Here is a 230,686-nt window from a genome sequence, read left to right as displayed (position 1 = left end):
CAAAGTTCGGCTATCTCTTTTAAGTATTCATTCATCTTTTGGTTTGACCGAACAGGTAAGACTGTTCCTCTCTGCAAACAAAGTGGATCTTTATCATACTTTGCAATGATTTCTAAAGCCTTTGGCAGAAGTGGTATATCGGTTACCGATTTAGATTTCTGCCTACTCGACATAATCCACATGCTTCCGTCGTCTGCTTCCTTAATATCCTGCCACTTCAATTGGAATGCATCTATGTATGCTAACCCCGTATAACACTGAAAAACGAAGATATCCCGCACAACTGATAACCGCTCGGACGAAAATACTTTTTCTTCGATTCTCTGCAATTCTGCGCTGGTTAGAGGTTTCTTTTTAATCTTGGTCTTCTTACCTGTAAATAATTTAAAAGGATCTTTTGGAATAATGTCTTTAGCGACCGCTCTCAGTACAATTTTTTTAAAATTACTGATGTACTTTAATGAAGTATTATTCGAGCAATTTCGGACTGTACGCAAATAGTGGTTATAATTTTTTACAAATTCGTAGTTAAGTGCGGCGAATGGTAAATCATCGACCTTGTACTTAAACCGGATAAATTCCTTTACATGTGAACGTGCTGTTGTATACCGTTCAAGTGTTCCTTCAGAATAATCTCCCCTTTTCACCAAGTCCGCGACCTCTTCGTTATGTTCCTGAAATTCCTCAAGAACCTTATTGCGCTTCTTGTACTTTCCGTTGACATAATCGATCAAATCAACAGAACTAACCGGTCTTTCCTGATTCAGCAATTCAGTCCTGAAGCTATTTACTTTGGTAGTCAATGAATCTAAAAAAAAATTAAGCTCCCTAGCGTCTTCCTTGAGGCCAGTAGCCCTTTCATCCTGCTGGCTCCATCTAGCCGGAATCCATTTTCTTTTGGTAGAAGATTCTTTGGCCACTCCATCCACACTGATCCTAATATAAATCAGTCGTTTTGCCTGTTTTTTGTTTTTTGGACTCTTGAGGAAGAAATTCAGTCCATAACTTTGTTCTAACATAATAAAACTTTTTAATTGTTATAAATGTCGAACCTAGACTTAAAGTAATCAAGACGTTAAAGTAATTTACAAGTTGAAAATCAATTACTTAAACCACATACTGTGGCACCTTTTTCAAAATGCAAAAAGTGCCACATATGTGCCACAGACTTTTAGGGTGTTTTTGAAGATTTCACGAATCTCCCCTAACAAAAAAAATCTCGCAAATCGTTGATTTTGCGAGATTTAACTTTTTTTTGATTGTTTTTAAAAACTTTAAAAACACCTTTCTGCGGAGAGTGAGGGATTCGAACCCCCGGACCTGTTACAGTCAACAGTTTTCAAGACTGCCGCAATCGACCACTCTGCCAACTCTCCCTAAACTCCGGCTATACCGTTGTTTTCAGTGGTGCAAATATAGAACGATTTTTAATTTCTGCAAAACTTTTCCCACACAAATTTTAACAAAACTTAATAATAGACTAGAAATCAAGGGAATTATTTTTTGAAAACCTTCCCTATTCCCGATCAACAATGGAAATAAAACTGTTTTTTAAAAAATCAGACGGATATACAAACTGATCTCCATCTTCTCCCTTTACTACAATTGCGCCCTGTTCATCATTAAGGCATTTGTCCAGCTGGGTTTTCATGTCATTAAGGGCTCCATTGGGAACTTCAATGATGTAAGTTCCGGTAACGTGTGTAACTTTTATGATTTTTGTTTCCATTTTGTTTTTGATTATGGGCTAATTTAGGGATTTTACTTTACGCAAAACAAGATGATCATAATAACTTATCTATCACTTTTACTCAATTGTATAGTCGTAACCACCCCGTCAAAAGTTCAAAGAATTTTTGCCACCCCTCCAAAGGAGGGAAATGTATACGTCTTCAGTTGTTATATAGATGGTCACGAGGACTTTGGAAATATTTCTGGAAAATAAAGCTATTTATCTAATTTCTTAGCGAATATTGGGTATGGAGAGATGTTGAATGTTGTAAGTGCAAAGGCGCAAGTAATATTAAAAAAAGACTGTTATAAGGTGCAAAGATTTTATCTCCGATAAAATTGATAACGTATATTCTTTACTGAAAATCTCATATTGAGCGAAGTCGAAATGTTCTTACACCTTAAAATCATACATAAAGTGAAAAAAACCTTTGCGACATTGCGATTACCCAACAAAGCTCAGGTATATAGGAACAAAAAAGCGCACCCTTCGGGTACGCTTTGTATTGTATACACTGAATACTATCCGTGTAATTCAGCTAAATATTTTTCTGCATCCATTGCCGCCATACATCCGCTTCCCGCAGCTGTAATAGCCTGTCTGTAGATATGATCCTGAACATCTCCGGCAGCAAATACACCCGGAAGATTGGTTCTTGAAGACCCTTTTTCAGTCACGATATATCCGTTTTCATCAAGATCTACCTGACCTGCGAAGATATCCGTATTCGGCTTGTGACCGATGGCGATAAAGATCCCTTCAACATCCACTGTAGATTTCTCCTGAGTCTGATTATTGATGATTACCGCTCTTTCTACAAGGCTGTTTTCTCCTTCAATCCCGATTAATTCATGGTGGAATTTCACTTCAATATTCGGCGTATTTTCCACTCTGTGAACCATTGCCTTTGACGCTCTGAAAACATCTTTTCTTACCAACAGCGTTACTTTTTTACAAAGCTTTGCTAGGTAAGTAGCCTCTTCAGCAGCTGTATCTCCCGCTCCTACTACCACCACGTCTTTTCCTCTGTAGAAGAAACCATCACACGTAGCACAAGCTGATACACCGCCTCCTGCATATTTTTTCTCATCTTCAAGACCTAAATACTTTGCAGTAGCTCCTGTAGAGATAATAACTGTTTTAGCAAGGATCTCCTTGTTTCCTGCATATAATTTGTGAACACCGCCTGCTTCTTTGGAGAATTCAGCTTTGGTGATCATTTCGTAATGAACTTTGGTATCAAATCTTTCTGCCTGTTTTTGCAGATCCATCATCATTTCAGGACCTGTAATCCCGGCTGGATACCCTGGGAAGTTATCCACTTCAGTAGTGGTTGTTAATTGTCCGCCCGGCTCCAAACCTGTATACAATTCAGGTTTTAAGTCTGCTCTTGCTGCGTAGATAGCAGCTGTGAAACCAGAAGGCCCAGATCCAACGATCACACAATCTAAAATGTTTTGCTCCATAATTTGCTTTGTTCGAAAAGATTTAATTTGAATTAGACCGCTAATTTCGGAATTTTTAATTTCTTTTTAAAGTTATTTTAATGATACTTGTCAATATCTGATATGTTGAATTTCGATGGTAACTGTTGTGGGGTGAATTCCGGGGTTCGGGATTCGAGATTCGGGGTGCGGGATTCTGGTTATTGTGTTACGGAATTTAGATTGGCAGGAAATTAAAACTTTTTTAATGTCCTTTATCCATCATATCCCGAATCTCACTATCTCGCAACACGCATCACGTTACCTCGCATCTCGCAACACGTATCACACCTTCATTTTAATCTTATCTACATTGATGATCTTATACACAAGTTCCCGAATCAACTCAGCTTCTCCCATATTCACCGCTCCGAGCCCTTTACCTTTCATATCGAATTCACGTAAAATAGAAATGACTCTTGTAGCATGTTTCAAAGGGTAAAGTCTGGCACTTTCCGCGTAGTCTTTGATAAAATAAGGATTCACTCCCATCTGTGAAGCAATGGTCTGTGGAGACTGCCCTGCCATGGTCTGATAAATAATAACATTTGAAAAATAATTGTAAAGGCTTGCCAGCATCATGACAAAAGGATTATTCTTCGGGTTTTTACCCATAAAATGGGCAATTTTAAAAGCTGCATTGGCATTTTTAGTTCCTAAAGCCTTCTGGAGCTCAAAAATATTATATTCTTTGCTGATCCCGATATGATTTTCAACGATGGTTCCGTCAAGGATTTCCCCTTCTTTAAGAATCATCTTCAGTTTGTTCAGCTCGTTGGCAATTCTGGACAGGTCATTTCCCAGATATTCTGCCAGCAGATGAGAGATATTGGGAGCTGTATTGATTTTAAGCTTTACACATTCATCTGAAATCCATTTCGGCAGATTGCTTTCCTTTACAGATTCGCTAAGGAAAAGCGCTTTGGCTTTATCCAATGCTTTGGCCGCTTTTTTTCTGCTATCCAGTTTCTTATGCTTATGAGCAAAAACCAAAACTGTAGAAGGAACAGGATTGTCTACGTAAGATTCCAGAATTCTGTTTTCCTCTTCATTGAATCGTAAATCCTGAGCTTCTTTCACAATAATCACCTGTTTGTCTCCCATCATCGGAAATTGTCTTGCAAGGGAAAGAACTTCCTGATAAGAGGTATCTTTTCCATAGGTAACGGTTTGATTGAAAGCTTTTTCATCTTCTTCCAAAAAGTTATGCTCAAGGGCTTTTACAACAACATCAATGAAGTAAGCTTCTTCTCCATGGAAAAAATAAATAGGTAAAACTTCTTTATTTTTAATATTTTTGAGGATTAAATCTAATTCTTTCATCTTATTAATGGAACTTCCAAAACTGAATTTTCAGGAAACTTTTGATTTTAAATTCAAGAAAGACAAAGATAAGTTTTTTATTTATGATTTGGTTCGCAAAACTTATCTTCTGCTCACTCCTGAGGAATGGGTCAGACAGCATTGGGTACATTATTATCTTACTGTAAAATCCTACTCCACATCGGCTCTGATTACCGAAAAAAAAATTATCTTGAATGGTCTTACCAAAAGGATTGACCTTCTGGTTACTGAAAAGACCGAACCTATAATTCTGATTGAATGTAAAGCTCCGCAGATCAAATTAACGGAAAAAACTTTTGAACAGACTGCCCGATACAATTCTATTATCGGTGCCAGGGAAATTATTTTAACAAACGGTTTGCAGCACATTAATGCCTATTATGAAAATGAGCAATACCAGTTTTACAAACCTGAGTAAGGCTTATAACATTAGATAATTTCTGAAAAGTATTAAATAATATTCTATTAATATTCTTTCTGAGTTATTTTTATTAATTTCGATAAGATTTCTTTTCAACACTAATCACAAATTTTTACACGAATTGCACAATTGTTATTGGTTGTATTTGTGAAAAGGATTAGTGTAATCTGTATTAAAATTAAATTACAAAATATGATACGTTCCATCTTATTAACTGCAATGATTATGGCTTCAGGAAATCTTTTCAGTCAGAAACTTAAATCTGTTTCCTACCAGGACGGTTCCCAGAAACTTAATGGTCTCATCACTTCCAATGCCGGAAAAAAACTTCCCGGAGTACTGATTCTTCCAGCCTGGAAAGGTATTGACGAAGAAGCTAAAACAGCGGCTGTTGAGCTTGAAAAGCAAGGGTATATTGCTTTTATCGCTGATATTTATGGTGAAGGAAAAATTCCTACGGATAACGAATCTGCTGCAAAAAGCTCAGGGTATTACAAACAGAATTATCAGGAATACCAGAAAAGAATTTCGCTGGCATTGGAGCAGTTGAAGAAAAACGGAGCCATTTCTGATAAGGTAGCGGTTATCGGCTATTGTTTCGGAGGCACAGGAGCACTGGAATCAGCAAGAGGTCATCTTCCTGTAGCGGGTGTTGTTTCCATCCACGGAAGTCTGGGCAGAGATCAGAGCAGAAAAAATGAGGCTTTAACAGCTAAAATTCTGGTTGAAAATCCGGCTGATGATAAAAGTGTAACTCCTGAGGATTATAATAACCTCATCAAAGAAATGAATGAAGGAAATGCCGACTGGCAGATCATCACATATGCCCATTCTAAACATACATTTACAGATCCGAAATCACCGGATTACAATGCAACAATGGCCAAAAGAGCATGGAATCATACGTTGCTGTTCCTGAAAGAAATTTTGAAATAAACATAAAAAAGGCAAATTCATAAACTGATGAATTTGCCTTTTTACTTTTATATTGTTAGCTTAATTACGGTTTAGCCTGAAGCTCAACATCATATTTCTTTGGAGAATATTTGGTTAGAGAACCTGTTGCAGCATCAATTCCCACTCCTATTGCTCCTCCAAGAATAATATTCAGTAAAGTCACGGCATTAAAAGTTTTTGTCAGTTTTACTTCTTTCTTCTCGAATCCTTCTTTTTCAAATGTAACCATCTGCTTACCCAAACCTCTTGGAATTTTGGTTGTACAAGGTGTTGTACATTTTTCAATTCCCTTGTGAAATACTTTTGCTCCTTCAGGGCTTGAAGAAAAAGCGATTGAATCCTGAGTTCCTGTAAAAATGGTTGCACATGAAGTGGTAGAAAGCGCGATTGCCAGCATGAATACAATCGATAATTTGTTTATCATAGATTTTAGTTCATTTTTTTAAGTCCGCGAACTTACAAAATAAATTGAAACTATCAGGCATGAAAAAGAAAAAACTATTGCGAAACCTTTTATTGAAGGGCATTCTTAATAAAAACACATTGAAAATCAACTTCAAAGAAATCAGCAATTCATGATTATTTTTTCATGATGGTGTAATTACACAAAAAAGCAAATCCACTATTCTCAGATTTGCTTTTTTATATTTTTTAATTCTTTTCTTAGTCTACGCCTTCCTCTTCCCTATGCACCAATTCCATAGAAAATGCAGGAAGACAGATCGCAAGATATTCACATGGTTCTGAAAACGGATTACTATAACGGATTCTCGCTCCTTTTTCAATAAGAATACTCTGTCCTTTTTCCAACGTAACAATTTCTCCATCTATTTCAAATTGCTTTTTTCCTGAAATAATGTAGGTAAATTCATCAAACTCAGGAGTCTGGTGAGGCTCACTCCAATCCGGAGGTGCTACCATATGAGCAATTGAAACAGTAGAATTTCCTGTAGAGTTTCCCCAGTGTTCTTCAATCAGTTTTCCATCTGTTGTAGGAACTACAAATGGTGACTGCTGGATTTTATATTTTTTCATACCCAATCTTCTTTTTTAATTTCATACACGAAATTGGTTCTTGTAGGTTCTGCAAAATAAGCCACTTCTTCTTCAGCAATCTTTTGACCTCCCAGTCTTTCCAAAGCTGTCTGCGAACGGAAATTCTCTTTTCCAATGTGAAAATGAACTTTGTCTACAAACTGGAAGATATAATCCAGCATCAGCTTTTTAACCTTAGGATTAATGCCTTTTCCCCATGATTTTGTTCCGTAGAAAGTATATCCGATGAAAATATGATTGTTCTCTTCATCAAAATCATAATAACGGCTGCTTCCCAATACATCTCCGGTAGCTTTCTCCATAATTTTGAAAGCACCTTTACTCTCCATAGCTCCTGTGAAAAAGTTTTCAAAAACTTCTCTCTTATAACGGTCTTTGTTAGGATGCTGTTCCCAGACTTTAGGATCGGAAGCCACTTCATATAAAGATTCAAAATCCCCTTGCTGTAAGGGGATTAATTGAAATTCTTCATTCTCTAAAACAGGCTGAACAGAAAAATTCATTGCTTAGCCTTTTTTAGTAGAATCTGATTCTATTTTCTTGATTTCTTTCAACTTGTCGGAAATCTTGATGACAGTGTCTAATTTGGACGGTTTCAAAGGAACTTCTGCCTGAGCCATATCCCATTTGATAACCAGGTTTCCTGAGTTTTCATCTGTAGGATTTAAAGTGATTTCAAACCATTCCTGTTTGTCTGTCAGTTTGTTAACCGGTACCGTAACGTCTACTACATCCTGTTTTGGATCGTAAGTATAAGCTCCCCATTGCTGGAAATCTTTATTAAGGATAACTTTCCATTCTTTTTCTGTAGGAACGATGAACAATCCGTATGTTCCTGCAGGCACTGTTTTCCCACCGAAGTTAACGGCCTGTCCGAAAGTAATTTTTGTAGAAGAGTTCGCTCCCGCTCTCCAAACCTGGCCATAAGGAACCAGTTCTCCGAAAATTTTACGTCCCTTCACTCCCGGTCTTCCATAATCAATGGTAATTTTAGACATTGAAAACTGCTGCTCAACCTTCTGGCGCGGACTTGCTGCCGGCACAGAATAATCCTGAGCAAAACTGAATGCTGAAACTGAAATGCAAACTGCTGCTAGTAACTTTTTCACGTGTAAATTTTTGTTTAAAATTACAAAATTCAGAGCGAAATAGCTTTCATAAACTTCGTTAAAATTTGTTTTACCGATATTTTTCTATGACGGTATTTTTTAGCCAAATCTTTTTTAAAAGTAAATAATCAACTATTAAACAATTTATTTTTCTTAATCGTTTTCCCTTTTCTTAGTTGAATGGAATGAAAAACAGAAGGAACATCATTCGTCCAGGTTTTCAATATAAAAAGAATAGCAATAATCTCTGCCCTTGTAAGCAGGCCAACCCAAAAACAAAGGTTGAACAGAATGACAGACTGACACTGTAAAATAACCTGAACTAATGTTCCAAAAAGTACTAAAGTCCAAATCTTGGCACCAATAGAGTGTGTTGCTACTTCCTTTCTGAATCTTAAAAAGCTTACCAGATAAATAAGAGCTTCAGATCCTGCAAGAATAATTATTTTGGAAGCGTTTGTTTTGAAAAATTCAGGGCATTGTATATATGCTGCAAGTCCTACCGAGATAAAGAAAATCTGATCAACAGTAGAATCCATACGTCTGAGTTTCTGAGTTGAAATCTGAAGATGCCTTGCTATAATTCCATCAAAAATATCAGTTAACAACCCTATAGATAAAAGGACGACAGTAATTGCCTGATAATTTTCTATTGTAATGAGACTTAAAGCAATGATGAGAAAGCCAATAATCAATCTGGAAAAGATTAAAATAACCGGAATTTTTGATTTCATAAAAGGTAGCAGAACTTGTGATAAATGCAGAAATATAGGGATATTTTTAATATATCTAAAATAAGATAGCCTTTTCCAGCTCCAATAGTTTTTGTTTTCTCCAGATACCTCCGGCATACCCTACCAACTCGCCGTTGGAACCTATCACACGATGGCAGGGAATTAAAATGGCAATTTTATTGATACCGTTGGCTGTTCCTACGGCACGTATCGCCTTGGGGTTTCCCAGTATTTCTGACTGTTGTTTATAAGTCCTTATTTCTCCCATCGGGATTTCGCGAAGAAGCTGCCATACTTTTTCCTGAAACGCAGTTCCGGTAGTGAACAATGGAACTTCAAACTGACTTCTTTTTCCTTCAAAATATTCTTTCAGCTCCTCTTCCAGCTGTTTGAAATGAGGATGTTCTTTTTCTAAAATTTCTGCTTTCAAAATCTTTGACAAAGCCTTCAACTGTTTTTCAATATTTTTCCGGTCTGTAAATTCCAGCAGACAGATTCCCTGATCTATGGCACAGGCAATCATTTCTCCCAAAGGGGTTGATATATGTTTTTGGTGTATCATTTCCATTCGTTTAAAATTAAGCTTTTTGGAAATCATAACTTGTTTTTAATCCGTTAAAATTCTTTTTATCTGTTCAACATGCCTTGCATTATGATAAATAACAAAACGAAAGGTATCTCCCAACTTCAGTTTGATCAGCTTTGAAATACTAATACTTGTTTTTGTTTTTTCTAAGTCAATAAATTGAGCCTCTTCCAGTAATTCAAGCATTTTTTTCTGCTGTTTTATGAATGTATCCACTACGCTTTTATCCAGATTACTGTGGATAGGATTCATGGCCTTAAGCGTTTTCATCGTATTCAGTTTCTCTTTGGGAAGCATACTTTTAGCAAAATAATTCCCAAGAATTCCGGGCTTAAAATAGAGTTGAGAAGGTTTTCCGGCAGAAGAAATAGTATGGCTTATTTCGGGAATATAAAAATCTCCGTAGCGGTTAAGATGCTCCAGACATTCCAATGTACTCCAGCTTTCTGTTGAAGTTCTGAAATTCAGATCATGTTCCGTCTTTAAAGACAACATTTCAGCGAATTGTAAATGTTCTTCAGTTCTATTTCTTAATTCATTCAGGAATTCTGAGGTTGAAATTTTCATTACGTTTTTTATGCAAATATGCTGATCAGAATGTTCTTAAATCTTGACTGAGCTCAAGATTTTTTAAGTCTGGACAAAGTTTCCGGTGACATTCTAAGATAATTGGCAATGTATTTATTGGGAACTTCCTGAAATAGTTTTGGACTTCGTTTTAAAACCCTCTCAAAGCGTTCTCCGGGAGCATTGATGAGCAGATCTTTTTCTCTTTCAAGCTGCTGTAATACGAGATCTTCAAGGACATTCATCCAGAATTTCATATGTTCTTCGTCCGATTGTACGAACGCATAGAAATCCTGTTTTGAAGCTACTTTTACCGTTGTTTTCTTAATCGCCTGAATATAAAGATCCGAAGGCTTTCCCGATAAAAAAGAATCCAGGCTGACAATAATATTTCCTGTGTATCCGAAACGAATGATCCTTTCTTCATTTTCATCCATCATATAAATCCGAACACTTCCATTTTCAATACAATAAATAGAGGTATCTGTACTGCCTGAAATCTTCAGGAACTCATTTCGTCTGAAGGCTTTCTTTTCCCAATGGATTCCACTTTGAAGCAATTTTTCAACCATTTTATTTTATTATTTGCTTTTCCAAAGATAATAGGTAATTTTAAAGTTTTAAAACACTAATCACTGATAATGCTCAAAAGAACAGTACTTTTCATACTGCTTTCTGCCGGATTGTATGGTATGAAAGCACAGCAGACCATCCCCTTCCGGATCACAAAACACAATAATATCATTGTAAAGACCCTTGTCAACAAAAAAGATTCGCTCAATCTCATGTTCCAGATTGCCATGAAAGATTATGCTATTTCTCCTGATGGCAAACAGAAAGCAGCACATATTATTTTCAATAAAGAAGAACTCAGCGAAAATAATACTGTTGAGATCGGAAAGATCATCCAGGAAAATGTGCGTTTTTTTGACAATCAGCTGACAGGTCATGAAGCAGACGGAAAAATCGGAACCGGAATTTTTGAAGGGAATGCCTTTAAAATTGATTATGACAACAACCAGTTTGTGATCTACGACAAAATGCCGGATCTGAAAGACTACCAACCCATCAATATCATTCTGGATCATGAAGGATTTTATCTAGCCGCAGACAATATCCTTGAAGGCGATCAGCAGCAGGAAACCTATTTTGTTTTGCAATCCGGGTTTTCAGGAGCTATACTCTATAGCAATGAATTCGCTGAAGAACAACATCTGGAGAAAAAACTAAAGGTAACAGGAGAAAAAACACTAAAGAATTCTCAAGGTAAAACGTTAACGACCAAACAAGCTGTTCTACCCTATTTTAAATTGGGAAACAGTGTTTTTAAAGATGTTTCCGTAGGATTTTTCTCCGGGGAACTGAAGACACAAAATGTAAGTTATCTCGGTGCTGATATGCTTCGCAGATTCATCTGGATCTTTGATGCAGAAAGGAAAATGGCTTACATTAAACCCAGCAAATATTTTTCAGAACCTTATTACAAAATGAATTAGAATATGATAAACACTTTAATGCTAAAAAAGATTATAAAACCCCAAACCGTCGCTGCGCTTTTATTTTTGCCATTGGCTATTGTAAGCTGTAAGAAAGAAGAAAAAAAAACTGTTACCACAGAAACACATCTGACGAATGATTCTGTAAAAACAGCAAAAACTGAGGAGAAAATAGATTATACTGATTTTAATATTTTCAGTCTGTCCGTTATTTCATCCGCAGAAAAAGATTCTGATATGAATATTTTCATTTCTGTTTCGGATGTCTATAAAGGGGAACAACCGATTCCTTCAGCTATTATGAAAAATCAGAAGCAGATGACTTATGAGGAACGTCAGCATTTTGAACTGGATGCACCCAGCAGAAAAAAATTGCTGGATGGGATTCACCTTACTGAAAATGATTCTCTCTACATCTATGAGTATGGCTCTAACCAACTTCAAAAAATGCCTGTCAGCCAATTAAAAGCCGTGGCCTACTTAAGTCCTTATTCAGATGATCAGGATTTAGACCCGGATTCTTATATGATGGGTTTCCAGGTGGCAACTCATCAAAAAACAACAGAATACGACCGTTATACTAATGCCATTGCCTATTTTGGAAATCAAAATCCGTTTGTAGACAATAAAATGAAAGCTGTGAAATGGCAAAAAGCCGGCGCTGATGTTTCAAAAAAATACTTTTCTCACTCAAAACTGGCTTTGGGAAAAACTTATCAGTCCCAATATGAAAATCTGACCTATTATCTGCAGGATTATCTTGAAGAAGGAAATATTGTAGAGCGTAAACTGGCAGTCATCAATGATCGTAAGGAAAAAATTGCAGAGAAGATATTCAGCCTTGCAGGCAGTGATGGCGGAGAGTTTCTTCCTCTTTATGGAATAGATGCTGATGAATCTAATATTTTCCAATATACAGGCCATCTTTTCAAAGGAAAACCTCCGGTTATTTTTGGGTTCATTGCCCAGTCTTTTGGCTGTCCTTCCATTAATTTTTTAGATCAAAAGGAGAAGGATTTCCCGATTAATTGTGATAACAGGCATTAATTCCCGGAAAGAATTTATTCCGATTTCTAACGGAATGTCGAATTCTCTGGATACATAAAAGGTATCGTTAGAATTAAGATATAAAAAACCAAATCTGTTGATAAACGGATTTGGTTTTTATTTTCAGTTCATTATTTCTTAGGATAATAGTTGTCTTTCAGATTCATAAAATAGGTTTCGGATTCTTTAAAACCATTACTTTTCATAAATTTGATTACCACATTCAGATAGGCTTCTGAAGGAATAAAATTTATTCCCATTTTTTCAGAAAACTTTTGATACTCTTCTTCAAGCAGTTTGGGATTTTTGGCCAACTGTTTTATATCAGTTCTATACCCTTTGAATATAAATTTCAAAGCTTCATAATTTCCGGGATAAGAAACGGTCCCATGGGTTTCGCCTTCAAAAAAGTGATGTTTATAGTTCAAAGATCCGTTTTTTTCTATCATTCCTTTAAATTCTTCAATCGCCTGGGTCATATCAGAATTCCAGTTTTTCTGCTGCTCTTCATTATCTGCCTGGGAAACATACAAAGATTTTTTTGCAGGAAAGTTCTTATTATTTTCCAGATACTCTTTCGTTCTTTTGATGGTTACTTTATTGTCCCACCATAAACTAGGATCATTAGCAACATAAGCATTAAAATAATCCGGATGTGAAAGAAAGGTATTAATGGCAAATAATCCGCCGAAAGAATGACCTACCAACACACAATAATCCTGAGTTCTGTAGTTTTTATTAATAAAAGGCTTCAATTCCTCCTGCATGAATTTCAGAAAGTTTTCACTTCCTCCGCTGTCGGCAAAAAGCGTAAGAGCAGGGTTTACCGGACTCTTCTTTTCAGACTTTGTCGGAGTAAGATCTCTTGTTCTTTCTGTATTTTTAATTCCGACAACAATACATTCCGGAATGTCGGCATAGGGTGTTCTGGCAATGAAATCTGTTAATCCTGTATAATAATCAAAATTAATTTCTCCGTCTAAAAGATAGATGACAGGATATTTTGCAGGATTGATGGTATTGTCGTTATACGTTTTGGGCAGATGAACCCAGATTTCTCTGTTTTCATTTAGAACTTTTGAAAATACATTTTGCTTCTCTCCTATCGTTAGTTTTTCCTGGGATTTTCCAAATGTAAACAGTAAAAATACAGGAAGGTATATAATTTTAAACCAATTGTTCATGGTGCGAATCTTTTCTGTGTTGATGAATGTTCTTAATTTCTTTATTCTTTTTGGGCGATTTGTTTCTCCTGCCCCACCAGATCAGGAATCCTGTAACCGGCAGACTTGTACAGATCATTCCGATAATGAATGTGAATATTTTACCGAACATCCCGCCCCAATACCCTACATGAAGGTCAAAGTTCATGTGCTCTATCACTTCGTGCTTCTGTACTTCTTCAGGATAATCAATCTCCTTTCCGGTGTATTTGTTGGTTTCCATACTTTTCCCGTTGATAAGGCTTTTCAGACCGATAAACCTAGCTGCCACCACATGATACACCGGTGCAGAATCATTTCTCGGAATACTCATTCTGAACTGTTTTGCATCAGGAAACTCTTTAAACTTTCTGTCTATAACATCAGTATAAGTCAAAGCTTTCTTTTCCGGATCAAACTTAGGTTCATATTTTTCTGCAATAGTATGGGCATCTACAGCTCCTCCGAAAGCCTGTTGGGTAAGATTGGTTAAAACCTCATAGGCCATAATCAATCCTGTAATGGTAATAAACACAGCCGGAAGCAATGAATAAAACCCAAAGACATTATGGAAATCGTAGTTTTTCCTGCGCCATTTCGTTCCGGATTTAATTTTAAAAGCTGTTGTTCTTGTGGTTTTGTTCCATTTTTTAGGCCACCAGAGAATCAATCCGCCGATAAGCTGGATAAAAAAGATGATGGAAGCAATTCCAACCACCGTTTTCCCAAACTTTCCTGCCAATAGCTGCGCATGAATATGGGCTACAACATAGAAAAACTCATAGCTTTTGGTAGAACCGATTACTTTTCCGGTGTAAGGGTTAAGATAATGATAGGCAAATACACCTCGTGGACCACGGCCTTTTTTCTTTGGTTTGTCTGCCTTGTCCGCACTTTTATCTTTAGGAGGCTTCGTTGCTGAAGCTACTCTGAAACTTCTGTCAGCATCTTTGTAGGTATCAAAATAGAACGCTTTTCTGTCCGGAACCTGCTGGTGAAAGTGGGTAAGCAACTCTTCAGGGGTCATTTTTTCTGCATTAGCCGGAGCCTGGACATATTTTGCGCTTCCGCCGCACAGATCAATGATTTCGTCACAGAAGACAAATACAGTTCCCGAAAGAGTAACAGTAAGCACAATGATTCCGGAAACCAGGCCGAGCCATAGATGCAGCCAGCCGGTGATCCTTTTGGTAAGGGATTTACCCTGCTTTTTTTTAGGATTCGTTTTATTATTTTTCATATCTGTTTTCATCCAATCAACAATGTAAGTGTAGAAAATGCAAAGGCGCAATTGTATTTATAATGGCGTGTTTGTAAAGTGAAAAGAGTTATTTCTGCTGCCGTTTACTTTAGCATATTTGAAGGCTTCAGAAATAGATATATTATAAATCAAAGCTTTGCACCTTTGCGGTTTTCATCCTTATATTTTCGTTGAGATTATTTTTGTTTTTTTAGATTTAAAATTTGAATGCAAAATTGGCAAGAATTTCTCTTGGCTTCTGTGGCTGTCCGTAGAAGTTCCAGTAGTTTTCATTCAGCGCATTATTCATTTTCAGACCGATTCTGTATTTTTTCCTGTCATAAAAAACTGTTGCACCTACCGTAGTATAAGAAGGAGCAAGAAAATGATTGGTGATGTTGATATAGGTCTGGTCTACAAAATTAAATCCGGCTCCGAAACCAAGTCCTTCATATGCACCATCCATGATTTTGTAGCTTGTCCATAGATTGGCAACATGTTTTGGAGTCCAGGCAATTCTTTTTCCGCTGTCTTTGCTACGGTCATCGTATTTGTTATCGTTATAACCATATCCGGCAACGATATTCCATCCTTTGAAAGGGTTGGCAATGATGCCTATTTCCAGTCCCTGACTTTTGATATTCCCATCCTGAATACTTCCTATTCCGCCTGGATCTGCAACCAGTCTGTTTTTAACATTAATATTATAGTAACTCACGGTCGTCAGTAGTTTTTTATGGAACAGATCCACTTTAAAACCTGTTTCAATCTGATTTCCCTGTTCAGGATCCCACTTTGTCAGGATACCCACTTCATTCAGTGATGGAGCATAGTTTTTAAATCCATTCACATAATTGGCAAAGAATGAAATCTGATCTTTTACAATTTCATACACCAATCCGAACTTTGGTGAAAACTGGGTCTGGTTGTAACCGGAAACTTTATTTTCAGGAGATCCGTTTTTGGTAGAGATCTCTACACCATTTACCACCATATCATCATTTTTATAGCTGTCTACTCTCAAACTGGCCATTACCAGCAAATTATCTGTGATATTTAAAACATTGGAAATATAACCGCTGATGGTTCTGAATCTTGTAATATCCGATTCTGTGGATTTTCTTTCCTTATTCATGAATTTGTTTCTTGAGATAGGATCCCATGCGGAAGAGCTGTCGAGATTCACTTTATCATAAGGCATGAAAACATTACTGTATCCGTTGGCCTCATAGTAAGGGAACTGATATTTTGTTGTTTGCTGGAAGTAATCTATTCCTACTACCAGACGGTTTCTTAAGCCTGCTATTTTAAAATCTCCTGTAAAATTCTGCTGGATATTGTCTGTGGTCACTTTAAAGCTGTCAAAAGGACGGATCATTCTTTCTACCTGATTATTATTCAGATATCTGAGTACTAAAAAGATAGATTCGTTTTCATTGGCTTCTCCTCTTTGGTAAGATGTCCTTGACGTCCACTGGTCATTGAATTTATGGGTAACCTCAGCCATCGTTACAAAGTTGGTTCTTTTCGAGCCGATATCATTACTAGTAAACGCTCTTTTGTAGGCTACTTCCAGGTCTTTCATGGAGTGTAAGGTCAGCTTTTCTGAGTTTCTTACATAAGCATTCAATGTTTTATCCGGAGCATGGAACTCCGTATCAAGTGTCACTGTGGTTTTGTCGCTTACTTTGTACAAAACACTTCCAGAGAAAAATAATCCTTTGTTGTAGCCTGCATCCTGGAAAGAATCCTGAGAATAGGCTGCGACATTGAATCTTGCCAATGCAGTTTTTTCTTTATTTAAAGGGGTATTTACATCGGCTGTAATCCTGTTCATTCCCCAGCTTCCGGTGGTATAATTGATAATTCCCCCGAAGTTTTCCTGTGGTTTTTTCGTAACGATATTCACCACACCGCCATAATTGGCTAATGTTCCACCGAATAAGGTTCCGGATGGACCTTTTATTACTTCTACTCTCTCGATATTAGCGATCTCAGACTGTACTCTTGGATTTTGAGTCAGTCCGTTTCTGAAACTGGCATTGGAACTGAAACCTCTCATAAAAATATCATTTCCACTGTCGTTTACACTATTGCTTACGACCACTCCTGGAGCAGAAGCCATCGCTGTGTTGAAATCCATGGCTCCCATTTCACTGATGATTTCTTTGGGAACAAGATTATAAACAGTAGGGTTTTCAAGATTTTCCAGAGGAAGCCTTGCGATAGATTCAGATTTTTTTGTTCTGTAATTGTGAGTTCCCTGGAGCGATACGGATTGAATTTCAGCCACTTTAATGGTATCTGTTTCCTGGGCACTCAGCATCGTTACGGCTAATAGAGCTGCAGAAATAATAGTTTTTTTCATGTTTATAATTAAGTTAGTTCTGCAAAATTATTTTATTTTTATTAATTCTAAATAAAAACATGATACAAATCATAAAACTTCTACCATAGAATAGCCTATAAATAAAGGGTTTTCGAAAATTCCGAAAACCCTTTATTCAATCAATAGATAAGTTTTTTTATTTATTTTTCCAATTTTTAATCATTTTCATATAGCGATCAATATTAATTTTTTCCTCCCGTAAAACATTACCTTCTATTTCTTTTGCGTTTGTATTATCCGCATACACAATTGTTTTGCCCAATACGGGATATATAATGAATAATGAGTCAAAAGTTTTACCACAGCTTTCATTATAATAATTTTTCTCAATAACAATCTTCTTTATTTTTTCATTTTCAGAAAAAAAATATCTTTGGATATAATCTCCACATTCTGGATGATTATTAAACTCAAGACCTTTTAATTTTCCATCTTTAAGATAGGCATAAGCAGGATGTAAAATATCACCATTGGATAAAACCTGATCAGCATCAAAAACAAATTTTTCAAATTCTTTTTTGTAATTTTTGCTAACAGGATTACATTGAAATAGTAATAGCAGTCCAAAAACACTCAGGACACAATTCTTTTTTACCATAAGGCTAATAAAAATAAAGGTAACTATATTGCTAAAGTTTTACTTTACCTGTTTTATATAACAGCAGCGGCCATCATCGACATATAATAATTGGCGCAATGCAGTGCATTAATTAAAACGATTTCTTTTTCCGGAAGGGTTTCATAGGCATCAGAGGTGGTGATCTGGTATTCGTAATTCATAGAAGTCCATTTCAAATGGGGTTTTATAATCATCAGCTCGACGCCGTCCTGATCTGTAAGGACAAATGATTCTTTAAAAATACCTCTGTGTTTAAAAAGATAGCCATTTTTAATCCCATCAAAATAGGTCTGCACCACAATTTCCCCGTTCCAGTTCATTCTGAATTTCAGAAGCACTCTTTCGTGATCTTTCAGTTCAATTGTAGTTCCCCAAAAACCCTTTGGCTCCACCTGATAGGTCTGCCCATGAGCAATTTCAATAACAGCATTAAATTTAAACCAGCTTGTATAGATAAGTTTTCCAATTAATCTTTCTTCTCTTGTAACTTCAAAAGATAAAGAATTGCTTGATTTTGCGTAATATTCTGCCATGGTTATATTTTGATTTGGTGGAATTGTATTAGTTTTTAAATAATAATAACAGCTTGAATTTTAACGCTCTAATTTATAAATAATTCGGTAAACATAAATGCATTTTTAAGCGGGTGTGATAAAAATGATTGAGAAAGAGTTGAGAATTATATTTTTTCAATCAAGTTTTTCATAATAATGGTTTGAATCTGCATTTAGACTAATCTTAGGCTTTTCAAAAATCCCATTTAAAAAATAGGTTTTGTAAGCAGCTGGCTGACCAAAATCTGTATAATGAAGTTCTATTTCAGGATTTAATCCATTATATAATTTATATGTACCCCTTCCATAAAATTTACTTCTAAATGTATTGTCTTCATATAAAACTAAAGTATCAGCAGTGTGAGGAGCTTCCACACAGCAAATTGGCTTATCAAAATTCATGTTAATATATTTTCCATAGATATCCTGCTTTTTTAATGGAAAATTGATATTGAGAATACATATAACTCCTAATACAAAAGTGAGTGTAAGAAGTGTTTTTTTCATAGAATAATTGATAATACCACAATATTCTTTTTAATCGAAATATTGACTAACCTAAATTATAGAATTTATATAGAAAAACCTCATAAATTGCTGAAATGTATGAGGTTTAAACTGTTTTTCAGATCAATTTCATTCAATCTTTGTAAGTGTCATTGTTTCATCATGATCTATACTTTCAGGCCGCTTCCCATTCATGTTGATCAGCATAAGGAATTTTGAATCGTTAATAGGAACAATAATTCCTAGCAGTCTTCCTTTTTCCTGATTATCTTTTAGTGCAATAAAATCAATATGAATTGGTGTCTTTTCCATATCAATTTTATATTTGAGTTCACCCTTTTGCCCATTATTAGGACCTCCGTGAATGATAAAATTCTTACCGTCAATTTCTTCCCCGTTAATTGTAATAGATACATATCCATCTTTAGTAAAGCCTGCTTTGCCTTTACTCTTCCAGTAATCAATGGATTCCCAGTTTCCAACAATATTAAACTGGGATTTTTGAGCTTTGGCCTGAAAACCAATAATAAGTATAAACGCTATTACGCTTTTTAGAAAAGTCCGTTTTATTTTCAAATAAAAATTCATAGTAAACTTTTAATTAATTTTATAAACATAACCTTTACTGATATATCTGCTTTTATTTATTAATTCTGAAGGATAAAAAATGGTTCCATTAATCTCAACACTTTTAATCCTATATCTCCAGCTTCCATTATGGCTTGTGTAAATTTTTGTTGTTGAATTTGGATAAAGTTCAAGGACAATGGAAGAATCTTTTATTTCTATTTTTTCAAGAGACTTTGGATTTTTGATTTTATAAAAAGATCGAGGGGACAATATTCTATTTTCATAATTAAATGCAAAGCTCTCAGCCTCATTATCAATTGCTTTTGAGATGGGATAACTGTAATTGATCTTAATTATTTTTTTAGATCCGGTCAGGTTTTGAATATAGAAATCAGTTATCCAGGAACATCCTGAAAGCACTGTTACGAAAATACAACATAGAAATCCTATCGTAATTGATTTTATACTCATTGTACTGGAATTTAGATGATTTTTGTAAAAATAGTCAGATAAATTTAATTTATTAGTTTTTCCGATAAAAAATCCCGTAAGAAAAACATATGGGAATTAAGATTCATTTTTCCAAACAATAGTATTTTTTAAATCCATGTTCTATCATTTAAAAAAATAGGATAGACTGTACTACAGTAACAATTTTGATCGCTTTTGTTATTAATTTATTCTTATATAATAATTGACAGCCATATTTTTGGGACGGGTTTCTTTTCCCCCGGCAGCAGCAATAACTAAAGGGACCGTTGATTTATCATAACCGCTAACTACCTGTGAACCATCAAGGTCACCATCAGCACCTGATGTATTTGCAGAAACTGCCCTTGGCGTTGAAGTTATTCCTCCAAAACTCTGCTGAACAATCTGATGATCGTGCTCTTTGATTTCATCTCCCTGGATACTTCCCCGTAATCTGTTACCCTCTGGATCTTTTTGATTTTCAGAAACCGTTGGGATACCGTAGCCTAATTCATTGGAGTCGAAAGCATTATTTCCACGAAGGAAAACACCTCTCAAATCGGGAACATTTGTAAGATTTTGTGTGGCACGGGCAAGCCCGCAGGTTGTGTCTACTTTTCTTCCGTCACAAGGTGCCCATTTTGAGTATTTGCTATTCCAGTTCTTATCAGGATTTGCCAGATTATTTTTAGTTACCTCCTGAAATTCTTCCCAACTTAAGTATGAACAAAGTATTGTTCCTACAGGAAAATCTTTATTAAAACCACTGGGAAGTCCATTTAATAAGCAGTTTACAGGACCTTTATCTGTGTCCAGGAAAAAGAAAATATCTTTTGACGGATCGTTTCTTTTAAAAGTAATTGAATTATCATCATCCAGAATACCCCCTTTATTAAAGCTTTTGCTTATTTCTATCCCATTGGTTATTTTATAATCTTCGACAATAGGGCTTGGATCCGTGCTTGATATTTTGTTGTAAAAAATATAGATGGTTATCCCTTCATCTCCTTCCTGTACTACTGTTGATAATCCTTTTTTATTATTTTGAACTTCTAAACATTTCACATATCCTTCAATGATGTCTTTGTTGGGTGTATGCAAACTAAAAGAATCAAAAAATGATTGTGAGACCATAATGGTGTCCAAAGATTTGATTTTCTCCTGAAAATTATAAATTTCATCATCAGAAGCACCTAAATTTAAAACATTTTTAACCAGTGATGTAGGATCAATTGCTTCAAAACCAAATGAAAATTTTTGAGTTTTAAAATCGTCTTTGAATTTTTCGGATTCATAATATTTCTTCAGGTCGTAAAGAAAATCTCCTGTTTTTACGACATTCAAAGTGGTATAAATTCCACCCTCTAGAAGTTTTGTACATTGATTAGGTTCCATTTGTATAGTTTTTTGAGGTTAGTTAATGAGTTTTGCATATAATGAGAGTTGTATTATCAAACTTTCATTTGTTATGACATACCAAAAGTACTCTGTATGAAATCGTATGTCAATTACCCTTTTGTGGTATTATTTTAGTAGGTTTGGGCATAAAAAAACCTCATAGGTTTTTAAAATCTATGAGGTTTAGAATATTTATTTTTCGAAATTACATTGTCTCCATTTTGAAGCTCATGCTTTCGATTACTTTTAGAATTGCTTCTACCGTATCCATTGAAGTTAAACAAGGAACACCGTTTTCCACACTCATTCTTCTGATCTGGAATCCGTCTCTTTCTGCCTGCTTACCTTTTGTAGTGGTATTTACAACATACTGAACTTTTCCTTTCTGGATCAGGTCGATAAGATTTACACTTTCTTCTCCGATTTTGTATCCGATTTTGCAAGGGATTCCTTTTTCTTCGAAGAACTTCGCAGTACCTTCCGTAGCCCAGATTCTGAATCCGACTTCATGGAATCTTGCTGCAAGAGCTGCTGCTTCATCTTTATGCTTATCAGCTACTGTGAACAGGATAGATCCGTGCATAGGAACTTTTCTTCCCGCTGCTACCAATCCTTTGTAAAGTGCTTTTTCAAGGGTTGTATCTTTCCCCATAACTTCTCCTGTAGACTTCATTTCAGGGCCTAAAGAGATATCAACTTTCGTTAGTTTTGAGAAAGAGAATACCGGCACTTTTACAAATACTCCTTCTTTGTTTGGAACTAATCCGTTTTCGTAGCCTAAATCTTTCAGTTTTTGTCCCAGAATTGCCTTTGTAGCAAGATTCGCCATTGGAACTTCTGTGATTTTAGATAAGAAAGGAACTGTTCTTGAAGAACGAGGGTTTACTTCGATTACATATACATTTCCTTCGAAAAGAACGTACTGGATATTCATTAATCCGATAACGTTTAATCCTTTTGCCAGTCTTTGTGTGTAGTCTACCAAAGTATCAATCTCGCTCTGAGATATATTTTGTGGAGGATATACCGCGATTGAATCTCCGGAGTGAACCCCTGCTCTTTCGATGTGCTCCATAATTCCAGGAATCACTACCGTTTCACCGTCGCAGATGGCATCTACTTCAATTTCCTTTCCTACCATGTATTTGTCTACCAATACAGGGTGCTCAGGGCTTGCTTCTACTGCATTTTCCATGTAGTGAGCCAGTTCTGCTTCTGCGTATACAATTTCCATTGCTCTACCTCCAAGAACGTAGCTTGGACGTACCAATACCGGATATCCGATTTCGTTGGCAATTTTTATAGCTTCTTCTTTCGAAGTTGAAGTTCTTCCTTTTGGCTGAGGAATTCCAAGCTCCTGAAGTGCTTTTTCAAACTTATCTCTGTTTTCAGCTCTGTCAAGATCTTCCAGTGAAGTTCCTAAGATCTGTACTCCGTGAGCGGCTAGTTTATCGGCAAGGTTAATCGCTGTCTGCCCTCCGAACTGTACCACTACTCCTTTTGGTTTTTCAAGCTCGATGATGTTCATTACATCTTCTTCTGTAAGCGGCTCGAAGTAAAGTTTATCTGAAATTGAGAAGTCTGTAGAAACTGTCTCAGGGTTGTTGTTGATGATAATCGCTTCGTAACCCATTTCTTTGATTGCCCATACCGAGTGAACCGTTGCATAGTCAAATTCTACTCCCTGTCCGATTCTGATAGGCCCGGAACCTAGTACGATAATTTTTTCTTTATCTGAAACAACGCTTTCATTCTCTTCTTCGTAAGTTCCGTAGAAGTAAGGCGTTTCACTTTCAAATTCAGCGGCGCAGGTATCTACCATTTTGTACACCGGCATGATTCCGTTTTCTTTTCTGAAGTTGAAAACCTCACGCTCTTTTACATCCCAAAGAACTGCGATATTGATGTCTGCAAAGCCTAATCTCTTCGCTTCAATCAGGGTTTCTTTATCGAATTTGTTTTCAGCGATTACTTTTTCGAAGTCAACTAATTTTTTCAGTTTCCAGATGAAGAATTTATCGATTTTACTCCATTCTACAATCTGTTCCCAGTCGTATCCTCTTCTTAAAGCATCCCCGATGATGAATAATCTTTCGTCATCACATACTCTGATTCTTCTTTCGATTTCTTCAGCAGTAAGTGCCTGAGCCTGCTTGGTTTTTAAACCTAAATGCTTGATTCCCGTTTCCAGTGAACGAATCGCTTTCTGTAATGATTCTTCAAGGTTTCTTCCGATTGCCATTACTTCTCCGGTAGCTTTCATTTGAGTGGAAAGTCTTCTGTCTGCCGTTTCGAATTTATCGAATGGGAATCTTGGGAATTTTGTTACCACATAGTCAAGAGCCGGCTCGAAACATGCGTATGTTTTTCCTGTTACCGGGTTCATGATTTCGTCCAGAGTCAATCCTACAGCGATCTTTGCAGCAATCTTTGCAATCGGATAACCTGTTGCTTTACTTGCTAATGCTGATGAACGGGAAACTCTAGGGTTTACTTCGATGATATAGTAATCGAATGAATGCGGATCTAAAGCTAACTGTACATTACATCCTCCTTCAATTCCTAATGCTCTGATGATTTTCAGGGAAGCATTTCTCAGCAGCTGATATTCTCTGTCTGAAAGCGTCTGAGAAGGCGCAACTACGATAGAGTCTCCTGTGTGAACACCTACCGGGTCTATATTTTCCATGTTACAAACTACAATGGCGTTGTCGTTTGCATCACGCATTACTTCGTATTCAATTTCTTTGAAACCTGCGATTGATTTTTCAATAAGACACTGTGTAACCGGGCTGTGTTTTAGTCCCAATTCAGCGATTTCTTTCAATTCAGCTTCTGTGGAAGCGATACCACCTCCGGTTCCTCCCATTGTAAAGGCAGGACGAACAATTACAGGATATCCGATTTCATCTGCAAAAGCAAGAGCTCCTTCAACCGTATTTACGATATCAGATTCCGGTACCGGCTCGTTCAGTTCTCTCATCAGTTCACGGAAAAGATCTCTGTCTTCTGCTCTGTTGATGGCAGAAAGTTTTGTTCCCAATACTTCCACTTTGCACTCCTCAAGAATTCCTGATTTCTCCAGTTCTACCGCCATGTTAAGACCTGTCTGGCCTCCAAGGGTTGGTAATAAAGCATCCGGACGTTCTTTTCTGATGATGTGGCTTACAAACTGTAATGAAATCGGCTCAATATATACTTTATCAGCGATTTCCACATCCGTCATGATCGTTGCAGGGTTTGAGTTGATCAAAATTACTTTGTAGCCTTCTTCTTTCAAAGACAAACAAGCCTGCGTTCCTGCGTAATCAAATTCAGCTGCCTGACCAATGATGATAGGTCCTGAACCGATTACTAAAATTGTTTTTATATCTGTACGTTTTGCCATTTTTCTTTTTTTAGATACAAGATGTTAGATGTCAGATTTCAGACTTCCAACAGGTTGTTTTACTTTTTTAAATTAGATTTGAATGTATAAATCATTCTTTGAATTTCATTTAGATTTGATATTAAACCATTAACTTTTTCTGCTTCAAGTAAATTTAATTCTCTAGTTAAAATTAACTGGGTCTGTAACTCAAAGGAGGATGCATTTGCTATTCCAAGAAAATGATAAAATTCTCTATCATTATTTCTTCCTGCACCTTCAGCTATATTTGAAGGAATAGAGATTACAGATCTTTTAATTTGAGAAATCAAACCAAACTTTTCATCTTTAGGTAACTCCGCACAAATGATATAAACCTGTTTTGCAAGTTCAATAGATTTCTGCCAAAAGACCAATTTTTCAAAATTATGCATGATAAAGTCTGCTATCTGATGTCTAATATCTGAAGTCACTCTTATTTCTTAAAGTCCTCCATCATTTGAATGAACTCATCAAACAGGTAATTTGCATCTTCAGGACCCGGGCTTGCTTCAGGGTGATACTGAACGGAGAAACAAGGGTGGATTTTGTGTTTTAATCCTTCGTTTGTTCTGTCATTTAAGGCAATGTGTGTTTCGATAAGGTCTGTTCCTTTTAAACTTTCCTGATCAACAGCATACCCATGGTTTTGAGAAGTAATGGCTACTGTATTTTTCTCCAGATCCAATACCGGGTGGTTTCCTCCTCTGTGTCCGAATTTCAGCTTGAAAGTTTTCGCTCCACAAGCAAGACCAATTAACTGATGTCCTAAACAGATTCCGAAGATTGGAACTTTTCCTAATAATCCTCTGATCATATCCAAGGCGTGTGGTACATCTTCCGGGTCACCAGGACCGTTTGATAGCATGATACCGTCCGGATTCATCAATAGAATTTCTTCTGCAGTCGTGTCCTGAGAAACCACGATGATGTCACAGTTTCTTTGAGATAATTCTCTGATAATTCCCAGTTTTGCACCGAAATCTACTAAGACCACTTTGAAACCTCTGTTCGGGTTAGCGTAAGGTGTTTTTGTAGAAACCTCCTCTACCTGATTGGTTGGGAAAGTTGTTGATTTCAACTCAGAAGCTACAGCAGCTTCGTCAGCATCATCGTTTACAATTTTTCCTTTTACTACTCCATGGTTACGAAGAACTCTTGTCAGTCTTCTGGTGTCGATACCTGAAATTCCTGAAAGGTTTTTCTTTTTAAATAATTCATCTAAAGTAATCTGAGTACGGAAATTGGAAGGAAGATCGCACAGTTCTTTTACGATAAGCCCTTTAATTGCCGGCTCGATACTTTCATAATCATCACGGTTAATACCATAATTTCCGATAAGCGGATAGGTCATACAAACTATCTGACCACAGTATGATGGGTCAGAGATCAATTCCTGATACCCTGTCATTCCGGTATTGAAAACTACTTCCCCTGCAGTTTCCAATTCTGCTCCGAAACCTTCTCCATGAAACACTTCACCGGACTCCAGTATTAATTTTTTCTTCATTTTAAACTTTTATCTCTTATTATTTTATATGTCATTAACAGGTCGCCCCTACGCGGCTCTTTACCTTTTTACTTTTTACTTTTTACTTTTACCCTGGCTCTTTTACCTTGGTTCTTATTTAAAAGTATACCCCTTACTTTCCAACGCTTCTTTCAAAATGGCCATTCTGGCGAAAACACCATTTTCCATTTGTTTAAAGACTCTTGATCTTTCACATTCTACAAGATCTGAATCTATCTCGACACCTCTGTTGATCGGAGCCGGATGCATGACGATTGCTTCTTTTTTCATGGCCTGTTCTCTTTCTTTGGTCAGACCATATCTTTTATGGTACTCTGAAGCAGTTAAGCTCATTGCTGCATCGTGTCTTTCATGCTGGATTCTTAATAACATCAGAACATCCACTTCAGCGATCAGCTCATCCACTGACATATACGTTCCGTTGATCAAGGCTCCTTCATCAAACCATTGTTCCGGTCCTGAGAAGTATACTTTTGCTCCCAGTCTTCTTAATGCTTCTGCATTTGAATTGGCAACACGGCTGTGTTTTACATCTCCTACAATTCCCACCTTCAGTCCTTCAAACTTTCCGAATTCCTGATAGATGGTCATCAGATCCAGCATACACTGTGAAGGGTGGTTTCCTGTACCATCTCCTCCGTTGATTACCGGAATCTTAATATTTTTCAATTCCTCGAAGTATCTGTCTTTCTTATCACGGATCACTACAAGGTTCACTCCTATACTTTCAATGGTCTTTACAGTGTCATAAAGACTCTCACCTTTGTTTACCGAACTGTGTGATGCATCAAAAGGAACTACCTGAAGTCCCAGTTTTCTTTCCGCAAGATCGAAGCTTGTCTTCGTTCTTGTACTGTCTTCGAAGAAAAGGTTTGAGCAAAAAACTTCTCCTTCAATTTTAGCAGTTTTACCATTTGCAAAAGCCAGTGCTTCTGTCAGTATACTGTTGATTCTCTCGGTGCTTAGTTCTGTAATCGTAAACATAATTCTAATTTTTGGGCATAAAAAAAGCGAAGACAACAATCTTCGCTAATAACAATAAATATCGTAAAGGGCGCTTTCGCCCGGTAAATCTAATGATATAAATGTTTTTTTATTCATTAGGTGCAAAGATACAACAATTTCATGAACCTACAAAAATTATGTTTAAAATAAATTAAAAACTTCAGTCTTTCCTTATTCTCATTTAAAATTAATATTTTTGTTAGCACACAACTTTATTTATGGATTTAAAAGACAAAATGATTCTCAGTATTATTCAAGAAGATTCTACATTATCGGTTAAAGAAATTTCCGAAAAGATAGGTCTTACCTTTACTCCTACGTATGAGCGAATCAAACAACTGGAGAAGCAGGGCATCATTGAAAAATACGTAGGTCTTTTAAACCGTGAAAAACTGGGTCTGAATATCATCGTTTATTGCAATGTCCGTCTTAAGGAGCAATCCAAAAAAGTATTGGAGACCTTTGAGGACAACATTTCCAAATACGACGAAGTTCAGGAAATCACCAGCCTTTCCGGGGAATATGATTATATGCTGAAAATTATCGCAAAAGATATCAATTCCTATAATGAGTTTGCCGTGAGCGTAATTTCAAACCTTCCCAACATCGGACAATATCACAGTTCTATTGTACTTCACGAGGTGAAAAAATCCACCAAGTTTAAAATTGATCTGGAATAATCCCTCTTATTTTAAACTCATTATTCATTCCTATTTCAATTGCTGAAAATCTTTGATTTTCTTGCGCCTTAAAAGTAATATCTATTATACAATTCCTTGCACCTTTGTGTATACCAACAATTTTCATTTCTACTATCTTGTTTAGAAAACGCAAAGACGCAAAAGAAATTTATTAATTTTATGCTTTAAGGCGCAAAGATTTTATCTCCGATAAAATTTTATACAGCAGATTTAATCTCAATTTCCAACCATAGTCAGTTTAAAGATCAATCATCAAATTCAAAGAGCGGAGTAAAATCCAACCATTAAGATCACTTAAGCAGTTAAGATTTATTAAAGATTAAGGTTTCCACAAACGAAAAGACAGCAGGCTAAAATATTTTTAGAATTTCCACTGATTTTTGCCTAAGTTTTTGACGACCTTAATGGCTTAGATTCTAACCCAATAATTTATTTTTCAGTTTATTGAACTGATATTCTATTTTGTCCAGGCAAAGATTTCCGATACTTCCCTGGTGGGTATGTTCAAGGTTTCCAGGTTCAAATTCAAACTCATTATTTTCAATCTCCTGCCCTACTTTCACATAAGCATCACGGAAAGAGCTCCCGCTTTTCACCTCTTCATTGATCTTTTCCACACTGAAAAGGTATTTGTATTTTTCGTCCTCCAGAATCCCGTCTTTTACCTTAATATTTGGTAAAGTATAGCTTAGGATCTCCAGACATTCTTTCAGGGAATCAATAGCCGGGAAAAGAATTTCTTTGGTCAACTGTACATCTCTGTGATATCCTGAAGGCAGATTGCTTGTCAAAAGAATCAACTCGTTGGGAAGTGACTGAATTCTGTTGCATCGTGCGCGAACCAGCTCAAAGATATCCGGATTTTTTTTGTGCGGCATAATACTGCTTCCCGTAGTAAATTCTTTTGGAAAGCTGATAAAATCAAAATTCTGGCTTAGATACAAACATACATCATAAGCAAATTTCCCAAGTGTTCCAGCTAAAGTAGCCATTGCCATTGATAACATTTTTTCTGACTTTCCACGGGTCATCTGAGCATACACCGAATTATAGTTCATCGACTGGAAGCCTAGATTGTAAGTGGTACTTTCACGATTGATCGGGAAAGATGAACCATAACCAGCCGCTGATCCTAATGGGTTTTTATTAATGATATTCTTTACTGAAAATAACATTTCGACGTCATCCAAAAGCGCTTCTGCATAAGCTCCAAACCATAATCCAAACGAGGAAGGCATTGCAATCTGCAAGTGAGTATATCCTGGAAGCAAAACGTTTTTATGCTGATCTGCCAGTTGAATTAAAATCTGGAAAAACTCATCTGTAAGGGCTGTGATCTCACGGATTTCATCCAATAAATACAATTTGATATCCAGTAAAACCTGATCATTTCTTGATCTTGCCGTATGGATTTTCTTTCCTGTATCTCCTAATTTTTCAATTAAGATTGCTTCTACCTGAGAATGGATATCCTCAGCTTCTTTATCAATTTCAAAAGTCCCATCCTCAATTTGATTTAAGATACTATTTAAGACAGATAACATCTGTTCTGACTCTTCCTGAGTGATAATTCCGGTTTCTGCCAGCATCTTGCAATGGGCCATAGAGCCTTTTACGTCATATTTGGCTAAACGTTCATCAAAGTCAAGGTCTTTACCAACTGTAAAGTTATTGACTAGTATATTGGTGGCAAGGTCATCCTTCTGCCATATTTTTTTCATATTCTCTGATTTAAAATACTGATGGGTCTTGACAAGCCCGGCAAGGCAATCCTTATTACTATTAACTATAAAAAAACATTTCCTTATGTGAAGCTTTCATTCCTAATTTTCTTTTTTGCATAAATCTTTTAAAAACTAAACTTCATGCCTGCCGGACGGAGTCAAAACATATATTGAGCAGGAAGTCTGATGCTGGAGGCTGGAAGCTAATAACACACTGCAATAACTTCCATCTTCCTACACCCATCTTCCATTTTTATAACACTTTTTCTAAAATGCTGATGTAGATTTCTATTCCTTCTTCTATTTCATGGATATAGATAAATTCATCTGCAGTATGAGAGCGCCTACTGTCTCCAGGTCCCATTTTCACTGATGTACATGGAATAATCGCCTGATCTGAGGAAGTAGGTGAACCATAGGTGGTCCTTCCGATTTCAATTCCTGCTTTTACAAACGGATGATCCATTTCGATCTTGGAGGAATTCAGTCTGAACGATCTTGCCGTTAATGTAGATTTCATCTGAGACTGAATGATTTCAAATGCTTCCTGATTGGAATATTCATCCGTTACCCTCACATCCAGTGTGAAATTACAAGACTCCGGCACGACATTGTGCTGTACTCCTGCATGGATTCCTGATAAAGTCACTTTAACTTCGCCCAGATATTCTGAAACCTTAGAAAATTTAAAGGAAAGAATATTCTGCAGATCCTGCATACATTTTACAATTGAGTTATCATCATTAGGATGAGCGGCGTGAGAAGGAGTACCTTTCATTTCTCCATCAATCACAAGAAGTCCTTTTTCTGCAATCGCCAGGTTCATCTGCGTGGGTTCTCCTACAATGGCGAGTTCTATGTTGTGTAGCTGCGGAAACAGAGCCTCTATTCCATCAAATCCTGAAATCTCCTCCTCTGCCGTCAAAGCAATAACTAAATTATATTTTAAATCTTCTTTATTATAAAAATGTAAAAAAACCTGTGCCATAGAAACCAAAGAAGCTCCGGCATCATTACTTCCCAATCCAAATAATTTTCCATCTTTTTCAATAGGGACAAACGGATCCAGCGTGTAAGCTTTGTTTGGCTTTACCGTATCATGATGGGTATTCAGTAAAATAGAAGGTTTAAAGACATCAAAATGCTTATTTACCGCCCAGATATTATTTTTAAAACGTTTGGTAGGAATCTGGTGTTTTTTGAAAAAATTTTCAATTTCTACCGAAGTATTAAACTCATCTTTACTGAATGAAGGAATCTCAATCAAATTTTTAAGCAATCCGACCGCATTATTCAATAGCTCTTCTTTATTATAAACAGATTTCAGTTCCTGCATGATGATTTTCTATATGGTTTTTCAATTCTGTTTCTTTGATCAGAAACACTTTGTCTACATTATTTTTTATAGCTCCAAGAGCATTTTCAAGTTTGGGCAAAATCCCTTTGTGAAGTTTTCCTTCTTCTTTTAGTGTGGTAAAATCTTCTTCAGTTACACTTTTAATCACAGATTCAGGATCGTTTATATCTTCCAAAACACCTTCCTTATCAAAACAATACAACAGTTCAACTTCATATTTCTCAGAAAGAGCCTGCGCCATCACAGAAGCAATGGTATCTGCATTGGTATTGAAAAGATTTCCTTTTCTGTCGTGGGTAATCGCAGAAAATACAGGAACAAGATCCAGTTTGATGAGTTTTGAAACCAGCTTTCTGTTCACACTTTTCTTGGTAATATCCCCCACAAATCCAAAATCGATTTCAGGATGTTCTCTTTTCTTAGCTTTAATTAAATTTCCGTCTGCTCCTGAGAATCCTATGGCATTGCATCTTTTCTGCTGCAACTTTTCAACGATATTTTTATTGATTCCTCCCGCATATACCATCGTTACAATATCCAGTGTTTCTTTATCCGTAATCCTCCTTCCATTGATCATCTTTTGTTCGATACCCAGCTTATCAGCAAGCGTTGTTGCCAACTTGCCTCCACCATGAACAAGGATTTTCTTTTCAGTAATTTCGGAAAACTGTTCTAAGAATTGGCTTAATAATTCCTCATCATCTATTAAAGCTCCGCCAATTTTTATGATGTATAACTTTTCTTTCATTGTAAACGTTTTGTGATCTTTTCTTTTTTCTATCCTTGTCAACGTTTTGAACCTTGACAAGGATTATTATTGGGCTTTCAATTCATCTAAAATTTCACTGAACACAGCCTGTGCGGAGAAAATACGGTTTTTTGCCTGCTGATAAATGACAGAATGATCTCCATCCATCACTTCATCACTCAGTTCCACATTACGGCGAACCGGTAGACAGTGCATTACTTTCGCATCATTGGTATGCGCTAGTTTTTCATTCGTAAGCATCCACTCACCCTTTACTTCAGGCATTGCTGCGTAGTCATCAAAAGAAGACCAGTTTTTCACATAGATAAAGTCTGCATCTTTCAATGCTTCATCCTGATCATGGATTACTTTCACATCTTTTGTGAAGTTTTTATCTAAATCATACCCTTCGGGGTTTGTAATCACTAACTCTACATCCATTTCCTGCATCCATTCTGCGAAAGAATTTCCAACGGCATGAGCAATAGGTTTGATATGCGGTGCCCAGGTCAATACCACTTTTGGTTTATGGTCTTTTTTCCAATTTTCTGTAATGGTGATGCAGTCTGCTAAACTTTGCAGTGGATGGCGGGTAGCTGATTCCAGAGAAATAACAGGTACTTTTGCATGCTTTTCAAACTGGCTTAGGATGCTTTCATTCACATCATCTTCTTTGCTCTTCATCCCTGCAAAACAACGTACCGCAATGATATCACAATATTGATTTAACACTTCGATAGCATCTTTGATATGTTCTACAGTGTCGCCGTTCATCACCGCTCCGTCAGCAAATTCAAGATTCCAGGCTTCCTGTGCTGCATTTAACGTCAACACATTTAAACCTAAATTTTGAGCTGCAATCTGACTGCTCAGACGGGTTCTCAAACTTGAGTTTAAAAATACAAGTCCGATTGTTTTTCCCTTTCCTTTTTGTGTTTCAGTAAGGGGGTCTGCTTTTATCTGTAAAGCTTTTTTTATGATTTCCTGTAAGTTATCTACATCACTTACAGAGGTAAATTTTTTCATTTGGTATTTTCTATTTTTTTTCAATGGACAAATGGAATATCCATTTCATTTTAAATTAATTTTAAAGATTTTGTTTTTAAATCGCTTAGATATTTTCCAATACCCCCTTCAGGGCACTGATGAAAAGATCTGTTTCCTCTTTTTTGATATTCAGTGCCGGAAGAATCCTTAAAACACTTTTATCATTAGAGTTTCCAGTGAAAATATGATGATCGAACAGTAATTCTTTCCTTACTTCTGAACAGTCTCTGTCGAGTTCTATTCCGATCATCAATCCTTTCCTTCGGATAGATTTAATATGTGGTAAATCTTTAATTTCATTTTCAATATACTCACCCATCTGTTGCGCATTTTCAAGAAGATTTTCATCTTTCATGACATCCAGCACAGCAATAGAAGCGGCACAGGCAAGGTGGTTTCCTCCAAATGTCGTTCCCAGCAAACCATTGCTTGCCTCGAATTTAGGATGGATTAAAACTCCGCCCACAGGGAAACCATTTCCCATTCCTTTAGCCGTAGTAATAATATCTGCTTCTACACCAAATTCCTGATGCGCAAAGAAATATCCGCTTCTCCCATACCCGGACTGCACTTCATCCAAAATAAGAACAGTATCATATTTTTCACATAATTCTTTGATTTTAGATAAAAATTCCGGTGTTGGAATCATAATTCCTCCTACTCCCTGAATTCCTTCGATGATTACGGATGAAATTTCATTTCCAAATTTTTCAAAGGTTTCTTCAAGCTCTTGTATATCATTCCATTCTGATTTGATAAATCTATCGGAAAAATTAACCGGAGCTACAATTTTCGGATTATCAGTCACTGAAACCGCTGCAGAAGTTCTGCCGTGAAATGAGCCTGAAAAGTAAAGCACTTTGCTTTTTCCGTTATGAAATGAAGCCAGCTTCAATGCATTTTCATTGGCTTCTGCTCCAGAATTGCATAAGAAAAGGTTATAATCTTCATACCCTGAAAGCTTTCCTAATTTTTCTGCCAGTTCAGTCTGTAATTCATTCTGAACAGAATTGGAATAGAAAGAAATTTTTTCAAGCTGATCTTTCAGCTTATTCTGATAGTGTGGATGGTTGTGCCCAATAGAAATCACAGCATGACCTCCGTAAAAATCAAGATATTGTTCTCCCTTATCGTCCCAAAGAAAGGATCCCTGAGCTTTTACCGGATTTATGTTGAATAATGGATATACGTTGAATAAATTCATGTCTTTTTATAAATGATAATTGATAAATAATGAATGATCCGGGATTCGGGTTTCGAGTTCCCATACATCCATCTACTTTCTATATTAGAATGCTATCGGTTTCAGGTTTAATCCTGCATTTTCTTCCCAGTTCATAGCCAGATTCATATTCTGTACGGCCTGCCCCGAAGCACCTTTTAACAAATTGTCAATCGCTGAGTGAATAACGACAACATTTCCACTCTTTTCGATTTGAATCACACAGCGATTGGTATTGACAACCTGCTTTAAATCCACTGCCTTCCTGCTTACTGTAACAAAAGGCTCCTCTGCATAAAAATCCTGATACAAATGTTCTATTTCCTCCAGCTCCAGCTCCGTCTTCATGGTGGAACTTGTAAAAATCCCTCTTGCAAAATCTCCTCTCCAAGGAACAAAGTTCAGGTTTACTTCTTTATTATTGAATGCAATCAGCTGCTGCAAAATCTCATCCACATGTTGATGAGTTAATGTTTTATAGGCTGAAACATTATCATTTCTCCAGGTAAAATGAGTGGTTGCCTGCAGAGACTGCCCGGCTCCCGTAGAACCCGTAATCCCTGTGGTAAAGACCTCATTCAACACTCCTTTTTCCGCCAATGGCAGCAAAGCCAATTGAATGGTCGTAGCAAAACATCCCGGGTTCGCAATACTTTTAGCACCCACTAGTTGTTTTTTATTAATTTCCGGCAATCCGTAGATAAAATTTCTGTTTCCGAAATTTCCTTCTAAGCGGAAATCGTTTCCAAGATCAATCACCAGCGTTTCATCCTTGACAGGGTTCTGCGTTAACCAGTTTTGACTTTCTTTATGAGGAAGACATAGAAAAAGAACATCCACGTCTTCAGGCTTATCCGTCAAAACCATTTCACAAACCGTCGTTAAATCCGGGTACAGATCCGAAATTCTTGTTCCCGAATTCGAACGACTATATAAAAAACTCAATGTCACATGGGGATGAAAAGCCAGTAAGCGTATCAGCTCACTTCCTGTATAACCGTTGGCACCAATAATTCCTACTGTTTTCTTCATTTTAATTCTGACAGCATTTTGTTCTGCCTTTCATTACATCGTCCTTGCGGAACTAGTTGATATTTTGGTTAATCTGGTGGTATATATTTAAAGAATTGCTTACAATCTTCGTATATCCTTTTACATCTTCTCCCGTCCATGCTCTGTTCGCTTCTCCATAGCTTCCGAATTTGTCGGACATCAGATCATGATCAGATTCAATTCCGTTAAGAATAAATCTGTAAGGATGAAGGGTTACAAATACTTTCCCGGTTACTGTTTTCTGAGAATCTACCAAGAACGACTCAATATTTCTCATGACAGGATCTAAGAAAAGTGCTTCATGAAGCCAATTTCCATACCAGTCGGATAACTGCGACTTCATCATTTGCTGATATTTTGAAAGCGTATGTTTTTCCAATAAATGATGCGCTTTGATAATCACCGATGCTGCAGCTGCTTCAAACCCCACACGTCCTTTAATCCCAACAATAGTATCACCTACATGGATATCACGGCCAATTCCATATGCTGAAGCCAGTTCTTCTATTTTTTGAATGACATATACTGAATGTTCAAAACTTTCTCCATTGACTCCTACCACTTCTCCGTTTTTAAACTCGATCTCCAGCTCTGAAGGTTGAGTTTCTTTAATTTGAGACGGAAAAGCTTCTTCCGGCAGGTAATTTCTGGATGTAAGTGTTTCTTTACCACCTACTGAAGTTCCCCAAAGTCCTTTATTGACAGAATATTGAGCTTTTTGAAATTCCATTTCATAACCGTGTTCTTTCAAAAACTCAATTTCTTCTTCACGGGACAAAGCCATATCACGAATTGGAGTAATAATTTCAATATTTGGACACATCACCTGGAAAATCAAGTCAAAACGAACCTGATCGTTCCCTGCTCCCGTACTTCCGTGAGCAATGGCATCTGCCTGTACTTCAATGGCATATTTTGCAATCTCCTGCGCCTGAATAGTACGTTCAGCACTTACCGATAGAGGATAGGTATTATTTTTCAATACATTCCCGAAAATCAAATATTTCACACATGAATTATAGTAATCTTCCTGAGCGTCTACGCACCTGTACTCTTTTACTCCAAGGTTTAAGGCTTTTCTTTCCAACTCTTTTTCTTCTTCTTTTGAAAAACCTCCGGTGTTTACAGTAACGGCATACACATCATACCCTAGTGTTTCACTAAGATATTTAGCACAGTAGGAAGTATCTAAACCTCCGCTAAACGCTAAGATGACTTTCTTTTTCATCTGGACTCTTTTTATTTTTATTAATGGTCACATGGAATTCATCAAAATCTTTCTGAATCATTCCATCATATTTATTTTCAGGCAGATTATTCACTACCTCCTCTTTTTTTTTATCGTTTTCCGGAACAAATAACATGGCTGTACAAAGACAGTTTTTACGTTCCTTCATCATTAAAATTTCATAGTTTACACAGTTTTTGCAGCCGTTCCAGAATTCTTCATCCTGAGTCAGTTCAGAATAGATCACGGGTTTATATCCCAAATCACTATTTATTTTCATTACTGCCAAACCTGTTGTTAATCCAAACACTTTTGCATCCGGATATTTATCTCTAGATAACTGGAAAACTTTCTGCTTGATCTGAGTCGCTACTCCCCCGTTCCTGAATTTCGGTGACACAATCAGCCCCGAATTAGCCACAAACTTCCCATGTGACCAGGTCTCTATATAACAGAAACCTACCCACTCTCCGTTTTCAGTGGCTACCACAGCATTGCCTTCTGAAATCTTTTTACTCAAATATTCTATAGAACGTTTTGCGATACCCGTTCCTCTGCGCTGTGCAGAATCGTACATTTCCTGCTGTATTTCACTCACATACATTAGATGTTCGCATGAGGAAATTTCTATTTCCATTTATTTATCTAATTTTTTTGGCAAATTTAAAATATAATTTCTTTTAAATCCAAATTAAAAAGATATTTTTCTTGTTTTAAAATTTTAAGCAGGTAAAATTATCTTTACACAAAAATGTACATTTGCAAATTTATTATATATTTGCTAAAATAATATAGTTATGGAAAACACCTGTCCTAAATGCAAGAGTATCAAAGTAGTAAAAAGCGGTATCATCAACAATAAACAACGCTTCCACTGCAAAGACTGCAACTATTATTTTACCGTTAAAAAACTGGGAAAGCAAATAGATGATTACTATGTAACCAAAGCTCTTCAGCTTTATCTGGAAGGCTTAAGTTATCGTGAAATTGAAAGAATTATCGGTGTTTCACATGTTACCATAAGCTCATGGATTAAAAAATATAATATCACAAGACCGCCCCATTCTGAATTCCATCCTGTTTATAAGATACTAAAGCAAAGCGAACTGATTGAGTATATCGCTCAGGAAGAGAATATTAAAAACTCCGGAATTATCATCACACAATTTGCCGATAAGTATATGCTGATTAAGTGGGAACGGTTTAAAAAGTAGCGCGGGTTTCGGGACGCGAGTCATGAAGTTTTAAAACCGAGGTGAAAATACTCTTACAAAAAACTGTATATCAAATATTTAAAAAATCATAATTTTAAAATCTTAAACCCCAAACCTCGAACCCCGCATCCCGAAAATCAAATTCTACTAAATATTAACTATACTATTACCAATAATATATATTAAATTTTCATAAATAAATTATTAATTACAATTTGGCATTCACAAAAAACAACGCCAAAAATTGATAATTTATGAAGAAATTACTTACATTCATTGGATTAGCTTTAATCAGCAGTTCCTTATATTCACAAGGCTCTCCTGATTATGGCAGTGGCTTAAAACTTAACCTCAACCAAAACGGGGATAAATTCGTCAGATTTATTTTATGGGACCAGTTTTGGGTAAGAAATACATCTATGAACCCTGGAACCATGGTAGGCGGTGAACCCACTGACAACTCATGGAGTCTGGGAAACAGAAGGTTACGTGCATTAACATACGCACAGATCTCTAAGAGATATATGATCCTGCTCCATTTCGGAATTAATAATCAGACTTTCATCAATGGCGGCGCTTCAGGCACCTCAGGAACAGGAGGTTATGGAAACGGAAAGAAAACCCAGCTGTTCTTTCATGATGCCTGGAACGAATATGCAGTTATTTTACCTGGAGAAGCGGGAAAATTCAGTTTAACTTTAGGGGCCGGACTACACTACTATATGGGACTTTCCCGTATGACCATGGCTTCCACGCTTAACTTCCTTACATTAGATTCTCCTGTTTTCTCATGGCCTTTGATTGATAATTCAGATCAGTTTGCAAGACAGCTCGGAATGTTTGCCAAAGGAAAGTATGGAAAACTGGAATATCGTTTCAGTTTAAATAAACCTTTCGCCACAGATCTTGTTCCTGTGAATGTAACAGATCCTTCAAAAGCAGTCGCTGTTGATAATAACGGAAATCCCAGTTTTTCAAAAGCAGGATATGTTGAATATCAGTTCCTTGATGAAGAATCCAACACACTTCCTTTTAAAGTTGGATCTTACCTGGGAACAAAAAAAGTCTTCAATGTAGGTGCCGGTTTTTATCATCAGGCTGACGGAACAAGAACTTCTGTCAATTCAAATATTGAAAAACATGATATTACCCTTTTTGCTGTAGATGCGTTTGCAGATATTCCTTTGGGTGAGGCAAAAAATAAAATGGCCGTTTCTGCCTATGCCGGATATTATAATTACAATTTCGGACCGAACTATGTAAGAAATCTGGGAACCATGAATATTGGCGCCTCTGATCCTAATTTTATAGGGAATAAAGCCATTGCAGGACCAGGAAATCTACAGCCAACCATTGGAACAGGTAATATTATCTACGCCCAGGCAGGTTTACTATTACCGAGTCAGGCAGAAAAGCCAAAAATCAGAATACAGCCTTTTGCTGCTTATACTCGTAAAAGTTTTGAGGCTTTTGATAAATCTTCATCTCAGTTCGATGTTGGAGCCAATTGGTTTATAGACGGACATCACGCAAAAATAACGACACAGTATTCCACAAGGCCTGTTTATACAAATCCTACGGAAAGTCCTTCTTCTAAAGGAGAATTTATTGTACAGTTTCAGATCTACCTGTAAGGTTTTAATGGTTCAAAAAAAATTATAATTAACATCCTATTCCACTAACATCAAAAACTAATCAATATGAGCGAAAATCATCACGAAAGCTACGAAAATATGACCGACAGGCAGAAAAACCGCACCATCTGGAGTGTGATCACTGCCTCATCTCTCGGAACATTGATAGAATGGTATGACTTCTATATCTTTGGAAGTCTGGCCGTTGTTTTAGCGACCAAATTTTTCCCTGCCGACAATCCAACCGCTGCCTTCTTATCTACCTTGGCTACTTTTGCTGCCGGATTTGTGGTAAGACCTTTCGGGGCATTATTTTTCGGGAGACTGGGAGATCTTATCGGAAGAAAATACACTTTCCTGGTTACGTTACTGATTATGGGATTTTCCACTTTCCTGATCGGGTGTATTCCCAGCTATGAAACTATTGGTTTTATGGCGCCGGTTTTGGTTTTAATTTTAAGATTACTTCAGGGACTTGCTCTGGGAGGTGAATACGGAGGAGCTGCCACTTATGTTGCAGAATATGCCCAACCTCATCGCCGTGGATACTGGACTTCATGGATTCAGACGACCGCAACAGCCGGACTTTTCATTTCATTGATTGTTATTCTCATTACCAAGACAACACTTTCCACAGAAGAATTTGACACCTGGGGTTGGAGAGTTCCTTTCTGGATTTCTATTCTTATGGTGGCGGTTTCTTACATCATCAGAAAGAATATGAAGGAATCCCCTCTTTTTGCCAAAGCTAAAAGTGAGGGTAAAACATCTAAAAATCCTTTAAAAGAAAGCTTTGGAAATAAATACAATTTCAAATTTGTATTATTGGCGTTATTCGGAGCTGCAATGGGTCAAGGAGTTATCTGGTATACAGGACAATTCTATGCCATGAGTTTCCTTCAAAAGGTCATGAATGTAGAATCGGCGCAGGTAGATTCATTGATGGCTACGGCTTTATTTTTAGGAACACCCTTCTTTGTATTCTTTGGATGGCTTTCTGACAAAATCGGCAGAAAAGCAGTGATGATGACCGGAATGCTGATCGCTATTTTAGCGTACAGACCTATTTACGACAGCATGTTTAAAAGTGTAAACCTCGAAAACAAAACAATTGCAGCCAATGGAATTACAGAAAAAAGAACGGCGAAAATCCACAATGATATTGCGACAGACAGCCTGGTGACTTTTCACAAAGAAACACTTTATGCAGACGGAACTTTAATTAAAAAAGACAGCGTAGTTCATTGGTCACCTTCAGGGATTGTTATGAAAGACGGAAAACCGGAAGAAGCCAAAGTTTCTCAAAGTTTAAAATTAAGTGACAACACCAAATGGTACCTGGTATTCCTTGTTTTCATCCAGGTGATCTTTGTAACGATGGTTTACGGACCTATCGCTGCCTTCCTTGTTGAAATGTTCCCTGTGAGAATCCGTTACACCTCAATGTCATTACCTTATCATATTGGAAACGGGGTATTTGGAGGACTTCTTCCAGCGGTAGCTACTTATCTGGTGACTACAGGAAAAGAAGCAGGACATGCAACATGGTATCTGGAAGGACTCTGGTACCCGATTGGAGTCGCTGCCGTATGTTTGATCATCGGATTATTTTATCTTAAAAATAAGAACAATAATCTTCACGATTAGGTACTGAATCACTCAAATTTTTATTAATTTTAAAACTACTAAAATGAACGGACTAAAAAAAATATTAGGCATTCTCTGGATCGCAATAGCAGTAATTGTGGGTTACTTCGGAATTACCGTACTGGGAATCCCGAAAATAACTTCCGGAAAACAGGAAGATCTGGTTTTTGGCATCATCATTCTTTTTGTACTGATGCCGATTATCTCAGGCGGAATGGCAGTTTTCGGTTATTACGCCTTAAAAGGAGAATATTCTGACGATAAAATTTAAAAGCAAAAAACAGATCATTGATGAATGCGGCATTCATCAATGATCTGTTATCAATTATAAAAAAATGGATATCACGATTAAAGCAATTCCCCGTCCTTCTCAGGATAAGAGCGTTATTGACCTCATCCACAGATTAAATACTTCTCTTATTACAATCTCTGGTGAGAGTGGAAGCAAAAGTGCAAACCTTGATGACTTTTCTCAGGAGAAAGCTTTGTTCCTCATTGCTGTAAGTGATGAAAAACCCATAGCCTGTGGAGGTTTTCGCCCCCTTTCACCAGAAGTATGTGAAATTAAACGCATGTTCTCCCTGGAAAAAAACATAGGCCTAGGCGGAAAGATTCTCTCAGCGTTAGAAAAAGCCGCAAAACAATTTGACTATAAATACATCTATCTGGAAACCCGTAAAAAAAATGACAATGCCGTAAAGTTTTATCTGAAAAACGAATATAAGGTCATTGAAAATTATGGAATTTACATCGGACGTGAAGAAGCGATATGCTTCAGTAAGGAAATAAAATAATTATGAAAAAAAGACACGAACAAAAACTTATCATACTGAGCGTAGGGCTTATGATTGCTTTCAGCATTCCTATTTCACTTCTTTTCAATAGTGATAGAGAAGTTTTGGGCTATCCTATGATCCTTATTTATCTGTTCGTGGTCTGGATGATTTCCATTGTGATTTCTTTTGTAATTGTAAAAAGACATGATGAGTAGTTTCGCATTATTTTTTGTCGTTCTGTTTTATCTGGCCCTCCTTTTCTTAGTTGCCTACCTGGCAGAGAAGAAAAGAAGCAAGCTTTGGATCAATAATCCATACATCTATGCTTTATCTCTTGCTGTATATTGTACTGCCTGGACGTATTATGGAAGTATCGGTGTGGCAGCGACAAGCGGATTAAACTATTTGCCAATTTACATTGGACCTATTATGATTATTCCGGCATGGATCTATATCAATACCCGGATTGTAAGAATTTCAAGGGTCAACAAAATAAGCAGCCTGGCCGATTTCATTTCATTGAGATACGGGAACAGCAGAAGCCTGAGTGCCATTATCACGATAGTCTGCCTTCTGGCGATAGTTCCTTATATCGGGCTGCAGATTAAAGCCATTTCTGAAACCTTCCATCTGGTAACTGAAACTCCGATGTCGAAAGACATTCTTACTGATAATGCAACTTTCGTGGTAATTTTAATCGCTTTATTTTCTTCTTACTATGGAACACGATATGTGGATGCTTCAGAAAAAAGGCTTGGAATTATCTCCGCCATTGCTCTGGAAAGTTTTTTAAAGCTATTTTTCATTATCATTCTCGGATTTTTTGTTATTTATTATGTTTTTGATGGTTTCTCAGATATTTATGAGAAGGCCAGTAAATTTGAAGATTTTAAAGAAAAAAACACCTTCAACGGAATTGAAGGTGCCCTGAACTGGATGGTTCTCTGCATGATTTCTGCAACAGCGATCTGCATTCTTCCAAGACAGTTTCACACCGCCATTGTTGAAAACAGGCAGGAAAAGCACATCAGAACAGCCATTTGGTTTTTCCCGCTTTACCTTTTAATCTTTACTGTATTTATTTTCCCGATTGCCTGGGGAGGAAGGCTAATTTTTAACGGACAGAAAGTAAATCCCGAGTTCTACTCTATCCTGATTCCACAGCATTTCGACAATACTTTGATCACAGTATTCGTCTTTCTTGGAGGATTGAGCTCATGTATTTCCATGATCATTATCTCTGCCATTACTTTATCCATCATGCTTTCCAACAATCTCATCATTCCATACGGATTGCTGGGAAAATTAAAATCTGAAAGCGAGGAGCAAAATACAAGAATCATCACCAATATCAGGAAGTTCAGTATTTTCGCATTGATCATTATGGCTTTTGCCTTCTACAAGTATTTCATTTTGAAAACTTCCCTGGATTCGGTAGGATTAATCTCATTTGTCGTGATTGCACAGCTGGCACCTGCATTTTTCGGAGCTTTATTCTGGAGAAGAGGAAGTTATAAAGGTGCTGTTACAGGACTTTTAGCCGGATTGGTAATCTGCTATTTCGGACTGATTATTCCCCAGTATTATTTTTCGTACAATCAGGAATTTAAAGGGGTCTTGAGGGATATGTATAATGCTTTCGGTTTTTTTACCATTCCTTATTTAGGAAGAATTCCACAGATCTTTTTCTGGTCGATGCTGGTCAATACAAGCTTATTTACCATTGTTTCCGTAAGTTCAAAAGGAAATTACCGTGAAAGAAACTTTGCTGAGCTTTACGTAGACATCGATAAGTACATTCAGAATCACGAAAATGCTTTTATCTGGCGAGGAACAGCCTATATTTCTGATATTCAGAATATTCTGGAACGTTTCTTAGGTAAGAATAAAACGGAACAGGCCTTAAGGATTTTTAATTTAAAATATAACATCGACTCCAATACTGAGACAGCCGATTCAAGGTTTATCAAATTCTCAGAAAACCTTTTGGCCGGAAGAATCGGTACAGCTTCCGCAAAAATATTGATTGAAGGAGTAACCAAGGAAGATAAAATATCTTTAAAAGAAGTTTTAAATATTCTCGAAGAATCACAAGAAAATATCAGCTTAAATAAAAAGCTTACCGAACAGTCTGCAGAACTTCAGAAACTGTCTAATGATCTGAGGACTGCCAATGAAAGTCTGATTATTAAAGACCGCCAAAAAGACGATTTTCTGGATTCTGTCGCTCACGAGCTAAGAACTCCGATTACGGCCATCCGTTCAGCAGGAGAAATTTTAGCGGATGACGATGATATCCCTTTTGACATCAAACAGGAGTTTTTAAACAACATCATCACAGAATCCGACAGATTAAGCGAAATCATCAATGATATTCTTTATCTGGATAAATTGCAGCATGGTGAAATCTCTCTGCATATTCAGGAAAACAATATTGTTGACACGTATAAAAAGGCATTGAGCCCGCTTCTTCACCTGATACAGCAGAAAAATATTCATTTAAGTGAAGTTAATCTCCTGAATCAGTCTATATTTGAATATGATGAAGCAAGAATGATTCAGCTGTTTCAGAATATCTGGGGAAACGCTTTAAAATTTACGGAAGAACATGGCACCATTCAGACCAAATTGTTTGAAAAAGATCAGCAGCTGATCATTACCATCTTCAATACCGGAAAGCATATTCCGGAAGAGGATCTGGAAATGATTTTTGATAAATTTTATCAATCGAAAAACCAAAACATATTAAAGCCTACAGGAAGCGGACTGGGATTGGCCATTTCCAAAAAAATTGTAGAGGCACACGGAGGAAGTATAAAAGCAGAAAACAGCGGGCTGGGCGTAACTTTCACCATCAACATTCCCAAAAAAACTAAAAAAGAGATTACAGATGAAGTTGAACACCATTAAAACCTTCTTATGAGAAAGATAATCATTGCGGATGACGAACACAAAATATTGATGTCGTTGGAATACAGTTTTAAGAAAAACGGATATGATGTTTATATTGCCCGTGACGGAATGGAAGTCCTTGACTTTCTGAAAACCATGGTTCCGGATGTGATTCTTCTCGATATCATGATGCCCAATCTGGATGGCTACAGCACCCTGGATCTTATTAAACAGGATGAAAAACTGAAAGACACCAAAGTGATCTTTCTAAGTGCTAAAAATAACCCAAGAGATATTGAAAAAGGATTGGAAATGGGTGCCGATGCCTATGTAACCAAACCTTATTCAATAAAAAAACTGATGCAACAAATTGAGGAGATGTTCTAAGAGATTGCTTCGCCTGCGGCTCGCAATGACACGACTACTTATCCTTGTCAAGATTTAAAACCTTGACAAGGATAAAAAACTAACACACAACTAATGATATGAATACAGATACCTTATTTAAACAAAGCATAGAAAACAAAGAAGGCTTCTGGAAGGAACAGGCCGGGAAAATACAATGGTTTGAATTTCCGCAGCAGATTCTTTCCAATGGTGAAAACGATTACCCACAGTGGTTTTCTGATGGGAAGCTCAATATGTGTTACTTATGTATTGACAGACACATTGAAGACGGTTTTGGTGATCAGGTTGCGATCGTTTATGATTCTCCTGTAACCCATCAGAAGAAAACCTACACATTTCATCAGGCAAAAGAGGAAATAGCAAAACTGGCTGGAGGATTGGTTTCTTTAGGATTAAAAAAAGGAGACACAGCGGTTATTTATATGCCTATGATTCCGCAGACGCTCTTTGCCATGCTGGCATGTGCAAGAATCGGGGTGATTCACAATGTGGTTTTCGGAGGCTTTGCTCCTCATGAGCTTGTTGTCAGAATTGATGACTGCAAACCGAAAGTTTTAATCACAGCCACGGCCGGTGTCGAAATTGCAAAGAGAATCCCTTATCTGCCACTGGTAGAAAAAGCAATTGAGCTGGCTCAGGACAAAGTAGACAATATTGTTGTATACAACAGAAAACTCGTTGATAATAAGGATGAGATGTTTGAAGGTCTTATTGATTATGAAGAACTGGTAGAAAAATCAGCTTCTGCGGACTGCGTTTCTGTAGAATCCACTCATCCGCTTTACCTGCTTTACACCTCAGGAACTACCGGAAAGCCTAAAGGGATCGTTCGTGACACAGGAGGTTATGCCACTGCATTACAATTCTCAATGACTTATATCTATGGTGTAGAACCGGGAGAAACCTATTGGGCTGCTTCAGACTTCGGATGGGCAGTTGGCCATAGTTTTTCTGTGTACGGACCCTTAATCAATAGAAACACGACTGTTATTTTTGAAGGAAAACCCATCATGACTCCTGATGCAGGAACTTTCTGGAGAATTATCTCAGAATATAAAGTTTCGGTAATGTTTACGGCCCCTACTGCTATCAGAGCTATTAAAAAAGAAGATCCGAACGGAGAACTGGTAAAAAAATACGATTTAACCCATTTTAAAAAACAGTTTCTCGCTGGTGAAAGATGCGATGTTGCCACTTTGGACTGGTTTGCAGAACATATTGGTGTTCCGGCAATAGACCATTGGTGGCAGACAGAATCCGGCTGGCCAATGCTGGGGTTGTTGACTCATGATGAAAATTATCAGATCAAAAGAGCATCTGCAGGAAAGCCTGTTCCAGGATATGATATTAAAATATTTGATGAAAACGGTTACGAACTCAATCCTCATCATGAAGGTTATCTGGTGATCAAACTTCCCCTCCCACCTGGCGCCATGCTTGGAATATGGAAAGACTACGCCCGTTTTGAAAGCAGTTACCTGTCTCAGTATAAAGGGTATTATTTTTCGGGAGACGGTGCTATTCAGGATGAAGACGGCTATATTTTCATTACAGGAAGAGTGGATGATGTGATTAATGTAGCAGGACACAGGCTTTCGACCTCTGAAATGGAAGAAATTGTTTCCTCACATCCTGATGTTGCCGAATGTGCCGTTGTAGGTATTGATGATGATTTAAAAGGACAGGTTCCTTTTGCCACAGTGGTTTTGAAAAACGGCTCGGCGATTTCTGAAGAAGATATTGAAAAAGATATCGTTCAGATGGTTCGCAACAAAATCGGAGCAGTTGCTTTTTTAAAAAACGTAATGGTTGTCAAACGTTTACCCAAGACGAGATCCGGAAAAATTTTAAGAAAGCTGATCCGGACACTGCTGGACGGTAAAGATTTTCAGATTCCATCCACTATTGATGATGAAAAAATCATTGAGGAAATCCAGGAAAAAATCAAGGTTTATAGAGCTTAAACGGGAAATTAAACATAAATTTAAAATATAATAAATTCAAATTTCAAAAAACGAAAGGGATATGAGAAATTACTTAATAGAAGATTTACCACAATATTTTGAAGACTATAAGAAGTCTATCAAAAATCCTAAAAAATTCTGGGATAAAGTTGCAGATCAAAACTTCGTGTGGTATCAGAGATGGAGCAAGGTTGTTAAGTACGACATGAATGAAGCGAAGATCACCTGGTTTAAAAATGCGAAACTCAATATTACCAAAAACTGTCTCGACAGACACCTTACCATAAGAGGAGAAAAAACAGCAATCATCTGGGAACCCAACGATCCTAAGGAAGAAGCTCAGCATATTTCTTACAACGAATTATACACCCGGGTGAATAAAACTGCCAATGTTTTGCGTGATATGGGTATTGAAAAAGGAGACAGGGTCTGTATTTATCTTCCTATGATTCCTGAATTGGCTGTTACGATGCTTGCCTGTGCAAAACTGGGAGCTGTACATTCTGTTATTTTTGCAGGATTCTCAGCTTCAGCAGTGGCTTCAAGGGTCAATGACTGTGAAGCAAAAATGGTTATCACATCAGATGGAAGCTACAGAGGCAATAAAGTTCTGGATCTGAAAAGCATTGTAGATGATGCGCTGGAAAAAACGCCGACCGTGGAGAAAGTTCTTGTGGTAAAGAGAACCCACAACGAAATTACCATGAAAGAAGGAAGAGATTACTGGATGACCGATCTGTATGAAAAAGCTTCTCCTGATTTCGTTACTGTCATTATGGATTCTGAAGATCCTCTTTTTATTTTATATACTTCCGGATCTACAGGAAAACCTAAAGGAATGTTGCACACCTGTGCAGGCTATATGGTTTACACCGCTTACACCTTCAAAAACGTCTTCAATTATAAAGAAAATGATATTTACTGGTGTACAGCAGATATCGGATGGATCACCGGACACTCCTATATTCTTTACGGGCCGCTGTTGAACGGTGCTACTACAGTGATCTTTGAAGGCGTTCCTACTTATCCGGAACCAGACCGCTTCTGGGAAGTGATTGAAAAACACAAGATCACTCAGTTTTATACGGCACCTACTGCAATCCGTTCCTTAGCAAAAGAAAGTACAGAATGGGTAGACAAACATGATCTAAGTTCTCTGAAGGTCATTGGCTCAGTAGGTGAACCTATCAATGATGAAGCATGGCACTGGTTCAATGACCATGTTGGGAAGAAAAAATGTCCGATTGTAGATACATGGTGGCAAACGGAAACAGGAGGAATCATGATTTCACCGCTTCCTTTTGTAACGCCTACAAAGCCTACTTATGCTACCCTTCCTTTACCAGGTGTACAACCTGTTCTGATGGATGATAAGCGCAATGAAATCACAGGAAATCAGGTAACAGGAAATCTTTGTATCCGTTTTCCATGGCCCGGAATCGCAAGAACCATCTGGGGTGACCATCAAAGATATAAAGAAACTTATTTCACAGCTTTCCCTGGAAAATATTTTACAGGAGACGGAGCTTTGAGGGATGAAGTGGGCTATTACAGAATTACCGGGCGTGTAGATGATGTAATTATCGTTTCAGGACATAATCTTGGAACAGCACCTATTGAAGACAGCATCAATCAGCACCCGGCTGTTGCAGAATCCGCCATTGTAGGTTACCCTCATGACATCAAAGGAAATGCGCTGTATGGCTATGTAATGCTTAAAGAAACCGGAGAAGGACGTGATAAGGAAAATCTTAAAAAGGAGATCAATCAGTTAATTTCGGATCAGATCGGACCCATTGCGAAACTGGATAAGATACAGTTTGTTTCCGGGCTTCCGAAAACACGTTCCGGAAAGATCATGCGTAGAATTTTGAGAAAAATTGCAGAGGGCGACTTCAGTAATTTCGGAGATATCAGTACGCTTTTAAATCCTGAAATTGTAGAGGAAATTAAAAACGAAAGAATTTAAATTTAATCAATTTTTTAACCAATAGAAGCCCTGGAAGTTATTTTCAGGGCTTTTTATTTTAGAACAAGGAAATTATCAGGAGATGGAAACGAATATTATCCAATTGTTAAAATTAAACACCCGTTCAATAATTATTCTTAAATATTACCTATATCTATTGAAAACCAAATATTAATTAACAAATTATATTGACTCAAATGCAATGATAATCAGAAAATTATTACTAACTTTAATGGGAACTTTAAAACCAATTAACTATGTCACATATATTAGCTGGAGTATTTGGTCATCACAGCGACTACAAAAAACTGGAAAGTGATCTGGAAAATTCAGGATTCGGAACTTCAGATTACATTGTATACCTTAATGATGGTTCCGGTAATTCCCAATATTTGGCAAGTGTTACCGTTAATGATCTTACTCAGATTGACCTTGCACGGAATGCATTTGTTCAGAATGCAGCATTGAAATCCTACTTATTTGAAAATATGAACATCAATGAAACCAATTACGATACCATCAAAAGGTATATTGATGCAAGAAACAGAGCTGAAATCCACAGCAGCCCTGATATTAAAATCAAAACATCAAGTGACGGTATGAATTCTGAAGTCAAATTCTAATCGATATAAAATCTAATAGCCGAAGATCCGTAGTGTATACTGCGGATCTTTTATGTTTGAAAAAACTAAAAAATTTCGTATTTTCGTCTAATTATAGGCATGTGCACAAATGAGCTACGATTTAGAACAAGAGAATAAAGAGATCCTTGCCAGATATAAGGACCTGATCTCTAATACATACAGAACATTGGATGAGGAAAATAATAAGCTCATCCGAAAGGCATTCGATATCGCGCTGGATGCCCACAAGGATCAAAGGAGAAAATCCGGAGAACCTTACATCTACCACCCTATTGCTGTTGCTAAAATTGTAGCAACAGAGATTGGTCTGGGTGCTACTTCTATTGCCTGTGCACTTCTGCACGATGTGATTGAAGATTCTGATTATACCTACGAAGACCTGAAAAAAATCTTTGGTGAGAAGATTGCCAATATCGTGAATGGATTGACGAAAATTTCCATCATGAACCATCAGAATATCTCTGTACAGTCTGAAAACTACAGAAAACTCTTACTGACATTATCTGAGGATTTCAGGGTGATTCTGATTAAAATTGCAGACCGTCTCCATAATATGAGGACGCTGGAAAGCATGGCTCCTGACAAGCAGAAAAAAATTGCTTCGGAAACGGTTTACATCTATGCTCCAATGGCTCACCGTCTTGGATTGTATAATATCAAATCTGAGCTGGAAGATCTTTCTTTAAAATATAATAATCCCGAAGTCTATAACGAGATCACGGAGAAGTTGGAACTGGCCAAGGAAAGCCGTGAAAGATATATCGAAGAATTTAAAAAAGAAGTATCTGAAAGACTTCATGAAGAAGGCTTAAACTTTAAAATCAAAGGCCGCGCGAAAGCTATTTCTTCCATCTACAGAAAAATGCTGAAACAGGGAGTTTCCTTTGAAGAGGTTTTTGATAACTATGCGATCAGAATTATTTATAAATCGGATGCAAAAAATGAAAAATTTCTGGCGTGGAAGATCTACTCTATCGTTACGGATGTATACCACAGTAACCCTTCCAGAATGCGTGACTGGATTACCCAGCCCCGTTCTACAGGATATGAAAGTTTACATTTAACGGTTTTAGGCCCTGATAAAAAGTGGATTGAAGTACAGATCCGTTCGGAAAGAATGGATGAAATTGCTGAGAAAGGAGTTGCTGCACACTATAAATACAAAGAAGGTTACAAACAGAGTTCTGATGACAGAAATTTTGAAAAATGGGTAACCGAGATCCGTGAAGTACTGGAACAGCAGCAGAATCTTTCCACCTCGGAGCTTCTGGATAACATTAAGCTTAACTTATATTCCAAAGAAGTATTTGTCTTTACGCCAAAAGGAGAAATTAAAATCCTTCCGACCAATGCTACCGCTCTGGATTTTGCCTTCTCTGTTCACTCCGATCTGGGAATGAAATGCTTAGGTGCCAAGATCAATGGAAAACTGGTTCCTATTTCCTATATCCTTCAAAACGGAGATCAGGTAGATATTCTTTCGTCACAGAATCAGAAGCCTAAATCTGACTGGCTGGAATTCGTAGTAACATCGAAAGCCAAATCCAAGATTAAAAGTTATCTGAACTCTCAGAAAAACCAATTGGTGGAAGAAGGAAAAGAAATTCTGCAGAGAAAACTTCGTCATGCGAAAATTAATTTTAATGATGAAGAAATTAATAAACTGCAAAAGTTCTTTAATTTAAAATCATCTCAGGAGCTCTTCCTTAAATTCCAAAGTAATGAACTGGATGTAAGCAGCCTGAGAAAATATATAGAAAGTAAAAACGTATTCAACAATTTACTTTCAAGATTTAGAAAATCGCCTAATAAAAGTCAGCATTTCGAGGATCTGAAAGAGGAAAACCTTGACATGATTGTCTTTGGGAAGGACGAAGAGAAGCTTAACTATACGTATGCAAAATGCTGTACCGTAATTCCGGGAGACAAAATTTTCGGATTCATCACGATTTCAGACGGAATCAAAGTGCATAGTGACAACTGCCCGAATGCCATCAATCTGAGAGCTCAGTACGATTATCGTGTTATTCCGGCCAAGTGGGTGAATGCAGAAAGCTTCAAAAACAGAGTAAAAATTGAAATTGAAGGACTGGACAGAATGGGTATGATTAATGATATCACGACTGTCATCAGTGGAAGTATGGGGATGGATATGAAAAGTATGTCTATTGAATCCAACAATGGTGTTTTCACAGGAAATATCAACCTCGAAGTCAAAAATAAAGGTCAGTTAGAAGAGACCTTTAAAAAACTTAAAAATATTAATGGTGTTTCCAGAGTGAGACGGGTACAATCTTAAACATGAATTTATCTCTTTATTTTAAAAAATTTTTCAACAACAGTCAGTCCTCAGGAATTATTCTTATTTTCTGTGTGCTTATTTCATTGCTTATTGCCAATTCGTCTGCTGCAGAAAACTTTCAGCATTTTTTAGACCAGGAAGTGGGCACTCATCTTTTTGGGTTGGAATATCCTGTCAGCATCTGGATCAATGACGGATTAATGGCAGTTTTCTTCCTTCTGGTAGGCCTTGAAATAAAACGTGAATTGGTAGAAGGCGAACTTTCATCCTTTAAAAATGCCTCCCTTCCTATTTTTGCTGCGGTAGGAGGAATGCTTATTCCGGCAGTAATCTACAGCATTTTCAATACAGGAACGGAATACAGCAATGGTTGGGGAATTCCTATGGCAACCGATATTGCATTTTCTCTGGCTATCATTTCGATGTTAGGTAAAAAAATTCCTAATTCTATCAAGATATTTTTAGCGGCATTAGCTATTGTAGATGACCTGGGAGCGATCCTCGTGATTGCGATTTTCTATACGGAGCAAATCCACTGGAGCTATCTTCTCCTATCTTTTGGAGTGACTGCCCTACTTTTTATTTTAAACTTTTTAAAAGTAACCAAAACAATATTTTATATCATTCCGGGATTATTTTTATGGTATTTCCTTCATCATTCCGGAATTCATGCTACGATAGCGGGTGTTTTGCTTGCATTTTCCATTCCTACCAATGCTTCGAATGTAGAAATTTCACCATTGGAAAAGCTGGAGCATCAGCTTCATATTCCGGTAAGTTTTCTCATTATGCCCATATTTGCTTTAACGAATACCAATATTACTTTCTCCAGTGAAATGGTCGCAGGAGTGACAAGTACGTTAGGTCTGGGAATTATATGTGGATTGGTATTGGGTAAGCTGATCGGGATCAATTTATTCTCATTGATTGCCATCAAATTAAAACTCAGTTCCCTGCCTCAAAACAGTAACTGGTTACAGATGATTGGTGTAGGATTGTTAGCCGGAATCGGGTTTACGATGTCCATTTTTATTGCATTGCTTTCCTTCAAAGGAGAAATTCCGATTCAGGATGAAGCGAAGTTTGCCATCCTGATTGCGTCTTTTATCGCTGCCATTGCAGGATTTACCATACTTAGCGTAAGCTCAAAAGAAAACCCTGAACTGGAAGAGAATTAATCTTTCTTCCGGTTCTCCAATTTTCTTTTATGTTCCTCATCACTATCAAAGTCAGGTTCAGTAATCTGGGTGTGATATCCTGAAGCTTCCTTCTCAATCTCATCAGACAACAGCTTTTCTATTCTGAGTTTTCGGATCGCCATATTCAGCTCATTTCCGAATAAAAGGAGATATACATTGACATTCACCCAAACCATCAGCAGAATCATGCTTCCTATAGACCCGTAAAGAACGTTATATCGGGCTATATCTTTTACATAAATAGCAAAAATATACGTTGTAACCACAAATAGTACCGTTGTCAGAATGGCTCCCGGAACCGCTTGTCGGAATCTTGTAATCTTCACAGTACCCAGCCAGTAAAATAAGGTCAGAAGTATAAAGTAAAAAAGCGGGAAAGAAACAAACCCGATAATCTTGGAAAGGTTGTCTACAAGCCACGTTACATCATAAGCCGGAGTAAAAAGCTTCATTACAACCTCTGCGTAATACACTCCAAACAGTGTTAAAAAAACGATGGTAATAAAGCCTATCGTGATAAAAAATGAAAGAATAAACTCTTTTACATCACTTAATTTTTCATCTGTATTTTCATTAAAACCATTAATTAGGGAAAATGTACCATTGGTCGCAAAAATAAGAGCCAGAAGAATGGTCAGGTTACTGATTCCTTTCATATTCGGAATGATATTGCTTACAATGTATCCTTTCACGTCTCCTTCCATGTTGGAAGGGAAAACATTATGCATCAGTACATCAAAAATATAAAACTGAAGCTCATCATATAGCGGCATATGAGGCAGAACAGAAAGCAAAAACAGAATAAACGGAAAGAGACTTATGGTAAAACTCCAAGAAATAGCAGCCGCTTTTCTTCCAATTTTTCCTTTAAAAATCCCGGAGATATAGATCTGAAACATCTGCCAAAGCGATATTCCTAAAACAGGAATATGGATGCTGTCAAAAAACTCTTGAATCTTTAAAATAAATTTAGGAACCTTTACACTCATCGATCTGTTTGTCTTTATACAAAGGTAGGGGAATTAAATTAAATAGGGAAAAGATATAAGGTGATAGGTGGCAGGAATTAGATAACAGGTCGCTGATGTTAGGTAGCAGGGATTAAGGGAGAATTTGAGAGTGGGAGGACTTTAGAGTTTAAACTAAAAAACTTACAACCAAAAAACCAGCAACAAATTAACTGCGAAACCCTATCTTTGCCATCTGAAAATTCTTACAATGCGAATCAGTTTACTTTGTATCGGTAAAACAGATGATAAGGAAATTACCTCTTTAATCAATTATTATCTCAACCGTTTACCCAAACACTGGAATTTTGAAATTACAGAAATTCCGGATGTAAAAAATGCCAAAAACCTATCTCCTGATCTTCTTAAAAAGGAAGAAGCCAAGTTATTCTTAAACCATATTGATAAAAACGATCTGGTAGTGATTCTTGATGAAAAAGGAAAACAGTTTACCAGCCGGGAGTTTTCTCAGAAAATTGATACCTGGATGAATTCCTCCGTAAAGAAAATACATATTCTGATTGGAGGAGCTTATGGCTTTTCTGAAGAGATCTACAGTAGAGCGAATGAAAAAATGTCTTTATCGAAAATGACTTTTACCCACCAAATGATCCGTCTGTTTATTGTAGAACAGCTTTACCGTGCGGACCAGATTCTACAGGGAAAACCTTATCATAACGATTAAAAAAAGAGTCTCCCGAGAATGTCATTCTGACGAAAGAAGAATCTCACCAATACAATTTATGAGATTCTTCACTCCATTTCTGAGCTACGTTCGCAGCCTTTCAGTCTGTGTTCAGAATGACAAAAGCCAAATAATTTGACTTTTGAGACAACTTATCTCTATTTCAGACTGATCTGTCTCTTTGCTTCACCTACCACAAAAGCAACAGAATTAGCAATATTAAAGCTCCTGATGAGTTTCGACATAGGAATGGTAAGATGATTTTCAAACAGGTCCAGGACCTCTTTACTCAGTCCCACACTCTCCTTTCCGAAAACCAACCAATCTCCATCCTGAAAGTCCGTTTCAAGGTATGATTTTTCGGCGTGTGAACTCATTAAAAATACTCGTGATACATCAGGAATTACTTTAATCCATTCTTTTACATCTGCATATTCAGAAACATCGAGATGTACCCAATAATCCAACCCGGAGCGCTTCAGGTTTTTATCATTAATTACAAATCCAAACGGATGAATCAGGTGTAATCTGCTTTCAGTTCCTACACATAATCTTCCAATATTTCCAGTATTATTAGGTATTTCGGGTTCTACAAGAACAATATTCAACATCTTTCTATCTCTTTTCGTTTTTTTAGTATGGACTTTTTAGTATGGATTTATTTAAATGATTGGGGTAGAGTGTTTTTTAATTTATTTCTTTACACATTTAGCATAAGAATCAGTCAGGACTGCTTTTTCATAGCCTAAAGCAACTGCTTTATCCAGATTTTCACAAGCTTCTTTAATTTTGGATGTGTCCATGAGAATCATAGCCTTGCTCACATAAGATTGGGCAAATTTCGGGTCTATGGAAATTGCTTTGTTGGCATCTGTAAGAGCTTCTTTATATTTTTTCATTTTAAAATAGACGTCTGCTCTCCCATTATAAAGCAGTGATTCCGGTTTTTCAGAAAGAAGTTTATTATAATCTTTTAAAGCTCCGTCCAGGTCACCATTATTTTTTTTCAGATTGGCCAGTCCTGTTTTTGCAAAAAGATTGTCAGGAGCAAAAGTCAGAATCTGATTAAGGTCTTTGATGGCCAGGTCTTTTTTCCCCTGACTGTCATAAATTTTGGAACGTGTAAGATACAGATCCGGAGTTTCAGCATTTACCTGAAGTCCTTTTTCTATATATTCCAGGGCTTTTACTTTATTTCCTTTCTGACTGTAAAGCGACGAAAGATTAACGTATACAGAAACCGACAGCGGATTTGCTTTCAGGGCAGAATCGTAGGATTTAAAAGCCTGCGTCGTTTTTCCAAGCCTTCTCTGAGCTGTTCCGAGATAATCGTAATATTCTGATTGAAATTTTTGGATCTGTTCTTTTTCTGCCAATTTTAAATACTGCTCTTCTGCACATTTATAATCAGCTTTTTGAAAACATTCTTCAGCCAGTTTTTTATCCTGGGCATAGAAATTTAAAGAAAAACAGAGGGAAATTACTACTAGTAAAGTTTTTTTCATGAAGTTATAGTTTGTTTGTTGATCACTTTTTTGGCGAGTGCACCAAATATCACTCCCAATAAAGATCCAACAAACGCCCCCACCAAAATATCTATCGGGAAATGCACTCCTAAATATATACGGCTGTAGGAAACCACTATAGCCCATACAAATATAGCATATGGAAACCATTTAAGCTTATTTTTTAATAAAATACTTAAAAAGGATGCCAAAAAGAATGTATTGGAAGCATGAGCAGAATAAAATCCAAACTGTCCACCACATTTCACAATTCTCATGTGATGCTCTAAAGTAGGATCATGACACGGTCTCAGCCTTGCCACACCATATTTGAACACACTGGCTAACTGATCAGAAACCGTTGCTCCAATAGCCAAAAATATAAGGATAAAAACTAATGATCTTAGTTTGTGGTTTTTATATAAAAAATAAAGAAATATAATATAAAGAGGCACCCAGATCCAGGTACTGGAAATCAGCATCCAAAACTGGTCGAAAGATGAATCGCCCAAATTATTAAGGTAAAGAAATACCTTCTTATCCTCCTGAATGATTTCCTCCATACTTATCTGCTTACAGGTCCTTCGTAAGTCTCATCATCTGCAGGCTTCGGTTTTGGAGGCTCATTGGAAGCAAAAGAAGAAGGTTCCGTCAGAATATCTTTCTGAATATCATTCATCGGGTTGAAATCCTTTGCAGCATCTTTTACCTTCTCAATCTCACGTTTGATTTCAGAAACAGGATTATCTGTTTCCTTCATGATTTCAGTTTTGATATCTTCTACTGCTCCACGCATCTTTCTAACGCCTGCACCTAAGTCACGCGCAATCTGGGGCAGCTTATCCGGACCGAATAATACAACGATTGCAATGGCAATGAGTGCCATTTCTCCAATGCTTAATTCCATGGTGTAAAATTACGAAAGATTATTGCATTTATAGACTGTAAACTAAAAATTTAAACAAATTTTAAGATTTTATAATGAAGTTCAGGATTCAAGGTTCAAGGTTTAAAGTTCAAGGTTTAAGGTTTTTTAGACGGGTTGCGGGTTTTGAGATTACTTTTTTACGTGGGGCGAGTTGCTCTTTCTTTTTATTACTGTTTACCCACAAACTTTAAACTAAGAACCTTGAACCCTAAAACTCTTCCACTCTCAAACTTAGCTACCTAACATCTGCAATCTGCAACCTACAAACCCGACATATCAATTAACAAATATTTAATTCAAAATAGTGAGAATTAAGCAGCGATTATGTATATTTATAATGCACAACCAAACAAATATTAATTATGAAAAAACTAGTGACTACTTTTAAAGTTTTCGCCGTGTTATCGGTAATGGCACTCTACAGCTGCCAGAATGAAAACAATGAAATGAACCAACAGGAAGCTGTTCAGGCTAAGACAACCATCGATGAGCTGAAAAAAGAAATTACTCCTTCGTCTTCTCAACTTATTCCTGAAGCAGTACAGCTTCAACTGAATGAATCCACCAAAAATCTTGAAACGTATTTAAAAAATGATTTACAGATTGTGGGAGTGGCTGTATTGGGAAAAATTTCAACCCAACAAGGGGTAGAACTGTCTAAAAAACTGATTACGGATAAAGATCAGTTCATTGCTTCCGGAAATATTTCGGATCCATCCTCTGTAAAAATCGGAAAAATTGGAGATTTATATCATGGTGAGGATTTAACAATCGCCCAACAAGGATTAAAAGAAGCCATCACCGGAGAAGTAAAAGCGGGCACCCAGGTTATGGAAGTAACATGGAACGGCAAAAACGGAAAATTTACCACCTTATGTTTTTATGGAGATTCAGGAATTATCTGGGACAATATCTTCGGAGGACTTGTGATGATGGATACCCGAGGAAATTCAGAAACATCTGACAGAGAAGCTTCAAAAGTAGCTTCTACATGGTATAAACAGTGGTGGACAGCCAATTGGCTTTGGGGTTCTAAACGAGGTGAAGCCGGATATAAGATTACCATTTATTATTCAGGATCCACCGTTTCCAATGCAGATGTAAGTGATTGGGGCTATATAAGCTTAGGGAAAGCAAAAAGCGAAAGTAAAATAACTAAAAAGACAGGAGCTTACGGGCAATGTCGCTATGCACTGGGGCTTTGTACACCAACAGGTTCTTTAAGCTTTAACTCCACTAATTTCTCTGTATCATTCTCCGGATTAGGCAGCAATATTGTAAGTAACGGGACAAAATCCCTTTATCCATAGCTATTTTCATAAAAATCAGATTTTAATCAAAACGGGAAGCTCAGTGAGCTTCCCGTTTATTATATTTTATAAGTCTTACCAGATTCTGACTTTTGACTTCAACGCTTCTATCGCATTTTCTTTAAGCCCAAAAGTATTAATCAATATTTCATAGAGCTGTATATCATTTTCTATCGTTATAGATTCCTTTTCACCATCACGAGTCCGGATATTCAGCACATGGTCTGTATAGGTATAACGAGCATTCTCATCTACTTTTGAAAGAATCAGTCTGTTCTTAAAATGAGAATCCGGATGAGTAGACAAATACCAGTTGGAAATATCAAGGTCAACAGGTACTACATTTTCAGGAGTAAATCGATACACAGGAAGCCACTGCTCCTTCCACATCCAAAGCGTATAGGTTTCTTCTTTATGGGAAACTTTAAACATTCCGTTGGGTGTCTGCTGCTGCTCTTCTTCATTTAAAAGTACAGGTGCAGTGAGCGTGGCTGTTCCAAATCCACAATCTACTACATATTGATCTCCATCAAAATCGACAATAAGCAAAAGATGCGTCTGTGCAGCAATACTATCCTCCTGCCTTCCCCACACTACCCTTCCAAGCTGAAGCTTTACATTGAAACCTAATGTTTTTAAAACTTCACTTAAAAGCAGATTCTGTTCATAGCAATATCCGCCTCTGGATTCGATCACCAGTTTTCTGAAAACATCATCTACATTCAAAGAAGGCACTTTTCCAGTATAAGAGTCTATATTTTCAAATGGAATATATTTAGGATGAAGCTGATGTATTTTCCTCAATGTTTCCATGCTCAATTCAGGAGTTCCGGAGAAATGAATCCGTTCCAAATACTTTTCCAGATCTGATGTATTCATAATTTGGTTTTTTGTTTCAAAATAAATAAAAAAGACTTGTAAAATTATTGAAAGATAACCCGAAAATCAATTATAGTTCATCAATAGAACTATGACTTGTGAAAATCCTTTTCCGAGGTTACATCAACTAAATTTTTATTTTTTTTCTGAAAAGCAGAATAAGTAATTACCACACTGACCGCCATTAAAATAAATGCTAAAAAGAAAGGTGCCCCTGAAAATTTGAACGGTGCTTCATCATGCGTGAAATAGTAAAATAAATTAGTCATCATCGGAGGTCCTATAATGGATGTAGCACTCATTAAACTCGTTAATGCTCCCTGAAGTTCTCCCTGTTCATTGGAAGGAACACTTTTCGTGATGACAGACTGTAAAGCCGGTCCGCAAATTCCTCCTAAACAGTAAGGAACCAGAAACACAAACATCATCCAGCCTTCTGAAGCAAAGGCAAACAATAACATTCCTACTGCATAGAAAGCCAATCCGTAATAAATACTTTTCTGCTCTCCCAGTCTGGGCGTTGTATATCTGATAAGCCCGCCCTGTACAAGACCTACCAGCAAACCTACTACTCCCAATGAGATTCCTACCATTCTTTCTGTCCAGCTGAACTTATACATAGTAAAGAAACTCCAGTTACTCTGTACAGCGTGACCTGCAATATAAATCAATATCAACGAAACAATAAGACCTGAAATTTCAGGATGTTTCCCCAGAAATTTAAATGAGCCTATTGGGTTGGCACGTTTCCAGTCGAATTCTCTTCTTTTATCTTTATCCAAACTTTCAGGAAGGATAAAATAACCGTAAAGGAAATTAAGTAAGCACAGACCTGCAGCAGCATAGAAAGGAACTCTTGCTCCATAATGCCCGAGAACTCCGCCCAGAACAGGCCCAATGATAAATCCAAGACCAAAGGCTGCCCCTATCAGTCCAAAATTCTTGGCACGGTCTTCATCAGTGGAAATATCGGCAATATAAGCACTGGCCGTAGTGACACTTGCTCCTGTGATCCCTGCAATGATTCTTCCTAAAAACAGCCACCAGATCGTTGGAGCCAGCGCAAGGAAAATATAATCGATTGCAAATCCGAAAAGAGAAATCAGAATGATGGGTCTTCTTCCGTATTTGTCACTAAGATTTCCGACTAACGGAGAGAATATAAATTGCGTAAATGCATAGGCAAATCCAAGCCAGCCACCATATTTTGCAGCTTCACTAATATCTGCATGAATAAGTTCCTCAATTAATTTAGGAACAACAGGGATGATGATTCCCCATCCCGTAATATCGATCAGTAAAGTAATAAATATGAAGCCTATAGCTGCTTTTTTCTTTGAATTTTCCATGATGGTGCAAAATTAATCAAATCTGAAAAATAATGATTCTAAATTATCAATAGTTAATATGTATACTAAAAAAAGTAAAGCAATACGAGCACGAACAGCTGACCACTATTTGGACTTTGATTAAAAAAAAGGCCGTTTCTTTCGAAACGGCCCTTACTAATTTATTGTAGTTTGTATTACTTAGAAGCGAGTTCTTCTTTAGCAGAAGTAGATTTTCCATGTACCTCTTCTTCTTTTCCAGTCTTAAGGAAGTCATAAGCAATTGCAGACGCCACAAAGATGGATGAATAAGTACCAAATCCAATACCGATTAGCATCGCAAACATGAATCCTCTTAAGTTATCACCTCCGAATATGAAGATCGCAAGGATCACCAAAATCGTAGTGAATGAAGTGTTGAATGTTCTACCCAACGTACTTGAAATAGAGTCATCAAACAGACCAGCTAATGTTAAAGATTTTTTCTCTCTCAGGTATTCTCTGATTCTATCGAAGATAATTACGGTATCGTTAATTGAGTATCCTAACACAGTAAGAATCGCAGCAATGAAGTCCTGATTGATCTCCATGTTGAACGGCATATATTTGTGAAGCAATGAATAGGCTCCTAAAATAATTACCGCATCGTGGAATAGAGCAGCAACCGCTCCAAGAGAGAACTGCCATTTTCTAAATCTTACCAGGATGTAGATGAAGATCATTGCTAATGCAGCTAATACCGCATAGATACCGTGAGTCTGGATATCATCAGCAACAGAAGGTCCTACTTTCTCAGAAGAAATAATTCCCGCGTGGTCTTTATCAGCAGATTTGAAATCTTTCAATGTAGTTCCTGCCGGTAAGTTTGATTTTAAACCTTCGAATAATTTCTGTTCGATAATCTGGTCAGCCTTTAAAGATTCATCCTCGATAAGGTAATCTGTAGAGATCTTTAATTGTTTATTGTTTCCGAAAGTCTTAGCTTCCACAGAAGAGTTCTTACCGTCTTCAGTTTTGAATAATGCTACTAATTTTTCTTCAACATCTTCAGCTTTTACATCTTTATCAAATCTTACCACATAGTTTCTACCACCGGTAAAATCAATACCATATTTGAAACCGTGTGTTGCGATTGAAATAATACAAATAACTGTAAGAACAGCAGAAACGATGTAAGCATATTTTCTCTTTCCGATGAAATCGATCCAGGTATTTCTGAATAGGTTCTTCGTAGCCGGAGTCCAAACAGAAAGTCCTTTTCCTTTATTTAATCTTGAGAAAATCATTACTCTTGAAAGCAATACAGACGTAAATAATGTCATTAAGATACCGATCATCAACGTCAATGCAAAACCTTTAATAGGCCCTGTTCCGAAGAAGAACAATACAACTGCCGTTAAGAAAGTCGTAGTGTGACCATCGATAATCGCATTTAATGCATGTTTGAAACCATCTTTGTAAGCTTCAAGAATACTTTTCCCAGCGAATAATTCTTCTTTAGTTCTTTCATAAATGATAACGTTCGTATCCACCGCTACTGCCATGGTAAGAACGATACCCGCGATACCTGGAAGCGTAAGGGTAAAGTCACCCGAATCCATAATACCGAAAATATAGAATAAGTTTATCACCATCGCAATTACCGCGTATACACCAGCTCCACCGTAGTAGAAAATGATATAAACAATGATAATAGCAAATGCAATGATAAACGACATTAAACCGGAATCAATAGCCTCTTGTCCTAAAGATGGACCTACAACGGTAGCCTGAACTACTTTTGCACCTGCAGGCAATTTACCAGCACCTAACACATCTACCAGTTCTTTAGCTTCTTCCTGAGAGAAGTTACCAGAGATCTGAGTTCTACCGTTAGGGATAGCATTTACAACGTTAGGAGCTGTGTATACTCTGTTATCAAGAGTTACGGCAACTGGTTTTCCAACGTTTTTCTCAGTTAATGTTTTCCATTCTTTTGCTCCTTTAGAGTCCATCTGCATATCTACCACTACTCTGCTTAGTTCATCGTAGCTGATGTTTGCAGTTTCTACAGCACCGTCTACCGGAGCTTTCTGGTTAATGTTACCTCTGATCGCATACAATACTAAACTTTCAGTATCGGTAGCTTCAGGTTTGTAACCCCACATGAACTGAGTATATTTAATGTTAGCCGGACGTAAAGACTGACCTACTTTGCTGTTTAAAATTTTGTTTACAACTGCAGTATCGGATAATTTTACGTTAGCAACACCGTTTGTTCTTAATTTGTCAAGCTGTAAAAGGCTCATGAAGTTCACATTCTTTGCCACTCCCATAGAATCTCCTTTTGCAGCAACCATAGTTGTCAAAGTCTGGAAATAAGGTGCAATTTCAGGAACCTGCTGTACTTCCCAGAACTGAAGTTTTGCAGAAGTCTGAAGCATTTTCTTCACTTTATCGATGTCCTTCATACCAGGCATTTCCACAGAAATTCTCGCTGTACCAGGTACTCTCTGAACGTTTGGCTGGATAGCTCCAAGTTTGTCAATTCTCGTTCTGATTACCTCGAAAGCTGTTCCTACAGATGCATCGATTTTTCTTTTAACAATGCTTTTCACCTGCTCATCAGGTGTGTTGTACTTCACCTCAGTAAGGGTTGTATTTCCGAAAATTTCCGGATCCGCCAACTTAAGATTTGCCCCTTTAGCTTTGTTAATTACATCGAACTGCTCAAAGAAGTTGTCGATGTAAGGTTTAGTAGAATTCTTCTGTGCTTCATCAGTTTTGTTTAAAGCCTCAATAAGAACAGGATTTGTAGAATAATTGGTTAAATCATTCACAAGATCTCTTTGGTTGATTTCCAAAAGAACGTTGATCCCTCCTTTCAAGTCAAGACCAAGTTTCATTTCCTTGTCTTTGGCTTTAGTGTAATAAAGTTTTGTGAATCCTAAATTCAAAGTATCCTTAGAAAGTCTTGCGATTTCTTTTTGATACTTCTCCGGATTGTCTCCTGCAATAGCAGTTGCCTGCTTTTCAATTTTGCTGGCGTACCATGTTGGTAATAGCTCGTTTAAGCAAATCAACCCTAGTACAATAGCGACAATTGTAATAAGTCCTTTTCCTTGCATTTTGTTATAACTACGTTAAATTAAGTCGGCAAATATAATGATTTTCTTGTATTTTATGAATTTTTAACAACAGAAATGGTTTATTTCCAGATATATTGGTATCGTGATTTCTATTTAAGATTTAACAATTTTTTCATACTATCATAATGAAGTCTTCAAAATCGATTGGTATAAAATTTTCATTTACTTTTCCAACACACTAACTCTCAAAATATTATGAAAAAATTACTTTTTAGCATCAGTGTTTTTTCTTCCTTAATTGTTAATTCTCAAAGCATTAATTTGGAAGAATTTGTGACAGGACTTACCAGCCCTGTAGAGATTACGAACGCCAATGACAGCCGCCTTTTTGTGGTTCAACAAGACGGCATCATTAAAATTATTCAACCCAATGGGACTATTAACACAACCAACTTTCTGAATATCGGATCAAAAATTACTTTCGGCGGTGAAAGAGGCCTTCTTGGTCTTGCATTTCATCCTCAATACTCTACCAACGGGTATTTTTTTGTGTATTACAACAACCTTTCAGGCAATATTATTGTTGCCAGATACAGTGTGAGTTCTACAGACCCAAACGTAGCAGATCCTGCTTCTGAAAAAATACTGTTGAATATTCCCAAACCATTCGACAATCACAATGGAGGAAGCATTCATTTTGCTCCTGATGGAAAGCTTTGGATCATCACCGGAGACGGAGGAAGTGGTGGTGACCCGAATAATAATGCCCAAAATAAAAATGTTTTATTAGGGAAAATGTTGAGAATCGATGTGGATGCTACCGGCCCTTACAATATTCCGCCAGACAATCCTTTTGCCGGAGCCGGAGTGGATGGTGCAGACGAGGTATGGGCTTATGGTCTTAGAAATGCCTGGAAATTTTCTTTTGATCTGACTACAGGCAATGCTATGATTGCGGATGTTGGACAGGGAGCAATAGAAGAAATCAACAAAATGCCCATTACTACAGCCGGATTAAATTATGGCTGGCGTTGTTATGAAGGAAATAATGCTTACAATACAGCAGGATGCGCTGCACAGTCTACCATGGCCTTCCCTGTTGCTGTATACAACCATTCTGGCGGGAAATGTTCTATCACAGGCGGCTACGTCTATAGAGGAAGCCAATACCCGTCACTTCAGGGAAAATATTTCTTTGCAGATTATTGTTCTTCTCAGATCGGAATGCTGGATACCAATAATACCATTACTTGGACGACTCCTTATTCCGGAAATAACTTTTCTACTTTTGGAGAAGATTATCAAAAAGGATTGTATGTCGCAGATTTGAGCAATGGAAAAATTTTCAAAATATCTACAGGAACTTTAGGAACTAATGAAAATACTTTAGGAGCAGTAAAGGTCTATCCTAATCCTGCTTCAAAAGAAATTTTCATTGATGGGGTAAAAGATAAAAAAGCAACTCTGGAAATCGTCAGTGCAGAGGGAAGAAAAGTGATGGAAACGGATCAGATTATTAATGGCAAAGCAATTAATATCTCAGGGATACCTGCCGGAATGTATTATATTAATCTAAAATCCGGGGAACTGAAATCATATAGTCAGAAATTGATTATTAAATAGTAGTAGCTGGTTTTAAACGCAAACGAAACGCTAAGGCTTTTAAATTCTATAAAAAAGGGTGGCAAAGGCTTTTCAACAAGCAAAAAACATTGGACTACTCTAGACACCTTAATACAATCTTAATGTTTCAAAAAAGTTTAAACAAGTTCAAAACAAACCCACGGGTCTATAAAAAAGCGGTTCAGAATTGAACCGCTTTTATTTTATATAGTCATTGAGAAAATCCTGGTTTCAGGTTTGTTTCTCATCATCCTCAGGTCAAAAACCATGGCTACATTCCTTGTGAATGCTCTTCCGGCTTCTGTAATTTTAACTTCAGTTCCATTGATCTCAACCAAACCGTCATTTTCCATTTCTTTCAGCATTTCCAGCGCATTGTCAAGCTCAGGGAAAGAGTTATTAACATCAAAAGTGGTTTCAAGCTGACACATAAGATTCAGAATATGTCTTCTTACCGTAAGATCCTCATCGCTCAGAACGTGTCCTTTTACAACAGGAATCTCACCTTGTTCAACCATTTTCTGATATTCTTCCACTGTTTTTACATTTTGGGCAAAAGCATACCATGAATCTGAAATAGCAGACATACCAAGCCCAACCATCAGCTGGGTTTTACTAGAGGTATACCCCATGAAATTTCTGTGTAGTTTTTTATGAATCAGAGACTGATAAAGATCATCATGCTCAAGAGAGAAGTGATCCATCCCTACTTCAATATATCCTAAATCCTGAAGAAGCTTTTTTCCATCTTCATACAAACGGCGTTTTTCTTCTCCACTTGGAAGGTCATTTTCATCAAATCCTCTTTGTCCGACACCTTTCACCCATGGAACGTGTGCGTAAGAATAGAATGCCAGTCTGTCCGGTTTCAATTCCATAGTCTTTCTGATGGTATGTTCCATTGCTTCCCAATTCTGGTGCGGCAATCCGAAAACCAGATCATGGCTGATTCCTCTGTACCCTATTTCCTTTGCCCATTCTGTAACGTTTTTCACATTTTCAAAAGGCTGGATTCTGTTGATAGCTTTCTGAACTTTAGGATCGTAATCCTGAACTCCAAAGCTCACTCTTCTGAAACCAAGGTCATATAAGGTCTGAAGATGTTCCTTCGTCGTATTGTTTGGATGCCCTTCAAAAGAAAATTCAGGGTGCTCTGCAATGTCTACCGATGAAAAGATCCCTTCCAGTAATGTTCTTAAATTCTCAGGAGAGAAAAAGGTAGGAGTACCACCTCCCAGGTGTAATTCTTTCAGTTTAGGTCTTTCGTTGAAAAGATCAAGATATAGTTTCCATTCCTTTAAAACACTTTCCAGATAAGGTATTTCAACACTATGCTGTTTGGTAATACGCTTATGGCAAGCACAGAACGTACACAATGCCTCACAGAAAGGCAAATGGATGTAAATAGAAATTCCCTCCTCTGCATTGCTTTCATGAAAAGACCTGATTACCGTTTCTTTCCATTGTTCCGGTGAGAATGTTGATTCATCCCAATATGGAACGGTAGGATAAGAAGTGTAACGCGGTCCGGGAATATTATACTTATCTATTAAAGAGTTCATTTTGAAAATTAAAATTTTATAAGGGTATGAAATTTAACATAATTAAAATTCCACCCTACAAAATTAACCATTAGTTATGAATTTTAACCTATGAATTATATTAGGTTCTATTTTATAATGAGTCTAAATACGTATGATCAGGCTTTTGGCCAATAGTGATAAATTCTATTCCTGCTATTTAAAATTTTAATTTCATCACCGCAATTCTGTTATTTCCTGCAAGAACCACATGGTCAGCATCAATCCACTGGCAGACAAAGAAGCCTTTTTCATCAGAAATCTTTTTCCAGGTCTTCCCAAAATCTGAGGAATAGCTGATATGTTTGTCGCCTACCGCAATGATTTCTTTTCCTTTTGATCCCGGTTTTATTTTCACACAGGTGGTATATCCCGCATTCTGCCCTGAAGCCTGAATCTGCCAGGTTTTTCCTGCATCATTTGTCGTTGCAATATTATTGATATTAGCATCCTGTTTGGTATAATCTCCTCCTGCTGCTATTCCGAAACGGTCTTCAAAAAAATCAATGGAATACATTCCCTGGGAAGATTCTCCTTGTATGATTGGGGTACTGAACACTTCTATTTTATCATCTTTCAGGTTCATTCTTAAGATTCTTGAAGCTTTTCCTCCAGTCGCAATCCATAAGTATTTTTTAGAGGATGAAATATTGGTATTGCTGGCGGCAAAAGCAGCTTCGCCATCATTTAACGTTACATTATTTTTAAACATGTTCCATTTCCCATCCTTATATACCGCTAGTTTCAGCAGGTGATCTTTATCTGCGTCACTGAAGGTATAGGCAAGTTTATCATTCACGAAATGCAAAGCATCATAAAACGCTGTTTTTGCAGTATCTTTAAAAATCACCTGTGATTTCAGATCTTTTTTATCAATTTTGAAAAAACGTGCCGGACTTTCAATATTGATTGCATAGAAAGAAGTTTTATTCTGTCCTAGTGTTCTGAACTGAAGTTTTTCTTCAGATAGCCTGACCTGTTTCTGGTTTTTATAGTCTTTAAGATCTACAAACCCGAATTTGGAATCCGTACCGCTGTACCATACTTTGTTGTCATATAGTTCAAGAGCCCTGATACTGATTTTATCGTTAAGAATGGTTTCAAGGCTTTCCACCTGTTGGGAAAACGCTGTAATTCCTACGGACAGGAATACAATGGAAAAAATATTTTTCATAGTAATAGTATTGTGACAAAAAAAACCGCCGAAGCGGTTTATATTATTATTAATCCTGATTCTGATATTTTTCAGGGTTGTTAAGCTTACTGTTTGATTTTCCGTAAAGGAAGTATACCAAACCTCCTAAGAACAACCATACTGCAGAAAGTTCCAATGCATGAGCACTTAGGTTAAAGATCAAATATAGGTTGATAATTACTCCTAATGCCACTACGATTTTATAAGCAGGAACTTTGAAAGGTCTGATCAGGTTAGGTTCTTTCTTTCTCATCACCCAAACTGCGATACAAACCAGTGTAAATGCAAACAGGGTTCCGAAACTTGTCATATCTGCCAATGTAGAAATTGGTGTAAATGCAGCGATTAAAGCTACTACAATTCCTAACAGGATAATTCCTTTGTAAGGTGTTTTTGTTTTTGGATGAAGCTGTCCGAAGAATTTAGGAATCAACCCGTCTTTTGCCATACCGATGAAGATTCTGGACTGCCCCATCATCATTACCATTACAACAGAAATCAACCCTACGGTAGCAGCAATCGTTACGATATTACTCGCCCAGTGCTTTCCTGCAATTTCAAAAGCATACGCAACAGGCGCTTTGATGGCATCCGGATATCTTCCTTCAGGATTAAAGTCTGTATAATGCATCATCCCTGTCAATACAAGAGATACACAGATATACAATGCTGTACAGATCAATAGTGAAGCGATGATAGCGAAAGGTACATCTTTTTTAGGGTTAATAGCTTCTCCAGCCTGTGTAGAAACAGCATCAAAACCGATATAAGCAAAGAAAATAGCTGCTGCTCCGGAAATAATACCTTTAATCCCGTAGGCAGAAACCAGATCTCCTTCAGAGTTCTTGATCTTTATCGGATCAGGAATAAAAGGCTTCCAGTTTTTAACACCATCTACCGCATTGTAAAGATCCGTATTAGAGAAAATAATGTATACACCAGCGATAATCACAAAGATAACGGCTGAAGTTTTCATTAAAACGATCAGGTTATTCGCTCCTGCTGCCTCTTTAGTTCCTTTTACCAATAATGCAGTAATTAAAAGAACCAGAATAAATGCTGGCAGGTTCATAGAAAAACCATCTCCGGTATAACTTGCCGGGTCTGATGTCAGATAGGCAGGCAAATGAATATTAAAAATCTTCAAAAATTTATTAAAATAACCGGACCAACTCACGGAGACGGCCATACTCGCCATCGCGTACTCGAGGATGAGACACCATCCCATGGCCCATGCAAAAATTTCTCCTACTGTTCCATATGCATAAGCATAAGCTGAACCCTCTACAGGAATAATGGATGCAAACTCTGCATAGCATAATGCAGCAAAAACGCAGGCGATCCCTGCAATGATAAAGGAAATGGCAAGTGCTGGTCCTGCGTGATAATAGGCTCCTGTTCCTGTAAGAACAAAGATTCCACCACCGATGATAGCACCTACTCCAATTGCTGTTAAACTCCATTTTCCAAGGACTTTTTTCAGCTCACTTTTCTTCATATCTGCCTCATAGGCACTTAGTGGCTTTTTAACCCAAATTTTCGACATGTTTTTTTATTTATTAAGGATTTACGAAAATATAAAAAATTTAGGAACTCCCACGTTTATCGTTAAACTTTCCTCATTTATTTTACATTAAAGGTTTAAAAACCTGAACAACACATTATATAATCCATTTTAAAAAGTCCATATTTTTGCTTATTTTTGATTGCATGAATTTATATGATCTTTTTGTAAAGCCTTATGAAAGCTATGATTCTTTACAAATTATGTTGGAAGCATCAGGTGCAATTTTCGGAATACTGAGCGTATTTTTTTCCATAAAGAAAAATATATGGGTGTATCCTACCGGCATTATTTCAACGCTGATCTATGTATATCTTCTTTTCAATGCCGGGCTTCTGGGAGACTGTATGATTAACGTCTATTATACTGTCATGAGTATTTATGGATGGGTTCTATGGGCAAGAAATTCTGAAGATCATGTTCACGTAGAAGTTACATGGGCTACCCGAAAAGAATGGATACATGCAAGTATTCTTTTTGTGCTGAGTTTGGCATTTGTTACTTTTATTTATTATTGCAAACCTTATATTGATCATTTAGAAAGTGGTTATTTGGGATTGTATCATCTCGACTGGGCCAATTGGATGGATATTTTTACCACTTCCATATTTTTAGTAGGAATGTGGTTGATGGCCAAACAGCGCATTGAGAGCTGGATTTTCTGGATTCTCGGAGATCTTATTTGTATTCCTATGATGATTTTTAAGGGACTTGGAATCACTTCGGTTCAATATTTGGTATTTACTATAATGGCGATCTTAGGATACGTCAATTGGAAAAAAAGTTTTAAAGAAAAAAAAGTACAATAAAGTCATGAAAAATTTATTTAAAATAGCAGTCAGTATTTTTGCTATTACCAGTTTAACCTCTTGTCTAGCATATACCGACGGATATGGAAGCAATAGTGGTTACGGATATGGTGATCCCTACTACAACAACGGGTATTATTATGCTCCTTCAGGATACTACGGAAGCGGAGGATATTGGGGCAATGATGGCTATTATTACAGAAACAACGTTAATTATTACTATGATAATGGCATTCCTTATTATTATGACAATTATAATAACTCCAGAAGAAAAGTCTATGTAGAAAGAAGATCATCTTCTTCGTCAAGACCTCAAAACGGATTCCAGAATACGCGTACAACGAACAGTAACGGTTCATACAATAATAACGGAGGATTCAATAATAATAGAAACTCTAACAGCAACAGCGGATTCAGAAACCAGAATAGTGGTTATCAAAACAATCAGGGAAATCAGAACAACAGTGGTTTCAGAAACTCCAACAGTAACAGTGGATTCAGAAATCAAAACAGCAGTAATCAGAACAACCAGGGAAACCAGAATAACAGTGGTTTCAGAAATTCCGGAGGCAGCAGATCAGAGTCTTCCGGCGGTGGATTCAGGAATAGCTCAGGCAGCCAAAGCACCAGTTCAAGCAGACAGCAGAGCGGCGGTGGCGGCTTTAGATAAAACGATTATAAATAAGGAAACGAACAGCTAACACTGTTCGTTTTTCATTTAAAATATAGTAATTTTGCTTCTTCATTTAACAAAAAAATATGGAATTTTATAAATATCAGGGAACAGGGAATGATTTTGTAATGGTAGACAACCGTGATCTCCAATTTACTAAAGATAAAGATAGCATTGAAAAATTATGTGACAGACGTTTCGGAATAGGTGCTGACGGTCTTATTCTATTGGAAAACGATCCTCATTATGACTTCAAAATGGTGTACTACAATTCTGATGGCGGAGAAAGTACGATGTGCGGAAACGGAGGAAGATGCCTTGTCGCTTTTGCTTTTTTCCTTGACATCTTCGAAGACAAATGCAAATTCATTGCGACAGATGGTGAACATGAAGCTGAAATCCATAACGGAATCATTAAATTAAAAATGATCAATGTGGATACTATCTCCCAAGACGGAAATGATTTTGTTCTGAATACCGGATCTCCTCATTATGTAAAATATGTTGACAATCTGAAAGATTATCACGTTTATGACGAAGGATATGGCATCAGAAATTCAGAAAAATATAAAGAAAAAGGAATCAATGTGAACTTTGTAGAAAAAATTTCCGATAATGAAATTTTTGTAAGAACCTATGAACGAGGCGTTGAGGACGAAACTTACAGTTGCGGAACAGGAGTTACAGCTTCTGCTTTAACTTTTCTGCAAAAACATAATCTAACCTCTGTAAAAGTTAAAACTTTAGGTGGAAACCTTAAAGTACATGCTGAAAAAAGCGGTGATGCATTCCAGAATATTTGGCTGGAGGGTCCTGCAAAGCAAGTTTTTAGAGGTAAGACAGATCTTCTTTAAAAACAAAAAACTTTTAATCAACATTGATAAGAATGAAAAAAGCAATTCTCATTGTCATTCTGCTGGTTTTTGTAGTGGCAGGATTTTTTGGTTTGAGATTTTATAATAAATATTTAGGAAATAACGTAGAAAAGGATGGTTACGTTCTGATTCCTCATAGAGCAGGATTTAAACAGATCCTCGATTCTATTGCTCCTTATATTAAAGACAGGGAATCTTTTGAAGCTGTAGCTAAGGAAAAAGGCCTTGATACGAATTTTAAAGCAGGGCGATATCATATTCAGAGCGGAACAGGTAACAAAAACCTTGTCAATATGATCAAAGCAGGTAACCAGACTGCAAACTCTTACAGAATCGGTGATTTTGGAGATATGTATCAGATGATTGGTAGGGTGACTAAAAAAACAGAAATTGATTCATTACATTTTGTGAATGATCTCGATGCTGTTGCACAGGAGAAAGGATATAAAAATGTTGAAGATTTAAAAAAATATTTTTTCATTGATACTTATAATTTTTTCTGGACGGTAAGTCCGAGAGAATTTTTTTCCAAGTTCGAAACTCAATATAATGATTTCTGGACGAGTGAAAGAAAAAACAAAGAAGAGCAGTCCGGTCTTACAAGAGATCAGATTTATGCTTTAGCTTCTATTGTTTATAAGGAATCCGGAGGAAAAAAGGACGAAATGAAAACGATTGCAGGATTATATTTAAACCGTTACAGAAAAGGAATGAAACTTCAGTCTGATCCTACGGTAATTTATGCAATTAATAAGCAGACTAATTTTAAAGAACCTATAAAAAGGGTATTATATAAGCATTTGTCTACACCATCACCTTATAATACTTATGCCAATGCAGGTATTCCTCCGGGACCTATCTGTGTAGTGGATAAGAATTCAATAGATGCTGTTTTAAATGCCGAAAACAACAACTATATATTTATGTGTGCTGATCCGGCAAGATTCGGATACCATAAGTTTACTGCAAGTGCTGAAGAACATGCAGTGAATGCAAAGGCTTATCAGGACTGGCTCAACTCAAAAAATATAAAATAAGTTTAGAAGCACCAGAAAATTTAAACAGTTAGAAAAAAATATACAACCATAATGTTTTGATGCATTATTATAGACACTCAAAATATTAAGGGTTATTCTTTCACGATCTTATACAAAAAAATAACCTATGAAGAATAAGACAGAAATTGTCACTATTTTCACCAGAAAAACTTTAGGACTTACCTTAGTACTTTCAGCGGCAGCACTGGCTTTTGCACAAGAAAAGGCTGGAGTTTCAGGAATCATTGTCAACAAAAAAAATCAACCGGTTCCTTACGCTTCCGTAACTTTCAGCAATAAAGCCAACAAGACTTTAAGTGATGCTGTACTAACTGATGAAAAAGGACAGTATCAGCTGCAACTTATGCCCGGAGACTATGACATTACAGTAGAAGCTATTGATTACAAAAAAACTGTAGTCAGCAAAAACATTGCAAAAGCAGGTAATATCGGTGCTCTATCTATTGAAGCAGAGGCAACCTCTACTGTAGATGGTAAAACGAAAGAAATACAGGGTGTTGTTATTACCGCATCAGCAACCAAAGCATATAAAGTAGAACTTGATAAGAAAACTTATGATCCTTCACAGGATATTGTAAGTAAAGGAGGAAATCTTCAGGATGTTTTGACCAACGTTCCCTCGGTTTCCGTAGACACAGACGGAACAGTATCGATGAGAGGAAATTCAAATGTAAAATTTCTTATCAACGGAAAGCCGTCTTCTCTTCTTGGAATAGACGATGGAGCCAATGCTTTGCAAAGTATTCCTGCGGATCAGATTGAAAGAATTGAGGTAATTACCAACCCTTCTTCTAAATTTGAGGCAAGTGGAACTGCCGGTATTCTGAACATCATTCTTAAAAAGGATAAAAAGATGGGATTCAATGGTAGCGTAACCGGAACTTTAGGTTACCTTCCAAGAACCAATCTTAATGCAAACCTAAACTGGAGAAAAGGTAACTGGACCTGGTTTTTAAATGGCGGCGGCGGTTATCAGAAGAATGAAAGTACCATGAAGAATACAACTACCAGAAAGGATGATATTGGCAGCTTAGCTTCAACTGCATTCCCTTTTACTCAGTATTCCCAACAAAATGGTAAGACAACCAGAGAAAGTGACACTTATAACGTGACGGCTGGTTTTACTCATGACTTCAGTGATAAGACTTCTATCAATTTCTCGGGAATGATCAGAAGTTTTGATACAGATCAAACCGGAATTAACACTTATAATGAAAGGCTTTATAAAGATGCTTCTACCGTAAATGATGTTGTTAGAGAAAGAAATAGCTTTGGAAATAACAAAAATCTGGCAACACAGTTTGATCTTGGACTTGATCAGAAAATTGGAGATAACGGCCAGTTATTATCCGCATCCGCAAGTTACCAGACGAACAAAACAGACGGAACCAATCAGATTGTACAGAGAACTTTTATCAATAATCTTTTACAACCTACCGGTACTATTAATAATGTAAGTACAGATTCTAAAACGGATACCTTTATTGGAAAAATTGATTATGAACTTCCAATAGGTGAAAAGTCTAAATTAGAAGCAGGAGCACGTTATGATTATAACAGAAACACGTATGATTATTTTGTGGACCAAAGTAATAACGGACAGCCTTCCTTTACAAGATTTGATTTTACAAGTAACACGGTATATTCTGAAAATATTCTTGGAGTGTATGCACAGTTTAAAAGTAAAATTGGAGAAAAATTTGCGTATCAGTTAGGATTAAGAAGTGAGACTTCAAAAATTGACGTTAATTTTCAAAATTATGATGTAAACGGAAACCCGGCAAATACTCCAGAGGTTAATAAAAACTACACTAAGTTCTTCCCTTCTGTATTTTTAAGCTATGACCTCGCAAAGAACAATCAGATCTTGTTAAACTATTCAAGAAGAATTAACCGTCCGAGAGCTTTCTCCCTGATTCCATTTATGTCTTTTGATGATGACAGAAACTACTTCAGAGGAAACCCGGATCTTAATCCAACCTACGAAAACTCTTTTGAACTTGGATACAATCTTTCAAATAAAAAGATTACGTTTAATCCAACTTTGTATTTTAAAAAGTCTGAAGATGAGCAAAACAGATATCAATACATCGATGAGACCGGAGCTGTCAATACCATGCCTTTCAACGTGGGTACGGAGACCAATTATGGTTTGGATCTGAATGGAACTTACGATCCTTACAGCTGGTGGAAAATAATGCTTTCTGCTGACCTTTACGGATATAAAAATACAGGAAGCTTTAACCTATTCCCTGACAATCCACGAACTGTAAATGATTTCTCAGGTTCCGGATTTTCATACAGAATACGTTTTAACAATACTTTTAAGCCTACTAAAAACTTAAGCCTTCAAATCCAAAGTTTCTACAGAGCTGCTGAGAAAACAGCTATGAATAACAGAAAGGCCATGTATGGTATAGATTTAGGAGTAAGCCAGACCATCTGGAAAGGAAACGGAATTATAGGATTCAACATCAGAGACATCTTTAATACCAGAAAAATGAAAAACTTCTCTGATAATGCCCAATTTACCAGAGAAATGGAAATGCAATGGCAGCCAAGACAGTTTGCTTTATCCTTCACTTATAAGTTCAAGCAAGGTGAGAAGATTGATGCCAAACCAAAAATGAAGAAAGATATTAATTCTAATACAAAAGGGGACGAAGAACAAGGCGGCCCAATGTAATAAAGCAAAAATCCCGAAAGTTTCTTTCGGGATTTTTTATTTCTGTTATTTTACAGGTTCTGCTTTTGCGTATTTTTCTTTTTCAGCTTCATAAATTCTCCTTCTCAGATCGCTGGTGGAAAACCTATGGTCTCTTTTGTTGAAAAATAGCTCAATTCCTTTTTCCTCACAGTATTTCTTACCTGTAAAGTCTTTGTCCATGTAATCATCCCCGATGATTCTTACGTCAATCACAAATGATTTAAGAATATCCAAAAGGTCTTCTTCTGTGTAATAAGGAATTATCTCATCCACAGCATTCACCGCTTTCAGTTGGATATATCTTTCAACAATAGTCTGACTTGGCTTATTTTTGTTTGGACGATCGTGGGACGGATCGATTTGAAGTCCGACGATTAAATAGTCACATACAGTTTTAGCTTCTTCAAGCATTTTAATGTGACCTGCATGCAATAAGTCAAATGACGAAAATGTAATACCTATTCTCTGTGTCTTCATATTAATATTAAATTAAAGCTTCGCTGAAATAAATGTTTTTTAAAAAGATAAAACACCAAATTTCAAGGAAGATGTTTTTGTAATTTGTTTTATGATCGTTTAAATTGCTCTTTCTATATAAGCATTTCTCAATGCTAAGTTATGAATTTCTGGTGTTCAGATATTTTTGCCATTCCCAAACTGTTCTTAAAGCTTCTTCAAGCGAGGTTTCAGACTTCCAGTGAAGTTCTTTCTCAGCTTTATCCGGGTTGGCATATGCAATAGTGATATCCCCTTCCCTTCTGGCACAGATCTGATAAGGCACTTCTACATGATTGGCTTTTTCAAAAGCTTTTACCACTTCCAGTACAGATGAACCCTTTCCTGTTCCCAGGTTGTAGACATCTATCACAGCATCCGACGAAGGATCCTCTATCAGTTTCTTTAATGCCGCAACATGTGCTTTTGCCAAGTCAACAACATAGATATAGTCACGAACGGCCGTTCCATCCTCTGTAGGGTAATCATCACCCCAGATATTCAATTTCTCACGAACTCCGGAAGCCGTCTGCATCACATAAGGTACTAAATTATTAGGAATCCCTATCGGCAATTCTCCCAGTTTTCCTGAAGGATGTGCTCCGATTGGATTAAAATATCTTAATAGTGATATTTTACTTTGATAGGCTTTTGCAAAATCAATCAGGATCTGTTCTCCCATTTGTTTTGTTTTCCCATAGACACTTTCAGGGGTTTTCAACGGGGTATTTTCATCTATCGGCATTACATCTGCCTGTCCGTATACCGTACATGATGAGCTGAAAATAAAGTTGGAGATCTTTCTTGCTTTAAATTCCTGAAGAATATTAATCAAAGAAAACAGATTATTCTCATAATAATCAACAGGAATGATCTGGCTCTCTCCTACCGCTTTAGAGGCAGCAAAATTGATACAGCCATCAATCTGATGAGCATCAAAAACCTGAGTAAGAAGTTCTTTTCTTCTTAAATCAAAAGGATAAAAAACAGGCTTCTTACCTGTAATGTCCTCAATATTTTTTAAAATAAATCTTTCCGTATTGGATAAATCATCTACAATAACCACTTCAAAGTCGTTATTGAGAAGTTCTACAACAGTGTGAGAACCAATATATCCAAGTCCGCCGGTAACAAGTATTGCCATTTTTTTATCTTTTGCGCTTTCTTAGTCTTCGTTTTTTCCTATATTTTCTATTTCATTGATTCCTGTCTCTTCTTTCTCACTCTTTTTATTAAGATAAAAGATATAAAAAACAATAAAACCTATAACTCCTGTATTAAAAGTAATTACAAAGTTATAATATGAGTTATTAACATAAGTTTTAACCAGGGTATATTCGGCATAACAAACCAGAATAAAGATCATTACTGCAAAAAAATTGAGGATAGTCTTTGCCCGTTTTATTTTAAAATAAATGATCCCTCCTGAAATTAAATTTATGATAATATAAAAAGAGTATTTTGCGATATTTTCATAAATACTCTCTTTATAATATGTGGAATAAGATGAGGAATTATAAGACTTCAATGTATTTATAATATAGATTGAATACAGCCCCACAATAAAAAGGTGAAATCCTAAAAAGAATTTATATTTTCTCCCTTTTAAAAAAAATTCCTTCATACTTATTTTTATCCCATAAACTCAATTACTGCATCCGTAATATACTTCAGCTGCTCTTCGTCTAATTCTGTATGCATTGGCAACGAAATTACCTGATCCAAAAGCTTATCTGTATTCACAAAGTCTGCTGCATTACTTTCCTGGAAGTATGCTTTTTGCTTTCTTAATGCTACCGGATAATAGATCATTGCAGGAATTTCTTTTTCCGCTAAAAACTTCTGAAGCTCATTACGTTTTCCATTCAGGATTCTTAACGTATACTGGTGGAATACGTGAGTAGAGTTTTCCGCTCTTTTTGGAGTCAGGATATTCGGGTTTCCTTCGAAAGCTTCATCATAAAAATCAGCTGCTTTTCTTCTGGCTTCGTTGTAAGAATCCAGGTGAGGAAGTTTCTTTCTTAAAACCGCAGCCTGAATACTGTCCAAACGTGAGTTTACTCCTACCTCATCATGGTAATATCTTTCGTACATTCCATGGTTTACAATTCCTCTTAAACGGTGGGCTAATTCATCATTATTGGTAAAGATAGCACCTCCGTCTCCGTAACATCCCAGGTTTTTTGAAGGGAAGAAAGAAGTGGTTCCCACAGTAGACATTGTTCCTGCCTGTTTTACACTTCCGTCAGAAAATGTATATTCTGAACCGATTGCCTGAGCATTGTCTTCAATAACAAATAAATTGTGCTCTTCAGCAATTTTTAAAATTTCCTCCATATTAGCGCACTGTCCGAAAATATGCACCGGAATTATCGCTTTTGTTTTGGGCGTAATTGCTTTTTTAATCTGTTCAGTAGAGATTGTGAATGTATCATAATCTACATCTACCAGTACAGACTTTAATTTAAGCAGGTGAATAACTTCTACTGTAGCAGCAAAAGTAAAATCAGCTGTTATAATTTCGTCTCCTTCTTTCAGATCCAACGCCATCAGGGCAATCTGTAATGCATCTGTACCATTGGCACACGGAATAACATGTTTTACGTCTAAATAAGACTCCAATTCATTCTGGAAAGACTTTACTTCAGGACCGTTAATAAATGCCGCAGAATCCATTACATTCAAAACTGCATTGTCTACATCATTCTTTATTTTGTAATACTGACTTTGCAAGTCAACCATCTGAATTTTTTTCATATACTAAATATTTCTGTAAAAATAAGGAATTTAAAATCCTATCAAAAATTTTATTGATTTTGTTTTTATCTTTATACAAATAAATTTTATGAAAAAACTTTTACTCTTTTGTTTCCTAACTGGTTACCTTGCCGTTTCCGCACAAACGGAGCTCGTCTTTGTTTACTTCACGGATAAGCCTAATAAAGCTGCTTTTTACGCCAATCCGCTGTCGGAACTCAGCCAGAAATCACTCAACAGGCGTACCGCGCTGGGAATTCCCCTCAATGATCAGGATGCTCCTATTGAACAGTCTTATCTTCAGAATCTTCAAAATTTGGGATTTGTTGTTACGGATTATTCAAAATGGCTTAATGGTGCAGCAGTTAATGCTACTGCTGCACAAAAAACATTACTTCAGGCTCAAACTTATGTTTCCTCTGTTGAAAGTTTTGCCAGAAACAGTTCTGCTACTGTGAAACCAGCACCAGGAAAATGGAAAGACGATGCCAGCATCAATAAAATACTTACCAATTTTAATTACGGTTCCGGAGCCGGACAAATAGATCAGGTGAATATCCGGCCGCTTCATCTGGCAGGCTATACGGGAACAGGAATTTCCATAGCGGTGATTGATGCCGGATTTCCAACGGTGAATACAGGTGCTGCTTTTTCAAGATTGTGGACCAATAATCATATCAAAGCCTCTTATGATTTTGTAACCAAAACCGGAGACATCTACAATGCATCTCTCAGTACTCATGGCTCCGTCGTGTTAGGTGCTATTGGCGGATATCTTCAAGACGTTTTTGTAGGAGCTGCACCTGATGCTGACTTTTATCTTTACCGCAGTGAAAATGCTACCGTAGAGATTCCCGAAGAAGAACTCTACTGGATTGAAGCTGCTGAGGAAGCAGATCGAAAAGGAGTAGAAATTATTACTTCTTCACTAGGATACAATGTTTTTGACGAAAGCCGTTACAATTATACATATGCCAATATGGACGGGAATACTTCATTTATTGCCCGTGGAGCAGGTATTGCCGCTGACAAGGGTATTTTTGTTCTTGCTGCTGCAGGAAACTCCGGACAACAGCCCTGGCATTACCTTATGACACCCTCTGACAATGCAAAAGTATTTTCTATCGGATCTGTAGATTCAGCCGGAAATGCATCCGGATTTTCTTCTTTCGGACCTAATGCTCTCGGGGTGGTAAAACCGGATGGAAGTACCCAAGGGAGCGGTACAACAACCGTGTATGATAATGCGACCTTAGTTGTAAACGGAACTTCTATTGCTACTCCTATTGCCGCAGGCGGTGTTGCATGTCTTATTCAGGCATTCCCAACAATGAACAGAGAGCAGATGAGAACAAAACTGAGACAAACGGCTTCACTTTATCCTGCCCATACCGATCAGATGGGATATGGTATTCTTAATTTCGGAAGTTTATATAATCTCGTTCTGAATACCTCTGAGACTGTAAAAAAAGACAGGTTCTCCATATTCCCGAATCCTGCAAAAAATATCCTGAATATTGCATCAGAGCAAGAAGTTCAATCGTTAGAAATATATGATAACCTTGGAAGACTCATCAGGAAAAGCAACAACCAGAAATCTATAAAAGTGGAAGATTTTTCCAAAGGAACCTATTATCTGAAAATTCAGACGAAGGACAAGGTTTTCTACGAAAAATTCTTAAAGGAATAATTTTGTTTCTCGCAGATTACTCAGATTGAGCAGATTTAATACAACATAAACATCTGTACAATCTATGGGAGATATATTACTATTTTTGGTCGTATTACAACATAAAAATAAGTTTGAGCTAAAGCTCATTGAATGGTTTATAATAAAAAACGGGCTTTAGCCCGTTTTTTATTGATATTGATTATCATTTCGTTATGATCATTCTTATTAAAAAAATAGCTTATGCAGAGTTTCTGCTTGCATTAATATTCCCGAACAGTGAACGCGTTACCAGCTTTTCATAAGCTTCTTTGTTGCCTTCTCCTTTCTGAATCTTCATTAAAGCATATTGCTGAATACTCAGCAACGGAAGTACAATCTTCTCGCGGATCTTCACCGATTTTCTGGATAACGGATCTTCTTCCTGAAGCATTTTAAATCCTGTCAGTTCCAGCATAATGTCTCTGGAAAGCTCATATTCATCGAAAAGTACATTCCAGAAAGCACCGAACTTCGGATTATTTTTGATATAGTAAGTCAATGGGAAGTAAGACTTGTTCATACTCATCATGGAGTTCAGAACTAAAGTCTTAAAGAAATCTGACCCTTTGTAAAGTTCCCTTACCTCTTCAAATCTGCCCTGTTCTTTCATCTTTTGCATTGCATATCCAAAACCGAAGAACCCAGGTACGTTCTGCTTCAATTGTGACCATGATCCTACAAACGGGATGGCTCTCAGATCTTCAAACTTCAGTTCGCTTCCGTTTCCTCTTTTTGAAGGCCGGCTTCCGATATTCGTTTTTCCGTAATATTCAAGCGTACTCATTTCCTGCAGATAGGGAACAAACATAGGATGCGCTTTCAGATCTGAATATTTTTTATAGCTGATATCCGCCAACTCAATAATCAAAGCTCTTTCTTTTTCGGTAAGTTCTTTTTTTGAATTTTTGAATACGTCATTTTCTACACCGGCGGTCAGAAGCTGTTCAAAGTTGTATTTTGCCTGTTCTTTATTTCCAAAAATACTGGTAATCGTCTGCCCCTGAATTGTTAGTTCTATTTTATTATTCGCAATTGTTTTTCCCTGAGAAGCATAGAAATCGTGGGTCTTCCCTCCTCCTCTGGCTGGTGGTCCGCCTCTACCGTCAAAGAATACCACTTTAATATTATTCTGCTCGGAAAGTTTTGTCAGTACTTCTTTGGCTTTATAAATTTCCCAGTTGGCTTTTAAATATCCTCCGTCTTTGGTTCCATCTGAGAATCCAAGCATGATCGTCTGCTGATTTCCTCTTTTTTCAAGATGCTTTTTATAAACAGGATTATGATACAGCTCATTCATTACATTTTCTGCATTGGCAAGTCCTTCCATGGTTTCAAAAAGCGGAACAATATCCATATTGATCGCTTCATCCCGATAACCGCAGATTTTAAAGAAGGCATATACATTCATAACGTCTTTTACGGCATCAGAATTGGAAATAATATAGCGGTTCATTCCTCTCAGTCCGTTCAGATTCTGGATTTCTGTAACCTGAGAAACCGTTAACAAAGTATCTTTTACAATATCTTCGAAATCCTCCGCATGTACCGTTTCTGACATCTGAATCAGTTTACTGAACTTCTGTTCGTAATCAGCCTCTTCATTTCCGTAAACTTTTGCATATACCTCATCAATAACTTTCTGATGAATTCTGCTGTCCTGGCGAATATCCAGCGTAGCAAAGTGAGTTCCGAAGATCATCACACGATCCCTGAAATTGACCAAAAGATCTAAAAATAAAGAATTATGCTCATTGATCAATATTTTTTCTGCCTCATTGGCTTTCTTTAAAATATCTTCGGCTTTAATGCTTTCCCCGTCAAAAATGGCAGCATACAGCTCTTCACTTAACTGGGTCAACACTTCGGAAACACCTCTGAAACTTAATCTTCTTCTGATAAATTTCAAATGGCTGTAATAAGACTTCAGAATGGCTGAGCGAAGTTCTTCCGCTACTCTTTTCGTTACCTCTGCGGTTACAAAAGGATTTCCGTCTCTGTCTCCTCCCGGCCAGAAACCAAGCTGGATAATATCTTCATGAAGATGAAAATGTCCGTTTCCGAAAGTCTTTTTGATCTTTGTAAACAGTTCACCGATGGTATCATAATACACATATCTCAGGTAAGAAATAATGCTTAGTGCTTCATCTATCGGAGTAGGTTTTTCTTTATTGACAAAAGGAGTTTTCCCCAGCTGCTGCAGAAGCATATCAATCTGCGTCACTGAATCACCGGTAATTGCTCCTCTCAAATCCTGAATAATTCTTTGTACCGAACTTGGATAAAACTGAGTGGGGTGCGCAGTAAATACAACCTTAACACTGAAATCTTTCAATTTCTCGCGTACTTTTTCAATTTTATGATCCTGAAAAGAACGCTCAAAGAGGTTGGTCACCGTTCCATTATCACTTTCTGAATGGAGATTAGGAAATGCAGCATCCTCAATACTGTCAAACAAAACTACCTGTCTTTCTATATATTGTATGATCTTGAAAAGCAGTTCAAGTTTCTGCTCTTCGTTCTGAAGATCGGTATGGTTTTTAAAGAATTCTTCGACGATATCTTCAGGAGTTTTTCCTGCTTCATAACCGGTCCTGCTTTCCTCATAAAGAAATGGAAGCAGCATTCCGATATTCGTCATTTTATCATAGGGCAGGCTCATAAATAATGAATTATAGATCTGGAACTTATTTTCCACAATCTGCCTGAATTTTTCTGCGCGTTGGTCATGTATCATATTAACAAATGTAAGCGATTTTGAAATTAATTTAATTGACAAATGACAAAAATAAAAGATGAAAACTATTTTTTAAAAAATTTTATAAATACCTTTTCCAGAGTAAACAAACGATTAACTATGGAATACTTGTATAGGTTTTAAAATTATAGAAATCCATTTTTACTCATTCAGATTTAATATAATTTTGATTAACTTTACTCTTCACACCATCCATCATCCATGAATAAAATATTTACTTTTTTACTCGTAGCCCTTCTTTTCATCTCTTGTGAAAAAGATTGTTACAATCCACCTCTGCCGATCCTTTTTAAGTTTGTGGATTCTAATGATGAAAATCTTATTGCCAATGGAACATTGACCACTTATTCAGTTCAGGACGAAGATAACAATAGTGTCCAACTATCCAAAACATCTGACAATATGATCATTGTAGAAAATGTAGGTGCCTATAATGGAACAAAAAAGTATAAATTCTTTTCTAATATTAAAGACTTAGACTTTTCAATACAATCATCAGAATTTAACGGGGGGTGTGATGGCTATCAAATTAATAAATTAACGTTTACAGGTATAGATATTGATGTAACTGCTGAAAAAGGATATTATAAAATTGTACTGGAATAATTCTCTTTCTTACATTTGCACCGGAAACCTACTCTATATGAAAATAATCATCACATTTTCCCTGATTCTCTCCAATCTGTTTTACAGTCAGATCAAGGTTCCCGATGATTATAAAAAAATTCCTGATATCCTCGGTACCGTAGAATATCTCTATCCTTTCATTGTTCCTGACAAAGGCTATGCTTACTGGCGTGTCCTCAGTAATGATGTGGACTATGAAAAATCAGTACTCTATGAAAGCCAGGCTCCTGACTTTATGACCATTAATGAACCAGTTCCTGAAAAAGGTTTTTTCCAGAAGTGTATTGGGAACAACTGCTTCTCATACATTCTGGCATGTAAGAATGAAAGATCGGTTTACTTTTCCAGTGAACAGCAGTTAAGAGATTTTATTGGAACGGTAGAAAATCTTCCTGAAGCTATTTTACTGGCAAAAACGTATGGGTATTCTGTGGATACCAGTAATCGCTTTACCGGATCATATAAAATTGAAGACCGCTATATTTCAATGTACCTCATGCAATCTAAGGGTTGTCCGGCTGTGAAAGAATCTTTTTGGGTTAAAATCAACAGAAAAACAGGAAAACTGGAGGCAAAAAGCAATGGCGTGTATGCGAAGGATGAAAACTGTAATTCTTTGTGATTCTTTTAAAAACGCAAATAATCCATTAAGATTTTTTAAATTGATAAGGATAGTTAAGGGAATGGCTAAAGCTATTGTATTGAACTTTGCTTTTTATTGTCATCTCAGATGAATCTTAATTATTCTTACATTCTTCAAAAATCTTAATGGTTCAAATTTCATAGTACTTCTTTATATATTAATTGCTCCCTGTCCTGAAGCAATCAAATAAGCCTCTTTTAAAGTTTCAGAATAGGTTGGATGGGCATAGGAAATACGGAACATATCTTCTGCAGTCACCTCATATTCCTGAGCGATAACACCCTGAGCAATCAAATCTGCAGCTCTGGCTCCAATAATGTGAACTCCCAGCACTTCTCCATATTTCGGATCAACCAAAACTTTGGCAAAACCTTCCATATCCATTGAAGCACGGGCTCTTGCGCTGGCAGAAAAAGGGAATTTCCCTGTATTATATGCGATATTATTTTGTTTCAGGTATTCTTCCGTATATCCTACTGAAGCTACTTCAGGCCACGTATACACCACTGAAGGAATACGATTATAATGAATATGACGTTTTTGTCCGTTAATGGTTTCCGCTACAAAAACACCTTCTTCTTCCGCTTTGTGAGCCAACATTGTTCCCCCGATAACATCTCCTATTGCATAGATAGCAGGCACTGAAGTCTGATTGTTTTCATTTATTTTAATAAAACCTCTCTCGTCCAGCTGTACATCTGTATTTTCAAGACCCAAACCTTTTACATAAGGGCTTCTTCCCACTGCTACCAATATATAATCTGCTTCCAGTTCACCTTCTGTTCCGTTTTTATCTTTAAAAAAGACTTTGCCCTTAGAGCCTACATTCTGGGTTTTATATACAGATTGATTGAGACGGATATCAATTCCTTCTTTTTTAAGAATCTTCTGCATGCTTTTTCCCAACTCATGGTCCATGGTGGAAATCAGATGATCGGCATATTCCAGAATAGTTACTTTCGTTCCGATGCGGTTGAAAATAGACGCCATTTCCACTCCTATCACTCCACCGCCTATGATTACCATAGATTCCGGTTTTTCCTGCAAAGAAAGGGCTTCTGTGGAAGTAATAATCCTTTTTTTATCAATATCTACTCCTGGAATAGTTGATGGTTTTGAGCCTGTAGCAATTATATAATGCTGTGCAGTAATCTCTTTAATTTCAGATTCACTGAGAATTTTTAGGGTAGAATTATTGATGAAACTTGCTGTCCCTTTTAACCTTGTAATTTTATTTTTATTCATTAAAAAGTCCAGCCCTCCTGTATTTTTTGAAACCACCTCTGCTTTTCTTTTATACATTTGGGAAAAATCCAGTTCAATAGTATCCAGCCTGATCCCATGTTCCTTGAATTGATGCTGTGCTTCAGCATAATGATGAGTGCTGTCCAATAATGCTTTAGTCGGAATACAGCCCACATTGGTACATGTTCCTCCCAATGTATCATACTTTTCTATAATCACGGTTTTGTATCCCAACTGGGCACTTCGTATCGCCGCTACGTATCCGCCGGGTCCTGAGCCAATTACGGCAATGTCATAATGATCCATTTGATTTATTAATTTTTATGATTAAATTTACTTGCAAAATAAAAGCAAAATTAAAACAAACACTTTCATTTTGCAAGCATTATTTTAAAATTAACAAAATGAGTAAAAAACGATCCGACTGCCCGATCAGCTGTTCACTGGAAATGTGGGGTGACAAATGGTCTCTGCTTATTATTAGAGACCTTATGCTGAAAAAGGAATGTACTTATGGTGACTTTCTTAAGGCAGATGAAAAAATAGCTACCAACATTCTGGCCACAAGACTGCAAAACCTTTTAGACAATGGGATAATTGATAAAAAAGACCATCCGGACAGCAAGTTGAAAATTCTTTATTTTCTGACTCAGAAAGGGATTGATCTTATCCCCGTGATCGTTGAAATCAACCTTTGGGGTGATCAGTATCTCACGATCCCTGATGACCGGAAAAAATTACTGGAAGAGATCAAAAAAGATAAGCAAGCCTTTATAAAAAGGGCAAAAGCCTATCTTTCTCCTGAAACATCGCATTTGGATTAGAAAGGAATAAAAAACATTAATCAAAGAAGTTTAAAGCAATAGCTTTCATAAAAATGAATAATAGCAATTTTAAAATTTCATTAACTCACTTTTCCTTTTTCATTCCGTAAATTTGACTTAAAATAAATTTAGAACAATGCTTAATTTCGAGTTTAAAAATCCAACAAAAATACTTTTCGGGAAAGGTGAAATCGCTAAAATTTCCAAAGAAATCCCTCAAGATGCAAGAATATTAATGATTTACGGTGGCGGAAGCATCAAAAATAATGGTGTTTACGATCAGGTAAAAGAGGCTTTAAAAGGACATGAATTATATGAGTTTGGCGGAGTTCCTGCCAACCCTGAATATGAAGTTCTGATCAATGCTTTAAATTTTATCAAAGAGAAAAATATTACTTACCTTCTCGCTGTAGGTGGCGGATCTGTGATTGACGGCACAAAATTCCTTTCTGCAGCAGCCAATTATGACGGTGAGCCATGGGATATCCTGAGAAAGTCGGTAAGAACATTTGAAGGAGAAGGAATGCCTTTTGGAAGCATTCTGACACTGCCTGCAACAGGTTCAGAAATGAATTCCGGATATGTGATCTCAAGAAGAGAAACCCATGAAAAATTATCTTCGGGAGGACCAGGACTTTTCCCACAGTTTTCTGTTCTGGATCCGGAAGTGATCAGAACTATCCCTAAAAACCAGATCGTGAACGGAATTACTGATGCCTACACTCACGTTTTGGAACAATATATGACTGCTCCTTCTTCTGCAGACCTTCAGGAAAGAATTGCAGAAAGCATTCTGATCAGCCTGCAGGAAACTGCTCCTAAAGTATTGGCTGATGACTTCAACTACGATGCTGCCGGAAACTTTATGTGGTGCTGTACAATGGCTTTAAACGGCCTGATCCAGAAGGGAGTGATTACAGACTGGGCAGTACATGCAATGGGGCACGAGCTGACGGCTTACTTCGGTATTGATCATGCAAGAACACTGGCAATTATTGCTCCTTCTCATTACCGTTACAACTTTGAAGATAAAAAAGGAAAACTGGCCCAGTACGCTGAAAGAGTTTGGGGAATCAAAGACGGAAGCGTAGAGGAAAAAGCTGAACTGGGTATTAAAAAACTGGAAGAATTTTTCCACAGTCTTCACATCAAAACCAAGCTTTCCGAATATACGGAAGACTTTAAAGGAACAGCTGAAAAGGTTGAAAAAGCCTTTACAGAAAGAAACTGGCTGGGACTTGGAGAATACAAAAAACTGACTCCGCAGGATGCTTATAAGATTGTAGAAATGAGTTATTAAGGGATTGGGGATACAGGGCACGAGGTTCGAGCTATGTTATTTCGAGATTCGGATGACAGTGTTTATATTAATTTTAAAGTTGAATATATAAACCCTGAAACTTGTATCTCTCATCACAATATTCATAAAATTATTTAATTTACAAACATTCGTTTAAAAAATCATTATTTCATTATAGATATTTCAAATTTATTTATATTTTAGCATATTCTTAAATTTGTGAAAATGAAAAAACAGCTACTTTTATTTGCCTTTTCTGCCCTGGCGCTTACTTCTTGTAAAGATGATAATCTTGAAGCTTATGATATGGATATCATGAAAGGAGATTGGAAGGAAGTTAAAAGGGAAGTAATTTCCGGAAAAGATAATAAAACAGTGCTTTATACTGAAACGTTAACCGGATGTGCAACCAAAAATACTCTTTTCTTAAGAACAGATTATTATGTGAGCTACACGGCGTATACGGGAGAAGGGGCCAACTGTACTCCAGCTCCCAAAACTGAAGGAAGATATACCTACGATGCCGATTCAAAAATTATTGGAATTAAACTTGGCGACGAAGGATCTGTCAATTACAGAATTGATATGTTAACAGCCAAAGATCTTAAACTTGCCCAGCAGTCAGGGATCTTTGATATGGATGGAGATAAAATTCCGGATATCCCTTACGTTACCTACAAAAGATAAAATATAAACTCCCGCTAATCGGGAGTTTTTTATTACTTTTATATCTAATTTAAAACTGAATATAATGAAGAAGATTCTATCAGCATTTCTATTGCTGTACTTTGCTATTGCCTTTTCTCAGGAAAAAAAACCGATGTTCTGGCAGGACATCCAGGAGTTTAAAAAGCTGGATCAGCAAAATCCGCCTCAAAAGGATGCTATTTTATTTATCGGAAGTTCCTCATTCACCAAATGGACGGATGTAGCGGATTATTTTCCCGGCAAAACAATCATCAACAGAGGTTTCGGGGGATCCAGACTTACAGACCTTAATAATTTTGCAAATGATCTCCTAGCACCTTACCAACCCAAACAGATCATTATTTATTGTGGTGAAAATGATTTTGCTGATAATCATAAGCTAAAAGCCAAAGTAGTCGTTGACCGATTCAAAGCTTTCTACAAAAAAATACGTGAGCGATTTCCTGATATTGAAGTAGATTATATCTCCATCAAATATTCGCCGAGCCGAGAAGTGATCTGGCCACAGATGAAAATCGCCAACAAAAAGATTGCTGCTTTTATGAAAAAAGAACCAAACGCAGAATTTATTGATGTAACTAAGGCTATGGAAGATGCTAATGGAAATGTAAGAAAGGATATTTTTGTTGAAGATATGCTTCATTTTAAGCCGGAGGGATATAGAATCTGGACAAAGATTATCACTCCTTATCTGAAATAAACTACAACCCATGACAAAAAAATAATATCAAATTCGATTAAAAATAAAAAACGATTCCTGAATTGGAATCGTTTTTTTATTTTATTTCTTTCTTTTCGATTTCGAAATTGCTTTCTGCTGCGCTCTGTTGGCTCCAAACTTCTTAGGAGCTTTTCTTTTAGAAGGTCCACCCCAGTTTTCTTTGGTATTTTTAGCCTTTTTCTCGTGAAATGCTCCGCCTCCTTCATTCAGTTTTACCTGTACAGGATTTTTCATCACTACCTGATCTTCTTCGGCAGCGATTTTCTTAGGATTGATCTTAACACCTTCAGGGAATTCATTAAATTTCAATTCTTTGTCCATCAACAGCTCGATATCAAGCAGCAAAGGTTCTTCTTTTTTCGTTACAAAAACCAAAGCTTTTCCTTCTTTATCTGCTCTACCCGTTCTACCGATTCTATGGATATACTGCTCAGGAACTTCAGGGGTCTCAAAATTGATGACATGCGTAATGTTTGAGATATCAAGACCTCTTGCCATGACATCGGTAGTAATCAAACCTCTGATCTCTTCATTTTCAAAGCTTTTCATCGCTTTTAGTCTGTAGTTCTGTGATTTGTTGGAGTGAATCACATCAAACTGTTCAGGGAAAAGCTCATTGATTTTAGTAAAGAGCAGATCAGCATGCCTTTTATTATTGTTAAAGATCAATACTTTGGACATATCTGCATCATTCTTCAGCAAATGTTCAAGTAAATTGATTTTAGTATTAAAGTTTTCAACTTTGTACCCTGTCTGTTCAATTTTTTCAAGTGGAGTTCCTGATTTTGCCAATGAAATTTCTACCGGACTTGCAAAATATTCATCCAACATATCATCTACTGCTTCTGTCATAGTAGCTGAGAAAAGAATATTCTGTCTTTTCTCCTTCATCATTTCAAAAATGTGGGTAAGCTGTGGTCTGAAACCAAGGTTAAGCATCTCATCAAACTCGTCAATGATCAGCTTCTGAACTTCCTTCAGAGAGATTGCATTGTCTATGGAAAGGTCCATCACTCTTCCCGGTGTTCCTACCAGAATATCACAACCATCATTAAACAATAGTTTTTGAGTATTGATATTTTTTCCACCGTATATTCCGATTACTCTTGCCGTAATATTTTCTGTCAGTTTTTCAAGGATTTCAGTCACCTGTACCACCAATTCTCTTGTAGGAACAAGCACCAAAACAGTTGGATTTCCTGTCTTACTGTATTTCCATGTTTTCAGAACGGGTAAAAGATAAGCCAATGTTTTTCCGGTTCCGGTCTGTGCAATTCCCATTACATCCCTTCCCGAAAGAATAGGCTTTAAGCTCTTCTCCTGAATGGGAGTAGGTTCAAATAATTCCAGATCCGCTAAAACATCAAGAATTTTAACCGGAAGGTCAAAATCCGCAAAAGTGAGTTTTTCCATTTTGCAAAGATAGGTATTTAATTACAAGTTGAAAATTTGAGTTGGCAGATATTAGCCAGCAGGTTGCAGAGAGTAGCTATCTGATTATAGGGAATTACTACCAAATACAACTGATGTTTCTAGCAACAAATAACAACCAGCAACAAATTAATTACTCATTTACCTTTACACTATTGACTTTGATTTTAATATCATCATCTTCCCATTTACTGGAGGTAATAATAACATATCCTTTCTTTTTAGGATCTTTTTTGATGGGGAATTGATCCTCTTCCCACTGATTACAATGCGTTGAAATAGAAGGCAATAATGGTTTCCAGCCCGTTTTACTTAAAGTATACACATAAAAAGGATGCCAGCAGCTGGTACACCAATTGGGATAAAATCCGATCTCTTCCTTCCCATCACCATTAAGATCTCCCAAATTATACAGACTTCCCTGGTTTGCAGGTGTAATGGTTATAGGTTTTATGTTTTTATCACTGAAATAAATGGTTGTTTCGCACTTTCCTTCACATTCGTCACCACAGTCGCTGACTTTTGTATAGGCGTATTCTTTTGTTCCGTTTCCGTCAAAATCTCCCTGAAGTTTCTCTTCACGTCCCTGTTGAGCCATACAATATGAGCTGAATAAGGTGATTGTTGTTATAATAAGCGTTTTCATTGTTGGTTTAGGTTACGAGGTTCGGGGTTCGGGTTACAATTTATAAGTTAAAAGTTAAAGATTTTACAATTTTTCATCCTGCATTATAACGTCAACTATGCAAGTCAAATCACATAATGCGTGTATTATTTTCTGGTTACTCTTAGCAGGAGGATTATGACTAAAAGGATTGAAAAGATAAAGCCTAAAACTGCTACTAATGACAGTTCTCCGATTCTTGGTCCGGACTCGGAAGAAAAGACAATGGCTGTGGCAATGATATTTGCTCCTAAAACCATAGCCAGAATCAGATTGATGACACTGGATTTGATCAGTTGGTTGGTCTTATCTATATTTTTGATTTCGCTGGAAACCGTAAATTTATTTTCATCCAGCTTTTGAAGAACGGAACGGAGCTCTTTCGGAATTTCATCCACATTATCCGTGAAATTCATCATCCGGTCCATCCCTGTTTTCAAAAGATTTTTAGGACTGATTTTCTTGGTAAAAATCTTTTTGGTGTAAGGGTGAAGACTTTTAACAATATCAAGATCAGGATTAATACTCCTTCCCACTCCTTCTATCAGGCTGATTCCTTTGAACAGAAGATAGAAATAATCCGGCATATAAAGCCTGTTGTCTTTCAATATATCCTTCATCTTGTTGATAATGACCTGTACATTGATATCCTGTAATGACGAGCTGTGAACAAAATTCAGAATATCATCCACATCATTTTCAAACCTTCTTTCGTCCGGAATTTCATAGCTTATGGCCATTTTTTTGAGTGAACGGACTATTTTATGCGAATTTTTAGCGACAAAACTGACAATAAGATTTTCAAGAATTTCTTTATCATTAGGCTGAATTTTCCCTACTGCTCCGAAATCGATGAAAACAATTCTGCCGTCTTTTCTTACTAAAATATTTCCGGCATGAGGATCGGCATGGAAAAACCCATAGTCTAAAATCTGTGATACAAAGAGTCTCAATCCTGTTTCTGAAACCTTTACAGGATCGATATCATTAGCCAAAAGAACAGATTTATCGGTTACTTTGATTCCATCAATAAATTCCATACAAAGAATATTGTTGTTGGAAAATTCTTCGTACACTTTAGGAACGTATGTTTCTTTATTGTTCTTAAAATTCAGACGGAACTGCTGGATATTATTTTTTTCATTGATCAGAGAGACTTCTTCGAGTAAAGATCTTTCAAAGGTAGAAATAGCCTGTTTCAGATTGAGTTTTTCTCCTATCTCCGAATAAGTGGATATCAGCTTTTCAATATCTTTAATCAGCAGTAAATCATCTTCAATGACAGACTGAACATCAGGTTTTCTCAACTTTAAAATTACCGGACTGCCATCCAACAGAACAGCTTTGTACACCTGTGCAATGGAAGCCGTAGCCAAAGGCTTTTTCTGAATTTCACGGAAATAATCTTTGACGGAAATATTGAATTCACTTTCCAGCGCTTCTTCCACAGCCATATCTACCGTATCCACTTTGTCCTGAAGTTTTTGTAACTCCTGGATCAATTCCGGCGGCAATAAGTCTTCCCTGTTACTAAATGTCTGACCCAATTTTACAAAGGTAGGTCCCAGCTCTTCTAGAGCGAGTCTTATTCTTTCATAAACGGTTCCTTTTGAAATGATTTCATCTGAATGACCAGAAGCTTCTTCCTGCTTATTTCCATTCATTCTAGCCAGAATATCTTTGAATCCATATTTACTTAATACGGAAATCAGTCTTGCGGATCTTTTCAGTTTTCTTTGAGGCTTGTCAAACATAGTGTATCAATAGTAGGTGCAATTTACTCCAAAAATTGTTCCTATTTTTTATTAAATTCGAGAACAAAAACAATAATAACTTCACCTATGAAAAAAACTATACTCTTGTTCTTTTTCCTCATTATTTCCTCCATCCTTTCAGGGCAGTCTAATTACAACCTTGGATATGCGGAATATATTAATGAACATTACAAAGAAGCAATCTCACTTTTTACTAAGGCCATCGAGAAAAAAGAAAAAACTTTTGACTCTTATCTTTACAGAGGAATGTCTTATTTATATTTGGAGGATATTAAAAATTCGAAAGAAGATTTTGATAAAGTTCTTAAACTGGACCCCAAAAATCGCAGGGTCTATTCTTTTTACGCTACTTATTATTCCTCTCTTGCCGATTTTGGAAAAGCACTGGAGTATTATAATATTGCGATAGAGAGAGATCCTTTAGACTATGATTTATATAGTGAAAGAGGGGGCGTTAAAGCAGAACTGGGAATGTATAATGAAGCTTTGGCTGACGCCAATATTTCAGTAGAAAAACAACCTAAAAATTTCAGCAATTATCTGAACCGCGGATATATAAAAATGCGAATGGATAATTATTCTGAAGCTATTGAAGATTTCAATACATCATTGTCCTTAAAAGAGAGCCAGAAAGGATTTGGAAACAGAGGGGCGGCTTTTGCCTTGCTAAAACAATATGATGCTGCGCTTAAAGATTTAGAAAGATCCCTGCAATATAATTCTGACGACCCAACGGTTCTTTATATTCGTGGGGAAGTGCTGCTAGCTATGGGGCAACAGGAAAATGCATGTAAAAGCTTTCTTAAAAGCAGGCAATTTGGAAATACAGGGATTGATGATGTCATTTCCCAGGCAAAATGCACAGAGCTTAAAAATTAAAAAATTCACACATAATCAATATTTTAAAGGATAATATACATCAATATTAATAAAAACGGGTGGTATATTATAAAAATTAATATATTTACAACATACAAATTAAAACAATTCAAAAGTATTAAAACATGAAAAATTTACGAAACAACAAACTTTCAAGAGAACAGTTAAAAGGAATTGCAGGAAGCGGAATCATTATCGGAAACTGCTCAAACCAATGCTGCCCTACAGACGGAAGACCAAAATGTCCTGGACTAATCTGCCCTGCTGTAGTATGCCCTCAGTATATGTAAGACCAGAGTTTATACAGAATTATACGGTACCCGAAGAAATATTCTTCGGGTATTTTTTTTACCCTGAAAAATGCCTATGTACCTCAATTTCTGGCACATTATTTCCATCTGAAAAGAAAAAAATACAACTATATAATTACAACACTATGTTAAAAAAAATTATTTCAGCTGGTCTTATTTTATCAGCAGTTCTGTTTACAACACAAGTAAAAGCACAGGTAGCATCAGCGAGATCTATTGCAGAAGTGGCCACAAAAGAAATGAGTTATTTAGGGCTTACAGAATCACAGGCAAATAAGGTTACAGAGATCAATAAAATGACAGCAGATGCTCTTATTGCTCTTGATAACAAAGCCGGTGACAATAGCAGTTCCCAGAATAATAAAATGATTGCTGACGAATTTGTAAGCATCATTGCCCAGCGTCATCAGGCGATGGAGCAGATTCTTACTCCTGAGCAGATGGCTGTAGTAAAGCAAGACAGAGCAGAAAAGATTGCTCTTTTCAGAACATTGATTATGGTTCCTATTCTGGATCTGACTGAAAGACAGGTTGAGCAGGTATACGAGATCAACTTCAAAGGAGTACAGAAAGTTCAGAAAGATTTTGGAAAGCGTCTCAACAAGAAAAATGCGAGTCCTGAAGATGCTGACAGCAATAAGGCAAAAAAGGTTATTATAAGCGATTTTAAAGTCCTTGATAAAGATTTTAAAAAGATATTAAGCCCGGAACAATATGAGGTTTATAAAAACAATCAGGATTTAATCAGAGAATCTGCTAAAAAAGGATAGTTCGGTCCGTTTGGATAGTAAAATATCTGCGGCAGCTCCGTTGGAGCTGCCGCAGATATTTTTATTTAAGGTAGGTTTCGTAAAGGTCTTTTCTTCGGTCTTTCATTACCTGAACAGAACCGTTATGATGGAGATCTTTCAACAGATTCAGATCTACATCTACAATCAGGGTCATTTCTGTGTTGGGAGTAGCTTCTCCTTTCACGGCATTGGATGGGAAGGCAAAATCGGAAGGGGTAAATACAGCAGCCTGTCCGAACTGAATATCCATATTATTAACCTTCGGAAGGTTTCCTACACAACCGGCAATGGCAACGTAGCATTCGTTTTCAATGGCTCTTGCTGCGGCACAGTGGCGTACTCTCATGTACGCATTCTGAGTGTCTGTAAGATAAGGAACAAACAGAATTTTCATCCCCTGATCGGCCAGAATTCTTGGTAACTCCGGAAATTCCACGTCATAGCAGATGACAAGACCTATTTTTCCGCAGTCGGTATCAAAAACTTTGATTTCATTTCCGCCTTTCATTCCATAATATCTCTTTTCGTTTGGAGTAATATGAATTTTTCTGTATTCATCCATACGTCCATCACGGTGAAGAAGATAGCTTACGTTGTACAATTCATTATTTTCAAAAACAGGCATGCTTCCCGAAATAATATTGACGTTGTAACTGATGGCCAGCTCTGAAATTTTTTCTTTGATTTCCTCTGTCAGCTTCGCCAGCTCTATCATACTGTCCCTTTCAGAAAGATTATTGAAGGGTGCCAGTAAAGGCGTGTTGAACAGCTCCGGGAAAAGGACAAAATCAGATTTGTAATCTCCCATTACGTTTACAAAGAATTCTACCTGTTCATAAAAAGCTTCAATATCTTTAAAATGCCTCATCTGCCATTGCACCAATCCGAGACGGATAATGCTGTCCTGCATGGTATTCGGCTTTCTGCTGTAATAAATGTTGTTCCACTGCAAAAGAACTGCATTTTCTCTTGAAGCTTCATCTTCCGGAAGATATTTTTTCAGGATTTTTATCGGAAGAAAATTATTGGAAAGCTGGAAAGACAATACCGGATCATAGATCTCCTTATCTCTTACTTTTCGGATATAATTTCTTGCAGAAAGTTCGTGGCTGTATTTGTGATAATTGGGAATTCTGCCTCCAAGAATAATCGATTTCAGGTTTAATAACTCACAAAGTTCTTTTCGTGCATCGTACAATCTTCTTCCCAAACGCAGTTCCCGAAACTCAGGATCTACAAAAACTTCAATTCCGTAGAGAACATTCCCCGTTGAAGTATGGGTATTGAATGTATAATTTCCTGTAATATCACTATAGGTATGGTCGTCCCCGAATTCTTCATAATTGACGATAATGGAAAGCGCTACAGCAGCGAGTTTTCCGTCAACCGTGATACAAATTTGTCCGTTAGGGAATATTTTGGTCAGTTTATCAATACTTTTTTTGGACCATATAGACTCCGACATCTGTGGGTAGGCCCTTTTCATCGTTTCCGCCAGTTCATCATAATCCTGAAGGGTCAGGTTTCTTGTTTCTATTTGCATTTGATGTAATTTTACTTAAATTTAGTGAAAATATTTTACTTAAATCCTTATAGATAACTACTTCCCCAACTATTTATACAAAATTTAACAGTGGATATCACCGAAATTTTACAAGCAGCAGTTCACTCAAATAATTATTGGAAACACTCTGATTTCAGTTCTGTAATCGAGGCGCTTTCATTTCCTTATCGCACTGATATAGAAAAGGAAACAGAAAAAATTGCTATTCTAAATTTGGGAAATAAAACTGTGGGATATATCTGTCTGAATTATCCTCTGATTTTTATAGAAAAGCTATATGCTTTACAGGTAAAAAATATTCTGCATACATTTCGTGATATAGAATATATTATTGTCGATACGCTATCTAATCCGTATTTGACTGTAGATCCTGATATTTATAATGCTTATTTTGATTTTATAGAAAACCTGAATGCTTTTTCTGCGGAAGATTTTTATTTTTACAATGTAAATTAAAAATCATTCTTGTCCGATTAAATTAAATTTTTATTAGTTGATGAAACCATACGCAGTAATTTTACTCATAAGCGTCACCATTATGTTTATTTTAAGAATCTTTTATGCTGATACATCAGTCAATGTTTCGCATAATTTAAACTTGTTTTCAGCATCTGAAATAAAACCCCAGGAAGCAAAAAGTTTTATTTACTTCTATTTAATAGGTACTATGTTAACAAGTTATGTCATTTTCCATAAACATATACTCTTCAAGCTGATATATTGCTTGTTAATTGCTTTAAATATTTTACTGATCATTTCTTCATTGAAACAGTTTTAACAAAAAAATCCTACCCAAAATGGGCAGGATTTATATTTAAATTCAAGTCAAAAATTATTCCCACTCAATCGTTGCAGGTGGTTTGCTTGAAATATCGTAAGCTACTCTGTTGATTCCTCTTACTTCGTTGATGATTCTGCTGGAAACGGTATCCAGGAACTCGTAAGGAAGTCTGCTCCATGTTGCTGTCATAAAGTCAATGGTGTTGGCAGAACGTACTACAGCAGTATATTCATAAGTTCTTTCATCACCCATTACTCCTACAGATTTTACAGGAAGAAGTACTACAAATGCCTGAGATACTTTTTCATAAAGATCATTTTTGTATAATTCTTCAATGAAAATATCATCAGCTTCCTGAAGAATTCTTACTTTCTCAGCATCCACAGCTCCCAATACTCTGATTCCTAATCCAGGACCTGGGAAAGGGTGTCTGTATACCAGGTGATGAGGAATACCCAATTCTTCTCCTACTCTTCTTACTTCGTCCTTGAAAAGCTCTCTTAATGGCTCTAATAATTCGAATTCCATATCTTCAGGAAGTCCTCCAACGTTGTGGTGTGACTTGATTACTGCAGATGGTCCATTAACAGACTGGCTTTCGATAACGTCAGGATAAATGGTTCCCTGAGCTAAGAATTTAGCACCTTCAATTTTGTGAGATTCTTCGTCAAATACGTGGATGAATTCATTTCCAATGATTTTTCTCTTTGCTTCAGGATCGTCTACTCCGGCTAGTTTTGAAAGGAATCTTTCTTTAGCATCCACCATTTTAATGTTCATATGGAAATGCTCTCCATACTGATCCATTACTTTTTTCCCTTCATCCTTTCTCAATAATCCCGTATCTACGAAGATACAAGTCAACTGATCACCGATGGCTTTGTGGATTAAAACAGCTGCTACAGAAGAGTCTACACCTCCTGAAAGTCCAAGGATTACTTTGTTGTCTCCTACTTTCTCACGGATTTCCTCAACTGTTTTTTCAATATAGTTGGTCAGTTTCCAGTTTTTCTCTGAGTTACAGATGCTGAAAACGAAATTTTCAAGCATTTTCCCTCCTTCTTCTGTATGAGAAACTTCCGGGTGGAACTGAACGCAGAAGATTTTTTTGTCTTCATTGGAGATAGAAGCAATTACGCCTGATTTCGCATTTAATTCAAAACCTGCAGGCAATTCTCCTACTTCGTCAAAGTGGCTCATCCAAACAACAGAGTTCTGAGTAACTCCTTTTAATAAAGAGCTTTCTTTAACGATCTCTAAGTTGGCTTTACCGTATTCTCCTTTCTCTCCTTTGTTTACTTTTCCTCCTAAAAGGTGAGCCGTCATCTGCATTCCGTAACAGATTCCCAATACAGGAACTCCCTGCTCGTATAATTCTTTCTCAACCAGGTGAGCATTTTCTGCATTTACAGAACTTGGTCCACCGGATAGGATGATTCCTTTTGGCTGTTTTGCTAAAATATCTTGTAATGGTGTATTGTAAGGCAAGATTTCAGAGTACACACCCATCTCACGGATTCTTCTTCCGATAAGCTGGTTGTACTGGGATCCGAAATCTAAAATAATAATACCGTTGTTCATTTTTGATAATTGATAAATGATGATTAAATTAAAAGCTTTAAGCTATAGGCTTCAGGCAATAAGCTTTCTATAACGCAATAAGCATGCTGCCTGTAGCCTAAAGCTTATTGCTTACTTAACTGTTTTACAAAAAAAGACTTGGATTAGCTCCAAATCTTTTTTCGTGATTTTTATTAAAACTTTCCGATGTCTTCTCTATAGAAGCCGTAATCGAAATGTACGTGACCTGCGTCTTCGTAAACTTTCTTGCGGGCATCTTCGTAAGTAGCTCCTGTAGCCACAATGTTCAGTACTCTACCGCCATTGGAAACTACTTTATCACCTTTGGTGACAGCTCCTGCGTATAACAGTTTACTGTGTTTCAGTTTGTCTTCTCCTGTAATTTCGAAACCTATTTCGATATTTCTCGGATATCCTCCTGAACACATAACAAGGCAAACTGCTTTTTCGTCTTTAAACTTAAGCTCAATGTCTTTTCCTTCCATACAATCCTGAATCACATCCAGAAGATTGTTTTCCATCAACGCCATCAATACCTGAGTTTCAGGATCTCCGAATCTCATGTTGTATTCAAGAAGGTAAGCTCCGTTTTTCGTTACCATCAATCCGAAGAAGATGATTCCTTTAAATCCGAAACCTTCAGCTTTAAGACCTTTGACAGTAGGTTCTAAGATATTTTTCTCAAAATCTGCATAGTGCTCCTGAGTAAATTCCGGGCTTGGTGCTACTGAACCCATACCTCCTGTGTTAGGTCCTGTATCTCCGTTTCCAGCTTTTTTATAATCTTTTGCTGCTACACAAGGGAATAATTTTTCCCCGTTAGAGAAAGCAATAATAGAAGCTTCAAAACCTTGTAAATATTCTTCAATAACTAAACGAATACCAGCATCACCATAGATTCTTCTGATCATGAAATCGTGGATTGTAGCTTCAGCTTCTTCAAGGTTATCACAAATAACAACACCTTTTCCGCCAGCTAAACCACTTGCCTTGATTACCAAAGGATACTGCTGTGTCTGCACATACTCTTTAGCTTCGTTATATGAATCAAATACTACAGCTTTAGCTGTTTTGATATCATAGGTCTGCATAAATTTCTTAGAGAAAGCTTTACTTCCTTCCAGGCTCGCTACTTTTTGAGTAGGCCCGAAAACCTTAAGATCATGCTTTTTAAATTCGTCCTTGATACCTGCTACAAGAGGAGCTTCAGGACCTACGATCGTAAGATCAATTTTTTCTTTAATAGCGAAATCTCTAAGTTCTTTGATTTCTGATAAATGAACATTTTTCCCTATTACATCGGTAGTAGCATTCCCGTTGGCAAAAAACATTTTAGAAATTCTTGAGTCATTCTGAAGCTTTGCCGCTAAAGCAGATTCTCTACCGCCTTCACCTATGATTAATATTCTCATACTTTATTTATTATCTAGTCTTAATTTACAAATATATAATTTTGAATGCTAAAAATACAATCCCTAATTATTTTTTAATTCTATTTTAATTAGTGGAAAAAGTGTCTGACACCTGTAAACATCATTGGAATACTGTGCTCGTTTGCTGCCTCAATACTATCCTGATCTTTTACACTTCCACCTGGCTGAATAATCGCCTTGATGCCTTCATGAGCGCAGAAATCTACTACATCACGGAAAGGGAAAAATGCATCTGAAGCCAGTACTAAATCTCCTGAGAATTTTTCTTTTGCTCTTTCGATCGCCTGCTGTGTTGCCCAGATTCTGTTTACCTGTCCGCCACCGATACCGAATGCCTGAATTCCGTTGGAAACTACGATTGCATTAGACTTCACATATTTTACTACTCTCTGAGAGAAAAGCAATGCTTTTTTCTGCTCTTCTGTAGGCTGTACTTCAGTTACCACTTTGATATCATCTGAGAAGTGAAGGTCATTATCCTGAACAAGGATACCTCCGTCTACTTTCACCCAGGTCTGTTTGTCAGAAACAGGGTTTACGATTTTGATGATTCTCAGGTTTTTCTTTTTTCTTAAAATTTCAAGAGCTTCTTCATCAAATTCAGGAGCCATTACAATTTCAAGGAAAGTTTTGTTGAGTTCTTCCGCTGTTGCTGCATCAATTTTATAGTTCATTGCAACAATTCCGCCAAAGATGGAAACCGGATCACATTCAAATGTTTTCTGATAGGTTTCCAATGCTGAAGTTCCGATCGCAACGCCACAAGGGGTAGAGTGTTTTACGGCACAACAAGCCATTTCTTCTTTGAACTCAGTGACTACTTTCCAGCAAAGGTCCATATCACGAAGATTGTTGAAAGAAAGTTCTTTACCTCCAAGCTGTTCAAAGTCTTTCATCGCTCCGTTTTCGAAAGTAGAAACGTAGTAAGCTGCTGTCTGGTGAGGATTTTCTCCATATCTTAGATCTGCTACTTTTTTATAAGAAGCATTCAGATAAGTAGGATATTCTTCATCTAAAAGCATTCTTGAAATAGCCGCATCATATGCAGAGGTAAGGTTGAATACTTTTCCTGCAAGTTTTTTACGGGTTTCGATATACGTATCACCGTTTTGCTCCATTTCAATTTTCACTGCTGCATAGTCTTCAACATCAGTGATTACTGTTACAGAATCAAAGTTTTTCGCTGCAGAACGAAGCATTGAAGGTCCACCGATATCGATAAACTCTACTTTTTCATGTAAAGAAATGTCTTTGTTTACATTTTCAAAGAAAGGATAAAGATTTACGATTACCATGTCAATCAGACCAATTCCGTGCTCCTGAACGGTTTTCATGTGCTCTTCATTGTTACGAACAGCCAACAATCCACCGTGAACTTTTGGGTGTAAAGTTTTCACTCTTCCATCCAACATTTCAGGGAAATTGGTAACCTCATCAATCTGAATAGGATTTAAACCAGCGTCTTTCAAATGTTTGAACGTTCCTCCTGTAGAGATCAACTCATAATTCTGAGCTTCCAAAAACTGTGCGAATTCTATTAATCCACTTTTGTCAGAAACACTGATTAAAACTCTCTTTTTACTCATTTTACTTTCAATTTTTTACTTTTTACAGCTATTTCAAACTGTGTCCGGGTCTTTCACCTCCGAACTTACTTTTATTTTACTTAGATTTCTTTTTATTAATGTAACAATGTATCAGTCCAGCAATGTAACAATACCTTCAACATTGGTAAATTGGTACACTGATACATTGTTATATTTATTCATTTCCCAGGACCTTATTGATCGCTATCGGAAATATTTCATATTCAATCTGGTGAACTTTCTGAGCCAGCGTTTCAGGAGTGTCCTCAGCGGTTACTTCGAAAGACTTTTGAAGAATAGCTTCTCCTTCGTCAATCCCTGGTGTCACAAAATGTACAGTTGCCCCACTCTCTATTTCTTTCGCTTCAATAACTGCATTGTGAACGTTCATTCCCCACATTCCTTTTCCTCCGAATTTCGGAAGCAAAGCCGGGTGAATATTGATTATTTTACCATTCCAGTTTTCACAGAATTCAGATTTTAAGATGGATAAAAATCCTGCCAATACAATCAGATCTGTATTTTCAGGGATTACTTTGGCCAATTCGCTGCTGAAGTTCTTTCCTCTCGGAATGAGTATGTTTTCTATATTGTGATTCTTTGCTCTTTCCAGTCCGAAACATTCTCTGTCTGCTACCACCAGAGTTACTTTTGCATTCCGGATTTCTCCTGAGTCAATAGTATCAATGATTCTCTGCAGATTGGTTCCTGAACCGGATACGAGTACAACAATGTTCTTCATTATTCAGATGTTAGATGTCAGATTAAAGATTACAGACTTACGTCTGATATCTAAGATCTGAAATCTGATGTCATTTAAAATTTCAAATTGATTTTCTCTGCTCCTTCAGTGATTTCACCGATTTCGTAAGCGTCATCTAAAAGGTGTAATACTTTTTCAGCATGTTCAGCATCTACAACGATTACCATTCCTACACCCATGTTGAATGTTCCGTGCATTTCTTCACGTGCCACTCCACCTCTTTTTTCAAGCTCAAGCATCACACTAGGAATTCTGATTTTTGATTCGTCAATAGAAGCACAAAGTCCTTCCGGAATAATTCTTGGAACGTTTTCGTAAAGACCACCTCCTGTGATGTGGGCAATTCCTTCTACTCTTACTTCTTCCAATACTTTGTGAATATCTTTGTAGTATAGTCTTGTAGGAACTAAAAGCGTCTCGTATAATGGTTTTCCTTCAAACTCTTCTTCAAAGTCCGGGAATACTTTTCTTACTAAAGAGAATCCGTTTGAGTGGAATCCTGAGCTTGGCAACGCAATAATTTTGTTTCCTGCTTTGATCTTAGAACCGTCAATGATCTGGTCTTTTTCTACGATTCCTACACAGAATCCTGCAACATCATAATCTCCGGGCTGGTACATTCCAGGCATTTCAGCAGTTTCACCACCAATCAATGCACAGTTGTTATCCTTACAAGCGGCAACCATTCCTAAAACGATTTCTGCAGCGATTTCTGAATCAAGCTTTCCACAAGCCAGATAATCCAGGAAGAATAAAGGTTTAGCACCGTGGCAAAGAATATCGTTGGCACACATTGCGAAGCAATCTACCCCGATAGAATCGTATTTTTTGGTATCTAAAGCTACTTTCAGCTTTGTTCCTACTCCATCTGTTCCTGATACAAGAACCGGATTTTTGTATCCTCCGATTTCATAGAAAGCACCAAAACTTCCCAAGTGATTCAGTACATTGGAATTGTGGGTTTCACCGACCGCTTTTTTGATCTTGTCAACCGTTTTGTATCCTTCTTCTTTGTCTACTCCTGCTGATTTGTAAGTGTTGCTCATGTCTGCTTAGATTTTTAGATATAGGATTTCAGATCTCAGATTTCAGATGATTCTTATCTTGTATCTGACGTCTTGCGTCTTCTTATCTTTTAATATTTCAATTACTTTTATACTCGATTTTAGAAAACAAAAAAGCCGACAATCTTTTCAGATTATCGGCCGTTATTTTATCTCAGAATTTCAGAGCCCACAACTTTCCCTTTATGAGAAAAACATTGTTTATAGGAGGTCTGAATTTTCATCTCTTTTCTTTTTGCAAAAATAGTAATTTTAAATGAATATTCAAATTCTATTTTTCAAGGATTGTTTCAATGGCTGCAATCTTCTTAATTTTTTCTTTTAACTCACTGTCTTTCTCTTCATTAGAAATTTTCTGAGCGGCTTTATCAAAGTTATCATTAAAGAAAGGAAGAGAAAAAGTTTCCACCACATTTCCTCCGTGGAAAGGGAAACGCTTTGATGCTGCTTCCAAAACACCTGCTCCACCTCTACCTCCGGGAGATGTAGACATCAATAGCATAGGTACTTCATTCCAGACTGTTCTGTCTTTGATTCTGGATACCCAGTCAAACACATTTTTGAATGCTGTAGAATACGTTCCGTTGTGCTCTCCCAAAGAAACCAGTAATACATCAGCACCGTCAATTTTTGCTGCGAAATCATGAGCTTCCTGTGGAACACCGCCTGCTAATTCTCTTTCGTGTTTATAGATAGGCATTTCGAAAGGATTCAAATCGATCACTTCTACGTCTGCATTTTCAAATAATGTTGATGCATATGCTACCAACTGTTTGTTAATTGAAGCTTCTGAGTTACTTCCTGCTATTGCTAAAATTTTCATAGGTGAGGTTTATTTTTAAGATTACAAATTTAGTTTTTTATTTAAGATAAGACGGCAGTTCCATAGGTACTTCCATTAATAATACTTCAGTGTCTTCCACGGCTTCTATATTAAAGCTCTGTGTATCCCAGATTCCCAACCCGTCTCTTTCATTCAGAACGCGGTCTCCGATTTTTGCACTTCCTTTTAAAACAAATACATACACTCCATTTCCTTTTTTGTTGAGCATATAATTTTTACCGTTTCCTTTTTTAAAGTTGGCCAGATTGAACCATGCGTCCTGATGAATCCAAACTCCGTCATCATTTTTATTGGGAGATAAGATCTGTTGGAATCCATTGATTTTCTCTCCTTCTTTGATACTTTTCTGATCGTATCTTGGCTCAACATTCTGTTCTTTCGGGAACACCCAGATCTGAAGGAATTTTACTTCTTCATCTTTATTTTTATTGTATTCGCTGTGCATGACACCTGTTCCGGCACTCATCACCTGGATTTCTCCTTTTCTGATTACTGCTGTGGTTCCCATAGAGTCTTTATGTTCCAGATCTCCTTCCAAAGGAATGGATATAATTTCCATATCTCTGTGTGGGTGTGTTCCGAAGCCCATTCCCTGCGAAACGGTGTCATCGTTCAATACTCTTAAAACTCCGAAGTTGGTTCTGTCTCTGTTTTGATAATTGGCAAAACTGAATGTATGGTAAGAATTTAACCATCCATGATTGGCATGGCCTCTTGAATCTGCTTTATGATATACTGTTTTCATTTTCTGTGATTATTTATAGTACAAATGTACGGGATGTAGGTGTTTAAAAAGTTGATGTAGGTTAAGAAAGGAAATTTGGAGAAATTAAAAAGGTTGAGAGAGCTCAGAAAGTGAGGGTCCTTTTATAGGTCGGATTACTCAAAGACGCGATTTTTTTATTTTCAGTATGTTTTTAAGGCGCAAAGATTTTATTTGCGATAAAATTTTTATGCCGGATATTTTTTCTTCGAATGAGTAAACAAGTGCAAGCATCTGTGATATCTGTGAAAATCTGTGGGAAATTATTACAATCTTAAGATCAAAAAAAATAATAAGTATACGAAGGATAGATTTTAAGTTTTGGCTAAAGCCAATTGATGAATGTTTAAAAGAAAAGCGGGCTAAAGCCCGCTCCTATTGAATTTTATGATGCTATTTTAAATTAAATTTCAAAACACATCACATTACTTATTTCTAACCTCTATTTTCTTATTAAAAATGTACCTGCTTGATTTCTTCTTCAATTTCCTTAGCGGTTTCATCTTCAGATTTCACAAAAATCATGGTCACTACAGCTCCAATCAGCATGCAAACACCTCCTACAACCACATAATCCATCGCCTGCTTTCCGAAAATCCCGCTTACTATAGGACCTCCGAACAAACCATTGATGATCTGCGGAATCACAATAAAGAAATTGAATATTCCCATATAAACGCCCATTTTCCGTTGTGGAATCACCTCAATAAGCATTGCATAAGGCATTGCTAAAATACTTGCCCAAGCAAAGCCTAATCCGATCATTGAGATCCATAAATTGTTGACATCCTTAATGAAATACATGGAAACCAGTCCCAAACCTCCACACAATAAAGCTAAAGCATGAGTCTGTTTTTTACCAATCAGTTTAGCAATTGGTGTCAATAGAAAGGCAAACGGAATCGCCCAGAGATTGTACATTCCGAAAAGTTTTCCGGTAAGGTCACCTGCATCATTAAATGCCTTGGAATGGGTATCTTCCGGGGAAAGTCCAAAATGATGGGTTGCCAGAGCACTGGTGGTAAATACCCACATGGTAAACAATGCGAACCATGAGAAAAACTGAACAATTCCCAGCTTTTTCATCTGCAAAGGTATTGCTGCAAAGTCTTTAAAAATATCTGAAAACTTAGAATTATGTTGGTCTGCGTCTTTTCCATCTTCAAAATCAGCAAATTCCTGTGGAGAATACTCTCTGGTTGTCATGATCGTGTATAGAATTGATATGATAAGCAATCCTGCGCCGATATAAAAAGAGTAAATGACATTATCTGCTACAAATCCTGCTGGTGCTTCATTGGAAATCCCCATTTTTGTTAACCAGTCCGGAAGATAAGAGCCTAATACCGCTCCTATTCCAATCAGAATTGTTTGTACAGAAAACCCTATCGTACCCTGATGTTTAGGAAGCATATCACCTACCAAAGCCCGGAAAGGTTCCATGGCAATATTCACTGAAGCATCCATCATGGCTAAAAATATTACCGCTAACAAAAGTGCATTGGCGGCAAACATCTGAGTAACGGATGCTGCATTTGGAAGGAGAACCAATCCTATCGCACACAAAACAGCGCCAATAAGGAAATAAGGCTTTCTCCTTCCCAACGGACTCCATGTATTATCACCCATGTGGCCGATAATAGGCTGAACAATGAGTCCTGTAATAGGAGCCACCAGCCAGAACCAGGATAACTCGTGAACATCTGCTCCTAAATTCCCCAAAATACGGCTCGCATTTCCATTTTGTAACCCGAATGCCATCTGAATTCCCAGGAATCCCATGCTCATATTGATAATCTGGAGCATCGATAGGTCTGGCTTTTTTCTTTTCCCGACTGCCCCAGTATCATATTTCCCCATCATTATTGCCATTATGATTTCAGTTTTTGAATTAATGCATCTTCAATAGGTGCTTTTTCCGTAACCACTTTGTCTACCACCTCATTAGGAACTGTCACAGAAAGAACATACTGTCTTACCTTCCAGCTTCCATTGATTTTCTCTACCACTCCTGAGCCTCTGCAGATCTTCATCTGTGTATCCAGCAATTCGTCAAACCAGGCCAGTTTCCCATCTTTACTGAAATAAATATTTCTTTTAAGAGCTTTAAAGTTCCAGGTTTTCTTTTTGTCAAAGTAAGGTTTTGCCCAAACCATAAATGCTTTTTTATCCCAGATTTCAGTTGCATCTGTTCCGATGAAGGTAGATTCCTCTGCAAACAGATTAAAATAGGCATCGTAATCTGCTTTTGCCGCCATTGCATTAAAGGTATCAAGCATGGTACCGATTTCCGATTTTTCTTTTTCAAATCCGGTCTTCGTCTGTGCTGTAAGTAAAGAAAATCCCAGTAAAAAAAGGATTAGTGTATAAGCAGTTGTTAGTTTTTTCATAGGTAATTATTATTTTTCTAGTTCAATGATGAATGGTGTCTTTGCAGGGATATTCATACTGTTTTGTAATGAAATTTCTTTTCCTGAAATTACTTCTTTTCCTTTTGTATATCCATTCAGTGATTCTGCGAATCTTTTCAGATCTAACGTCTGATCTTTTTCATTATTGTTGATGGCCACCATTACACTTTCTTTTTCATTATATCTGAAATACACAAAAACGCCATCCTGAGGAACGAAATTTTTAGTTTTTCCATGATGTATCACGTCTTTACCTTTTCTCCAGTTTAATAATTTCTGAGTAAACCGGAAAAATTCTTTCTGCTCCGCAGTTTGAGCGGATGGATTGAAAGCGTTTTGTGTATCAGATTTCCAGCCTCCTGGAAAATCCCTGCGGACATCCGCATCACCACCAGTTTTTTTATCACCTCTCATTCCTATTTCTGATCCGTAATAAATCTGTGGAATTCCTCTTACTGTCGAAATCAGAGTGAGTGCCATTTTATAGGCATCAGGATTTGCATTAAAGATTTCATTCCATCTTTCGGTGTCATGATTTTCAAAGAAAACAAGGGTATTATTGATATCCGGATAAAGGAAATCGCTCGTAAAAGAATCGTAAATACGGATCATTCCTTTATCCCAGCTTTCTTTTTCTTTAAGGGCTTTAGGCATGTTTTCAAACAGCATAAAATCCATCACCGATGGTAAATTTGAATTGTAATTTTCTATCGCCCCGATCTTCGAATTTTTCTGCCACGCGGCAATTTGAGCTGCTGTATACAGCCATGTTTCCCCTACGATATTGAATTTCGGATATTCATCGGTGATCGCCTTTGCCCATTTTGCCATGGCGTCTTTATCATTGTAAGGATAGGTATCTACACGAAATCCTCCCAGCTCAGCATATTCGATCCACCAGATAGCATTTTGGATCAGATATTTCAGGACCAATGGATTTTTCTGGTTGATATCGGGCATGGTCGTATCAAACCATCCGTCCAGTGCGTATTTTTTATCAATATCTGAAGCATTGGTATCAAACTGTGTTGTCGTTTTATAGTTGGAACGTTTAAATCCTTTTTCTCCTTCATCAAACCAATGAATCCAGTCTTTTGAAGGAAGGTCTTTGATCATCCAGTGTGATCCGCCCCAGTGGTTGGTTACATAATCCATCACGAGTTTCATCTTTCGCTTATTTAGCTCCTGGGATAATGTTTTATAATCTTCGTTGGTACCGTAGCGTGCATCAATTTTATACAGATCGGTCTGAGCATAACCGTGATAGGAATACACTTTTTCGTTATCCTCATTCACGGGAGTCAGCCAGACTGCTGTAGCTCCTAAATTCTGGATATAATCAAGATTATTGATAATCCCGCGGAGATCTCCTCCATGTCTGCCGTTGGGAAGACTGCGATCTGCTTTTTCGGTAAGCTCCGGTCTTGAATCATTCTTCTCATCACCATTGGCAAAACGGTCCGGCATGATCAGATACATGAGATCTTTTGAAGTAAAAGATTCGCGATCGGCAGATCCCGGATTTCTTTGTTTCAGCTCATAAGTGTATGAACCCATATTCTTTTTGCCTTTCTTAATATCGATAGCAAACTTCGGAACGTTTATTTCGTTGGTATTGACTGTAATAAAAACATAGTTAGGATTATCTACTTTCCTTATGTCTTTGATCTGTATGCCATCTGAAAGCGTAATCTCGTTATTAGCCACTTCTTTTCCGTATACAAGAATCTGAAGTTCAGGATTTTTCATCCCCTTCCACCAGAAAGCAGGCTCTACTCTTTCCAGATTTTTCTGGGAAAAAGCAAAAGAAGCTATCGAAAGGGCGAATGCTGCATATATTGTCTTCATATTAGTGTTCAATTTAGCATTAAATTTTCATATATACGTTCAAAAATGTAACGGAAAGTCTCTTTTTTTAATCTTCATTTCTATAAGATTATCAGATTAAATGACTTCATTTTAATTTTTATAAAGAATAATTAAATTTTTCACAAAAAATTCATGCATAAACTTAATTTCCCATGCTTTTTATGTTTAGTTTTATAGAAAAAATGTTGGATTTCAGCAATATGTTCAAAACTGAAGGACCGGATGTTGTTTACACATGGACAATTCCTGTGTTTGCTGCTATAATTTTCCTGGAAATGGCCTACAGTCATTTTAATAAAGAGAAAATATATGAGACAAAAGACGTAGCAACAAATGTCCTTTTCGCCTTGCTTAATTATGGACTAGATATCATCATGAAAGGTTTTTCCTTATTTATTATGATGTTTTTTTACCAGCACCGTCTTTTCGACTGGCAGGAGGGGATCTGGTACTGGATTGCCGTATTCCTGGCTCAGGACTTTGCTTATTATGTCCATCATTATGTAGATCATCATTCGCGTGTTTTCTGGGCGGTACATATTACCCATCATAATTCTGATTATTTCAATATCAGCACGGGATTCAGAAGCCCTGTATTTCAGCCGTTGTACAGGTATTTATTTTTCTCTCCACTAGCTTTCATGGGTTTTCATCCGTGGCATATTCTGGTAGCCTACTCTTCTATACAGATTTACGGCACGTTTGTACACACCCAATCGATTAAAAGTATGGGATTTTTAGAATATATCCTGGTGACACCTTCTCATCACAGGGTACATCATGCCTGCAATATCAAATATCTGGACCGCAATATGGGAATGGGACTGATTATCTGGGATAAAATTTTCGGGACTTTTGAAAAAGAAGATCCTGAAGTTCCAGTAAAATATGGAGTTTATCCGAAAATAAAATCCAAAGATCCCGCAACGATGCTTTTCTATGAATGGAGAAGAATAGGGAAAGATATCAGACAGCCGGGAATTTCTTTTAAAGACCGCCTAAAATATCTTTTTTATTCGCCGGGATGGAGACATGACGGAACTGGAAAAACCGTCAAACAGTATCAGAAAGAATATAAAGAGAAAGTAAAAACTCCTGTTAAAGTACAGGAACAACTGTTAGAATCTGAAAATCAATATTCCCAGCTGATTCAACACGCAGAGGATAAATAAAAATACCCCGGCCATCGAAAATCCGATAAACCGGGGCACCTTAGTGTATCTTTACAATTATTTTACTGGTTTAATTGAAATTGCGAAACCGCCGCTTCTTACCATTTTAAAATTAATTTTCGACTTACTTGTAATCTCTTTTTTGTAGATGTTATAGCTTTGAGGGTTATCAATATAATCGGCATCTTTTCCATCTTCATAGATGGTTGCCTCATATTTCTTTCCTTTATCCAGGAATGAGAAGTCTACAGTATACTCACGTTTGTTTTCATCCGTGATACCTCCTACAAACCAGTTTTCAGTGCCTTTTGCTTTTCTCGCTGTAACTACATAATCACCAGGCTCAGCAGCTAAGATTTTTGTATCATCCCAATCTGCTGCAACATCCTTAATAAACTGGAATGCATCCATATGCTTTTTGTAGTTCTCAGGAAGATCCGCAGCCATCTGAAGCGGCATATACATCGTTACATAAAGTGCTAACTGCTTTACCAGAGTAGTTTTTACAAAACGGTTATCACCAGGGAAATAATAGTCAAGTTTTGTCTGGAAAATTCCCGGCGTGTAATCCATAGAACCTCCCATCCATCTTGTAAACGGAAGAACCGTCTGGTGATCCGGCTTATTTCCTCCGAAAGCTTCATATTCCGTTCCACGGGCTGCTTCTGCAGAAATATAGTTTGGATAAGTACGGCTTTCTCCTGTAGGACGTACGGATTCGTGAGAATTCACCATGATTTTATAGTCGTTTGCTTTTTCTGCAATTCTATAATAATGGTTGATGGTCCATTGAGAATAGTGATGTTCACCTCTAGGAATGATATCTCCTACATATCCGGTTTTCACGGCATCATAACCGTATTTGTTCATCGTTTGGAAAGCTTTATCCGCCCATCTTTCATAGTTCGTGGCAGAACCTGAAGTTTCGTGGTGCATGATCAGCTTGATTCCTTTTGAATGCGCGTATTCATTCAACATTTTAATATCAAAATCCGGGTAAGGAGTAATGAAATCGAAAACAAACTCTTTTGAATGTCCGAACCAGTCTTCCCAACCGATGTTCCATCCTTCGATCAACAATCCCTGGAATCCGTTTTCTGCTGCAAAGTCAATATATTCTTTAACTTTTGTATTGTTGGCAGCATGTTTTCCGTTTGGAGTTAATTTTGCAAAATCTGTTTTACCTAAATGGACATTTTCAGCGGTAGAATAAGCCCATTGTGATTTTCCAATAATCATTTCCCACCAGACTCCCATGTATTTTGTAGGGTGAATGTAAGAAGTATCGGTGTACTTTGTAGGCTCATTAAGGTTGAAGATCATTTTAGAATCCATCACCTGCTCTGCTTTCGGAGCTACAATAATTGTCCTCCAAGGCGTTACTGACGGAGTCTGAATGTATCCTTTCGCTCCCTGTCTGTCGGCAGTCAAATGCGTTTTGAATTTAAAATTCTGTGCATCTACCTCAAGGTGTGAAGCCGGATAATCCAATACAGCTGCTTCTGCAACGTTAATATACAATGGCTCTTTTCCTTCTTTTTTAAGCATCAATGGAGACTGCACTGCATTTTTCACCAATGACTGTGAAGCGTTGGCATCATATGCTTTATCCCATTTTGAAGGGATTTCAGATACTTTTGTTTCCTGATACTGATACTCCTGAGAGTCATAATCTGCAACCATCCACCATGCCTTCATATCGGTAGGGAAATCGATTTCAGAATCTTCTTCTCTGATGACGAAATAATTAAGGTTTTTCTGTTGTGGGAATTCATATCTGAAGCCCAATCCATCATTGAATAATCTGAACTTTACCACAATACTTCTGTCTGTAGAAGCCTGATTCAGGGTGACTGCCAGTTCGTTGTAATGGTTGATATAATTTTTCTTTTCTCCTAAAACCGGCTGCCAGGTTTCATTTTTGGAGTCTCTTTTTTCATCTGTCTTTGCAAAACCGTTGTTCAGATCGTATTTTGCATCTTCTGGTTTGGCAATCTCAGAAGCGAATTTTATGGCTGTGTCTTTAAATAATCTCAATCCCAATTTAGAATCTTCCACCACTACTGCCCCATTGTATTTCAGGTTATAGTAAGGTACTCCTTCTTTCAGCTGAAAGTTCATTTCGAACTTTCCGTCCGGAGATTTTAAAGATTGGGCTTTCACACCTGTAAACATCATTGAGAGCAAAAGTGCTCCAACTGTAATTTTCTTCATAATGACTATTTATTAACTTAAAAAATAAAGTGCTGCGGTAAAGCAGCACTTTGCTTTATTTTAGTTTGTTTAGTTTAATTTACAATTTAGTAATGGTTAACTTGTAATATGCTGAATTGTGTAGATCCAGTTCAATTTTATAATTACCTGCCTGTGAAACTTTATATCCAGGATCTCCTGTAACGGTTCCCTCTGAGCTTAAATAGGTCTGAACACCTGTCCCTGAAACTAAAGTCTGCTCTGCATCTTTTGGCTGGAACTTTATTGCCCAATCATCATTGGCTCTGAATTTAAATACTCCGGTATTGGATAAAGCAATTGAATTGATAACATATGTTTTGGTTGCAGGATTGTATACAAAGTCAGTATCTGATCCCCATCCCGTAGGCGTTGCATCACCAATAACTCCGAAGTTTGCTAATGTAGCAGAATAGGTATTTGCTGCCCAGTCTACTTTCATATAATAAGTTCCTGCTGCTGCCGGTACTATATCTGAACCATCAACTTTTAGTTTTCCGCTATTGGTTCCATCATCCCCTTTATTTCCCGGCCAATCCTGATTGATCGCAAATTTATATTTACCATTATCACCTGAAGCATCTTTGATGAAAATAAATCCTCTGTATTTATCATTTTTCTCAGGAGAAAACAGATTCGGTGAATTAGATGGAGTCCAGTTTGCATAACCAGCTGCTCCTGCGTATGCTCCAGGAACATTGATCTTTGGATATACCAAATCAGGGTTTGGAGTATAAGGAGTTACTTTAAGAGCAATTACATTAGAATAAAAAGCTGCTGAGCCTACTGAAGTCTTCAATCTTACTTCGATATCGTTTACAACATCCGGAACTGCTCCAATGGCAAACATGGCGGCATTCAAAGCGGCATGTGTTGCAGAACCTGAAGTCATATCATTAGAAAAGTCAATGGTAGCACTTTTTTTGAAACCATCCCCTTTCATTCCAAATTCTACTTTCTGATTGGGAACTACAGCAATATTAAATGTTGGTTTTGTCCATATAAAGCTTATTACGGCATCATTTGCATTAAGTTCATTAAGAACTATTGCACTTTTATCAGCAGATATTTTACCGGCAGATGTTTCATTAATAACCGCCTGATCTTCATCTTTTTCACAGGAAAAAACGATAAGACCTGTAAAAACCAGGGCTAATATTTTGAATAAATTTTTCATTTTAAACAGGATTTAAAATTAATACCCAGGATTCTGAATCAAATTAGGATTCGCTACAATATCTTTAGCAGGAATCGGGAACAGGTTTCTGTAGTTTTCTACTGCTTTTCCATCTTTTACATTTCCTTTCCATGGCCATAGATAATCCCCTGTGGTGAACTTATTGAAACGAATAAGATCACTTCTTCTGGTCATTTCCCATGATAATTCTCTGGCTCTCTCATCTAAAATGAAATTCAGATTGATAGAAGAAACATTTCCGCTTGTATCTCCATAAGCACGTTGTCTCAGTTGATTAATATAACCGATTGCTGTAGCCTGATTTCCGCCAGTTCCTCCTCTTAATACAGCTTCTGCATACATCAGATAAATATCTGCCAAACGGTACAATGGGATATCAGCCTCCACCCAGTTGGTATGAGCTCCGACAGATCCGTTACTTTTAACATTTTTAAACTTGATAAAAGCATAACCATCTGTAAATGAGCCTAAATCATTAATTTCTAGATTTTGCCCTGAAGTAAAGAATCTTCCTCTTTTGTCACTTCCATTATTAGGGAATAACCCTACAAATGCTTTTGTAGTTCTTAAACCACTCCATCCTCCATTCACTCCAAAATCAGCAGCTTTCATATCACCACCTATGGCAGCATGTACCAGATAAGTGGTCCCACCATTAGTCTGCGTATTGATTCCGTCAAAATTAACGCTTAAAATCTGCTCCGGATTATTGATATTATTATCAGCAAGGAATAAATCATCATATTTCGGTTTTAAAGAATATCCTGCTGCAATCACTTTATTACAGTATGTGATACAATCTGTATTTCTCTGATTTCCAGTATAAACTTCAGCATTTAAATATAATTTTGCCAACAATGACCAAACAGCAGCTTTATCTGCTCTGCCATATTCATTTGTTTTAGGATCTTTTAACTCTCCTGCTATAGCAAGTAATTCAGATTCGATATAATTAAACAATGCTTTTCTTTCTATTCTTTGTGGCGGGTTTATAGATCCAGGCAGGTATGATTCATCTACAAAAGGAACATTTCCAAACATATCAATCGCATGAAAATATGACTGTGCTCTCAAAAAACGTGCTTCTGCTCTCATCAATTTTGCCTGATTAAGATTGTCTCCAGTAATATTATTGGAAGCTAACTTTTCATCGGTAACATTTCTTAAGAACTCATTACAAAAAGCAATTTCTGTATATATTCTATAGTACATAGCCGCAATAAACTCATTGGAGGCATCCCATGTCATTTTGTGCATGGTATGAAGATTTCCGTCATTCCATCCAATCACAGCTTCATCTGTTGTAACAACATTTAGTGTGTACATCAATCTGGTATATTGTGAAAAACCACCATTGATTCCGTTAATATCACTATCCGGCTGATCACCATCTCCACTTACCTGGCCACCCATTGCAAGTCCTCCATAAAGTTTTGCCAAAACATTTTTATAGTTAGCAAAATCCTTATAAATACTGGCTGAAGTAACATCTGTGATTGGCTCTCTTTCAAGATCTTTCACACAAGAAGTTGCTGTTAATAAAAATACTGCTGAAAGAGGCAATACTATATTTTTAAGTTTAATTCTATTTAGTTTCATTGAATTTTTATTTAAAATTGGAAATTAAAACCTAAAGAGTAAATTTTAGGCATTTGGTAATAACCGTTGTCTATTCCCCCAAAAACTTCAGGATCTACTCCAGAGTATTTAGTGATCACAAAAACATTCTGCGCCATCGCATATACTTTCAGGTTGCTTCCTTTGGTGAAGATTTCTCCGAAATTATATCCAACATTGATATTATCCAGTCTCAGGAATGAAGCATTCTCAACATAAATATCAGATTTGTACTGAGGAACTGCAAACTTATACTGAGGAGCTGTAGAGAATACGTTCTGAAGGTATTCGTTGGTAGATGCTGACTGCAGTGAACTATTTGAAGCAGCATTATTATATACGTAGTTTCCTAATACGGCTCTTGCACTTAATGCAAAATCCCAATTTTTGTGAGAAACTTTAGTAGAGAAGCCTAAAATTGCATCCGGTGTAGTAGATTTGTAATAATACATATCTTTTGTATTGATTACTCCATCTCCGTTTCTGTCTACAAAGGCTCCGTCAACAGGTTTTCCGTTGGTATCATATACCTGCTGGTATACCCAGAATGAATTAGGTGCATATCCTACAGCATGAGCCTGAATTCTGTTTCCAGAACCTCCTTCAATACCTCCTACTTCCATGTTAAATGATTCGTCAGCTCTGTCTTTAAGCTTCGTGATAACCGGCTTGTAATGAGTAGCATTAAAGCTTACTTCCCAAGTGGTATTCTGGTTTTTAACAGGAATTACGGTAATACTTCCTTCAATCCCTTCATTTTTCATATCACCTACGTTCTGCCAACTGGCATTACTTAAACCTCCAGCAGGCTCGTCAGCATATACAAGAAGATCTTTCGTATCCTTTCTGAATACATCTATTGATCCGGTAATTCTGTTTTTATTAAAACCAAAATCTAATCCTAAGTTTTTAGTGGTTGTAGTTTCCCAGGTAAGATTTGGATTATAGTTAGCAGGTCTGAACATAAAGTAGAATTCATTTCCAAACTGATATCCAGCTCCCTGATAACTTGGATTGTAGGCTGCAAAAGCCGGGTAATTATTAGGCTTGTTACCGTTAAGTGCAGGCAATTCCTGCTGGCCCGTTTTACCCCATCCCGCTCTTAGTTTTAATGTACTGATGGAAGATATATTTTTGATAAAATTTTCTTCATTAAGCTTCCAGGCTAAGGAAACTCCAGGGAAAACACCCCAAACATTATCTCTGGTACCGTTAAAGAATCTTGAAGAGCCATCTTTACGAACTGATCCTGAAATAATATATTTATTAGCTATGGTAAAAATAGCTCTTCCATAAAATGAAATCAGCGTATTTTGAGTTTTGAAATCTAAATCTTGCGAGTTAATTCCTGTTCCTCTATAAGTGATAGCTCCCGGAAGATAGATATTGAAATCCTGATAAGAATATCCTGCAGTAATGTCTACACCAGTATTAATAGCACTGATGTTTTTTACATAATTAAAATAGGTTTCCAAAAGCTTGTTTTTCTTTTCCATAGAATAGAAATTTGAGCTTCCTTTATCTTCGAAACCTGGTCTCAGACGAGCGTCTTTAAATTTATGTCCGTCACTTTTTGTATAATCGTATCCGGCATTTACATTGAAATGAAGGTCCGGAAGAAAATGAAACTTATAATCTAACTGAATATTTCCCAATCCTCTTAATACAGAGGAAACATCTCTTACCCCATTGATCATCCCAAGTGGGTTTGAATTGGCATTTACATTATAACCTGTTGCAGATCCTGAATCCAGCCATTCATAATACCCTCCGTAATTAGAGTTTCCTGAATACACCGGTTGCGTAGGATCAAAATAAGTAGCCGCCTTAATCACTCCGCCATCTACAAATCTGTTATCGGTAAATGTTCCCTTTGCATTTACATTCACTGATAAATGATTATCAAAGAATTTAGGGTTTAAGTTCAATCCTACAGAAGTTCTGCGGAAAGAATTTGATTTTACAATACCGTTCTGCTCATTATATCCTAATGATAAACGGTATGGCAGACCTTTAATCCCTCCTGAAAGGGCAACGTTATTATCGGTACCCCATGCTGCCTGATAAATCTGATCCTGCCAATCGGTATCAGCATTTCCAAGTTTGGTTTTATAACCTGCAGGTGCATACGTATTAACAAAATCTCTAAACTCCTGAGCATTTAATACATCTACCTTTCCCATTTTAGTAGAAACCGAAGTAACTGTTGAGAAATTAACTTTAAACTTTCCTGCTGTTCCTTTCTTGGTTGTAATGAGAATAACCCCATTGGAAGCTCTGTTACCATAGATCGCAGTAGCGGAAGCATCCTTAAGGATATCAAACGTTTCAATATCATTCGGGTTAATTAATGATAAAGGATCGGAAACACCATTCATTCCAACGAAATCCTGAGGAACTCCATCAATAACGATCAACGGAGAGTTTTCTCCACTTAAAGAAGAAGTACCCCTGATCCTGATTTTTGTACCCGATCCCGGAGCTCCACTGTTATTGGTAATCTGTACTCCTGGTGTTTTACCCTGGATCAGCTGCCCGGCAGAAGTAGCTCCTCCGTTGAAGTCTTTAGCCGTAACAGAAGTTATAGAACCGGTAAGGTCAGATTTTTTCTGTTTTCCATATCCAATTAGTACAACTTCATCAATCTTCTTCTCCTGAGGAAGAGAATCTTTTTTCTGCGCATGTATTACTGTACTGGCCAGTAAAAAAGCGGGCGCGATTTTTAATACTGTTGTAAAATTCTTCACAATCTTATTTTTTTATAGTTTCGTTTTTCAGTCATATTTTGGCCCGGAGCCAGACTCGCAATTTAAAAAAAAATTAGAATTATTATAAATTTAATATAATTTTAGTTAAAATTATGTATATTACGAAACCGATTTTAGTTAGTTTTTTAAAATCCAATAATTTACAACGTCTTATGCATTGCATAATATTTGTTTTAAATTAAGAAAATGTTAAACAATTGTTTAACTTAATTTCATATTCAACCTTTCAAAATCGCTTTCTTCATCATAATAATGCCACTAATAGCGGTATTCAACAGATATTCCTTATCTTTGCAGTTAAAACTTTACTATAAATGTCAAACAGAAAGATGATTACGGCAGCTTTGCCTTATGCAAACGGGCCGGTTCATATAGGACATTTGGCAGGTGTTTATATTCCTGCGGATGTTTACGCAAGATTTCAGAGAAGATTAGGAAAAGATGTAGCGTTTATCTGTGGTTCAGATGAGCACGGGATTCCTATTACCATAAGAGCTAAAAAAGAAGGAGTAACTCCTCAGGATATCGTGGACAAATATCACGAAATCATCAAAAAGTCTTTTTCTGATCTGGGAATTTCATTTGATGAATATTCCAGAACAACATCTAAGAAGCATTATGAAACCAGTCAGGATTTCTTCAAAGTTTTATACGAAAAAGGAAAATTCACTGAAGAAATTTCTGAACAGTATTTTGATGAGCAGGCAGGAGAATTCCTTGCTGACCGTTATATTGTAGGAACTTGCCCTAATTGTGGTAACGAAAACGCTTACGGAGACCAGTGTGAAAAATGTGGTTCTACCCTTTCTCCTTCTGAGCTGATCAATCCGAAATCAATGCTTAGCGGAAATGTTCCTATCCTTAAAGAAACCAAAAACTGGTATCTTCCATTAAATGAATACGAAGACTTTTTAAATGAGTGGATCATTGAAGGTCATAAAGACGATTGGAAGCCTAACGTATACGGACAGGTTAAATCTTGGTTAAATGATGGTCTTAAGCCTCGTGCCATGACCAGAGACCTGAACTGGGGAGTTCCGGTTCCTCTTCCGAATGCTGAAGGAAAAGTATTATATGTATGGTTTGATGCTCCTATCGGTTATATCTCTTTCACCAAAGAATGGGCAGAGAAAAACGGAAAAGACTGGAAAGACTACTGGCAGAGTCCAGAAAGCGATCTGGTACATTTTATCGGAAAGGATAATATTGTATTCCACTGTATTATTTTCCCTTCGATGATGAAAGCACACGGAGATTATATCATGCCGGCTAATGTTCCTGCTTTTGAATTCCTGAACCTTGAGAACGATAAGATCTCAACATCAAGAAACTGGGCAGTTTGGGCTCATGAATATGTGGAAGACTTCCCCGGACAGCAGGATGTTTTAAGATATGCGCTTCTTTCATCTGCTCCGGAAACAAAGGATAATAACTTTACATGGAAGGATTTCCAGACTAAGAATAATTCTGAATTGGTAGGGATCTTCGGAAACTTTATCAACAGAGTTGCAGTTCTTATTCATAAATATTATGACGGTGTTGTTCCACAAGGCGATGTAAACAGCCCTGAACTGCAGGAAATAAGTAAATCTGCAAAAGAAATCTCAGGATTCCTTGAAAATTATGAGTTCAGAAATTCATTAACTGCATTAATGAACCTTGCGCGTTTTGGAAACCAGTATCTTCAGACGGAAGAGCCTTGGAAAACCATCAAGGACAACCCGGAAAAAGCTGCTCAATCTTTATTCGTTGGAGCTCAAATAGCTGTTGCTCTGGCTCAGTTATGCGAACCTTTCATGCCTTTCAGCTCTGAAAAGCTATTGAACATGTTCAATGTTGAGAAGAAAGACTGGAACTCTATTGAAAACCAATCAGTATTAATTGAGACAGGTCACAAAATCAATGAATCTTCCCTTCTTTTCTCAAAAATTGAGGACGATGTCATCGAGGCTCAGATCCAAAAACTGGAGAACACAAAACAAAACAATAAAAAAACAAACCCTAACGCAAACCCTATGAAAGAGGAGATCACGTTTGATGACTTTACTAAAATAGACCTTAGAACAGCAACCATTTTAGAAGCTGAAAAAGTAGAAAAAGCAGATAAATTACTAAAACTTACTGTAGATACAGGAGTAGATGTAAGAACTGTTGTTTCCGGGATTGCAGAAAGTTTCACGCCTGAAGAGGTGATCGGGAAGCAGGTAATGATTCTTCTGAACCTTGCGCCAAGAAAAATCAGAGGAATTGAATCTCAGGGAATGTTATTATTAACAACAAAACCAGACGGAAAATTATCTTTCGTAACACCGGACGACAGCAATGTTGAAAACGGTATTGAAATCGGATAATTAAAATCCTTATAAAGATCACAGGCTGTTTCTCCGGAAGCAGCCTTTCTTTTATAGACAGCTTATGGTCAATAAAAATGTTTTAAGAAAGCTTTCCAATCAGGAACTAGAGAGATATTTAAAAGAAGGCAACCGCTTTGTTCCGGAGGCTGTTCAGGCAGCTTTTGAAATTCTGGAAGAAAGAGGGCGTATTTTCAATGAGCAGGAAAAAACAGCTGTTCAGCAATTAATTCAGCGTAAACAAGAAGCTGAAGAAGTAAAATTTACAGAAGAACGTGAACTTTGGAAAGATCATATCACTGAAGATACGAATGCTGTTAAACTTTTTCCGAGAGACCTTATCTTACTTGCTGGAGGACTTTTGGGAACAATTCCAGGAGCTTTATTGTTAGGACTGAATTTTGTTAAGCTTAAAAAGTATGGAGCAGCAATTCTAACATTTATTTTCGGAATTGTCTTTTTGCCTATTCAGAATTTTTTAGTTCCACTCATATATAAGGAAAGTATACAAGGATTTTTTACTTATAGAAAAAGTCCAGAATTTTTCATGGCTGCCGTAGGTGCTTTAATTTTACTGCTATTATGGGTTTTGTTTACACCAAAAAAGCTACCTTATAAGGCAGCTTCTTATATCTTACCAGGTATTATTTGCCTGATAATGTTAGCAATTATCATCAATTACCCTGAATGGTTTTCTGGTTATCTCTTAGTAAGCTTCGCTAAATAAGAATCTTCATCTTTCAATACTCTTTCTATTTTGAAACCATTATTTGTGGCAGCATTTTTCAAGGTATTGAAATCAAGATACAGCCAGGTAATCGGTTCTTCAGATTCCCCTTTATAATGAACCACATATTCCAGTTCTCCGTAGTATCCACCAGCCGGAATATACACTCCCCCATCTTTATCACGATCGAACATATAAAGAATATCCGTACTATCAATTAAAACCTGTCCTTCATCGTTCAGTAAAGTATGTAGTTTCTGAAGATAAGTATCAATTTTCGCAAGGCTTTCAAAAACTCCGGTACCGTTCATCAGCAATAAAATAGTATCAAAAGTTTCTCCGGAGAAATCAAGCATATTCTCACAAACTGCTTTTTTTATGCCTCTCAGCTTGCAAACTTCAACAGATTTGGGTGAAATATCCAATGCGGTAACCTCAAGATTTCTTTCATTTTGAAGGTATAAAGAATGAGAACCTGCACCCGCCCCGATATCCAGAACTTTTCCGTTGGATAACTGCAGTGCTTTCTGCTCAATATCATTCATTTCTTCAAAATCTCTGAATAAATAATCCACCGGAAGTTCATCCAGCTCAGAAATTGACGTTTCAGTCTGCAGATCTTCAGGATTGTCATTGTGATAATAATCCCAGATCGCTCTGCCCATTAAATCTTTCATAGTGCAAAGATAATAGTTCAATGTTCAATGTTCAAAGTTTTTGGTTGAATGTTGCGGGTTTGCGAGATGCGGTTACGAGTTTCCAGGTACAAGATTCGGTGTAACTACAACTTTAAACCTTAAACCTTGAACTTTAAATCCCTGCCTTCTACTCCATCGAATCCTTCTCCTTATGTCTGTCAGCCTGAGATTCGTTTTCTGCTACGCCTGCTTTCCAGTAAGAATAAGCGTACAATTCCTGGGAAGTCCAGTTTTTCTCTTTTCTCAGATAGGTACGGATTTCTTTCACGCTTGAGAATTCACAGGCTACATAACCAAACTTTGTTGATTCCGGAATTTCAATACTTTTTACCGCATTTGAAATTTCACTGCTGATCTGAGGCTGTGGATTGTGTAACCATTTAAAATCAATCTGAGCATTGGTTTCAAGCAATTGTTCGTCTTCTTTTCCGTGAACTTCAATGATACAAATACCTTTTGCCATTTCAGGAAGTGTTTCCAAAATAGCACTGATCACCGGAATAGCTGTAGCATCTCCTACCAGCAAATACCAATCAGCTGCCGGATACAATTCTTTTCCTTCCAGACGCATCATCACTCCAAGCTTTGAACCTGCTTCAGCTTCTCTTACCCATCTGGAAGCAGGTCCACCATCTCCGTGGTCTACAAAATCGATGATCAGTTCATTTTTTTCCAGATCAATTCCTCTGTGGGTATAAGTTCTGATTGCAGGAGCCACTTCTTTAGGTGGATACACCCATTGATGATTTTCATCCAGTGTGGGAAAATGAACCTCATTCAGTCCGGCCGGAGGAACTGCGATCTTATTATTATCTCCCACCATGGTATTTTGGAACAAATAAACTTCCGGTGAGTACAAATACACTCTGATAAAATGGTCAGTAATGTATTCTTTTCTGGTGACTTCGGCAACGATCTGCCCTGTTGAAATTTTAGCCATAACTGATTTTTTTAAATTAAAATCCGGTTTCCGATTGATTCAGAAACCGGATTTGAAATACAATATGTTTTCAGATCATGGTATTTTAAATCCCGATCATTTTTTTAAAATTCAAATGTGTAAGAAAGGTTGAATGTTCTTCCTCTTCCTTTATAATTAAACAATTCCGGAAGTCCGTAAGTAGAATACAATACTTGGGAACGCTTGCTCCAAATTGTCTGATAATCTGTATTGAACAGATTCTGGATTCCTAAGTTGAATTTTCCCCAGTTGAAACGGTATCCCATCATCAGATCTGATGTATTATAGCCTTCCACTACATTATTAAGCTCGTCTTTCTGCTTGAAATTCTGTAACGACTGGAATCTGAATGACCAGTTCTTAATATTATACCCGATATACGTCACCAATTTGGAAGGGGAAGCATTGTAAATTTCCTGCTTCTGCCATTCTCCGTCTTTGTCTACTTCAGATTTAATCAAAAGTCCGCTGGCACCGAAATACACTCCATTGCTTAAAGAATAGGAAACCTCAGCTTCAATTCCCATATTTCTTAATTTCAAATCATTCACAAGAATCTGGAACGTCTTTTTATCTACAGCAACGGTTTTGTCTGAGTTACTCAAAAATCCTGCAATCTGAGCTCTTAGACCTCCTCTGTTCACACGGTATCCTACTTCAAACTGATTGGTTTTGATAGCCTGAAGCGGTTGTTCTTTCACATTGATACTGGATACTACATCCCAGTTTGTTCCTACCAATTTGTACTGTCCTATTCCATAAAATTTGGCAGGATCTGCTAAGCTTGCTCCCTGGGAAAATGTTCCCCAAACCTGATGCTGCTCATTGAATTTATATAATAAACCTGCATTTGCTAAAGTCACATTATAAGAACTTTCACCTCCGGGAATTGCCGATGCTGAATTTCCATACCCCATAGCAATCTGTGTCTGCTGCTCCGAGCCTACAAAGTCATCCATTTTTACGTTGATATGCTGATAGCGGATTCCGGCATTCAGTTGTAATTTGGGAAGAATATTGTATTTTGCCTGAACATATCCTGCATAACTCTGCGAGTGATTGGTTGGGTATCTGCCAAGGCTGTATTTTGTTTCATTCACTAAACCACCGCCGGACATTGTTTTGGCAATATCATAAACAGACTGTGTTCCTTCAAATTTTTCAAAATCGAAGTCTGCTCCGTAAGTAACATTTAAGCCTCTCCATGATTTTGACAACAAAGCTTTAATCCCTGAATAGTAAGTATCCTGCTGCGAAGAAGACATATAAGGTATTTTTCCCGTCTGTAAGGTAACATTTCCCGGGAATGGATAGAATCCTAATTTTTCACCTCGGGTAGCCAATTGCACATATAAATCCTGGCCACCTAAAATTCCGTTTCCGTTATACGCTACGGTTGCCATATAACGTTCCGTTCCTACATTTTTATCGGATGAGAAACCATCTCTCATTTCCAGCAATGAAGCATTTTTTTTAGTAAATGCACTCAGATTTTCACCTAAAAATAAACTTCTGTCTCCATTAAATTTAGAATTGTAATACTGAACAGATGCTGTTATTTTATGTTTATTGTTAAACTGATATCCTCCGGTAGCCAGGATATCAATAGACTGGTTATACTGAAGATCGGTCTGGGTAATATCAGTAAAAAGCTGTTTCTGATCTGCCCCATACACACCTCCATTCTGCTGATAGGCTACTCCCAATCTTCCAAAGAACTTATCTCCTTTTGCGGCAATAGACTGAGCAGCACGGAAGTCATGGTCATCTTTTCCCATAAATCCTGTACGTACACCCAGTTCAGTTTCACCGCTGATTCCTTTTTTGGAAGGTGTTTTTGTAATGATATTGATAATACCACCGGTAGCGTTACCTCCATAAATTGAACTTGCTCCTGAAAGCACTTCAATTCTTTCGATATTAAAAGGATCAATAGCATCCAGCTGACGGCTGATCGAACGGATACTGTTTAGAGTGACTCCATCAATCATAACAAGTGCTGAACGCCCTCTCATATTCTGCCCGTAATTGGTTCTTCCCTGCGGACCGATATCCATAGAAGGTATCAGAATTGATAACATTTCTTTGATCGGAACTCCATTTTTGGCTTGTTCCTGAATTTTTTCTTTCTGTACGACCCAAACTGTTCCCGGAACTTCAGAGATTTTTGTTGGTTTTCTGGAGGCTACGATCACCACATCTTCAATACCTTTAGAGGCAATAGAATCTTTTACGGTCTGGGAAAGCATTAGTCCCGAAACTAAAAGACCTATGAATGCATACTGCTTTTTCATTCTTTCTACTCAACGTTTTATAATTCTACAAAGATAATTCTTATTTAGAAAGAATAAAAATAACCAAACATGAAATTTTCCCTTATTTAATGAGGATAAACCTCTTTTACAGAAAAGTTTTCTAAATCCGGATATATATACACCATTAAGAAGGATTTAAGGAATAAAGTATAGTTAAGATAAATCATTCTGTTTTTTAAGCTTAAGGCGAAGCTCATCTTAATACTCTAAATACCTTACTACAATCTTAATGTTTCAAAAAAGTTTAAAATTTGATATCTTCTTAAAAACGTAAAATCCCAGCCCAACTAAGGACCAGGATTTTACTGGTAAAAACAAGGTTTCTTTTATACTGCAGGACCTGCAGCATCTTTTATTTCTTCTAATAATTTTTTTCTTTCGCGAAGTCTTCTTCTCGCAATGACCGATTTACCGCCAAGAACTCTTACAAATCTGAAATACTGGAATCGTTTTGCTCCGAAATGATGAGTCGCAACATAAATCAGTACTCCAAATCCGACTAAAATAATATATCCGAATATTTTCTTGGTGGCGATGATAATGGCATTAAGCTGAATGGCTTTCATATTGGCTGCTACATTCTGAGGAGTCACCGTCATTCCATCCATATAAACAGCAAGATTTCCTATTGCCGTAACCTGAAAACGGTATTGAAACCAGGAATATAAAGTTGAAAAAATTCCTACGGCAAGAAAAGTTCTCCAAACCAATACAAGTCCGATGGCCGCCAGCATTTCATCCATTTCAAGCTTATCCAGCGTATAAAACCATACGGAGATAAACAATGAACACATTCCGTAGCCCTTTAAAAACATAGGCAGATACCAGTTGTCATAACTGAATTCCAGAACCATAGAAAAATACATGATAATGGCATATGCAACCATTGCTGCAAAACCTGAAAAAATGTACATTTTCAAAGGTTTTTCTTTTTTGAACCAGAAAATGGCTATGATTCCTGCTAAAATAATTCCTGGAATCATGAGTAGACTCAGCCTGGTATTGGTCAATTGATCATATCCCAAAACTCCTACCGCAAACGTATTCTGAATAGAAGCTGTTCCCAGAAACATTCCCAGCCAGAAAAGCATGAACAAACCGTGCTGCACATTATTTTTGGTGAAAATTTTGAATGAAAGATACGGGCGTTTTAAAGTCAGCTGACGTATAGAAAGCAGTGCAAAACTGACAAAAGCTGCAATACTTCCATAGATGATGTTCCTGGAGTTGAACCAGTCCTGCTGTCTTCCAAATGAATACACATAAGCCGAAAACATGAATGTTGAGATGAAAAGCAAAATACTCAGCCAGTCAATATAATGCAGGGGAACTTTTAATGCAAAATATTTGTCATGCATAAAAATCCAGTGTATCAATGCTAAAATAAAGCATAAAACAGCTGTAAGCAGGTAGAACTGCTGCCAGTTGTAAAGAAGGGCAAACTCAGCAGCATAATAGGTTGCCACCTGGTTCATGACAAGAACGAATGTATAGAAAGCTCCATAAAATACTCCACGATTTCCAATCATGACCATCAATGGCAGGAACAACTCTATGGTGACCATCATTTTCATAAAGCCAATCATTAAAGAAGTAAAAATAAAAATCATTGGCTGTAAAGTAGTCCCGTTCACGTAGCTCAGCAACCCTAAAAGTACCAGAAGCAACACCATCTTGTCCCTTACTTTGAATCTCATTTTGATTCTTAGGACAACAGGCATGCAAGCTCCCATCCCAATGGTAGTGGCGTAATTGGCCCACATAAAATATTCTGTCATGGCACCCGTTCCGCTTACAAGAGAACTGATATTTCCTGTATACACCCCGCCGATGGGCATTACCACAGCAAGTAGTAATACAATCAGCAGCAGCTGTACGGGTTTCGGTACCCAATCGCTATATAATCCTTTGTTGTACATGATTTTTTAGGGAATAGACTTCAGATATCAGATGGCAGACTTTCGACATTCAACCTTAGCTTCCCATACGCATGATGTCTGAAATCTGATATCTTCCATCTTTTAGTCTTTATTAATATTCACATTCATATTCATTCCGGCACTCAGTTTATCCAGATCTTCTTTTTTGTTGGAAGCGGTAAACTCTATTCTTACAGGGATTCTCTGTTGTACTTTGATAAAGTTTCCGGTAGAATTGTCTGTAGGTACATTTGAATATCTCGAACCGGTAGCTGCAGAAACTGCTGTGACTACTCCTTCGAATTTTTTACCGCCCAAAGCATCGGCTGTCATGAAAATTTTTTCTCCTACTTTGATATTCGGCATCTGGCTTTCCAGGAAGTTGGCAGTTACCCACTTCTGGCCGTTTAGAACGATTGTCGCAACCTGCTGGCCTGGTTGGATGAGCTGGCCTTCAGAAATAGTTCTTCTTCCCATTACTCCATCATAAGGCGCTGTAATAACAGTATAAGAAAGATTGATCCTTGCCATATCCAGAGCAGATTTTGTTCTTTTAATTTCGGCATCATTAATTCCTAATCTGCTTTTCACTTCAGTAGTGGAAAGGTTTGCGGATTGCTTTTGATTCACTAAAGTTTCATAAGCCGCCTTTTGAGCATCATATTCTGTTTTTACCTGATCATACTGCTGTCTGGTAACGGCTTCAGCTGCCAAAAGGTTTTTATATCTATTTAAATTCTGTTCAGCATTCCATAATCTCGCTTTTGCACCTGCGATATTAGACTGCATGACGTTGATATTGTTGGAAACCGTGTTCACTGAAGAACTTGTTGCCGTTTTCTGAGCCATTGCATTCTGATAGGCAGCTTCTGCCTGCCCCAATTGAGTAAGAATCTCACGTTCGTCAAGAATTACCAGTGTATCTCCTTTTTTCACACGCTGATGTTCGATAAACTTAATTTCTTTGATATAAGCAGAAACTCTCGTATTGATAGGGTTAATAAATTCCTCTACCTGAGCCGCTTCCGTGTAGGTTTTGCTTCCGATATGGAAATATTCACGAATTAACCAGAATAATCCGAATCCGATCACCAAAAAAACGATGATGTTGGAGATGATGGCTCTGATTTTATTCGTTTTATTTTTCTTTTTTTTATTTTCTACAGCAGATGCTGCCGGAGTTGGTGTTGTATTTTGAGTAGCTTGTCCCTTGTTTTCCATTGTTGATTTTCAGTTTTAAAAATTAAAGTGTTCCTGTAGATTTTAAAAGGTTGTAGTACTGATACAGAACATTGATTTCTGCATTTGCATAATCCAGTTCTGACTGTAGTTTCTGGTTCTGCGCATCAATCATTTCTGCCTGCACAGCCAGTTGGTTAAGATATTTAGCTTCCGTAATTTTGTAGTTTTCTTCAGCCAGTCTTTTGGAATCATTCAGAATATCTGCCTGCTGAATCGCTTCCTGATATTTAGTATAGGCTGCATTCACTGCCATATCTACATTCTGCTGTACCAGAGTCATGGCGTCATTCGCCTGATTCTTTTGCAGCTCACCTAATTTCACTTTTTCCTTTGTTTTAAAAAGAGTATCTATATTATAGCTCAAAGAAACTCCGGTCTGCCAGCCTCCTGAATACATATCCAAAACAGGGTTTTTTGCTGTAATCGGTCTTTGCAGCGTATATCCTCCGAACCCTGCCAGCGTAGGCGCATTATCCGTTTTTATAATCTCTATATTTTTATCTGCAACAGCAATATTTTTTTGAGCCGATTTCAGTAACGGATTGCTTTCATGGGCAAGATCTGTATAATACTCCATACCTATTCCGGATTCTTTATTTTCGAGGCTTTCCGTAGGGATAATCTCCGTATCAGAGGATAGGCCTAATGCAATATTCAGATTATAATTAAGGATTTTCTTATTATTCGTAAGGGTAAGAATTCCCTGGTCCAGATTTTTGATGGCCAATTCGCCACGAATTACCTCGTTTCTTGTGACCATTCCCTGCTGATAAAACTTCTGGATATTTTTCAGACGTTCCAGAGCCAGTTTTTTGTTATTCTGAAATACTTCTTCCTGATTGATGATTTTATAGACATCCAGATAATTGGAAATCACTAAAAATTTCACATCCTGTTTATTTTTCTCTAAATCCAGTTCCGAAAGCTGTTCACGAAGCCCTGCCATTTCAATAGATTTATTCACCAATCCTCCTTTGAAAATTAGCTGTGTTGCCTGTACAGCATACGAACTTCCGTAATGCGGCATCGGAACGTTTGTAGAATTTGAAAAATCTTTATCAATGGCTACTGCATCTCCTAAATAGAACTGGCTTGTAGAAGCTGTAATGGTAGGAAGTTTCTGAAGCTTAACCACATTGGTGTTCTGCTTTGCAATATCAATATTCTGTGCGGAGACTTTGAGCTGCTGGTGATTCTGAACAGCGAGTTCTGCCACCTCACCTGCAGTCATCTGCTTAATCTGTTGTGAAAAAAACAGCGCAGGAAAAGCTGCTATCAATACAGATAGTGCTGTTTTTATTTTCTTTGTCATTTTACCTTGTTTTACAGATGCAAAGTTAGGTCAACAACAAAATCAATCAAATGTTTGATTTTTGGAAAAAGATGTTCAAATGTAAGATTTTAATTTTCGAACTGATGTCTGTACTGTGTAGGGCTTACCTCAAGATGCTTCTTAAAAAAATGAGAAAATGAGTATTGATCGCTGAATCCGAGGATAGAAGAAATCTCCGAAACCGGTTTACTAGAAGAGTTTAAGAGTACTTTCGCTTCATTGATGACAATTAAAGCAATAATCTGGCTTGCAGACTTACCTGTGATGGTCTTGACCACAGAGGAAAGATGTCTGGTTGTAATGGATTGCCGTTCGGCATAAAATTCCACTGTCCTTTCTGTAAGATGATGTTCCGAAAGATCGGTAAGAAATACAAATACGATTTCTTCCTGTCTGGACATCTGATTCAAAGAACTGTTATCTTCCTTGGAAATAATTCCTGCCATCTGGTAACAAAAAACAGAGAAAAGATGCTCTACCATTTCTTTTTTATAGAGCATTTCAGTATCAGAATCCAGGATATATTTCAGGAAATTGACGCTTTTCCAAACGACTTCCATTTCGTCTTCAGGAAAAGGAACTCCTTTATTCATCTGCTGTCTGAAATATCGGTAAGTAATCAGCCGATTAAATTTCAATGATAAGGCAGAGATAAACTCTCTTTTGTAAGAAACCATTCTCGACTGAAAGTCATCCGTTACTCCCACCACTTCATAAATGGTCTGCGGATCGGTTACCATAAACATATTGGCAGAAACTTCAAGATCACTGAAATGCTGACGAAGTTTTATAGTCCCTGATTTAATAAATATAAATGCAGGATTTTCAGGACGGAAAGGTTTACCGACAGCGATTCTCTCGAAAATATTTCTTTCCGTAAAAATATCAACGCCAAATTTTTCAAGGGCAGACATAAGACAAATGTAAGCAATCTTACCAGTGATTACAAAATTTTATTATTTTAGCAGGAATCCAATTTCCCTTCAGCATGAGAAAGGTTGATCTATTATTTGCAGAATACAGTAAAAGCCATAGAAACGCGACCAACAAGTTCATTCACTGGATTTGTGTGCCTTTAATCTTCTGGACAATTCTGGGCTTTGCCTCCCTGATTCCCTCTCCACATTTCTGCGCTTCCTACTTCGGATGTGCAAGTATTATAAGCCTTTTGGTGATTACTCTGATCACTTTATTCTATATACGACTGTCTTTTCTGATCGCTATTATGATGATTGTGATCATGCTGGTCATGGAACATTTCATCTATCTTACCAATATCAGTGTCGGAAAACAATCATGGATAGTTTATCTTTCTGTATTCATTATCACATGGATTTTCCAGTTTATAGGGCATAAAATTGAAGGGAAAAAGCCTACTTTTCTCAAAGACCTTCAGTTTCTTCTGATAGGACCAATATGGCTTTTAGGCTTTATTCTTAAAAAGACAGGAATCAGATATTAATCTTCCAAAGCATAAACCGCAAAACTGGCCAGCCAGTGGTCTCCACCATAATTTCCCTGGAAAAGCAGAGGTAATCCATTATTGAGAAATACATCTGCTGTCTTTCTGAAGTCTTTTTTCAAGGGATGATTGGTAGGAAGTGCCTTTGAAATTCCTTTCATACACCATGCTTTAGAAAAAGACAATCCTACGAGGTGAACCGTCTGATAATCGCTCAGATCACTTACTACAGGGATTTTTTCAACATTTTCCAGACTTCTTTTTTCGTAGAAAGCATTCAGCCACTGTACAAATTCTTTTTGAGGAAGCACTCTTCGCATCAGATCTGCAATTTCCAGACTTGGCGAGAAGAAATCTGAACCATCCGGTTCCAGATAAGCAGGTGTTTTCTGATCTTTTAAGAAAAAGTATTTAGCCTTTTCCATCAGCTGATTTTCGAAGTCTTTATCTTTATTGGCCCTTGCCCAATCTATCGCAAATGCCATAGCAAATGCAGTATTAGGGTGAACTCCGGTTCTGTTGGGATAAGTTTGTTTGGGAAGATAGGTCTTCCAGGATTTCAGAATCTGATCTGTTAACGGTTTCAGGTTTTGATGCCATATTTTAGCTTTCGGATGATCCCAGGTTGTGAGTTCTTCATCCAGTTTTAAAATCCACGCCCAGCCATAGGTTCTTTCAAAAGTTCCTGTCAGCTGATATTTTGTAAAGTAATCTGCTTCTGTCTGCAGTTTTTCTTTCTGAAATGATTCATCCAGAATTTTTTCAATCTCTCTGGCATTGGACAGATTAGGTTTTGTTTTTAAAAGTCTTGTCAGCATCCAATGTCCGTGAACAGAGCTATGCCAGTCGAAACATCCATAAAAACTAGGGTGAAGATCTTTAGGAGTTAAAGGAACTTCGCCTGCATTATTGATGATATGCGCTGTTTTATTAGGATATTCCTGATTGATACAATGAAGAGGTTTGTCGGATAATTTTATCGCCATCTCGTCTGTAAGTTTCGGAATTTCCTGGGCATACATCAGAAATGGAGAAAACACAAATGCTAAAAGACTTTTTTTCATGAATTAAAAATAGAAATAAATTACCAGTTCTCGTAATTTTTCAAGTTGGTTTTCCAGCTATTTCTTCTATTTACTTATTTGATATTAAATTTTTTGTTTCATTTTAATTTTTTAATCAATCTTACCCATAATCATTTTTGTGCACACTTTTTGATCATACCCATAAAAAACTAATTAACCCATGAAAAAAATTATTCTACTGTTATCAGGTCTTATTCTGATCAATTGCAGCAAATCAGGTGGTGAAAAACAGGAAGTGAAAGCCGACCTGATGGAAGTTCTAACTGAAGATAGAGCACCTTCTCCTGCAGCCGCGCCTCCATCTCCACCACTTCCTATCTCTGAAAAGGTAGTTTCTGATGAAAATGGAACCAACAAAGATGTTCACCCCTCAAAGAAAACAGATACAATCTCCAAAAAAATCATCAAAAACGGAGATATGAAGATTCAGTTGGGTGATATTAAAAAAACACAGAGCCAGGTTAATGAAATCATTAGAAAAAACAATGCTTATATCCAGAAAGAAGAGTTTCAAAATACGGATATGGATGATAACCTTAGTCTGATTATCCGTGTACCTCATAAAAATTTTGATGCTCTGATCAATTCTTTTTCAAATGGCGTCGGAACTGTTTTATCTAAAAATATTTCATCCAATGATGTCACAGAGGAATATACCGATGTAGCAATAAAGCTGGCCAATAAAAAGATATATCTTGAAAAATACCGTGATATGCTTAAAAAGGCTGCTACTACGAAAGATATGCTGGAAATCCAGGAAAATATCCGTGAGCTGGAAGATGAGATCGATGTAGCAGAAGGCAGACTTCGTTTTATTGATGACCGGGTGAATTACAGTACACTGAATTTGAATTTATACAAAGAAAAAGTGAGAAGTTCCGCCACTTCAAAAATAGGTTTTGGAAGCCGCTTTATGGATTCTCTGACGGAAGGCTGGAACAGTTTTGTAAGCTTTATGCTGGGAATCATTTCTCTGTGGCCTTTCTTTTTGCTTATTCCTGTTATTATTTTTATTTGGAGGAAATGGAGATCGAATAAAAAGGATTAAAATTAACTTATTAAAAATCCGGGCATCTTCGATGCCCGGATTTTTACTGCATTATCAACAATTTATCCTGTTTCCAGTACTTGTTTAAAATCAATAACAATGCAATAGCCTTGTTAACAGCTGTTAAATATTTTTGAAAATTTACTTTCTGATGGTTTTGGTAATACGGGTTCCATCTTTATACTGAATCTTTACAAAATAGATTCCAGACTGAAGTAGGCTGATATTCATACTATTCTGTTCCGGATTCATGAAAGTCATGATCTGAAGTCCGTGAGGCGTGATGACATCTACCCTGCTTATTTTACCATAATAAGTTTCTGGTGCAAAATTGATCATATGTTCCGATACAATAATTGAAAGATCATTCTCTTTGTTAGCAAGAGACGATGTTTTGCAACTTTGACCTTCATTACAGTCATTTACCACTTTCCAGACAGCGTTACTTCCCGGTGCTTCTCCCGGATTTGCATACCATTTGTTTTCCCAGATTTTGCAGGCATGAAAAACCTTTGTTCCTGCCGTTGGATAGGTTTTTGAAGGATCATATTCCTGTGCGCCACAATACGTAACCGGACCACTGGATTCACAACCAGGACCTTCGATACAAGTACTTATTTCTTCCCATACCATATTGACTCCAGGTAGTTCTCCCGGATTTGCATACCATTTGTTTTTCCAGATTTTACAGGAATAAAAGACTTTCGTTCCGGCTGTAGGATATGCGTTGGCAGCGTTATACTGCTCTGCTCCACAATAAGATTGACCATTTCCGGATGTAACTTTCTTAGTTCTGATTTTTAATTCATTGCTGGCATCAGATAACTGATCGTTCATGGCAACCGATTTAACCGTGTAACGATATTCTGTGTCTTGGGCCAATCCTGTTCGTAAAAAGTTTGTTTGTACAGTCTCTCCTACCTTGATCCCATTTTCAAAAATCTGGTAGTTCTTGATGCCCTGTGAATGGGTAGATGCCATCCACATGAGTGAAACTGAATTTTCAGTAACTTCCATTGAATGGAGGTTTGATGGTGCTGTAGGCTTTTCAAGAGTACCTTCACTATTAGTTTTTATATTGAGTGGCGCACTTTTTCCTGACGTAAGTCCTGAAGAGCCTTTCGCCTGTATTTCATAGGTATAAATTGTGTTAGCAGTTAAGCCTGTATCCTGAAAAGTAGGTGTACTTACCTGTTGAATATTTTGTCCGTTGCGGAAAATGTTATAGGACACAGCATCTGATTGTGCATTCCAGCTTATTTTAGCAGAAGAGCTGGTTACTCCTACTTGAGTTACTCCTGTAGGTGTAGCGGGTGCAGAAACTCCTGTTCCGGAGGTTACGTTCACATCAATTACATTATAGAATGCATTGGTGGTATCTGCTACATCCCAGACTGCTAAAATAATATGGTAGCCCGTACGGTTGGCAGGAACTGTAATCTGATGAGAAACATTGTCCTGTGGTGGTGTTCCATTATGCATAACTGTACCTATAAGTTCAAGATCCTGGCGGGAAAGCGGCTGATTGGGATTCCAGCCCTGCTTTGTCATATAATAATGCCATTTCGCTGTCGCATGGTACGCCGAGTATTTCCAGATAAAGGCATTCACACCAGTGGAAATATTGGTTTTCTTCCAACGGTCGGCAGTCTGTATGTCCAGTGTAGTGTCTCCACCGATGCTTCCATTAGCAGAGGCGATCTTTCCATCTGCAGGACCAGCCGCAGGAAACCCTTTTGGGGCTTCAAGAGATCCTGGTTCATTAATAACAGATCCATAGATACTAAATGCAGCAGAATAGCCTAGTGCAGCCTTATCAAGGCTTCCTTGATATCCTCTGGAGGCAGGACTCAGTACATATCCGTGCGCAGACAGATGAATTAAAGATGGTACCAGCATCGCCAGCATCAGCAATAGCGCAAAAAAAAATTTACTTGTCTTCATAACTAAATATTTTGGTGTTATTGATTAATCTTCCGTAAAACTATTTTCTGAAACCCTTTTTCTCGATATAACTAAAGAAATAGAAAAGAAAACAGCTTTAATTCATTAAATGATTTGAATTGTATAATTTTTAATAAAAAAACAAATTAAACTAAATGAAGTAGTCAATATTTCATATTAAAACATAAAATTACAATTCATAACATCTTATATTTAACATATAATCACAATATGTTAAAACATAAATATACAAAAAACTACTTAATTAATCACACTTCATTGAAATATTTTTTTTATATGAATTGATTGATAACAGAGGGTAGAGAGAAATGGAAATATAAAATGATGTCAGTTATATAATTTGCAAGCAGTACTGAAAACTATTTAATAAAAAAGCTGAAAGAATTGATCATTCTCTCAGCCAGTAGATTATATTCACAAAGAATCTGAGTTATTTCCCAAGTACGAAGACTGCAGGAATTTTATGAAGTTCCGGCTTTTGTTTCTGCCAGTCTTTTATGGTTTTTGTTTTGATAAATTCATGTTCCGGATCGTTGATATTGGCAGCAATACAAAGCTTTGTATTGGGTGATAAAAACTTGCATAAATCTTCAAAAAGCTGGTTATTTCTGTAAGGAGTTTCCATAAAAATCTGTGAATATCCGGTTTTCTGAACAAGACTTTCAAGATTCATGATCTGTTTCTTTTTCTCTCCTTTATCAATAGGAAGATAACCATGGAAGGTGAATTCCTGCCCATTAAAACCACTGGAAATCAAGGCAAGAATAATGGATGAAGGTCCTGAAACAGGAACTACTCTGATATTTTTTTCATGACACCATTTCACAATCAGATTTCCGGGATCTGCAATACATGGCAGTCCTGCTTCTGACAGTAATCCGAAGTCCTGCCCTTTCAGCATGAGCTCCTGGGCCTCCTTAATATCTGCATTTTCTGTGTATTTATCCAATAGAAATAACTTCAGATCAGCCTGTTTTTTTTCGGGAGCGAAAAATTTAACAACTTTTCGAGCTGTCTTCTCATTTTCCACAAAGAAATAGTCCGTCTGCATGATATAATCCTTCAGAACAGGGGAAAAGTGGTTGATAGAAGTATTTTCTGATAAATAAGCAGGGAGTAAAAAAAGCATTGTATTATTTTTTTAGTTCTTTCGTTAAGTGAAGGTTGTGGGAAATATTTTGCATTTTCATGCTTGTTATTTTGATAATTGATTTTTGATAGCCTCACACCCTTTATCCAAAAGCTGGAAAACCTTTTCAAAATCTTTCATATCGCCCCAATAAGGATCCGGCACTTCAGCATTTTTGTGATCTCCCAACACCTCTAAAAACAAGGATACTTTCTGACGTTCTTCTTCATTTTTAGTTTTAGAAACCACATCTTCCATTACAGCAATATCCATACAGTAAATTTTATCAAAGGTTTCAAAATCTTTTCTGGTGATGGGTCTTGATCTTTGTCTGGATATATCAATATAATGATTAGCAGCCGTTTTAATAGCTCTTTTATCAGGATGTTCACCTTCATGCATTGAAATAGTTCCGGCAGAATCTACCATATAATGATCCGGTAGTTTTGCATTCATAATTCCTTCCGCCAATGGGCTTCTGCATATATTTCCCAGACAAACCATTAATAATTTCATATCCTGTGTATTTAAAAAGAGTCTTTTGTCACGACAAAACTAAATAAAAAATGAAGAATAAAACTATCCTTCATTTTAATTTATGTAAGCTCAACCTTAATTATTGTTTGATTCTTTCAGTAAGGTCTTTTACGTATTTCTTGATTTCTTTATCTATTTTAGAAACGTCTTTGATGGTATCACAGGCATACATTACTGTAGAGTGATCTTTTCCACCCATTTCTTCACCAATTTTAGTAAATGTAGAATTGGTAAATTCTTTGGAGAAGTACATGGCAAGCTGTCTTGGCAATGCAATTTCTCTTTTTCTTGTTTTTGAAAGCAGCTGTTCTTTTTTGATTCCAAAATAATCACAAACCACTTCCTGAATATAAGGGATATTAATAATCTTCTTCTGATTCGCAGCAATTCTGTTGATGGTTTCCTTAAGCAACTCAAGACTAAGATCTCTCTTATATACGGTAGAGTATGCAATCACAGAGTTGATAACCCCGATAAGCTCTCTCACATTCGTTTTTGCTTCGGCAGCAAGGAAATCAAGCATATCTCCCGGAAGAACAATTCCGTCTCTGCTTAGTTTATCTTCAATAATCTGTCTTCTTGTCGATAGATCCGGAGATTTGATTTCTGCAGAAAGTCCCCATTTAAAACGGGAAACAATTCTGTCCTGGATATCCATAATATCAGCAGGTGCTTTATCAGAAGTAAGGATAATCTGTTTTCCGTTCTGGTGAAGGTGATCAAAAATATGGAAGAAACTGTCCTGTGTAGCTGATTTTCCGGATAAGAACTGAATATCATCAATAATCAGTACATCTACCATTTGATAGAAATTCGCAAACTCAGTCTGCTTATGAGCTTTAGCCGCAGAGATAAACTGCTGGATAAATTTTTCAGAAGAAAGATAAAGAACTACTTTATCAGGAAACTGATTTTTTACTTCAAGACCCACCGCCTGTCCTAAGTGAGTTTTACCAACTCCATAACCTCCATATAAAAATAAAGGGTTGAATGCTGTTGCTCCAGGTCTTTTTGCAATGGATCTGGCTACAGTGGCTGCAAATTTATTGCTTTCTCCTTCTACATAACTATCAAATGAATAGTCAGGCTTCAGGTTAGAATCTATGTTTACTTTTCTAATACCAGGAACTACAAACGGATTTACAATATTAGCAGAAAAACCTTGTGGCATGGTTTCCTGTGTTTTCGGAGTAGGAACGCTTTGTCCCTTGATGTTCATGGTAACAGGCTTTTCTTCACCTTTTGGTCTGTTTTCCATTACAGAATACCATAATTTCACTCCTTTTCCAATATTTTTCTTCAGGGCAGCAGAAAGTAAGGACAGGTAATTGTCCTCTATATATTCCTTGTAAAAATCGCTTGGTACGATCAACGTAAGGTTGTTGGCCACCAACGAAAGCGGCTGAACCTTATCGAATAGCATATCGAAAGATTTTTCAAGTTTTTTAAGGTCAGAATTGTCTTCAGCAGCGTTCAGGTTATCGCGCATAAACTGAAGGCATTTCTGCCATATCATCATTAAATTGTCATCCATTTTTTAAGCCCCGATTATTCTTTGTTTGTACTGTGTTTAGAAGGAAGACAAAGGTCCAATATTTTCTTTTCAAAAAAAAATATTGCAGGTATTGATTATTTAAAAATATATTTGTATGTATAATTTAACCCGTAAAATGATACACACAACACACTCAATACGAGTACGTTACGCAGAAACAGATCCGATGAAATATGTATACTATGGAAACTATGCAACGTACTTCGAAGTAGCGAGAGTTGAACTCTTCAGAAGCATAGGAATTTCATACGATGAAATTGAAAACCAAGGAATTTGGCTGCCGGTTTCGGACTACAAAATTAAATATATCCGCCCTGCTTTATATGATCAAAAATTAGAAATTCATACTTATGTTAAAAAAATTCCAGGGGTAAGGATTGAATTTGAGTATGAAATTTACAATGAAGAGCATACTAAAATAACAGAAGCCTCCACTACTCTATTCTTTCTGGATGCAAAAACCAATAAAGTGATCAAGTGCCCGGATTTCCTGATGGATCTGATTGAAAAGAACTGGAAAGGATAGATGCCAGATAGTAGGTTGCAGGTAGTAGGTGGTAGGAATTAGGAAATACCCGACGAAATATTAATGGAAGAGATTAATGTGAATGGTGAATTTTGCTTCGCAAGTGAATGGTGAATTTTTGATAGAGCCAAGATGTCTATCTCAAATTATCCGGTCACAAAATAAACCCGCAACTCACAAACCATAACTAGTAACTCACAACTAACAAGATTACACGTTAAACTCTAAATTTTGAACTCTATCCCTCCCTATTTATGAATTAATTCGCACCTTTGTACCCTTATTATAATCATCCCTTATATATTATATTATGAAGATTGCATTTTTGGGACCTCATGCCAGTTTTACCCAGCTTGCTACAGCACAGCTTTTCCCTGATGACGAAATAGTACCACAAGCCAGTATTCTGGATTGTTTTAATGCCGTTGAAAACGGAGAGGTAATAAAAGCAGTAGTACCTTTGGAAAACTCTATTGAAGGAACCGTCTCGATGACGCTGGATTATTTGTATAAGACTCCGTCTATTAAAATTGAAGCAGAAGCAGTAATGCCTATTGCCCATCATCTGATGATTCATCCGGAAAATTCTATTGAGAATATTGAGAGAATATATTCACATCCGCAAGCCCTTGCACAGAGCTTTCACTTTCTGGATACCCATTATAAAGAAATTCCCAAACAGGACTTTTCCTCAACTGCAGCCGCTGCCAAGTTTGTTTCTGAGAATCCGGAGACTCCTATTGCTGCGGTAGCCAATCAGTTTGCAGCCAATTTATATGGTTTGAATATAGTGAATCGTAATATTCAGGATTTCGAACAGAACCACACGCGATTTATCATCATTTCTAAAGAGCAGAATAAATACCAGAATGATAAACTGGAAACATTGGGTGAAAAATCAGGTATGCTGATCACTCTTCCCGAAGATCATCCCGGTGGATTGCATCAGGTATTATCTGTTTTTGCATGGAGAAAAATGAATCTCAGTAAGATTGAATCCAGAACATTAAAAACAGGACTGGGAAATTATTTCTTCTTTATCAATGTTGAAGGACCATGGGAAGAAGTCTTACATGAAAATGCATTGAAAGAGCTTGAGTCAATCCATGCTAATGTAGATTTTCTTGGGAATTACAAAGAATTTCTTCTGGAAAGCTAGAAAAAAAATAAATCTGTAAAAAAACACTGCTATTAAGCAGTGTTTTTTTTATTTACACTATAAAAAAACAAAATCTCAAAAACTTTTACAATAGATTACCATAATGACAACATCATCTGTTTAATTAAAAAATAACCCACACAATGGAGAGAATTATTTTTTATCAAAACACTGATAAACAGAGCATTATAACAAAATTAAATATAATAAGTCGTAATTAAATTATATGTAAATATCAATCAAAATATAAACATATGTTTAAAGATATCACATCATATTAATGTTAAAAATGAAAATATCACAATGTAGAGTATAATTTTTATTGTATATTTGCTTAGCAACTAATTAAAATCTTGATCATGAAAACTAAACTTTACAGCTTAATGTTAGCATGTGCGACGTTACCATTATTCTCGCAAGTAGGTATCAATACAGCAACCCCATCCGCAACCTTAGACGTTAACGGGACACTGAAAGTTCGTGACACTCCCGCCGCTACAGCACTACCCGGATATCAAATTTTAGCAGTTAACCAGGGAACCACACAAGTGTTTTCGGTAGACCCGTCATTATTAAGCGCAGCTGCAGGAACCAATACATCTGTATATTCTGCAAAAAAAACAACAGGTATCACGCTTCTGAATTTAGGAGTTTTACCATCTGATTTCCAACCTGTCAGTTTTGTACAAGCGGATAGAACTATAGGAAGCGCAGCTTTGTTTACAAATGCTGACGGTTCTTATAATATTCCGTCCACTGGAGTATATGCGGTAGGATTCGCGTTCAGATACGGAACAGGATTACAGGCTTCATTACTATCAGGAACACCTGGTATTGCCATTGCAAGAACCAGATCGTCAGTAACCACCTTGATAGATACACGTCCCTTCAGTGGTGTTAACCTTGCATTAGCAGTTAACTTAACACTTTCCGATTCCAGCATTAATTCTTTGTATTCATTCCAGGCGGGTGACAAAATATCTTTCGGACTTGTAGATTCCGGTGTTGTCACAGCAGGATTATTAGGATCCAGTATTGCATCATTCTACGTTTACAAAGTATCAAACTAGTAAAAACATATTGTTAGTTATCTATACCATTTAACCCATCGCTTATACCGCGATGGGTTAATTTTTTAATAGCATATTAAACATTTCTTTATATTTGATAAAAACTAATGAAATGAATGAATTTGTTGCGGCTATCATCTTTATCATTATCTTCATCATTTTCAATAATCTGAATACCAAAATCAGAAAGTTGGAAAAGGAGATTTCAGATCTTAATTATAAAATCGATAATACTCCTCCGGCTCAGACTGAAGTAATTCATAAGAAAAACTCAACAGAAGAGACATCCTTCCCTCAGCAAGAGCAATCTCCGCTGGTTCATTATCAAAATATACAACCCAGTGAAGTAAATGAAAACATTTCAACACCAGTTCAAAAAGACTGGCTTGCTCCTGTTTCTGATTTTTTAAAACAAAACGCACTTACCATTATCGGTATTTTTACCCTTGTTCTCGGAATTGGTTATTTTGTAAAATACGCTATTGATAAAAACTGGATTGGAGAAGCAGCAAGAGCGGGAATCGGTTTTTGTATCGGAGCAGGAATCATTATAACCGGACATTTTCTCAGAAAAAATTACCAGGCTTTTTCTTCCATTATTACAGGAGGTGGAGTTGCCGTTTTATATTTCACGGCCACCATTGCCTTTCGTGAATATCATCTGTTTACCCAAAATACAGCTTTTATTATAACAGCACTGATTACCGCAGCCTCTATCATCCTGTCCTATTACTATAAAAATGAAGTATTGATTATCTTTTCACTGATTGGAGGTTTTGCAGCTCCCTTGATGATCAGCACAGGACAAAGTAACTACCTTTTCCTTTTTATTTATATTACCCTTTTAAATACAGGAATGCTGGCAGCCTCTTTTCTGCAGCACTGGAAAAGCGTGGGATGGACAGCTTATATTTTTACAACAGGATATCTCTTCTTTTGGACTAATGAAAGTCCTGAACTTTTAAGCATTACTTTTTATTTGATCAGTTATCTGATTTTCTACATTTTTGCCCTGCATGATTACTTCAGAAGAAATATACTTTCAACCTCTGATATTTTAATACTTGCTCTCGCTAATTTTTCAAGTATCCTGGGGCTTCTTTACATTTTTGATACATTAAAATATGACCCTCCGATTGTTTTCCCACTTATTTTTGCTGCTGTAAACGCTATTTTACTTTTCAGAGAATACACCCGCAAAAGCTTTGGAGTAGCTTATTCTGTATTTGCAGGGCTTGTTACCAGCCTTATAACCATTGCGGTTGCTATTCAGTTTAAAACGCATCTCATCACCAGTATCTGGGCCATAGAAACCACCCTGCTTCTTTTTATCTGGAAAAAAACAGGTCATAAGATTTTCAAAACCTTCTTTTATATCCTGTTTCCATTGGTGATGATCGCCCAACTTATAACCTGGACTGAATATTTTGGAACAAAAGATTTCAATATCATATTCAATCCTCCATTCATCACCAGTTCCTTTACTATTGTTTCCATCATGATTAATCTGTATTTACTAAGAAACACCGTGAAAGAGACACAGGAAAAAAGCAATAACATTTTTGAAGATCTTATTACCGCGATCAGTTATGGGGTTATCTATATTACTTTTCTTCTTGAAATCACTTATCATATTTCGGAAATGCCCTGGTCAGCCATTACCAGCACAGGACTTTTATTCAGTATTTATTATATTTTCATTTTATTGCTTTTCAGAAAACTGCTCAGCATCAGAAATGATGTTCAAAACCTACTAATTTATCTGTTTTTCTTCCTGTTCGTAATAAATACATCGGTTTCAACTCTTTCAGTTGTGACCGCTGTCTTAACAAAAAAGCTCAATTTAAGTTTTTATTTTCTTCATCTTCTGCAATGGATTCCTTTTATATATATAGGATACAGAATTATTCCTACTTCAGCGTTTCACAAGCAAAAGATTTCTTACTGGATACAGGCTCTGGCACTAATCATTTCTGTAAGCTGCGAGCTGCACCATTCTTATATTTTAATGGTTTCCAATAATCTTCCCCATTCTTATAAAGCGAGTGAACATTTCAATATTCTTTATCTTCCTATAACATGGACAATTCTTGCCAGTATATTTATTTATAAGGGCTTGAAAAAGAGTATCCAGGAATACAACAAGATTGGCTTTGTATTGATAGGTCTGATGGTATTAAAACTTTATGGGTATGATGTATGGCAAATGGATAATATTTCAAGAATAAGTGCCTTTATTGCTCTCGGAATCATTTTATTATTAAGCTCATTTGCTTTTCAACGCCTGAAAAATATGATCAGAAATATGGTGGATAAAAAAGACAAAACAGAAGAAAACACCGACTGACAATCAGGAAAAAAGTTTTTATTTCTAAATAGAATGTAAAACAATTCGAGATTTTATTCAGATTTTATAAAAAATAACTATATTTATCACGTTTTTAACAGTTACATATTCTGATTATGAAAAAACTATTCTATTCTTTTTTACTACTATCTTCTGCTACTTTATTGGCACAGCAAAAAAATCCTGCAGTAAAGTTTGCAGTGGCCGATAATGCCATTGGGACAGTAGAATTGTTCAATACCAAAAAGAACGTATTGCAGGTTTCAAAGGTATACAATACTCCAGCTAGTCTTCCCCAAAGCTTAAAAAAATACAGTTCTGTTTTTACAAAAGGCGTAACTGAATATAAGTTTAAAAACGGAGAAAATGTACTTGACAGAATGGCATTATCCAATATGAATGTTCAATATAATATCCCAGCAGATAATCCTGTATTTATTGAAGGATATGAATTTGCAGACACCAATACTTTGATATATCCTGAAATCAAGAAAAGAACAGAAACTAAAGATTACAACGGTAAGAAAACATTATTTATTTACACTACCGAATAATTAATAACATAAAAAAGGATGTCGTTTTTACAACATCCTTTTTTATTAGTATTTATTGTTCCACTTTTTCTTGAGCTCTTCGTAAATCTTCTTTTCCGTAGAATTATTTCCCGGCTCATATAGTTTCACATTCCTGATTTCTTCCGGAAGAAAATCCTGTTCCACAAAATTTCCTTCATAAGAATGGGCATATTTGTATTCTTTTCCGTAATCAAGGTCTTTCATCAATTTAGTAGGTGCATTCCTCAAATGAAGAGGTACGGGCAGGTTGCCCGTCTGCTTTACCAGAGCCAACGCATCATTGATAGCCATATAGGCAGAATTACTTTTGGGTGAAACCGCAAGATATACGGCTGTTTCACTTAGTATAATCCTTGCCTCAGGGTTTCCGATAACATTGATTGCCTGGAAACAATTATTGGCGACCACCAAAGCGTTAGGATTCGCCAACCCTACATCTTCAGCAGCAAGAATAAGCATTCTCCTTGCGATAAACTTGATATCTTCTCCCCCGGCAATCATTCTCGCCAGCCAATATACTGCTCCATTAGGATCACCTCCACGCATCGACTTGATAAAAGCTGAGATGATATCATAATGCTGCTCTCCGTTTTTATCATATAAAGCCATTGTTTCCTGGAGAACTTCAAGAACATCAGAATTCAGGATTTCCGTTGTACCCGAATTTTTATATTGATTCAAAACCAGCTCTACGGAATTGATCAGTTTTCTGGCATCACCACCGGAATACTGAATGAAAGCTTCTTTCTCAAGGATTTTAAAATCTGTTCCTTCATCTTTATTGTATCTTTCCGAAGCTATGTCTATTAACTCCTCCAGCTTTTCATAACTTAATGCTTTTAAGATATAAACCTGACTTCTTGAAAGTAATGCCGATACTACTTCAAAACTCGGATTTTCGGTAGTCGCACCAATCAATACAATCCAGCCTTTTTCTACCGCATGCAATAATGAATCCTGCTGCGATTTATTAAACCTGTGAATCTCATCAATAAACAAGATAGGTGATTTTCCAGAGAACAGATTCTGCTTTTTTGCATCTTCAATCACATCACGTACATCTTTCACACCGGAAGAAACAGCAGAAAGCTTATAAAATTTTCTCCCCGACTGTTCTGAGATAATTTCAGCCAGCGTTGTTTTTCCTGTTCCCGGAGGTCCCCATAAAATCAACGAATTCAAGGTATTATTTTCAATCATTTTTCTGATTGTTCCTTTATCGCCGGTAAGGTGCTCCTGTCCTAATACATCTTTCAGGGTTTTAGGTCTTAATTTTTCAGCTAATGGAATATTTTGATTCAAAGTACTTCTTTTTTAAGATCAATGTCCGGATTTTGATCTCCGAAACTTATAACAAATTTAAACTAATTTTCATTTTTTTACCCTATTTTTGCATTGTTTTGAAACTTACATTCAATAAAATCATTACATTTCCGCTGGTAATTTTGATCAAATTTTACCAATGGTTCATCTCGCCCTTACTTCCCAAAAACTGCCGTTACGAACCTACCTGTTCTCACTATATGATTGAGTCACTACAGGTGCATGGGGTTTTTAAAGGTTTCTGGCTGGGATTTAAAAGAATTTTAAGATGCCACCCCTGGGGAGGAAGCGGTTACGATCCCGTTCCACCCAAACATAAATGTCAATAATCAAACTATTAAATCAATAGAAAAATGAATACACTCTTTTTCAGAATTTATCTTGTGCTGTTTGCGTTCACCACGCAGCTTCTTTTTGCACAGGAATACCCTGGAGGTTTATCTGACGGAACTTTAGATATCAATGGAAACAATGTTCCTGTAAAAATCTACTCTACTACGGAGATGGGAGACCTTACGGCTTTTCCGGACAGAGAATCAGACAAGAACCAGTCTTTTGTTGTCATCCTTAATGAATCTAATTTTGAACCTTCTTATTACAATTATGGTGCTTCCACTTTAGCAAAGTACAAGGATTCAAAGTACCAGTTTTTCGATAAAAACTTTAAACTGATTGATACTGGTGTCACCAAAGAAAACATCACCACTTTCAAGTATGCAGTAAAATCTGTAAAACCTATCACTGATTCTGATAAAGTAGAACTTAAGACTTCATTTAAAATCTGGGATCCTTCAAAAGGTATTCACATCGGATCATTTACGCTTCACTTTTATAGTTTGATGTTTGTTTTTGCCTTTGGATTCGGGTATGTTTTAATGACGAGAATCTTTAAGATTGATAATGTGAACCAAAAATACCTTGAACCTCTGTTCACATGGACATTGATCGGGACAATTCTGGGAGCAAGATTAGGACATGTTATCTTTTATCAGCCGGAATTATTTAAAGAAGATTTCTGGAGTGTATTCCTGCCTATAAGCACAAAAAACGGTTTTAAATTTACTGGATTTTCAGGGCTGGCAAGCCATGGTGCTACCATTGCCTTGATTTTCACTACGCTTTATTATTCATTTAAAATCATTAAAAAAAATCCATTCTGGGTATATGACAGATTGGGTATTGTGGTTGCTTTAGGAGGAGCATTTGTAAGAATGGGGAACTTTTTCAACTCTGAAATCGTTGGAAAACCAGCTGACCCAAATTCTCCGTTTGCTTTGCTTTTCCCACAACAAAGCAGTGAGTATGGTCTTACTGTACCCCGTTATCCGAGCCAGTTATTTGAAGCCGTAGGATATGTCCTGTTGTTCATTCTATTATGGATATTGTACAGAAAAACAGATAAAAAATACCAGCAGGGATGGTTATTCGGTCTGTTTTTCATCATTCTTTGGGCGATCAGATTCTTTGTTGAGTTCCTTAAGGAGCCACAGGGAGATGAATTCATCCAGATCGGTGGTCTGAATACAGGTCAGGTTCTTTCGATTCCTTTTATGATTGCAGGGGTTGTCATCATGATCGTTTCCAAGAAATTTAAGATTACTGAAGCAGAAAACGAGAAACCGGAATAAACCATTTAAACTAAAAAATAAAAAGGCAAATTTGTAGAAATACAGATTTGCCTTTTTTATTAGCTGTTTACTTACAGATTTCTCTCCGCTTTCCTGTTCAGTTCTTCAAAAACAGACCCCAATGCATCAATGACATCAGTAGGCAGCATCGATTCTTTTGAATGTTTTTCTGAAGCAATATCGGCAGCTCTGCCATGCAGCCATACCCCCAGAATACAGGTTCTCTCTTCAGAATATTTCTGAGCCAGAAGAGAAGTGAGAACTCCGGTAAGAATATCTCCGCTTCCTCCTTTCGCCAATCCTGCGTTTCCGGTTATATTATAAAATACTTTTCCTTCCGGAGTAACAACCTGGGTATGGTGGTCTTTAAGAACAATATAAAGACCAAGATCTTTTGCCTTTTTCCTTGCCAGTTCAAGTCTTTCAAAAGAATTATCTGTACTTCCGAAAAGTCTTTCAAACTCTTTCGGGTGAGGAGTTATGATTGATTTTTTGGGAATGAGTTTCAAATTTTTTGGATCAATTGAAATAATATTCAATGCATCTGCATCGAGAACCAAAGGCTGAGAATAGTTTTTCAAAAAACTCAAAAAGCCTTTCTCTGTACCGGAATGGGTTCCTAATCCAGGGCCTGCACCACAGGTAACATCTTTGTCCATCTCAAAATTTGTGATAAACTGCTCCCCTCCTTGTATAAACATGGCTTCAGGGCATGAGGTCTGCAAAATATTGTATCCGCATTCCGGAGCGAGTGTAAAGGTCAGCCCTGCTCCGGTTTTCAAAGCAGATCGTGTTGCCAGCACTGCCGCTCCTATTTTTCCATAGCTTCCTCCTATGATGGCTGCCTTACCATAACTGCCTTTATGGGAAAATTCCTGTCTCGGAATGAATATCGAGCCCACTAGCTGATCATCAATTACAGAGTAATCAGAATCGGTTGTGTCTGCATATATTTTATTTAAATCAATATCCAGTACTATTATTTTTCCAGAATATTTTCCGGTTTCAGGATGAAGGAAGGTCTTTTTCCAGCATTGGAAAGTAAGGGTATAATCAGCTTTCAGAATAACAGGATCATGGTCAAACATTTCATCAGCAGACAATCCGGAAGGAACATCAATGGATATCTTAATATTCTTTTTAGTATTCAATTGCTCAACAAGCATTTTATATTCTCCTTCCAGCGGCCTGGATAATCCTGTTCCGAAAAGAGCATCGATAATGATTGTTTTATCATCAAAATTATATTGTTCTTTAGGATCAAATTTCCTGACTGAAATTCCGGATAAATCACGAAGTCTTTTCAGGTTAACAGAAGCATCTTCTGAAAATTTCTTTTTGGAATCGCTTACAAATACATCTACATCAAAACCTTTCAGATAAAGTATTCTTGCGACAGCCAGGCCGTCACCTCCGTTATTTCCGTTACCACAAAATACAGCCAGTTTCTTATGATTTTTACAATGTTCCGAAATCCAATGTGCAACAGCCATTGAAGCTCTTTCCATCAGTTGAATGGAGGAAACCGGCTCTTGAGAAATCGTGAACTGATCCCAGCTGCGTATCTGTTCTGCTGTAAAAACTTTCATAGGCAAATCAAACTTTTAAGCAAATTACAAAAGATTTTTCATTATGATGCCACGTCAATAACAAAAATAAAGAGACCTCACTAATGAGATAATATATCTTAAAAAAGCTGAAATATTCATTAAATCAAATTCTATAAATTTCTCATAAAATTCAATATTTTGGGAATAAAAAACCATAAAAAGTAGTGTTTTTTACATTTTTAAATTATATTTTTGTGTATATACTAATTAAAAAAATATAAATTATGGGATTTGTTAAAGAATTTAAAGAGTTTGCCTTTAAGGGCAATGTTCTCGATCTGGCTGTCGGTGTGATCATTGGGGCAGCATTTGGTAAAATTGTTTCGTCTTTGGTAGAAGATGTTATCACGCCTCTGATCTTAAACCCGGCATTGAAAGCAGCCGGTGCAGAAAATATTGCAAAACTTACATGGAATGGTGTTGCTTATGGAAACTTCCTTTCAGCAGTAATCAGTTTCCTTTGTATTGCGATGGTTCTTTTCTGGATCATCAAACTGGCTAATAAAGTGAACAAAAAAGAGGCTCCAGCTCCTGCCGGACCTACAGAAGATCAAAAATTACTTACTGAGATCAGAGATTTGTTGAAAAGCAAAAATATCTAATTTGTAAACTACATTTTAATATAAAAAGCACCTCGGTCTAACCAAGGTGCTTTATTTATAATATCATTTCCAAATTACTGAATCTGTAAGATGCTTGAAATCTGCTCTGCCAGGGAAAGACCGATTCTATCCTGTGCTTCAAGCGTAGAAGCTCCCGTATGAGGGGTAAGGGAGATTTTAGAATGAGTAAGGATTTCTTTAGAAGGTGTTGGCTCATTAATGAAAACATCTAATCCGGCAAATCTTACTTTACCTGAGTCCAAAGCTTGAATTAAAGCTGCTTCATCAATAACTCCTCCTCTTGAGCAGTTGACAACAGCCACTCCGTCTTTCATTATTTCAAACTCATTCTTTCCGATCATATAACCGTCCTTCTGTGCAGGAACGTGCAGAGTAATAAAGTCTGAATGTTTTAAAACATCCTGTAACGGCTCTGTTTCGATATCAACATTGATGAACTGGTTGTTGTAAAATTTCACTTTGATACTTGCTCTTCCGACGTTATTATCAGCTGCAATCACTCTCATCCCAAGTCCTAAAGCAATTCTTGCCACTTCCTGGCCGATTCTTCCCATTCCCACAATACCGATGGTTTTTCCTCTCAGTTCTATACCTGCAGCATATGCTTTTTTAAGACCTGCAAATTCAGTATCTCCTACAACTGGCATTTTTCTGTTAGAATCCTGAAGAAATCTAGCCCCGGAAAACAAATGGGCGAAAACAAGCTCAGCCACAGATTCCGATGATGCTGAAGGAGTGTTGATCACATGAATCCCTTTTTCTCTTGCATAATCTACATCAATATTATCCATACCAACCCCCCCTCTTCCAATAATGTCGATGGACGGACATCCATCAATAATATCTTTTCTTACCTGTGTGGCACTTCTCACCAATAATGTGCGGATTTTGTGCTCATTAATATAATCTACTAAAAATTCCTGGGGAACTTTTGTAGTAATCACCTCAAAGCCTTTTTCTGTCAATGCATCTATTCCAGATTGATCCAGGCCGTCGTTTGCTAAAACTTTCATAAAATATCAAGTATATTAAAAAATGAAAGATTTAAAAATTAAAGGTACTGGTTCACATTTAATCTTTAAATCTTTGAATTATATTTTTATTCGCCGTCTTCTTTGAATACCTCAATGGTCACTTGTTTTTCTACCAAATCCGTAAATCTTCCTTTGTATCTTGTAGCTCTTACCAGGTGGTTGTCTATCCAGTGATAATTTCCTCCTCTTGGTTTTCCGCAAAGCACGCTGTGGTATTTGAAGCCATGCTTATCCAGCCAGTCGATCGTAATTTGTTTCAGATTTTCGGTTCTTGAAGTAAAAAAGCAGATCTGATGTCCTTCGTCATACCATCTGTTGATCGTTTCCAGAGCATCAGGGTAGGGTTCGCAGGTAACCATTCTTTCCGGCTCTTCATTGGGAACGTCATCGGTAATGGTTCCGTCGATATCTATTAAGTAATTTTTTATTCCATCCTTTAGAATAGGACTAATGTGTTCAATGTATTCTAATTCCATTACTAAATATTAAAAAACAAAGTTAGCGTTTTTACAACTATCAGGCATATTAATCTTAGTTTATGTTAATATTTTACTACAAAAACTATTATTTAAAGAATAATATCAATATTTTATTCATTATTTACCCTGAAATAGTTAATAATTTTCGTTTTGCATTTCTTTTTTTAAATAAGAAAGTGGAGGTTTTAAAGAAAATCAGTCTGTGAATGGATGTATTATCTGTAAACTTTCATCATTTTATTAGTCTTATTACAAAAAGCATGATGTTTATCTAAAAATTTCCAAAATACATTTATTACTCTTACATTTGTAGGAATGGAAGAATTTGTCGTTTTAGTAAATCCTGAAGATGAGGTTTTAGGGCTGATGGAGAAACAGCAGGCTCACATCAATGGCTTGTTACACCGTGCTTTTTCTGTATTTCTTTTCAATAATAAAGGAGAAATGCTATTGCAGAAAAGAGCGTCAGGAAAATACCATTCTCCCAATCAATGGACCAATGCGGTATGCTCACACCCCCGAGAAGGAGAAACTTATCTGAAAGGAGCAGTACGCAGACTGAAGGAAGAATTGGGAATTGAAGCTGATCTTTCCGAAAAATTCCATTTTATTTACAAAGCAGATGTAGGCGGTGGTCTTTGGGAGCACGAGCTGGATCATGTGTTTGTGGGAAATCATGAAACTGATTTCAATTTAAATAAAGATGAAGTGGAAGAAGTAAGATTCATTTCTATGGAAGATCTTGATAAGGAAATTTCCGAACATCCTGAAAACTTTACAGAATGGTTCAAAATCATCCTCGAAGAATACAAACACCATTTTTAATGATGAAAAAAATATTGCTTTTTTCTGCTTTTTTGACAGGAAGCCTGTTTTTTGCCCAAAAGGCAGGTGTATTTGACACTCCGAATTACTCTATCAATGTTCCTGAAGGCTGGAAATCCACAAACGACAGTGAGATCATCAATATTTTCCCTACCAGCCAGATAGGTGCTATTACCATCTCGGAATATCATGATCTTCCCCTTCCGAAAGAAGAAGTGAAAAAATTTATCCTTGCCCTTTATCAATCAAATGACGAAGAGAAAAAAGTAAAAGAAAAAAAGAGCCAGAAAGGGTATACGGAGTACTTCTATGAGCATTTCGATGAAAAAGAGAAGCTGTTCTGGGTAACCAAAGCTTTTCAAAAAGATAAAAACTTATATTTGGTTTCCATCAACTGTGGCCAGAAGTTCTGGAACGGAAACTATATGACCCTATTCAATGAGACTTTTAACAGTTTTAAAATAAAGAAATAAAAATTAAATATGAAGAAAACAGCCTTGTACGACAAACATGTTTCTTTGGGAGCTAAGATCGTACCTTTCGCAGGTTTTGAAATGCCTGTTCAATATTCAGGGGTTACAGAAGAGCACTTTGCCGTAAGAGAAAAAGCAGGATTATTTGATGTTTCCCACATGGGACAGTTTTTCATCGAAGGGCCGGGTTCAAAAGACCTTTTGCAGTATGTAACTACCAACAATGTAGATGCACTTGAAAACGGAAAAGCTCAATATTCTTGCCTTCCGAACGAAAACGGCGGAATTGTAGATGACCTTATTGTTTACAAGATGGAAGATGACAAATATTTTGTAGTAGTCAACGCATCCAACATCGACAAAGACTGGAATCATATTTCAAAATACAATACTTTCGGGGCTAAAATGACCAATGCTTCTGATGAGATGTCATTATTGGCAGTTCAGGGGCCTAAAGCTACTGAAATTCTTCAAAAGCTTACGGACGTAAATCTTTCAGAAATTCCTTACTATCATTTTACTGTAGGAACTGTTGCGGGCGAAAACGATGTAATTATTTCAAACACAGGATACACAGGAAGCGGTGGTTTTGAGATTTATTTCAATAACGGAAGTGCTGAAAAACTTTGGGATGCCGTAATGGAAGCTGGTAAAGAAGAAGGAATTATTCCTTGCGGATTGGCTGCCAGAGATACTTTAAGATTAGAAAAAGGATTCTGCCTGTACGGAAATGATATAGATGATACAACGTCTCCGATTGAAGCCGGTTTAGGATGGATCACTAAGTTTGACAAAGACTTCGTTTCTAAAGATGTTTTCGCAAAACAAAAAGAAGAAGGAGTTACAAGAAAACTAGTAGGTTTCGAACTGACAGACAAAGGAGTTCCAAGACATGATTATCCTGTAGTGGATGCTGAAGGAAATGTAATCGGGAAAGTAACTTCCGGAACACAGTCTCCAATGAAAAAAGTAGGTCTAGGACTTGCTTATGTAGACAAACCTCACTTCAAATTAGGTTCTGAAATCTTCATTCAGGTAAGAAACAAGAACATTCCTGCAAAAGTGGTAAAAGCTCCTTTTGTATAATCTGTTCAAAAGATATAAGAAATAATAAATCAGCCCCGCAAAAATTGCGGGGCTGATTTTATAAAATTTTAGTGTGAAATATATTTTACCAGGGAAGCTCCATTTTCAAGATTCAAATTGAGCCTTTCAATGAAAAAGCGGACATCTTTTATAAAGTTGTCTTTCAGATATTCTTCTTCTATATCGTGCCCCCAGCTGATTCTTTTATAAAATTCAGGATTTTCTGCTAATGCATGTTCCAGTTCAATCAGTTTCACATGTAAAGGTTCTATACTTGTAAAACCTTCGTATTCTTCAGTATAATCCCAGAAATCCAACAAAGTAAGATCAACATTTAAAACTCTTTCGACTTGCCTTAACAGTCGATCTTCATCACCTGCATCCACATCTCCATCTCCTGTCATTATTAAGTTTAAGCCGTTTCTATGATCAAAATGGTAACGGTCTCTAAGCTCCAAATACTTTTCAAATGGTTCTTTCACATCAAAAATGAGATAGATCTCTAATCCAAATCCCATATACGCTATATCACACCAAAGAACTTCTGCAATTCTTCAACGTTCTTCTTATCATTTCCTACGAAAATCTCCTTATCTGTCACAAAAACAGGTCTTTTAAGGAAAGTATAATGATCCAGCAGTAACTCTTTAAAATCTTTCTCTGTCAAAGACTTTACATCCAGCCCTCTCAATTTAATCTGAGTGGATTTTTTACTGAATAATGCTTCGTATGATTCTGTTTTCTTATGCATTTCCGCCAATTCCTCTTTTGTGATGGGCTCTTTTTTAATTTCGCGAAGTTCCCAGCCTGTAAGGTCAAATTGGGCTAAAATTTTTCTACATGTATCACAAGTGTTGAGATAAAATACTTTCTTCATTACGGGTTCTAAATCTGTTATGGGTTAAAATTCTCTTTCACTGAAAGTTTCGTCTTTCAAAAGTAGGATTTAATCTAAAACTTTGGAAATTATTAAATAACTTTATTCAAATTTTATAAAGATGCAGAACAAGCCTATTACTTTTCAGTTTATTTCGGAGCCTTCAGATGTTAATTACGGAGGAAATGTACATGGAGGAAGTGTTATGAAATGGATTGACCAGGCCGGTTATGCATGCGCGACAACCTGGAGTGGTAATTATTCTGTCACTGTTTATGTAGGCGGAATTCGTTTTTATGATCCTATTAAAATCGGGGAAGTAGTAAAAGTAGACGCTCAGGTGATCTATACCGGAACTTCAAGCATGCATATTGCCATCAATGTTTTTTCAAGAAATTTAAAACAGCCCAACTTTGAGAAGAAAACACATTGTATTATCGTATTTGTAGCTGTGGATGAAAATGGAAAAAAACTCCCTGTTCCCAAATGGACACCGGAAACAGAGGAAGAAAAACAGCTTGAAATGTATGCCAAACGCCTGATGGAGCTGAGAACGCAGATTGAAGATGAAATGAAACCTTTTTTGTAAGAGCGGGTTTCGGGATGCGAGATTGCAGGATTTGAGTTTTAAGGTTTTGGGAAACCAGTAACAAAAAACAACCAATCACATGATATGAAAAGTTTTTTTACTTTAACAGCATTGCTTGTAACAGCTTTGGTGCAGTCTCAGACACACCGGTTTATTTATGAACTTCAGTATAAAATGGATTCTACCGAGGCTGGATATGAAAAAGTAAATATGACCCTCGATATCACTCCGAAGGAAGTAAAATTCTATGGGAAAGATCTCGCCATCAGAGACTCACTGAATAAAAAATTCGGAACGAACTTCAGCTATACTGATATGACCGGACAGATAGTCAAAAGAAAGATCAATTCTTTTGATAATGAAAATTTCATCAATATTAAAAACGGATATTATACATTTAAAACTACAGATAAGATCAATTGGACGATTGCTGATGAGATAAAAAAGGTAGAAAACTATACTTTACAAAAAGCAACTACAAAATTTGGAGGGAGAAGCTGGACGGCCTGGTTCTGTAAAGATATTCCATTTAATGAAGGGCCATTTAAACTGCGTGGATTGCCCGGTTTAATCTTTGAGCTATCAGATGCTAAGAAAAATTTCCTTTATACGCTCGTGAAAAGCAGAGAACTTCCGGAAGTTTCCCCTACTTCAGATTTCCTGGAATCCAGCTTTGGTAATAAAGCAATTCCTATTAACGAAAAGCAAAAACATAAGCTGCTCATGGAGTTTTATAATGATCCTTTTGCTTTTGAAAGAAATAATATCAGCAAATCCAATAATGACCTTAGAATTAATATCAACGGAAAGGAAATTCATAATGTTGATGAACTGAATACGCAAACCAAAAGCATGCAGGAGGTTATCAGAAAATATAATAATCCGATTGAAATCAATAAGGCGATGCATTATCCGGTATATTAAAGCTATGGTTATTTTAAGTTTGGGCTAAAGCCAATGGGATTTAAAATTTATTTGGCTGGGCTAAAGCCCACCCCTATTGAATTTTAACAACAATATCTTTTATCTTTTATCTTTTTACCATAATTCATATATTTGCATCATCAAAAGGAAATGGTGTTCTTCCTTACCCAACCGCTTTACAAAAGCTGATGACGCCTGATTAAAAGATTATTAACAAATAACTAATCAGGATTACTATGTCAAAAAGTCAAAGAACACCAGGTAAAAAAGCAATTTTTCATACTCGTTTTTTCTTCAGAAAATTTCCGGCAGTTCCTTATATTTTAAAATGGCTGTGTATCAGTATCATCATTGGTATATTGGTAGGAACAGCTTCTGCAGGATTTCTTCAGTCTTTAGAATGGGCAACAAACTTCAGAGAAAATCATCTCTGGCTGATTGCTTTACTTCCTGCTGCAGGATTTCTGATAGGGCTTCTTTATTATTATTTCGGAAAAGATGTGGAGGCTGGAAATAACCTGTTGATTGATACCATCCATGAGCCCAAGGGAATTATTCCTTTTAAAATGGCTCCTTTTGTCTATCTGGGAACAATTGCAACGCATTTTTTCGGAGGTTCTGCGGGCCGTGAAGGAACAGCTCTTCAGATGGCGGGTGCCATCGCGGATCAGCTCACCAGGCCTTTTAAACTTGACAGAAATGAAAGAAAAATATTAATTATTGCTGCTATTGCTGCCGGATTTGGCTCCGTTTTCGGAACACCACTGGCAGGAGCCGTTTTTGGTCTTGAAGTTTTTCTGATCGGAAGGATTCGTTACAATGCAATCTTTCCGGCATTTGCTTCCGCAATTCTGGCAGACTGGGCTACCAATCTATGGAATGTAAAACATACCCATTACCATATTGATTTTATTCCGAAACTTGAATTTTTACCAATTCTATACAGCATTCTGGCAGGAATAGCTTTTGGAATCTGCGCGGCCGCTTTCAGTAAAATCATCCACTGGATGGGCTCTGTCTTTAAATCAAATATCAAATACCCTCCGCTTCGTCCTGTAGTGGGAGGAATTATTATAGCACTTGCCGTTTTTGCGATGGGAACAACCCGTTATATAGGACTGGGAGTTCCTGTGATCATAGAATCTTTTGAAAAACAGCTTCCACTGTATGATTTTGCTTTAAAAATGATTTTTACCATTGTTACCCTTTCAGCCGGATTTAAAGGTGGAGAAGTGACACCCTTGTTCTTCATTGGTGCTACCTTAGGCAGTGCTTTATCACTTTTCATCCCATTACCGTTCGGATTATTGGCAGGAATGGGATTTGTAGCCGTATTTGCCGGAGCTACCAATACTCCTTTGGCCTGTATGCTGATGGGAATTGAATTATTCGGAGCAGAATGCGGTGTATATGTAGCTATTGCGTGTGTCGTTTCTTATCTTCTTTCCGGTCATAATAGTATTTATACAAAACAAAAGATTGGAGAGGCAAAAAACAGAAGATTTGAAAGTCAGCAGGACAAGTCTGTTTCGGATTTTTTATAAGGGGTTTCGAGATTCGTGGTGCAGGTTACGAGATGCGGGATGCGGGGTCACAATTATTTGTTTATTTTGTTGCTGGATGCTGGTTTTTATTGATTCTTAGTTCTTCACTTATAAAGATCTTGAACCCAAAATCCCTCAAACTTAAAACCCCGAAACTCGCAACACGCATCTCATCACCCTCAAACTCTCCCGCTCTCAAACTCCCTTCATCATTTCCAACTATAATTCGTAATTTTACCCCATGTTCGATTACAGATTAAAAGTTTTCCATACGGTGGCTACCCGATTAAGCTTCACCAAGGCTTCAGAGGAGCTACACATCTCACAACCTGCCGTCACTAAACACATTAAAGAAATTGAAACTCAGATAGGTGCTAAGCTATTTGACCGTAAAGGAACTTCTATCCAGCTGACCCAAAGCGGAAAAATCCTGTTTGAACATGCAGAAAAGATCAGAAACATCTATCGTGATATGGAGTTTGAGATCAGCCAGATCAGCCAGCAGCATAAAGGAAAACTGATTATCGGGGCGAGTACAACCGTTGCACAGTATATTTTACCAGAGATTTTAGCCAAATTCAATTCTTATTATAAAGATATTAAGATTGAGCTTCTTACCGGAAATACGGAAACCATCTCAACACTTTTAAAAGAAGAGAAAATTGACCTGGGTATCATTGAAGGGGAATCACAGTCTTCTTATTTTGAATATAAAACGTTTAAGCCCGATGAGATTGTACTGGCCGCAAAGTCAGATCACCCTCTTGCCCATAAAACATTAAGCTTAAAAGATCTTTATCAGCTGGATTTTATCTTCAGGGAACAAGGTTCCGGAACACTTGAATTCATCCAAAACAGGCTTAAAGAAAAGGAAATCAATATCCATGAATTGAATACTGTTATGCAATTGGGAAGCAGTGAAAGTATCAAAAATTATCTTCTTCATTCGGAATGTATGGCGTTTCTTTCTATCAGTACTATCTTGAATGAACTGAAAAACAATGTACTTACGGTCATTGACATTAAAAATTTCAGTATTGAAAGAGATTTTCATTTTATCCTGCCTAAAGGCGAACAATCTGAACTGATCAAACTTTTTTTGAGGTTTGCAGAATAAGCAATAAGCAATAAGCAATAAGCAATAAGCAATAAGCAATAAGCAATAAGCAATAAGCAATAAGCAATAAGCAATAAGCAATAAGCAATAAGCAATAAGCAAAGATATAACTTTTAGTTATCCAATATAACAAAATACGATTTACTTTGTAATACTATTTTCTGGACTTTTGATACTTATTTTAAAAGTTCGCATTATGAAAGATTTCATTCAAAATGAAATAACAAGGAAAGTATTTTTTATTGTTTTGGCTGTATTATGCCTTACACCTTTTATATCTTCTCCAATTGCTCTTGCTTTGGGATTTGCCCTGGCTGTTTTTATCGGAAACCCTTTTGAAAAACACCTTCATCAATATATTCATTTACTGCTGCAGATTTCAATAGTAGGTCTTGGATTCGGGCTGAAACTTGATGAAGCGCTTCATGCCGGAAAAACAGGCTTGATGCTGACTGTTGTAAGTATTGTCACCGTTATGGTTTTAGGATATTTTCTGGGAAAATTATTTAAACTGGAAAGACCTTTATCTTATCTTCTCTCCGCAGGAACTGCTATTTGTGGCGGGAGTGCTATTGCTGCTGTTTCCCCCATCATTAAACCTAATACAAAACAAATTTCTCTTGCACTGGCTATTGTTTTTACCTTAAATTCGGTTGCCTTGTTTGTATATCCTGCAATAGGACACCTGCTGAATCTTTCACAGGAGCAGTTTGGACTTTGGTGTGCTGTGGGAATTCACGATACGAGTTCTGTAGTAGGTGCTGCCAGCAAATATGGAGATGAAGCCTTGAAAATAGCAACTACTGTGAAATTGGCTCGCGCTTTATGGATTATCCCTGTTTCACTGATTACCATGTTTATTTTTAAAAGTAAAGATTCCAAAATAAAGATTCCGTGGTTTATCGGGTATTTCATTGTGGCGATCCTTTTGAATACTTATTTCCCATATCTTGAGCGCTTCAGCACTTCAATTACTGTTCTGGCAAAATCCGGTCTGAATCTGACCTTATTTTTGATTGGTTCTACCCTTTCTATTCAAACGATGAAATCAATCGGATTAAAACCTTTGGTTATGGCAATTATCCTATGGATCATCATAAGTGTTGGCAGTCTTCTTTACATTATCTATTAAAAAGAGCAGAACCCTTTTGGAATCAAAAGGGTTCTGCATATTAAATGTGGAAATGTTTATTTCTAATTGAAATAATTTCTTAGATCTCCCCACAAGTATAAACCTGTGGACAGCCCATATATATTGAGCAATAGTCAGGACCAGTTACAGCACCAGAGCAGCTACATCCGCAAAGAGATAAATCCGGCTTACCGCTTACTCCTCCAGTAATATTTTTTAAATCTTGTTTTCTCAGTTTTTTAGCATTTTTCATAATGTTCATGTAGTTTAGTTTTGATTAAAAATATAGTTTTAGTTACTTCTCAAAGTTAAACAAATATTAAACACTCGCAACAAAAATCAGAATAAAATTTAATAATTTATTGATTATAACTTCATTGTTATATTCAAAACAAGGATTACCAGCATCTTATTTATTAAACAAGTTAAATTATTCTGTAAATTCAAGATCTCTGTCGTGGGTTTCAGAAATGGTAAGTGAAGAGTAAAATGCAAGCCCGAATACCACTACTCCTACTATGGCAGCACTTTCTACAACAGGGAAATGCCCTTTAAGGGAATCAAAAGCGAATATCATTACCGGCACCAACCCTCTTACCATATTGGGAACAGTTGTGGTTGCAGTATTTCTTATATTCGTTCCAAACTGTTCTGCTGCCAGTGTCACAAACATGGCCCAATATCCTGTTCCAAATCCCAGCCATACACAAAACATGTAATATTTTGTTTCCGTATTTGTATTACCAAATAACATGATTGCCACCCCAACCAGAGTAAAGACCAGCATATAAAAGATGGCCATTTTTCGTGATTTTAAAGCATGAGAAATAAACCCGCTCAACAGGTCGCCGACAGAAATACCTACATAAGCCCACATAATTGCTTTTCCGGGGTTGATATCTTTTATGCCCAATTCAGGGGCAAACTGATTGGCTAAAACAGCCAGAATCCCTATGCAATACCAGGTAGGTAATCCCACTGCAATGCATTTTAAATACCTTATCAATCTGTCTTTATTGGTAAAAAAGGAGAGAAAGTTTCCTTTTGAGATGTTTTTATGCTCAAGATTCTTATAAATTCCGGATTCCGATACGCTTATTCTCAGTATCAATAACATAATTCCCATGATCCCACCGATAATGTAAGAAATATTCCATCCTCCGGCCAGCTCTACGGTAAGCTGAGCTACAACAGCACCCATTAATCCAAAACCTGCAACTACTGAGGTTCCGATAGCTCTTAAATTCTTCGACAGACTTTCAGAAACCAGCGTAATTCCGGCTCCGAGCTCTCCGGCAAGTCCAATACCCGCAATAAATCTTAACCCGGCATATTGGTACACTAAATGCTCTTTCGGAAAATAAGGAAGAAAACCACAGGCAATATTGGCTAATGAATAAACCAAAATAGATCCAAACAGTACAGAAAGTCTTCCCTTTTTGTCTCCAAAAATTCCCCAGAATACCCCTCCTATGAGAAGTCCTACCATCTGGCAGTTCAGTATGAAGGTTCCGTCTGCATCCGGATTAAGCCCTAATGCTTTTAAACTTGGAATTCTAACGATACCGAATAAAAGAAGGTCATAGATATCTACAAAATAGCCTAAGGCAGAAATAATAACGGGAATAGAGAAAATGTACTTCAGTTTTGAAGACAGGGACAGTTCTTGCATTTTTAAGTTTTGATAAAAATAAAAAACCTTTCAATTTCTTGAAAGGTTTTTATCAAATATCTTTTTCTGATTATTATCTGGCAATATTCACAGCTCTTGTTTCTCTGATTACTGTTACTTTTACCTGTCCCGGATAAGTCAGTTCATTTTGGATTTTCTCAGAGATGTCGTAAGAAAGCTGAGAAGCTACTTCGTCATTTACTTTTCCACTCTCTACCATTACTCTCAGTTCTCTACCTGCCTGAATTGCATAAGCACTGGATACTCCATCGAAGCTTAATGCTGCAGATTCAAGATCTTTTAATCTCTGAATATAAGATTCCAATACCTGTCTTCTTGCTCCCGGTCTAGCTCCAGAGATCGCATCGGCAACCTGAATGATCGGAGATAATAACGATTTCATTTCAATTTCGTCGTGGTGAGCTCCGATTGCGTTTACAACTTCAGGGTTTTCACCGTATTTCTCAGCCCACTGCATTCCTAAAAGGGCGTGTGGTAATTCTGATTCCTGCTCAGGAACTTTACCGATATCGTGTAAAAGACCTGCTCTTTTGGCTAATTTTACGTTTAATCCTAATTCAGCAGCCATGGTTGCAGCAATGTTGGCTACTTCTCTTGAGTGCTGCAGTAAGTTTTGTCCGTAAGAAGAACGGTATTTCATTCTACCTACAATTTTGATCAGTTCAGGGTGTAATCCGTGGATTCCTAAATCAATGATGGTTCTCTTCCCTACTTCAATGATTTCCTCTTCGATCTGTTTTCTAGTTTTTTCTACTACTTCTTCGATTCTTGCCGGGTGAATTCTACCATCGGTTACCAATCTGTGAAGGGATAGTCTTGCAATCTCTCTTCTTACAGGATCGAAACATGAAAGAAGGATAGCTTCAGGAGTATCATCAACGATAATTTCTACTCCGGTTACTGCTTCTAAAGCACGGATATTTCTACCTTCTCTACCGATAATTCTACCTTTTACTTCATCAGACTCGATGTTGAAAACGGATACTGAATTTTCGATTGCCTGCTCGGTTCCAATTCTCTGGATCGTTTGAATAACAATTTTTCTTGCTTCATTCTTGGCATTCAGCTGAGCTTCTTCCATGATGCTCTGAACATGTGCCTGCGCTCTTGTTTTTGCCTCAGCTCTCATAGTTTCCACCAATTCTGCTTTAGCTTCCTCTGCAGTATAATTAGAGATTTTTTCTAGTATTTCTACTTTTTTGGCAGTAGCTATATCTAATTCCTGCTGTTTTCTGTCCAGAATTTCGTTCTTCTTAGCATAATCTGCAATCTGCTTGTCTAAGTCTTTTTCAAGCTTTCCAGTCTTGCTAAGTTCATCATTCAGCTTATGCTCTTTGTCTTTTGTTCTCTTTTCAACTTCCTGCATTTTCTTTTCACGGGATTGAATGTCAGCGTCATGCTGTGATTTCAATTCCAGGAATTTTTCTTTAGCCTGAAGATTCTTTTCTTTCTTTATGGATTCAGCCTGAACATTGGCTTTTTCTATAAGGTTTTCGGCATTTTTTTTGGCATCATCTATGATGAATTTTGCTTTCGTATTCAGAGAACTTCTGGAAAAAAATATTCCCACTACAGTTCCGATTACTAAACAAACAACACCGACTATAACTTCTATCATAATTTATATTGAGTTTTAATTGTATTCATATCCTTGTTCAATAAAAAAAGCCCACAATAATCCAGAGATTGAGAGTAAACTCCTAATCAACACGATTTGAACTGATTTCCACTGTCTGTAATCCGGAAGTCCGGCACGCCATTCGATGGACATTTGTTCGGTAATTGTTTAGCGTTGAGTTTACCTTTAATGTGTTAGAATTATTGTAGGCAGTACTTTTCAGGAAAAAAAATCTATTTCCCGATTTCATTCAACGACTGATTAATCTGCGTTAATCTTTCGTTGGTTGAATTAATATTTTTTTCGTAGTTCAGAGAAACTACTTCTGCATTGGTTCCCAGTTTAAGGGCACACATTGCCAAAGCATCCTGTTTATCTCTTACATCGAAATTCTGTTCAAAATCTTTAATCATATTCTCGATCTGCTTCCCTACTTTACGCAAAGTTTCTTCCTCTGCTGCCGGTACGTTCAGCGGATACACTCTTCCTGCAATGTTGACGGTTATTCTCCTTACCTCCATTATAATCCACTGTTTTGAAGCTGAGCAATACAGAAATCAATTTCTTTCACCAATCTGTTGATATGGTTTTTCATTAACCTATTGTGTTCAGGATTTCCTGATATTGCTGAATAAAGTTTTATATTTTTTTGTTCTTCTGCTAATACCTGATTCTTTCTTCTTTCCTCATCATATTTCTTCTTCAACTCTTCATGCTCAAAATTTAATTCTTTTAAATTTTCCGTAAGATTTTTATAGTTCTTTTGCAGAGTCGAAATCTTTCTCTCTAATTCTGAAAAATTGTTTTCTAAATCTTGAAGCATTTCAGGTTTGTATATTCTAACTAAAAGCAAAAATAAAAAAATAATAACACTAACAAAAATAAAACACTCTATATTTTGATATAACAATAAAAAAGGAGGCGCCAGTGCACCTCCTGTGTATTTTTTGACACAATATTTTTATTCAAATTTCAGAACGAACATTACCGCTCTTGTCTGCAGTGTAGAGATCGCAGATGACCAGTAAGGAGGTGTAGTAGCATTATCCGCCACTTTCTCGTTGTTCATGAAGAATGTTCCTCTTACGGCAGGAGTCAGCTTAAACTTGTTGAAATAAAACTGAATTCCCATTTCTGCAGACCATGCAAAGTTGTGCGTTGTAGATCTGTAGATTCCCTGCATGTTGTCATCTGTGGAACTTGAGTTAGACTGAAGGTTTACAACATAGTTCACCCCTGCAGCAACGTAAGGCCTTGAGTTGTACCATCTTTGACCATGAAGTTCCAGAAGTACCGGAATATCAATCAAGGTAGATTTAATTTCTCTTACTTTATCCTTTTCCTGTAAAGGGAATGGCATAAAAGGAGGATTGGTTAAAGATCCACCCGCATAAATGTCATTGGATTGAGTATTAAAAGTCAACTGTCTTTGTGCAAACTGTAACCCTGGTTCTACTCTTACATCAAGATAGTCATTCAGTCTCCATTTTGCAATAAGCCCGGCACCGAAACTATAACTTTCCTTAGAGGTAACAAGGTTTTCATTATCATTCATCCCATATTTCGGATGCAAAACAATGCGGTAATCCAGTCTGTTCCCGTTCAAATAAAACCCCCAACTGAATTTCTGTTCGTCGAAATCTTCCAACTTGTCCATTCTGTTTCGGGTTCTGAATTGCGCGTTTGCAAAAACGGCAACATTTACTGAGGTTAAAACCAGTGCTTTTAATAGAAATTTATTCATAGGTTACTTTGTTGCTTTATAAATTGTGGCTATACCTAAACTTAATTTTTTATATTCAACTTTCTTAAATCCCGTATCTAAAAGAATTTGCTTCATCTTCTCCCCGAAAGGAAAAGCATTTACAGAATCCGGAAGGTATGTATACGCCCTATTATCCTTAGAAACCAATCTGCCGATGGCAGGCAATATATTTTTGAAATAAAACATATAAAATGGCCCCATGAAACCCTCAACCTTTGAAAACTCCAGTATATAAACACTTTTGTTATCTTTAACTACTCTTCTTAACTCTGCCAAACCTTTGGTAAGGTTTTCAAAATTCCTTACTCCAAATGCAACGGAAACAGCATCAAATCTATTGTCCTCGAAAGGTAAATTTTCTGCATCTCCTTTTTGCATGGAAATTTTGCCGTCTAATTTAAGTTTTTTTATTTTAATAACGCCAACATTCAGCATTTGTTGTGATAAATCTAATCCAACTACTTTAGAACCGGTTCCTTTTTCAATAGTAATTGCCAGATCTCCCGTTCCTGTAGCCACATCCAGCACTTCCTGCGGATTATCATTTTTCATCCATCTTACCAGTTTATTTCTCCATAAAACATCAATTTTCATGGATAAAACATGGTTCAGAAGGTCATACTTCGGTGCAATGTTGTCGAACATATCCTCTACCTGGCTTTTTTTGGTAGCCTCTGAATTGTAGGGAGTAACTTTGGTGATATCTTTTGTCAAAACTTAAAACTTGTAATATTCTTTGTAATAATTTAGGTAATCCTGCTTTCTGAAGATTTTGGATCGTGATTCCACTTTCTGGATATTTTTGATCACTTTGTCATAGTCTTCATCTACATTGTAATAAAAATCTTCTGTGTAAAGCTTATTGAAGCGTCTTGCTCCTCCGTAATAATCCTTTCCGTCGATAACCGTTTTATCAAGTGCTGTCAGCAACGAATCTTTTTTAAGATTATATCCGTAATACTGATCATTTACGTAGTAATCCTGGTGGGTAATATTAATCAGACCACGAAGTTTATTGACTTCAAATGCTGAATCGTAAAGCATTTTCTTGTTCTGATCAAAAACCTGAATAGAGTTTTTCCCTTTATTCAAATCCACATGCACATACTGCCCCGCTGAAATAATTCCTTCAGATCCGTTATTGATCTTAAAGTAATACGTATTCGGGGTAGGATTATCTACCACATAATAATTCTTCTTGGCTAAAAAAAGGAAGTAGATCCCAAAGGCAACGATAAACGCCACAGCTGCAATAAGTAAGCCTTTTAAGGACGAGTTGTTTTTCATAGATTGTAAAGTACAATTTTTGCAAATTTAATAATATTTTTAATTCTCCGTTATTAATATTAATTATTAACTTTGCATCTTTAAAAAAATCATATAAACGAATGCCGAATACGATCATTATTGGCTCTGGATCTTATATTCCGAACAGAGTTATTGGTAGAGATTACTTCATGAATTCCGAGTTCTATACTGAAGACGGAGTAAAGATTGAAAAGCCTGTGGAAGAGACCATTGCGAAATTTGTAGAGATTACAGAAATCGAAAACAGGAGATTCATTGAGGATGATCTTTCCAATTCACAAATCGGTTATGAAGCTGCAAAAATCGCTCTTGAGGATGCAAAAGTAGACGGCGAACAACTGGATTATATCATCTATGCAAGCAATTTCGGGGAAGTTACAGAACACGGATATGCTGATTTTATGCCTACAATGGCAGCGAGAGTAAAGAATAAACTGGGAATCAAAAACAGAAAATGCGTAACATATGATATGCTTTTCGGATGTCCGGGATGGGTGGAAGCTATGATTTTGGCAGATAACCTTATTAAAGCTAAAGTAGCTAAAACAATTCTTGTTATAGGAGGGGAAACTTTAAGCAGAGTAACAGATCCACATGACAGAAACAGAATGATCTTTGCAGACGGTGCAGGAGCTGTAGTAGTAAAAGCAACAGATGAAGAGAATGTAGGGATTATTGCCCACAACACGATTTGTGACAACGGACCTGAATTAAATTATCTTGAAAACCAACCTTCCATCAATAAAGAAGTAGATCAAAAACGCCTATATGTAAGAATGTTAGGAAGAAAAATCTATGAATACGCTCTAAAAAATGTACCGGTTGCGATCAAGGATACCATTACTGATGCCGGTCTTTCTATTGAAGATATAGACAAAATCTTAATTCACCAGGCAAACGCTAAAATGGATTATGCTATGATTGAAAGACTTCACAGACTTTATGATGTAAAAGAATACGATCATGCCATCTCTCCTATGACGATCCAGGATCTTGGAAATACTTCTGTAGCAACAATTCCTACTATGTATGATTTAATAATTAAAGGAAAAATGGAAGGTCAATCGTTTAAAGATAATGGTAACATTGTAATGACTTCGGTAGGTGCCGGAATGAACATCAATGCTATCGTTTATAGATTTCCTAAAAAGTAATATTTAAACCATTAAAATATAAAAGCACAGGGAAGTTTATTCTTTGTGCTTTTTTTGATCAGACATGCAAAAGAATTTTTTAATCATCGCCGGAATCTTCCTTTTTTTGGAAGTGTATATTTATCAGGCCATCAGAACACTTACCGATAATTTCTGGATCAGAATCGGATATTGGATAATTTCTTTGGTTGTGTACGGGATTTTCGCTTACGAAGTCACTCACTATCAGAGATCAGATAGAAGTATGGCAAGAACCCAGATCATGATTTCCTTATTTTTGATCTTTATCCTTCCTAAAATTTTCGTAGTTCTGTTTTTATTAATTGATGATATTATCAGAACCGGAGGTTATTTAATCGGCTTCGCCAAACCCTCCGAGAATTTCTTCCCGGAAAGAAGAAAGTTCCTGAGTCTGGTTGGATTAGGAATGAGCGGAGTACTTTCTGCTCTTTTCATAGACGGAATTACGTTTGGAAAGTACAGACATAAAGTAAGAAGAGTAAGAGTAAATTTTGCTAACCTTCCGAAAAGCTTTAAAGGATATAAAATCATTCAGATTTCAGACGTTCACAGCGGGAGCTTCTCAGATCCGGACAAATTACAGCATGCGATTAACCTGATCAACGAACAGAAACCTGATCTGGTATTATTTACCGGAGACATGGTGAACAATGTTGCAGACGAGTTCAAACCTTTTATTCCCTTGTTTTCAAAAATTAAGGCCAAAGACGGAAAATTAGCCGTGCTAGGAAACCATGATTACGGAGATTACGTGACCTGGGAATCACCTGCAGCTAAAAAAGAAAACCTTGACACCTTAATCGGCTATGAAAAACAAGCTGGTTTCGACATGCTGAGAAACGAACACAGAGTCATTGAAAAAAACGGAGAAAAACTATACATTCTGGGAGTAGAAAACTGGGGATTAAAACCATTTCCTCAATTCGGAAGAATAGATGATGCTTTAAAAGGAGTGCCAGAATCCGCTACGAAGATTCTGATGAGCCACGACCCTACTCATTTTGATTATGTGGTTAAAAAGCACCCTTCAAATATCCACTTAACTCTTTCAGGGCATACCCACGGAATGCAGTTTGGTTTAGATCTTAAAAACGTAAAATGGTCACCCGTACAATACAAATATCCAAAATGGGCTGATTTATACGAAAGTGAAGGGAAACTATTATATGTAAACAGAGGGTTTGGTGTATTAGGATACCCAGGAAGAGTGGGTGTACTGCCGGAGATTACGCTTTTTGAGTTGAGCTAAAGGTCCGGGGTTCCGTATCCGGTACTGGTTATTGGTTGTCTGGTTGTGAGTTGTTTTTGTTTCTGGTTACCTAGTGCGTTAAACTCTCAAACTCAAAACCCCTGCTATCTGCGACCTAAAAAATATAATCTTTCATACGGGAAGTAGCCATTTCCCTGTCATTGAGAAAAGTAAGGAGGGCATCTAATTTGTCCTCCATTTTTTTGCCCGAAAATAAGCTCCGGTAAAAAGGAATATCAAAACGGTATTTTTTGAAATCTGTAAACTGCCATGTGTTCAGATAGATCAGTACAAATTCTTCATTCTGCAAAGTTTCCAGCATCATGTTCTGGTAATATTTCATCGGCAGGATCTGAAACACGAAATCATTATAAGGAAGCTGACTGTACGGAGAAATACTTTCAGGGACAATACTCAAACCATCCTCTTCTGTAATTTCGGTATCTCTTTTGAGTCTTTTAAAAGGAAAAAGAATATTGGCATTATCGATATTGGAGACGTAATTAAATTCCATTAGCTTTAAAGTTTCCTGAGCAACTTTTACATCTTTCTGACGAATTCCTCTGATCTGTTTTTCCAAAAGATCCTGAATATTCTTCTTGGCATTTTCTATTTCTTCAGGATTTGATCCTTTATTATAAAAAGCAATTTCATGCCCTTTGGATGAAATTGCTTTTATTAAATTCTGAAGTTTTTCGGTAAGAGAAACCTCTACAAAAAAACTTGATTTGATATCATGAATATCTAAAACTCTAAGAATCGCTTTGGTATTATCTTCGGTGATTTTCAATCGCTCTTCATCAGTAATTTGAGAGCCGTTTTTTACTTCAGCCTCAATACAAGTGATGTTAAAAGTTAATAATACCATTTAAATTAAAGTTTATATAAATTATATAATATATTAAAAATCAGGTGTTAAAAGTAAAAATAATTAAAGCATTACTTTATATTATTAATCCTTTCCTAATTTTACTTTCAGATTCTTAATCATATCTTTTGTCATTTCCGAAATTCCGAAATCATAAGTCAGACCCCAGTCTTTTTTCGCTACTGAATCGTCAATAGATGCCGGCCATGAATCTGCAATTGCCTGTCTGAAATCCGGGTTATAATCAATCGTAAAATCCGGAATTTCTTTTGTGATTTCTTCTGCCAATTCTTTTGGAGTAAATGACATTCCGCCTAAATTATAAGAAGAACGAACTGTCAAACTTTCTTTTGGAGCATCCATTAATTTCAAGGTTGCATTAATGGCATCATCCATATACAACATCGGCATTCCTGTATTTTCGGAAATGAAACTTGTATACTTTCCGTCTTCAATCGCTTTGTAGAAAATCTCAACAGCATAGTCGGTAGTTCCACCTCCCGCAGGAGTCTTCCATGAGATCAATCCAGGATATCTGATACTTCTTACATCCACACCATATTTGTCGAAATAGTATTCACACCACTTCTCCCCTGCCATTTTAGAGATCCCATAAACAGTTGTTGGATTCAATACCACATCCTGTCCTACCTCATGCTTTGGAATTCCTTTTCCAAATACCGCGATAGAACTTGGCCAGAAGATCTTTTTAAGAAGTCCTTCTTTAGCCATTTCACAAAAATGAAGCAGTGGTTCAAGATTCAGCTTCCACGCAAAAACAGGCTGCTTTTCCGAAGTTCCGGATAAAAGTGAAGCAAGGTGATACACTGTCGTTATCTCATAATCATGAATCACCTGTCTTACCAATTGAGTATTGGTAACGTCCATTCTTTCGTAGTGTCCGGCAGAAGTAATTCCTTCCTGCCATCTGTCCAATCCTGAAGCAACAACGTTTTCCGCTCCGTGAATTTCAACAAGTCTGTTCGTAAGTTCGGTACCAATTTGTCCCAAGGCACCTGTAATCAGTATTCTTTCCGTATAGGATTCCATTTTTCAGATTTTTTTTTAGAATTGTACAAAAGTAAAAAAAACATGCCAACCATAATAAAAAAGGTGTATTTAAAAAACATAGCCCTGATAAACTACAGATATTTCAATTAGATAATCTCAATGAAAGAAAAAATCAAATGCAATGATCATCAGGCTGTGATTAACTGAAAATTCAATAATTTTGTTGTAAAGAAAAAACAATCATATGAAGAAGATTTTAATTGCTTCGATGCTTTTGGCAGCTCAGCTAAGCTGGGCTCAGTTCACAGATATCAATATTATCAAAGAAGTACAGGTAAAGAAGAAAGGTGTTGTCGTCTCTGCACACCCGTTAGCCAGTGAAGCGGGAGCTAAAATCTTAAAAATGGGAGGAAACGCCTATGATGCCGTTACTGCAACACAATACGCCCTTGCTGTAGTTTATCCTCAGGCAGGAAATATCGGAGGTGGCGGATTTTTGGTAGGTGTAAAAAATAACGGTGAAAAATTTACGCTGGATTACAGGGAAACTGCTCCTAAAAAAGCCTCCAGAGACATGTATATTGATAAAAAAGGTAAAGCAGATACTGATCTTTCCCAGAACGGAAGACTGGCCGTAGGTATTCCCGGAAGTGTAGCAGGATTCTTTGCTACTCTGAAGTACTGTAAGCTTCCTATGGAAAAAATCATCCAGCCTGCTATTGATCTTGCCGAAAAAGGATTTGCCATTACCGACAAGGAAGCGGAAATGCTGAATAATCAAAGAGAAAAATTCCAGAAGCATAATAAATCTTCGATCATTTTTGTAAAAGATACTCCATGGAAAGCCGGAGATCTTTTGGTTCAGAAAGACTTAGCTGAGACATTGAAACTAATCCAGAAACAAGGTGCTAAAGGTTTTTATGAAGGAAAAACAGCTGATCTTTTAGTTGCCGAAATGAAAAGAGGAAACGGAATCATCACTCTTGAAGATCTTAAAAATTATAAAGTTGCTGAAAGAAAAGCGCTGGAATTTGATTATAAAGGAAGCAATGTTGTCACGATGCCTCTGCCTTCAAGCGGCGGAGTTCTTCTTGCCCAGATGCTCAGAATGGCTAGTTTTGAAAACCTTGAAAAGTATCAGCAAAACTCTACAAAAGCAGTTCAGATCATGACTGAAGCAGAAAGAAGGGCTTACGCCGACAGAGCAGAATATATGGGTGATCCGGATTTTATTCAGGATAAAACCTCTTATCTGATCTCGGATGAATATCTGAAAGGAAGATGGAAAAGCTTCAGTTTTGATAAGGCAACTCCAAGTGCAGAAGTTGGTAAGATTATAGAACAACCTAAAGAATCTATGCAGACTACTCATATTTCCGTATTGGATAAAGATGGAAATGCTGCTTCTGTAACCACCACACTTAATGGATACTATGGAAGTAAAGTTCTTGTTTCAGGAGCCGGATTCTTTTTAAATAATGAAATGGATGATTTCTCTATCAAACCCGGAGTTCCGAATATGTTTGGAGCAGTAGGTGGAGAAGCTAATTCAATACAACCTAACAAGAGAATGCTCTCTTCGATGACCCCAACCATCATCCTTAAAAACGGAAAACCTTATATGGTCGTGGGAACACCAGGAGGAACTACAATTCCTACTTCAGTGTATCAGTCTATCGTGAATGTAGTGGATTTTAAACTGAATGCGAATATTGCGGTGAATGCACCTAAATTCCACCATCAATGGTTACCAGAAACTATCACCGTGGAAAACAATTTCCCGGAAAGCACTATTTCTGAACTGAAAAGCAAGAATTACGTCATTGAAAAGACAAAATATATTGGTAAAACAGAAATGATTGTCCTTGATGAAAACGGAAATATCCATGCTGTGGCAGACGGCCGTGGAGATGATTCTGTAGCAGTGGAATAATTTATATTTACAATTATACAAATAATATTAGCTAAAGCTTGATTTTTAAAAAGCAAATGCAGTTTCTAAAAATCAAGCCTTAGCTTTTATTTATAAAGCTACTACAAGAGATTCTTTTCAATTACCTTCGTTATGTTACTAAATAAATTTCCAGTTGATGTCTTTAATAAAAAAACTCTCATTGCTGAACGATCTTTAATTTTAAACATTTTCTGCTTTATCTAATTCTGCCAGGATTTTATCCATTATTTCTTGAGTGGTAAAATAAATTACATCATTTTTTGAATCATCATATTTTTCATTTTCGTTTTGAACTAGTAATTGGGTTATTTCAGGCACTTTATCTTTGAATATTAAACGAACAATACCTCCATATCCTTTTGGAATGACACCAATATTATCTCCTTTTTTTAAAGAAACAAAGTCTAATTCTGCATCAATTTTTTGATAGCCTTTAACATCCTTCCTTCTAAAAATGATATTAAATTTTGTTCCAACAACAAAATCAAAATCACTTCTGTTATTATCTAAATAAAGTTGCTTTTCTTTATTTATGGTAGGTAAATCATAATACTTAATATCTAATTCTGAATGTGCTCTGTGAGAAAAAAGAAAGGGGTTACAAACTAATTCAGTTTCATTTAACTTTTCAAACATTTCATTAGTTAATATATTCATAATTTTATTTTTTAAATTTAATAATCTTTTTATAGAATTCCTGTGCTTCTTTAGGTGTTAATTTTTTTGTCTCTTCTAATAACATATTACTGCCAGGAATAGAGTTACTTGTAATTGTTTTAGGAATGTCAATCCCATATAACTCATTAACTAATTTCCTTGCGTCTTCTATAGGAATCTCCTTTACAACGAAATCAGATAATTTTTCAGGTGAAGTATTAATTATAACTTCTAATTCTTTACTAACTCGATAGTTAGCAGATTGTAAATTTAAACCTTTTAAATCTTTTGGAACATAAACTTGCAAAACACCTTTTGTTCCAGGCTTAGATGAAGATTCTATACCAAAGATGACAGCTCTTATCGGGTCTGTAGAAGTTGAAACGCCATACTCTATTGAATTACTATTACCTGTAAAGAGTTCTCCATTTATACTTCTTGTTGTTCCTCTGAAGAGAACTTGTATTCCTACTTTTTCTAAATTCTCAGCCATTACATTTTGGTCTACTTTCCCCAAAAAATCTATAAGTTCCTCTACAGTTTTTATTTTCCTACCGCTTAGAATCCTTGATAAAATAGCAGCACCTCTTGCAATTCCTGCTCCAAACTCGGGTAACAACCCTGCAGCAATATTATTCAGGATTATCCAAAACTCTTCATCTATTTTTTTATTAGTAAAATATTCAGCAACAAAACAAGGAATATATAATTCTTTACCCTCCTCAACTACAACTTTCATAGGACTAAAAGGGTTTTCACTCTTATTTCCAATTTCCTTTTCAGCATAATACATTGGAAAAGAATCTTGATTATGAGCAAATAATGCAGTACCTACCCTATATTTTTTTTCTCTTTCTAAGTAATAAGCAAAGCCGGTGTATCTTATAAATGGATCATTAACTTCACCAGAAGGTTTGTATTCCTCATAATCAACGTCAAATTTCCATGCCTGTTCGAGTTCTTTATTGGTCCAGTTTTTAAGACCAATTCTTGAAAAAATTGTAATTAATACTTCAATATGTTTATTGCTGAATTTTTCAAATATTTGACGGACAATTTCAGGGTTTTTATTGATTTGATTATACCACCAATTCGCATTTTTTACACCTTTCAGCAGATTAATAATTGAAATATTTTCATTGGTACCAGATGTATCAATAGCTTTTTCAGAAAGGGAAACAAAATCCTTCCAAAGCATTTCATCGGTAAGATCTTCCAAAACAAAATCAGGAATGTTTTCGTATAAGGCATCAATGAAATCAGGATTGTTTTTAGCAGCTGCAAAAAAATATTTATAATATCGGATAATATCATTTTTCATCTGCTCGGCTTGTGAATTACCTTTTATAATTCGCAAAAATTCAATAAAAGTTTCTTCATTCCCAGTATAAAGCTTTATGGCAATGTATTCATCATTCAGCTTAAAATCATAGAGAGTTTCAGTTGCATCCGTTTGTGCATCAGAAAACTTCTTATTCTCTCCATCTTTATAGATAAAGTTAAGATTATAGGTTACTTTATAATTGTCAAAATAAACTCCAAAATTATAAGAGTTGCTCAATAAGTTTTTTCTGGTATTCAGTTTGGATACGTCAAAAAAAGCCAGAGTTTCTTTATTGTTCTTTTTATATACAAAAGGTTTGTTATTTTTAATACTGCTGAATACAGGAATACCGAATGAAGAAGAGCCTGAATAAATAGTTTTATCTTCCAATAAATATTTTTCTGGCTCAAATAAAAAGCTTTTTATCAGTCCTAACTTTTCTTTTAAATCTTTTGCCAGAAGTTCATAGTTAATCCCTCCTGTATAAAAGTCTCCAGATAAAGCATCATAATCTTCGGAGGTAGGTTTATAAAAAAGACTATTTTTACCAAAAGGTGTGCTTAATGCAAGCTCATTGGAAATTTCATCAAATGTTTTGTTGGTTCTTATTCCCTCAAAAGGATCTTTACCACTTCCGTAAATTCCTTTTTCAAGTTCTGCCAATTGTATGATACGACTTCCTCGAAGTATTTGCTTACTTTCTTCGTCAAAATCATCAATGTCTTCTAAAATATTTTCCATAAAATCATGTTTTTATTATTTGTTTTTTCTGAAACGTTTCTAAAGCAAATGTAAATGGAAGTAGCGACAAGACTTGACGTGTTAAAATAATCTCCTATACTTTTTTAGTATTATAAGAAATCGCATATTTTTTAAAATTTTTCCGACTCTAATGTCTAGCTCAGTTTATCCATAGACAAAACTTCTCAACAGATTCTTTTCAATGACTTTTGTCATGTTTTTAGATAAATTTTCTTAATTTTCGCCCTTAAAAAAACAAAACGACTGTTCTTTGAAAGCAAAAAAAATACACAATCAGCTTTATTTCCAGGTGATTATCGCCATCATTGCGGGTATTCTTCTGGGAAAATTTTATCCTGAGTTAGGAGAAAAGATGAAACCTTTGGGAGATGGATTCATCAAATTGGTAAAAATGATTATCGCTCCGGTAATTTTCATTACACTTACGTTAGGAATCGCCCACATGACCGATTTGAAAAAAGTTGGCAGAATTGCAATCAAAGCAATGATCTATTTTTTTACCTTTTCAACTCTGGCTCTTATTATAGGGTTATTAGTAGGAAATATTCTTCAACCGGGTCATGGTTTAAATATTGATCCTTCTACTCTTTCGGGTGATGTTTCACAGTATCAGGCAAAAGCTCATGAATCAACACTTACGGGATTCATTATGAATATTATTCCGGAGACATTATTCAGTCCGTTGGTGGGTGAAAATATTCTTCAGGTACTTTTGGTAGCAATTTTAATGGGAGTTGCTTTGGTTTTAACAAAAGAAAAGAGCCAGAAAGTAACCGATTTTTTACAGGATCTATCAACTCCGGTATTTAAGATCGTTCATATGTTGATGAAACTGGCCCCGATAGGTGCTTTCGGAGCAATGGCTTTTACGATCGGTAAATATGGACTACATTCTGTTCTGAATCTTATATTCCTCGTAGGTACATTTTATATTACATCAATCCTGTTTGTGATTCTGGTATTGGGAGCGGTAGCATGGTATAACGGATTTAATATTTTCAAACTCCTTTTCTATCTTAAAGAAGAACTACTTCTCGTTTTGGGTACAAGCTCATCAGAATCTGCTTTGCCCGGAATTATGGAAAAACTTGAAAAGGCAGGTTGTTCACGCGCCATTGTAGGCCTTGTGGTTCCTACCGGATATTCTTTCAATCTAGACGGAACTAATATTTATATGACCCTGGCCTCTCTCTTTATCGCGCAGGCCTTAAATATTCATCTTCCTATCGAAAAACAACTGATGCTTCTTTTGGTGGCTATGCTAAGTTCAAAAGGGGCAGCTGGCGTTACAGGCGCCGGATTCGTTACCCTTGCCGCAACATTGGCAGTAGTTCCTGAGATTCCGATTGCAGGAATGACTTTGATTCTTGGAATTGATAAGTTCATGAGCGAATGCAGAGCTCTGACCAACGTAATTGGGAATTCTGTAGCTACCGTAGTAGTTGCCAACTGGGAAAAACAGCTTGATAAAAAGCAACTTCAATACTGCCTGGATCATCCGGCTGAAGTGGAAAAGAAACTGGAAGTGTAAATAGATTGCAGATGGCAGGTTTAGGTTGCAGGAATTGGGAAATAATCAAGGTTCAAAGTTCAAGGTTGTGTGTAACACGTAACCCGAAACCCAATAAACAGCAACTAGTAAATCGGAAACAAAATTAACCTGCATCCAGTACCATAAAGCTTTAAATCAAAATACTTAAACTCGCGGGTTGAACTTTAACATGGATTGGTGATTTGATCTTATTGAATTCACCGTCCAGATGCCAGTTTTTGGTATTGACCTTAAATGATATTTCAGAGACTGGAAGATAGGTTACATATTCATCATCTTTCAGTCTTTTAGTAAACATTCGGAAAGCAAAAAGTGCTGAATAAGTAAGTGGAAACTTTTTTACCAAAACCATGTCAACCAGTCCATCACTTTTACTGGCTTTCGGAGCAATATAGGCATTGTTACCAAACTGACGGGTATTGGCAATGTTCATCATCAGATACCTTCCATTGTACTGTTGATATTCTTCATCAAAAAATTTCACCTTGATAGGTTTGTAATTGAAAAAGGTTTTCAGGGAAACTTTGATATAATTTTTGAATCCACGGCTTGTTTTTTCAAATTCCTTAACCACTTTACCGTCAAATCCTGTTCCCGAAACATTGATGGATAGCCTGTCGTTTACCGTAAAAGTATCAATCTTTCGGGAGTTTTTAGCTTTTATTTTTTCTAAAAGTTCATCCAGATTTTTACTGAATTGTGTTTCATTGGAAAATCCATTTCCTGAACCTGCGGGAAAAATTGCCAGAATTTTATCTGTGTAAATAAGATTTTTGGCTACTGTAGAAATAGTACCATCCCCTCCGATAGCCACAAAAATATCAACCTCTTCAAAATGGGACTGAATAAATTCATCTGTTCCTGGAATAGATTCTGACACATAGTACAATGGGTTATTAACCTTTGTTTTAAGTTCGTTTAAAAACGGCTGATAATTTTTTTTGGCCGAAAAAGGATTGATAATAAAAGCTACTTTGTCCATTACCACAAAATTAAAAAATGCTTCCAAAACTGGAAGCATTAATTTACTTAATTTTCATTCTTTCTTTAAATTCTGGATTTAATGTACCTTTCAGATCTTCCCATGAAACCGGAATTGTAATATCTCCGGCAGCAAAAGCAGCAATTTCATAAGGACTGTAGTGAAAATACAGGTTTTTATCATCAAAATAAAAGTTGTCTGATGCCGGAATTTTATCCACTAAAAGCATTTCTGAGTTCTTCACTTCTCCGTCACCATCCATTGTACCACTATTCATTTTATCAATATTTTTCATCAGAATGGCTTCAATTTTATTTTTAGGCATTGAAGTAATGTCTTTCAGTTCTAATTTTTTGTTGTTTTTAAGATCAAAAACCCTTTCGGAAAATCCGTAGTTATCATGTGCTCCTCCTTCATACCCGCTTCCCAGATACTGAATATGCATATAACCGTTAGAATTAGAAATAAGATTCATATGCGAGCTTGAATACCAGTTTTGAGCATAAGTAACATCTGAAACCCAGTCTTTATTATCATTTTTTACAGAATTGAAATAATTAGTTTTTTCATTATCCAGATAAGCCTGAAGACCAGCTTTGGAAAAATCTTTAATCTTTTCATTCTGGAAATAGATGCTGTCTAACAGTTTTTTATCTTTTAAAGTTGGAAAAACCAAAAGCTTTGAAGTAAAGCTCACTTTTAAAGAATCCGTAATTTTTGTAGAGTCATTGACTTTCACAGAGTCTACTACAAATTCTTCAGTGGCTTTGTTTTCTATTTTTTCTGCTGATCCTGCTTTTTCATTTTTTTTACAGGCAGTAACAGCTAAGAAAGAAGATAATGCTATAACAGCAATCGTATTTTTCATAATTCTATTTTTGGGGTATTAATACAAAAACCATTCAAAAGATGAATGGTTTTTGAAAAAAAAATATTTTTTTATTTAAATCCTGTTAACTATTACTTTTTTACAAGACTGATTACCTGATTTTCAAATTTAGAAGCAACGCCCCAGATTTGTTTGAATGCAGGGTAATATTCTTTCGGGTAGTCTGAACTCCCAATTTTGGTAGTTGTAGTCACCTCCAGTATATTTCCTTTTTGTTCTACAGAATAAGTATATGCTATTTCTTTATCTTCTGTAACGATCCTTTTTTCTTTAGGCATTTCCTCTATCTTGTATCCTTCAGGAATTTCAAGAATGACCTTTTTTGTTCTGGTTATGGGTGATCCAAAATCAATTGGATATTTTCTTACTTCGGTTTGATCAAATTCATTAGAGTTTTTACTTAAAAACAGCATCGGATTAATAATCATTTTCTTCCCTACTCTGTCAATAAGGTTGGACGAAGAGAATTTCATCGTGCTTTCAAAGTCGCCATTTTCCAACACTTTCGAATTGATATCCGTGAAATCCATTGAGAAGTTTTCTTTATACTGCTTCTTGTATTTTTCTGCGTTATCATCGTAGTTGTCTTTAGCATACATTGCGTATGCACCTGTATCTTTATCCGAATAGGTACCGGAAATACTACCGTCATCATTGATTTTGGCATTCGCTGTAAGATAAGTATTGCTTGATTTTACATTGGACATCTGAATCTGCAAAGCTTTATCTTTAGTCACAAGGATTCCATATTGATTCCAGTTTTTTAGAGGTATTTCATCCAATGAAGATTGTTTGGAGGTAGCATCATAAATATGCAGCTGCTTATCTATATCAATTGCTGCCAAAACAAAGTTCATATTGGAAATATTAGGGGACACCATATTGATCAATCCGTTCTCTACCGTAGAAATAATCAACGGATCAGCTTTAAGACCTGCTTCGCGAAGCATCATAACAAGGAAAAGATTAATTTCTGCGGCGTTGCCGGTTTTAGTTTCCAAAAGTTTTTTGATACCGTCTTCTGTATAAACCCCTTTATCCTTATTCCATGTAAAGGTTTTCTGAACGTATGAAAATATTGCATTGGCTTTTTCAAGATCTGTTTTCATTTCCGAAACTCCTGCCGGAATATTTTCTCTTGCCAGTTTTGTTCTTTTTATTTCACCTCCAAAATCATCACTATCATACAGTCTCTTTGCAATCTGATCCCATGAAGATGAATACAATTTAAGCTCGCCGAAATTAGTAGAATTTAGCTCAGCACTGATTTTTGTTCTGAAATTTCTATCATTTCTTACAAATTTTTCAGTTTTAAAACCAGTCAAATTCTCATAAGCAAATCTATAGGTTTTATATTGAGCACCATACAGATATCTTTCTTCCATTTCTCTATACTTAGGACTGATTCCTCCCGTATAGTTTACATTATAAGACATATTGATGGGTGTATCAAAAACATATTCTGTATTCAGTGAAGGAGTATCAGATTCTATCAATACCTCTGGAATCATAAAGCGGAACGGAGATATAATTTCATATTGATATTCTATGACAGATCCATTTTTCACACTTGGAAAAGCAAATTTTGTTAAAGTAACATATTTATTCTCTTTACTTTTATATTGAGAACTTTTTTCCACTTTTACGGGAACTGTAACTCCATTTTCAAGATTATAGGTAAAAGCTTTGAACTTTCCCAGTGATTCTCTGTTGGTTCCAACATTATAAATAGGAATCTCAAGATTCAACCAGTCTTCAGCTTTATCTTTATTATAAATCTTCACTCTGTAAAAATATCTTTTGTGGAGATTTCCCGTATTGGAATCCACCATAAAATAAGCAGATTTGTATAAAATTTCGGCAGGAGCATTTTCATCTAATAAAGATTTTGCTTTCGACAGATCTGCCTCATTAAATTTGGGAGGGTTCAGAAATTCATATTTCTTCTGAGCACTGATCAATATGGTATTGGCAGAGCAAAAAAGCAATACTATAATTTTTTTCATGGTTGTATTTTTGTTATTAAAATTTTCGAATTATCCATATTCAGAATCTTTTTTCTGAAACTTATATAATCGTTGTATTTTTCTTTTGGATATAATCCTTTATTGATCTGTACTTTTCTGACCACCTTTACCTGTCCTTCACTTTTAACAAAACTTAGTTTGTAAGATCCAAATTCAGAAGTGATGCTTGAATTATCAGGAGTTTCATCCACCTTATACCCCAAAGGAAGTACATAAGCAATTTCATATTCGTCCTCATAAGACATACCGACTTCAAAAGGAAGCTCGCGGGTTTCATCAGTTTTAAAGACAGCATCATTAAAAATAGGCACAGATCTGAACAGAAGGCTGTTTCCAGCTTTTTTGGAGAAATTATTGGTCTTAAAATCAAGGTCGTAGGTAATAACAGCATTATCTCTGTCATTGTTAAAATTTTTCATTTCAACCTTTTCAAAATTTAAAACATTAAACCTCTCTTTTACCGCATCATTTTTTTCAGTGGGATTAAGACTGGCAAACCTCAGATTATAATCATATTGATTTCCCGTATAGGAAAAATTTCCAGTCCCGATAATACTGTTGTCCTCATTAAGGTTAACTCGCAATATTTGTTTTTCTTTATTTTGTTCAGCTTTATAAACCGGTGTATTGATAAGTTCTATTCCCTTCGGAGTTACAGCAAGCACATTCCTGTCTGTGGTATTATAGCTTAAATGATTAAAGGCTATTTGTTGAGAAGTATTTTCAAGCCAGATATTTCCTTTTTCAGTCGGGATCATCAGAATAGCGTGATTTCCTCCCATAGAAGGAAATTCGGGATCAAAAGAAACCTGTGAGGAACTGGAATTGATCACACAGTATTTAGATGGAATTCCTGCTTCATTCAATAGAATTCTCATATAATTCGTTAATGCTTTACAATCTCCATATCCTTTTTTGTGGACTTCATCCGGCTGCATAGGAAGCCAGCCCCCAATTCCTAATCCTACAGCGATATATCGGGTTTTGTTCTGCATGTACTGATAAATTTTCTTTACTTTATCTTCTACAGATCCCTGTAATTGTAAGGATGTTACTTCAGCTTTAATAGCCGGAGTAGATACCGAAACTGGTTCTATCAGATCTTTATAATACCAGGTTCCAAAATCCGTCCAGTTATTTAAAGTCCCTTGTTTTCCTGCCAGGTTAAATTTTGTTAAAGCAAAATTTACTGAAGGTAAGATTTTAACAGGCTCCGGAATCATAAAAGCATCATCAATGGCAGGTACATTTTTATAGGAATAGGTCTTATCATTTTCACTTCCGCTTTCTACAACAGACGCATAGTTATACTTTGAAGGGTATATCTTGGTACGCAGTTCAATTCCTGATGTATTAATGATTTTGAACTGAGCCTCTTCCAAAGACATTTTAATAGAGTGAAACGGTACAAAATCCTGAATAAAGATCGTATTCTTATCTTCGCTTTCATAAGAAAAATCAACAGTATAAGGATACTGAACTGATGTGTAAGAAAATACCAGAATTCTGTTATCAGAATAGAAAACTCCCTGAGGATTATTAGCAAAATCTTTAAAATCCGACTTTGAAAAGCTCTTAACCTTTTTTCCTGCTTCATCATAAATCGTAACTTTTATATTAGAAATACTTTTTGCTTTATCATAAGGTATATACGCTACAGCTCGTTCATCACCATCTTTATTTAAAACTGTAGTCACAGTATTATATTGGTATTTTATTTCATCAACTTTGTTGATCTGAACCGTTGTAAATTTTTTTCGTATAACAACGTTAGCATTTTTCTTTAAATTCTCAGGAATGGCAGAGGCAGGATAGCTCTGTGCGAAATACAATGAGGCGGTAGATAAAGCCCCCAAGACTAATATTTTCATCATAGTTATTAAGATGATACAAAAATAATAAAATCTTAATAACTGTTAAAAAAAATATAAAAGGCTTCAACATGTGAAGCCTTAACCTATTACTTAAAAAAGTACTATATTAAATGTACCTATAAGAAAATGAACACATTATCAACTTTTCATCATTAATTTTGAAAAGTTAAAAACAGAATATTTATACTCATTCTATATTGGGAGAAGGGTGTACCTATTCTGTGGCATGAAGGGATAAACTTCATATTATCTTCATTTCAAATTTAAAATAAATTACAATTCATGCAATTTAAATAATGTAGAATTAATAATAGGAAGAAGTACAATAAATTCTACAGCTTAAAATTATTTATAAAAAAAGACCTCAAAAATGAAGTCTTTTAATTTTTTTGTTTCTTTTTTAATCATTCGGGACCAGTTTACTATCAAACTGATCACTTCCGAGTCCCAATACAGGAATAAAAATAAATCCGAAAAGGAGAATGAGAATCGTGTAAAGAGGAGTTTCTTTGGCAAAGCCTTTGGCTAGCCTGTCATATACAACCCAGCATGCATAAATGTTTACCAGTGGAATAAAGAAAAGAATGATCCACCAAATTGGTTTTTTCACAATTTCCAGCAATACGATGGTGTTATAAATAGGAATAAAGGCAGCCCAGGCATCTTGTCTTCCTGCTTTCTGGAAAATTTTGTACATGCAATATCCGTAGAAAATATAGCAAAGTAAGCCGAAGAACATCGTTCCGATCCCCAATCCTGCAGCTACTGCTCCAGAAGCCGCATCTGCCCCGTTGTAAGGGTCTGTTTGTAAAAGAGTTAACATATTATTGTTTTTTTGGTTTATCCAAATATAAAAAAAGCTTCTAAATAATTAGAAGCTTTTTTTGTTATATTTTTAAAAACGTTTATGCATCAATTTTGGCATATTTCGCATTTTTCTCGATAAACTCTCTTCTTGGTGGAACCTCATCCCCCATCAGCATAGAGAAAATACTGTCTGCTTCCACTGCATTATCAATGGTTACCTGTTTCAGAATTCTATGTTCAGGATTAAGGGTAGTTTCCCAAAGTTGTTCAGGGTTCATCTCTCCAAGACCTTTGTAACGTTGTACTTCTACTCCTTTACCATCCGGAGCCATGTCTAGAGTAAACTCTTCACGTTCTTTTTCGTTATATGCGTATACTTTTTTGTTCCCTTTCTTTAATAGGTATAAAGGAGGTTGAGCAATATAGATATATCCATTCTCAATAAGTTCCTTCATATATCTGAAGAAGAAAGTAAGGATCAATGTAGAAATGTGAGATCCGTCAATATCGGCATCGGTCATGATAACGATCTTGTGGTATCTCAGCTTAGCCATATTCAATGCTTTGCTGTCTTCTTCTGTTCCTACAGAAACTCCAAGAGCTGTATAGATATTTCTGATCTCTTCATTATCATATACTTTATGAAGCATAGATTTCTCTACGTTCAGAATTTTACCTCTTAAAGGAAGGATAGCCTGGAAGTGTCTGTCTCTTCCCTGCTTAGCCGTACCCCCTGCGGAATCTCCCTCTACAAGGAAGATTTCAGATTCTGCCGGGTCTTTAGAAGAGCAATCAGATAATTTACCTGGAAGACCAGAACCTCCCATGGGAGATTTTCTCTGAACCATTTCACGGGCTTTCTTCGCTGCCTGTCTTGCTTTTGCTGCCAAAACAACTTTCTGAACGATCAGTTTTGCCTCAGAAGGGTTTTCTTCAAGGAAATTGGTAAGCATTTCCCCAACAATTTTATCAACAGCTCCGGAAACTTCAGAGTTTCCTAGTTTTGTTTTAGTCTGTCCTTCAAACTGAGGCTCCATTACTTTTACAGAAATCACAGCTGTTAATCCCTCACGGAAGTCATCACCTGTAACTTCTACTTTCTCTTTCTGCGGAATACCCAGATCATCAGCATATTTCTTAAGCGTTCTTGTTAAAGCACGTCTGAAACCTGCTAAGTGAGTTCCTCCTTCATGAGTATTGATATTGTTTACATAAGAGTGAAGATTTTCGTTGAAAGATGTATTGTAACGCATTGCTACTTCTACAGGAATATCATCTCTTTCTCCTTCCATGAAGATTACATGTTCCATGATAGACTCACGGTTACCATCAATGTAAGCAACGAATTCTTTTAACCCACCTTCTGAATGGAAAACTTCCGAACGGAAAGATCCGTCTTCTAATTTCTCTCTTTCATCAGTTAATGTAATGGTAATTCCTTTGTTAAGGTAAGAAAGTTCTCTTAAACGGCTTGCTAATGTATCGTAATTGTAAATTAACTCTGTAAATATACTATCATCCGGCTGGAAAAACTGCTTGGTTCCTCTTTTTTCGCTGTGACCAATCTCCTCAACACCTGTCTGGGCTTTTCCTCTTGAATAGATCTGCTGGTAAACATTTCCATCTCTGTAAACAGTAGTGATCATCTCATTGGAAAGTGCATTCACACACGAAACCCCAACCCCGTGAAGACCTCCTGAAACCTTATAAGAGTCTTTGTCAAACTTACCTCCGGCTCCAATTTTCGTCATTACAACTTCAAGGGCAGATTTCTGTTCTTTTTCGTGGAAATCAACCGGGATACCTCTACCGTTATCACTTACCTCAATTCCGTTTCCTTCCTTGATGCTAACGAAGATCGTGTCGCAGTACCCTGCCAATGCCTCGTCAATAGAGTTATCTACTACTTCATAAACCAAGTGGTGAAGTCCTCTGACTCCTACATCACCAATGTACATTGAAGGACGCATACGTACGTGCTCCATTCCTTCCAATGCCTGAATACTACTAGCTGTATATTGTTTTTGACTCATATTAAAAATTAAAAATCCTGCTGTATGCAAAGACTCACAAATATCGTGATTTTTTTCGAGGTATGAAAGTTAAAAAGTGTCAAAAAAATGTAGAGTTTTCTTATTAAAAACATAAGAAAAAGGAAGTCAATAAAAGATTCAAAATTAAAAGGTATTGCTGAAATTGCAACTGTTGTAAATCATATTCAACATCAATAATTTATGCTTAAATTTATTAACTGAAAAGTTGAAATTATGGATGATTTTATAGCAGCACGCGCTCAGATGGCTCTCTCTCTGGGCTTTCATATCATATTCTCTTGTGTGGGTATGGTGATGCCTTTTTTGATGGCTTTTGCCCATTGGAAATACCTAAAGACCAATAATGAAGTATATAAAGGACTGACAAAAGCATGGAGCAAAGGGGTAGCTATCCTTTTTGCTACCGGAGCAGTTTCAGGAACCATGCTTTCCTTTGAACTTGGACTTCTATGGCCTGGATTTATGAAACATGCAGGTCCGATTTTCGGGATGCCGTTTTCTCTGGAAGGAACAGCCTTTTTCATTGAGGCTATTGCTATCGGTTTCTTTTTATATGGATGGGAAAGATTCAATAAATGGTTTCACTGGTTCTGCGGATTTCTTGTAGGAGTAAGCGGGCTGGCTTCCGGAATTCTGGTGGTAGCAGCCAACTCATGGATGAATTCTCCCACGGGTTTTGATTATATTAACGGACAGTATCTTAATATAGATCCTATCAAAGCAATGTTCAATGATGCGTGGTTTCCGCAGGCTCTTCACATGACGGTTGCGGCATTTTGTGCAACAGGATTTGCCGTAGCTGGAGTACATGCCTTTATGATTATGCGAAAAAGAAATGTTGAATTTCATACCAAAGCTTTTAGAATTGCCGTAGGATTTGCTTTGATTGGGGCATTCGGAGCACCTCTAAGCGGTGATGTTGCTGCAAAGTCGGTGGCAGAAAGACAACCTATCAAACTGGCAGCTATGGAAGCTCATTTTGAAACGGAAAAAGGGGCTTCATTTGTGATTGGAGGAATTCCTGATGAGGAAAAAGAAGAAGTGAAATATGCAGTGAAAATTCCGAAAGTTTTAAGTTTTCTGGTGAGCAATGACTTCAATTCTGAAGTAAAAGGTCTTAAGGATTTCCCTAGAGATGAATGGCCTCCGATTGCTGTGGTTCATTATGCTTTTCAAATCATGATTTTCTTCGGAGTGATCATGATTGTTATTGGAGCTATTTATTTATATGCTTTCTTCTTCAAAAAAGAATGGCTGAATAAACACTGGCTATTGAAAACATTTTTAATAGCAACACCTTTTGGATATATTGCGTTGGAAGCCGGATGGACAGTAACGGAAGTAGGAAGACAGCCCTGGATTATTTATGGAATTATGAGAACAGTTGACGCTGTAACTCCTATGCCGGGAATACAGTATTCATTCTATTTTTTCACGGCTATTTTCGTATCATTATCATTGATCCTTGTTTTCCTTTTAAAGAGACAGATTCAAATGGTACCGAAGCTTTACGATCCTACCGATGCTCAGTTTAACGATAAAAACAAAAAATCATGATTTACATTGTAATAGGTTTTCTCTGGCTATCCATCTGTCTTTATATTATTCTGGGCGGAGCTGACTTTGGAGCAGGTATTGTAGAAATGTTCACTAATAAAAAAGCCCGTCATAAAACCCATGAGATTATGTATGAATCTATTGCTCCTGTTTGGGAAGCCAATCACATGTGGCTGATTATTGCCATCGTTATCCTTTTTGTTGGTTTTCCGGAGATTTATACCACTATGTCTACTTATCTTCACATTCCTTTAGTGTTAATGCTTTTGGGAATTATTGCAAGAGGAACAGCCTTTACTTTCAGACATTATGATGCTGTAAAGGATAACTGGCAGGTTTTATATACCCAGATTTTCTATTATGCGAGTCTTTTAACTCCTTTCTTTTTGGGATTAATTGCTGCTGCTACGGTTTCACATTCTATCAATCCTGATGCTGTAGGTTTTCTGGATTTGTATGTATTCAGCTGGCTGAACTGGTTTGGGGTTTCTGTGGGCTTATTTACGGTAGCCCTTTGTGCTTATCTTGCTTCTATATTTTCATTAAGAGAAACACGTGATAAGGCCGATCTTTTGTTAATGATCAGAAAATCCAAGCAGACCATGATCTTTGTTGTGGTTACAGGAATATTGGTATTCGTAACTGCTTATATTTCAGACATTCCCCTTTTGATGTGGGTATTTTCTAAACCTTTGGGTATTATGGCGATTGCTTTTGCTACGATTGCTTTATTGCTTATTTTAAGAGCGATGAACCGTCAGAAGCTGCTTCCCGTACGTGCTTTGGCAGGATTCCAGATGGTGATGATTTTAGTAGCGGCAACGTATCAGCATAATCCGGATATTATTTTATTAGGAAACGGACAGCATCTTTCATTACTGGAACATATGGCTCCTGAAAAAACTATCGCTGCATTGGGATGGGCATTGATGCTGGGATCACTATTTATTCTTCCTTTCTTATTTTATCTGATGGCTTCTTTCAGTAAGTTAAGAAAATAAATATATGCAGACTTATAAAGACAAAACAGAACTCATTGAAGAGCTAAAGAAAAGATATCTGCTCTATGATCAGGAATTTAATGATATAAAAGAAGAGGAAAAAGATCTTCGGCAGCCGGGAGTTGATAAAACTCCATCACAAAATATTTCCTATCAATTGGGTTGGACTCACCTCCTTTTACAATGGGAATCTGATGAAAGCAAAGGAATTGAAGTAAAAACTCCCACTCCTCAATACAAATGGAATAACCTGGGAGGATTGTACCAGTCTTTTTATAATCAATATGGTTCTCATACTTTACAAGAACAAAGAGAACTGCTTCGAAATAAAGTAGATGAAATTATCAACTGGATAGAAAACCTTAGTGATGACACACTATTTATTCCCGGACAGAGAAAATGGGCAACGACTCCCGCCCAGTGGCCAGTCTGGAAATGGATTCATATCAATACCGTGGCTCCGTTTAAAAACTTCAGGGCACAACTCCGGAAATGGAAAAAAGAAAAAGGTACAGCATAGCACTGTACCTTTTTTATTTTTCATACATTAATATATGAATAACTATTTGTAATATATCGTAATCAATTTTACTTGATTATTTATTCATCATCTTCAATATCCCATTCTCTATTGATAGTCCAATTTTCACCTGTAGTATGTTTGTAATAAAACTTTTTTAAAGCAGTTTCAAATTGAACCATAATAAATACTACATCACTATTAGAAGGCAAAGTATCTATATCAATTATTTCTAAAAACTCATCGGTAGTTTCATTGATTAACAAGTCTTTAACTCTAGCTAGAACTTTATTTATAGTGTTTCCTTTAAAAACATTTAGTTTTTCATCTGGCTTTTTCTTAGATAATTCCTTAATCTCTCTAAGTAATGAATCAAATAAAGGATTTAACAATGAATATTCATCAATTTGATGTTGAGTTGGTTTCATAATAATTATTTTATTTTTTTGGGTTCAGTCGTTTTAATATTCCCCACTATTCCGTTTTTTTGTACCCAATACCAATTATAAACAGACTTATTTCCATCAAATGTTTTTATAGAAGTGATGTTGTCTACTCTCATTTTTTCAAAGCAGTTCAAATATTGAGCTAAAATCATTACTGCATCACTATTTGTTGGTATATTATTCTCATCAAAAATTTCAAAATCATTAAAAGGTTTATATCTAACTCCTAATACAGAATTTGAATCATTTAATATGTGATTAATAAATTTTAATTTAAATAAACTTAATGCTTCTGTTTGAGATTTCTTTGACAAAATACTTATTTCTTCATACATTCCTTCTAATTGGATTTGTACTTTTTCAAACGAATCGATTTCTTTTTCTGTCATTTTTTATATTTTTAAGATGGTAATTTTTGAGTAAACTCCACATACTTTTTATTAATTACATCAATAGGATTTCTTTGTTTACTCTGATATAATTGACACATTAATTTCAAATCTTCATCATCTAAAATCAAGATACATTTTCTTTGTCCTGCCCATAGACTTATAGTATTATCAATAACTTTTTTAGGTGGTTTATTTCTTGTGAAAATTATCCCAAAATTTCCAAAGCTATTTGTTAGATATCGATTTAACTGATTAATATGATCATTCTCCAATTCCTTTACATTTTTTAGCTCAAAGATTATTTGCTTACAATTATAATCATTATATAAGTCATTTAATATTGGATAAGAACGATTATTATAAAAAATTAAATCTCGAATATGAACTCCATTATCTGTTCTACTTTGTTCTTTGGCAAAATCTAAATGAGGATATAATACAGAAGCAAGTATCTGACAAAGGTTTTCTTCATATTTTTTATCAGCATTGTCTGTTTTTCCACTAGGAAGTTTTATAATTGTATTCAACTTCTTTTTTGTGGAAAGAACAGGGATTTGTTTAAATAATGGATCGTTTTTCAAACTTTCTGCATTTCTTTCTTTTATCTTAACATAAGTCTGAACTATATCATAATTATGCCTATTAAAATTTAATATTTGCACTCTCAATAAAGGTTCACCAAACTGTTTGTTCACTTCTTTAGAAAAATAATTTTCAAAGTATTCTTCATAATTAATATATGGAATATATCTTAGCCATCTTTTAGGAGTAAAAATTATGGGTTGTCCAGTTTTAGGATTTTGTGGCAAAAAAGTTTCCTCTTCTTTAATCTTCCCTGATTTATAATCAAATATATTTACCCTTGACTTTTCTATTGGGATATTATATTTTTGACATTGATCTATGGTATAATCTATCAACCAAGATTTCATTAAGTTACAAGAAATATCGCTTATTCTATCTTTAGATATATTTTCTACGAACAATTGTATTTCTTCAAAATGGGTAAATCCTGATTTATTAACTTGTGGTATATTTTTAAATAGCTCTAAAATAGTTGTTGCTTCTTTAGTACTAATTTTCTTACCCTTCTTGGTTTTTGAATTTCCTAATCCTACTTCTTCACATTCTGAAGTAAAAATTAAGGTATTAATTGAATCGATAGCATTCCCTTTTATGTAATCATATCCAAGAAAATTAAATGAATTTACAAGTGCTGTATGTAAAGAATTATCCTGAAAAGAAGGGTTTTTCCAAAGTAGAAAAGGATCTAAATATAAAGGAATATCCTCATCTAAGAAAGGAATTGCAAAATCTACCTCTTCCTGAGTAAAAGATATGCTATGAAAATCATTTATTCTTGGTCTAACTATAATCAAAGGTTATTTTTTTATTTTTTCAGTTCAAAAATCTCACCATTTAACAAATAAAGACATTTTGTCATACTACAAAAAAAGACTGCCCAAAAGCAGTCTTTCTATTTATACTATTTATTGTATTAAATCTTAAGCCAATTTCATCAAAAGATTTTCGTCAATTTTCTCTACTTTCACAATATTGTTTTTTGTCAAAGTCTTGGAAGCTTTATCCCATTTTTTACCGGACAACTGGCTTCTTTCTTTTACTTCTGCCAAAGCCATCGGCTCTTCTTGAGAGTTAAGGATTTCAAGGATTACTTTTTCATCCTCTCCTAATTCAATTTGTGGAACTGCTTTTTCAGGTCTCATCTGAGGGAAGAATAATACTTCCTGGATTGAGGCATTATTCGTTAAGAACATAATTAATCTATCCATACCGATTCCTAATCCTGAAGTTGGTGGCATACCGTATTCCAGCGCTCTTAAGAAGTCCTGATCGATGAACATGGCTTCATCATCTCCTCTTTCAGATAACGCCATCTGTGCTTCAAAACGTTCTCTCTGATCGATAGGATCATTAAGCTCTGAATATGCATTAGCGATTTCTTTACCACATACCATTAATTCAAAACGCTCTGTTAAGCCTTCTTTGCTTCTGTGTTTCTTTGTCAGTGGAGACATTTCGATCGGATAATCCGTAATAAAAGTCGGCTGGATGAAGTTTCCTTCACATTTCTCACCGAAGATTTCATCGATTAATTTTCCTTTACCCATCGTCTCATTTACTTCGATACCGATAGATTTCGCGAAATCATATAATTCCTTCTCTGTTTTTCCGGTGATATCGAAACCTGTAAATTTCAGGATCGCTTCTGTCATGGAAACTCTTGGATAAGGAGCTTTGAAATCTACATTGTGTTCTCCGAAAGTAGCTGTTGTAGTTCCATTTACCTGGATCGCACAGAATTCCAGTAATTTCTCAGTGAAATCCATCATCCAGTTGTAATCTTTGTACGCTACATAGATTTCCATAGCGGTAAATTCCGGGTTGTGTGTTCTGTCCATCCCTTCATTTCTGAAGTTTTTAGAGAACTCATATACTCCGTCAAAACCACCTACGATCAGTCTTTTCAGATATAATTCGTTGGCAATTCTTAAATATAATGGAATATCTAATGCATTGTGATGCGTGATAAACGGTTTTGCTGCCGCTCCACCAGGAATTGACTGTAGGATTGGTGTTTCCACTTCAAAATATCCTGCATCATTAAAGAATGTTCTCATGGCATTGAACAATTTTGTTCTCTTCACGAAAATTTCTTTTACCTGTGGGTTTACCGTTAAATCTACATAACGCTGTCTGTATCTTAATTCAGGATCTGTAAAACCATCGTGTACTACTCCGTTTTCATCAGTTTTAGCCTGAGGCAGCGGACGTAAAGCTTTTGTAAGAAGCGTAAAGTTTTTCACTAAAACCGTCTTCTCTCCTACCTGAGTGGTAAACAATTCACCCTCAATACCGATAATATCACCTATATCCAGAAGGTGTTTGTATACTTCATTATAAAGTTCTTTATCTTCACCCGGACAGATCTCGTCTCTGTTGAAATAAACCTGGATTTTTCCTTTAGAATCCTGCAATTCTGCAAAAGAAGCTTTTCCTTGAATTCTGCGGGACATCAATCTACCAGCGATCTTCACCTGTTTACTTTCAGAAAAATCCTGTTTTATAGATTCTGTAGTATCTGTAATTATATACTCATCCGCAGGGAACGCATTAATCCCCATTTCAGTAAGCTTATTCAGCTTTTCTCTTCTAATGATTTCTTGTTCTGATAATTGCATTTCTTATTTTTCTAAAAGCGTACAAATTTAGGCATTTTTGACATGACCGTCAATGGCTTTTTTAAGAAATTTTAAAAAGTGGTAAAGATGCGGGGTATTGGGGTTCGGGATACGTGTTTAGAGATCAAAGATTTGAATGATTGTGCTATAACATTAAACTTTGAACTTTGAATTTTAAATCAACCAGCTTTTTCTGTCTTTTCGAGGAATAAACGTCCAAACCAGCATTCTGCTTACTTTTTGTCCCTGAGCCATATCGATGGTTTTCACCTCTACAGCATTTACTTTCTTTAAAAGATTGTTGAGTTTATTGAGATTGTCTTTTTTGGAAACCAGACATGTAAACCAAAGAATCTGTGATGAAAACAATGTACTTTCATTGATCATTTTAGTAATAAAAGCAAGTTCCCCACCTTCACACCAAAGTTCCGACTGCTGTCCACTAAAGTTAAGAAGAGGTTTCGTTTTTTTTGATTTACTAAGATTTTTTGTTTTTCTGATATTCCCTTTCATGGCAGATTCTTCAGAATCATGAAAAGGAGGATTACACATGGTAAAAGTAAATCTGTCTTCCGGACCAATGATATTGGTAAAGATATGATCAGCATCAGGCTGGCTTTTTAACTGAATAACAGAAGAAAGATCCTCATTTTGATCCAGAATGTGTTGAGCATTTTTCAAAGAATCCTGATTGATATCCGTTCCCAGCATTGTCCAGCCGTAAGATCTGTGGCTGATTAAAGGATACACAAGATTAGCTCCTGCTCCTATATCCAGACCTTTTACAGAATTTCCTGTCGGGATTTTATTAAGTTGTTCACTTAATAAATCAGCAATATAATGGACGTAATCTGCTCTTCCCGGGATGGGTGGACAAAGATTGGTATCAGGAATATCCCAGCCTTTAATGTTGTAGAAATGTAAGAGTAAGGCTTTATTGAGCAGTTTAACTGCTTGAGGAATGCTGAAATTAATGGTTACCGTCTGATAAGCATTCAAGAAAACATAGTGTTTCAGTTCCGGCACACAAGAAATAAGCTGATCAAAATCATAGGGATTACGATGCAGATTTCTTGTGTGCAGACTGGATTTTTCAGCGGACATATTTTATTTCTTCTGACTTAAAATATATTCCACCATTTTTTTTGCATCTTCTTTAGATACCTGTGGATGGGCAGCCATAGGCACACTTCCCCATACTCCACTTCCGCCCTCTATAATTTTGGAAGCCAGCAATTCCGTATCTTTTTCAGTATACTTTCCTGCAATTTCCTTATAAGAAGGTCCTATCATTCTCTCATTAACAGAGTGACATCCTGAACAGTCCAATGTTTCGATGATCTGATCACCTGAAAGTTTAGATTGAACTGGTTCTGAAACAACTGCCGTTTCAGAAGAAGATGCCGCTTCTGCTGTATTTTCTTTTTTAGAACAGGAAATGATCATAAGACCTAAAGTTCCTGCTAAAAGTATTTTTTTCATTATTTCTTCGCTGTAGAATCTGTTTTAGCAGCTTCAGGTGCAGGAGCAGCCGGAGTTGCAGCAGCTGGAGCAGCAGTTTTAGCCGTAGAATCAACAGTAGCTACTTCTGGCTCTGGAAGCATTGTGTTTGTGTCCTGTAAAGAGTGATCTACTTTTTTAGAACAGCTTGCTAATAATAAACCTCCGATAAATGCGATTGCTAATACTTTTTTCATTTTTTTCTAATTTGGAAGCAAAAATATAAAAAATAACCTTTTAAACTTATGACAAATGTTTTCTTTGAGAAATATTTTTGGGATCGGAGTTTTAATTTAACAATAAAAAAAATAATTCAATACATAGGGAGATTTAAAATAGGTTATTATTTTTGTATATTGGATAATCCGAGCCAAAACCAAAATATAAATATGAAGCTTATGACCAAAAAAAAATTGTTGGCTACAACTTTCTTTGTTGTATCCTCATCCCTCTTCCTTTCGTGTGACAATTCATCTAACGAACCACAATCAGAATATTCTGATAAAATTGAATCGGTGACACTTTTAAAAACAACCAAATCATGGGATGGAACGGTATATCCGGCCTATCCTACCACACAGCCGGAAATCACGGTTCTTAAAATTGCCGTACCTCCGAATTCTGCATTGAGTTGGCATAAACATCCTGTGATCAATGCAGCTTATGTAGAAAAAGGTGAAATTCAGATTGAAAGAAAAGAGGATGGAAAAACGCAATGGATAAGAAAAGGTCAGGTGCTTCCTGAAATGGTTAATACCGGCCACAGAGGTAAAACCGGAGACCTCGGAGCAACGCTGATTGTTTTTTACAGCGGAACTCCTGACATTCCTTTATCTGAACCGGTACAATAAATAGTTCAAACGCTATGTTCGCAAAGTAATTATCATCAAACTCTATTTTGGGTTCACAAGGGCACTTTCATTTAACTAATGATATTGTATTTTACTGAGTGTAAAGCCGTTGCGAACGTTTTATAGTTATTTTAATAACATCTTTGCGAACATAGCGTTTAAATAAAAGATTATTATAGTTATCTTTAATCCATGGTTTTAATTTCAAAAATTCTGTTTTTCACCAGTCATCATGGTTTTTATACTGTGGTTCTGTTGCTGGTATTCTTTGTAGGGCTTTCGTATACGACCAAAAAAACCTGGCTTTTAATACCTATCATTCCACTGGCTATATTAAATGGTTTTGGCGGACAGTTTTTAAACGCATGGTTTTTAAATAAATATGGAGTGGAAAGCACAGCTATCATCACGTCTGATGTAGAAACCAATTCTACCCTGAATGATATGTACATCCACGATTATGAGGCTATTGTGAAGAAACAGGACGGAAAATATACCACTACTTTTTTCTCCACTACTACTGCAGCGATTTATCCCATCCGAAATTCAATCAGAATACCTGGTGACAAGGATATACCCGTAAAATACATCCCGGGATATGAAAAAAACATTGTTATCCTTTATGACCAATCCAGGGAAGGAAAAATTGTATTACAAAATGAAAAACTGGCTCCTGTGAATTCTGCAAAAACCAAGTATGAAGCAGACAAAACGAATAAGGAATTCATTGAGGAGTATATTACTACATTGGAAAACTACGTAAAATACTACAATGATGAAGCTTATAAAGAAAAAATCAAGGAATTAAAACAAGAGCTCAAGCAGCTTAAATAAAGGATTTTTATATTAAATTTTAGTATTTTCTGATATTTTTTAGTTTTTTTATTAAAAAAATTTCTACATTTGTCCCATGTTAAAAATGAACAACAATATTTGGTGGTGGCTTTCAAACTCTTCGTCGGGTCTGGAGGTATTGTCATGTTGTTAACTACAGCAGAAATAATCAAAAAACAATATATAGGCTTTGACGGATACCGTTAAAGCCTTTTTTTATTCCTTAATCTCACAAAAAACAATAAGATGTTGACCAACACAATTACAATAAAAACTGTTTCGAAAAAAACACTGGGAGACCTTCATACCCCCATGAATATTTACCTTAAGATCAGGGATAAATTCCGTGACACCATTCTTTTGGAAAGTTCGGACTCAAAAAGTATTGATAATAATTTTTCCTTCATTGCAGTGAATGCCATCGCCGGAATTGAAGTGAAAAACCTTAACGAATATGAAATCAAACTTCCTGCCTCTGCTCCCGTAAAACAATTTATTATGGAACGAAATATCACAGATATATTTGAAGAGTTCCGAAAAATTTTTAACTGCAAAGAGACCAATGATCCGATTGAACAAACTGCTCAGAGTCTTTTTGGATATACAAGTTTTGAAGCGGTACAGTTCTTTGAAAACATCAATCTTAAACCACAGAGCAAGGAAGTAGAAATCCCTGTGATGAGATACAGATTGTACCAATATGTAATTGCTATCAATCATTTCAATGATGAAATGCATATTATTGAAAACTTTATCGATGGAGTAAAATCTGAACTTCATCTGTTGGAAAATCTTATTAAAAATCAGAATACTCCGGTTTATCCTTTCGAGAAAACCAGTGAGGAAACCTCTAATATTACAGATGAAGATTATCTTGAACTCGTAAAAACAGCACAGAAACACTGTATGCGTGGAGATGTTTTCCAACTGGTTTTAAGCAGAAGGTTTGAACAAAAATTCAAGGGAGATGAGTTCAATGTATACCGTGCTTTGAGAAATATCAACCCTTCTCCTTACCTATTCTATTTTGATTACGGAAATTACAAACTATTTGGATCAAGTCCTGAAAGTCAGTTAATCATTAAAAATAATAAAGCCATTATTCACCCGATTGCCGGAACTTCGAAAAGAACCGGAAACTTTGAAGCGGATCTTGAGTCTATAGAAGTGCTAAAAGCTGATCCCAAAGAAAATGCAGAACATACCATGCTGGTAGATCTCGCTAGAAATGATCTTGGAAAGCTTGGGAAAAATGTAACGGTTACTAAGCTTAAAGAAATCCAGCTTTTCTCTCACGTTATTCATATGGTAAGTGAGGTGACTGCAGATGTTGCTGATGACATCAATCCTCTGGAAATGGTTTCCGCTACTTTCCCTCAGGGAACATTAAGCGGTGCTCCAAAACATAAAGCGCTTCAGCTGATCAACCAATACGAAAAAGATTCCCGTGGATATTATGGCGGCTGTATCGGAATTATCGGGTTGAACGGAACCTGCAATCAGGCCATCATGATCAGAACCTTCTTAAGCAAAAATAACACGTTATTTTATCAGGCTGGTGCCGGCCTTGTGGCAAAATCTGTTCCTGAAAGTGAACTGCAGGAAGTCAACAACAAACTGAATGCTCTTAAAAAAGCCGTAGAAAAAGCTGAAAAAATAGTTGAAAAATAAATCCGTCAACCAGCAAACAGCAACAAAAAAAATAGCAACTCTCTAACAAAAAAGCAATGAACAACAATATAAACACTCAACAACCACAGCTTAAAGTTCTCGTTTTCGATAACTATGACAGCTTTACCTATAACCTTGTCCAGATTATCGAAAGAATTCTGAATCAAAGAGTGGATGTGGTAAGAAATGATAAAATTACCCTTGAAGAGATTGGAAAATATGACAAAATCATCCTTTCTCCAGGTCCCGGAATTCCTGAAGAAGCGGGTATTTTATTAGACCTTATTAAAGAATACGCTCCTACAAAAAGTATCCTTGGAGTGTGCCTGGGTCAGCAGGCTATCGCTGAAGCTTTCGGAGGAAGTCTTATTAACCTTTCTGAAATTTTCCATGGAGTAGCCACCACTACTGAAATAGTAAAAGAAAATACTAAAGTTTTCAAAGATCTGCAATCAGGATTGGAAGTAGGAAGATACCACAGCTGGGCAGTCAATCCGGAAGGTTTTCCGGAAGAACTGGAAATCACAGCTGTAGATAAAGACGGAATGATCATGGCTTTGCAGCACAAAACATATGATGTACACGGAGTTCAGTTTCACCCTGAAAGTATTTTAACACCGGAAGGAGAAGTAATCATTAAAAACTTTCTGTTGTCATGAAAATCTTAGAAATCCCTTCAACAAACATAAAAACGCCACAAATGAAAGAAATACTGCAATATCTGTTCAATCATAACACACTCTCAAAATCAGAAGCAAAAGCGATGATGATTGAGATTGCACAGAATAAGTTTAATGCCGCAGAAATTACTGCTTTTATAAGTGTCTTCCTGATGCGGAATATCACCTTGAAAGAGTTGGAAGGCTTCAGAGAAGCACTATTACAGATGGCTGTTCCTGTAAAGATCGACACCAATGATGCCATTGATATTGTAGGAACCGGAGGTGACGGAAAAGACACCATCAATATCTCAACCCTGGCCAGCTTTGTAGTAGCCGGAGCCGGACAAAAGGTAACAAAGCATGGAAATTACGGAGCTTCCACCACTACTGGTTCATCGAATGTACTGGAAGAACTGGGATATCAGTTTAAAAACAGTTCAGAACAATTGAATGAAGATCTTGAAAGAGCCAACATTTGCTTTTTACATGCTCCTTATTTTCATCCTGCTCTGCAATCAGTTGGATTATTGAGAAAATCTTTGGGATTGAGGACATTCTTTAACCTTTTGGGTCCATTGGTAAATCCGGCAAAACCAAAATTTTCCATGATTGGAGTTTATAATCTGGAAATTGCAAGAATTTATCAGTATCTTCTTCAGAAGGAGGAACGTGACTTTACTCTGGTCCATGGTCTTGACGGATATGATGAAATAAGCCTTACTGACGATAGTAAAATCATTACAAAAAATGGTGAAGAAATCTATTCGGCAGAAGATTTGGGTTTCAATCCGGTAACACTGGAAGATATTAAAGCAGGAAGTTCTATTCAGGAAACCGCAAAAATATTTATGAATATTCTGGAAGGAAACGGTACGGAGCAGCAGAACTCAGTAATTCTTGCCAATGCTTCAGTAGCGCTGCACAACACCCATAAATTCGGAACGTACGATGACTGTCTTCTGCTTGCTCAGGAAAGCCTGCAAAGCGGAAAAGCATTAAACAGTTTTAATCTCCTGATTAATTAAATTCATTATTCACTTGCGAAGCAAAATTCACCATTGACCAAACTTAAACACAAAAATGACTATACTGGATCAAATTATTAAACGAAAAAAAGAGGAAGTTGCTGCTGCAAAATCACGCATTTCCCTTGACCGATTAAAAAATACAGCCTTTTTTGGAAGACCAACCTATTCACTGAAGGAATCCATCAAAAATAAAAGCGGAATTATCGCTGAGTTTAAAAGACAATCTCCTTCAAAAGGAATCATCAACAATAGTGTACAGCCTTTGGAGGTAGTTTCTGCTTACGAAAATTTTGGAGCCAGCGGAATTTCAATCCTGACTGATCATGATTTTTTCGGAGGAAATTTAAATGATGTTCTGGATGTAAGAAATGAGATTACCATTCCGGTTCTGCGAAAAGATTTTATGATTGATGAATATCAGTTTTATGAAGCCAAAAGTATTGGAGCTGATGTAGTATTACTGATTGCTTCATGTCTTTCACCAGCTCAGGTACAGGAATTTACCGAATTAGCTCACCAACTGAAATTGGAGGTTTTACTGGAAATTCATACAGAAGATGAACTGAAGCATTTCAATTCAGAAATTGATTTGGTAGGAATTAATAACAGAAACCTTAAAGATTTTAAAGTTGATCTTCAGCATTCCGTTCAGCTGAAAAACCAGCTTCCAAAAGAAGTTTTGTCTGTTGCTGAAAGCGGTATTTACAGCCTTGAAGATTTTCAGTTTTTAAAAGAAAAAGGATTTGACGGTTTCCTGATGGGTGAATATTTCATGAAAAATACAGATCCGGCCAAAGCTTTTGAAGAATTCGCTTCTCAAATTTTAACTCAATAATAATCAACAATGAACCTGCAACTTACAACCTCAAACCTGCCATCTAGCCTGAAAGTCTGTGGTCTTACAAAACCGGATCAGATTCAGGAATTGATTGCTATGAAAACAGATTTTCTCGGTTTTATCTTCTACGAAAAATCACCGAGATATGTTTTGAACCATCTGAGTCTGGAAGAGATCTCAACTATTAATCATCAGGGAAAAGTAGGTGTTTTTGTCAATGAAGAAGTAGATATCATTGTAAAGATCGTTCAGCACGCAGATTTGAATTTTGTACAGCTTCACGGTGATGAAAGTAATGATTTTATAATGGAGTTAAGACAAAAACTGAATCCTGAGGTTGGAATCATTAAAGTAATCAGAATAGGGAGTAATACGGCAGAAAATCAAAATAAAATAACACAAATTCCTGATCTGAAACCTATCGCCTACTACCTATTCGATACTGACAGCAAAGCCTTTGGCGGAACGGGAAAACAATTCGACTGGAATATTCTGAATGAATTTGAGATTCCTCTGCCCTACTTTTTAAGCGGCGGTATTTCTGAGGAAAATATAGGGAATATGGATACATTGAAACAACAACCTTTTGCTTTGGATATCAATTCGAAATTTGAAACAGAGCCCGGAAATAAAAATATTGACAGCATAAAAAAGTTTAAAACTTTATATCAGCAAAATAAATAACACATAAAAACACACAAGGATGAATATACATTTGCTCAAAAAGACATTTTACAAAACCTTATTTCCCCCTAAATTCGGGAATGAAAAAATCCAGAATCTGTATCACTTTGTTTCACAGAACGACAGTAATACAGAACATTGGGAAGTGGGTGGATTATTGTCTGATTTCATTTGTATTATTAAAGATTTTGAAGAAACAGATATTCAGTATTTTTTTGAAAGAATCAGCTTATGGAACAGCTATTATCTGGTGATTATTTCAGATAAATTTCTGGAAACTCATGTCAGATCAAGTATAAAATATGACTTAGGATTAATTTATGCCAAAATATTTCTGTTATATGAGGATTCCGATCCTTATTTTATGATTGATAATCTGGAAATTGCCATTACCATGTATCAGTCTAAAATAGATAAAGCAACCTTAATTGATTTAATGCATAAAATAGAATTACTGTACTATAAAAAACTGATTACCAAACAGCAAAATGATTACCATCTCACATTTATTAATAGTTTAAACCCATGAAATATCAGGTAAAAGAAACGAAATATTTAACAGAAGCCGAAATAAAACACATCCTGGAACTTTGGGATATTTCTGCATGGAACACCATGAAATCATCCTACTTCCGCTCTTTTTTTAAAGACTCGGAATTTCATTTTCTGATGGATACGGATGAAAGCATATTGGCCATTATGAGAGTGAATTTTGATTTCACCTTACAAATAGCAGACACCGGTTATTCCTTTGCGGAAGCCGTAGGGCTTGTTTCTGCTCATAAAAAGAAAGGGTATGGAACCGCTTTGGTGAAACATTTCAAAGAAAATGTTACTCAGAGAAATCTTGAGACAATTGGTTTCTGCCACGCTGATCTTCGTTCCTTTTATGAAAAATGTGACATAGAAATCCTCCATGACAAGGCCAAAATGATCAAAGAAAGTATCGGCTCGGAGTGGGTAAATTCTGAAGATGATGATATTTTGATTTTTCATACCTCACAGAAAAGAAAAGAGCTGCTCAACCAGCTGAGTGTACAAAACAACGCTTATTTAATGAATAAAGAATAAAAAATGAATTATAAAAACCCCGATGAAAACGGATATTATGGAGAGTTTGGAGGTGCTTTTATCCCCGAAATGCTCTATCCTAATGTAGAAGAACTGCAAAAAAACTATCTTGAAATCATAGAATCTGAAGATTTTCAGGCAGAATATCAGGATTTACTGAAAAATTATGTCGGAAGAGCTACGCCCCTCTATTTTGCTAAAAACTTAAGTCAAAAATACCAGACACAGATTTATTTGAAACGGGAAGACCTCAACCATACGGGAGCTCACAAGATCAATAATGCTCTGGGGCAGGTTCTGTTGGCAAAACGTCTTGGAAAAACCAGAATCATTGCTGAAACCGGAGCAGGACAACATGGTGTTGCCACAGCTACAGCGTGTGCTTTGCTTGGTCTTAAGTGCATTGTTTATATGGGAGAAATTGATATCCAGAGACAAGCCCCAAACGTCGCAAGAATGAAAATGCTTGGGGCAGAAGTTGTAGCAGCAACTTCAGGATCAAAAACTCTTAAAGATGCCGTAAATGAAGCGTTAAGAGACTGGATCAACAATCCTGTGACGACTCATTATGTGATTGGAAGTGTGGTAGGACCTCATCCTTTTCCTGATCTTGTGGCAAGATTTCAAAGTATTATTTCAAAAGAAATTAAAGAACAGCTGAAAGAGAAAATCGGAAGGGAAAATCCGGATTATGTGATTGCCTGTGTGGGCGGAGGAAGTAATGCTGCGGGAACTTTCTATCATTTTGTGGAGGAAAAAGAAGTAAAAATCATTGCTGCTGAAGCCGGAGGGATGGGTGTAGATTCAGGAAAATCGGCTGCGACTACATTTTTAGGAACCCTTGGAGTCCTTCACGGAAGCAAAAGCCTTGTGATGCAGACGGAAGACGGACAGGTTATTGAACCCCACTCTATTTCTGCAGGGCTGGATTATCCTGGAATAGGCCCTTTCCATGCGCATTTATTTAAAGAAAAAAGAGCAGAATTCTTTAGTATTAATGATGACGAAGCTTTACAATGTGCTTTTGAACTTACCAAACTTGAAGGAATTATTCCTGCATTGGAAAGTTCTCATGCGCTGGCAGTTTTAGACAAGAAAAAATTTAATGAAGATGATGTTGTCGTTATTTGCCTGAGCGGACGTGGAGATAAGGATATGGAAACGTATCTGAAGAATTTGTAAAATGTCGGATGTAAAATGTACAATGTACTTTCTCACCTGAGTTTAATACTATTTTCTACATTGTACTTTGTACGTTATACTTTAATACAATAAAAAATGAAAAAACTAAATATATACTTCACAGCAGGAATTCCACAACTGGAAGATACCGCTGATATTATACAACTGATTCAGGATTCCGGAGCAGATATGATTGAAATCGGAATGCCTTATTCTGATCCTGTAGCAGACGGCCCTGTCATTCAGAAAGCTCACGAACTGGCTTTACAAAACGGAATGACGATCGAAAAACTGTTATTTCAGCTAAAAGCCATCAAAGACAAAATCAACATTCCAATTATTCTGATGGGATATATCAATCCGGTATTGAGTTTCGGATTTGAGAAATTCTGTGCAGCATGTTCGGAATGTGGTGTTTCAGGGCTGATCCTTCCTGATCTTCCTCCTATTGAGTTTGAGAAAAACTATCAGCATATCTTAAAACAATTTAATCTTAATTTCACTTTCCTTGTAACACCGGAAACCTCCGATGAAAGAATGATCTATCTGGATTCATTAAGTTCAGGATTTCTGTATGCCGTAAGTTCTTCTTCCACTACCGGAAATGAAAATGCGGTTTTAAAGAATGAGGACTATCTTTCCAGGCTCGCTGCTCTTCCACTTAAAAATCCGGTGATGATTGGGTTTGGAATTAAATCGAAAGAAGACTTCGAAAATGTAACGGAAAAAGCAGATGGCGGTATCATCGGAACTGCTTTCGTAAATATTTTACTTCAGGATAGAGACTGGAAGAAGAATGCCATAGATTTTATCCATTCCATAAAAGGGTAAAATTCACTAAATTTGTATATCAAAAATTGAAATGAATACAAATCAAAATAAAGCAGTAGAATTTGAAGATTTAGGAGTCAAAGAATATCAGCCAGCCTGGGATTATCAGGAACAGCTGATGAAAAACATCATTGATACCAAAATAAAAAACAGAGATCTTCCTGCAGAACAGCATAGTATTACTCCCAACCACCTTCTTTTCGTAGAGCATCCTCACGTGTACACGTTAGGAAAAAGCGGACATGAAGAAAATATGCTTGCCGGTATTGATAAGCTGAAAGAAATTGAGGCTACCTTCGTGAAAGTAAACCGCGGTGGAGATATTACTTATCATGGTTATGGACAAGTTGTAGGTTATCCTATTCTGGATCTTGAAAACTTTTTCACGGATATTCATTTATATATGAGGAATCTGGAAGAAGTGATCATCAGAACCATTGCCGAATATGGTATTAAAGGAGAACGCTCGCCGGGAGAGACCGGAGTATGGCTGGATGTGGGAAAACCATACGCCAGAAAAATGTGTGCCATGGGAGTGAAAGCTTCCCGTTGGGTAACTCTTCACGGCTTTGCACTGAATGTGAATACGGATATGCGTTATTTTGAATACATTATTCCATGTGGGATCAAAGATAAGCAGGTTACTTCTTTAAAAAGAGAGCTTGAAAGAGAACTGACACCAGAAGAAATGGAAGAACTGAAAGCAAAGATCAGAAAGCATTTCGCGGATGTTTTTCAGGCAAAATTGATTTATAAATAGTCAAGTTTACTTACAATAAATGAGCCCGGTTTCAATCGTTGAAATCGGGCTTTTAGTTTTATGATAATGTTATTTTTATTCACCTTGACTATCCACAACGTTTGTTATTCAGTAGGAATCCAGACTGCAAGGTTAAAAAAACATTATTTTAAATTTTTTTATTTTTCTTGAATATTTCTATAAAAATGATCATTTTTTCATCTTTTTAAATATTATAAAATCAATAAAACAACAGAATAATGTATTTTTTTCAAAAAAAATCTTGCATATATTTTAATTTTTATTACTTTTAATGTCACAAATAAGTGAACTATCATAATTAAAATGTTCACTGAAAATTAACCACAAAATATAAAAACTATGAAAAAATTTCTGTTATCCATGATGGTATTCGTGACGGTACTGTCAGTGAATTCCTGCTCAGATTCAGCTGCCAACCAGGATCCTAATCTTGTTGCCAAGGAGTCTAATGAAATCGCAATGAAAGATTTTGGCAAAACTGTTCCGGTAGGGATTGAAAAAGAAGATGGAAAATTTAAAGTTTCATTTATGGTTTCCGCACAGCCCTATCAAATTAAGGATACCAAAGAAAATGCAGGATTTATCTCCATGATCAAAGAAGCAGTAGAAAATGAAACGCCTGTTCAGGTTTTCCTAAAGGTCAATTCTAATGAAATTGCTAAGGTTGAAAAAGCAACTGCTGATGACATCCGTTATTTTAAAACTGTTTTCAACAAAGAAGAAAGAGGTGACAGCAAAAAAGCAGTAAGCGTTATTCCTAATCTTGCAACGCTGAACAGTTTATTCACTCAGATCAAAAATCAGGCTTGTGGAACTTCTACCGCATCTTCACCATGTATCACTTTCAGATATCCTGTGGATGGCTGCTATGCAAGAGCGCACAAAATGAGACAAATCCTTTTGAATGCAGGCTACGATTGTGAAAAGCAATTCGTGTATGGTAACCTTAGAGCATCTACAGGAACATGCTGTGTTTCATGGGTATATCACGTAGCCATTTTGGTAAGCTTCAAAAATGCTTCAGGAATTGTTGAAAAAAGAATCATTGATCCGTCATTATTCTCCAGCGGACCGGTAACCGATTCTGCATGGAGAGCTGCTTGCACCAATACAAGCTGTGGATCTGCTTCAGTATCTTCTTATGCCAATACTGCAGGAAACGTATACTACAGAAGTCCATCAGGATCTCTGTTATATGATAACAATTATGTGAATACCAACTGTGTATTAAACATATTCTCATCCCTTTCCGGATGCTCTCCTTCCCCTGCACCTAGCGTAGCGAGCTGTGGATTCTAACTAATTTATATAGAGCTCCTGCCGATATTTTGATATATTGCAGGAGCTTTTTACTTAATCCTTTTTATTATGAAAGCCTGGTCCTATTTACTATTACTTTTTATTATGATTACATCCTGTTCTGGAAATTCCACTCCGCAGAATTTAACCTGGTATAATAATGCTACTATTTCCGATATTACCGAAGATCCGGACAAACCCAATGAAGTGGTGCGTGTCGCTATTGGAATCAGTGCGCAGGTATTTTATCTTTCAAAAAAATCGCCGGAATATAAAAGCCTCATGGAAAAAGCGACTCAAAGCTTTAAAAAAGGTAAGGCCTATAATATTGGTATTGAAAATAAAACCAATATCATCAAAGAAATTAAAGAGGTCAAATAATCCGGATTATCTGATCACAGAAATTCCGGCATCCACTTTCACTTCTGCCCCATGAATATAGGAAGCTTCTTCTGAAGCCAGAAACAGAACTACACTGGCTATTTCTGAAGGTTCTCCCTGTCTTTTAAAAGGAATTGTCGGAATAATATCATCAATAGCACTTTCTATCTGCTCTCCAGTTAAACCTGTATTATTAAAAATATTGGTTTTGATATGTCCGGGACTTACTCCATTCACACGGATTCCACGTTCTGTAAGTTCTACAGCAAAAGTTTTGATCATTGACTGCACTGCAGATTTGGCTGCAGAATACACCGAAAAATTAGGCATCGCAATATCCGTTGCCACTGAAGTATTGAAAATAACAGAGCTTCCGCTTTTCATTAATGGCAACATCTGCTGTACCGTAAAAAACGGTCCTTTCACCAGCATATTAAATAATTCGTCAAACTGATTTTCATCCACATATTCCACAGGTGCAAATCTTCCGTATCCTGCATTGGCAAAAACCAGATCAATATGTTCTGTATATTTTCTGACTTCCTGCTGAAGATTCATCAAATCTTTTATATTCCCAGCGTTAGATACGATTCCAAAGGCATTTTCTCCAAGCTTTTCCAAAGCATTATTCACGGTTTCTTCACTTCTGCCTGTAATAATGACTTTCCCTCCTTCTTCTATAAATTGATGAGCGGTAGCCAGACCCATTCCATTGGTTCCTCCCGTAATTAAGACGGTTTTGTTTTTAAATCTCTGCATTGTTTTTAGTTTAAAATTCTATGACAAATATTGGAATTCATAGGCTTTGAAAAAATCCGAATCATGCGGAAATGAATAAAATTGAAACTAAAATTTCTTACTGTCATCTTCATTATTTCACCTTTTTAAAGTTTATCAATAATTACTATCAATAAAATCTTTTAAAATTAAATTGTACACAATTAAATTGACTGTATATTTGTACTGTTAATTTACTTCAACAATAAATAGAGGTGATAAAAAACAAAGTAGTTTAATTTAAAAACAAAATAAAAATGTCATTAATAGAAAATCTAAACTGGAGACACGCTGTAAAAGCTTATGATCCTACCAAAAAAGTTTCACAGGAAGACCTTAATACGATTTTAGAATCAGCAAGACTGGCTCCTACTTCGTCGGGCTTACAACCGTTCAGAATTATTGTAGTGGAAAATCAGGAACTGAAAGAAAAAATGGTAGCAGGTGCATTAAACCCTGAAGTAATGAGAGATTCTTCTCACGTTTTGGTCTTTGCAGCATGGGACAGTTATTCTAATGAAAAAATTGACAAAGTTTACGATTATCATACAGATGTAAGAGATCTTCCGAGAGGCCGCTTTGGAAGCTATACCGATAAAATCAAAGAAATATATGGCGCACAGACTCCTGAAGAGCATTTTGCACACACTGCCCGTCAGACTTATATTGCCTTAGGAATTGCCCTTGCACAAGCCGCAGAGCTTAAAATCGACAGTACTCCGGCAGAAGGATTCAGCAATGAGGTGGTAGATGAAGTACTGGGATTAAAAGAATTAGGACTGAAAAGTGTAAGTCTTTTATATCTTGGATACCGTGATGAAGCTAATGACTGGCTTTCTACTATGAAAAAAGTCAGAATTCCAATGGATGAATTTATCATAAAAAAGTAATACCTTCATCGAATCTTTCGTACTCAAAAATTATGGAAAATCCGAAAACACCCAAACTGGAAAACCAGATTTGTTTCCCATTGTATGTCATTGCCAAAGAGATTACAGGGCTTTACCGTCCTTTTCTTGATGAATTGGGCATTACCTATCCGCAATATCTTGTGATGATGATATTATGGGACGGTGACGGACTTACGGTAACCCATATCGGAGAAAAACTGTTTCTGGACAGTGGTACTTTGACCCCTCTTCTTAAAAGGCTGGAGTCTAAAGGATTTATTATCCGAAAAAGAAAAAAAGAGGACGAAAGAGTGGTTGAAGTATTTTTAGACGAAGCAGGAAAACAGCTTCAGCAGAAGGCATGTGAAATTCCGGGAAAAATTCAGGAAAAACTGGGAATACAACCGGAAGAGCTGTTGCACCTTAAAGACACCGTCTTAAAAATCTTAAACAAAATAGAAAATAAATGAAAACTTTATATACCACTCAGGTTACTGCCCAAGGAGGCAGAAACGGACATGTGAAAAGTGAAAACGGAGTGCTGGATCTTGATGTAAGAATGCCGAAAGCTTTAGGAGGAGCCAATGATGATTTTGCCAATCCTGAAATGCTTTTTGCAGCGGGATATTCTGCGTGTTTCGACAGCGCTCTGAACAGAGTGATCAGTCTTTCTAAAGTAAAAACCGGAGAAACTACAGTAACCGCTCAAGTCAGCATAGGCCAGCTTGAGAATGGAGGCTTCGGACTGGCAGCAGAACTGGATGTGAACATCCCTGGAGTTTCTATTGAGGAAGCACAGGCTTTGACAGAAAAAGCACACCAGATCTGCCCTTATTCTAATGCGACCAGAAATAATATGGAGGTGAAACTTTCAGTAACCAACAACGATTAATCCAATTTTTTTAAGCATAGTTATAACGAAAGGAGCTGTTTCCATGGAAACAGCTCCTTTTTATTTTTTATTTTCCCGCTGATTTCAATGATGGCGCAGATCATTGAGGCTATTTTATATATATATAGTGTTTATGAATGTCATTCGTCATTTATAACTCAATATGATATTAAAATAGAGTAATTTTGTGTCATGGAAATCATTATAGATATTGTATGCCAGGTGTATGCAGGGCAAAAATCAAGAAAGACGATTGATCTTGTTCTAAACACATTCCTTCCCGGATATGAAAAATTAAATCTCGATTATACTTTCCCAAGGCACGACAAAGATTATATTTTTAAAACAGAAGACGAAATGATTGGTTATTTCATCGAAAACCCTGCCCTTGACCAAACTTTTTACTGGAATAAATATCATGATAATCCGGACAAAATAATGGTGGGTGCCAATATTACAGATGATGACAGGCTTATTATGAGCCTAACAATGGACACTACGGAAGAGATATGTACTTCAATAAGCTAAAAGAAGTTTTACAATCAGATATCGGGGTAATTACCTATGTATATCCCGCAGGTTATGAAGATGGAGAAGATTTCATTGTAAAATATGGTTAGAAACATACATTTACTTAGCCTTATAACAACTTCTCATCATTCATCATTCATCATTCATCATTCATCATTCATCATTCATCATTTATAATTCATCATTACCTCCTGTCTTTATTGACCTCACTTTTCTGATAGGCATCTACCTTTTTATAGGAATCATTTTTCTCTTTTTCCTTTTTATCAGAAATCAGGATGCCGAAAAGGTGGTCGATTTCATGCTGGAAAATCACCGCAGTAAAACCTTCTACGATTTCTGAATATTTCTGTCCTTTCAAATCCACATATTCCAGTTGGATAACTTTGCTTCTGTAAAACTGATCTCTGAAATCAGGAATAGATAAATCACCTTCGGGGCCAAGATTCTGCAGATCGGAACGCCATACAATGACCGGGTTAATAAAATATTCCAGCGGTGTACCTTCCTTATCAAAACGCTGTACCCAAATGATCTTTCTGTTGATTCCCACCTGAGGAGCAGCAATGCCTACTCCGCCATCTGTTGAAAGAAGAGATTCTTTCATCCTTTTTACCAGAACAGCGGTGTTAGGATCAAGAGGATCAGCTTCTGAAGAAATGTTCAGCAGGGTTTGGTGCTGATTATTATCTGTCGTCTGATAGATGGGTAACGCCGTGTTTACATCTCCCTGATTGATGATTGAAACTTCACTGGAGGTGAGTTTCTGAGCATTAAAAAATCCGGTAAAAAAGATCAGCAGGATAGGGATTTTTTTCATATGTTTTTGAATCTGATACAAAGGTAAATATTGTGGTGTAAAAATAATTTATTTAGCAATGAATTTTAAGTTTTGGCTAAAGCCAATGGAATTTTGATATAAAAAAATGAACGGGCTAAAGCCCGTTCCTATTGAATGAATGCAATTGAAATTATTTAATTCATAATAATATCTGCTCAATCCGCATCATCTTCTTATTAAAAAGTCTTCGTCATATCCGCAGGAATAATCAGATTGAAATCTGTCGGGATATAATCTTTGGCAGGTACTTTCAGTTCGGGATCGTCTGATTCAAAAACAGAAATTACGGCCATTTTCAAATTAGGATTTTTCTGTTTGATATACCAATAGATTCCTCCAAATTCTTTACTGTGATAGTTACCGTTGTAGTGGATGAAGGTTTTTCCGGCCTGGTAGCTTTTCAGGATAGATTCAGCCATCGTAGCGTCTTTTACAGCCTGAGCTGAAATGAAATTCATCACTTTGGTTCCTTCTGCATGATCTCCCATCATCTTTTTCATTTCCGGATATCCTGGAGTGTCTAACGTTACTTTAATCGGCAGCTGGGCAATGTAGGCTTTCTCTTTTTCGCTTAATTTATTCAAGGATTCAAGACCTTCTTTGGCGGTTTGAGAGGCATATCTTCTCGGGATATTCGTGGCAATAAAATTCAGTTTTTTATCTTTGGCAAAATCTACCAAAGGCTTGTAATCGGTTGCATAATTGTTCCACAAACGGGCAGAATCTTTTAATGTTTTTGCATCAAATCTTCCGTTTAAATATTGATCCAACTGCGCCTGATTATCTCTCTCAAACATCTCTGCTCCTAAGATCAGCTGTCCGTTCTTTTTCACAAACAAAGCTTCCGTAATCTTCAGCTGAAGCCAGTGATTGATAGAACTGTTATGATTTTCGCCAAAAAAGACCACATCATAATCCGCCAGTTCTTTTACCAGCTTTTCTGTCTTTACTTCTTTTCCTTTTTTATCGTAAAACTGATATGCTTTTAAATCCTGTGCCTTCAATGCACAGAAACCAGCCAGCAGTATCGCTATGAAAATATTTTTCATTTTTTTATATTTAGTCACAAATTACACAAATATTCATGCATTTGCAGATTGTTTCAATAAAAAAGACCGCTTTGAATTTTACAAACAAAACGGTCTCATTCAAATCATCTAATTATTATTTCTCTAAAGCTGCTACAAGGTCCTTCCACTCCTGAAGCTCAGGAATCCCAGGTTTTCTTTTTCCGAAGAACTGAACGATAAAGTCTCCTTCTTTGTTGAATACTTCGATAGCGGTTACTTCTCCGTCTTCAGTCGGTTTTTTCACGATCCACGCTTCTGCAATTTTCGTTACGTCAAGATGTAAGTTGAAATCAGGATCCATTACATTGAACCATTGCTGGTGCCAAAGTGTTTTCTTCACATTTCCTGTGTGGATCTGGATAATCCCTCTGTTTCCAACGAAAACCATGATCGGAACGTTCTTTTCAGAAGCATCTTCAAGGATATTCACCACTTTCGCATTATCAATTTTCTTAGCAAATCCTTCCGGAGCCAATCTTAATGCCTGCGTTCTGCTTACTCCATATTTTCTGGTCATCATGAAGAAATCATGGGTGTCTTTCAATTCTGTCCATGCTTTTTTAAAGCCTTCTACATCAATGTCTGAATCTGCTTTTTCAGCCTGTTTTGGAGCGATTGCTTCAAAAGCCAATGCCTGATTCTGATCTTCTGCTCTGAATTTTTCTACGATCACATCGAAAGCAGCTTCATTACTGTCTTTTGTTAAATAAATCTTGTGAAGTGCCAGACCATCTTTTCCGAAAAACTGAAGACTTTTCTTCTCTCCTTCCAGTACTGCAAAAGCAAATTTCCAGTGGTTAAGGAAAATTCTGAGATCAATATCTTCACCCACAAAAAGCTGTGCATGAGGACTGCTGAAATCTCCGTTCAGATAAGTCCCTTTTCTTTCATGAACACATTCATCATTACGGGTAAGCGCCATTACTTTTCCCAACTGCTCAGCTTCTGTAAGGATTCCCCGGAAATCCGGGTTCAGGACAGTTACTCCTTCTCCTATGCTTGTTGCCAATAATTCTGCCTCGCTTACTTCTAACTGTGCTGCTGCATTTCTTATTCTGATATGTGGATTTTCTGCTTTCAGAGCTTCCCATTTTTCCTTTAAATCATTAACTAATGTGCTCATTACTTTACTTTTTTATGGTTAAAATTGTATAAATTCTTCGTATGGTTTCGTTTCCTGTTTTACTTTTTATTTCTTCTTCTCTTTCAGAAGTTTTCATTCTCTTAAAACGGCTTTTAGAAATCATTTCTTCCATTTCACTGTTGCTGTACAGAGTGAAATCGTACTCTGTAAATGGAAGCTTTTCCATGAATTCTTTTTGTCCGAATGTAAGAACAAATGTTCCGTCATCTTTTAAAACTCTATAAATCTCGTTTAGAAATTCAACCGGATTTTCCCAGAAATAAACTGTGTTTACGGTAAATATTTTATCAAAAGTTTCATCTTTAAAAGGAAGCTTATTCCCTTCGTATAAAACAAATTCTGCCTGGCTTTCAAATTCTTTATTGAGCCTTTTGGCTTCATTGTGCATGGTTTCAGAAATGTCAATCCCTGTGTATTTCAGGTTTTTGGCAAGGCTCATGATACTTTTCAGGTGTGCGGCATTTCCGTGTCCTATTTCAAGGATTTGCTGGCCGTCATCAATCACAAGTGTTTTGATGCTCTCTAACGTCATGCTGATGTTAGTGGCATTCATCATTTCACCAATCTCGATGCCTTTTTCACCCTGAGGATTGGCAAGATTCTGTGCGAGGATTTTGAGTTCTTCTTTTTCCATGGTTATCCAAAAATGATCATTGGGTTATTCGTAATAGGGTGTCCGCAGATGGTACAGGGGAAGTTATAGGCATTGCTGATATTTTCTTCAGTAAAAACTTCCTGTGGAGTTCCATAGGCAGAGACTTGTCCTGATTTCATTAATAAAATCTTATCTGCAAACTGTGCAGCAAGGTTCAGATCATGCAAAACAACAATAGCACTGTTGGCTTTTTTGGTGAAATTTTTGATAATTTCCAATGCTTTGTACTGATGTTTTATATCTAAATTATTCAACGGTTCGTCCAGAAAAACCAGTTTATGGGCAATTTCATTTTCAAGCTGAGCCATCACTCTTGACAGATGTACACGCTGCTTTTCTCCTCCCGAAAGGGTATTGTATTCTCTTTCTTTGAGATGAAAAATATCGGTTTCGTACATCATATTGTTCATGGCTTCAAGATCTTCTTTTCCTGGTTGGGCATCAAAATAAGGATATCTTCCCATCATGATCACGTCCTTCACTTCAAGCGGAATATCATTGCTGTTATGCTGCGAGAACTTGGCTTTGTGTTTAGAAAGTTCCCGGATACTCCATTCTCTGATGGGTTTATCTTTAAACAGAACTTTGTTATTTCCGGATTTCACTTCATCTGCCAATACGCTCAGAAGACTTGATTTTCCTGCTCCATTGGGTCCCACAATGGCCAGGAATTCACCATATTCCAGTGAGACATTTACCCCGTCCAGAATTCGGAATTCTTTATGTTGATAATTAATCTGATGTGCCTTGATCATTACAGTGATTTTTTAAATTTAACCAAAATAGCGATAAAAATAGGGCCTCCCATTAAGGCTGTTAAAATCCCTATCGGCAGTTCTGACGGTGCCACAATACTTCTGCTAAAGGTATCTGCCGTTAATAACAAAATGCTTCCGCACATTGCCGATAATGGCAAAATAAAAACATAATTGGATTTGAATAAAAGCCTTAAAATATAAGGTACAATAAGCCCTACAAAACCAATTGTTCCTGAAAATGCCACGCAGGTTCCCACCATTAATGCCACGGTGATGATGATCTGCTTTTTCAGTCTTTCCACATTGATCCCCAGATGCTGTGCATCTTTTTCTCCCAGCATCATTGCATTTAAGGCTTTTCCTTTGGGTAATAAAATGATGTAGGCGATGGTGATCACAATGGCGAGAATGATATTCTTCGTCCATGTTGCTGCGGCCAGGCTTCCCAGGTTCCAGAAAGTAAGATCTCTGAGCTGTTCATCTTTTGAGATATAGATCAAAAATCCGGTTATCGAAAACCCGATAGCCGTTATGGCAACTCCGGTAAGCAGCATCATCACTACATTGGTTTTCCCTCCGCTTGTTGAAATTCTGTAGACCAGCATCATGGATAAAAAAGAACCGATAAAAGCGGCTATTCCTACCAGTGAAAATTGTACAGCTTCAGGAAGATATTCTTTGAAATGTCCTCCTAAAACAATCGCAATGGCTGCCAGCAATGTTGCTCCTGATGTAAGTCCTATTAAATCGCCGGTTGCCAGAGGATTCTTGAAAAGTCCCTGAAGGCTCGTCCCGGAAACCGACAACATACTTCCCACTAAAATGGCCATGATAATCCTGGCTGCTCTTACGTCCCAGATCACATATTTATCACTCAGCGATAAACCGGGATCTTCTTTTATCAATTGCCACAGAGCCCTGAACGGAGAGTTTTCTCCGAAATCATAAACTCCTGTATTAAGTGACAGCACTGCTATAATGATAAGCAGTACCGCACTTATAATAAGATAAAAGTATAGTTTACTTTGTGCTTTCAATTAAAAGTTTGTTTAATCCTACTGCTGCTTCTCCTACTCTTGGTCCAAAACCTGATACCAAACCTCCGTCCATTGCAATGATTTTCTTGTTCTTACCTGCATTGGTCTGAGATACTCCCGGCATTTTTAGCGCACCTTCGTTTCCTCCTGCTCCCTGTAAACCGGTTTCAAAGAAGAATAATACATCAGGATTAGCTTTTACAACCGCTTCCGGTGTCAATGGTTTGAAATCTTCAAAATCGGTTACTGCATTTTCTCCCCCTGCAAGGGTGATCAATGAAGCCATTGGGGTATTTTTACCACTTACCATCAACATATTTCCTCTGGCGTAGATGAACAATACTTTTGGTTTTTTAGCGATAGGCTGTACCTGCTTAAGGTCAGCATCAATTTTATCATTTAATTTCTGATAATCTGTATTTCCTATAGCTTTTGCTACCTGCTCGATCAGTTTTTTAGTTCCTTCAACCGTATATTCCTGTTTAAAAACTTCGGTTTGAATCCCTGAGGATTTGATTTTCTCCATTAATTCCGGATTGATATCTTTATCAGAAGCCAGAATCAATGTTGGGTTTACAGCCATGATCGGTTCAATTGTCATTGATCTCATGTGTCCTAAATCTTTCGCTGTAGCTTTTAATGAAGCAGGATAGGTGCTGGTAACATCAGTTCCTACGATTTCTTTTTCGTGACCTAAAGCAGCTACGATTTCAGTAATTCCTCCGTTTAATGTTACTATTTTATTGTTGGTTTTGGGTGCTTCTGAACTGGCTTCTGTTGTATTTTCTTTTGCTCCTGTCTCTGCTTTTTTGCAAGAATATACTGCTACAAGAACAGAAGCTGCAAGGATGAATTTTTTCATGATATACTATTATTTGATTATTTATAAAGGTTCGAATTCAAAATTGGTGTATCCTCTTTCTCCTTTTGTATTTTTCATGGTATTGAATCTCAGCTTGAAATAAAAGCCTTCAGCATCTTTCAATACAAAAAAACGGTCTGCATACACAAAAGGAACAGGATTGGATGCCGTACCGGTAGTGGTTCTCCATTTATCCCCGATAGCCCTCTGGTCATTGAAAACAAATTTTGAAGACTCTACATCTTTTAGTTTAAATGCATTGTAAGCAGCATCAAGATTTCCTGTAACCGTTACCTGGTAAGCACCTACTCCATTCAAAGTATTGGTTGTTACAAAATCTGCATAAAAATAGCTACCTGCACTGGTTGTAGGTCCCATGAAAACTTCATTGGTAAATGTTGTGAATGCCAGATCCCATTTCTTTTTCTTTGGCTGAATTTTTATCGGGGTTCCTGTTTTCAGATTGAAGAATGAGAAGCTGTATTCTGTATCTTTGGTAATCATATATTCTTTGATGTCTGCTTCTGCTGCGTTCACATCACCATAACGGATTTTGTATCCATTCTGAGCTCTCAGGATCTGAATTTTTTTCCATCCTCTCGGATCACCGGACAATGAAACTGAACCTGCCCCGATATTGTTAGCAGAAGGTATTTCTCTCCCAAGATTGATCAGATAAACTGGGTTATCCGCATCATTTTCTTTGATGGCATCAATTCCTGAAGTCTGATTCAGGAAGTCACCATTAGGATTGTCAACATATTTCATATTGGCAGCATCAAATGTTCCTACCTGAGCAATATCTTTTAAACTTGAAATATCAGCTTCCTTTACTTTACTGATGTCTGATGCGTTGGGTATTTTGATCACCGTCATGGCAAGAGATCCGTTCATGATCACTCTGTAGGCATCGCCGCTGTAAAAACCAAGATCCCAGTCTGTCCTGCTGTTGACCGCCGGATTGGTGTAGTCACTTAAGTCGATCCAAACCTGATTAGGTTCTGTAGGGCCGCCAATTGGCACACTTACTTCAGATCCCGTCATAGGCGGAACCGGAACCGGATCTTCGTCTGCAGAAAGACAAGACTGTGTGGCTGCCATGATGGAAAGAACAGATACTATTTTTAAATACTTCATAATCGTAACTTATTATTTAAAATTGAAACATTAATCGGGCAAAATAGCTTCTGCCATAATATAAATTAACAAACCCATTGGCAGCTGTATGAGCTGAACCGGCCACTGCCGTAGAGTTTAATCTTGTGACATCAAATATATTTTTCACTCCTGCAGAAATTTCAAAATGCTTATTCCAGAAAGGTTGGCTTACAATAAAATCCATCATATGGAAACTATCTATTTTTCCAAGGCGGAAGTCATTAGCTCCATCGGACACATAAATTCTGTCCGGACCTGTGAATTTGTAGTAAAGGGCAAAATTAGTGTCGGTACTTTTCAGTTTGTAAGTTGCTGAAGCGCCTGCCTGTACCAGATACTGAAAGTCTGTTGGGGAAGAAGATTTCAAATCAATCATCGATACTGATGTTCCGTTTACTGATCCTCTTAAAGACAGGGCAAACTGATCTTTTCTGAAATCTACATTAGCAGAGAATAGTAGATTTTTATAGGTATTAAGGTTCATATATTTATAGGTGGAAGGCTCCTTTACCATTACCATTTCAATCCTGTCACGTACATCGAGGTATAATGCGTCTACTCCATAAGCGATCTTCCAGCCATTATCTGCTGAAAAGTTCTGATTCCAGAAAAGTCCTGCAGAGAATCCCTTTTCAGGATTCAAGTCCGGATTTCCCTGTACATCATGGTTAAGATTCACAAAATAGGTGTACAACTCGTCATATTTTGGAAAGCGGTTAGCAGATCCCACCACTGCTCTAAGGTTTGAATTCTCAGAGGTTTTATATCTTGCTGATAAAGAATAGTTGTATTGATTATTAAAGTTTTCGCTAAGAGAAAGTCTTACTCCCGGTCTTAAAGAGAATTTGTCTGACACATTCCATTCTGCAGAAAGGAAATTGGAATAGGTGAAGATCTTTCTTTTTACCGCTTCACCAAAGAAATCTCCGGCAATTAAAGCGGCATAGCCATTGGTATAGTCTAATTCATATCCTAACTGGAAATCAAAAACCTTGCTGTCGAGGAAGTTGCTGAACATTCCTCTGGAGTAGAGGACATCGGTCTTATAATAAGACTTTTCTTCCTGACGGCTTTTGATTTGTCTGTTCGGGATATCATAATTATAGTCGTAGTATTTCCTATCCTGGTTCTGATACGAGAAGTCTCCCATGTATCGGATATGTCCCAGATTAGTCTGAATATTGAACTGGTGAATCCATCGGTCGGTGTTATATCTTCTGTCTCTGCTTTCATACGAAACACCGCCCAAACCATCATTAAGAGGATTTCTGTTTACTTCCGGATTATAGAAATTGAATTTTTCGTCAAGATAAGATAACTTGTAAAAGAATGTCGTTTTATTTTTGGTATATCTTAATAAAGCAGACGCATCATACTGATCTTTTGGGTTCCATTCATACCCTCTCTGGTTATCCTGCCCGAAATATTTGTAGCCTTTGCTTTCTCCTTCATATCCCATAAACTGATTATGGTTGAAATTGATACTGGCAAACCATTCATTGCTGATATTATAATCTACATTAAGGTTCTGAATATGCCTTCCGTTTCCTCTTTTCTTAAGATCATAGTTGTCCCTTACTGTTTCTTCCTGTATCGAACCTCTAACACTGATCTTTTTTGTACTGTTTTTTTTGGTAATAATGTTGATAACCCCGGCAACGGCACCATTTCCATATTCAACCCCCATACTTCCTTTTACAATTTCTATTCTTTCGATATTGCTTAGAGTAATTTTGGTAAGGTCTATATTACTTCCCAGTCCTGTATCCCCTACTACCGGTATATTGTCTATAAGGATTTTCACATAGTCTCCGTTAAGTCCCATGATGTTGGCGGTGGAATTTCCTGAACGCGTATCCGGAGTGATCTGTATATTCAGACTTTGATTCAGAACCTCGGCAACATTCGTTGCTGCCATATTTTTGATCTGTTCTGCATCAATAACATCAACCTTATATATCGATTTGTTAATGGACTGTTGCATATACTGTCCTGTAATAACAACTTCTTCAATTTTCTTTTGATTAAGAGAATCCTTTTCTTGTGCATTTACCCATAAGGCCACGGATAACGATAGAACGGAAAGCACTTTCTTCTTCATAAGGGTACAAATTTTCAGCAAATATAAAACTTTATTTAGACTCATTAAAAATAATTATATATTTTTGTGGAATAATTCTAAATAAAAATAATCTCATGAAATTACAATTACTTTTAGGAGCTCTGATGTTTACAGCCTTAACGGCGAATGCTCAGGTATCTAACATCAATGAAAATTTCAACAATTTTACCGCTGGGAATACTACTTTCCCTCAGTTTGGATGGTCTGCCATCGTTGCACCAATAACCGGTGAGTTCCCTCCTGTACCTCCAAGAATGATTGTAGCAGGAGATTCCAACAGATTCGTTCAGTCGTATGCAGGAAACAATGCAACAGGTTCTTCTTATCTGATTACGCCGCAGATTGAGACTCCAACAGGAAATAAAACTTTGACTTTTGATACTACCCTGGTATCTCCATCTCCTGGTCCGGGAAGCATTCAGATAGGAGTAGCCTCCAACCCTGCAGACATGTCAACATTCGTTCCTGTAGGAAGCCCTATCAATGTATCGGTTATTGGTACAGTACAGAATATCAGTGTTAATATTCCGGCATCCACAGGCTCATACATTGTATTTAAGTTCACTCCTACTGCTACTCACGTAGCAATCCAGATAGATAATGTAGTGTATAATACAACTGCTTCTTTAGGCGTATCAGACAACAATAAATCAACAGAAAATTTCAGATTTGCCTTAAATTCTGATCAGTCTGCAATAGAATTCATTGTCAAAAAAGATCCTAAAAACATTCAGATCTATTCTGCAGCAGGACAAAAAGCAGCGGAAGGGAAACTGAACGGACAAAGATTTGATATCAGCACACTTCAGACAGGAGTATATTATATGAATATTGAAACAGCAGAAGGAAAATTCATTCAATCAAAATTCATTAAAAAATAAGGTTCATCAGACTATTATTGGCCTTTATTAAAGCCGGTAGGACTGTTCTTACCGGCTTTTCTATGCTTTGATTTTTATTATTTTCTGGTAGTGATTAAAATAAAAACACGATAAAAATCATTTTTTTTATTTAGACTGATTAAAAATAATTATATAATTTTGTGGAATCATTCTAAATAAGGATTTAAAAAATAAATTATGAAAACAAAACTATTATTGGCATCAGTACTGGCACTGTCTGTTCAGCAGACTGTTTTGGCGCAGACTGACGCGTTGGGATATTCACAGGTCAATATGACCATGGGAAGCGGATATCAAAACCGCGTGTTTGTGAACCTTGCAGATGGTAATATGGTTTCTCAGCCAGCCAATACGTGGGATATTGCTTTTTATAGGAACTCAAACTATGCGTTCGGATCAAGAGTCAATGATGCTAAAGATATTGAAGTATTCACTGCATCAACCAACTTAGCAGACTGGGATAACATCAGCATCAGCAATGAAGCTTCATGGGGCGATCCTCTTTATAATCCGGACCAGACCACTGACTGGAGCCAGGGCGCTTTTGAACAGGGACCAGTAACCTCTCCAAACCCCAATATTCCTTCAACCGGCTGGGGCGTTTATAACCCGGTGAACCACCACATTCAGGGGAAAGCAATTTTTGTTTTAAAATATGCTTCAGGAACCTATATCAAGTTTGCCATTGAAGATGCTTTTGCAGGATATACCTTCAGATATTCAAAATGGAACGGGACTTCATGGGGAGCTACAGAAACCAGAACCATCGCCAATGGAACAGATGATTCATATTTCAACTATTTCTCATTTGATACCGGAGAAAAAGTTCCCAATCTTGAGCCTTCCAGAACGGCATGGGATTTCGTATTCACCAAATATTACACATTCTATATGGGTGTACAGATGTACCCGCTTTCCGGAGCGATTCAAAGTCCGAACGTAAAAGTGGCAATGGTTCAGCCTGAAACACAGCAAACAGCATCGTATGCAATTCCTGCTAATGCAAGTTTCTCATCTGCTATTACCACAGTAGGACATTCATGGAAAGGGATCGGGACAGTGAAAAATGATGTGGTCTACTACGTCAAAAAAGGAAATGATTACTACAGAATGTACTTCACAACCAATGGTGGTGCCAGTACAGGAAATATGTATTTCAAATACAAAAAGATCACGGAAACGTTAGGAATTACTGAAGTTGGAAAAAAAGCATCATTCGGTATTTATCCTAATCCAGCTACTGCGGATAAAAAAGTAACGGTTCTTTTTGATGTTAAAGAAAAAACAGGTAATAAGGGAAATGTAGAGGTCTATGACCAGACCGGGAAAAAGGTCTATTCAGCTGAACTTACAAACCAGGCAGGATTCTACAAGCAGGACCTGAACCTTTCTACACTTCCATCAGGAAATTACCTTGTAAAAATTACTTACGGTGGTCATTCGGAGACGAAAAAGCTTATCGTGAAATAAACTTTCTATTTTAATACTTTCTATTTTTTCTAATAAAAAGGCGGTTTCAGATTGTTGAAACCGCCTTTTATTTTTTCTTCATTAAACAACTTAAAAATATAAAAAACAAATAGTTATATAAGATTCTTCTTTAAATCATTAAATTTTTAAATCTTTAAACCCTTCAATACCATTAATATATTTTAAATCCTTTATAAACTTCTGCAGAACTTTCCATAATTTTGGAAGCATCCTTACGGAAATCCAAAAGGTGATCCTGACCGTTATGCCTGTTATGATGTTCTACACTTTCCCAAAGCTCGATCAGGAAGAAAGTTCCTTTATTATCTTTATCTTCAATAAGATCGTACTGCAGACAGCCTTCTTCTTTTCTTGTTTCTTTCACAAGGTTCTGAAACAGCTCTACAGCGTCCATCAGATAATTTTCATTAAACTTAAAAAGTGCAATGATATGTAAATTCATGTTCTAATATTTAGTGATGTAAAAGTAAAATATTTTCAAAACCAAATATCTTTTTAGCCCTTTTATTTTTCCACACCAAGTGTAATTTTTAATTAAAAACTGATTTATAAATAGTTATAGAACTCATCACAATCACCAGAGTTCCGATAATCACAAACATTTTCTTCACAGGAAGCCTGGCAGTAAGCATTGCTGAAAAAGGAGCGGTCACAATTCCTCCGATCAAAAGCCCGAGAATGATATTCCAGTGCTGGATTCCCAGGGTAAAGAAAAAGGTAACGGCAGCCGTGATGGTAAGAATAAATTTGGCCACGGTAGAACTTCCTACGGCAAATCTTGGGGTGAAAGCATTTTTAATGAGTGTTCCGGTCACCAAAGGCCCCCAGCCTCCTCCGGCAAAAGAATCTATAAAACCACCGATCACACCCAGCCTGGTCAGATTGGTTTTTCTTTTCAGGGCTTTACTCTGCTTTTTCTTAAATGCATTTGACAGGATTTGAAATCCAAGGTATAAAGTGTAAAAAGCAATGAGTGTTTTAGTGATTTTCGCATAATACTCTCCAAGATAAGTAAGACTGACAGCTCCGATAATTGCTCCTATCACAGCCGGAATGGCGAGCTTTTTCACCAGACTTTTGCTTACATTTTTCAATTTAATGTGGCTGAGACTTCCTGCGGCGGTGGTAAAACTTTCCGCAGAATGAATACTTGCGCTTACAATATGCGGTGGAATATTGAGCAGCATAAGGGTTGTAGTACAAATAACACCATATCCCATTCCCATGGAACCTGCAACAATTTCAGCAAAAACACCTACCAGAAGCATCCAGTAAAAAATATAATTATCTTTTGCCAGAATGGTCTGCAGTTCTTCCAGATATCCGAGTTCGTACATGGAAAAAACAGCAATGGATATAATAGCAGCTGTCACCAAAAGGACATTCAACCTTACCTGAATTTTTCTTGAAATCACCATATTACAAGTGTTTTAATCCATACTCCTTCAGCATCGGGGCGTCATTGACAACTGAGGCATTTAAAGTTGGGATGTTCTCTGTAGTTCTGTGCGAGGAAATATTTCCGGATATAATACATGCAGCCACGGAATGCACTGCGGTAATAGAGGGCGTAAGCTTTTGTAATTCGGTTACCTCTTCTTTTGAAATCATAGTTTATTCATTTGAAGTAGTGCAAATATCTGATAAAATATTTATCCTACAAAACAAGTAGACTATTAATTCAAAAAAAAGGATCAGGTTAATCTACCAGATCCATTAAAGTTTTACTTTCCAGAATATTCAGAGAGGCATCGCGAACTTCTATCAGGACATCATGAAGCCCGCAGTGATCTTCATTGCAGTCATCACATTTTTCATAAAAATTGAGACTTACACAGGGAAGCATTGCAATAGGGCCGTTTACAAGACGGATGATCTTTGCCAGTTTCACATTTTCCGGACTTTCTTTGAAAAAGTATCCTCCACCCTTTCCTTTTTTACTGTCGAGAATTTCCGCTTTTTTCAGTTCAAGAAGGATGTTTTCCAAAAACTTTAAAGGAATCTTTTTATGTTCCGCAATTTCAGAAATAAGAATCGGGCCTTCATTTCTTTTTTCTACAAGATATGAAAGCGCCTTAAACGCATATTGAGATTTTTTTGAAAGCATTAGAGCAAAAATACGAAAATTGTTTAATATTTGAAAAAACCTGAAAACAGGAATAATAAACGAATAAAAAGGTAAGTTTGTCTATCCGTAATTTTACGGTTTTAGGTACCACACTTTTGCCTTTCTCCTATTAAATCATTATGTTTGCGCTATGTTCAGTAAACAAGAGGCACAGCAATTAAAAAAGGAATTTTGGACAGCTTTTGGAAGATCATTTCCCAGAAAATGGATTCTTTATGATACCAAAATCAAGGACATGGCATTTAAATTTTCTGCCGACAACAAAAAAGCAGAAGTTTCTCTGGATATCGAAATGAAAGATGAAATCTTCCGAAACGCTTATTACGAGAAGATCTGGTCTTTGGAAGATATTTTAAAAGATTTTATTGGAGATTTTCAGAAAGAAGAATATTTCACCCTTGAAAACGGTAAGGTCATCAGCAGGATATGGGTTGAAAAACATAATGTTTCTATTTTTAACAAAAACACCTGGCAAGAAATTTTTGAATTCTTTGTGGACAAAATGGACGGTTTTGAAAGGTTTTACTACGAATATGAGGATTTTATAAAGGATATATAGAATACTTACGAAATAAATACTACTTTACACTTCAGGTTAAGATAAAAAAGAAAACTTATCTTTGCCCTACCACTTAAACTAATAGATGAAACAAACTAACATGATTAAAAATGAGAAAAGTGTACAAAAACATTTTTGGAGAGATCATCTCCAAAAGTAATGCTGTGAAGCTGAGCGAATATCATCTGTATTATTATGAGGAAGGTTCCGATTTCCTGAAAGAAATTGAATTTATTAACGAAGACAGTGTTTATAACATCAATTATTTTTTAAGTGACGAAGAAGACGAAACTCAGGTAGTCAATTATCTTAAAGAAAAGTCTGACTTTTTTGATATTGAAAAAAAAGAAACCACCGAGGGCTTTATTATTTCTACCAATAAATTGTATTCCTTATCCGTAGATGAACTGCCTTTAATTTCTAAAACTGTTTTTAAAACAGAAGATCCTGAAAATTTTATCTGTTCACAGGTTATCGATAACGAAACCCATCAACCACAGCTTGAAAGAACCATAAAATGCTGGTATACCAACGACGAAAGCGGTGAAAAATATGCTGCCATAGAATGCAGCTATCAGGAAGACGGAAAACTGGAACTGGCTGTAGATAAAACACCCGACCCGGACAATGAAGAAAACTGGATTCATTATGATTATGACACTTTCCACAACCTTCAGGCACAGATCCCTAGCGACATCAGCTATTACAAAACAGCTGCCTTACTCCCTAAAGAAACCTATCAGCAGTAATCTATATTCTTTAACACACCACACCTAATTATTAAATGGAAGAGAATCCCATCTTTTTTGCAGACGGAAATGATCCGGAAATGATTAAAGCTTACAGAAAAGCTCAGGAAACCTTTAAGTATTTCTGGCGCGAACAGTCCTGGGAATACAGAAGAATCATTCCTGGACTTAATGTATCGTGCGTTAAAACGGCTTTTGAAGAACAGGATGAAGAAACCGGAGAAAGCCTGGTAGAACATATGTGGATTAATGAAATATTCTTTGACGGAGATCACGTGAGAGGATATTTGATTAATGAACCTAACAGCCTTAAGAACATCCAGGTGGGTGATTATGTGGAAATCCCTTTAAGCAATATCAGCGACTGGCTTTTTGCTATCACTCCGAGTGTACAAAAACCCAAGGGACTTTCCAAGCTATTTTCATCATCATCTTCTCCACTTCCGAAAGCTTACGGAGGGTTTACCATCCAGAAAATGCGTGCTGACATGTCTGATGCAGAAAGAAAAGAACACGATAATGCCTGGCAGCTGGATTTCGGAGACTTTAATGATATCCTCGTTGTGAATAACCAGAAAGAAAATCCGGAAAATCTTATTGAACATCCGATGAGTAAAAATATGAAGGAAGAATTTGCAAAGTTTTTACAACAATATCCGGATGAACTTACCCAAACCGATGAAGACGGACTGACGCTTCTTCACAAAGAAACCATTGCCGGGAATCTAACCACTGTAAAAGTTGCTTTAGAAGCCGGAGCGGATAAAAATATCCAGTCTAAAAAAGGAAAAACAGCTTTGGATTATGCAAAACAGCTGAACTGGGAACACCTTATTCCTGTATTGGAAGGGTAAATTATTAATTAAGATGGTTACAACTCAATAATAAAGTTGTCAAAATAAAAATTCCGGAAGAAAATCTTCCGGAATTTTTTATGTTTTATCCAAATTTCTTTTTCCTTAGCCAGAAGAACAGTCCTCCGATAAGACCAATAATAGCTAGTGGAAGCAGTAAATTGATCCACTGCCAGCTCGATTTCTCTTCAGTGATTCTTTGCCTGTCGAGAAGTCTTTCTTCAATGTTTCTGTTTCTCAGTTCCATCAGATTGCTGTCATCAAGAAGATAATCTAAAGCATTTCTCAGAAACTGTTCGTTTCCAAACTGTTCGTTCGTTAACAGATCTACCCCTAATGGAAGTGGTTTTCCTTTGATTACTTTGTTCCTTCCTACATCTCCGTCTGCAATCACGATCATTTTGTTTTCCGGGCTGGAGGTTTTGAATCCAGGGTACGATTTTCTCTCAATTCTCGATGCATAGGCAGAATTGAATTTTCCTTCCAATGCAACAGCGAAGATCTTCGGTGTACTTGGTTTCTCCATTTGTCCAAGACTGTCTACGCTTGCAATTTCCTTCAGATCCACATAATTGGGAACCTGTTTCAATAAAGTTCTTTCACTCGATTCGAAAAGGACTTTTGTTTTGATATTCTTTCTTCCTCCTAAAGTATCAATAGAAGTCGGGAATTCAAATTTTACAGGGTTGATATTCTTTGTAACCGGATTATTATTTTCGGCAATTCCAAGCGGATAATAAGGCCAGGGTAAGCTTGTGTACTGAGGATTTCCACTCACTTCTCCTGTAACCAGCCTTAACAGGGCAAACTTTTTAACGTCTTTTACCAACGCGGGATTGATTCTCAGCCCGTAATTAAAAAAGAAGTCTGTCATATTGATATCGACAGGGAAAGGCATTACTTTTTTGGATCTTGTCAGCGTATCCATTTCAGCATTTACGGCATCAATCATCCAAAGGGTTTTCCCTCCGTTCATGATGTACTGGTCCAGAATTACTTTTTCATTATCTGTAAAAGCTTTTCTTGGTTTTGCAATCACCAAAGCACTCATCTGCTTTAATAGCGGAACATCTTCCAGTGAAAGTTCAGTCTGATTTTTAGGAATTATAGGTCCTGCATCATAGTTTTCCATTGCCAATTGTACAAATCCCTGGAATTCATCCGGATTCAATTCATCGTGGTTGACAAGAATCCCGATTTTCTTTCTCTTGGCAGCTGCAATATTTTTAATATTGGAAACAAGATTGTACTCCAGTCCTTCAATCGATCTTGTCAGCTGCTGATCGGCATCAATTCCGGCCTGCTGAACCACTAAAGGAATAGAAACCCCGTCATTTCCATATTTAATCACAGCGTAAGGGAAAAGCGTGATCTGTGAGATTTTCCCGTCTTTTACATCCGGAAGAATAGACGGCTGCATTCCCATGGCCATCAAAGTGTCCTGAGACATTTTTGTTTTAATCGGATCGATGAATTTAAAATCAATCTTCGGATTAATTTTTCTGAATTCTTCCAGCATGAATTTCGTTTCGCTTTGCAGCTGTTTGAAACTTGCCGGAAAGTCACCTTCCAGATACACTTCTACCGTCAGAGGCTTTTTAACAGACTCCAGTACTTTGATGGTGTTATCAGAAAGGGTATATCTTTTTTCTTTTGTTAAGTCTAATCTGATTCCCGAATAGGTCAGGATAATAACCAAAGGAACAATTGCAATTAAGAAAATTCCCAGTGGAGATTTAGCATTGAACTTCTTCATACTTCTACTTCTTTTTGTTAATAAAATGATTAGCCAATACTAATGAAGCGCCGATGACAAGTACAAAATACGCCACATCTTTAGCATCAATAAGTCCTCTTGTGAAGCCTAAGAAATGCTGATAGAAGCCAATATTCTGCAGGATAAAATCTGCACCTCCCAATAGTTTATAGCTCGCCAGCTGTTCAATTCCAAAATACATAATAAAGCACATGAAAACACCCAGCAGATAAGCCATAATCTGATTCTGAGAGAGAGAGGAAGCAAGAATTCCCACTGCTGAAAATGCTGCAATTAAGATAATCAGTCCGATATAGCTTCCGAAAGTCATTCCCAGATCAATATTTCCTGCAGGAACTCCCAAAACATATACCGTATAAAGATAAATTAATGATGGAATAAGGCATAAAATCCCAACGATCCATACAGAAAAAAATTTTCCAGCTACCAGTTCTGAAACTTTTAACGGTTGTGAAAAAAGCCAGTTCAATGTTCCGGTTTGCTGTTCTTCCGCAAAAGTTTTCATGGAAAGGGCGGGGATGATAAACATTAACAGCCATGGAACCAATACGAAATAGCTCTGCAATGAGGCCATTCCAATCTCAAAAATATTAGAATCGTTGTCGAAAAAGAACAGAAAAAGAGTCGCTATCAAACTGAAAGCGGCAATGATCACCCATGCACTCCAGTTTCCAAAGTAACTCCAAAGTTCTTTCTTTAAAATTGCAATCATAGTTTTTTTGTAAGATGTAAAAAGGATGCATGTTTCAAGACATACGCCCTACTGTACAATTATTTGTTTTTTTTATTTTTATTAACCAGTTTCACTGTCATCATAATCAGAAATACAAGAACGAAAAATCCTGCAATTAATTGCCACCAGTATTCGATCACCATTGATTTTAATATAACGGTAAATACCACCAGAAACAGAATGAACGTTGCAATTTCATTCGCCTGTCTCAGTTTGATATTGGCAATCGGCAGTGTATCTCCATGTAATTCTTTTAAATGAAGGACTTTTTTCCAGCACCAGTAATGGTAGATGGCAAGCCCGATCAGGAAGGTCAGTTTCAAATGAAACCACGGCATTTTCATCAGCCCGGTATTTAAAAAGATCATGACCAATCCGCAAACTGCCATGATTATCCCCGCAGGAACGGTGATAATATTCCACAGCCTTCTGGCCATAAAAGTGTACTGCTCTCTCAGAATTTTCTTTTTTTCTTCCGGAAATTCATCGGTATCTTTATAGTAAACGAAAATCCTCACGAGGTAAAAAATTCCCGCAAAGTAGCTTACCATAAAAATAATGTGCAGCGCTTTGATTATTGTGTAAAGCATTTTAATAAATAAATTTATTGATAGAAATAATTTTACAATCCTGGTCGAAATTCTTCAGTACATCAAAAAAAATCTTTTTCATATCCTTTACATTATTGTAATAAGAATATCCCATAAAAATAGCCAGCCCAAGAGAGATCAATATAATTCCATACGTGGTTCCAGAATTTTCATCCGTATAAAAAGGAACAAAAATCCCTAAAAGAAGAACAAGAATGAGTACATCAAAATATTTAACTCCAATGGATACTTTAAGAAGCTCTTCATTATTTTTGTCTGAAACAAATTTTCCTATAAAAGACAAGTATTCATTCCCCATCACTTTTACTTCAAATCCATCATCAGTTACTTCACCTTTAAATTTTTTGCCATTATAATCAGGAAAGCTCTTAAATATACTTTCTTCAATGTTAGATAGTATTGCTTTTTTTGGCTTCGAAAAGACAACCTGATATTTGGACCTTAAAAACATATCAATTTTAATCAGGCACAAAGATAAGTTTTTATCTAATTCTTAAAAATAAATTTCTTTTGATCAGGAAAATATAAGTAAAATAGATTTTATATAAAAAATAGTTCGGCTCGGGGCAGCAAAGCTGCCCGAGCCGAACATTATATTTTCATTGCTGTTACTCATTCAACGATTAAGAGATCACTCCTAATTCTTTTCCAACCTTTTCAAAAGCAGCAATCGCTTTATCCAGATGTTCTCTGGTGTGAGCAGCTGATAACTGCACTCTGATTCTTGCTTTTCCTTTCGGTACCACAGGATAGAAGAATCCGATAACGTAGATGCCTTCATCCATAAGCTTTTCAGCCATTTTCTGAGAAAGTGGTGCATCGTAAAGCATTACCGGAACAATGGCAGCATCTCCATCAGGAATATCAAAACCTTTTGCTTTCATTTCCGTTCTGAAATATTCTGCATTTTCCATTACTTTATCACGGAGAGAAGTATCATCAGAAATCATATCCAATACTTTCAAAGCAGCTCCTACGATACCCGGTGCCAGAGAGTTGGAGAATAAATAAGGCCTTGAACGCTGTCTCAGCATATCAATGATCTCTTTTTTACCGGAAGTAAATCCTCCTAAAGCTCCTCCTAAAGCTTTTCCTAAAGTAGAAGTAATGATGTCTACTCTACCCATTACTTCATTAGCTTCGTGAGTTCCACGACCTGTTTTTCCGATGAAACCTGTTGCGTGAGAATCATCTACCATTACCAAGGCATCATATTTATCGGCAAGGTCACAAACTCCTTTTAAGTCTGCTACGATACCGTCCATTGAAAATACTCCGTCCGTAACGATGATTTTAAAACGGTGATTTTTTTCAGAAGCTGCAATCAACTGAGCTTCCAGATCAG

At 36.6% G+C, this 230,686-nt stretch carries 217 protein-coding genes, 1 tRNA gene and 1 riboswitch (2 of these 219 only partly in view); of the genes, 88 read left to right on the top strand and 130 right to left on the bottom strand.

What is annotated here, in order from left to right:
- The 5 genes from DEU39_RS01350 to holA all read right to left on the bottom strand — a co-directional run.
- Nucleotides 1-1,019 carry the 5' portion of a site-specific integrase gene (locus tag DEU39_RS01350; RefSeq protein WP_120230633.1) on the bottom strand. Its footprint begins 292 nt before the window's first position, so the window shows 1,019 of its 1,311 coding nt (coding positions 1-1,019); it begins with the start codon at nt 1,017-1,019; its stop codon lies beyond the left edge, outside the window.
- Between the two features lie 272 nt (nt 1,020-1,291).
- Nucleotides 1,292-1,376, bottom strand: a tRNA-Ser gene (locus DEU39_RS01345).
- Between the two features lie 140 nt (nt 1,377-1,516).
- On the bottom strand, nt 1,517-1,729 hold the full coding sequence (locus DEU39_RS01340) for a hypothetical protein (RefSeq protein WP_062670628.1): 213 nt from the start codon (nt 1,727-1,729) through the stop codon (nt 1,517-1,519).
- A 524-nt stretch (nt 1,730-2,253) separates the two neighbouring features.
- Complete coding sequence (gene trxB, locus DEU39_RS01335; protein WP_120230632.1) at nt 2,254-3,198, bottom strand: thioredoxin-disulfide reductase; 945 nt, start codon at nt 3,196-3,198, stop codon at nt 2,254-2,256.
- A gap of 303 nt (nt 3,199-3,501) precedes the next feature.
- A complete protein-coding gene (gene holA / locus DEU39_RS01330; protein ID WP_120230631.1) occupies nt 3,502-4,539 on the bottom strand; it encodes a DNA polymerase III subunit delta in 1,038 nt (345 codons plus the stop codon).
- A gap of 7 nt (nt 4,540-4,546) precedes the next feature.
- Here holA and DEU39_RS01325 point away from each other — a divergent pair, with 7 nt between their 5' ends.
- Nucleotides 4,547-4,978 (top strand): type I restriction enzyme HsdR N-terminal domain-containing protein, encoded by a 432-nt coding sequence (locus DEU39_RS01325; protein WP_062670636.1) that lies wholly within the window; start codon nt 4,547-4,549, stop codon nt 4,976-4,978.
- Nucleotides 4,979-5,173: 195 nt separating this feature from the next.
- A complete protein-coding gene (locus tag DEU39_RS01320) occupies nt 5,174-5,917 on the top strand; it encodes a dienelactone hydrolase family protein (RefSeq protein WP_120230630.1) in 744 nt (247 codons plus the stop codon).
- Between the two features lie 64 nt (nt 5,918-5,981).
- Here DEU39_RS01320 and DEU39_RS01315 read toward each other — a convergent pair whose 3' ends face one another.
- From DEU39_RS01315 to DEU39_RS01280, 8 genes are all read right to left on the bottom strand, one after another.
- Nucleotides 5,982-6,362 carry a PEGA domain-containing protein gene (locus tag DEU39_RS01315; RefSeq protein WP_120230629.1) on the bottom strand — a complete coding sequence of 127 codons (381 nt, stop codon included), beginning with the start codon at nt 6,360-6,362 and terminating at the stop codon, nt 5,982-5,984.
- Nucleotides 6,363-6,601: 239 nt separating this feature from the next.
- Nucleotides 6,602-6,973: a cupin domain-containing protein gene (locus tag DEU39_RS01310; RefSeq protein ID WP_034696224.1), complete on the bottom strand. Its 372-nt coding sequence runs from the start codon at nt 6,971-6,973 to the stop codon at nt 6,602-6,604.
- Nucleotides 6,970-7,497: a GNAT family N-acetyltransferase gene (locus DEU39_RS01305; RefSeq protein WP_120230628.1), complete on the bottom strand. Its 528-nt coding sequence runs from the start codon at nt 7,495-7,497 to the stop codon at nt 6,970-6,972. The genes DEU39_RS01310 and DEU39_RS01305 overlap by 4 nt, the downstream gene beginning before the upstream one ends.
- Before the next feature lie 3 nt (nt 7,498-7,500).
- Entirely contained in the window at nt 7,501-8,103 is a 603-nt protein-coding gene (locus DEU39_RS01300; RefSeq protein WP_062670647.1) for a DUF2911 domain-containing protein, read from the bottom strand.
- A gap of 128 nt (nt 8,104-8,231) precedes the next feature.
- Nucleotides 8,232-8,837, bottom strand: coding sequence for a CDP-alcohol phosphatidyltransferase family protein (locus DEU39_RS01295; protein ID WP_120230627.1), 606 nt, complete (start codon nt 8,835-8,837; stop codon nt 8,232-8,234).
- A gap of 55 nt (nt 8,838-8,892) precedes the next feature.
- Nucleotides 8,893-9,399 (bottom strand): methylated-DNA--[protein]-cysteine S-methyltransferase, encoded by a 507-nt coding sequence (locus tag DEU39_RS01290; protein WP_317126393.1) that lies wholly within the window; start codon nt 9,397-9,399, stop codon nt 8,893-8,895.
- 45 nt (nt 9,400-9,444) lie between these two features.
- Complete coding sequence (locus tag DEU39_RS01285; RefSeq protein ID WP_120230626.1) at nt 9,445-9,990, bottom strand: DinB family protein; 546 nt, start codon at nt 9,988-9,990, stop codon at nt 9,445-9,447.
- 53 nt (nt 9,991-10,043) lie between these two features.
- The gene (locus DEU39_RS01280) at nt 10,044-10,562 is read right to left on the bottom strand and encodes a Crp/Fnr family transcriptional regulator (RefSeq protein ID WP_120230625.1); all 519 of its coding nucleotides are present in this window, start codon (nt 10,560-10,562) and stop codon (nt 10,044-10,046) included.
- Between the two features lie 69 nt (nt 10,563-10,631).
- Between DEU39_RS01280 and DEU39_RS01275 the strand changes: the two genes are divergently transcribed.
- Nucleotides 10,632-11,486, top strand: coding sequence for a hypothetical protein (locus DEU39_RS01275; RefSeq protein WP_120230624.1), 855 nt, complete (start codon nt 10,632-10,634; stop codon nt 11,484-11,486).
- A gap of 18 nt (nt 11,487-11,504) precedes the next feature.
- A complete protein-coding gene (locus DEU39_RS01270) occupies nt 11,505-12,533 on the top strand; it encodes a hypothetical protein (RefSeq protein WP_147367539.1) in 1,029 nt (342 codons plus the stop codon).
- Nucleotides 12,534-12,664: 131 nt separating this feature from the next.
- Here the strand turns inward: DEU39_RS01270 and DEU39_RS01265 are convergent, their stop codons facing one another.
- The 13 genes from DEU39_RS01265 to DEU39_RS01205 form a co-directional block, all read right to left on the bottom strand.
- Nucleotides 12,665-13,717 carry an alpha/beta hydrolase gene (locus DEU39_RS01265; protein ID WP_120230622.1) on the bottom strand — a complete coding sequence of 351 codons (1,053 nt, stop codon included), beginning with the start codon at nt 13,715-13,717 and terminating at the stop codon, nt 12,665-12,667.
- On the bottom strand, nt 13,701-14,975 hold the full coding sequence (locus tag DEU39_RS01260) for a PepSY-associated TM helix domain-containing protein (RefSeq protein WP_228436591.1): 1,275 nt from the start codon (nt 14,973-14,975) through the stop codon (nt 13,701-13,703). The genes DEU39_RS01265 and DEU39_RS01260 overlap by 17 nt, the downstream gene beginning before the upstream one ends.
- Nucleotides 14,976-15,192: 217 nt before the next feature.
- Nucleotides 15,193-17,343, bottom strand: a complete 2,151-nt coding sequence (locus tag DEU39_RS01255) for a TonB-dependent siderophore receptor (protein WP_120230620.1) — start codon at nt 17,341-17,343, stop codon at nt 15,193-15,195.
- A 157-nt stretch (nt 17,344-17,500) separates the two neighbouring features.
- On the bottom strand, nt 17,501-17,962 hold the full coding sequence (locus tag DEU39_RS01250; RefSeq protein WP_120230619.1) for a hypothetical protein: 462 nt from the start codon (nt 17,960-17,962) through the stop codon (nt 17,501-17,503).
- Between the two features lie 53 nt (nt 17,963-18,015).
- Complete coding sequence (locus DEU39_RS01245; RefSeq protein WP_062670665.1) at nt 18,016-18,516, bottom strand: hypothetical protein; 501 nt, start codon at nt 18,514-18,516, stop codon at nt 18,016-18,018.
- 156 nt (nt 18,517-18,672) lie between these two features.
- Nucleotides 18,673-19,044, bottom strand: coding sequence for a hypothetical protein (locus tag DEU39_RS01240; RefSeq protein WP_120230618.1), 372 nt, complete (start codon nt 19,042-19,044; stop codon nt 18,673-18,675).
- Between the two features lie 129 nt (nt 19,045-19,173).
- Nucleotides 19,174-19,632, bottom strand: a complete 459-nt coding sequence (locus DEU39_RS01235) for a hypothetical protein (protein ID WP_120230617.1) — start codon at nt 19,630-19,632, stop codon at nt 19,174-19,176.
- Between the two features lie 9 nt (nt 19,633-19,641).
- A complete protein-coding gene (locus DEU39_RS01230) occupies nt 19,642-20,085 on the bottom strand; it encodes a hypothetical protein (protein WP_120230616.1) in 444 nt (147 codons plus the stop codon).
- Between the two features lie 201 nt (nt 20,086-20,286).
- Entirely contained in the window at nt 20,287-21,480 is a 1,194-nt protein-coding gene (locus DEU39_RS01225; RefSeq protein ID WP_120230615.1) for a hypothetical protein, read from the bottom strand.
- 208 nt (nt 21,481-21,688) lie between these two features.
- Entirely contained in the window at nt 21,689-24,871 is a 3,183-nt protein-coding gene (gene carB, locus DEU39_RS01220; RefSeq protein WP_120230614.1) for a carbamoyl-phosphate synthase large subunit, read from the bottom strand.
- A 59-nt stretch (nt 24,872-24,930) separates the two neighbouring features.
- A complete protein-coding gene (locus tag DEU39_RS01215; protein ID WP_062670677.1) occupies nt 24,931-25,284 on the bottom strand; it encodes a four helix bundle protein in 354 nt (117 codons plus the stop codon).
- 41 nt (nt 25,285-25,325) lie between these two features.
- Complete coding sequence (locus tag DEU39_RS01210) at nt 25,326-26,399, bottom strand: carbamoyl phosphate synthase small subunit (protein WP_062670679.1); 1,074 nt, start codon at nt 26,397-26,399, stop codon at nt 25,326-25,328.
- A 114-nt stretch (nt 26,400-26,513) separates the two neighbouring features.
- Complete coding sequence (locus DEU39_RS01205; protein WP_120230613.1) at nt 26,514-27,404, bottom strand: aspartate carbamoyltransferase catalytic subunit; 891 nt, start codon at nt 27,402-27,404, stop codon at nt 26,514-26,516.
- Between the two features lie 239 nt (nt 27,405-27,643).
- Here DEU39_RS01205 and DEU39_RS01200 point away from each other — a divergent pair, with 239 nt between their 5' ends.
- Nucleotides 27,644-28,105, top strand: a complete 462-nt coding sequence (locus DEU39_RS01200) for an Lrp/AsnC family transcriptional regulator (protein ID WP_034696246.1) — start codon at nt 27,644-27,646, stop codon at nt 28,103-28,105.
- Between the two features lie 437 nt (nt 28,106-28,542).
- Here the strand turns inward: DEU39_RS01200 and argH are convergent, their stop codons facing one another.
- The 8 genes from argH to DEU39_RS01160 all read right to left on the bottom strand — a co-directional run bounded on the left by argH (nt 28,543) and on the right by DEU39_RS01160 (nt 37,142).
- Nucleotides 28,543-29,847: an argininosuccinate lyase gene (gene argH / locus DEU39_RS01195; RefSeq protein WP_120230612.1), complete on the bottom strand. Its 1,305-nt coding sequence runs from the start codon at nt 29,845-29,847 to the stop codon at nt 28,543-28,545.
- Nucleotides 29,848-30,103: 256 nt separating this feature from the next.
- Nucleotides 30,104-31,186 (bottom strand): M20 family metallo-hydrolase, encoded by a 1,083-nt coding sequence (locus DEU39_RS01190; RefSeq protein ID WP_120230611.1) that lies wholly within the window; start codon nt 31,184-31,186, stop codon nt 30,104-30,106.
- Nucleotides 31,161-31,955 carry an acetylglutamate kinase gene (gene argB / locus DEU39_RS01185; protein WP_062670688.1) on the bottom strand — a complete coding sequence of 265 codons (795 nt, stop codon included), beginning with the start codon at nt 31,953-31,955 and terminating at the stop codon, nt 31,161-31,163. Before argB ends, DEU39_RS01190 begins: the two co-directional genes overlap by 26 nt.
- A 66-nt stretch (nt 31,956-32,021) precedes the next feature.
- Nucleotides 32,022-32,981 (bottom strand): N-acetylornithine carbamoyltransferase, encoded by a 960-nt coding sequence (locus DEU39_RS01180; protein WP_120230610.1) that lies wholly within the window; start codon nt 32,979-32,981, stop codon nt 32,022-32,024.
- An 85-nt stretch (nt 32,982-33,066) separates the two neighbouring features.
- On the bottom strand, nt 33,067-34,206 hold the full coding sequence (locus DEU39_RS01175) for an aspartate aminotransferase family protein (RefSeq protein WP_120230609.1): 1,140 nt from the start codon (nt 34,204-34,206) through the stop codon (nt 33,067-33,069).
- An 84-nt stretch (nt 34,207-34,290) separates the two neighbouring features.
- Nucleotides 34,291-35,256, bottom strand: a complete 966-nt coding sequence (gene argC / locus DEU39_RS01170; protein WP_120230608.1) for an N-acetyl-gamma-glutamyl-phosphate reductase — start codon at nt 35,254-35,256, stop codon at nt 34,291-34,293.
- A gap of 52 nt (nt 35,257-35,308) precedes the next feature.
- Nucleotides 35,309-36,505, bottom strand: a complete 1,197-nt coding sequence (argG, locus tag DEU39_RS01165; protein ID WP_120230607.1) for an argininosuccinate synthase — start codon at nt 36,503-36,505, stop codon at nt 35,309-35,311.
- Nucleotides 36,477-37,142 (bottom strand): GNAT family N-acetyltransferase, encoded by a 666-nt coding sequence (locus tag DEU39_RS01160; RefSeq protein ID WP_062670699.1) that lies wholly within the window; start codon nt 37,140-37,142, stop codon nt 36,477-36,479. The genes argG and DEU39_RS01160 overlap by 29 nt, the downstream gene beginning before the upstream one ends.
- Before the next feature lie 160 nt (nt 37,143-37,302).
- Here DEU39_RS01160 and DEU39_RS01155 point away from each other — a divergent pair, with 160 nt between their 5' ends.
- The 13 genes from DEU39_RS01155 to nhaA all read left to right on the top strand — a co-directional run bounded on the left by DEU39_RS01155 (nt 37,303) and on the right by nhaA (nt 53,133).
- Nucleotides 37,303-37,719 carry a helix-turn-helix domain-containing protein gene (locus DEU39_RS01155; protein WP_062670701.1) on the top strand — a complete coding sequence of 139 codons (417 nt, stop codon included), beginning with the start codon at nt 37,303-37,305 and terminating at the stop codon, nt 37,717-37,719.
- A gap of 254 nt (nt 37,720-37,973) precedes the next feature.
- Nucleotides 37,974-39,353, top strand: coding sequence for a hypothetical protein (locus DEU39_RS01150; protein WP_062670703.1), 1,380 nt, complete (start codon nt 37,974-37,976; stop codon nt 39,351-39,353).
- A gap of 66 nt (nt 39,354-39,419) precedes the next feature.
- Nucleotides 39,420-41,000 carry an MFS transporter gene (locus DEU39_RS01145; RefSeq protein ID WP_120230606.1) on the top strand — a complete coding sequence of 527 codons (1,581 nt, stop codon included), beginning with the start codon at nt 39,420-39,422 and terminating at the stop codon, nt 40,998-41,000.
- Between the two features lie 43 nt (nt 41,001-41,043).
- Nucleotides 41,044-41,271 (top strand): DUF6814 family protein, encoded by a 228-nt coding sequence (locus DEU39_RS01140; protein WP_062670707.1) that lies wholly within the window; start codon nt 41,044-41,046, stop codon nt 41,269-41,271.
- Nucleotides 41,272-41,335: 64 nt separating this feature from the next.
- Nucleotides 41,336-41,794: a GNAT family N-acetyltransferase gene (locus DEU39_RS01135; RefSeq protein ID WP_120230605.1), complete on the top strand. Its 459-nt coding sequence runs from the start codon at nt 41,336-41,338 to the stop codon at nt 41,792-41,794.
- Between the two features lie 2 nt (nt 41,795-41,796).
- Nucleotides 41,797-41,991, top strand: a complete 195-nt coding sequence (locus tag DEU39_RS01130; RefSeq protein WP_062670711.1) for a hypothetical protein — start codon at nt 41,797-41,799, stop codon at nt 41,989-41,991.
- Nucleotides 41,984-44,686 carry an ATP-binding protein gene (locus tag DEU39_RS01125; RefSeq protein ID WP_410493206.1) on the top strand — a complete coding sequence of 901 codons (2,703 nt, stop codon included), beginning with the start codon at nt 41,984-41,986 and terminating at the stop codon, nt 44,684-44,686. The genes DEU39_RS01130 and DEU39_RS01125 overlap by 8 nt, the downstream gene beginning before the upstream one ends.
- 9 nt (nt 44,687-44,695) lie before the next feature.
- A complete protein-coding gene (locus DEU39_RS01120) occupies nt 44,696-45,055 on the top strand; it encodes a response regulator transcription factor (RefSeq protein ID WP_110011117.1) in 360 nt (119 codons plus the stop codon).
- Between the two features lie 98 nt (nt 45,056-45,153).
- Nucleotides 45,154-47,040 (top strand): AMP-binding protein, encoded by a 1,887-nt coding sequence (locus DEU39_RS01115; protein ID WP_120230603.1) that lies wholly within the window; start codon nt 45,154-45,156, stop codon nt 47,038-47,040.
- 61 nt (nt 47,041-47,101) lie between these two features.
- Complete coding sequence (gene acs, locus DEU39_RS01110; protein ID WP_120230602.1) at nt 47,102-49,009, top strand: acetate--CoA ligase; 1,908 nt, start codon at nt 47,102-47,104, stop codon at nt 49,007-49,009.
- A 257-nt stretch (nt 49,010-49,266) separates the two neighbouring features.
- On the top strand, nt 49,267-49,632 hold the full coding sequence (locus tag DEU39_RS01105) for a hypothetical protein (RefSeq protein WP_062670722.1): 366 nt from the start codon (nt 49,267-49,269) through the stop codon (nt 49,630-49,632).
- Nucleotides 49,633-49,741: 109 nt separating this feature from the next.
- Nucleotides 49,742-51,952: a RelA/SpoT family protein gene (locus tag DEU39_RS01100; RefSeq protein WP_062670724.1), complete on the top strand. Its 2,211-nt coding sequence runs from the start codon at nt 49,742-49,744 to the stop codon at nt 51,950-51,952.
- A 2-nt stretch (nt 51,953-51,954) separates the two neighbouring features.
- Nucleotides 51,955-53,133, top strand: coding sequence for a Na+/H+ antiporter NhaA (gene nhaA, locus DEU39_RS01095; RefSeq protein WP_079241208.1), 1,179 nt, complete (start codon nt 51,955-51,957; stop codon nt 53,131-53,133).
- Here the strand turns inward: nhaA and DEU39_RS01090 are convergent.
- Nucleotides 53,130-54,143, bottom strand: coding sequence for a YihY/virulence factor BrkB family protein (locus DEU39_RS01090; protein ID WP_062670728.1), 1,014 nt, complete (start codon nt 54,141-54,143; stop codon nt 53,130-53,132). The genes nhaA and DEU39_RS01090 overlap by 4 nt on opposite strands.
- 229 nt (nt 54,144-54,372) lie before the next feature.
- Here DEU39_RS01090 and rlmH point away from each other — a divergent pair, with 229 nt between their 5' ends.
- The gene (gene rlmH / locus DEU39_RS01085) at nt 54,373-54,846 is read left to right on the top strand and encodes a 23S rRNA (pseudouridine(1915)-N(3))-methyltransferase RlmH (RefSeq protein ID WP_062670730.1); all 474 of its coding nucleotides are present in this window, start codon (nt 54,373-54,375) and stop codon (nt 54,844-54,846) included.
- Nucleotides 54,847-55,004: 158 nt separating this feature from the next.
- Here rlmH and DEU39_RS01080 read toward each other — a convergent pair whose 3' ends face one another.
- From DEU39_RS01080 to DEU39_RS01065, 4 genes are all read right to left on the bottom strand, one after another.
- Nucleotides 55,005-55,457, bottom strand: a complete 453-nt coding sequence (locus DEU39_RS01080; protein ID WP_062670732.1) for a tRNA (cytidine(34)-2'-O)-methyltransferase — start codon at nt 55,455-55,457, stop codon at nt 55,005-55,007.
- Nucleotides 55,458-55,538: 81 nt separating this feature from the next.
- Complete coding sequence (locus DEU39_RS01075; protein ID WP_120230601.1) at nt 55,539-56,351, bottom strand: tetratricopeptide repeat protein; 813 nt, start codon at nt 56,349-56,351, stop codon at nt 55,539-55,541.
- Entirely contained in the window at nt 56,348-56,914 is a 567-nt protein-coding gene (locus DEU39_RS01070) for a phosphatase PAP2 family protein (RefSeq protein WP_062670736.1), read from the bottom strand. The genes DEU39_RS01075 and DEU39_RS01070 overlap by 4 nt, the downstream gene beginning before the upstream one ends.
- Before the next feature lie 2 nt (nt 56,915-56,916).
- Nucleotides 56,917-57,258 carry a twin-arginine translocase TatA/TatE family subunit gene (locus DEU39_RS01065; RefSeq protein WP_120230600.1) on the bottom strand — a complete coding sequence of 114 codons (342 nt, stop codon included), beginning with the start codon at nt 57,256-57,258 and terminating at the stop codon, nt 56,917-56,919.
- A gap of 383 nt (nt 57,259-57,641) precedes the next feature.
- Here DEU39_RS01065 and DEU39_RS01060 point away from each other — a divergent pair, with 383 nt between their 5' ends.
- Nucleotides 57,642-58,589 carry a hypothetical protein gene (locus tag DEU39_RS01060; RefSeq protein WP_120230599.1) on the top strand — a complete coding sequence of 316 codons (948 nt, stop codon included), beginning with the start codon at nt 57,642-57,644 and terminating at the stop codon, nt 58,587-58,589.
- Nucleotides 58,590-58,664: 75 nt separating this feature from the next.
- Here the strand turns inward: DEU39_RS01060 and DEU39_RS01055 are convergent, their stop codons facing one another.
- The 3 genes from DEU39_RS01055 to secD form a co-directional block, all read right to left on the bottom strand.
- The gene (locus DEU39_RS01055) at nt 58,665-59,468 is read right to left on the bottom strand and encodes an arylamine N-acetyltransferase family protein (protein ID WP_120230598.1); all 804 of its coding nucleotides are present in this window, start codon (nt 59,466-59,468) and stop codon (nt 58,665-58,667) included.
- A gap of 89 nt (nt 59,469-59,557) precedes the next feature.
- Complete coding sequence (locus tag DEU39_RS01050) at nt 59,558-60,817, bottom strand: TCR/Tet family MFS transporter (RefSeq protein WP_120230597.1); 1,260 nt, start codon at nt 60,815-60,817, stop codon at nt 59,558-59,560.
- 176 nt (nt 60,818-60,993) lie between these two features.
- Complete coding sequence (gene secD, locus DEU39_RS01045; RefSeq protein WP_120230596.1) at nt 60,994-63,903, bottom strand: protein translocase subunit SecD; 2,910 nt, start codon at nt 63,901-63,903, stop codon at nt 60,994-60,996.
- 216 nt (nt 63,904-64,119) lie between these two features.
- Between secD and DEU39_RS01040 the strand changes: the two genes are divergently transcribed.
- A complete protein-coding gene (locus DEU39_RS01040) occupies nt 64,120-65,487 on the top strand; it encodes a PQQ-dependent sugar dehydrogenase (RefSeq protein ID WP_120230595.1) in 1,368 nt (455 codons plus the stop codon).
- Nucleotides 65,488-65,690: 203 nt separating this feature from the next.
- Here the strand turns inward: DEU39_RS01040 and hemN are convergent, their stop codons facing one another.
- From hemN to DEU39_RS01025, 3 genes are all read right to left on the bottom strand, one after another.
- Nucleotides 65,691-67,049: an oxygen-independent coproporphyrinogen III oxidase gene (gene hemN / locus DEU39_RS01035; protein WP_062670747.1), complete on the bottom strand. Its 1,359-nt coding sequence runs from the start codon at nt 67,047-67,049 to the stop codon at nt 65,691-65,693.
- 178 nt (nt 67,050-67,227) lie between these two features.
- Entirely contained in the window at nt 67,228-68,241 is a 1,014-nt protein-coding gene (locus DEU39_RS01030) for a WD40/YVTN/BNR-like repeat-containing protein (RefSeq protein WP_120230594.1), read from the bottom strand.
- A gap of 49 nt (nt 68,242-68,290) precedes the next feature.
- Nucleotides 68,291-69,808 (bottom strand): amino acid permease, encoded by a 1,518-nt coding sequence (locus tag DEU39_RS01025; protein WP_062670751.1) that lies wholly within the window; start codon nt 69,806-69,808, stop codon nt 68,291-68,293.
- Nucleotides 69,809-69,972: 164 nt separating this feature from the next.
- On the opposite strand from DEU39_RS01025, the gene pnuC reads away from it, so the two are divergent.
- The 5 genes from pnuC (at nt 69,973) to DEU39_RS01000 (ending at nt 75,927) form a co-directional block, all read left to right on the top strand.
- Nucleotides 69,973-70,635 (top strand): nicotinamide riboside transporter PnuC, encoded by a 663-nt coding sequence (pnuC, locus tag DEU39_RS01020; RefSeq protein WP_120230593.1) that lies wholly within the window; start codon nt 69,973-69,975, stop codon nt 70,633-70,635.
- Between the two features lie 4 nt (nt 70,636-70,639).
- Nucleotides 70,640-71,305 (top strand): hypothetical protein, encoded by a 666-nt coding sequence (locus tag DEU39_RS01015; RefSeq protein ID WP_062670754.1) that lies wholly within the window; start codon nt 70,640-70,642, stop codon nt 71,303-71,305.
- A gap of 89 nt (nt 71,306-71,394) precedes the next feature.
- The gene (gene dapF / locus DEU39_RS01010; RefSeq protein ID WP_062670756.1) at nt 71,395-72,162 is read left to right on the top strand and encodes a diaminopimelate epimerase; all 768 of its coding nucleotides are present in this window, start codon (nt 71,395-71,397) and stop codon (nt 72,160-72,162) included.
- 32 nt (nt 72,163-72,194) lie between these two features.
- Nucleotides 72,195-73,220, top strand: a complete 1,026-nt coding sequence (gene mltG / locus DEU39_RS01005) for an endolytic transglycosylase MltG (RefSeq protein ID WP_120230592.1) — start codon at nt 72,195-72,197, stop codon at nt 73,218-73,220.
- A gap of 127 nt (nt 73,221-73,347) precedes the next feature.
- Nucleotides 73,348-75,927 carry a TonB-dependent receptor domain-containing protein gene (locus tag DEU39_RS01000; protein WP_120230591.1) on the top strand — a complete coding sequence of 860 codons (2,580 nt, stop codon included), beginning with the start codon at nt 73,348-73,350 and terminating at the stop codon, nt 75,925-75,927.
- A gap of 45 nt (nt 75,928-75,972) precedes the next feature.
- On the opposite strand, the gene DEU39_RS00995 is transcribed toward DEU39_RS01000, so the two are convergent.
- The 4 genes from DEU39_RS00995 to DEU39_RS00980 form a co-directional block, all read right to left on the bottom strand.
- Nucleotides 75,973-76,425: an adenylyltransferase/cytidyltransferase family protein gene (locus DEU39_RS00995; RefSeq protein ID WP_062670769.1), complete on the bottom strand. Its 453-nt coding sequence runs from the start codon at nt 76,423-76,425 to the stop codon at nt 75,973-75,975.
- A gap of 139 nt (nt 76,426-76,564) precedes the next feature.
- Complete coding sequence (gene galE / locus DEU39_RS00990) at nt 76,565-77,587, bottom strand: UDP-glucose 4-epimerase GalE (protein WP_120230590.1); 1,023 nt, start codon at nt 77,585-77,587, stop codon at nt 76,565-76,567.
- 21 nt (nt 77,588-77,608) lie between these two features.
- Nucleotides 77,609-78,067: a hypothetical protein gene (locus tag DEU39_RS00985; protein WP_120230589.1), complete on the bottom strand. Its 459-nt coding sequence runs from the start codon at nt 78,065-78,067 to the stop codon at nt 77,609-77,611.
- Nucleotides 78,068-78,075: 8 nt separating this feature from the next.
- The gene (locus DEU39_RS00980; RefSeq protein ID WP_120230588.1) at nt 78,076-79,200 is read right to left on the bottom strand and encodes a DegT/DnrJ/EryC1/StrS family aminotransferase; all 1,125 of its coding nucleotides are present in this window, start codon (nt 79,198-79,200) and stop codon (nt 78,076-78,078) included.
- Between the two features lie 88 nt (nt 79,201-79,288).
- Here DEU39_RS00980 and DEU39_RS00975 point away from each other — a divergent pair, with 88 nt between their 5' ends.
- A complete protein-coding gene (locus DEU39_RS00975; RefSeq protein WP_120230587.1) occupies nt 79,289-80,890 on the top strand; it encodes a S8/S53 family peptidase in 1,602 nt (533 codons plus the stop codon).
- A gap of 220 nt (nt 80,891-81,110) precedes the next feature.
- On the opposite strand, the gene DEU39_RS00970 is transcribed toward DEU39_RS00975, so the two are convergent.
- Nucleotides 81,111-83,645: a phosphoenolpyruvate carboxylase gene (locus DEU39_RS00970; RefSeq protein WP_120230586.1), complete on the bottom strand. Its 2,535-nt coding sequence runs from the start codon at nt 83,643-83,645 to the stop codon at nt 81,111-81,113.
- Nucleotides 83,646-83,867: 222 nt separating this feature from the next.
- On the opposite strand from DEU39_RS00970, the gene DEU39_RS00965 reads away from it, so the two are divergent.
- Nucleotides 83,868-84,272, top strand: coding sequence for a hypothetical protein (locus DEU39_RS00965; RefSeq protein WP_062670778.1), 405 nt, complete (start codon nt 83,868-83,870; stop codon nt 84,270-84,272).
- A gap of 37 nt (nt 84,273-84,309) precedes the next feature.
- Entirely contained in the window at nt 84,310-84,915 is a 606-nt protein-coding gene (locus tag DEU39_RS00960; RefSeq protein WP_228436589.1) for a hypothetical protein, read from the top strand.
- Between the two features lie 171 nt (nt 84,916-85,086).
- Here the strand turns inward: DEU39_RS00960 and lpdA are convergent, their stop codons facing one another.
- Nucleotides 85,087-86,487 (bottom strand): dihydrolipoyl dehydrogenase, encoded by a 1,401-nt coding sequence (gene lpdA / locus DEU39_RS00955; protein WP_120230584.1) that lies wholly within the window; start codon nt 86,485-86,487, stop codon nt 85,087-85,089.
- 98 nt (nt 86,488-86,585) lie between these two features.
- Here lpdA and DEU39_RS00950 point away from each other — a divergent pair, with 98 nt between their 5' ends.
- From DEU39_RS00950 to DEU39_RS00935, 4 genes are all read left to right on the top strand, one after another.
- Nucleotides 86,586-87,005 (top strand): winged helix-turn-helix transcriptional regulator, encoded by a 420-nt coding sequence (locus DEU39_RS00950; protein ID WP_120230583.1) that lies wholly within the window; start codon nt 86,586-86,588, stop codon nt 87,003-87,005.
- Between the two features lie 136 nt (nt 87,006-87,141).
- Entirely contained in the window at nt 87,142-88,305 is a 1,164-nt protein-coding gene (locus tag DEU39_RS00945; protein ID WP_120230582.1) for an iron-containing alcohol dehydrogenase, read from the top strand.
- Between the two features lie 225 nt (nt 88,306-88,530).
- Nucleotides 88,531-88,992 (top strand): lipocalin family protein, encoded by a 462-nt coding sequence (locus DEU39_RS00940; protein WP_062670787.1) that lies wholly within the window; start codon nt 88,531-88,533, stop codon nt 88,990-88,992.
- 64 nt (nt 88,993-89,056) lie between these two features.
- The gene (locus tag DEU39_RS00935) at nt 89,057-89,713 is read left to right on the top strand and encodes a GDSL-type esterase/lipase family protein (RefSeq protein ID WP_120230581.1); all 657 of its coding nucleotides are present in this window, start codon (nt 89,057-89,059) and stop codon (nt 89,711-89,713) included.
- An 81-nt stretch (nt 89,714-89,794) separates the two neighbouring features.
- On the opposite strand, the gene DEU39_RS00930 is transcribed toward DEU39_RS00935, so the two are convergent.
- The 3 genes from DEU39_RS00930 to DEU39_RS00920 form a co-directional block, all read right to left on the bottom strand.
- Entirely contained in the window at nt 89,795-91,147 is a 1,353-nt protein-coding gene (locus DEU39_RS00930) for a DEAD/DEAH box helicase (RefSeq protein WP_120230580.1), read from the bottom strand.
- Between the two features lie 151 nt (nt 91,148-91,298).
- Nucleotides 91,299-91,811 carry a hypothetical protein gene (locus DEU39_RS00925; protein ID WP_228432247.1) on the bottom strand — a complete coding sequence of 171 codons (513 nt, stop codon included), beginning with the start codon at nt 91,809-91,811 and terminating at the stop codon, nt 91,299-91,301.
- Nucleotides 91,812-91,936: 125 nt separating this feature from the next.
- The gene (locus tag DEU39_RS00920; RefSeq protein ID WP_120230579.1) at nt 91,937-93,583 is read right to left on the bottom strand and encodes an ABC1 kinase family protein; all 1,647 of its coding nucleotides are present in this window, start codon (nt 93,581-93,583) and stop codon (nt 91,937-91,939) included.
- A gap of 87 nt (nt 93,584-93,670) precedes the next feature.
- On the opposite strand from DEU39_RS00920, the gene DEU39_RS00915 reads away from it, so the two are divergent.
- From DEU39_RS00915 to DEU39_RS00910, 3 genes are all read left to right on the top strand, one after another.
- Complete coding sequence (locus DEU39_RS00915) at nt 93,671-94,483, top strand: tetratricopeptide repeat protein (protein WP_120230578.1); 813 nt, start codon at nt 93,671-93,673, stop codon at nt 94,481-94,483.
- A 125-nt stretch (nt 94,484-94,608) separates the two neighbouring features.
- Nucleotides 94,609-94,773 carry a hypothetical protein gene (locus DEU39_RS24250; protein WP_167497813.1) on the top strand — a complete coding sequence of 55 codons (165 nt, stop codon included), beginning with the start codon at nt 94,609-94,611 and terminating at the stop codon, nt 94,771-94,773.
- Between the two features lie 146 nt (nt 94,774-94,919).
- Nucleotides 94,920-95,564, top strand: a complete 645-nt coding sequence (locus tag DEU39_RS00910; RefSeq protein WP_120230577.1) for a hypothetical protein — start codon at nt 94,920-94,922, stop codon at nt 95,562-95,564.
- 61 nt (nt 95,565-95,625) lie between these two features.
- On the opposite strand, the gene DEU39_RS00905 is transcribed toward DEU39_RS00910, so the two are convergent.
- The gene (locus DEU39_RS00905) at nt 95,626-97,128 is read right to left on the bottom strand and encodes a carbon-nitrogen hydrolase family protein (protein ID WP_062670801.1); all 1,503 of its coding nucleotides are present in this window, start codon (nt 97,126-97,128) and stop codon (nt 95,626-95,628) included.
- 90 nt (nt 97,129-97,218) lie between these two features.
- On the opposite strand from DEU39_RS00905, the gene DEU39_RS00900 reads away from it, so the two are divergent.
- Nucleotides 97,219-97,605: a hypothetical protein gene (locus DEU39_RS00900; protein WP_120230576.1), complete on the top strand. Its 387-nt coding sequence runs from the start codon at nt 97,219-97,221 to the stop codon at nt 97,603-97,605.
- 376 nt (nt 97,606-97,981) lie between these two features.
- Here DEU39_RS00900 and guaA read toward each other — a convergent pair whose 3' ends face one another.
- The 10 genes from guaA to DEU39_RS00850 all read right to left on the bottom strand — a co-directional run bounded on the left by guaA (nt 97,982) and on the right by DEU39_RS00850 (nt 110,223).
- On the bottom strand, nt 97,982-99,511 hold the full coding sequence (guaA, locus tag DEU39_RS00895; RefSeq protein WP_062670805.1) for a glutamine-hydrolyzing GMP synthase: 1,530 nt from the start codon (nt 99,509-99,511) through the stop codon (nt 97,982-97,984).
- Nucleotides 99,512-99,684: 173 nt separating this feature from the next.
- The gene (gene purD / locus DEU39_RS00890) at nt 99,685-100,923 is read right to left on the bottom strand and encodes a phosphoribosylamine--glycine ligase (protein ID WP_062670807.1); all 1,239 of its coding nucleotides are present in this window, start codon (nt 100,921-100,923) and stop codon (nt 99,685-99,687) included.
- Between the two features lie 89 nt (nt 100,924-101,012).
- Entirely contained in the window at nt 101,013-102,530 is a 1,518-nt protein-coding gene (gene purH / locus DEU39_RS00885; RefSeq protein ID WP_120230575.1) for a bifunctional phosphoribosylaminoimidazolecarboxamide formyltransferase/IMP cyclohydrolase, read from the bottom strand.
- Between the two features lie 175 nt (nt 102,531-102,705).
- Nucleotides 102,706-103,272, bottom strand: coding sequence for a phosphoribosylglycinamide formyltransferase (gene purN / locus DEU39_RS00880; RefSeq protein ID WP_120230574.1), 567 nt, complete (start codon nt 103,270-103,272; stop codon nt 102,706-102,708).
- A 74-nt stretch (nt 103,273-103,346) separates the two neighbouring features.
- Nucleotides 103,347-104,339 (bottom strand): phosphoribosylformylglycinamidine cyclo-ligase, encoded by a 993-nt coding sequence (purM, locus tag DEU39_RS00875; RefSeq protein ID WP_062670814.1) that lies wholly within the window; start codon nt 104,337-104,339, stop codon nt 103,347-103,349.
- Between the two features lie 289 nt (nt 104,340-104,628).
- Nucleotides 104,629-105,180, bottom strand: a complete 552-nt coding sequence (locus DEU39_RS00870) for an NADPH-dependent FMN reductase (protein ID WP_120230573.1) — start codon at nt 105,178-105,180, stop codon at nt 104,629-104,631.
- A gap of 37 nt (nt 105,181-105,217) precedes the next feature.
- On the bottom strand, nt 105,218-105,946 hold the full coding sequence (locus DEU39_RS00865; RefSeq protein ID WP_120230572.1) for a pirin family protein: 729 nt from the start codon (nt 105,944-105,946) through the stop codon (nt 105,218-105,220).
- A gap of 471 nt (nt 105,947-106,417) precedes the next feature.
- On the bottom strand, nt 106,418-107,836 hold the full coding sequence (locus tag DEU39_RS00860; protein WP_120230571.1) for an MFS transporter: 1,419 nt from the start codon (nt 107,834-107,836) through the stop codon (nt 106,418-106,420).
- Nucleotides 107,836-108,354, bottom strand: coding sequence for a nuclear transport factor 2 family protein (locus DEU39_RS00855; protein WP_120230570.1), 519 nt, complete (start codon nt 108,352-108,354; stop codon nt 107,836-107,838). Before DEU39_RS00855 ends, DEU39_RS00860 begins: the two co-directional genes overlap by 1 nt.
- Nucleotides 108,355-108,363: 9 nt before the next feature.
- Nucleotides 108,364-110,223, bottom strand: a complete 1,860-nt coding sequence (locus DEU39_RS00850) for a glycoside hydrolase family 13 protein (RefSeq protein WP_120230569.1) — start codon at nt 110,221-110,223, stop codon at nt 108,364-108,366.
- A 203-nt stretch (nt 110,224-110,426) separates the two neighbouring features.
- On the opposite strand from DEU39_RS00850, the gene DEU39_RS00845 reads away from it, so the two are divergent.
- Complete coding sequence (locus tag DEU39_RS00845) at nt 110,427-111,416, top strand: sterol desaturase family protein (RefSeq protein ID WP_120230568.1); 990 nt, start codon at nt 110,427-110,429, stop codon at nt 111,414-111,416.
- Between the two features lie 57 nt (nt 111,417-111,473).
- On the opposite strand, the gene DEU39_RS00840 is transcribed toward DEU39_RS00845, so the two are convergent.
- The 4 genes from DEU39_RS00840 to DEU39_RS00825 all read right to left on the bottom strand — a co-directional run bounded on the left by DEU39_RS00840 (nt 111,474) and on the right by DEU39_RS00825 (nt 119,210).
- Nucleotides 111,474-113,630: a glycoside hydrolase family 97 protein gene (locus tag DEU39_RS00840; RefSeq protein WP_062670825.1), complete on the bottom strand. Its 2,157-nt coding sequence runs from the start codon at nt 113,628-113,630 to the stop codon at nt 111,474-111,476.
- Between the two features lie 79 nt (nt 113,631-113,709).
- Entirely contained in the window at nt 113,710-114,825 is a 1,116-nt protein-coding gene (locus DEU39_RS00835) for a SusE domain-containing protein (protein WP_120230567.1), read from the bottom strand.
- A gap of 18 nt (nt 114,826-114,843) precedes the next feature.
- Nucleotides 114,844-116,445 (bottom strand): RagB/SusD family nutrient uptake outer membrane protein, encoded by a 1,602-nt coding sequence (locus DEU39_RS00830; RefSeq protein WP_120230566.1) that lies wholly within the window; start codon nt 116,443-116,445, stop codon nt 114,844-114,846.
- Nucleotides 116,446-116,456: 11 nt separating this feature from the next.
- Nucleotides 116,457-119,210 (bottom strand): SusC/RagA family TonB-linked outer membrane protein, encoded by a 2,754-nt coding sequence (locus tag DEU39_RS00825; RefSeq protein WP_062670829.1) that lies wholly within the window; start codon nt 119,208-119,210, stop codon nt 116,457-116,459.
- 335 nt (nt 119,211-119,545) lie between these two features.
- Between DEU39_RS00825 and metG the strand changes: the two genes are divergently transcribed.
- The gene (gene metG / locus DEU39_RS00820; RefSeq protein WP_062670831.1) at nt 119,546-121,582 is read left to right on the top strand and encodes a methionine--tRNA ligase; all 2,037 of its coding nucleotides are present in this window, start codon (nt 119,546-119,548) and stop codon (nt 121,580-121,582) included.
- Between the two features lie 64 nt (nt 121,583-121,646).
- Nucleotides 121,647-122,309 (top strand): hypothetical protein, encoded by a 663-nt coding sequence (locus DEU39_RS00815; protein WP_120230565.1) that lies wholly within the window; start codon nt 121,647-121,649, stop codon nt 122,307-122,309.
- Here DEU39_RS00815 and DEU39_RS00810 read toward each other — a convergent pair.
- The 7 genes from DEU39_RS00810 to DEU39_RS00780 form a co-directional block, all read right to left on the bottom strand.
- Nucleotides 122,282-122,986, bottom strand: coding sequence for a class I SAM-dependent methyltransferase (locus tag DEU39_RS00810; protein WP_120230564.1), 705 nt, complete (start codon nt 122,984-122,986; stop codon nt 122,282-122,284). The two genes, DEU39_RS00815 and DEU39_RS00810, sit on opposite strands and share 28 nt — an antisense overlap.
- Before the next feature lie 148 nt (nt 122,987-123,134).
- On the bottom strand, nt 123,135-123,947 hold the full coding sequence (locus DEU39_RS00805) for a siderophore-interacting protein (RefSeq protein WP_120230563.1): 813 nt from the start codon (nt 123,945-123,947) through the stop codon (nt 123,135-123,137).
- 104 nt (nt 123,948-124,051) lie between these two features.
- A complete protein-coding gene (locus DEU39_RS00800) occupies nt 124,052-126,262 on the bottom strand; it encodes a TonB-dependent receptor (protein WP_120230562.1) in 2,211 nt (736 codons plus the stop codon).
- 347 nt (nt 126,263-126,609) lie between these two features.
- Nucleotides 126,610-128,202 carry an MFS transporter gene (locus tag DEU39_RS00795; RefSeq protein ID WP_120230561.1) on the bottom strand — a complete coding sequence of 531 codons (1,593 nt, stop codon included), beginning with the start codon at nt 128,200-128,202 and terminating at the stop codon, nt 126,610-126,612.
- A 102-nt stretch (nt 128,203-128,304) separates the two neighbouring features.
- Nucleotides 128,305-129,423 carry an HlyD family secretion protein gene (locus DEU39_RS00790; RefSeq protein WP_120230560.1) on the bottom strand — a complete coding sequence of 373 codons (1,119 nt, stop codon included), beginning with the start codon at nt 129,421-129,423 and terminating at the stop codon, nt 128,305-128,307.
- A 22-nt stretch (nt 129,424-129,445) separates the two neighbouring features.
- Nucleotides 129,446-130,756 (bottom strand): TolC family protein, encoded by a 1,311-nt coding sequence (locus DEU39_RS00785; RefSeq protein ID WP_120230559.1) that lies wholly within the window; start codon nt 130,754-130,756, stop codon nt 129,446-129,448.
- Between the two features lie 89 nt (nt 130,757-130,845).
- Nucleotides 130,846-131,691 (bottom strand): helix-turn-helix domain-containing protein, encoded by an 846-nt coding sequence (locus tag DEU39_RS00780; protein ID WP_062670849.1) that lies wholly within the window; start codon nt 131,689-131,691, stop codon nt 130,846-130,848.
- Between the two features lie 74 nt (nt 131,692-131,765).
- On the opposite strand from DEU39_RS00780, the gene DEU39_RS00775 reads away from it, so the two are divergent.
- A complete protein-coding gene (locus DEU39_RS00775; RefSeq protein ID WP_120230558.1) occupies nt 131,766-132,239 on the top strand; it encodes a DUF962 domain-containing protein in 474 nt (157 codons plus the stop codon).
- Here the strand turns inward: DEU39_RS00775 and DEU39_RS00770 are convergent.
- A complete protein-coding gene (locus DEU39_RS00770; RefSeq protein ID WP_062670853.1) occupies nt 132,236-133,303 on the bottom strand; it encodes a DUF2891 domain-containing protein in 1,068 nt (355 codons plus the stop codon). The genes DEU39_RS00775 and DEU39_RS00770 overlap by 4 nt on opposite strands.
- 181 nt (nt 133,304-133,484) lie before the next feature.
- Between DEU39_RS00770 and DEU39_RS00765 the strand changes: the two genes are divergently transcribed.
- Nucleotides 133,485-134,372, top strand: a complete 888-nt coding sequence (locus tag DEU39_RS00765; protein WP_120230557.1) for a DUF4349 domain-containing protein — start codon at nt 133,485-133,487, stop codon at nt 134,370-134,372.
- Between the two features lie 141 nt (nt 134,373-134,513).
- Here DEU39_RS00765 and DEU39_RS00760 read toward each other — a convergent pair whose 3' ends face one another.
- From DEU39_RS00760 to dnaA, 4 genes are all read right to left on the bottom strand, one after another.
- Nucleotides 134,514-136,316: a lytic polysaccharide monooxygenase gene (locus DEU39_RS00760; RefSeq protein ID WP_120230556.1), complete on the bottom strand. Its 1,803-nt coding sequence runs from the start codon at nt 136,314-136,316 to the stop codon at nt 134,514-134,516.
- A gap of 451 nt (nt 136,317-136,767) precedes the next feature.
- On the bottom strand, nt 136,768-137,466 hold the full coding sequence (locus DEU39_RS00755) for an SAM-dependent methyltransferase (RefSeq protein WP_034695928.1): 699 nt from the start codon (nt 137,464-137,466) through the stop codon (nt 136,768-136,770).
- 66 nt (nt 137,467-137,532) lie between these two features.
- Nucleotides 137,533-137,982, bottom strand: a complete 450-nt coding sequence (locus DEU39_RS00750; protein ID WP_120230555.1) for a low molecular weight protein-tyrosine-phosphatase — start codon at nt 137,980-137,982, stop codon at nt 137,533-137,535.
- A 100-nt stretch (nt 137,983-138,082) separates the two neighbouring features.
- Nucleotides 138,083-139,537, bottom strand: coding sequence for a chromosomal replication initiator protein DnaA (gene dnaA / locus DEU39_RS00745; RefSeq protein WP_120230554.1), 1,455 nt, complete (start codon nt 139,535-139,537; stop codon nt 138,083-138,085).
- A 136-nt stretch (nt 139,538-139,673) separates the two neighbouring features.
- On the opposite strand from dnaA, the gene DEU39_RS00740 reads away from it, so the two are divergent.
- The 5 genes from DEU39_RS00740 to DEU39_RS00720 all read left to right on the top strand — a co-directional run bounded on the left by DEU39_RS00740 (nt 139,674) and on the right by DEU39_RS00720 (nt 145,214).
- Entirely contained in the window at nt 139,674-140,084 is a 411-nt protein-coding gene (locus DEU39_RS00740) for an acyl-CoA thioesterase (RefSeq protein ID WP_062670861.1), read from the top strand.
- A gap of 310 nt (nt 140,085-140,394) precedes the next feature.
- Nucleotides 140,395-141,243 carry a prephenate dehydratase gene (gene pheA / locus DEU39_RS00735; RefSeq protein ID WP_120230553.1) on the top strand — a complete coding sequence of 283 codons (849 nt, stop codon included), beginning with the start codon at nt 140,395-140,397 and terminating at the stop codon, nt 141,241-141,243.
- Nucleotides 141,244-141,602: 359 nt separating this feature from the next.
- The gene (locus tag DEU39_RS00730) at nt 141,603-142,313 is read left to right on the top strand and encodes a hypothetical protein (RefSeq protein WP_120230552.1); all 711 of its coding nucleotides are present in this window, start codon (nt 141,603-141,605) and stop codon (nt 142,311-142,313) included.
- Between the two features lie 112 nt (nt 142,314-142,425).
- A complete protein-coding gene (locus DEU39_RS00725) occupies nt 142,426-144,660 on the top strand; it encodes a DUF2339 domain-containing protein (protein ID WP_120230551.1) in 2,235 nt (744 codons plus the stop codon).
- A gap of 116 nt (nt 144,661-144,776) precedes the next feature.
- A complete protein-coding gene (locus tag DEU39_RS00720) occupies nt 144,777-145,214 on the top strand; it encodes a hypothetical protein (RefSeq protein WP_062670870.1) in 438 nt (145 codons plus the stop codon).
- Between the two features lie 45 nt (nt 145,215-145,259).
- Here DEU39_RS00720 and DEU39_RS00715 read toward each other — a convergent pair whose 3' ends face one another.
- Complete coding sequence (locus DEU39_RS00715) at nt 145,260-146,537, bottom strand: replication-associated recombination protein A (protein ID WP_120230550.1); 1,278 nt, start codon at nt 146,535-146,537, stop codon at nt 145,260-145,262.
- Nucleotides 146,538-146,635: 98 nt separating this feature from the next.
- Here DEU39_RS00715 and yidD point away from each other — a divergent pair, with 98 nt between their 5' ends.
- Together yidD and lgt are read left to right on the top strand one after the other, a co-directional pair.
- Nucleotides 146,636-146,887, top strand: a complete 252-nt coding sequence (gene yidD / locus DEU39_RS00710; protein ID WP_034695943.1) for a membrane protein insertion efficiency factor YidD — start codon at nt 146,636-146,638, stop codon at nt 146,885-146,887.
- Nucleotides 146,888-147,337: 450 nt separating this feature from the next.
- Nucleotides 147,338-148,186: a prolipoprotein diacylglyceryl transferase gene (lgt, locus tag DEU39_RS00705; RefSeq protein ID WP_120232173.1), complete on the top strand. Its 849-nt coding sequence runs from the start codon at nt 147,338-147,340 to the stop codon at nt 148,184-148,186.
- A gap of 71 nt (nt 148,187-148,257) precedes the next feature.
- Here lgt and DEU39_RS00700 read toward each other — a convergent pair whose 3' ends face one another.
- On the bottom strand, nt 148,258-149,775 hold the full coding sequence (locus DEU39_RS00700; protein ID WP_183037355.1) for an NAD(P)H-hydrate dehydratase: 1,518 nt from the start codon (nt 149,773-149,775) through the stop codon (nt 148,258-148,260).
- A 245-nt stretch (nt 149,776-150,020) separates the two neighbouring features.
- Here DEU39_RS00700 and mscL point away from each other — a divergent pair, with 245 nt between their 5' ends.
- Nucleotides 150,021-150,398 (top strand): large conductance mechanosensitive channel protein MscL, encoded by a 378-nt coding sequence (gene mscL, locus DEU39_RS00695; protein WP_034695945.1) that lies wholly within the window; start codon nt 150,021-150,023, stop codon nt 150,396-150,398.
- 74 nt (nt 150,399-150,472) lie between these two features.
- On the opposite strand, the gene DEU39_RS00690 is transcribed toward mscL, so the two are convergent.
- Entirely contained in the window at nt 150,473-151,432 is a 960-nt protein-coding gene (locus DEU39_RS00690) for a D-2-hydroxyacid dehydrogenase (protein WP_062670879.1), read from the bottom strand.
- Between the two features lie 86 nt (nt 151,433-151,518).
- Nucleotides 151,519-151,929: a phosphoheptose isomerase gene (locus tag DEU39_RS00685; RefSeq protein WP_002980498.1), complete on the bottom strand. Its 411-nt coding sequence runs from the start codon at nt 151,927-151,929 to the stop codon at nt 151,519-151,521.
- Between the two features lie 318 nt (nt 151,930-152,247).
- Between DEU39_RS00685 and idi the strand changes: the two genes are divergently transcribed.
- Genes idi through gcvT form a run of 3 tightly spaced genes read left to right on the top strand, consistent with a single transcriptional unit; the run spans nt 152,248 to nt 154,316 of the window.
- The gene (gene idi, locus DEU39_RS00680; protein ID WP_120230547.1) at nt 152,248-152,757 is read left to right on the top strand and encodes an isopentenyl-diphosphate Delta-isomerase; all 510 of its coding nucleotides are present in this window, start codon (nt 152,248-152,250) and stop codon (nt 152,755-152,757) included.
- The gene (locus DEU39_RS00675) at nt 152,757-153,230 is read left to right on the top strand and encodes a hypothetical protein (RefSeq protein ID WP_120230546.1); all 474 of its coding nucleotides are present in this window, start codon (nt 152,757-152,759) and stop codon (nt 153,228-153,230) included. The genes idi and DEU39_RS00675 overlap by 1 nt, the downstream gene beginning before the upstream one ends.
- A 9-nt stretch (nt 153,231-153,239) precedes the next feature.
- Nucleotides 153,240-154,316: a glycine cleavage system aminomethyltransferase GcvT gene (gene gcvT / locus DEU39_RS00670; protein ID WP_120230545.1), complete on the top strand. Its 1,077-nt coding sequence runs from the start codon at nt 153,240-153,242 to the stop codon at nt 154,314-154,316.
- A 68-nt stretch (nt 154,317-154,384) separates the two neighbouring features.
- On the opposite strand, the gene DEU39_RS00665 is transcribed toward gcvT, so the two are convergent.
- Nucleotides 154,385-154,834, bottom strand: coding sequence for a hypothetical protein (locus tag DEU39_RS00665; RefSeq protein ID WP_120230544.1), 450 nt, complete (start codon nt 154,832-154,834; stop codon nt 154,385-154,387).
- 5 nt (nt 154,835-154,839) lie between these two features.
- The gene (locus DEU39_RS00660; protein ID WP_120230543.1) at nt 154,840-155,193 is read right to left on the bottom strand and encodes an arsenate reductase family protein; all 354 of its coding nucleotides are present in this window, start codon (nt 155,191-155,193) and stop codon (nt 154,840-154,842) included.
- A 121-nt stretch (nt 155,194-155,314) separates the two neighbouring features.
- Here DEU39_RS00660 and DEU39_RS00655 point away from each other — a divergent pair, with 121 nt between their 5' ends.
- From DEU39_RS00655 to DEU39_RS00635, 5 genes are all read left to right on the top strand, one after another.
- Entirely contained in the window at nt 155,315-155,782 is a 468-nt protein-coding gene (locus DEU39_RS00655; protein ID WP_002980508.1) for an acyl-CoA thioesterase, read from the top strand.
- An 84-nt stretch (nt 155,783-155,866) separates the two neighbouring features.
- The gene (locus DEU39_RS00650) at nt 155,867-156,706 is read left to right on the top strand and encodes a GLPGLI family protein (RefSeq protein WP_120230542.1); all 840 of its coding nucleotides are present in this window, start codon (nt 155,867-155,869) and stop codon (nt 156,704-156,706) included.
- A 137-nt stretch (nt 156,707-156,843) separates the two neighbouring features.
- A riboswitch (Fluoride riboswitch) is annotated at nt 156,844-156,911 on the top strand.
- 31 nt (nt 156,912-156,942) lie between these two features.
- On the top strand, nt 156,943-158,250 hold the full coding sequence (locus DEU39_RS00645) for a voltage-gated chloride channel family protein (protein WP_120230541.1): 1,308 nt from the start codon (nt 156,943-156,945) through the stop codon (nt 158,248-158,250).
- Nucleotides 158,251-158,491: 241 nt separating this feature from the next.
- The gene (locus tag DEU39_RS00640) at nt 158,492-159,367 is read left to right on the top strand and encodes a LysR family transcriptional regulator (protein WP_120230540.1); all 876 of its coding nucleotides are present in this window, start codon (nt 158,492-158,494) and stop codon (nt 159,365-159,367) included.
- A 196-nt stretch (nt 159,368-159,563) separates the two neighbouring features.
- Nucleotides 159,564-160,499: a YeiH family protein gene (locus tag DEU39_RS00635; protein ID WP_120230539.1), complete on the top strand. Its 936-nt coding sequence runs from the start codon at nt 159,564-159,566 to the stop codon at nt 160,497-160,499.
- A 79-nt stretch (nt 160,500-160,578) separates the two neighbouring features.
- Here DEU39_RS00635 and DEU39_RS00630 read toward each other — a convergent pair whose 3' ends face one another.
- From DEU39_RS00630 to DEU39_RS00595, 8 genes are all read right to left on the bottom strand, one after another.
- Nucleotides 160,579-160,761, bottom strand: a complete 183-nt coding sequence (locus tag DEU39_RS00630; RefSeq protein ID WP_062670895.1) for a hypothetical protein — start codon at nt 160,759-160,761, stop codon at nt 160,579-160,581.
- A 168-nt stretch (nt 160,762-160,929) separates the two neighbouring features.
- A complete protein-coding gene (locus DEU39_RS00625) occupies nt 160,930-162,171 on the bottom strand; it encodes an MFS transporter (protein WP_120230538.1) in 1,242 nt (413 codons plus the stop codon).
- Between the two features lie 73 nt (nt 162,172-162,244).
- Entirely contained in the window at nt 162,245-163,810 is a 1,566-nt protein-coding gene (gene rny / locus DEU39_RS00620; RefSeq protein WP_183037354.1) for a ribonuclease Y, read from the bottom strand.
- Nucleotides 163,811-164,043: 233 nt separating this feature from the next.
- Entirely contained in the window at nt 164,044-164,331 is a 288-nt protein-coding gene (locus tag DEU39_RS00615; RefSeq protein WP_034695967.1) for a cell division protein ZapA, read from the bottom strand.
- Nucleotides 164,331-164,633 (bottom strand): hypothetical protein, encoded by a 303-nt coding sequence (locus DEU39_RS00610; protein WP_034695970.1) that lies wholly within the window; start codon nt 164,631-164,633, stop codon nt 164,331-164,333. The genes DEU39_RS00615 and DEU39_RS00610 overlap by 1 nt, the downstream gene beginning before the upstream one ends.
- 138 nt (nt 164,634-164,771) lie before the next feature.
- Nucleotides 164,772-165,554, bottom strand: coding sequence for a porin family protein (locus DEU39_RS00605; protein WP_034695972.1), 783 nt, complete (start codon nt 165,552-165,554; stop codon nt 164,772-164,774).
- Between the two features lie 3 nt (nt 165,555-165,557).
- Nucleotides 165,558-166,289 (bottom strand): bifunctional demethylmenaquinone methyltransferase/2-methoxy-6-polyprenyl-1,4-benzoquinol methylase UbiE, encoded by a 732-nt coding sequence (gene ubiE, locus DEU39_RS00600; RefSeq protein ID WP_047096897.1) that lies wholly within the window; start codon nt 166,287-166,289, stop codon nt 165,558-165,560.
- Between the two features lie 3 nt (nt 166,290-166,292).
- Entirely contained in the window at nt 166,293-166,862 is a 570-nt protein-coding gene (locus tag DEU39_RS00595; protein ID WP_062670900.1) for a hypothetical protein, read from the bottom strand.
- A gap of 101 nt (nt 166,863-166,963) precedes the next feature.
- On the opposite strand from DEU39_RS00595, the gene DEU39_RS00590 reads away from it, so the two are divergent.
- Together DEU39_RS00590 and DEU39_RS00585 are read left to right on the top strand one after the other, a co-directional pair.
- On the top strand, nt 166,964-168,037 hold the full coding sequence (locus DEU39_RS00590; RefSeq protein WP_062670902.1) for a 3-oxoacyl-ACP synthase III family protein: 1,074 nt from the start codon (nt 166,964-166,966) through the stop codon (nt 168,035-168,037).
- 64 nt (nt 168,038-168,101) lie between these two features.
- Entirely contained in the window at nt 168,102-169,307 is a 1,206-nt protein-coding gene (locus DEU39_RS00585; protein ID WP_120230536.1) for a metallophosphoesterase, read from the top strand.
- 115 nt (nt 169,308-169,422) lie between these two features.
- Here the strand turns inward: DEU39_RS00585 and DEU39_RS00580 are convergent, their stop codons facing one another.
- Entirely contained in the window at nt 169,423-170,175 is a 753-nt protein-coding gene (locus DEU39_RS00580; RefSeq protein WP_120230535.1) for a polysaccharide deacetylase family protein, read from the bottom strand.
- A gap of 84 nt (nt 170,176-170,259) precedes the next feature.
- A complete protein-coding gene (locus DEU39_RS00575; RefSeq protein WP_062670908.1) occupies nt 170,260-171,225 on the bottom strand; it encodes an NAD-dependent epimerase/dehydratase family protein in 966 nt (321 codons plus the stop codon).
- 205 nt (nt 171,226-171,430) lie between these two features.
- On the opposite strand from DEU39_RS00575, the gene ggt reads away from it, so the two are divergent.
- Nucleotides 171,431-173,119, top strand: a complete 1,689-nt coding sequence (gene ggt / locus DEU39_RS00570; protein WP_120230534.1) for a gamma-glutamyltransferase — start codon at nt 171,431-171,433, stop codon at nt 173,117-173,119.
- Nucleotides 173,120-173,320: 201 nt separating this feature from the next.
- On the opposite strand, the gene DEU39_RS00565 is transcribed toward ggt, so the two are convergent.
- Together DEU39_RS00565 and DEU39_RS00560 are read right to left on the bottom strand one after the other, a co-directional pair.
- Nucleotides 173,321-173,797 (bottom strand): hypothetical protein, encoded by a 477-nt coding sequence (locus DEU39_RS00565; RefSeq protein ID WP_147367538.1) that lies wholly within the window; start codon nt 173,795-173,797, stop codon nt 173,321-173,323.
- Nucleotides 173,798-173,801: 4 nt separating this feature from the next.
- Entirely contained in the window at nt 173,802-175,862 is a 2,061-nt protein-coding gene (locus DEU39_RS00560; RefSeq protein ID WP_120230532.1) for a hypothetical protein, read from the bottom strand.
- 271 nt (nt 175,863-176,133) lie between these two features.
- Here DEU39_RS00560 and DEU39_RS00555 point away from each other — a divergent pair, with 271 nt between their 5' ends.
- Nucleotides 176,134-177,414: a dicarboxylate/amino acid:cation symporter gene (locus DEU39_RS00555; protein ID WP_062670912.1), complete on the top strand. Its 1,281-nt coding sequence runs from the start codon at nt 176,134-176,136 to the stop codon at nt 177,412-177,414.
- Between the two features lie 151 nt (nt 177,415-177,565).
- On the opposite strand, the gene DEU39_RS00550 is transcribed toward DEU39_RS00555, so the two are convergent.
- The 6 genes from DEU39_RS00550 to gyrB all read right to left on the bottom strand — a co-directional run bounded on the left by DEU39_RS00550 (nt 177,566) and on the right by gyrB (nt 186,047).
- Nucleotides 177,566-178,417, bottom strand: a complete 852-nt coding sequence (locus tag DEU39_RS00550) for a diacylglycerol/lipid kinase family protein (protein ID WP_062671591.1) — start codon at nt 178,415-178,417, stop codon at nt 177,566-177,568.
- Between the two features lie 43 nt (nt 178,418-178,460).
- Complete coding sequence (locus DEU39_RS00545) at nt 178,461-179,285, bottom strand: RsiV family protein (RefSeq protein ID WP_120230531.1); 825 nt, start codon at nt 179,283-179,285, stop codon at nt 178,461-178,463.
- Between the two features lie 92 nt (nt 179,286-179,377).
- Nucleotides 179,378-181,312, bottom strand: coding sequence for a transglutaminase-like domain-containing protein (locus DEU39_RS00540; protein WP_062670917.1), 1,935 nt, complete (start codon nt 181,310-181,312; stop codon nt 179,378-179,380).
- A complete protein-coding gene (locus DEU39_RS00535; RefSeq protein ID WP_120230530.1) occupies nt 181,309-183,207 on the bottom strand; it encodes a DUF3857 domain-containing protein in 1,899 nt (632 codons plus the stop codon). The genes DEU39_RS00540 and DEU39_RS00535 overlap by 4 nt, the downstream gene beginning before the upstream one ends.
- A 400-nt stretch (nt 183,208-183,607) precedes the next feature.
- Nucleotides 183,608-184,030, bottom strand: a complete 423-nt coding sequence (locus DEU39_RS00530; protein ID WP_034695994.1) for a DUF5684 domain-containing protein — start codon at nt 184,028-184,030, stop codon at nt 183,608-183,610.
- Nucleotides 184,031-184,112: 82 nt separating this feature from the next.
- Nucleotides 184,113-186,047, bottom strand: a complete 1,935-nt coding sequence (gene gyrB / locus DEU39_RS00525; RefSeq protein ID WP_062670921.1) for a DNA topoisomerase (ATP-hydrolyzing) subunit B — start codon at nt 186,045-186,047, stop codon at nt 184,113-184,115.
- Between the two features lie 234 nt (nt 186,048-186,281).
- Between gyrB and DEU39_RS00520 the strand changes: the two genes are divergently transcribed.
- Genes DEU39_RS00520 through DEU39_RS00510 form a run of 3 tightly spaced genes read left to right on the top strand, consistent with a single transcriptional unit; the run spans nt 186,282 to nt 189,146 of the window.
- On the top strand, nt 186,282-187,625 hold the full coding sequence (locus tag DEU39_RS00520; RefSeq protein WP_062670923.1) for a cytochrome ubiquinol oxidase subunit I: 1,344 nt from the start codon (nt 186,282-186,284) through the stop codon (nt 187,623-187,625).
- Nucleotides 187,622-188,626, top strand: a complete 1,005-nt coding sequence (locus DEU39_RS00515) for a cytochrome d ubiquinol oxidase subunit II (protein ID WP_062670926.1) — start codon at nt 187,622-187,624, stop codon at nt 188,624-188,626. The genes DEU39_RS00520 and DEU39_RS00515 overlap by 4 nt, the downstream gene beginning before the upstream one ends.
- 4 nt (nt 188,627-188,630) lie before the next feature.
- Nucleotides 188,631-189,146, top strand: a complete 516-nt coding sequence (locus tag DEU39_RS00510) for a ClbS/DfsB family four-helix bundle protein (protein WP_120230529.1) — start codon at nt 188,631-188,633, stop codon at nt 189,144-189,146.
- Between the two features lie 80 nt (nt 189,147-189,226).
- On the opposite strand, the gene DEU39_RS00505 is transcribed toward DEU39_RS00510, so the two are convergent.
- From DEU39_RS00505 to DEU39_RS00475, 7 genes are all read right to left on the bottom strand, one after another.
- Nucleotides 189,227-189,574: a hypothetical protein gene (locus DEU39_RS00505; protein ID WP_120230528.1), complete on the bottom strand. Its 348-nt coding sequence runs from the start codon at nt 189,572-189,574 to the stop codon at nt 189,227-189,229.
- A 5-nt stretch (nt 189,575-189,579) separates the two neighbouring features.
- Entirely contained in the window at nt 189,580-189,981 is a 402-nt protein-coding gene (locus DEU39_RS00500) for a hypothetical protein (RefSeq protein WP_120230527.1), read from the bottom strand.
- An 11-nt stretch (nt 189,982-189,992) separates the two neighbouring features.
- The gene (locus DEU39_RS00495; RefSeq protein WP_120230526.1) at nt 189,993-191,363 is read right to left on the bottom strand and encodes a hypothetical protein; all 1,371 of its coding nucleotides are present in this window, start codon (nt 191,361-191,363) and stop codon (nt 189,993-189,995) included.
- Nucleotides 191,364-191,489: 126 nt separating this feature from the next.
- Nucleotides 191,490-193,187, bottom strand: coding sequence for a lysine--tRNA ligase (gene lysS / locus DEU39_RS00490; RefSeq protein WP_120230525.1), 1,698 nt, complete (start codon nt 193,185-193,187; stop codon nt 191,490-191,492).
- Nucleotides 193,188-193,361: 174 nt separating this feature from the next.
- On the bottom strand, nt 193,362-194,291 hold the full coding sequence (rlmF, locus tag DEU39_RS00485) for a 23S rRNA (adenine(1618)-N(6))-methyltransferase RlmF (protein ID WP_120230524.1): 930 nt from the start codon (nt 194,289-194,291) through the stop codon (nt 193,362-193,364).
- A gap of 3 nt (nt 194,292-194,294) precedes the next feature.
- A complete protein-coding gene (locus DEU39_RS00480; RefSeq protein WP_120230523.1) occupies nt 194,295-194,669 on the bottom strand; it encodes a c-type cytochrome in 375 nt (124 codons plus the stop codon).
- Complete coding sequence (locus DEU39_RS00475; protein ID WP_034696013.1) at nt 194,669-194,884, bottom strand: hypothetical protein; 216 nt, start codon at nt 194,882-194,884, stop codon at nt 194,669-194,671. Before DEU39_RS00475 ends, DEU39_RS00480 begins: the two co-directional genes overlap by 1 nt.
- A gap of 201 nt (nt 194,885-195,085) precedes the next feature.
- On the opposite strand from DEU39_RS00475, the gene DEU39_RS00470 reads away from it, so the two are divergent.
- The 14 genes from DEU39_RS00470 to DEU39_RS00405 all read left to right on the top strand — a co-directional run bounded on the left by DEU39_RS00470 (nt 195,086) and on the right by DEU39_RS00405 (nt 206,800).
- Complete coding sequence (locus DEU39_RS00470) at nt 195,086-195,538, top strand: cupin domain-containing protein (RefSeq protein ID WP_062671593.1); 453 nt, start codon at nt 195,086-195,088, stop codon at nt 195,536-195,538.
- Nucleotides 195,539-195,730: 192 nt separating this feature from the next.
- Nucleotides 195,731-196,372, top strand: a complete 642-nt coding sequence (locus tag DEU39_RS00465) for a hypothetical protein (RefSeq protein WP_120230522.1) — start codon at nt 195,731-195,733, stop codon at nt 196,370-196,372.
- 246 nt (nt 196,373-196,618) lie between these two features.
- Nucleotides 196,619-198,043 carry an anthranilate synthase component I family protein gene (locus DEU39_RS00460; protein ID WP_120230521.1) on the top strand — a complete coding sequence of 475 codons (1,425 nt, stop codon included), beginning with the start codon at nt 196,619-196,621 and terminating at the stop codon, nt 198,041-198,043.
- A 56-nt stretch (nt 198,044-198,099) separates the two neighbouring features.
- Nucleotides 198,100-198,702 carry an anthranilate synthase component II gene (locus DEU39_RS00455; RefSeq protein WP_062670937.1) on the top strand — a complete coding sequence of 201 codons (603 nt, stop codon included), beginning with the start codon at nt 198,100-198,102 and terminating at the stop codon, nt 198,700-198,702.
- 41 nt (nt 198,703-198,743) lie between these two features.
- On the top strand, nt 198,744-199,730 hold the full coding sequence (gene trpD / locus DEU39_RS00450; RefSeq protein ID WP_062671595.1) for an anthranilate phosphoribosyltransferase: 987 nt from the start codon (nt 198,744-198,746) through the stop codon (nt 199,728-199,730).
- A 55-nt stretch (nt 199,731-199,785) separates the two neighbouring features.
- Nucleotides 199,786-200,568: an indole-3-glycerol phosphate synthase TrpC gene (trpC, locus tag DEU39_RS00445; protein ID WP_120230520.1), complete on the top strand. Its 783-nt coding sequence runs from the start codon at nt 199,786-199,788 to the stop codon at nt 200,566-200,568.
- A gap of 9 nt (nt 200,569-200,577) precedes the next feature.
- Nucleotides 200,578-201,255, top strand: coding sequence for a phosphoribosylanthranilate isomerase (locus tag DEU39_RS00440; protein ID WP_120230519.1), 678 nt, complete (start codon nt 200,578-200,580; stop codon nt 201,253-201,255).
- A gap of 19 nt (nt 201,256-201,274) precedes the next feature.
- Entirely contained in the window at nt 201,275-201,784 is a 510-nt protein-coding gene (locus tag DEU39_RS00435; RefSeq protein ID WP_062670941.1) for a hypothetical protein, read from the top strand.
- The gene (locus DEU39_RS00430; RefSeq protein ID WP_120230518.1) at nt 201,781-202,326 is read left to right on the top strand and encodes a GNAT family N-acetyltransferase; all 546 of its coding nucleotides are present in this window, start codon (nt 201,781-201,783) and stop codon (nt 202,324-202,326) included. Before DEU39_RS00435 ends, DEU39_RS00430 begins: the two co-directional genes overlap by 4 nt.
- Nucleotides 202,327-202,329: 3 nt before the next feature.
- Nucleotides 202,330-203,508 carry a tryptophan synthase subunit beta gene (gene trpB / locus DEU39_RS00425; RefSeq protein ID WP_120230517.1) on the top strand — a complete coding sequence of 393 codons (1,179 nt, stop codon included), beginning with the start codon at nt 202,330-202,332 and terminating at the stop codon, nt 203,506-203,508.
- A 96-nt stretch (nt 203,509-203,604) separates the two neighbouring features.
- Nucleotides 203,605-204,339 carry a tryptophan synthase subunit alpha gene (trpA, locus tag DEU39_RS00420; protein WP_120230516.1) on the top strand — a complete coding sequence of 245 codons (735 nt, stop codon included), beginning with the start codon at nt 203,605-203,607 and terminating at the stop codon, nt 204,337-204,339.
- Nucleotides 204,340-204,370: 31 nt separating this feature from the next.
- Nucleotides 204,371-205,099 (top strand): lipoyl(octanoyl) transferase LipB, encoded by a 729-nt coding sequence (lipB, locus tag DEU39_RS00415; RefSeq protein ID WP_120230515.1) that lies wholly within the window; start codon nt 204,371-204,373, stop codon nt 205,097-205,099.
- 360 nt (nt 205,100-205,459) lie between these two features.
- Nucleotides 205,460-206,419: a protein-glutamine glutaminase gene (locus DEU39_RS00410; protein WP_120230514.1), complete on the top strand. Its 960-nt coding sequence runs from the start codon at nt 205,460-205,462 to the stop codon at nt 206,417-206,419.
- A gap of 105 nt (nt 206,420-206,524) precedes the next feature.
- Nucleotides 206,525-206,800 carry a hypothetical protein gene (locus DEU39_RS00405; protein ID WP_147367537.1) on the top strand — a complete coding sequence of 92 codons (276 nt, stop codon included), beginning with the start codon at nt 206,525-206,527 and terminating at the stop codon, nt 206,798-206,800.
- Between the two features lie 6 nt (nt 206,801-206,806).
- Here the strand turns inward: DEU39_RS00405 and DEU39_RS00400 are convergent, their stop codons facing one another.
- Nucleotides 206,807-207,559 (bottom strand): SDR family oxidoreductase, encoded by a 753-nt coding sequence (locus tag DEU39_RS00400; RefSeq protein WP_120230512.1) that lies wholly within the window; start codon nt 207,557-207,559, stop codon nt 206,807-206,809.
- A 275-nt stretch (nt 207,560-207,834) separates the two neighbouring features.
- On the opposite strand from DEU39_RS00400, the gene DEU39_RS00395 reads away from it, so the two are divergent.
- From DEU39_RS00395 to DEU39_RS00380, 4 genes are all read left to right on the top strand, one after another.
- Nucleotides 207,835-208,467: an NAD(P)H-dependent oxidoreductase gene (locus DEU39_RS00395; protein WP_062670959.1), complete on the top strand. Its 633-nt coding sequence runs from the start codon at nt 207,835-207,837 to the stop codon at nt 208,465-208,467.
- Nucleotides 208,468-208,499: 32 nt separating this feature from the next.
- Complete coding sequence (locus tag DEU39_RS00390) at nt 208,500-208,937, top strand: MarR family winged helix-turn-helix transcriptional regulator (protein WP_062670961.1); 438 nt, start codon at nt 208,500-208,502, stop codon at nt 208,935-208,937.
- Nucleotides 208,934-209,359 (top strand): organic hydroperoxide resistance protein, encoded by a 426-nt coding sequence (locus DEU39_RS00385; protein ID WP_062670963.1) that lies wholly within the window; start codon nt 208,934-208,936, stop codon nt 209,357-209,359. Before DEU39_RS00390 ends, DEU39_RS00385 begins: the two co-directional genes overlap by 4 nt.
- 192 nt (nt 209,360-209,551) lie before the next feature.
- On the top strand, nt 209,552-209,887 hold the full coding sequence (locus tag DEU39_RS00380) for a hypothetical protein (protein WP_120230511.1): 336 nt from the start codon (nt 209,552-209,554) through the stop codon (nt 209,885-209,887).
- 187 nt (nt 209,888-210,074) lie between these two features.
- Here DEU39_RS00380 and DEU39_RS00375 read toward each other — a convergent pair whose 3' ends face one another.
- From DEU39_RS00375 to DEU39_RS00335, 9 genes are all read right to left on the bottom strand, one after another.
- A complete protein-coding gene (locus tag DEU39_RS00375; RefSeq protein ID WP_120230510.1) occupies nt 210,075-210,710 on the bottom strand; it encodes a peptide deformylase in 636 nt (211 codons plus the stop codon).
- Nucleotides 210,711-210,907: 197 nt separating this feature from the next.
- The gene (locus tag DEU39_RS00370) at nt 210,908-211,780 is read right to left on the bottom strand and encodes a ChaN family lipoprotein (protein WP_120230509.1); all 873 of its coding nucleotides are present in this window, start codon (nt 211,778-211,780) and stop codon (nt 210,908-210,910) included.
- 115 nt (nt 211,781-211,895) lie between these two features.
- Nucleotides 211,896-212,924, bottom strand: a complete 1,029-nt coding sequence (locus tag DEU39_RS00365; RefSeq protein ID WP_120230508.1) for a hemin-degrading factor — start codon at nt 212,922-212,924, stop codon at nt 211,896-211,898.
- Nucleotides 212,925-212,928: 4 nt separating this feature from the next.
- Nucleotides 212,929-213,579 carry a class I SAM-dependent methyltransferase gene (locus DEU39_RS00360; RefSeq protein ID WP_062670973.1) on the bottom strand — a complete coding sequence of 217 codons (651 nt, stop codon included), beginning with the start codon at nt 213,577-213,579 and terminating at the stop codon, nt 212,929-212,931.
- Nucleotides 213,580-213,581: 2 nt separating this feature from the next.
- Nucleotides 213,582-214,355 carry a heme ABC transporter ATP-binding protein gene (locus DEU39_RS00355; protein WP_120230507.1) on the bottom strand — a complete coding sequence of 258 codons (774 nt, stop codon included), beginning with the start codon at nt 214,353-214,355 and terminating at the stop codon, nt 213,582-213,584.
- Nucleotides 214,355-215,395, bottom strand: a complete 1,041-nt coding sequence (locus DEU39_RS00350) for a FecCD family ABC transporter permease (protein ID WP_120230506.1) — start codon at nt 215,393-215,395, stop codon at nt 214,355-214,357. Before DEU39_RS00350 ends, DEU39_RS00355 begins: the two co-directional genes overlap by 1 nt.
- Nucleotides 215,379-216,257, bottom strand: coding sequence for a hemin ABC transporter substrate-binding protein (locus DEU39_RS00345; RefSeq protein WP_062670981.1), 879 nt, complete (start codon nt 216,255-216,257; stop codon nt 215,379-215,381). Before DEU39_RS00345 ends, DEU39_RS00350 begins: the two co-directional genes overlap by 17 nt.
- Nucleotides 216,258-216,278: 21 nt before the next feature.
- A complete protein-coding gene (locus tag DEU39_RS00340; RefSeq protein ID WP_228436587.1) occupies nt 216,279-217,394 on the bottom strand; it encodes an HmuY family protein in 1,116 nt (371 codons plus the stop codon).
- A 16-nt stretch (nt 217,395-217,410) separates the two neighbouring features.
- Nucleotides 217,411-219,516, bottom strand: coding sequence for a TonB-dependent receptor plug domain-containing protein (locus DEU39_RS00335; protein ID WP_120230504.1), 2,106 nt, complete (start codon nt 219,514-219,516; stop codon nt 217,411-217,413).
- A 95-nt stretch (nt 219,517-219,611) separates the two neighbouring features.
- Here DEU39_RS00335 and DEU39_RS00330 point away from each other — a divergent pair, with 95 nt between their 5' ends.
- Both DEU39_RS00330 and DEU39_RS00325 read left to right on the top strand, forming a co-directional pair.
- On the top strand, nt 219,612-220,418 hold the full coding sequence (locus DEU39_RS00330; protein WP_120230503.1) for a T9SS-dependent choice-of-anchor J family protein: 807 nt from the start codon (nt 219,612-219,614) through the stop codon (nt 220,416-220,418).
- Nucleotides 220,419-220,616: 198 nt separating this feature from the next.
- Complete coding sequence (locus DEU39_RS00325) at nt 220,617-221,909, top strand: T9SS type A sorting domain-containing protein (RefSeq protein ID WP_120230502.1); 1,293 nt, start codon at nt 220,617-220,619, stop codon at nt 221,907-221,909.
- Between the two features lie 172 nt (nt 221,910-222,081).
- Here the strand turns inward: DEU39_RS00325 and DEU39_RS00320 are convergent, their stop codons facing one another.
- The 3 genes from DEU39_RS00320 to DEU39_RS00305 form a co-directional block, all read right to left on the bottom strand.
- Nucleotides 222,082-222,372 carry a putative quinol monooxygenase gene (locus DEU39_RS00320; RefSeq protein ID WP_047376912.1) on the bottom strand — a complete coding sequence of 97 codons (291 nt, stop codon included), beginning with the start codon at nt 222,370-222,372 and terminating at the stop codon, nt 222,082-222,084.
- Nucleotides 222,373-222,460: 88 nt separating this feature from the next.
- Nucleotides 222,461-223,348: a sulfite exporter TauE/SafE family protein gene (locus tag DEU39_RS00315; RefSeq protein ID WP_120230501.1), complete on the bottom strand. Its 888-nt coding sequence runs from the start codon at nt 223,346-223,348 to the stop codon at nt 222,461-222,463.
- 281 nt (nt 223,349-223,629) lie between these two features.
- A complete protein-coding gene (locus tag DEU39_RS00305; RefSeq protein WP_062670996.1) occupies nt 223,630-224,037 on the bottom strand; it encodes an RrF2 family transcriptional regulator in 408 nt (135 codons plus the stop codon).
- Nucleotides 224,038-224,188: 151 nt separating this feature from the next.
- Between DEU39_RS00305 and DEU39_RS00300 the strand changes: the two genes are divergently transcribed.
- The 3 genes from DEU39_RS00300 to DEU39_RS00290 all read left to right on the top strand — a co-directional run bounded on the left by DEU39_RS00300 (nt 224,189) and on the right by DEU39_RS00290 (nt 226,220).
- Nucleotides 224,189-224,617, top strand: coding sequence for a DUF4268 domain-containing protein (locus tag DEU39_RS00300; protein WP_062670998.1), 429 nt, complete (start codon nt 224,189-224,191; stop codon nt 224,615-224,617).
- Nucleotides 224,618-224,727: 110 nt separating this feature from the next.
- On the top strand, nt 224,728-225,366 hold the full coding sequence (locus DEU39_RS00295) for a hypothetical protein (protein ID WP_062671000.1): 639 nt from the start codon (nt 224,728-224,730) through the stop codon (nt 225,364-225,366).
- A 35-nt stretch (nt 225,367-225,401) separates the two neighbouring features.
- Complete coding sequence (locus DEU39_RS00290) at nt 225,402-226,220, top strand: DUF2314 domain-containing protein (protein ID WP_120230500.1); 819 nt, start codon at nt 225,402-225,404, stop codon at nt 226,218-226,220.
- An 85-nt stretch (nt 226,221-226,305) separates the two neighbouring features.
- Here the strand turns inward: DEU39_RS00290 and gldG are convergent, their stop codons facing one another.
- The 5 genes from gldG to kbl all read right to left on the bottom strand — a co-directional run.
- Nucleotides 226,306-227,976, bottom strand: a complete 1,671-nt coding sequence (gene gldG / locus DEU39_RS00285) for a gliding motility-associated ABC transporter substrate-binding protein GldG (RefSeq protein WP_120230499.1) — start codon at nt 227,974-227,976, stop codon at nt 226,306-226,308.
- A 4-nt stretch (nt 227,977-227,980) separates the two neighbouring features.
- On the bottom strand, nt 227,981-228,709 hold the full coding sequence (locus DEU39_RS00280) for an ABC transporter permease (RefSeq protein WP_120230498.1): 729 nt from the start codon (nt 228,707-228,709) through the stop codon (nt 227,981-227,983).
- 59 nt (nt 228,710-228,768) lie between these two features.
- Nucleotides 228,769-229,320: a CopD family protein gene (locus DEU39_RS00275; RefSeq protein ID WP_062671007.1), complete on the bottom strand. Its 552-nt coding sequence runs from the start codon at nt 229,318-229,320 to the stop codon at nt 228,769-228,771.
- A gap of 1 nt (nt 229,321) precedes the next feature.
- Nucleotides 229,322-229,792: a hypothetical protein gene (locus DEU39_RS00270; protein ID WP_120230497.1), complete on the bottom strand. Its 471-nt coding sequence runs from the start codon at nt 229,790-229,792 to the stop codon at nt 229,322-229,324.
- 172 nt (nt 229,793-229,964) lie between these two features.
- A protein-coding gene (gene kbl, locus DEU39_RS00265; protein WP_062671009.1) for a glycine C-acetyltransferase crosses the window boundary here: on the bottom strand, nt 229,965-230,686 show its 3' portion. Its footprint extends 475 nt past the window's final position; 722 of the gene's 1,197 nt are visible here — the last part of the coding sequence; the start codon falls outside the window, past its right edge; it ends in the stop codon at nt 229,965-229,967.

The organism is Chryseobacterium sp. AG363 (genome assembly GCF_003610675.1).
Lineage (GTDB): Bacteria > Bacteroidota > Bacteroidia > Flavobacteriales > Weeksellaceae > Chryseobacterium > Chryseobacterium cucumeris.
Note: the sequence above shows the minus strand (reverse complement) of the source record. Positions and strands in the feature narration are given on the sequence as shown.

What these genes read in the sequence shown, in the direction of transcription:
- DEU39_RS01340 (WP_062670628.1), bottom strand. Translation starts at nt 1,729, where the DNA reads ATGGAAACAAAAATCATAAAAGTTACACACGTTACCGGAACTTACATC.
- trxB (WP_120230632.1), bottom strand. Translation starts at nt 3,198, where the DNA reads ATGGAGCAAAACATTTTAGATTGTGTGATCGTTGGATCTGGGCCTTCT.
- holA (WP_120230631.1), bottom strand. Translation starts at nt 4,539, where the DNA reads ATGAAAGAATTAGATTTAATCCTCAAAAATATTAAAAATAAAGAAGTT.
- DEU39_RS01325 (WP_062670636.1), top strand. Translation starts at nt 4,547, where the DNA reads ATGGAACTTCCAAAACTGAATTTTCAGGAAACTTTTGATTTTAAATTC.
- DEU39_RS01320 (WP_120230630.1), top strand. Translation starts at nt 5,174, where the DNA reads ATGATACGTTCCATCTTATTAACTGCAATGATTATGGCTTCAGGAAAT.
- DEU39_RS01315 (WP_120230629.1), bottom strand. Translation starts at nt 6,362, where the DNA reads ATGATAAACAAATTATCGATTGTATTCATGCTGGCAATCGCGCTTTCT.
- DEU39_RS01310 (WP_034696224.1), bottom strand. Translation starts at nt 6,973, where the DNA reads ATGAAAAAATATAAAATCCAGCAGTCACCATTTGTAGTTCCTACAACA.
- DEU39_RS01305 (WP_120230628.1), bottom strand. Translation starts at nt 7,497, where the DNA reads ATGAATTTTTCTGTTCAGCCTGTTTTAGAGAATGAAGAATTTCAATTA.
- DEU39_RS01295 (WP_120230627.1), bottom strand. Translation starts at nt 8,837, where the DNA reads ATGAAATCAAAAATTCCGGTTATTTTAATCTTTTCCAGATTGATTATT.
- DEU39_RS01290 (WP_317126393.1), bottom strand. Translation starts at nt 9,399, where the DNA reads ATGATACACCAAAAACATATATCAACCCCTTTGGGAGAAATGATTGCC.
- DEU39_RS01285 (WP_120230626.1), bottom strand. Translation starts at nt 9,990, where the DNA reads ATGAAAATTTCAACCTCAGAATTCCTGAATGAATTAAGAAATAGAACT.
- DEU39_RS01280 (WP_120230625.1), bottom strand. Translation starts at nt 10,562, where the DNA reads ATGGTTGAAAAATTGCTTCAAAGTGGAATCCATTGGGAAAAGAAAGCC.
- DEU39_RS01275 (WP_120230624.1), top strand. Translation starts at nt 10,632, where the DNA reads ATGCTCAAAAGAACAGTACTTTTCATACTGCTTTCTGCCGGATTGTAT.
- DEU39_RS01270 (WP_147367539.1), top strand. Translation starts at nt 11,505, where the DNA reads ATGCTAAAAAAGATTATAAAACCCCAAACCGTCGCTGCGCTTTTATTT.
- DEU39_RS01265 (WP_120230622.1), bottom strand. Translation starts at nt 13,717, where the DNA reads ATGAACAATTGGTTTAAAATTATATACCTTCCTGTATTTTTACTGTTT.
- DEU39_RS01260 (WP_228436591.1), bottom strand. Translation starts at nt 14,975, where the DNA reads ATGAAAAATAATAAAACGAATCCTAAAAAAAAGCAGGGTAAATCCCTT.
- DEU39_RS01255 (WP_120230620.1), bottom strand. Translation starts at nt 17,343, where the DNA reads ATGAAAAAAACTATTATTTCTGCAGCTCTATTAGCCGTAACGATGCTG.
- DEU39_RS01250 (WP_120230619.1), bottom strand. Translation starts at nt 17,962, where the DNA reads ATGGTAAAAAAGAATTGTGTCCTGAGTGTTTTTGGACTGCTATTACTA.
- DEU39_RS01245 (WP_062670665.1), bottom strand. Translation starts at nt 18,516, where the DNA reads ATGGCAGAATATTACGCAAAATCAAGCAATTCTTTATCTTTTGAAGTT.
- DEU39_RS01240 (WP_120230618.1), bottom strand. Translation starts at nt 19,044, where the DNA reads ATGAAAAAAACACTTCTTACACTCACTTTTGTATTAGGAGTTATATGT.
- DEU39_RS01235 (WP_120230617.1), bottom strand. Translation starts at nt 19,632, where the DNA reads ATGAATTTTTATTTGAAAATAAAACGGACTTTTCTAAAAAGCGTAATA.
- DEU39_RS01230 (WP_120230616.1), bottom strand. Translation starts at nt 20,085, where the DNA reads ATGAGTATAAAATCAATTACGATAGGATTTCTATGTTGTATTTTCGTA.
- DEU39_RS01225 (WP_120230615.1), bottom strand. Translation starts at nt 21,480, where the DNA reads ATGGAACCTAATCAATGTACAAAACTTCTAGAGGGTGGAATTTATACC.
- carB (WP_120230614.1), bottom strand. Translation starts at nt 24,871, where the DNA reads ATGGCAAAACGTACAGATATAAAAACAATTTTAGTAATCGGTTCAGGA.
- DEU39_RS01215 (WP_062670677.1), bottom strand. Translation starts at nt 25,284, where the DNA reads ATGCATAATTTTGAAAAATTGGTCTTTTGGCAGAAATCTATTGAACTT.
- DEU39_RS01210 (WP_062670679.1), bottom strand. Translation starts at nt 26,399, where the DNA reads ATGAAGAAAAAATTAATACTGGAGTCCGGTGAAGTGTTTCATGGAGAA.
- DEU39_RS01205 (WP_120230613.1), bottom strand. Translation starts at nt 27,404, where the DNA reads ATGTTTACGATTACAGAACTAAGCACCGAGAGAATCAACAGTATACTG.
- DEU39_RS01200 (WP_034696246.1), top strand. Translation starts at nt 27,644, where the DNA reads ATGGATTTAAAAGACAAAATGATTCTCAGTATTATTCAAGAAGATTCT.
- argH (WP_120230612.1), bottom strand. Translation starts at nt 29,847, where the DNA reads ATGAAAAAAATATGGCAGAAGGATGACCTTGCCACCAATATACTAGTC.
- DEU39_RS01190 (WP_120230611.1), bottom strand. Translation starts at nt 31,186, where the DNA reads ATGCAGGAACTGAAATCTGTTTATAATAAAGAAGAGCTATTGAATAAT.
- argB (WP_062670688.1), bottom strand. Translation starts at nt 31,955, where the DNA reads ATGAAAGAAAAGTTATACATCATAAAAATTGGCGGAGCTTTAATAGAT.
- DEU39_RS01180 (WP_120230610.1), bottom strand. Translation starts at nt 32,981, where the DNA reads ATGAAAAAATTTACCTCTGTAAGTGATGTAGATAACTTACAGGAAATC.
- DEU39_RS01175 (WP_120230609.1), bottom strand. Translation starts at nt 34,206, where the DNA reads ATGAATTTATTCAACGTATATCCATTATTCAACATAAATCCGGTAAAA.
- argC (WP_120230608.1), bottom strand. Translation starts at nt 35,256, where the DNA reads ATGAAGAAAACAGTAGGAATTATTGGTGCCAACGGTTATACAGGAAGT.
- argG (WP_120230607.1), bottom strand. Translation starts at nt 36,505, where the DNA reads ATGAAAAAGAAAGTCATCTTAGCGTTTAGCGGAGGTTTAGATACTTCC.
- DEU39_RS01160 (WP_062670699.1), bottom strand. Translation starts at nt 37,142, where the DNA reads ATGGAAATAGAAATTTCCTCATGCGAACATCTAATGTATGTGAGTGAA.
- DEU39_RS01155 (WP_062670701.1), top strand. Translation starts at nt 37,303, where the DNA reads ATGGAAAACACCTGTCCTAAATGCAAGAGTATCAAAGTAGTAAAAAGC.
- DEU39_RS01150 (WP_062670703.1), top strand. Translation starts at nt 37,974, where the DNA reads ATGAAGAAATTACTTACATTCATTGGATTAGCTTTAATCAGCAGTTCC.
- DEU39_RS01145 (WP_120230606.1), top strand. Translation starts at nt 39,420, where the DNA reads ATGAGCGAAAATCATCACGAAAGCTACGAAAATATGACCGACAGGCAG.
- DEU39_RS01140 (WP_062670707.1), top strand. Translation starts at nt 41,044, where the DNA reads ATGAACGGACTAAAAAAAATATTAGGCATTCTCTGGATCGCAATAGCA.
- DEU39_RS01135 (WP_120230605.1), top strand. Translation starts at nt 41,336, where the DNA reads ATGGATATCACGATTAAAGCAATTCCCCGTCCTTCTCAGGATAAGAGC.
- DEU39_RS01130 (WP_062670711.1), top strand. Translation starts at nt 41,797, where the DNA reads ATGAAAAAAAGACACGAACAAAAACTTATCATACTGAGCGTAGGGCTT.
- DEU39_RS01125 (WP_410493206.1), top strand. Translation starts at nt 41,984, where the DNA reads ATGAGTAGTTTCGCATTATTTTTTGTCGTTCTGTTTTATCTGGCCCTC.
- DEU39_RS01120 (WP_110011117.1), top strand. Translation starts at nt 44,696, where the DNA reads ATGAGAAAGATAATCATTGCGGATGACGAACACAAAATATTGATGTCG.
- DEU39_RS01115 (WP_120230603.1), top strand. Translation starts at nt 45,154, where the DNA reads ATGAATACAGATACCTTATTTAAACAAAGCATAGAAAACAAAGAAGGC.
- acs (WP_120230602.1), top strand. Translation starts at nt 47,102, where the DNA reads ATGAGAAATTACTTAATAGAAGATTTACCACAATATTTTGAAGACTAT.
- DEU39_RS01105 (WP_062670722.1), top strand. Translation starts at nt 49,267, where the DNA reads ATGTCACATATATTAGCTGGAGTATTTGGTCATCACAGCGACTACAAA.
- DEU39_RS01100 (WP_062670724.1), top strand. Translation starts at nt 49,742, where the DNA reads ATGAGCTACGATTTAGAACAAGAGAATAAAGAGATCCTTGCCAGATAT.
- nhaA (WP_079241208.1), top strand. Translation starts at nt 51,955, where the DNA reads ATGAATTTATCTCTTTATTTTAAAAAATTTTTCAACAACAGTCAGTCC.
- DEU39_RS01090 (WP_062670728.1), bottom strand. Translation starts at nt 54,143, where the DNA reads ATGAGTGTAAAGGTTCCTAAATTTATTTTAAAGATTCAAGAGTTTTTT.
- rlmH (WP_062670730.1), top strand. Translation starts at nt 54,373, where the DNA reads ATGCGAATCAGTTTACTTTGTATCGGTAAAACAGATGATAAGGAAATT.
- DEU39_RS01080 (WP_062670732.1), bottom strand. Translation starts at nt 55,457, where the DNA reads ATGTTGAATATTGTTCTTGTAGAACCCGAAATACCTAATAATACTGGA.
- DEU39_RS01075 (WP_120230601.1), bottom strand. Translation starts at nt 56,351, where the DNA reads ATGAAAAAAACTTTACTAGTAGTAATTTCCCTCTGTTTTTCTTTAAAT.
- DEU39_RS01070 (WP_062670736.1), bottom strand. Translation starts at nt 56,914, where the DNA reads ATGGAGGAAATCATTCAGGAGGATAAGAAGGTATTTCTTTACCTTAAT.
- DEU39_RS01065 (WP_120230600.1), bottom strand. Translation starts at nt 57,258, where the DNA reads ATGGAATTAAGCATTGGAGAAATGGCACTCATTGCCATTGCAATCGTT.
- DEU39_RS01060 (WP_120230599.1), top strand. Translation starts at nt 57,642, where the DNA reads ATGAAAAAACTAGTGACTACTTTTAAAGTTTTCGCCGTGTTATCGGTA.
- DEU39_RS01055 (WP_120230598.1), bottom strand. Translation starts at nt 59,468, where the DNA reads ATGAATACATCAGATCTGGAAAAGTATTTGGAACGGATTCATTTCTCC.
- DEU39_RS01050 (WP_120230597.1), bottom strand. Translation starts at nt 60,817, where the DNA reads ATGGAAAATTCAAAGAAAAAAGCAGCTATAGGCTTCATATTTATTACT.
- secD (WP_120230596.1), bottom strand. Translation starts at nt 63,903, where the DNA reads ATGCAAGGAAAAGGACTTATTACAATTGTCGCTATTGTACTAGGGTTG.
- DEU39_RS01040 (WP_120230595.1), top strand. Translation starts at nt 64,120, where the DNA reads ATGAAAAAATTACTTTTTAGCATCAGTGTTTTTTCTTCCTTAATTGTT.
- hemN (WP_062670747.1), bottom strand. Translation starts at nt 67,049, where the DNA reads ATGAACTCTTTAATAGATAAGTATAATATTCCCGGACCGCGTTACACT.
- DEU39_RS01030 (WP_120230594.1), bottom strand. Translation starts at nt 68,241, where the DNA reads ATGAAAAATATTTTTTCCATTGTATTCCTGTCCGTAGGAATTACAGCG.
- DEU39_RS01025 (WP_062670751.1), bottom strand. Translation starts at nt 69,808, where the DNA reads ATGTCGAAAATTTGGGTTAAAAAGCCACTAAGTGCCTATGAGGCAGAT.
- pnuC (WP_120230593.1), top strand. Translation starts at nt 69,973, where the DNA reads ATGAATTTATATGATCTTTTTGTAAAGCCTTATGAAAGCTATGATTCT.
- DEU39_RS01015 (WP_062670754.1), top strand. Translation starts at nt 70,640, where the DNA reads ATGAAAAATTTATTTAAAATAGCAGTCAGTATTTTTGCTATTACCAGT.
- dapF (WP_062670756.1), top strand. Translation starts at nt 71,395, where the DNA reads ATGGAATTTTATAAATATCAGGGAACAGGGAATGATTTTGTAATGGTA.
- mltG (WP_120230592.1), top strand. Translation starts at nt 72,195, where the DNA reads ATGAAAAAAGCAATTCTCATTGTCATTCTGCTGGTTTTTGTAGTGGCA.
- DEU39_RS01000 (WP_120230591.1), top strand. Translation starts at nt 73,348, where the DNA reads ATGAAGAATAAGACAGAAATTGTCACTATTTTCACCAGAAAAACTTTA.
- DEU39_RS00995 (WP_062670769.1), bottom strand. Translation starts at nt 76,425, where the DNA reads ATGAAGACACAGAGAATAGGTATTACATTTTCGTCATTTGACTTATTG.
- galE (WP_120230590.1), bottom strand. Translation starts at nt 77,587, where the DNA reads ATGGCAATACTTGTTACCGGCGGACTTGGATATATTGGTTCTCACACT.
- DEU39_RS00985 (WP_120230589.1), bottom strand. Translation starts at nt 78,067, where the DNA reads ATGAAGGAATTTTTTTTAAAAGGGAGAAAATATAAATTCTTTTTAGGA.
- DEU39_RS00980 (WP_120230588.1), bottom strand. Translation starts at nt 79,200, where the DNA reads ATGAAAAAAATTCAGATGGTTGACTTGCAAAGTCAGTATTACAAAATA.
- DEU39_RS00975 (WP_120230587.1), top strand. Translation starts at nt 79,289, where the DNA reads ATGAAAAAACTTTTACTCTTTTGTTTCCTAACTGGTTACCTTGCCGTT.
- DEU39_RS00970 (WP_120230586.1), bottom strand. Translation starts at nt 83,645, where the DNA reads ATGATACATGACCAACGCGCAGAAAAATTCAGGCAGATTGTGGAAAAT.
- DEU39_RS00965 (WP_062670778.1), top strand. Translation starts at nt 83,868, where the DNA reads ATGAATAAAATATTTACTTTTTTACTCGTAGCCCTTCTTTTCATCTCT.
- DEU39_RS00960 (WP_228436589.1), top strand. Translation starts at nt 84,310, where the DNA reads ATGAAAATAATCATCACATTTTCCCTGATTCTCTCCAATCTGTTTTAC.
- lpdA (WP_120230584.1), bottom strand. Translation starts at nt 86,487, where the DNA reads ATGGATCATTATGACATTGCCGTAATTGGCTCAGGACCCGGCGGATAC.
- DEU39_RS00950 (WP_120230583.1), top strand. Translation starts at nt 86,586, where the DNA reads ATGAGTAAAAAACGATCCGACTGCCCGATCAGCTGTTCACTGGAAATG.
- DEU39_RS00945 (WP_120230582.1), top strand. Translation starts at nt 87,142, where the DNA reads ATGCTTAATTTCGAGTTTAAAAATCCAACAAAAATACTTTTCGGGAAA.
- DEU39_RS00940 (WP_062670787.1), top strand. Translation starts at nt 88,531, where the DNA reads ATGAAAAAACAGCTACTTTTATTTGCCTTTTCTGCCCTGGCGCTTACT.
- DEU39_RS00935 (WP_120230581.1), top strand. Translation starts at nt 89,057, where the DNA reads ATGAAGAAGATTCTATCAGCATTTCTATTGCTGTACTTTGCTATTGCC.
- DEU39_RS00930 (WP_120230580.1), bottom strand. Translation starts at nt 91,147, where the DNA reads ATGGAAAAACTCACTTTTGCGGATTTTGACCTTCCGGTTAAAATTCTT.
- DEU39_RS00925 (WP_228432247.1), bottom strand. Translation starts at nt 91,811, where the DNA reads ATGAAAACGCTTATTATAACAACAATCACCTTATTCAGCTCATATTGT.
- DEU39_RS00920 (WP_120230579.1), bottom strand. Translation starts at nt 93,583, where the DNA reads ATGTTTGACAAGCCTCAAAGAAAACTGAAAAGATCCGCAAGACTGATT.
- DEU39_RS00915 (WP_120230578.1), top strand. Translation starts at nt 93,671, where the DNA reads ATGAAAAAAACTATACTCTTGTTCTTTTTCCTCATTATTTCCTCCATC.
- DEU39_RS24250 (WP_167497813.1), top strand. Translation starts at nt 94,609, where the DNA reads ATGAAAAATTTACGAAACAACAAACTTTCAAGAGAACAGTTAAAAGGA.
- DEU39_RS00910 (WP_120230577.1), top strand. Translation starts at nt 94,920, where the DNA reads ATGTTAAAAAAAATTATTTCAGCTGGTCTTATTTTATCAGCAGTTCTG.
- DEU39_RS00905 (WP_062670801.1), bottom strand. Translation starts at nt 97,128, where the DNA reads ATGCAAATAGAAACAAGAAACCTGACCCTTCAGGATTATGATGAACTG.
- guaA (WP_062670805.1), bottom strand. Translation starts at nt 99,511, where the DNA reads ATGAACAACGGTATTATTATTTTAGATTTCGGATCCCAGTACAACCAG.
- purD (WP_062670807.1), bottom strand. Translation starts at nt 100,923, where the DNA reads ATGAGAATATTAATCATAGGTGAAGGCGGTAGAGAATCTGCTTTAGCG.
- purH (WP_120230575.1), bottom strand. Translation starts at nt 102,530, where the DNA reads ATGAGTAAAAAGAGAGTTTTAATCAGTGTTTCTGACAAAAGTGGATTA.
- purN (WP_120230574.1), bottom strand. Translation starts at nt 103,272, where the DNA reads ATGAAGAACATTGTTGTACTCGTATCCGGTTCAGGAACCAATCTGCAG.
- purM (WP_062670814.1), bottom strand. Translation starts at nt 104,339, where the DNA reads ATGAGCAACACTTACAAATCAGCAGGAGTAGACAAAGAAGAAGGATAC.
- DEU39_RS00870 (WP_120230573.1), bottom strand. Translation starts at nt 105,180, where the DNA reads ATGAAAATTTTAGCAATAGCAGGAAGTAACTCAGAAGCTTCAATTAAC.
- DEU39_RS00865 (WP_120230572.1), bottom strand. Translation starts at nt 105,946, where the DNA reads ATGAAAACAGTATATCATAAAGCAGATTCAAGAGGCCATGCCAATCAT.
- DEU39_RS00860 (WP_120230571.1), bottom strand. Translation starts at nt 107,836, where the DNA reads ATGGCAATAATGATGGGGAAATATGATACTGGGGCAGTCGGGAAAAGA.
- DEU39_RS00855 (WP_120230570.1), bottom strand. Translation starts at nt 108,354, where the DNA reads ATGAAAAAACTAACAACTGCTTATACACTAATCCTTTTTTTACTGGGA.
- DEU39_RS00850 (WP_120230569.1), bottom strand. Translation starts at nt 110,223, where the DNA reads ATGAAGACAATATATGCAGCATTCGCCCTTTCGATAGCTTCTTTTGCT.
- DEU39_RS00845 (WP_120230568.1), top strand. Translation starts at nt 110,427, where the DNA reads ATGTTGGATTTCAGCAATATGTTCAAAACTGAAGGACCGGATGTTGTT.
- DEU39_RS00840 (WP_062670825.1), bottom strand. Translation starts at nt 113,630, where the DNA reads ATGAAGAAAATTACAGTTGGAGCACTTTTGCTCTCAATGATGTTTACA.
- DEU39_RS00835 (WP_120230567.1), bottom strand. Translation starts at nt 114,825, where the DNA reads ATGAAAAATTTATTCAAAATATTAGCCCTGGTTTTTACAGGTCTTATC.
- DEU39_RS00830 (WP_120230566.1), bottom strand. Translation starts at nt 116,445, where the DNA reads ATGAAACTAAATAGAATTAAACTTAAAAATATAGTATTGCCTCTTTCA.
- metG (WP_062670831.1), top strand. Translation starts at nt 119,546, where the DNA reads ATGTCAAACAGAAAGATGATTACGGCAGCTTTGCCTTATGCAAACGGG.
- DEU39_RS00815 (WP_120230565.1), top strand. Translation starts at nt 121,647, where the DNA reads ATGGTCAATAAAAATGTTTTAAGAAAGCTTTCCAATCAGGAACTAGAG.
- DEU39_RS00810 (WP_120230564.1), bottom strand. Translation starts at nt 122,986, where the DNA reads ATGAAAGATTTAATGGGCAGAGCGATCTGGGATTATTATCACAATGAC.
- DEU39_RS00805 (WP_120230563.1), bottom strand. Translation starts at nt 123,947, where the DNA reads ATGGCTAAAATTTCAACAGGGCAGATCGTTGCCGAAGTCACCAGAAAA.
- DEU39_RS00800 (WP_120230562.1), bottom strand. Translation starts at nt 126,262, where the DNA reads ATGAAAAAGCAGTATGCATTCATAGGTCTTTTAGTTTCGGGACTAATG.
- DEU39_RS00795 (WP_120230561.1), bottom strand. Translation starts at nt 128,202, where the DNA reads ATGTACAACAAAGGATTATATAGCGATTGGGTACCGAAACCCGTACAG.
- DEU39_RS00790 (WP_120230560.1), bottom strand. Translation starts at nt 129,423, where the DNA reads ATGGAAAACAAGGGACAAGCTACTCAAAATACAACACCAACTCCGGCA.
- DEU39_RS00785 (WP_120230559.1), bottom strand. Translation starts at nt 130,756, where the DNA reads ATGACAAAGAAAATAAAAACAGCACTATCTGTATTGATAGCAGCTTTT.
- DEU39_RS00780 (WP_062670849.1), bottom strand. Translation starts at nt 131,691, where the DNA reads ATGTCTGCCCTTGAAAAATTTGGCGTTGATATTTTTACGGAAAGAAAT.
- DEU39_RS00775 (WP_120230558.1), top strand. Translation starts at nt 131,766, where the DNA reads ATGAGAAAGGTTGATCTATTATTTGCAGAATACAGTAAAAGCCATAGA.
- DEU39_RS00770 (WP_062670853.1), bottom strand. Translation starts at nt 133,303, where the DNA reads ATGAAAAAAAGTCTTTTAGCATTTGTGTTTTCTCCATTTCTGATGTAT.
- DEU39_RS00765 (WP_120230557.1), top strand. Translation starts at nt 133,485, where the DNA reads ATGAAAAAAATTATTCTACTGTTATCAGGTCTTATTCTGATCAATTGC.
- DEU39_RS00760 (WP_120230556.1), bottom strand. Translation starts at nt 136,316, where the DNA reads ATGAAGACAAGTAAATTTTTTTTTGCGCTATTGCTGATGCTGGCGATG.
- DEU39_RS00755 (WP_034695928.1), bottom strand. Translation starts at nt 137,466, where the DNA reads ATGCTTTTTTTACTCCCTGCTTATTTATCAGAAAATACTTCTATCAAC.
- DEU39_RS00750 (WP_120230555.1), bottom strand. Translation starts at nt 137,982, where the DNA reads ATGAAATTATTAATGGTTTGTCTGGGAAATATATGCAGAAGCCCATTG.
- dnaA (WP_120230554.1), bottom strand. Translation starts at nt 139,537, where the DNA reads ATGGATGACAATTTAATGATGATATGGCAGAAATGCCTTCAGTTTATG.
- DEU39_RS00740 (WP_062670861.1), top strand. Translation starts at nt 139,674, where the DNA reads ATGATACACACAACACACTCAATACGAGTACGTTACGCAGAAACAGAT.
- pheA (WP_120230553.1), top strand. Translation starts at nt 140,395, where the DNA reads ATGAAGATTGCATTTTTGGGACCTCATGCCAGTTTTACCCAGCTTGCT.
- DEU39_RS00730 (WP_120230552.1), top strand. Translation starts at nt 141,603, where the DNA reads ATGAAAACTAAACTTTACAGCTTAATGTTAGCATGTGCGACGTTACCA.
- DEU39_RS00725 (WP_120230551.1), top strand. Translation starts at nt 142,426, where the DNA reads ATGAATGAATTTGTTGCGGCTATCATCTTTATCATTATCTTCATCATT.
- DEU39_RS00720 (WP_062670870.1), top strand. Translation starts at nt 144,777, where the DNA reads ATGAAAAAACTATTCTATTCTTTTTTACTACTATCTTCTGCTACTTTA.
- DEU39_RS00700 (WP_183037355.1), bottom strand. Translation starts at nt 149,775, where the DNA reads ATGAAAGTTTTTACAGCAGAACAGATACGCAGCTGGGATCAGTTCACG.
- mscL (WP_034695945.1), top strand. Translation starts at nt 150,021, where the DNA reads ATGGGATTTGTTAAAGAATTTAAAGAGTTTGCCTTTAAGGGCAATGTT.
- DEU39_RS00690 (WP_062670879.1), bottom strand. Translation starts at nt 151,432, where the DNA reads ATGAAAGTTTTAGCAAACGACGGCCTGGATCAATCTGGAATAGATGCA.
- DEU39_RS00685 (WP_002980498.1), bottom strand. Translation starts at nt 151,929, where the DNA reads ATGGAATTAGAATACATTGAACACATTAGTCCTATTCTAAAGGATGGA.
- idi (WP_120230547.1), top strand. Translation starts at nt 152,248, where the DNA reads ATGGAAGAATTTGTCGTTTTAGTAAATCCTGAAGATGAGGTTTTAGGG.
- DEU39_RS00675 (WP_120230546.1), top strand. Translation starts at nt 152,757, where the DNA reads ATGATGAAAAAAATATTGCTTTTTTCTGCTTTTTTGACAGGAAGCCTG.
- gcvT (WP_120230545.1), top strand. Translation starts at nt 153,240, where the DNA reads ATGAAGAAAACAGCCTTGTACGACAAACATGTTTCTTTGGGAGCTAAG.
- DEU39_RS00665 (WP_120230544.1), bottom strand. Translation starts at nt 154,834, where the DNA reads ATGGGATTTGGATTAGAGATCTATCTCATTTTTGATGTGAAAGAACCA.
- DEU39_RS00660 (WP_120230543.1), bottom strand. Translation starts at nt 155,193, where the DNA reads ATGAAGAAAGTATTTTATCTCAACACTTGTGATACATGTAGAAAAATT.
- DEU39_RS00655 (WP_002980508.1), top strand. Translation starts at nt 155,315, where the DNA reads ATGCAGAACAAGCCTATTACTTTTCAGTTTATTTCGGAGCCTTCAGAT.
- DEU39_RS00650 (WP_120230542.1), top strand. Translation starts at nt 155,867, where the DNA reads ATGAAAAGTTTTTTTACTTTAACAGCATTGCTTGTAACAGCTTTGGTG.
- DEU39_RS00645 (WP_120230541.1), top strand. Translation starts at nt 156,943, where the DNA reads ATGTCAAAAAGTCAAAGAACACCAGGTAAAAAAGCAATTTTTCATACT.
- DEU39_RS00640 (WP_120230540.1), top strand. Translation starts at nt 158,492, where the DNA reads ATGTTCGATTACAGATTAAAAGTTTTCCATACGGTGGCTACCCGATTA.
- DEU39_RS00635 (WP_120230539.1), top strand. Translation starts at nt 159,564, where the DNA reads ATGAAAGATTTCATTCAAAATGAAATAACAAGGAAAGTATTTTTTATT.
- DEU39_RS00630 (WP_062670895.1), bottom strand. Translation starts at nt 160,761, where the DNA reads ATGAACATTATGAAAAATGCTAAAAAACTGAGAAAACAAGATTTAAAA.
- DEU39_RS00625 (WP_120230538.1), bottom strand. Translation starts at nt 162,171, where the DNA reads ATGCAAGAACTGTCCCTGTCTTCAAAACTGAAGTACATTTTCTCTATT.
- rny (WP_183037354.1), bottom strand. Translation starts at nt 163,810, where the DNA reads ATGATAGAAGTTATAGTCGGTGTTGTTTGTTTAGTAATCGGAACTGTA.
- DEU39_RS00615 (WP_034695967.1), bottom strand. Translation starts at nt 164,331, where the DNA reads ATGGAGGTAAGGAGAATAACCGTCAACATTGCAGGAAGAGTGTATCCG.
- DEU39_RS00610 (WP_034695970.1), bottom strand. Translation starts at nt 164,633, where the DNA reads ATGCTTCAAGATTTAGAAAACAATTTTTCAGAATTAGAGAGAAAGATT.
- DEU39_RS00605 (WP_034695972.1), bottom strand. Translation starts at nt 165,554, where the DNA reads ATGAATAAATTTCTATTAAAAGCACTGGTTTTAACCTCAGTAAATGTT.
- DEU39_RS00595 (WP_062670900.1), bottom strand. Translation starts at nt 166,862, where the DNA reads ATGAAAAACAACTCGTCCTTAAAAGGCTTACTTATTGCAGCTGTGGCG.
- DEU39_RS00590 (WP_062670902.1), top strand. Translation starts at nt 166,964, where the DNA reads ATGCCGAATACGATCATTATTGGCTCTGGATCTTATATTCCGAACAGA.
- DEU39_RS00585 (WP_120230536.1), top strand. Translation starts at nt 168,102, where the DNA reads ATGCAAAAGAATTTTTTAATCATCGCCGGAATCTTCCTTTTTTTGGAA.
- DEU39_RS00580 (WP_120230535.1), bottom strand. Translation starts at nt 170,175, where the DNA reads ATGGTATTATTAACTTTTAACATCACTTGTATTGAGGCTGAAGTAAAA.
- DEU39_RS00575 (WP_062670908.1), bottom strand. Translation starts at nt 171,225, where the DNA reads ATGGAATCCTATACGGAAAGAATACTGATTACAGGTGCCTTGGGACAA.
- ggt (WP_120230534.1), top strand. Translation starts at nt 171,431, where the DNA reads ATGAAGAAGATTTTAATTGCTTCGATGCTTTTGGCAGCTCAGCTAAGC.
- DEU39_RS00565 (WP_147367538.1), bottom strand. Translation starts at nt 173,797, where the DNA reads ATGAATATATTAACTAATGAAATGTTTGAAAAGTTAAATGAAACTGAA.
- DEU39_RS00560 (WP_120230532.1), bottom strand. Translation starts at nt 175,862, where the DNA reads ATGGAAAATATTTTAGAAGACATTGATGATTTTGACGAAGAAAGTAAG.
- DEU39_RS00550 (WP_062671591.1), bottom strand. Translation starts at nt 178,417, where the DNA reads ATGGACAAAGTAGCTTTTATTATCAATCCTTTTTCGGCCAAAAAAAAT.
- DEU39_RS00545 (WP_120230531.1), bottom strand. Translation starts at nt 179,285, where the DNA reads ATGAAAAATACGATTGCTGTTATAGCATTATCTTCTTTCTTAGCTGTT.
- DEU39_RS00540 (WP_062670917.1), bottom strand. Translation starts at nt 181,312, where the DNA reads ATGAAAAAAATTATAGTATTGCTTTTTTGCTCTGCCAATACCATATTG.
- DEU39_RS00535 (WP_120230530.1), bottom strand. Translation starts at nt 183,207, where the DNA reads ATGATGAAAATATTAGTCTTGGGGGCTTTATCTACCGCCTCATTGTAT.
- DEU39_RS00530 (WP_034695994.1), bottom strand. Translation starts at nt 184,030, where the DNA reads ATGTTAACTCTTTTACAAACAGACCCTTACAACGGGGCAGATGCGGCT.
- gyrB (WP_062670921.1), bottom strand. Translation starts at nt 186,047, where the DNA reads ATGAGTCAAAAACAATATACAGCTAGTAGTATTCAGGCATTGGAAGGA.
- DEU39_RS00520 (WP_062670923.1), top strand. Translation starts at nt 186,282, where the DNA reads ATGGATGATTTTATAGCAGCACGCGCTCAGATGGCTCTCTCTCTGGGC.
- DEU39_RS00515 (WP_062670926.1), top strand. Translation starts at nt 187,622, where the DNA reads ATGATTTACATTGTAATAGGTTTTCTCTGGCTATCCATCTGTCTTTAT.
- DEU39_RS00510 (WP_120230529.1), top strand. Translation starts at nt 188,631, where the DNA reads ATGCAGACTTATAAAGACAAAACAGAACTCATTGAAGAGCTAAAGAAA.
- DEU39_RS00505 (WP_120230528.1), bottom strand. Translation starts at nt 189,574, where the DNA reads ATGAAACCAACTCAACATCAAATTGATGAATATTCATTGTTAAATCCT.
- DEU39_RS00500 (WP_120230527.1), bottom strand. Translation starts at nt 189,981, where the DNA reads ATGACAGAAAAAGAAATCGATTCGTTTGAAAAAGTACAAATCCAATTA.
- lysS (WP_120230525.1), bottom strand. Translation starts at nt 193,187, where the DNA reads ATGCAATTATCAGAACAAGAAATCATTAGAAGAGAAAAGCTGAATAAG.
- rlmF (WP_120230524.1), bottom strand. Translation starts at nt 194,291, where the DNA reads ATGTCCGCTGAAAAATCCAGTCTGCACACAAGAAATCTGCATCGTAAT.
- DEU39_RS00480 (WP_120230523.1), bottom strand. Translation starts at nt 194,669, where the DNA reads ATGAAAAAAATACTTTTAGCAGGAACTTTAGGTCTTATGATCATTTCC.
- DEU39_RS00475 (WP_034696013.1), bottom strand. Translation starts at nt 194,884, where the DNA reads ATGAAAAAAGTATTAGCAATCGCATTTATCGGAGGTTTATTATTAGCA.
- DEU39_RS00470 (WP_062671593.1), top strand. Translation starts at nt 195,086, where the DNA reads ATGACCAAAAAAAAATTGTTGGCTACAACTTTCTTTGTTGTATCCTCA.
- DEU39_RS00465 (WP_120230522.1), top strand. Translation starts at nt 195,731, where the DNA reads ATGGTTTTAATTTCAAAAATTCTGTTTTTCACCAGTCATCATGGTTTT.
- DEU39_RS00460 (WP_120230521.1), top strand. Translation starts at nt 196,619, where the DNA reads ATGTTGACCAACACAATTACAATAAAAACTGTTTCGAAAAAAACACTG.
- DEU39_RS00455 (WP_062670937.1), top strand. Translation starts at nt 198,100, where the DNA reads ATGAACAACAATATAAACACTCAACAACCACAGCTTAAAGTTCTCGTT.
- trpD (WP_062671595.1), top strand. Translation starts at nt 198,744, where the DNA reads ATGAAAGAAATACTGCAATATCTGTTCAATCATAACACACTCTCAAAA.
- trpC (WP_120230520.1), top strand. Translation starts at nt 199,786, where the DNA reads ATGACTATACTGGATCAAATTATTAAACGAAAAAAAGAGGAAGTTGCT.
- DEU39_RS00440 (WP_120230519.1), top strand. Translation starts at nt 200,578, where the DNA reads ATGAACCTGCAACTTACAACCTCAAACCTGCCATCTAGCCTGAAAGTC.
- DEU39_RS00435 (WP_062670941.1), top strand. Translation starts at nt 201,275, where the DNA reads ATGAATATACATTTGCTCAAAAAGACATTTTACAAAACCTTATTTCCC.
- DEU39_RS00430 (WP_120230518.1), top strand. Translation starts at nt 201,781, where the DNA reads ATGAAATATCAGGTAAAAGAAACGAAATATTTAACAGAAGCCGAAATA.
- trpB (WP_120230517.1), top strand. Translation starts at nt 202,330, where the DNA reads ATGAATTATAAAAACCCCGATGAAAACGGATATTATGGAGAGTTTGGA.
- trpA (WP_120230516.1), top strand. Translation starts at nt 203,605, where the DNA reads ATGAAAAAACTAAATATATACTTCACAGCAGGAATTCCACAACTGGAA.
- lipB (WP_120230515.1), top strand. Translation starts at nt 204,371, where the DNA reads ATGAATACAAATCAAAATAAAGCAGTAGAATTTGAAGATTTAGGAGTC.
- DEU39_RS00410 (WP_120230514.1), top strand. Translation starts at nt 205,460, where the DNA reads ATGAAAAAATTTCTGTTATCCATGATGGTATTCGTGACGGTACTGTCA.
- DEU39_RS00405 (WP_147367537.1), top strand. Translation starts at nt 206,525, where the DNA reads ATGATTACATCCTGTTCTGGAAATTCCACTCCGCAGAATTTAACCTGG.
- DEU39_RS00400 (WP_120230512.1), bottom strand. Translation starts at nt 207,559, where the DNA reads ATGCAGAGATTTAAAAACAAAACCGTCTTAATTACGGGAGGAACCAAT.
- DEU39_RS00395 (WP_062670959.1), top strand. Translation starts at nt 207,835, where the DNA reads ATGTCATTAATAGAAAATCTAAACTGGAGACACGCTGTAAAAGCTTAT.
- DEU39_RS00390 (WP_062670961.1), top strand. Translation starts at nt 208,500, where the DNA reads ATGGAAAATCCGAAAACACCCAAACTGGAAAACCAGATTTGTTTCCCA.
- DEU39_RS00385 (WP_062670963.1), top strand. Translation starts at nt 208,934, where the DNA reads ATGAAAACTTTATATACCACTCAGGTTACTGCCCAAGGAGGCAGAAAC.
- DEU39_RS00380 (WP_120230511.1), top strand. Translation starts at nt 209,552, where the DNA reads ATGGAAATCATTATAGATATTGTATGCCAGGTGTATGCAGGGCAAAAA.
- DEU39_RS00375 (WP_120230510.1), bottom strand. Translation starts at nt 210,710, where the DNA reads ATGAAAAAAATCCCTATCCTGCTGATCTTTTTTACCGGATTTTTTAAT.
- DEU39_RS00370 (WP_120230509.1), bottom strand. Translation starts at nt 211,780, where the DNA reads ATGAAAAATATTTTCATAGCGATACTGCTGGCTGGTTTCTGTGCATTG.
- DEU39_RS00365 (WP_120230508.1), bottom strand. Translation starts at nt 212,924, where the DNA reads ATGAGCACATTAGTTAATGATTTAAAGGAAAAATGGGAAGCTCTGAAA.
- DEU39_RS00360 (WP_062670973.1), bottom strand. Translation starts at nt 213,579, where the DNA reads ATGGAAAAAGAAGAACTCAAAATCCTCGCACAGAATCTTGCCAATCCT.
- DEU39_RS00355 (WP_120230507.1), bottom strand. Translation starts at nt 214,355, where the DNA reads ATGATCAAGGCACATCAGATTAATTATCAACATAAAGAATTCCGAATT.
- DEU39_RS00345 (WP_062670981.1), bottom strand. Translation starts at nt 216,257, where the DNA reads ATGAAAAAATTCATCCTTGCAGCTTCTGTTCTTGTAGCAGTATATTCT.
- DEU39_RS00340 (WP_228436587.1), bottom strand. Translation starts at nt 217,394, where the DNA reads ATGAAGTATTTAAAAATAGTATCTGTTCTTTCCATCATGGCAGCCACA.
- DEU39_RS00335 (WP_120230504.1), bottom strand. Translation starts at nt 219,516, where the DNA reads ATGAAGAAGAAAGTGCTTTCCGTTCTATCGTTATCCGTGGCCTTATGG.
- DEU39_RS00330 (WP_120230503.1), top strand. Translation starts at nt 219,612, where the DNA reads ATGAAATTACAATTACTTTTAGGAGCTCTGATGTTTACAGCCTTAACG.
- DEU39_RS00325 (WP_120230502.1), top strand. Translation starts at nt 220,617, where the DNA reads ATGAAAACAAAACTATTATTGGCATCAGTACTGGCACTGTCTGTTCAG.
- DEU39_RS00320 (WP_047376912.1), bottom strand. Translation starts at nt 222,372, where the DNA reads ATGAATTTACATATCATTGCACTTTTTAAGTTTAATGAAAATTATCTG.
- DEU39_RS00315 (WP_120230501.1), bottom strand. Translation starts at nt 223,348, where the DNA reads ATGGTGATTTCAAGAAAAATTCAGGTAAGGTTGAATGTCCTTTTGGTG.
- DEU39_RS00305 (WP_062670996.1), bottom strand. Translation starts at nt 224,037, where the DNA reads ATGCTTTCAAAAAAATCTCAATATGCGTTTAAGGCGCTTTCATATCTT.
- DEU39_RS00300 (WP_062670998.1), top strand. Translation starts at nt 224,189, where the DNA reads ATGTTCAGTAAACAAGAGGCACAGCAATTAAAAAAGGAATTTTGGACA.
- DEU39_RS00295 (WP_062671000.1), top strand. Translation starts at nt 224,728, where the DNA reads ATGAGAAAAGTGTACAAAAACATTTTTGGAGAGATCATCTCCAAAAGT.
- DEU39_RS00290 (WP_120230500.1), top strand. Translation starts at nt 225,402, where the DNA reads ATGGAAGAGAATCCCATCTTTTTTGCAGACGGAAATGATCCGGAAATG.
- gldG (WP_120230499.1), bottom strand. Translation starts at nt 227,976, where the DNA reads ATGAAGAAGTTCAATGCTAAATCTCCACTGGGAATTTTCTTAATTGCA.
- DEU39_RS00280 (WP_120230498.1), bottom strand. Translation starts at nt 228,709, where the DNA reads ATGATTGCAATTTTAAAGAAAGAACTTTGGAGTTACTTTGGAAACTGG.
- DEU39_RS00275 (WP_062671007.1), bottom strand. Translation starts at nt 229,320, where the DNA reads ATGCTTTACACAATAATCAAAGCGCTGCACATTATTTTTATGGTAAGC.
- DEU39_RS00270 (WP_120230497.1), bottom strand. Translation starts at nt 229,792, where the DNA reads ATGTTTTTAAGGTCCAAATATCAGGTTGTCTTTTCGAAGCCAAAAAAA.